This window comes from Lacrimispora indolis DSM 755, assembly GCF_000526995.1.
Lineage (GTDB): Bacteria > Bacillota > Clostridia > Lachnospirales > Lachnospiraceae > Lacrimispora > Lacrimispora indolis.
In genome coordinates this window covers 57,672-288,357 of sequence record NZ_AZUI01000001.1, presented here as the reverse complement: position 1 = coordinate 288,357, position 230,686 = coordinate 57,672, and the positions used below count along the sequence as shown (strand labels likewise).

The following is a 230,686-nucleotide window of genomic DNA, read 5'->3' as shown; positions in this document are numbered from 1 at the left end:
AGGGAAATCGGCGGACACGGCGTTGGGCTGGATTTCCATGAAGAGCCATGGGTCAGCCACATCGGTACAAGAGGGACCGATATGCTTTTAGTACCCGGGATGATATTTACCATTGAGCCGATGGTAAATGCCGGAAAGGCTGACGTGGTGCAGGATGACGAGGATGGGTGGACCATTTACACAAGGGATGGAAGTCTGTCTGCCCAGTGGGAGTATACAATTTTGATTACAGAAGAGGGTCCGGAGGTGCTGGCAAGATAAATGGAGAAAAAACGTTGTATTTGGGTGGATGAAACCTCCCCGGTCTATGTGAAATATCACGACGAGGAGTGGGGAGTGCCGGTTTATGATGATGAGAAGCTCTATGAAATGCTTCTTTTAGAAACCTTTCAGGCAGGACTTTCCTGGATTACCATACTGAGAAAAAGAGAGGCTTTCCGTCAGGCCTTTGATGGTTTTGATGCGGAAAAAGTGGCATGCTACGGAGAGGAAAAACTAAAGGCTTTAATGGAGAATGCGGACATCATCAGGAACCGGAAAAAGCTGGAGGCGGCCGTGAAAAATGCCCGTGTGTTTTTGGAGATCCAGCGGGAATTCGGCTCATTCTCCAGGTATTTATGGGGATTTACTAACAATGAGGTCATCGTCAGCCGGGATGACAGCTTTCCGGTGAAAACGGAGCTGTCCGACCGGGTTTCAAAGGATATGAAAAAGAGAGGAATGGCCTTTGTAGGTTCTGTTACCATATATTCCTATCTTCAGGCAGTGGGTGTGGTCAATGACCACGAACTTTCCTGCTTTTGCAGAAAGGCAACGGAGAAAAAACAGGAGGAGTGAAATAAGGAAAAGCGGGGTATTATTTGATAAGAGAGTACATAGCCTGTGAAATAAGAGGTTAATAAAAATAAGGCTGCATCCGGAAAATGTAATTTTTATTGGAAAATTTTACAAATTGTGGTAAAATGTTAAATATTTATTACGATAAACACCTGAAACCATAAAGAAAGTGAACGGGAGTATTATGAAAAGATGGCTTTTGGCAGTGATTGCATTTTCGTTGGTGACCTCCGGATGCAGCAGGTATAAGGGAATTCCTGAACTCTCAGAGACAGACAGCAAAACAGAAGAATCTCAGCAGAGTGCAGAGGAATCCGGGCAGAGCACAGGGGAAAACGGCGGCCAGCTTCCCCTGGAAGCTTCCGCCGTACCGGGAAAGAAGCCGGTAAAGGTAAAGGGAATCTATATTTCCGGCTACATGGCCGGCTCTGAGGGCCTCCAGGCGATTTTGGACAAGATCCAGGGCACGGAGATCAATACTGTGGTCATTGACGTAAAGAATGACGACGGAAGGATCACCTTTGCCATGGAGGATGCACCTACTGTAAATGAGATCGGTGCCACAGAAAAGTACATCAAAGACATAGACAGCCTGATGGCCCAGTTAAAGGCCAGGGGGCTTTATACCATTGCCCGGGTTGTGGCCTTCCGGGATCCTTATCTGGCCGAGAAAAAGCCGGAGTGGGGCCTTAAGAACAAGGATGGGAGTCTGCACAGGGATAATAAGGGACTGGCCTGGGTGAACCCTTACAGGACGGAAGTGTGGGACTACTTAGTAGAGGTGGGAACCCAGGCTTCCAAGGCCGGATTTGATGAGGTTCAGTTTGACTACATCCGGTTCTCCACCGACAGTTCCATGAAACAGGTAGTATTTGATGATGAGGATACCAGGGGCCGTTCTAAAACGGACATCATTACGGAATTCATCCAATACGCTTATGAAAAGCTTTCTTCTCAGAATATTTTTGTTTCTGCAGATGTGTTCGGGACCATCATCGGAAGCAAGGTGGACGCAGAGGCAGTGGGACAAATCTATCATGAAATGGCCGGCCATCTGGATTATATCTGCCCCATGATCTACCCTTCCCATTACGGAGACGGAAACTTTGGAATTGACCACCCGGATATGGAGCCTTACCGCACCATCCGGGCTGCTTTGAAGCTGTCAAAGCAGGATCTGGAATCCGCAAAAGAGGCTGGAAAGCATCAGGCCATTGTCCGCCCCTGGCTCCAGGATTTCACAGCTTCCTATCTGAAGAACTATATTCCTTACGGAGCGAAGGAGATCAGGGCCCAGATCCAGGCGGTTTATGATGCAGGCTATGATGAGTGGATCCTTTGGAGTGCTTCCAACCGGTATACATGGGATGGCTTTTTGACTGCTGAAGCAGCCAGGGAAGAGGCGGAGGAGCTTGCCAGGGTGAGAGCAGCGGAAGAGATGTCTGCTGCAGCTTCTGCTGAAGCAAAGGAACCGTCTACTGAAGCTGCCGGCGAGACAAAGGAGTCACAGCCTGAGACCCGGTCCGAGACTCAGACAGAAGGAAAAGAAGAGAAAGCAAAAAAGAGTCTTGAGGAAAGCACAGCAGGTGAAGAGACACAGCCAGAGACGAAAGCTGCAAATAAAAAGAAAGCCAAGCCTGATGTAGTCATTGTGACCACAGGCGGCCAGGGAAATTAGGAAGTGAGGGAAGCCATGGACAGAACGCCCAGACCAGGAGATTTCTACCGGCATTTTAAGGACAAGATGTATCAGGTGATAGCTGTTGCGGTTCATTCGGAAACAGGAGAAGAAATGGTAGTATATCAGGCGCTGTACGGATCCTTTGGGATTTACGTACGCCCTCTGCCCATGTTCATCAGCGAGGTGGACAAGGAGAAGTATCCCGATGCAAAGCAGAAATACAGATTTGAAAAGGTGGATATGGGTTCTGCGGAGCGAAAGGAAAAGGACTGTACCCAGGAATCGGAAATAGAGGACAAGGAGCCCTCTGTGGACTGTGTCCAAAGCCAGGAAGGCGGGTCCTCTGATCCTTGTCTTCACGAAAACAAAAATCTTCTTGCATTTCTTGACGCTGGGACGTATCATGAGAAGTTGGAGGTTCTTGAGGAGCGGAAGGACCGTTTTTCCGCGGAAGAGCTTCTGGCCATCTGCGAGATTATGGAAATCGGAAGGCCGGATTCTGAACCTGAAGAGAAATATTATGCAGTGAAAAGGTATTTAGAACTGCAGTATAAATACGAGGGAGCAAGATTGAGGTGATTTGTTTCAGTGGACCACAGGTCGTTTAATATAGAAGAAGAATTAAAAAAACTGCCGTCCCAGCCTGGCGTGTATCTCATGCACGATAAGCGGGACGAAATTATCTATGTTGGAAAAGCCATCAGCTTAAAAAACAGGGTCAGGCAGTATTTTCAAAGCAGCAGAAATAAAACGGCGAAAATCGAACAAATGGTGTCGAGGATCGCCCGGTTTGAATACATTATAACAGACTCTGAGCTGGAAGCCCTTGTGCTGGAATGCAATCTCATTAAGGAGCACCGTCCCCGTTACAATACCATGCTAAAGGATGATAAGACCTATCCCTATATCAAGGTAACCGTGTACGAGGACTATCCCAGGATTTTGTTTTCCAGGGATATGAAAAAGGATAAAAGCAAGTATTTTGGGCCGTATACCAGTGCAGGAGCGGTAAAGGATACCATAGAACTGATTCATAAGCTTTACCAGATCAGGACCTGCAACCGGAACTTACCAAGGGACATCGGGAAGGAACGCCCCTGCTTAAATTACCATATCAAGCAGTGTTCCGCTCCGTGCCAGGATTATATCAGCAAGGAAGGATACTGGCAGTCCATTAATAAGGCTCTGGACTTTTTAGGCGGAAAATACGGACCAGTCATAAAAATGCTGGAAGAAAAGATGCAGTCCGCATCAGAGGAAATGGATTATGAAAAGGCAATTGAGTACCGGGATCTGTTAAACAGTGTCAGGCAGATTGCCCAGAAGCAGAAGATCACTGACAGCGGCACGGAAGACCGGGATATCATTGCCATGGCAAAGGATGAAAAGGATGCGGTGGTTTCCGTATTCTTTGTCAGGGAAGGCAGGCTCATCGGCCGGGAGCATTTCCACGTAAGCATAGCAACGGCAGAGGATAACAGCCAGATCCTGACCAGCTTTGTGAAACAGTTTTATGCAGGGACTCCTTTTATTCCAAAGGAACTGTGGGTACAGTCAGGACTTGAGGATGAAGGTGTCATAGGAGAGTGGCTTTCTGCAAAACGCGGGCAGAAGGTGAAGATCGTGGTTCCGCGGAAGGGCCAGAAAGAACGTCTGGTGGAGCTGGCGGAAAAAAATGCCGCGCTTGTCCTGTCCCAGGATAAGGAAAAGATCAAGCGGGAAGAGCTCCGCACCATCGGAGCAATGAATGAGGTGGGCGGCTGGCTTGGGCTTTCCGGCATTAAGCGGATCGAGGCCTTTGATATTTCCAACATCAGCGGCTTTGAGTCTGTGGGCTCCATGATCGTCTATGAAGACGGGAAGCCCAAGAGAAATGATTACAGGAAATTTAAGATCAAATGGGTCAAGGGAGCCAATGATTATGCTTCCATGAACGAGGTGCTTACAAGACGGTTTTCCCATGGCCTTCAGGAAGCGGAGAGCCTGAAAGAAAAGGGCGTGGATGAGGAGTTTGGAAGCTTCACCCGTTTCCCGGACTTAATCATGATGGATGGCGGACGGGGCCAGGTAAACATTGCCCTGGAGGTACTAAGGGCGCTGGATATTTCCATCCCTGTCTGCGGCATGGTAAAGGATGATAACCACCGGACCAGAGGGCTATACTATAATAACGTGGAAATTCCCATTGACAAACATTCTGAAGGCTTTAAACTGATTACCAGGGTCCAGGATGAGGCCCACCGGTTTGCCATTGAGTATCACAGAAGCTTAAGAAGCAAAGGACAGGTGAAATCCATTCTGGACGACATTCCCGGCATCGGCCCCAACAGGAGAAAGGCGCTGATGCGCCGGTTTAAAGGGCTGGAGGCAATCAAGGAAGCCACCTTGGAGGAGCTTTCCCAGACCCCAGGCATGAATGCCCTGGCAGCGAAGAGCGTTTATGAGTTCTTCCACATATAGCTTTTCAAAATACGAAATCTGTGTTAGTATGAAAAAAACAGATGGAAAAAAGGAGCGTACGCCATGCATGGAGTAGCCATAACAGATTTGATTAAGAAGATGAATTTCCGGAATATGACTCCGGAGATTGATGCGGAAAAAATTGTGCTCAGCCATCCGGATGTAAACCGTCCGGCTTTGCAGCTGGCCGGCTTTTATGATCATTTTGACAACGAACGGGTGCAGGTCATCGGTTATGTGGAACAGGAATATATCAATCAGATGAATCATGACAGAAAGCTTGAGATGTACGACAGGCTTTTGTCCAGCCAGATCCCATGTCTGGTATACAGCCGCAGCCAGGCTCCTGATGAGGATATACTGGCATTCTGCAACCATTACGGCGTGCCGTGTCTTGTGTCTGATAAGACCACTTCTGATCTTATGGCGGAGATCATCCGCTGGCTTAAGGTGAAGCTGGCGCCCTGTATCAGCATTCACGGGGTTTTGGTCGACGTATTCGGTGAAGGCGTGCTGATCATGGGAGAGAGCGGCATCGGAAAAAGCGAGGCGGCTCTGGAGCTTATTAAAAGAGGTCACCGTCTTGTGACCGATGATGTAGTGGAAATCCGCAAGGTAAGTGATGAGACGCTCATTGGAAGCGCTCCGGAAATTACCAGGCATTTTATTGAATTAAGAGGCATCGGCATCATTGATGTCAAAACTCTGTTCGGTGTGGAGAGCGTAAAGGATACTCAGGCCATTGATATGGTGATCAAGCTGGAAGACTGGGATAGAGATAAGGAATATGACAGGATGGGAATCGAGGACCAGTATACGGAATTCCTGGGGAACCGGGTGGTATGTCATTCCATTCCGGTACGGCCGGGACGTAATCTGGCCATTATTGTTGAATCTGCTGCAGTCAATTACAGACAAAAGAAGATGGGGTACAACGCGGCTCAGGAATTATACAACCGCGTCCAGGCAAACCTTTCAAGAAAACAGGATGATTGAGGTGTCTGATGACTGGATTTTATGAAAAACTTCTTGGTGCAGCCGATAAGGACCATATAAAAGTTGGGGAAGAGATGCGAAAGCATACCTCGTTCCGGGTGGGCGGCCCTGCCGCCTGCTTTGTAACTCCGGCGGATGAGAATGAGCTTGCTGCTGTTATTGTTCTCTGCCGAAGGGAAGAGGTGCCTTTTTTCATACTTGGCAATGGAAGCAATCTTTTAGTTGGGGATGAAGGCTTTGAAGGCGTGGTCATTTCCATGGATAGCTTTTCCGGGTGTCAGGTGGATAAGGAGACAGGGATCGTGAAGGCAGGAGCCGGAGCATCCTTAAAACGGATTGCGCTGGAAGCATATAAGGCTTCATTGACCGGCTTTGAATTTGCAGCCGGGATACCCGGCACCCTTGGGGGAGCTGTGGTGATGAATGCCGGAGCCTATGGTTCGGAGATGAAGGAGGTTTTAAAGTCTGTCAAAGTTTTGACAACCAGGGGAGAAGTACGGGAACTGCCTGTTTCTGAGCTTTCTCTGGGGTACCGGACCAGTTGTATTATACCAAAGCAGTATATTGTGCTGGAGGCTAAGATCCGCTTAAGAGATGGAGATGAGATTTCCATTAAGAACCGGATGGATGAGCTGGCGCGGAGAAGAAAAGAAAAACAGCCTTTGGAATATCCAAGCGCTGGAAGCACCTTTAAGAGGCCGGAAGGGCATTTTGCCGGCAAGCTTATAGAGGAGGCCGGATTAAGAGGGTTTTCTCTGGGCGGAGCCCAGATTTCGGAGAAGCACTGCGGATTTGTCATTAACAAGGAAAACGCTACTGCGGCTGACATCAGGAACCTGTGTGAAGAAGTGAAAAAAAGGGTGCTTAAGAATTCCGGCGTGGCCCTTGAGATGGAGGTAAAGACACTGGGGAAGTTTTAACGGTGCAAAGGAGAACAATGTGAGGCTAGTCATTGTAACAGGCATGTCAGGCGCGGGAAAGACCCAGGCGCTTAAAATGCTGGAGGACATGGGGTTTTACTGTGTGGATAATCTTCCCATTCCCCTGATTGAAACATTTGCGGAGCTGACCCTGAGCAATCATGCAGGGATCAGGAACGCGGCTTTAGGGATTGATATCCGCAGTGGGGAGGATTTGTCGGTTTTAAACAGGATTTTTGATGAATGGTCAAGAAAACGAATGCATTTTGAAATCCTATTCCTTGACGCAGGGGATGAGACGCTGATCAAACGCTATAAGGAAACCAGGAGGGCCCATCCCCTGGCGGCAGGAGGCAGGATCGACAGCGGGATCGAAAAGGAACGGGTAAAACTGGCGTTTTTAAAGGAAGAAGCGGATTATATCATAGATACCAGCCGTCTTCTTACAAAGGAGCTGAGGCAGGAACTGGAAAAAATATTTGTAAACCGGGAATCCTACCGGAACCTGTACATCACCATCCTTTCGTTTGGATTCAAATATGGAATTCCGTCGGATGCGGATCTGGTATTTGATGTAAGGTTTCTCCCAAATCCCTACTATTCAGAGGAACTGCGGCCTAAAACCGGAGAAGAAAAAGAAGTGCGGGACTATGTGATGCAGCATGGGACCGCTGCCCTGTTTTTAGACAAGCTTTATGATATGCTGGAATTTTTAATTCCCAACTATGTGCTGGAGGGAAAAAACCAGCTGGTGGTTGCCATCGGCTGTACAGGAGGCAAGCACCGGTCAGTTACCATTGCCAGGTCGGTTTATGACCGGTTTAAGTCCAGAGAAGCATTTGGGATAAAGATGGAACACCGGGACATCGACAAGGACAATACACGGAAAAGGATGGTCTAGATATGTCATTTTCTTCCAAATTAAAAGAAGAGCTTTCCAGACAAATCAGTCCGGCAAGGCATTGCCAGATCGCGGAGATGGCTGCGATCATCAGTCTTTGCGGAAAAATAATCATATCCGAAGACGACTGTTATACAATTAAAATAAATACGGAAAATGTGGCAGTTGCAAGAAAGTACTTTACATTATTGAAAAAAACATTTAATATAAGTACTGATGTGTCCATTAGAAGAAATGCCTATTTAAATAAAAACCGTACTTACACGGTGACCATCAGGGAGCATGAGGAGGCCATCCGGGTTTTGCACGCCACAAAGCTTCTTGATGAAAACGGAGAAATTGGGGAAAACTTAAATCCTGTAAGGAATGTGGTCATCCAGCAGTCCTGCTGCAGGAGAGCGTTCATCCGCGGCGCGTTTCTCTCTTCCGGGTCCTTAAGCGACCCTGAAAAATTTTACCATTTTGAAATCGTATGTGCCACAGAAGAAAAGGCAGAGCAGCTAAAATCTATTATCGGGACCTTTGACCTTGAAGCAAAAATTGTGAAGAGGAAGCGCTATTTTGTGGTTTATATAAAAGAAGGAAGCCAGATTGTGGATATCCTGAATGTGATGGAGGCGCCCGTGTCTTTGATGGAGCTTGAAAACATCAGGATTTTAAAGGATATGCGAAACAGTGTGAACCGGCAGGTCAACTGTGAAACTGCCAATATTAATAAAACGGTATCAGCTGCGGTAAAGCAGATAGAAGATATAAAATATATCAGAGATACAATCGGACTTGATAATCTTCCGGACAATCTAAGTGAAATTGCCAGGGAACGATTGGAAAGGCCGGAAGCAACATTAAAAGAGCTTGGAGAAGCTCTGGACCCTCCTGTAGGCAAATCAGGAGTGAACCACCGACTTAGAAAGCTTTGCGACCTGGCAGGGCGACTGCGCGGGACAGGCGTGAGCAGCGGAATGGAATAGATCTGTTCATAGGAATGAGGAGGATAATTATGGTAAGAAAAACAGTCACCGTTGAACTTGCATCAGGTTTAGAGGCAAGACCAGTTGCTATGCTGGTTCAGGTTGCCAGCCAGTATGAAAGCAACATTTATGTTGAGATCGAATCCAAGAGAGTAAATGCCAAGAGTATCATGGGTATGATGACTCTGGGACTTGCAGCGGGAGAGCAGATTACGATCACTGCGGATGGTACGGATGAAGAGCAGGCGATTGCCGAGATCGAAAAATACTTAAGCAATCATGAATGATATGTGAAAATACTGTGTTTTCGAGGCGGAGACTACCATTGGCGACAATGGAGGCTCCGCCTCTTGTACGTGGGTTACGGTTCTGCCATGCAGGAACAATACCATAACGTACGAGACAAAGAAATTTGGGACAAAAGGTTTTCCAGCATGTTCCTTTATGATATACTATATACTGCGGACTAAGGTACACACAGGTAAAAAAGAAGGGAAAATCAAATGGCATTTACACATTTACACGTCCATACGGAATACAGCCTGTTGGACGGCTCCTGTAAGATAAAAGAACTTGTGTCCAGGGCAAAGGAGCTTGGAATGGACAGCATGGCCATCACGGATCATGGCGTGATGTACGGCGTCATTGATTTTTACAGGGCGGCCAGAGAGGCGGGAATAAAACCCATCATCGGGTGTGAGGTATATGTGACTTCCGGATCCAGGTTTGACAGGGAAACCGTGGGCGGCGAGGACCGGTACTATCATCTGGTCTTATTGGCTGAGAATAACCAGGGATACCAGAACCTGATGAAGATCGTCTCAAAGGGCTTTGTGGATGGATTTTATTATAAACCAAGAGTTGATTATGAAGTTTTAAAAGAATACAGTGAAGGGATCATTGCATTAAGTGCCTGTCTGGCAGGAGAGGTACAGAGGCTGGTCAGCCGCGGCCAGTATGAAAAGGGCGTGGAAACCGCTCTCCGCTATCAGGAGATATTCGGGAAGGGGAATTTCTTCTTAGAGCTTCAGGATCATGGGATACCGGCGCAGAATACGGTGAATCAGGGCCTTCTGCGGATGAGCCATGAAACAGGGATCGATCTGGTGGCGACCAATGATATTCACTATACCTATGCAGAGGATGCCACTCCCCACGACATCCTGCTGTGCATCCAGACCGGAAAAAAGGTGGCTGATGAAAACCGCATGCGCTATGAAGGCGGCCAGTATTACTGCAAATCCGAAGAGGAGATGCGGAAGCTTTTCTCCTACGCAGGAGAAGCCATTGACAACACCTACAAGATCGCAGAGCGGTGCAATGTGGAAATCGAGTTCGGCGTGACCAAGCTGCCCAAATACGATGTGCCGGAAGGATATGATTCCTGGTCGTATTTGAATAAGCTTTGCCTGGATGGCTTTGAGCGCCATTATCCCCAGGCTGAGGTCACATTAAAAGAAAGGCTTGACTATGAGCTGGATGTCATTCACACCATGGGATATGTGGACTATTTCCTGATCGTATGGGATTTCATCCACTATGCCAGATCCAGGGACATCATCGTGGGGCCGGGACGAGGTTCTGCGGCAGGAAGTATTGTATCCTACTGCCTGGGGATCACCAACATCGATCCCATCCGCTACAACCTGCTGTTTGAGCGGTTCTTAAATCCGGAACGTATTTCCATGCCTGATATTGATGTGGATTTCTGCTTTGAACGACGGCAGGAGGTCATTGACTATGTGGTCGAAAAATACGGGAAGGACCAGGTGGTTCAGATCGTGACCTTTGGTACTCTGGCCGCCAAGGGTGTGGTCAGGGATGTGGGAAGGGTGCTTGACATGCCCTATGCCCGGTGCGACGCCATAGCAAAGATGATACCCGGAGATCTTGGCATGACCCTTGAAAAGGCTTTAAGGCAAAGCCCTGACTTAAGAAATGCATACGAAGGGGATCCGGAGGTCAAATACCTCATTGATATGTCCATGCGTCTGGAAGGACTGCCGAGACATACCTCCATGCATGCCGCCGGAGTTGTTATCAGCCAGACCTCAGTAGATGAATATGTTCCCCTTTCCAAAGCAGCTGACGGAACCATTACCACACAGTTTACCATGACGACCCTGGAAGAACTGGGGCTTTTAAAAATGGATTTCCTGGGACTGCGCACCCTGACGGTCATCCAGAATGCGGTGAAAGCCATTGAGAAAAACAGGAACTTGATCCTGGATATAGACCGGATCGATTATAATGATAAGGCGGTTTTAAATTCCATAGGAACCGGAAGGGATGATGGGGTGTTCCAGCTGGAAAGTTCCGGCATGAAGAGCTTTATGAAGGAGCTGAAGCCGGAAAGCCTGGAAGATATTATCGCCGGGATTTCCCTTTACCGCCCAGGCCCCATGGACTTTATCCCCAAATATTTAAAAGGGAAGAATGACCGGAATTCCATTACCTATGAATGCACCCAGCTGGAACCTATCCTGGATCCGACCTATGGCTGTATCGTGTACCAGGAGCAGGTAATGCAGATCGTAAGGGACCTGGCCGGATATACCATGGGCCGCAGCGACCTGGTGCGCAGAGCCATGTCAAAAAAGAAAACCTCTGTCATGGAAAAGGAGAGGCAGAACTTTGTTTATGGAAATCCGGAGGAGGAAGTGACAGGGTGCATCCCCAATGGAATCGATGAAAAAACGGCAAACCACATCTATGATGAGATGATTGATTTTGCTAAATACGCCTTTAACAAGTCCCATGCAGCAGCCTATGCGGTGGTGTCTTATCAGACCGCTTTTTTGAAATATTATTATCCCCAGGAATTCATGGCGGCCCTCCTCACCTCTGTTATGGACAATGTATCCAAGGTATCGGAATACATTCTAAGCTGCAGGCAGATGGGGATATCCATCCTTCCGCCGGATATCAATGAAGGAGAAAGCGGATTTTCCGTTTCCGGAAGATCAATACGCTATGGTCTGTCTGCCATTAAGAGCGTGGGAAAATCCGTGGTTGAGCTTATTGTGGCGGAGCGGGAGCAAAACGGTCTGTATCACGATATGGAAGATTTTATAGACCGGATGAGCAATAAGGAGGTCAACAAAAGAACTCTGGAAAATTTCATAAAATCAGGAGCATTGGATACCCTTCCTGGTACAAGAAAGCAGAAACTTCTGACCGCGCCGGATCTTTTGGAACAGAGAAGCAAGGAACGGAAGAATACCATGGAAGGCCAGATGACCTTGTTTGATATTGCAGGGGAAGAAGAAAAGACTCATTTTCAGGTGACCTTTCCCGATGTAGGGGAATTTTTAAAGGAAGACCTTCTTGCATTTGAAAAGGAGACCCTTGGCATCTATTTAAGCGGCCATCCCATGGAAGCCTTCGAATCCACCTGGAGAAATAATATCACCGCAACCACAATAGATTTTGTTGTGGATGAGGAAACGGGAAAAGCCGGTGTGGCTGACGGTGCTTATGTGACCATTGGAGGCATGATTACCGGAAAAACTGTAAAAACTACCAGAAATAATAAGATGATGGCATTTATCACCTTGGAAGACCTGGCAGGGGCAGTGGAAGTGATCGTGTTCCCAAAGGATTATGAGAGCAAGAGAGACCTTTTTGTGGAGGACTCCAAGGTATTCATACAGGGAAGAGTATCGGTAGGAGAAGACCCGGTGGGAAAGCTGATCTGTGAGCGGGTGACCCCATTCTCAGCCCTGCCAAAGGAGCTGTGGCTGAAATTTTCTGATAAGGAAACCTATATGGCCGTGGAAAGAGAAATTTTAGATGATTTAAAAGAATCGGAAGGTGATGATTCCGTCATCATTTATCTGGAAAAAGAGCGGGCCAGAAAGGTCTTGCCGGCTAACCGGAATGTAAATGCGGCGGGAAGACTCATCGATGCACTGGTAAAAAAACTTGGTGAAAAAAATGTCAGGCTCGTAGAAAAAAAACTTGAAAAGATTGGTAAAATGAATTAGAATACAACGTGTATGCAATGAGAAACTTACAAAAACAGATATCCGTGAATCAGGAGGAAGCTACTATGGCAAAACAAGTGAAAACCATCGGCGTATTAACCAGCGGCGGCGATGCACCAGGTATGAATGCTGCGATCCGTGCTATTGTCAGGACTGCAATCCATAAGGGATTGGAAGTAAAGGGGATCATGAGGGGATACGCAGGCCTTCTGCAGGAAGAAATCGTTGATATGACCAGCACCAGTGTATCCGATATCATCCACCGGGGCGGAACCGTTTTATATACAGCCAGATGCCAGGAGTTCACCACTGCCGAGGGGCAGAAAAAGGGCGCTGAGATCTGCAGAAAGCATAATATTGACGGCATAGTGGTCATTGGAGGAGACGGATCATTCAGGGGAGCAGGAAAGCTTTCTGCCCTTGGAATCAATACCATCGGACTTCCCGGAACCATTGATTTGGATATTGCCTGTACCGATTATACCATTGGCTTTGACACGGCTGTCAACACGGCTATGGAGGCCATTGATAAGGTACGTGATACATCTACCTCCCATGAACGCTGCAGCATCATTGAGGTAATGGGACGTAATGCAGGCTATATTGCCCTTTGGTGCGGTTTTGCCAACGGCGCAGAAGATATTCTTTTACCGGAGCGCTATGACGGGGATGAGCAGGCTCTCATCAACCGTATCATTGAGAACAGAAAACGGGGCAAAAAGCACCACATCATCATCAATGCAGAGGGGATCGGCCATTCTTCTTCCATGGCAAAGAGGATTGAGGCGGCAACAGGCATTGAGACCAGAGCCACCATACTGGGTCATATGCAGAGGGGCGGCGCTCCTACCTGTAAGGACCGTGTCTATGCTTCCATCATGGGCGCAAGGGCAGTGGAACTTCTCTGTGAGGGAAAGAGTAACCGTGTAATAGGATATAAGCATGGAGAATTCGTGGATCTGGATATTCAGGAAGCCCTTAGCATGACAAAGGACATCCCTGAGGATCAGTACCGGATCTGCAAAATGCTTGTGAGATAAGGAAACAGCGGAAGGTTTGACGGCCGGAAGAATACAGGCCTGTAGATATGGAAGGGGACGGAAGAGATGGAATATGGGGGAATCAGGCAAAACTTTGAAAAACACGGGTTTTCCACCCAGCTTTTCTCCACTAAGGAAGCAGCACGGGATTATCTAGTGTCTGCCCTGAAAAATCAGACCATTGGATTTGGAGGAAGTGTGACCCTTCAGGAGATGGGCTTATTTGAAGCGCTGCAGCAAACCAATGCCGTGGTATGGCACAACAAGGTACCTTCCAGGGATGTGCGGTACATGGCCAGTTGTGCGAACATCTATATAACCAGCGCCAATGCCGTAACAGAAGGCGGGCAGATCGTAAACATTGACGGGACAGGAAACCGGGTCGCTATGACCGCTTTTGGTCCCCAGACATGCTATTATGTTGTGGGCAAAAATAAAATCACCCCAAACCTAGAAAAGGCCATTTACCGGTGCAGGAATGTGGCTGCTCCGCAAAATGCCCGGAGAATCAATGCAAAGACTCCATGCGCCAGGAATGCAGACAAGTGCTATGACTGCAGCAGCCCAGCCCGCATCTGCCGAATAACGGCAGTCATTGACCGGGCGCCTATGGGCATGAAGTGTGAAGTCATCTTTGTGGATGAGGTATTGGGATATTAATAAAAGAATTCGGCGAGAGCAAACGGGACTTTTCAGTGAAATCCCGGCTGTTTCCCGCCTTTTTTTGTATGGGAACAATAAGAATTTTTCTTTAAGGGGATTTGACAACCGGAATCTTTCCGGTTATGCTGATATAAGGATGACCGCAAATGGATGGGAAAGCCTCGCGAATATCCGATTAACAAGGGACAGGAAGCAAGGAGAGAAAGAACATGGATGTAATTGAAAAGTATATCAATGAACTGATGGAAAAGAGTACGCCGGACCGTCCGGTATGGAACATCGAGAAACTGCTCCAGGGAGAGAAGGCCGGCTGGAATTACATAGACGGCTGTATGATCAAATCCATTTTAGAAATGTACGCCATCACCGGAGATTTAAAATATCTGGATTTTGCCGACACATTTATTGATTACCGGGTGAGAGAGGATGGAACCATAGATGGCTATGATGTGGAGGAACGGAATATCGATAATGTCAATGCAGGAAAAACCCTGTTTGAGCTTTACGATCTGACGGGAAAAGAAAAATACAGAAAGGCCATTGATCTGGTTTACAGCCAGATCGGGAAGATGCCCCGGACAAAAGAGGGAAACTTCTGGCACAAGAACATTTATCCAAACCAGGTATGGCTGGACGGCCTGTACATGTGCCAGCCATTTTATATGGAATATGAGACCCGGTTTCATAATAAGAAGAACTGCGGAGATATTTACAGCCAGTTTGCCAATGTGGTAAAGCTCATGAGGGATACGGAGACCGGGCTTTATTACCATGCATATGATTCCTCCAGGGAAATGTTCTGGTGCGATAAGATGACAGGACTGTCCCAGAATTTCTGGCTGAGAGCCTTAGGCTGGTACGCCATGGCTCTTCTGGATACCATGGACAAATCAGACAAGTCAGACGGAGAAAGCTTAAAGCACATGGAAGAAGCGTTCCGGGACCTGATTGACTCCATGCTGAAATACCAGGATGAAGGCGGTATGTGGTATCAGGTGGTAAACTTAGGGGGCATGGACCGGAATTACCTGGAGACCAGCGGAAGCGCCATTTTTTCCTATGCTATTTTAAAGGGAGTCCGTCTAGGCTATCTTCCGGAATCTTACGCTGTATATGGGAAAAAGGCTTTCCAGGGAATCTGCCGGACCTATCTTCATCTGGAGGAAGGGAATATGAGCCTGGGAGGGATCTGCCTGGTGGCAGGACTTGGCGGCAAAGATAAGAGAAACGGAACTTATGACTATTACATGTCCGAGCCTGTTGTAAAAGATGATGCCAAGGGAGTAGGCCCCTTCCTTCTTGCCTATACGGAAATGAGAAGAACCGGATGGGTATATAATAAATAAGAAAACAGGAAAATAAATGGGGATTGCGGCGCCGGCTGACCGGGCTGCAATCCCCATTTATTTTAACTTAAGCTGTTCTGCGCATATTTCTTTGGTGAAATCCCCACTTTTTTCGTAAATGCTTTAAAAAAGTTGCTGTAATCATTAAAACCGCACATGCTGTAAGCCTCATTGACGCTGTAACCGCCTGACAATAGTCTCTGAGCCAGCTCGATGCGGCAGGAAATGATATAGGAATTGATGGTGGTGCCGGTGCTTTTTTTAAAAAGCCTGCAAAGGTAAGAGGTGCTTAAATAAAAATGAGCTGCAATTTCTCCTATGCTTAATTGAGAATCAATGTTGTGATGAATATAGGTGATGATATCGGTCACCTTACTGCTGTAATACTGCCTATGCAATTTCGATTCTACTCCAGGAAAAGTCTCTGTGGCCAGTTTTGTCAGGAAAACCATGAACTCGGCAAATGCAGCCCGCTCTTCCACATCTTGTCCGAATCCGCCTTCTACGGCCAATTTGTTAAAATAATACTTAAAACGCCGCTGCTGTCCCTGGTTTAAGGGGAGGTGATGGGAAAACCTCTTCGGCCTGTGGGTAAAACAGTAGGTCAGATCCGTCTGCGGCGTAGAGATGCTTTCCAAATAAGAAGGATCGATGTATATGACAAATTTTTCGTGGGGAATGGAAGAATCGATCTGCAGAACCTGGTGTTTTTCATATTGATTGATCATGAACAGGCTCCCCGGTTCCATCCGGTAATTTTTATCATCTATAAAAAACGTGCACCCTCCGCTGGCGGAAAAGTAAAGTTCATGGCAGCGGTGGCTGTGCATGCTTAAAACTCCTGGATCCTTATGGAGATGTACAATGGAGAAGGATCGGGAGGCCATGCAGTGGTCGATTCCGTCGGAAAAAGAAGTAAGTACTTTCATAAGCTGTAATTCCCTTAACTAAATTTACTAAAACTATACCATAGGATGTCAACATTTGCAATGTTTTGTGCTGAATTTGAAATGAATTATCAAGGAATGGATGTTATAATAAGAAAAAAGCACAGTGTAAGCGCTTACGCAAAGAAGCGAAAAAAATGTCGAAAAAGTGAAAATGCTTACACATTGCTTTTAAGAACTCATTTATGAGGGAGAAGAAAAAGGAGAGAGAATCATGAAAAAAATCAAACAGTGGGCGGCAATGGGGTTAGCAACTGTTATGGCAGTGTCATTAAGCGCCTGCGGTGGAAGCAAGAGCACCAGTGAAACAACTTCAGCATCAGCTGAAACAACTTCAGCAGCGGCAGGTGAGACCACAACAGCAGCCGCAACTACAACAGGAGAGCCGGTAGAGCTTAAGTTTTCCTGGTGGGGCGGTGACAGCAGACATGCTGCTACAGAAGAGGCGATTAAGGCATTTGAAGCAAAATATCCGAACATCAAGGTAACTCCTGAGTATGGCGCATGGACCGGCTGGGAAGAGAAGCAGTCCTTAAATATTTTAGGCGGTAATGCCGCAGACGTTATGCAGATCAACTGGAACTGGATCGAATCCTACAGCCAGGGCGGAAAAGCCTTTGCAAACCTGGAAGATTATTCAGATGTTCTTGATTTAAAGCAGTTTACACCGGAAAGCCTTGACCTTTGCAAGGTTGACGATAAGTTAATGGCAGTGCCCATTTCCTTAACAGGACGTGTGTTCTACTGGAATAAGACAGCCTTTGAAGAAGTAGGCTGTGACATTCCTACTGACTTAGATTCCCTGTATGCTGCAGGTGAAGCCTTCAAAGCTAAGGATCCTGATATGTATCCCTTAGCCCTTGGCGAATATGACCGTATGATTTTAATGGTTTATTATCTGGAATCCAAGTACGGCAAAAACTGGGTTGAAGGCGGCGAGGTCAACTATACGGAAGAAGAAGTGAAAGACGGAATGGATTTCATGACTGAGCTGGAAACAAAGCATGTCATTCCTAACATGGCAACTCTCCGGGGCGATATGGCCGATTCTCTTGACAAAAACGCAAAATGGATCGACGGCAAGTATGCAGGCATCTTTGAGTGGGATTCCTCTGCTTCCAAATTCCAGAGTGCGCTGGAAGGCAGCGTAAATAAACCTGGCCAGGAATTCGTGGTTGGAGATTTCGTTAAGATGGGCGATTATAACGGAGGCTTCACAAAGATTTCCATGGCATTTGCAGTTGCCGGAAATTCCGAGCATCCAAAGGAAGCAGCTATGCTGATCGATTTCCTGTTAAATGATGAGGAAGGCGTTAAGATCTGCTCCACTGAGAGAGGAATTCCCTGTTCTACTGAGGGCTTAAAGATTCTGGAAGCCAACAAGCTTGGCGATCCTCTGACTATTGAAGCTAACACAAAGGTTATGGGTTACAGCAAATTCAGTCTGGACAGCAAATTTGAGCACAATGACTTAAAGGCAAATCCGGACGGTGTTTACTATAAGGTATTTGGTAAGTTAAGTACAGGAGAAATCGATTCCACTCAGGCAGCAAGTGAGCTGATCAAGGGAATTACCGAGACTCTTGAAGGTTAATAAGAAATTCAGACAGTTTGAATAAATGTTACATATTCCTATGAGCCGCCATAGATTTATGGCGGCTCCCATAAAGAAAAGGGCGGGCAGAGTCATGGAATGCAGAGATGAGATATGGAAGCCGTATCAGCTGACGGGAGCCATACAGATGTATGAGGCTACTGGAGAAGAGGTCTATAAGGATTTAACGATGGCTGGTCTGAACAGGCTGGAAGAGATATCAGAAGGTCTGCCGGTACAGGATGGCCTGGCCTATTTTTTTGCTTTGGATCAGACGGGTAATGAGAAATACAGACAAAAGATAGAAACACTGGTCAGCCAGTATGATTGGACGCCGGAATTTATGCCCTTTGTGACGGCATATGAGACCAGGTATAAAAGAAAAGAACATTATAATGAGATTGCAGCGTTGTTTCGTAAGAAAAAAGGATTTACAGGATGTGATCTGGTGGCTCTTATAGAAACAGTCTGTCAGATGTCAGAAGAAATCTATGAATATTACAGGGAATTAAGGGATTTATTTAAGACTGTGATCAAGGGGAAGATAAAAGAACTCCCGGATTCTTCTGAATCCCTGGAAATCGGTTATTCCATCTTAAGGGCATGTAATACAGGCGTGCTTCAAAGGGAGAAATACAGCGGTTTCGGGGAACTTATATGGAAAATGATTGAGAGTAACAATAAAAATACATGCGCGGGCTTACAGGAAATGCTCAAAGCGCAACATACCATATTAAAAAAACAGGGGGTATAAGCATGAAGTCAAAGGGTATCCGCCAGGTCCTGGCAGATAATGCAGGATTCTTTTTCGTCTTACCATGGCTGATCGGATTTATACTGTTCAAGGTTTATCCGTTCGCCTCTTCACTGTACTATAGCTTTACGAACTATGACCTGTTTAACGGAATTACAAAAACAGGCATGATGAATTACAATAAGATATTCACCGATTCCGATATTAAAAAGGCGTTTTTTGTTACGTTCAAATATGCGATTTTTGATGTGCCGTTAAAGCTTATGTTCGCATTATTCGTTGCATACATACTGAACTTTAAACTGAAAGGAGTCAATTTCTTCCGTACCGCATATTATATTCCTTCGATTCTGGGCGGATCCATTGCCATCGCTATCCTGTGGAGAGCCGTATTCAACACAGACGGTCTGATCAATGCAGCCCTTGGCGTATTTGGTTTTGAAAAGATCAACTGGATGGCAAGCGGGGGAGGCGCAATGGCTGTTATCGTACTCTTAAGAGTCTGGCAGTTTGGCTCTGCCATGGTTATTTTCCTTGCGGCCTTAAAGGGCGTTTCCGAGGATCTGTATGAGGCAGCTTCCATTGACGGGGCAGGAAAATGGACACAGTTCTTTAAAATCACCGTGCCCTTAATCACACCGGTTATTTTCTATAACCTGATCACCCAGCTGTGCCAGGCGTTCCAGGAATTCAACGGACCATTCCTTGTAACAAAGGGCGGACCGGACGGAGCAACCACTTTAATCTCCATTTTGATTTACAACAATGCATTCCTGCGTCACAAGATGGGTATGGCAAGTGCACAGGCATGGATGCTGTTCCTCATTGTCATGACCTTTACAGCGGTAGCATTTATAAGCCAGAAGAAATGGGTTTACTATTCAGATGAGGACGGGAGGTAGATAATATGACGAGAGAGACAAAGAGAAAGATCAGTGCAGTCATCCGTTATACATTGCTGATTGCAGTTGGCCTTGTTATGGTATATCCTTTAGTCTGGATGGTGGGTGCTACCTTTAAGACAAATTCGGAAATTTTCACCAGTGCCTGGTTCTGGCCTAAAAAGCCTGTATCCGACGGTTATACCAACGCATTTGTAGATTACGGCGGAAAGATCAATCTGATCAAATCCATGCTCAATACTTATAAAATAATTGCACCAAAGGTTCTTTTTACAGTGGTTTCCGCTACGATTACGGCTTATGGTTTCGGAAGGTTTGAATTCAAGGGAAAAGGAATCCTGTTTTCTCTTATGATTTCCACCCTGTTCCTGCCCCAGGTAGTCTTAAATGCCCCCCAGTATATCATGTTTAATAAATGGGGCTGGACCAATTCCTACTTACCGCTGGTGATTCCATCCCTGTTTGCAGGCGATACGTACTTTTTGTTCATGCTGATTCAGTTTTTAAGAGGCGTGCCAAAGGAATTGGAAGAAGCCGCCAAGATCGATGGCTGCAGTTCCATTAAAACCTTGTGGTATGTGATTGTCCCTATGTTAAAGCCATCTCTGGTCTCTGTTGCACTGTTCCAGTTCATGTGGACTTCCAATGACTTTATGGGACCGCTTATTTATATTTCCGATATGCCCAAATATACAAACTCCATTTATTTGCGCATGTCCATGGATGGTGATGTGGGATTCCAGTGGAACCGGATTTTGGCAATGTCCTTGATCTCCATCATTCCTTCCCTGATCGTATTCTTCTGCGCCCAGGAAGCCTTTATTGACGGCATCGCGGCCGGAGGAGTTAAGGGATAATTAAAAAACGGGCGTAGTATATCATTGCTGTGCCCTCTGCGTTAAGGAAGTATGGCTGCTTTGGCAGCCGTGCTCCGGCGCGAGAGTCTGCATTGCAGGCTCTTTATTTATATCATGGGAAAATGCAGAACAGACTCTTGATTCTATAGGAGATAAGGTTTTTGAGAAGAAAATTAACAGGGGAGGTCAGAACCAGTATGGAATTAAAAATTGTCTTTAAAACGGCACGGTCTGTGACCGTGGAAACGGTGACCCGGCAGCTCTATGAATTTGAAACGCCGGGAAAGATCCTGGTAAACGGAAAAGAATTTGGAGAAACAAAGCGGGTCATATTTACCCTGTTTGACTTAAAGCCGGATATGGATTATAATATTTCTCTGGAAAGAAATGGAGAAAGAGCGGAAGTAAGCTTCCGTACTGATTATGAATTTGTGACGTTAAATGTAAAAGATGTTGGGGCGAAAGGAGATGGGATCCAGAATGACACCTCCTTTATCCAGGCTGCTATCATGGCCTGCCCAAAGGATAGCCGGGTATTGATACCAAAAGGAAGGTACCGGATAACCAGCTTATTCTTAAAGAGCCATTTAAGGCTTGAGCTGGCAGAAGGAGCAGAGCTTTTGGCGGATACGGACCGGTACAAATATCCCAGATTTCCCGGAATGATTGAAAGCTATGACGAAAAAGAGGATTATAATCTGGGAACATGGGAAGGAAATCCACTCCCCATGTTTGCAGGGATCATAACTGGAATCGATGCAGAGGATGTGGTGATTTATGGCCCTGGCCTGATCAATGGACAGGCTTCCTTTGACAACTGGTGGGACAATGTCCGCCAGATGAAGGTGGCATTCCGCCCCCGCACCGTATTTTTGGAGAGGTGTAAAAACGTGGTCCTTCAGGGCTTTTCCTTAAAAAACAGCCCTGCCTGGGTGCTTCATCCATATTTCAGCCAGGATTTAAAATTCTTAAATCTGGATATTGAAAATCCGGCGGATTCTCCCAACACCGATGGCCTGGACCCGGAATCCTGCAAGGATGTGGAAATACTGGGCCTGCATTTTTCTTTAGGAGACGACTGCATTGCGGTCAAGTCCGGAAAAATATACATGGGCCGTAAATATCAGACACCGTCTGAAAACATCCTGATCCGCCAGTGCCTTATGGAAAACGGTCACGGGGCCGTTACCGTGGGAAGCGAAGTGGGCGCAGGCGTTAAAAATATCCGGGTGGAGTGCTGTCTGTTCCGTAATACGGACAGAGGCCTCCGGATCAAGACAAGAAGAGGCAGAGGAAAGGATTCTGTGCTTTCTGATATTTATTTTGACCATATCCACATGGATCACGTTATGACGCCTTTTGTTGTAAACAGCTTTTATTTCTGTGATCCCGACGGAAAGTCCGATTATGTACAGTGCCGTGAGGCCCTGACCGTGGATGAGAGGACCCCTGAGATCAAGAGGCTTTCCTTTACCAACATTAAGGCGGAAAACTGCCATGTGGCGGCTTCCTTCCTCTATGGGCTTCCGGAAAGGAAAATTGAACGAATTGAATTTAAAAACGTTGATATTTCCTTTGCTGACAATGCAAAGGCAGGAGCGCCCGCCATGCTGTCGGGAGTGGAAGATTGCAGGAAAAAAGGCTTTCTCATCAGCAATGTGGATACCCTGATCTGTGATCATGTGAAGATTTCCGGACAGGAAGGGGAAGCCTTTGAGCTGAGTGACATCAATCATTATGAAGTGAGATAAAGGAGGAGTTATTATGCAGATTGGAATCCGGTTACACGATGTGGCACCAGGGACCCTGGAGGAACGGGTGAAGACCGCCCATGAGCAGGGGTTTACCTGTGTCCATTTGGCCCTGGCAAAGACAGTAAAAGAGCATTCCGTGGAGAATTCCGCCCTGACACCGGGATATGCCACTTATTTGCGTAAGAAGTTTGCGGAGCATGATGTGGATATTGCAGTCCTGGGCTGCTATTTGAATCTGGCCCATCCGGACCCAGAAGAAATCAAAAAGATCCAGGAGCGTTATTTCGCCCATCTGCGTTTTGCTTCTATGTTGGGCTGCAGCGTTGTTGGAACCGAAACAGGTGCGCCTAATGAGGAGTATCGTTATGAGCCGGCCTGTCACTCGGAGGAAGCGCTTCAGACTTTTATCACAAATCTGCGGCCGGTTGTGGAATGTGCGGAAAAGTTCGGGGTGATCATTGCTATTGAGCCGGTGTGGAGTCACATTGTATATAACTCCAAGCAGGCACTGAAGGTGCTTAAGGCTATTGGCTCGCCTAATTTAAGAATTATCCTGGATCCGGTAAATCTTTTGTCAGCGGAAAACAGTGAACAGTATGAGCAGGTGATTGCAGAGGCCATTGAGGATTTAGGCCGGTATACGGATGTCCTACATATGAAAGATTTTGTGGTGGAAAACGGCCGGATCGTTTCCGGCGCTCCGGGAACCGGAGTCATGAAATATGATGTGATCATGGATTTTGTGAAAAAAGAAAAGCCGTATATTCAGATGACCATTGAGGACAGCAAGCCGGATAATGCGGAGTGGTCCAGGGAATTTCTTGAAAATTATGGCGGTTAAGAAGGTAAACTGAAAAAGAAAACAGATAATTTTTTTCATGAAAAATCAAAAACACCGATATCTCCAATCCTGGTGATACCGGTGTTTGTTTTCTCAGGTCACTGTGCTATATGAATTACTTATATTGATCAGTTTAAGCAATCCTTCATAACTTCATAAGCGCCTTTTTCTTTTAAGTCTTTTAAATACCCTGTCACGGCATCTTCAAATCCTGTAATTTCACTTAAATCCTCATCCCAGAAATCAGCATTGGTGCAAACTGCATGAACAAGGGAAGCTGCATCGTCATCTTTGTGATCATAGAAGAACTGAAGGATCGGCTTATCATCCTTGACGGTGTATTCGTCACCGGCAGGACGTGCTGCAACAAGGCCGTCATCCGTGAGATTCATTCCGTTGTAGAATGCGATGTAAAAAGCAAAGGAGGCTGTTATGCATTTGGGAAGCGTGCCTGTGTTTTCCACATAACTCTTAAGAGAAGGCATAACCCGGGCTTTCCATTTGGAAGTGGAATTTAAAGAAATGGATAACAGGGCATGATCAATAAACGGGTTTTTAAAGCGCTCTGTAACAGAGGCTGCAAAACTCATTAATTCTTCTTTTGGGAGAGTCAGGGTAGGGATGATCTCATCGTAAATGGTCTTATTCATGAAGCCGCAGATCACTTCGTCCTCCATACAGTTGCGGACAATATCCTGTCCCGCAAGGTAAGCGCCTAATACAAAGGAGGTGTGGGCACCGTTTAATATGCGGACTTTTCTCTGCTTATATGGCTTATGGTCGTTACAGATGATAACAGGAAGGCCTGCTTCTTCAAAGGGCAGTTCTTTCTTTAAGCTGTCCGGTCCCTCGATGACCCAGAATCCAAAGACTTCGCCTGTATCAATGATGTTATCCTCATAGCCTAATTCCTCGCAAATGGCAGCAGCTTCATTTCTCGGATACCCGGTAACGATGCGGTCTACCAGAGTGGAGCAGAAGATGTTCTCTGCTTTGATCCAGTCAATGAATTCCCCCCCAAGGTTCCATTGCTCAGCGTATTTTAAAACACATTTTTCCAGTTCTTTTCCGTTATTATCTATCAGCTCGCAGGAGAGGATGACAAAACCCTTTCCAGTTTCCTTTCCCAACTTTTCAAATCTTCTGTAAAGGAACTGAGTCAGTTTTCCAGGGTAGCTGTCAGCCGGGACATCTGTAAACTGGCAGGAAGGATCATAGGTAATACCTGCTTCGGTGGTATTGCAGGCAATAAAACGCAGATCAGGATTATCCGCACAGGCAAGTACGGTCTCATAATCCGTATAAGGATTTAAGCATCTGCTTACACAGGAGATCACACGCTTGTCATTTACCTTCTGCCCGTTTTCAAAACCACGGAGGAAAAGAGTATAAAGTCCTTCCTGTTGGTTGATCATATCTGCGAGACCTGGTGCAATGGGCTGGCATAAGACAACCTTGGAGTTGAATCCGGTCTTTTCATTCAAAACGTCGATAAAGTAGTCCACAAACGCCCTTAAGAAGTTACCCTCGCCGAACTGCAGCACACGCTCAGGAGCCTCCTTTAAAAGGTATCCGTCAAACCCAAGCTTTTCCAGTGTTTCATAACATAACTTTTCCATTGAATTTATCTCCTTTTTTCTTCATTGCATAGTTCAATTCCCATTCTGGATTCATAAATGAACACAGAATGACATAGTAGTTGAATTATAAGGTCACACCCTGTTTAAAGATAGCCATGTCGTGGAAGCCTGCCTCTTCGGATTTCACCTTTTTGCCGGAAGCCACTTCAATGACAAAATCAAAGAATTGGTTTTTAAGGGTATCCATATCCGTATCCTCCACCAGTACTCCGCAGTTAAAATCAATCCAGTTATTCTTCTTTGTGCTTAAGGCGGTGTTGGTGGAAATCTTCATGGTAGGCACCGGACAGGCAAATGGGGTTCCGCGGCCTGTAGTAAACAGGACAATGTGGGCGCCGGAAGCGGCCAGAGCCGTAGAGGCCACTAAGTCATTGCCTGGAGCGCTTAAGAGATTTAACCCCTTGGTACGTACCGGTTCTCCGTATTTTAAGACATCCATGACCGGAGCGCTGCCGGATTTCTGGACGCAGCCTAAGGATTTGTCTTCCAGTGTGGAGATGCCGCCCTTTTTGTTGCCTGGGGAGGGATTTTCGTATATGGTCTGGTTATGGCTGGTAAAATAGTTTTTAAAATCATTGATTAAGTCCACGGTCTTTTCAAAGACTTCTTCATTCTGGCTGCGGTTCATGAGAAGGGTTTCCGCACCGAACATTTCGGGAACCTCTGTCAGAATGGTGGTTCCGCCCTTGGAAACCAGCATATCGGAAAATGCCCCTACCGTGGGATTGGCTGTAATTCCGGATAAACCGTCGGAACCGCCGCATTTCATACCGATGACGAGTTCGCTGCAGCTTATGGGCTCCCTGCGGAACGTGGCTGCATATTCAGCCAGCTGCCCAATGAGCTCCATGGCATCAGCCATTTCATCCTCGGACTCCTGAGCTGCCAGGAACTTTACCCTGCGTTCATCGTAATCTCCGATATAGGGTTTCAGCTCGGCAATGTTGCTGTTTTCACAGCCAAGGCCCAGGACCAGAACACCGCCTGCATTTGGATGGTTGATCAAATCAGCCAGAATGGTCCGGGTATATTCCTGGTCATCGCCCATCTGGGAACAGCCATAGGGATGTGGAAATGCCGCAACCTCGTCAATGGTGCCGCCAACGTACTTCTTTGCCATGCGTTCCAGTGCAGTGGCTATGTTATTGACACAGCCAACCGTAGGAATGATCCAGATTTCATTGCGCACGCCCACTTTTCCCTCCGGTCTGCGGTAACCCTGAAAGAATCGTTCGGCAGTAGGAGCAACGGCTGTTTCCTGTCTGTCGTAAGTATAAGTCAGTAAATCCCCCAAACCTGTTTTTAAATTGTGTGTGTGAATCCAGGCCCCTGTCTTAATATCTTCCTTTGCCATGCCAATGGCACAGCCGTATTTGATGACGGATGAGCCGGCAGGTATATCGGCGAGGGCAAACTTGTGGCCCTGTGGAATATCTTCCAGAAGCGTAACAGTGTTTCCGTCAATCTCCGCGGCAGTGCCGGAAGAAAGCGGTTTTAATGCGACTGCAACATTGTCTCCGGAATGAATTTTGATAAAATCCTGCATAAGCTTCCTTTCCTTTCTTCGTATCATTTTCCATTGATACACGTAATGTAAGTACTTACATAAAACATACACTATTTTAGTGTATACGTCAATAGGGAAAGAAAAAAAGAGATTTTTCTTTTTATTTAAAGGAATAGATTAAGAAAAATAAAAGATTTTTCTTAGATTAAATCAGCAATAACAGTTGCTTTACTAAAAATTATCTTGTATAATGGATCAGGAAAAGTGTAAGCGCTTACGCTCACTTGACCCGTGGAAATTTTATAATGCTAAAGGGACAACCAGGATGAACATTTATGATATTGCAGAGCTTGCAGGAGTTTCCATCGCTACCGTGTCTCGGGTGGTGAACGACAGCCCCCGTGTGAGTGAGAGAACAAAGCAGAAGGTCAGAGCGATTATGGAGGAGAACGGCTACACTCCCAATGTATTTGCCAGGGGATTGGGGCTTGATTCAATGAAAACCATCGGGATTTTATGTCCTGATGTGTCAGATGCCTATATGGCTACAGCGGTAGCACATTTAGAGAGCCGCATGCATGAGCATGGTTATGATTGTATTTTGTGCTGCAGCGGATTTGAACAGTCAGTTAAGGAAAAATATGTCAGCCTTCTTCTTGCCAAGCGGATCGATGCGCTCATTATGGTTGGTTCCACTTATGCAGGGACAGGGGAAGCGGATAAAAAAACACAGTATGTCCGGGATGCGGCAAAGCAGGTTCCTGTGTTCCTGATCAATGGTTATCTGGACAGTGAAAATGTATACTGCGCTTATGGGGATGATTATCAGGCAACCTACAGCGTAACCAGCCAGATGATTGAGACAGGGCGGCAGCGGATCTTGTTTCTCTGCGATTCCCGCTCTTACAGCGCAACTCAGAAACTGGCAGGCTATGAAGCCGCTTTAAAAGCTCACGGACTTCCGGTGCTTGGAGATTTAAAGCTTTATGTAAAGAACCGGATCCATACGGTAAGAGATATTCTTCTGGAGCGCCGTGATTTAAAATTTGACAGCGTGGTTGCCTCTGATGACGGCCTTGCTGTGGGAGCGATTAAATATGCCAATTCAAAACTTTTAAAGATTCCGGAAGATCTGTGCATTACCGGATTTAATAATTCTGCCCTGTCCATATGCAGCGATCCTGAGCTTTCTTCCATTGATAACAGGGTGGAGGAACTATGCAACATCACCGTTGATAATATGATGAAGATCCTTTTGGGAGAAAAGACAGAAGTCAGCAGGAACAGCCGGGTGACATGCCGGCTGATTAAGCGGTGTACCACGGATTTTTAACCTATTGCCATTTCTTTTCTTGTATGCTACAATATAAAATCAGTAAATGATGGAAATACTTAAGGGCATACCTTTATGAGCAGGGCAGGCTCCACCCGGTAAGACCGGTTGGACTCTGCCCAAAAAGTATGGGCGGCAGTAAGGAAACACCCTGCAGGTATCCCTTTACACCCGGTACACCCGATAATGCGGGGTGCGCTGAAGCGAGGCGAGTCATGTTCAAAGAGCTTGGGTGAAAATAAGGAAAGAGCGGTGGCAGGAACGATGGAGCAGGATGGAGACAATGTGGTGCTTTGCGGTGCCAATTCCTATGAGCAGAAATATTATTTTAACCAGCAGTTTTCAAGCCTCCCGGAAAGCATTAAGCAGGAGCTTCAGATCATGTGTGTGCTTTATACCGAAGATGTGGGAGGAATCCTTGTTTTGGAATACGATGAGGAGGGCACTCTGGAATTTAAGGTGACGGCAGAAGAAGGAGATTACCTGTTTGATGAGATCGGAAGCGTGCTGAAGATCAAACAGTACCGGAAGGAGAAACGGGAACTTTTGGAAGCCCTGGAAATGTATTACCGGGTGTTTTATCTGGGAGAAGAATTGGAAGGCGGAGAATAAGATACGTGAAGCTTAGAATTGGAAATGTGACGTTGGACAACAACCTGATACTGGCACCGATGGCAGGGGTTACAGACCTGCCATTTCGTTTTCTCTGCAGGGAACAGGGCTGCGGCATGGCAGTGACGGAAATGGTCAGTGCCAAGGCGGTTTTATATAAAAACAGAAACACAAAAGAACTGCTGAAAGTAGCTGATGGAGAAGGCCCTGTAAGCCTCCAGCTATTTGGCTCTGACCCGGAGATCCTGGCAGATATTGCGGCCCAGGTGGAAGAGGGACCTTATGCGTTCATTGACGTAAACATGGGCTGTCCTATGCCCAAGATCGTAAATAACGGAGAAGGGTCAGCACTTATGAAGGATATCAGGCTTGCAGAGCGCATTTTGACAGCCATGGTAAAGGCTGTTAAAAAGCCTGTGACCGTAAAATTCAGAAAGGGTTTTACAGAAGAGGACTGCAATGCCGTGGAGTTCGCTAAAATGGCGGAAGGCTGCGGAGTGGCAGCAGTAGCTGTTCACGGAAGAACCAGGGAACAGTATTATTCAGGAACAGCGGACTGGAATATTATAAGGAAGGTAAAGGAAGCTGTGGAGATTCCGGTCATTGGAAACGGCGATGTATTTAAGCCGGAGGATGCCAGGGATCTTATGGATAAAACAGGCTGTGACGGGGTGATGATCGCCAGGGGAGCCAAGGGAAATCCCTGGATCTTTTCAAGGACCCTTCACTATCTGGAAACAGGAGAGCTGCTTCCTGGACCTACCAGAGAGGAGATATCTAAGATGATCATCCGCCACGGAACCCTTGAAATGGAGCACAAAGGAGAGTCTGTGGCCATGCGCGAGATGCGCGGGCACATGGCATGGTACACTGCCGGCCTGCCCCATTCCGCAAAGCTAAGAAACGATATCAACCAGGTGGGAACCATGGATGAATTGAGAAAATTTGCGGAAGAAAGGATCGGAAAAATCCGGTCAGATAAATGGAATCAGGAGTAGTTGTATTCTTGACATTTTCAGATGTTTACGCTATAATATTTGGAATGCGAATGAGCGAGTATGAAACCAGGAGGAATCAAAAACCATGGTAGACAAGAAAAATATTTTAACCTACGAAGGCCTTAAAAGATACGAGGATGAGCTTCAGAATTTAAAAGTAGTGAAACGAAAAGAGGTCGCCCAGAAGATCAAGGAAGCCAGAGAACAGGGCGATTTATCCGAGAACGCTGAATATGATGCTGCAAAGGATGAGCAGAGGGATATTGAGCTGCGTATCGAAGAGCTGGAGAAGCTCCTGAAGAATGCAGAGGTCGTGGTAGAGGATGAGATTGATTTAGATAAGATTAACATTGGCTGCAAGGTAAAAGTCTACGATGTTGACGAGGACGAAGAGATGGAATTCAAAATTGTGGGTTCCACGGAGGCAAACAGCCTTCAAAATAAAATTTCCAACGAATCCCCGGTAGGTCATGCCCTCATCGGCAAGAAAGTGGGAGATGTGGTAGACGTAGAGACACAGTCCGGAGTGATCCAGTATAAGGTATTGGAAATCCAGAGAGTGTCTTAGGTATTTTTTGGGCAAAGCTGAGTGCAGCAATGGCTGAACTTGGAAAATTAGCCGTTCGATGAGCCGACCGGCGAATCGGACTTCTTTAACATAGTTCACAAAGGAGTGAAAACAGGTGGCAGAACAGCAGAATCAAAACCAGAATCAGGTTATGGAAGAAGACATAAACCATTTGCTGAAGGTCCGCCGGGAAAAGCTGGCAGAGCTTCAGGAGACGGGAAAGGATCCGTTTAAAGTTACAAAGTACGATGTAACCGTACACAGCAGTGAAATCAAGGAACAATATGACGAATGGGAAGGAAAGGAAGTATCCATTGCAGGACGTCTTATGTCAAAGCGTGTGATGGGGAAAGCTTCCTTCTGTAATGTACAGGATTTAAAGGGCAATATTCAGTCCTACGTTGCCAGAGACAGTATCGGAGAAGAGGAATACAAGGAATTTAAGAAGCTGGATATCGGTGATATCGTAGGCATTAAGGGAATTGCGTTTACAACGAAGACTGGAGAAATTTCCATCCATGCTGAGAGTGTTCAACTGCTTACTAAGAGTCTTCAGATTCTGCCGGAGAAGTTCCACGGTCTGACCAATACGGATATTCGTTACAGGCAGAGATATGTAGATTTAATCATGAATCCCGAGGTAAGGGATACTTTTGTAAAGCGTTCCCAGATCATCAAGTCCATCCGTGACTATTTAGATGCCCAGGGCTTCATGGAGGTGGAGACGCCAATGCTGGTTGCCAATGCAGGCGGCGCTGCGGCAAGACCGTTTGAAACCCACTACAACGCCCTTGATGAGGATGTAAAGCTGCGCATTTCACTTGAGCTTTATTTAAAGAGACTGATCGTAGGCGGTTTGGAAAGGGTTTATGAAATCGGACGCGTTTTCCGCAACGAGGGTGTGGATACCCGCCATAATCCGGAGTTTACTTTGATGGAATTATATCAGGCTTATACCGATTACCATGGCATGATGGACCTTGTGGAGAATTTATTCCGTTCTGTGGCTCTTAAGGTTCTTGGAACAGCCGTGGTGACCTATGACGGCGTGGAAATTGACTTGTCAAAACCATTTGAGCGCATAACCATGGTAGACGCTTTGAAGAAATACAAGGGCATTGATTTTACTGCCGTTCATACGGATGAGGAAGCCAAAGCTCTGGCAGACCAGTACCATGTGGAATATGAGGCACACCATAAGAAGGGCGATATTTTAAGCCTGCTCTTTGAGGAATTTGTAGAAGAGCATTTGGTTCAGCCTACCTTTATCATTGACCACCCGGTGGAGATCTCCCCTCTTACCAAGAAAAAGCCCGATGACCCGGATTATACGGAGCGTTTTGAGCTGTTCATTACAAAGCGGGAGATGGCCAATGCTTACTCTGAGTTAAATGATCCATTGGATCAGATTGAACGCTTTAAGGCACAGGAAGCACTGCTTGCGGCAGGTAATGATGAAGCCAATACCATGGATGATGATTTTGTAAATGCACTCATGATCGGTATGCCTCCGACTGGCGGTATTGGAATCGGAATCGACAGGTTTGTTATGCTGCTTACGGATTCTTATGCGATAAGGGATGTGTTGTTGTTTCCGACGATGAAGAGCAAGGATGTTTAAAAAGTCTTAGAACCCTTGATTTTACGAGGTTCTATTAACATGAGAATTATTAAAATTAATGATTTGACACCAGTTTGACACCAAATTAATAAGATTTGACACCAATTATACAAGAGCCTTGGTATGATATAAAACATAAACTTAATATATTTTGGACATCTGAATAAGTCTATAAGCTTGTAGAAATATGAGTCTATAGGCTTATTTTAGTGCCTAAAAGTATCATGTGAGGAAAAATCTGTACCTGTGCCAGTAAACGTCAATATGAGTTTTCTGGTGCGTTACATGGGTACTATAGCTGCATCGCAATAGCCGGACTTGAAATAGTAGTTTTATAGCAGTCAATATGTGTAACTACCTGTAAACATTGTAGCGGTTTTCTAAAGAGTATTTATGATAGTAAATACGATATGTTCTTTCTTATTATATAGGTTATATATTATTTCAGTTCAGTAAGTGAGGAAAAAGTGCCGTCTTTGATGGGAGTTAAGTTTGGAAAGTGAGGAACCCCCTCCGTTGCCGAACTCTCGCAGAAAATATTAAGGAAACATAATAAGCGAAAGAGGTAAAGCAATGGTAAACTTTAGTAAACTGATGAATAAATTGGAAAAGAAAGGCATCACAACATATACGATTAGAAAAAAGTCTTTGATTTCCCAGAGTAGGGTAGATTGGGTCATTTAAGGTAAGGCTTTCTTTATCATATCCTTTAGATGATTGGGAATGTCATATGTTTTTATATGTACAAAGCTAATAAATGTTTTATTCCCAGATGAATCTATCTGAAATGATGCTTCGTCATAACCAACTGGATCATGCGCCCCTATCATTGGAGTAATACCAAAAGTAATATTTATATTTCCATGTTCCTTTAAGATCTTTTGAACTTTTATTTCATAATTAAAAATAGCTGGGGTCATTGTAAAATATTCGTCATAGAAGCCATTTGAGGCGGATGTAATATACTCAATAAATAATGCTATTATTAATTCATCCTTTAACTCAGTGGGGGAAGTGGCATTAATATTAAATGTGCTTTGAATTTTATAATTGTTGATAAAATTGGCAGATATCAATAATAATAAGAACCATAATAAAGCCAAGTATACAATTAAATTCTTCCGATTTTTCATAATTTCCCCCATTGAGAATTGCTTAATTAATAAAAGATATTATTTCTAAAAGAAACTTATTCCAAAGAGCTTGTTAATTAAATTGAGATTGGGAGGTCAAGATGGCAGAAATAAAAGTTGAAATAGGGCACGGTATTGATGGTTATGAGTGCCCTGAGTACGAAAACGATGAAACTGAGCTTGGTCAGAGCTTTTGCCAAGAATGCGGTGAACCGCTTGAATGGAAAGAGGAATATAATTAGGAAAAGGTATGGAATGAATATCAACAGACCCACATACCTTCTTTGGGCAGTTGTTTGGTCTTTTGATAAAGGGATATGATTTTATTAATCGTTATTAGGGCGAATATATCGAAATTCTCAAAGTTAAATTCGGCATAATAACAGGGCGTAACCTGAATTATTTGATTTTCAATTGCATCTGCAATCGTATTACGGTCATTGAAAAGATGCAAGGGAATTTGAATTCTTCCGTCAAGAGAGTTAAAGATATCCTCATCATATGAAAAGCTGAAGTTTGAACCACCATAGGCATAATATGCAATATCATTTTCTGTATTTAGTAACCTGTATTTGGCATGGATTCCTCTGCTCATATGGATACCTCCTCAAATGATGTTGAATAATTGTAATCATTACTATAATAATACAATTCATAAATGTTCTGCCGAGTTTTGCTGCATTTATTATAGCAAATTTATCTGGAATGGCAAGAAAAAGTATATGAGAGTGAGAATATTAGGATTTTACGAATCTCTGTACATTGAAAGCTTAATATTGATGGTCAGTAAGTTGGATAGTATACTATTCATAAAAATGAAATATCTATATGACGTGAGTTATGATTTTTTAGTTTGGACAGCATCAGGTAGATATTGATGTAGATAAAACGAGATCATTCTATGAAAATGCTCCTTTTATTAGTGAAGGTTGTTCTTGTAGTGGTTGCCGTAATTATGAAAAAGTTATTAAAGCGCTTCCACCAGAAGTGACAGTTTTTTTTGATCTGGGAGTTGATATGAGAAAAGTAAGTGAAGTTTATGTGAATTGCACCAATTCTAACGGGACATTGTTTTACGGTGGTTTTTATCATCTTTGTGGAACCTTGTTGGCGGGCAAAAGTGCATGGGTGCCTAAGAGTCCTTCAACTTCTCATTGAGAAGAAGAACAAGCGTTTCGAGTAACAGATGATTTTCATATTTCCTTTCAAAGAGAATGTGATTTGCTGGAGGATGTTTTCCTAGACCCGCTTTGCAGTTGGAAATATCTGCAAATGTCCCCTGGGTATTACTTGAAGATAATAAATATATGTAAGTCTATCGGTGTAATGCATATCCAATAATGTACTGAATATGAATAGAAAAACACTAACTATCAGTGTTGAGCTGGTAGTTTTTTATTGCGGTAAAAACTGAAATTTGACGGAACACAGATTGAAAGTGTCATTGCTTTTTACGTAGAATGCACTCCATAACTTTTGGAGTGCAAAATGAGATGAGTCAATGAGGTATTAATTAAACCCTGCCAACATTAAAATACCAATTAGGTATAACATCTTTTTTAGCAGGAATCGCTCTGTAACCTGCTTTAACCATGGCTTCCATAAAGCATTGTGAAGTAATTTGGTGCCCAATATTAACCCCAGTAAAGCGGTTGAAGCACGCCTTCAGACCATAAGCAGTCTGTTGATAGTTAATGCTTGGAATCATCTTATAGTTAAAAAAGATGTGATCGATCAAAATATACTGATCCTGAAGAGATAGATCAGAAAAATGATTAACTTTTATCATGGAACGTCTCCTTTGGTCTATTCTCGGTTCTGGCGTGAGCCTACAAATAAATTATATGAGAAATGTAAAAAGATATGTCAAATAATTGAAAAAGCTGTAATTATAAGAGTAAGATAGAGGTATATCATGGGAGCTATAGCATTATTAGGATTACTTGTAGGGATAATTTTATGGGCAAAAGAAAGCACGACACCAAACACACCGGCTGAGAACACAAGAGATTTAGATGGAATTATGAGAGATTCCAATAAATATTCATAAAAGGAAATGCAAAATAGAATACGAAACGGACACTACAAATAATATGAGCGTCATATATCGTTGAAGGCTACTAAATGCTAAAGATCTGGTGGCTTTTGTATTGCCAAAATAGTATAATGGAGGTGTTGATATGAATAAGATAAAAGTAGAAACTTTTACAGGTGGCAAGAATTTAGTACAATACACAAAAGGAGAATCTGAATATACCGTTTCTTGGGGAGAAACAAACTTTGAGGTTTCTTATGCAGCTTTTAATGATATTCTCAACAATTTACTTGTGAGATCAGATACATGGTATCCGCTTGGTGCGAGCATGACAAAACCTACGCATGGAGGACTGGGCGAATATACATCTAATAATATTAAGAATTTAACTCCTCGACATGCTTCAGCAATAGCACCCATCATGGAAAATGAAGGATTTCTTGAACATAGAATTAAAGGAAGTGCGATATTACTAAAGAAAATTACTGATAAAATTTGAGTTTGATGGGGTGGTAACATGAAAGTAAAAGTAAAGAATTTTTTAATCAGTGGAATTGTAATTTCAGAATTGAAGATAAAACGAATCAGTATATTGTGATTGCAGAGAGCTGCTAACAAATGAATTAAGTGAAAAGGATATTGTTGAAATTAAACTTGAAAGAAGTATGTGGATGGGTGAATAGAAAGAGGTCGTCATAACAATTTAATAAAATCTAAGATTCATGGAAAAAATAGTGGGATTAATGGATATATCAAAAAAACTGCTGGAACTTGTAAGTATTGATATAACTGCAACCGCCGGAGAAGATGAGGTTTAAATTGATTTTGGAGGAGATAATGAAGTTGAAAAATAAGGCGGGTGTGAATGAAAATAATTCTTAAAAGCTATATAGATAAAGTAGAAGAGTCGATTGCAGACTTTGATAATTGCGAAAAGCTTCGTAAAGAAGCAAAAAAATTTAATTCGTTATTTAGATAATTTGAAGCGGGAAGGCTGGATTGATGTCCCATGGAGGGTGACGTAATGTCTCCTGATTATTCCACATTATTCATTGCTTCCCGGACTCCATATGAGGGACAGTTTCTACAATTTAAAGAAAATAAAAGAGTATAATTTTATTATAAGAAAATTTGTTGATAAGGGAGATTTTATTGTGTGGAATTATTGCCGGTAAATGAAGATTATAAGCAAAATTTAGTTTAATAGAAATAGCTTATAAATTGTTCTAAATTATATAAATAAACATATAATTAGATTGTTAACAAATATAAAAAAGGGAGAGTTTATTTATGAGAAAAAGAAAAGTATTGTGTGGCGTTTTATTGTCAGTTACCATGGCGCTAGGAGGTGCGGTGACTTCTTTTGCAGCAGAAAGTTATAGCACATATGATAAGGTCGAAGTCGATGAAACAATTGTTGATACGGTAATTATAGATATTCCTCAAGACGTAATTAATAAGTCTGAGCAGGCTGCCAAAGATCAAATAATGTTGAACTTGAACAGATTGCGCTCGCCGTCATATGAATATAAATTAGAAAAAGTAGGAACTAATGTAGCTACAAAGACTAAAATAGGTTACGCCGCAAACCAGCCTGCTAATGGTACTGTTTTTGCATCGAAAGGCGGATTTTACTGGTCGGATGGCGGAAATGAGACTACAGTATCATTCAGTGTTGGTTATGGTGTTTTTAGTATGAGTGTTAGTCCGGGGAAAACGGGTACTTCAGGTACGTGGATTCAGTCGCCATATGTAAATACAGCCGTCAAATTATTGATTTATAAAGATATAACAGTTACTAAATATGATAAATATAGGAAACCTATTGCAGGGAATGGAAAATGGGAATATGTTGGAAATGAGTATGCAAAAGTGCCAACGAGAAACTATTTAGAAGTGGTAAAAGTAAAATAAAATGAAAACACATAAAAAAATATTGTTCGGACTTCTTGTTTTTTTGATTATATGTGCAGTTGGTATTTTTCTTAATTATAAGAAATCATTGAAGGGATTTTCAGTATTGCAGGGAACATACACATCTGATAAACTTCCATTCACATCAATGGTTTTTGATTTAGATAATAATTATACATTTTATTATTATAACTATGATGAAACAGATAAAGGCACTTATTCAAAAGGCTCGGATAATGAGCACTTTATCAATAGTTCCAAATTTAATAATACTAAAATACTGTATAATGGGGAAAATCAGACATTTACAATTGTGATAGATGGGGAAACTTACTTGTTCAAACAGATTAATCGGTTGCCAACTATAAAAATTGAACCAGAAAAGAATAAAGAGTAATAAAGAGAAGAATATTGTAATCAGTCAGAAGGCATTGGAGAATTATAATCCAGTGCCTTTTATAGTGCTTATAGTGTAAAAATATGGAGGTAGGAAATATGTCATTTTCACAGGAAAGATATAGTATAGGTAATAGACATGATATTAAAGAAGAAATATGTGCTGACGTAATCCAGTACCCACACTTGCCCGGTGAAGAGGTTTACGAATAGCCGATTACCTCTATACATTTTTCCTGCGGCGTTTCCTTCGTCTGACCATCTTGATGAAAAGGACAGAGGAGACGAAATTTAATGAATTACAAGTTGCGCTGAATGGAGCATAGGATACCTCAAATTTTTATAATCTTGCATATATTTACCTAATAAACATTGACTCGAAAGAACAGGGTATGTTTCAGAACATACCCTGTTCTTTTCGGCTGTCGATTCCTGTTAAGTTTCAGAGCTCCAGATTCTCTTTCATGCGATCTTTCATGTCGAAGATATGTACTAGATTATGAGGTGGGTTTATTCAGAACATTAAACCTATAATTCGTTACTTTTATCAACCATACGACTTATTTCTATATTATACCTTTCTTGTAAAGTTTTGCTTAAGTAAGGAGGTGAAAAGATAACTGACTATCCCATTCCTTTATGTTATGGTGGGAGGTCATGAAGTTTCAAATTATCACGGACTATGTTTTGAGAATCATTCTCTGCATGGCACAGCGGAAGGATAAGGTCTCACCCGTAAATAAGGCGGCGGATGCGATGGGTATCATCTGTCCAATGCAAAATTCTGCAGTCTTTTCAAGAAGAAAAAGCGGGTTGACTAAAAAACGACTTGATGAATTGGATGGGCTGATTGTCCATTCACAAAAAACATAAAGAAAAATGATCTCTTGATATGAGGAGCGGCAAATGAAGCGGAATGCGTATAAATGCAGCACAGCGTTTTTCCGAATTTAAAAAAAAGGAGCAGGCGTTAATGAAAATTTATGGAAGAACCCTTTTGAAAAAGATCTATATGCTGTTGGCCTTGGTAGTAGTAATGTCGGCTGTTCTGGGCAGTCAAATGATTGCCCGGGCGGAAGCTTCAGTTACCATGATCTACACAGCAGAGGATTTAGTTAATGTAAGCAATAATTTAAGCGGAAACTATCGGTTGGCAAATGACATCGATTTGACATCCTACCTGGCAGACAAAAGTAATGGCTGGGCAAGCATAGGCCCGTTCAGCGGAAAATTTGATGGAGACAGCCATAAAATCACTGGCTTGTGGCACAATAGCGGCGGCGCCTATAAAGGTTTGTTTTCCACGGCAAACAACGCCACAATTCAAAATCTTATTGTTGAGCTTGACGCCAAAGGCATTTCCGGTGCCTATGAAGTCGGTGGCATTGTTGGTAAGGCTACGGGCGCTACGGTCATAGAAAACTGCACTGTTTCCGGCGGGCCAATTAAGGTTACCGGAGGCGGATATGCAGGTGGAATCGTTGGAAAATCAGACGGGCCTGATGGAAAAGTGATTAACTGTACCGTGATGAACGTGACAACTTATACAAGCGGAAACTATTCCGGCGGAATTATTGGCGTGGCCTATAAGACAAAGATCACAGGCTGTAAAACTGTTGATGTACGTGCGGAGGGCAACTCCTACGTTGGCGGCTTGGCCGGTGCTATACATGGACAGTCTGTGATCACAGACAGCAGTGCAGCGGGAGGGAGCATTTATGCAAGGTCTTCTTATGCCGGCGGTTTTATCGGCGCTATGTATGAGCAATCCACAATTTCCCGGTGTAATGCGGAATTTGAAACTGTTAGAGCGGCTGCCTCTTATGCCGGAGGTTTTATCGGTACGGCCTATGAAAAAGCTGATATATCATATTGCTATGCAACGGCCGATGTTTTTGCAGACTATGGAAACTATGTCGGAGGCTTTGCTGGAGAACTGAACTCCGTGACAGTCACTAACGCTTGTTCTACGGGGAATGTGGCGGCAGTGAGAGGGCAAGTAGCCGGCGGTTTTGCCGGGATTGCCTATGCCCAGTCCTCACTAACCCGGTGCAATGCATTGGGAGATGTATCCAGCAACGGTAATTATGCCGGTGGTCTGTTAGGACAATTGCATGCAGGCTCCATCAATAATGCGTCAACGGTTGAACAGTGCAGCGCCTATGGCAACGTAACTGCAAAGGGAAATGTTGTCGGTGGTTTGATCGGTGAATCTCTTTATTCCAAGGTAAGCAACAGCTATGCCCGGGGTGACGTGTCGGGTAAGTTAAGCGTTGGAGGTCTGGTAGGCTATTTTTCCGGAACCGCTTCTTCTGGACAGACTGTCCTGAACTCTTATTCTACCGGAACAGTGTCAGGCATTTCAGGGAGTGAGTTGGGTGCCTTTACAGGACATTCTGGCGTTACATTTACAGGTACCAACTACTATGACAGCGACCGGGCCAATGTTTCTGCGAGCCATGGCTCTGCCGGAAGTCCGTCCGGGATACCGCCTCAAGGACGCGGAACGGAAGAGATGATGAAGCAGGAGACCTTCGTTGGATGGGACTTTGGAAATATTTGGAACATCGTTGAAGGTGAAACCTATCCGTACTTTGATTTTTGTGGTTTTACACCAGAGGTTCAGAATGTCTCTAGACGTCCTGTTATCAACATTGTATACACCACGGACAAACGGGTATCGGGTACAGGGATTCCCGGATCTGAGGTTACGGTGACGTTTCCCAGCGGCGCTATAAATGTGACTGAGGTCGATTCCCAGGGCAAATGGTATATTGCTGTACCCAGCGGCGAATCGCTTTATGTGGGAGATACCCTGACAGGGACACAAAAGGAAGCTGGAAAGTTGGTAAGCGGTCCGGCCAATACCGTTGTAGCAGTGCGGAATTTGCTGCCGTCGATTGAAAAAAATTGGGAAAACCTAAATGGCAAATCGACAGTGCGCCCCGGAGATACCCTGCTGTTTACCATTACAATAGAAAACACAGATGCGTCCACTCTTACCTGGAAAGATGTCGTCGCGATAGATGCGCTGCACCAATATGTATCCTTTACCGATGGGACACTTGAGATTGACGGCACGCCGGCTGATATCGGGCAGGGGGAAGAACAATATATGTATGATGAGGATAGCCATTCAGTGACGATATATCTGGGGCTGCTGGTTCCCGGACAGTCTAAAACCATTACTTTTCAGGTAGTGGTCAACGAAGAAGTGCCGGATCAAAGCGAAATTAACAGTGGCGTGCATGTAACCGGAAACTATTAAATAGGGTTACGGCTTGCAGGAGGAATAAAAGTGAGAAAAAGATCAAAAAGAAAGCCTTATGAGCGCATTTTAAATGAAAAACGGGCAAGAGCCAGACTGAAGCATATAGCTCGGGTCATATCTGCCTTTACCGTTTGTACGGTAGTAATCAGCAGGTCGCATCTGACAGTAACTGCGGCATATCTGGGAAGAGCCCCACATAAAAATGCACTCACCCAGATTGAAATGATACATAGTCAGGATTCTACATATCAGATCGAGGACCATAGCGAGATAACGCTGGAAATGGATGAAGAGGATTATGCAAACTCTGAAGCCTTTGACTTCGAAGCTGGCATTCTTTCGGAAAATGAAGAGATTGAGGCGGATACAGATGCAGTAGATATGGAAGTGCAACGTTCCGCTTCTCCAAAGCTTCTTTTCAGTGAGGATTATGAGGAAGCAGATAGTCTTTACCAATTCACCTTTGAACACGAAGGTGTTTCCATTGCTACAATCATCGTTAATGGGGAAGGTGAAATTGTAAGTGAAACATACAATGAAAATTACCTGATTGAACATTTTGATGGCTGGGAAACTACAAGTATAAAGAATGAAAACGGACGATTAAACGTTACCCTAGCCTTATACGATAACGAAAGCGGTTCCGCGATCATTTATTCGCAGAACGATCCTATTAAAATAGGTGAAGGGGATGCCGATGCTGATGCCGATGGTGATGCTGACTCAGATGCCGATGCGGATTCTGATGCGGATGCCGACGCTGATGCCGACGCTGATGCTGACGCGGATGCCGATGCTGACGCGGATGCCGACGCAGACTCAGATGCAGATGCTGACGCAGATGCGGACTCGGATGCTGACGCAGATTCAGATGCGGATTCAGATGCTGACGCTGACGCGGATGCAGATGCAGACGCCGATGCAGACGCGGATGCAGATGCCGATGCGGACTCAGACGCGGATGCAGATTCAGATGCCGACGCTGATGCCGACTCAGATGCTGACGCGGATGCCGATGCTGATGCTGATGCCGACGCGGATGCCGATGCGGACTCAGATGCGGACGCCGATGCGGATGCCGACTCAGATGCGGATGCTGACGCTGACTCAGATGCGGATTCTGATGCCGACGCAGACGCGGATGCAGATGCGGACGCCGATGCGGACGCCGATGCGGACGCCGATGCCGATGCCGATGCAGATGCGGACGCCGATGCCGATGCAGATGCGGACGCCGATGCAGATGCAGATGCAGATGCGGACGCCGACGCAGATGCAGATGCGGATGCGGATGCAGATGCCGACTCAGATGCTGACGCCGATGCTGACGCTGACTCAGATGCCGATGCAGATGCCGACGCAGATGCAGATGCAGATGCCGACGCAGATGCCGATGCCGATGCGGACTCAGACGCGGATGCAGATGCCGATGCAGATGCTGACGCGGATGCCGACGCAGACTCAGATGCCGATGCTGACGCGGATGCAGATGCTGACGCAGATGCGGACTCGGATGCAGACGCAGACGCAGATTCAGATGCGGATTCAGATGCTGACGCTGACGCCGATGCAGACGCGGATGCAGATGCAGACGCCGATGCAGACGCGGATGCAGATGCCGATGCGGATGCGGATGCAGATTCAGATGCCGACGCTGATGCCGACTCAGATGCTGACGCGGATGCCGATGCTGATGCTGATGCCGACGCGGATGCCGATGCGGACTCAGATGCGGACGCCGATGCGGATGCCGACTCAGATGCGGATGCTGACGCTGACTCAGATGCGGATTCTGATGCCGACGCAGACGCGGATGCCGATGCGGACGCCGATGCGGACGCCGATGCCGATGCCGATGCAGATGCGGACGCCGATGCAGATGCAGATGCGGACGCCGATGCAGATGCAGATGCGGATGCGGATGCAGATGCCGACTCAGATGCAGACGCCGATGCTGACGCTGATTCAGATGCCGATGCAGATGCCGACGCAGATGCAGATGCCGATGCGGACGCAGATGCCGATGCTGATGCAGATGCCGACTCAGACGCGGATGCCGATGCGGACGCAGATGCCGACGCTGATGCTGACTCAGATGCGGACGCCGATGCGGATGCTGACGCGGATGCAGACTCAGATGCCGACGCCGATGCCGATGCGGACGCCGATGCGGATGCCGATGCGGACGCCGATGCAGATGCCGATGCGGATGCCGATGCTGACGCGGACGCCGATGCGGATGCCGATGCCGACTCAGATGCTGATGCCGATGCAGATGCAGACTCCGATGCCGACGCTGATGCGGATGCGGATGCCGACGCCGATGCGGATGCCGACGCAGATGCAGATGCGGATGCGGACTCAGATGCCGACGCCGATGCAGATGCTGATGCCGATGGTGATGCTGACTCAGATGCCGATGCTGATGCTGATGCTGATTCAGATGCCGATGCAGACGCCGACGCTGATGCTGACGCGGATGCAGATGCTGACGCGGATGCCGACGCAGACGCAGATGCCGATGCTGACGCGGATTCAGATGCTGATGCAGATGCAGATGCAGATGCCGACGCCGACGCCGATGCAGATGCAGATGCAGATGCTGACGCGGATGCAGATAGTGATGCGGACGCAGATGCGGACTCGGATGCTGATGCAGACGCAGATTCAGATGCGGATTCAGATGCTGATGCGGATGCGGACGCCGATTCGGATGCAGATAGTGATGCCGACGCCGATGCGGATGCAGATTCAGATGCAGATGCTGATGCTGATGCTGACGCAGATGCAGATGCAGATGCAGACTCAGATGCAGATGCCGACTCAGATGCCGATGCAGATGCAGACGCAGACGCTGACGCCGATGCGGACTCAGATGCAGACGCCGATGCGGATGCAGATGCAGATGCAGACTCAGACGCGGACGCGGACTCAGATGCTGACGCCGATGCGGATTCTGATGCCGACGCCGATGCTGACGCAGATGCAGATGCTGATGCCGATGCAGATGCTGACGCGGATGCAGACTCAGATGCCGACGCCGATGCAGATGCTGACGCAGACTCCGATGCCGACGCAGATGCTGACGCGGATGCAGATGCGGATGCCGATGCAGATTCTGATGCGGACGCAGACTCAGATGCCGATGCGGACTCAGATGCGGATGCAGACGCCGATGCGGATTCAGATGCGGACTCAGATGCAGACGCCGATGCTGACGCCGATGCAGATGCGGACGCCGATGCAGATGCGGATGCAGATGCCGACTCAGATGCAGATGCTGATGCCGATGCAGATGCAGATGCAGACTCAGATGCGGATGCAGACTCAGACGCGGACGCCGATGCCGATGCGGACTCAGATGCAGACTCAGACTCAGACGCCGACGCCGATGCGGATTCTGATGCCGACGCAGATGCAGATGCCGACGCAGATTCAGATGCGGACTCGGATGCAGATGCCGATGCGGACTCAGACGCGGATGCTGATGCAGATGCGGATGCCGATGCGGACGCCGATGCGGATGCCGACGCGGATGCGGATGCCGACGCGGATGCGGATGCCGATGCGGATGCCGACGCCGATGCTGATGCCGACTCAGATGCAGACGCGGACTCAGATGCAGACGCCGATGCCGACTCAGATGCTGATGCGGATGCTGATGCCGACTCAGATGCTGATGCTGACGCCGATGCGGACGCCGACTCAGATGCGGATGCAGACGCCGATGCAGACGCCGATGCTGATGCAGACTCAGATGCAGACGCCGATGCGGATTCTGATGCAGACGCGGATGCGGATGCCGACTCAGATGCTGATGCGGACGCAGATGCAGACGCAGACTCAGATGCCGATGCGGACTCGGATGCGGACGCTGACTCAGATGCTGATGCTGATGCGGACGCCGATTCAGATGCTGACTCAGACGCTGATGCGGACGCAGACGCCGATGCTGATTCAGATGCGGATGCCGATGCAGACGCAGATGCAGATGCGGATTCAGATGCAGACGCCGATTCAGATGCGGATTCAGATGCGGACGCTGACTCAGACGCGGACGCCGATGCCGACTCAGATGCTGACGCGGATGCGGATGCCGACTCAGATGCTGATGCTGATGCGGATGCCGACTCAGATGCTGATGCTGATGCCGATGCAGACTCAGATGCTGATGCGGATTCAGATGCCGACGCCGATGCCGATGCGGACTCAGATGCTGACTCCGACTCAGACGGCGGTTCCAGCAACTCCGGCGGTTCCAGCAACTCCGGCGGTTCCAGCAGCTCCGGTGGTCCCGGCGGCTCCGGTAGTTCTGGAAGTTCCGGCGGTCCAGGTATAGAGGTTGTAGAAGTGCTGCCAGATGATAATGTACCAATGGGAGTTATCGATCCGGAATATACCACAGAGTCTGTTATAGGAGTTCCGGGAGAAAGAGTGCCGACAGCTTCAGGAGCGTGGGATTCTATGCCTAAGACCGGTTATAACAAAAGTGATTTGCCCAGAGATGGCTTTTTGGCTCTGCTTTCCTCTATAGGGCTTGGCCTGGGATTGGGAAAAAAGAAACGTAGAACGGATATAAAGTGATCTTCAAATAATGTCACTTGTTCCGGACCATCCATGTCGATAATATTATAAGTGTGCTGACTTGATAAAGGTTGACGAGATAAAGCTCATTGGCCTTTATCAAGCCTTTTATGAAAGCATGGAAAGTTGAGAAACAATGGGGAGATAAAATGAACGGTTCAAACGAAACTGCTGATATAAAAATGGTAAAAGAAAAAATGCTCATGTTTCAGAATAAGCTGGAGGAGCTTTCTGTAAGCGAACGGAACGGGAAAGTAAAATGCTTTATATCCGTCGGCTATCAGTCAGAAAGAGCTGTTGTCTTTACGGGAATTGGAAACAGCAAAAATACTGCGTTCAAGATGGCCCAGGATAGGGCAGTAAAACATATTAAATCAAAAAACCAGAATCCGCCTTGGCTAAAAGCGGATTTTGTGGTAATGGAAAAACGGCTGACCAGATTTGAATTTCTGGAACTTGCCTCAACCATAAAAAGATATTATTTTAAATACGGTATAGCCTTTGATGAACTGTATAATATTGCTTTTTTGCATCAGGAAGTGAACGGAGCATGTCTGCTGAAATATACAGAGCAGGAAAGAAATAAACCAAAGCCAAGTACGGATACGTTGGAGCTTGCCGGAATTTCTGTTGATACGGACTCGACAAAAGCAATAGCGGAAATTAATTGGGGAAATGTTAATCATTATTTAAAGTCAGTTCGTGGACAGTCCCTTGTGTTAGGAGACTCTGTCCTGAATGATGTGGTTATTTTTGAAACAAAGAGCTATTTTTATGATGAGGAAGAATTTTTTGAACTGGAGGAAGCCGAGCTGAGCACCGCCAGGAGAAAAATCTCCGTGTTGTCACCGGAAATCCTGAAAGACCTGCTGTTTAAAAGCTCCAGGTATTTGGCAAATACGGTACAGGACAACGGCCGGTTCATTTATGGCTATTTTAGCTGCTTTAATAAGAAGATCTCATCCTATAACGTGGTGCGGCACGCATTAAGCGTCTATTCTCTGGCGGAAACATACCTGGTAACAAAGGATGAGACACTGCTGGAGCCTATCAGGAAATCCTTTGCTTATCTCATGGGGAAGTATATTTACACGGTTAACGACTGCGCATTCGTCGTAGAATTTGATAACAACGATGAGATCAAGCTGGGTGGACTGGGTGTGACCGTGCTGGCCATTGTCAAATATCTTGAAATTTTCAATGAGAAAAATGAATATTTACAAATACTCAGACAAATTGGCAACGGCATACGCTATATGCAGGACGAAGAAACCGGACAGTTTACCCATGTGATCCGTTTTCCAGGTCTTGAAGTAGCCGACCGATTTCGAATCGTTTATTATTCCGGAGAAGCCGCCTTTGCCCTGATGCGGATATATTCGATAGACCGAAATGAATTATGGCTGAATTCGGTAAAAAAAGCATTCGAGTACTTCTTTGCCCATGACTATTGGCGCAATTATGACCACTGGCTTGCCTATTGCACCAATGAATTGACCGCCGTTCTGCCTGAAGACCGGTATTTTATATTTGGATTAAAAAATGCTTTCAACAATCTGGACTTTATGATGAACCGAATTACTACCTGGGCGACTTTTCTTGAACTGCTCTCCGCTGCGGATGCCATGGTCAGGAACATAAAAGCCTGCGGCAAAGACCATTTGCTGGAAGGCTATGATATCAGCAAGTTTAAAACGGTGCTGCAAATAAGGGCGAACCGGCAGTTGGATGGGATCTTCTTTCCGGAGCATGCCATGTATTTTAAATCACCTGAGACCATTTTGTACGGTGCTTTTATCAGGCATCATATATTCAGGGTAAGAAATGATGACGTGGCCCATCATTTATCTGGTTATTGTCACTATTTAACGGATATCGTATTGTCAGGTAACTGATAGAGGGGAGTAGAAAATGAGGGGAAGCGGCTCCTTCTCAATTCTCCGTTTCCGGCATAAAGACATAGCATGGGCCTAATACCATTTTAGTATAACTGCAAAACACGGTAAACCCAAAAAAGGGACATTTTCACTCAGATTGAAAATGTTCCTTTTTTAGTCCACATTCAGCAAGTGAAAAGCAGAAGGATGTAGGAAGGGGATAGAAAAGAAGTTGAAAGACCGGAGAGTATCAGACGAATATAAAACCCTGAAAGCATCAGGGAGTGAAAGGGACAAGCTTTCCTCGGATTCAATGGGTGAGAGAGCAGACAAAATAGAAAGAACCTTGCAGAAACATATCTGAATGGCCCGCTTAGCTTCTGAATGATAAAGCCGGTATCACGCCATTTTTTCAGCTGTGTTATGCGGCCTAAGGTTTTGGAAATTGTCAATGATGATACATCAATGAGTGGATATGAATTTCCAAAGGGAGATGTCATGTCAGTGAAAATACACCCTGATTGCTGCACGCACCATGAACATGCGGAAAATACCTGACAATTCCCATGCATTAATCCATATGACATCCAATCCATTGAAAGAGAAAAATCCATAAAATCCCCTTGGCTGTGTTTGAAAATCTTGACAATTCCAAAACCTGTTATTTCGTTTATTTATTTAGAAGGAAGTATATGAATTATTTAAATGTAATTATGACGACTTCCTTGATAGTCACTTAAAATCTATTCCTGGCAGGAGCACACTGTCTCATGCTCTTCCAGAGCGGTCTGGTAGAATTTGTTAATTGGGGTTGTGATGCTGCCTTGAAGGATGCCGTCTATGGACAGGATGCTGTCGTATCCGATCTGATACAATGGCTGCTGAATGCTGGTGATCCGCGGACCCCGGTAGGAAAAGCCGTATGTATTCAGATTGTCAAAGCCAACAACAGAAACATCTTCAGGCACTTTAAAACCAGACTGCTGCAATTCGTTAATTACCACCATGGCAATCTTGTCATTGCTGCAGAAGATGGCAGTAGGCCGCTCACCAGCCGGATGAGCCATCATCTCCCTGAAATTGGGAAGGGAGAGTGTGGAGTCATTGAGAGTATTCTGGATATAATGGTCCTGGATCAGCAGTCCGTTGTCCTGCATGGTCTCCATATAGCCGCTGAAACGCTCCAGAATGACTTTCTTGTTAGGATTGCCCATCACATGGGCAATGCGTCTGTGATTGTGGCGGATTAAATAGTTCACGGCATCCTTGGCGCCGGTCACGTTGTCAATAAGGAACTGGTTGACAGGCATCATCTGGAAGTTATTTTCAATTAACAGAAAAGGAAACCCAACTTCCTGCAGATGTTCAATCATTGCTTTATCGGAAAAAAGAGAGCCATACAGGATGATGGCATCGGAAATGCCATTTGTCAGATATTCGATGTAGCGATCCCTGACTTTTTCGTCTTTTCCCGGACTGCAAAATATGACATTACGTCCAAGGAGAGCGGAGGCATCCTCAATTCCACGAATCAGATCGGTGAAAAAGGGGTCATGTATATTACGCAGAAGAATGGCAATGGAATCTGTTTGTTTCTTTACCAGTGAACGGGCAGCGTTATTAGGAAAATATCCCAATTCTTTTATGGCTTGATTAACCTTGTCTTTGGTCTTGGGCGAGACTTTATCAGAGCCATTAACTACTCGGGATACAGTGGTTAAGGAAACTCCGGAGTAAGCTGCCACATCTTTTATTGTTTTCATTTTTAATCCCTTCTTATGAAAATATTTATGCTATTTTCATTATAGCATATCTAAAAATCACTTTCAAGGCAGTATAGTGGCTAAAAATGAAAACGTTTATAAAAATAAAATGGTAAATACTTATTAAAAAAACAATATATTATAAAAAAACACTTGCAAAATGCACAATTTTTTGCTAGTATGTAGTTGTATCAAGAATGAAAACGTTAACAAAATAGTAAGAGGGTTAAAAAAGAGCGAGGAGGAAAAACATGAAAAGGGTAGTTAAGAGAACATTAAGTATGACTATGGCAGCTGCTTGTGTCTTGGGGCTTATGGCCGGATGCTCTCCGGCCAAGGGAGAAAAGAAGGCGGAGAGTACGGCACCCCAGTCTGACCAGAAGAAAGAAGCTTCGGGGGAACCGGTTACCATTAAATTTTGGGATGGCAACTGGCAGGAAGCTGTTTGGCCGGAGGTAGAGGCTTTATGGAACAAGGAACACCCTGACATTAAGATCGAAGCAGAATTCCAGGCGGACCTGGCAAATGATAAATATATGCTGGCGCTGAAAAACGGCACTGCACCGGATGTCCTGTCTTGTGCACTGGACTGGGTTACTACATTCGGCAATGCAGGTTTGCTGGCACCATTGGATGAGTACGTGGCAAAGGATTCCCTGGATGTGAGTCAGTTTGTCAAAGGTGCAAACGATGCCTCCACTGTGGGCGGAAAGCTCTATGGCCTGCCATTCCGCAGTGAGACCTATGTCATGTTTTATAACAAGGACATTTTGGCGGCAGCAGGATATGACGCACCCCCTGCAACCTGGGATGAGGTCAAAGAGGTGGCAGCTGCATGTACCGGCAGCGACGTGTACGGATATGGTCTCTGCGGCACAAACTATTCGAATTTTTCATTCCAGTACATAACCATGCTCCGTTCTTCCGGCGGTGATATTTTAAATACTGACAACAGCGCATCTGCTTTTGGAAGTGATGTGGCAATTCAGACGGCACAGCTCTACAAGGATCTGGCAGCTTATGCACCTGCATCTTTGCTGGAGAATGACAACATTGCAAACCGCACCCTGTTTGCCAGCGGCAAGATTGCAATGTACTTAAGCGGCATTTATGATTTAGCGGAAATTGTTAAAGCAAATCCTGATCTGAATTTTGCCTGTGTCATGGTTCCCACTGCAAACGGTGCGGAGAGGAACACCATTTTAGGAGGCTGGTCCGTAGCGGTTGCAGAGAGCAGCAAGGAGAAAGAAGCTGCATGGGAATTTGTGAAATTCCTTAGCAGACCGGATATTGCAGCTATTTATACAAATACTTTTACAGGTACGGCAGAAGTAGCGGCCCGTTACACCGACTATCCGGAAGAAATCATCAAGCCAAATGCAGATGCCCTGCAGTATGCAAATGCACTTCCCTCCGTTGAAAACATTGTAGGCATCCGTCAGGCCATCATGGATAACCTTCAGCTGATGCTGTCTGAGGACATGTCCGCTGAAGAAGCATGCGGCCAGCTGGACCAGGCAGCAAATAAATTATTAGAGTAATCCGAAGAGGGGCAGACAGGCTCCGCTCACAGGCGGGGCCTTCTTTTAACCGAATCAAGTAAGCCCGGTGAAGCGGGGCAGAGCCTCCCCCGCACTATCGGGGACGCTATGAGCAAATAGGGTCGCGGAGTGCGAATATCCGCTTGATAAAGAGAAAGGTGAAAGTATGCTTAGAAAAATCAAACGTTCAGGGGCCGGCTATGTACTTCCCGCTGTGATCACCGTTGCAGTTGTCATGATATATCCGCTGCTTTATACGTTAGTCATGGGATTCTTTAACAATACCCTGTTCCTGGAAGCACCTGTTTTCAGCGGCATTTCCCAGTATAAAAAGTTGTTTGAGGATAAGGTGTTCCTGGGTTCTGTTAAAAATACATTAGTATGGACCTTTGGAAGTGTTTTCTTCCAATTTGGTCTGGGTTTTATCATGGCTTTGATACTTCACCAGCCATTTGTGAAAGGAAAGACATTTATTCGAATCCTGCTGATGATCCCATGGGTAACACCCAGCATCATCGGTTCCGCTGTATGGAAGTGGATGTACAATGCTGACTACGGTATTATTAATTTCATTTTCAGCACTCTGGGAATTATTGAAAAGAACCAGACATGGCTGTCCAATCCCAAGATCGCCATGTGGTCTGTCATTGCAGTCAACACATGGAAGATGTTTCCGTTTATCCTGCTGATGATTGAGGCATCCCTACAAAGTGTGTCCAAGGATTTAAAAGAAGCTGCAGTGATTGACGGAGCAAATGTATTTGGCATCTTTAAAAACGTGACATGGCCTTCCATTGCCGCGACCTGCTATTCTACGATCCTTTTAATGATCATCTGGACCCTGAATGCATTTACCTTTATTTATGCAATGACAGAGGGCGGACCAGCCCATAAGACGGAAGTAATGGCCATGTACATTTATAAACGGGCATTTATGGATTATGATTTCGGTATCGCCAGCGCTGCCAGTGCAGTCTTATTTGCGTTATCGATGTTCGTAAGTCTTGTATATCTCTATCTTACAAGAGAAAAGGAGGGGAAGTAACATGGTGAAAATGAAGAAATCTGTAACAAGGACTAATATTGTCTGGCAGATTTGTACCTATGGGATCTTACTTCTTGTAGTTATGGCAGCAGTGTTTCCGGCAATCTGGATGCTGTCTACATCCATCAAGCTTCCTACTGAACAGTTTGATATTCCTCCCCAGATCATCCCGGACACACCAACGTTCGGTAATTATGTTAATGTACTTACGAATTCCAAGATGTTTGATGCTTTTGTTAACAGTGTCATCATTACAGTCAGTGTGGTAGCTGTTACATTGCTCATTTCTATCCTGGCAGGCTACGGTTTAAGCAGGTATAAGTTCAGGGGACATGGGGTGCTGAAGATTGCACTTTTGTTCGGGCAGATGATTCCCAGTGTGGTAATCATTATCCCTTTGTATTTTCTGATTGCAAAAACAGGTCTTTTGGATACCCATTTTTCACTGATCATGGCAGATATGGCACTGACGATTCCCATGGGTGTTATCATGCTCAGTTCCTTTTTTGAGACTGTTCCAAAGGAATTGGAGGAAGCGGCCAAAATTGACGGCTGTACGGGAATCGGGGCACTGTTTAAGGTGGTTCTGCCCATTGCAAAGCCGGGACTGATTTCCGTGGCTATCTACACCTACATCCATGCATGGGAGGAATTCCTTTTTGCGCTGAATTTAAGTACATCGACTAAGACAAGAACACTTCCCATTGCTATTCACATGTTTGCAGGAGAGTTTGCAGTAGACTGGGGCTCCACCATGGCCGCATCGGCCGTTGTAGCTTTTCCGGTACTCCTTATTTTTCTTTCATGTAACAGGTATTTTGTCAAGGGTATGGCAGACGGTGCGGTAAAAGGTTAACAAAAGCCGGCAGGCAGCAGGTGAATCAGCAGGAAACAGTGAATAGGAGTCAGAATGGACAGGAGGCAGACAATGGATATTAAGAGCAGTCAGACGGAATTAAATTATGAGGAGTGTCTGAATTTTGTGAGGCAGAGCTCCAATCCGTCTAAACTATTGATCACGGATGTAAAATACACCAAGGTGGATCTTCCTCCATGGGGGTGTTATCTGGTGAGAATTGATACCAACCAGGGAATCAGCGGGTACGGGGAAATGCGTGACGGCGCCAGCGCCACCTATTTAAAATATTTAAAGAGCAGGATCATTGGTGAGAACCCCTGTGAGGTAGATCGTATTTTTCGAAAGATCAAGCAATTCGGCGGCCAGTCCAGGCAGTCTGCCGGGGTGTGTGCCATTGAACTGGCTCTTTGGGATCTGGTTGGAAAGGCCTACGGGGTTCCTGTGTACCAGCTTTTGGGAGGAAGATTCCGGGATAAGGTCAGGCTCTATGCAGATACCCATATTGAGGAAGGAAGGGCCACCGGCATTTTAATGGAACCGGAAAGAGTGGGGCAGATTCTGAAGGGATACATGGATCAGGGATTTACAGCAGTGAAAATTCTCAGTGTGGAGCTTCTCATGGCGCAGGAAGGGAATTACAGCGGTCCCTTAGACTGGGTCAATGAGCTGCGGGCCGTGGAAGAAGAAGTACGCAAGGTTTCAAGGTCCGGCACCAGGGCTGAAGTATCCGCGGCCAATGCGGCCCTGTATGATTTTAACCGGGTTTCCCATCCCTTTACCAATATGCATGTGACGGAACAGGGTCTGGCACATCTGGATGAATACATCGGAAGGGTGCGGGAGGTGATCGGTGCGAAAGTGCCGTTAGCCATTGACCATTTCGGGCATTTTCCTCTTCCGGATATGATTAAGATTGCAAGAAGGCTTGAAAAATATAACCTGGCATGGCTGGAGGATATGCTCCCCTGGTATCTGACGGAACAGTACAAGGAATTAAAGCACGCCACGACAGCTCCCCTTGCAACGGGAGAGGATATGTACTTAACGGAGACCTTTGAACCGCTTTTTGAGGCAGGCGCCCTGGATGTGGTGCATCCGGATCTCCTGACTTCCGGCGGAATCCTGGAGACTAAGAAGCTTGGTGACAGGGCAGCCAGATACGGGGTGTCTATGGCACTCCATATGTGCGAGAGCCCTATATCAGCCCTGGCCGGAGCTCATATGGCCACTGCCAGCGAGAATTTCTTTGTACAGGAACATGACGCCTTTGATTCTGAGTGGTGGCAGGATCTGATTATAGGGCCGGTGAAGCCTATTGTACAGAATGGCTTTACGTCAGTGACTGATGCACCTGGTCTTGGAATTGAGTCCCTTAACGAGGAGCTGATCCGGGAGCATGGTCCTATGAAGGGCAAAAATGTGTGGGTATCTACCGATGAATGGAACCAGGAGACTTCTCTGGACCGGATATGGAGCTGACAGGATATGATGAGATTAGCATATGGACAGATTCGGAGCGTGGATAAGGAGATCCTCACCAATGCCAGGCAGATGGGCATTGACAGGGTACAGTTTAACCTCCCGTATGATCTGCCTGCCAAAGAGTTTTGGAAATACGATGATCTGGCTCGTTTTAAAGAAGAATGCGACAGGTACGGCGTGATCGTGGAGGCGATGGAGAATATGCCCATTTCTTTTTATGACAAGGCCATGCTGGGTCTGGAAGGAAGAGATCAGCAGATTGAGAATGTCTGCGAATCCATCCGCAGTCTGGGCCGTGTGGGGATTCCTGTGCTGGGATACCATTTTTCACCTTCCTTTGTCTGGAGAACGGAAAATCACGCTCCAGCAGGAAGGTATGGCGCTGCTGTACAGGCTTTTGACTTAGATAAACAGAAACAGGGCATTGATGATATGGCGGATTTTGGTCAGAGAAGAGATGTTATGGTGCCTGATGTGGAATCGCTGTGGGAGAATTTTGAATATTTTATGAAACGCATCATACCTGTGGCTGAGGAATATCATGTGACCATGGCACTTCATCCGGATGACCCTCCCATAGAAAGCCTGTCGGGGATTGCTAGGATGTTTGTTGATGTGGACAGCTATAAACGGGCGGAAGCTATGATTAACAGCCCTAACTGGGGGCTTTTGTTCTGCATCGGAACCTTTTCACAGATGAAAGGCGGGGCTAAGAACATTTTTGATGCCATTGATTATTTTGGACCCAGGAAAAAACTTATTTATGCCCATATGAGGGATGTACAGGGTACGGTGCCTAAATTCCAGGAATGCTTTCTGGGGGAAGGGAATTTCGATCCCTTCCAGGTGATATATGCACTGATGCATTCAGGCTTTGATGGCTTTATGGTCAGCGACCATGTGCCTGGCATTGAGGGCGATCGGGATTGGGGCCACAAGGTACGCTATGCGGATACTGCTTACATAAAAGGACTGATGGAAGCTATAGAGAAAATGGGCACTATGGAAAAGTGCATCAATGGAAAGGAAGAGAAAGATTATGGAAAGACCGATTGAGGATATGAGACTGGCACAGATTGGATTTCTGGTAAATGATATTGAAAAGACAAAAAAGGAGTTTGCGCGTTTCTTTGGAGTTGAGGAGCCTGAAACCGTAAACAGCGGTGAATTCGAGATTACAAAGACAGAATACAGGGGAGAACCGGCGCCAAAGGCAAAGTGCTATATGACCTTTTTTTATTTCGGAGATTTACAGATGGAGCTGATCCAGCCAAATGAAGAGCCAAGCATCTGGAAGGAGCATTTAGAACAGTTCGGTGAGGGAATCCACCATATTTCTTTCAATATAAAAGGCATGCAAAAGACAATCAGCGCCTGTGAGGATTGGGGAATGAAACTGCTGCAAAAAGGTGAGTACAGGAGAGGAAATGGAAGATATGCATTTATGGATGCTCTGGACAGCCTGAAAGTAGTAATAGAACTGTTGGAGCGCGACGAATAAGAGGGAGGATGGAATCATGGAAAAGAGGCATTTCCCTGAAGGTTTTGCCTGGGGAGCAGCTACTGCATCATACCAGATCGAAGGCGCCTGGGACGAGGATGGAAGAGGAGAAACCATATGGGACAGGTATTGTTCGGTTCCCGGCAATGTTTTAAATGGAGATGATGGAAAAATTGCATGTGACCACTATCACAGGTACAAAGAGGATGTGGCTTTGATGAAGAAAATGGGGATCAAGGCTTACCGGTTTTCCATTGCATGGTCCAGGACCCTTCCAAAAGGATACGGGGAAGTCAATGAAAAGGGACTTGAATTCTACAGCCGCCTTATTGACGAGCTTCTTGATGCGGGAATTGAACCGTATATCACCTTATACCACTGGGACCTCCCCCAGGCTCTCCAGGACATAGGCGGCTGGGCCAATCCTCAGATGCCGGAATATTTCCTGGAATATGCAAAGATTATTATAGATGCATTTCATGGCAAGGTGAAGAAATGGATCACATTAAATGAACCTTACTGCGCTGCCTTTCTAGGCAATTCTGAGGGACGCCAGGCTCCCGGCATCCGGGATTTCTCAACTGCGGTGCGGGTGTCTTACTATCTTTATGTGGGTCATGGTCTGGCTGTGGATTATTTCCGTAAAAAGGGCTGTGACGGAGAAATCGGAATTACCTTAAACCTTATGGGAAGGCTTCCCCTTACGGATAAACCAGAGGATATTCAGGCAGCAGCCAGAGCAGATGGGTATTTAAACCGCTGGTTTGCAGAACCAATTGTGTACGGCAGATATCCTCAGGAAATGATCGGGTTTTACCGTTCCAAAGGGGTCCGTCTTCCGGAGTTTAGGGAGGAGCACATGAAGCTCATCGGACAGAAGCTGGATTTCATTGGTCTGAATTATTACAATGACTTTCATGTAAAGGCAGATGACAGCGTGTGGCCCCTTGGCTTTAGGATACAAAATCCAAAATACGTTCCCGTCAATGACAGGAACTGGCCGGTGACAGAGCAAGGTCTGGTGAATATGCTTTTGCGGATGAAGAATGAATACGGAATTGATAAGATTTACATTACGGAAAACGGCACTTCCTTTCCGGATGTGGTTTCCATGGAAGGAAAGGTGGAAGACGGCGGAAGGAAGGATTATCTTCACAGGCATTTAACAGCACTTTGGAAGGCCATTTCCCAGGGAGTTAATGTCCAGGGATATTTCCAGTGGTCTTTGTATGATAACTTTGAGTGGTCATTCGGATATGGCAGCCGTTTCGGAATCGTATTTGTGGACTTCAATACCCAGGAGAGAATTATCAAGGAAAGCGGACACTGGTATTCCAGGGTGATTGAACAGAATGGGGTATAAGGAGGCCTTCGCATGAAAGGAATAAAGAAAGTAAAGACAGCGGTAATCGGATGCGGAGCAATCAGCCGGATCTATATTGAAAATATGGCAAAGACCTTTGAAATTCTGGAATTGACAGGAGTCTGCGATTTAAATCGCCGGTTGGCGGAAGAAACAGCCGATGCTTACGGTATACGGGCCATGTCCATGGAAGAGATCCTGGAGGATGGTGAAATAGAAATCGTGGTGAACTTAACCAATCCTGCCGCTCATTATGAGGTCATAAAGAACCTTTTGGACCATGGGAAGCACGTGTATACGGAAAAGGTGCTGGCAGCTGATATTGACCAGGCAAGAGAGCTGACAGCCCTGGCTGCTGAGAAGGGAAAGCTGCTTTGCAGCGCACCGGACACATTTCTGGGGGCAGCTGTGCAGACTGCTAAGTATCTGGTAGAATCGGGTTTAATTGGGACCGTGACCTCCAGTGTGGCTGTTTTGCAGAGGGATGCCCGCCTTTTGGCTGAGAAATTTCCCTACACGGCCAAATCAGGAGGCGGAATTGGGATTGATGTGGGAATTTATTATACCACTGCCATGATTAATGTGCTGGGAGAGGTGAAAGAAGTGTGCGGGATGTCCGGAGTTTCCATGGCGGAGCAGAAGCACTACTTTGTGAAAAATGATAATTTCGGAGAAACCTATTTCCAGGAATCAGAGACATATCTTATGAGTACCATGCGCTTTAAAAGCGGCTGTATGGGAACTCTTCACTTTAATTCCAGAAGCATCCGCACAGAGAAACCTTATGTGGCGTTCTATGGCACGGAGGGCATCATTTTCCTGGAGGATCCCAACTTCTTCGGAGGTGAGGTGAGGGTGATATTAAAAGGCAGGACAGAGCCTGTCGTATTCCCGCATACTCATGGGTACGACGGCAACGACAGAGGTCTTGGAGTGGCAGAGATGGCCTGGGCCTTAAGGGAAGGACGTATACCCAGAACAAACGGTGATATGGCTCTTCATGCATTGGAGATCCTTACGGGAACCATTGAAAGCGGAGAAACAAAAACCTTTTATGAGATGAAATCCGGATTTGAGAGGCAGCCTATGCTGCCGAGGGGATATCTGGGCGGGAATTATGCACAGAATCAGCCTGAGGGTGGGCTGTGTTTTTAGATTGATGAATTGTTAAATGAACCAGGACAAGAAAGCTGCTGAATATGGAGGAAACTCTGTACTTCAGCAGCTTTTTAATGGATTATTTTGGCAGGAAATGACTTTGTAAGGGAGTGCAGCATATTTGCTGCGGTGTCGGAAATAAGATGATATATGTTGACATCGTGTGTAACTGGAATTAGTATATACTATATGTGGTATCAGAAAAAGAGGAAAATCTCATCGAGCCTGAAAAAAAGGCAAGCGGTATGAATAGAGAATTGAGCATCTGATGTCAGATTTAGATTGAGAAAGGAAAACGATGCAGAGATAAAATTCAGCAGATACTGGATCAATGGAAAGCGGACCAATGACAGATGATCAGGAGAGGTTATTCTCTGTTTTTGAAATCATAAGCTTTGTTCTTAAAAAGAAGAGTGATAAAATGCAAAGCCTGGCATGATCATGATGTGACATAAGCTGTCATAACCTGTAGGTGGGAAAGGCCGCCTGATCACATGGACTGGAATTTATTCCAATTAGTTTGATAGAACAGATTTCAGTGAGGAAAGGGGAAGAAAAAGTATGGATAAACCATAGGATTTGATCACTTCAGACGAGTGCATGGACTGTTTTTCCGGCAGGAGGGATCTATGTTATTGATCCGCTGTTGGAATAACAGGTAAGGCAATACATAAGTATCGCGTATATTAAAAGAATAAAAGGAGAAAGAGTATGTTAAAGCTGTTATTAAGCATTGCCCCAGTCATTATTTTTGCCATTATAATATTAGGAATCCTTGCTTCCGGTTATGTAAAGGCTCCGCCGGATACTGCATACATCATTTCCGGCTTAAAGAAGAAAACAAAAATATTAATTGGCCGGGCAGGAATTAAAATTCCTTTTTTAGAAAGACTTGATAAGCTGAATCTAAAATTGATACCTCTTGACATCAGAACAAAAGATCCGGTGCCAACACAGGATTGTATTAACATTTTTGTGGATGCAGCCGTAAACGTTAAGATCAAGGCAGAGGATGAATCAATCGATCTTGCCGCACAGAATTTCTTGAATAAGAGTTCAGAGGAAATCGGCGCAATCGTATCAGAAGTTCTGGAAGGTAATGTTCGTGAGATTATCTGTACCATGAAATTACGTGAGTTAATTGGTGACAGGAAAACTTTCGTAAGTAAGGTTTCTGAAAATGTAATCCCTGATCTGGAAAAGATGGGGATTGAGCTGGTAAGCTTTAATGTTCAGAATTTCCGTGATGAAAATGACGTTATCAATAACCTGGGTATTGATAATATTTCACAAATTAAAAAGGATGCGGCCATTGCAAAAGCAAATGCAAATAAAGAGGTTGCCATCGCACAGTCCTCGGCTGACAGAGAGGCAAACGATGCAAGAGTAAATGCTGAGTCGGAAATTGCAATAAGGAATAATGAACTTGAAATTAAAAAAGCTGAATTACAGCAGGTTTCGGATGCAAAGAGAGCACAGGCAGACGCTGCATATGAAATCCAGAAACAAGAGCAGCAAAAGACAATTCAGGCTGCTACCGTCAATGCTCAGATTGCCAAGGCAGAAAGAGAAGCCGAGCTGAAAAACAAGGAAGTTGCAGTTATGCAGCAGACTTTGGAAGCTGAGATCAATAAAAAAGCAGATGCAGAGCGCTATGCGATTGAACAAAAGGCTGCGGCTGATTTAGCAAGAAGACAGAGAGAAGCCGAAGCTAAGAAATATGAACAGGAAAAAGAAGCTGAAGCAAAAAAGGCTCAGGCAGAAGCACAAAAGTATTCCATGCTTCAGGAAGCAGAAGGTATCAAGGCAAAGGGGGAAGCAGAAGCGGCCGCAATTCAGGCAAAGGGTATAGCCGAAGCAGAAGCAATGGAAAAGAAAGCGGAAGCTTACCAAAAGTACAATAAGATTGCCATGGCGGAAATGATGATCAAGGTTCTCCCTGAAATTGCCGGGAAGATTGCAGAACCTTTGTCCCAGATTGACAAGATTACCATTATTGGCGGAGGAAATGGAGACGGGGGCAACGGTATCAGCTCTGTAGCGGGAAATGTGCCCGTTGTTATGGCTAAGTTATTTGAATCAATGAAAGAAGCGACAGGGGTTGACTTGTCGGAGATCATGAGAGCAGAAACTTATGATGCAAAAGTAACGAAGAACTTAAATATCACTGGAATTCCAGACAATGTGAAAACAACAGATGCAGCAAATGCAATATTGGCGACAGAAGTCGAGGCAGAGGTGAGAACAGAGAAAGAACAGACAGACGAGTCTATTTAATCGAAACAAGTTGCGAAGCGGATTGCGAATATCCGCTTGGCTTCAAGCCTGTTCACCGGATAAGGGGCAATGTTATAGAAACCGCACTTTCCAATGCTATACTTGCACTGCGTCTGACAGATCATATTGCAAATGTTATTGACATTTGATTCTTGTCTCTATGATATATTACAAACAGATGGAAGTTGTGAAGGGATTGAAAGGAGATATAATATGTCTGGATTATGCAATGAAAAGCTTATTTATGGAAATTTAGTCAATGGACAGTGGGTGGAATCAGCATCGGGCAATGTCATTACCGTGACCTCTCCTGTGGACGGCTCTTTTATCGGTGGGATACAGGCAATCAGCAAAGAAGAAGTCAGTGAGGTTATCCGCCATTCGAAGGAAGGCCTTCCTTTGTGGGCCAGTGTTCCCATATATGAAAAGGCACGGATACTGTACAAGGCGGCAGAGCTTTTGGAGGAAAGAGCAGAAGAGATATCAGATATTCTGATGATGGAGATTGCAAAGGATAAAAAATCTTCCTTATCAGAAGTAAAGAGAACTGCGGATTTTCTTCGGTTTACTGCTGATGCTGGAAAAAGCCTGGAAGGAACCGCAGTGAGCGGGGAAAATTTCCCAGGAGGCTCCCGCAATAAAATGTCCTATGTAAAAAGAATCCCTCTTGGTACCGTTTTAGCCATATCGCCCTTTAATTACCCCATCAATTTATCGGCTTCCAAGATAGCACCGGCTTTGATCGGGGGCAATACGGTCATATTAAAACCGGCGACACAGGGAGCCATCAGCGCTCTTCACCTTGTAAAGGCGTTACAGGATGCCGGGTTGCCGGATGGGGTACTGCAGAGCGTTACGGGTAAAGGCAGTGAGATCGGTGATTATATCGTAACACATGAAGGCATTGATTTTATTAATTTCACGGGCAGTACGGAAGTTGGCAGGCATTTATCCAAAATATCCTGTATGACCCCACTGTTACTGGAGCTTGGCGGCAAGGATGCGGCTCTTGTGCTGGAAGATGCTGATCTGGAATATGCGGCAAATAATATTATGGAAGGTGCATTTTCTTATTCCGGACAGCGTTGTACGGCAGTGAAGCGTATTATTACCACAGATAAAGTCGCGGACCGGTTAGTAGGTATGCTGAAAACAGGAATTGAAAAGTTATCAGTGGGAGATCCCAGAGACAGTGTGGTGGTCACCCCTTTGATCGATCAGAAAGCTGCTGATTTTGCCGAATTCCTAATTCAGGATGCCATTGCCAAAGGTGCAGAACTGATTGTTGGAAATAAGAGAGAGGGAAATTTAGTCTATCCTACTTTGCTGGATAAGGTAACCGTGGATATGGAGATTGCATGGAAAGAACCGTTTTCACCGATTCTTCCTATCATCCGGGTAAAGGATATGGAGGAAGGGGTAGAGATAGCCAACCGTTCTGAATATGGCTTACAGTCTTCCGTATTTACCAAAGATATCAACAAGGCCTTTCACATTGCTGAAAAATTAGAAGTAGGAACCGTGCAGATTAATAACAAGACAGAAAGAGGACCGGATCATTTTCCGTTTTTGGGAGTAAAAGCCTCCGGCATGGGAACCCAGGGGGTAAGGTATTCCATAGAGGCGATGACAAGACCAAAGGCAATCACCATTAATTTGACAGAATAAATGGAATCAGGACTGCCGTAATATGGCAGCTGAAAAAGGTGAATGTGGAGCAGAATTTATCTGCTCCGCATTTAATGTTGATGATATTTTTGATGATTATGCTCTCTTATCGTATAAGATCAATGCAATCATCTCAACTGGCTCATTGCCGATTGCTTCTATTCCGTGACCTTCATCGGTCCCTGTAAATGTGACATCTCCTGCAGTTACGGTTCTGATTGTTCCATTATCATTGTATTTTGCTGTACCACTTAAAATATAATAGGTTTCCGATTCATTTTCATGAACATGATAACCAATTGCTGAACCAGGATATACTGTAGTATGTCCAAATACTCTGCCTGCCTGATACATTTCTTCCGGTCCATTCAGAAGACTTCTGACTAATATTTCACCGTTTCCATTAAATGGGCTTGGTTTTTTATCATAAATCTTCTCATCTCTTTGTCGAATCATAAGTTTTCCTTCTTTATATATAGATATTTATATGACTATTACCAACTAAATGTATTACTTATTATACTTTTTTGCTGCTTCGTTAAATTCATCTTCTATTCCAATATAATAGTTAAGTCCCATATCAATCCAGTTTGACATTTCTTCTTTAGGAATCCCGCCCATATCATGCTCATCATGGAATACTGTATTACGGTCCTTAAGAGTTTCTTTACCATATACGTACATACCGAACATGGAAGCTTTTTCAAACACATGGCATGTAACAAAGTTAAAGCCATAAGGAATCACATCATCAAGATCAATATCAGCCTTGCCGTTCTTACTCATAACATCTGGCCACATCTTCCAGCCTGTTACTTCCCTGCTCACTTTTTCCGCTTCTTGGATTGTCTTAAGACCAATGATCAGAGTCATTATTTCAACGCCCATGTCCTTTGCCATGGCTTCAGCTGCTTTGCATCGGCTGATTGCCTCATGAATCCCGTATTCCAACTTGCACTCTGTACGTGCAATAACAAGAAAATCTGTTCCCTTTGCTGCTTCAAGACTGGCTGCAATCTTAGCTAACCATTTTTCTTTTGATACGACCTCATGCTTGATATCGCCGTCTTTGTAGCCATTCATCATGGCGAAGCCCCATCTGTTCCAACCTCTGATACCTGTTGTATCATCAATCGTACAGCCTTTAGCGCCGGCATTGATGAGTCTCTTGATCAGACGGTATGTTGTTAACGGTGTATCACCAAATCCGTCATCTGCGTCAACAATAAGAGGAAGTGAAGAGTAATTACAGATTCTTTCTGTAGACTGAACCAGATCATCCGCAGTAATAAGTCCAATATCCGGAAGTCCTGCAATGCTTTCAGCCAACTGTCCGCCGCTTAACATTAATGCCTTAAATCCAGATAATTCAGCGGCTCTTGCTGTACGGCAATCCCATACGCATGGAGCAAAAATCTGTTCATTTTTTACTAACTCCTTAAAGGAAGCTGTTTCTTTTTTTAAATATTCGTTTTTCATGTTGGTACATCCTTTCTAATAATGTTATTTTTATTCAACTTAAGCTGAAAGCGGATAAATGATATTTCCTAACACCAATGCTAATGCAAGAGCTAACAGTGTAATGACAACGGTTACCACGAATAAGTATTTGTACCCATCCTTATATGAAACATCTGAAATTGCAAGAACTGCAACAATGCCGCCGCTATGGGGCAAGCTGTCAAGGCCCACTGAGGCAATAACACCAATTCTGTGCATGATTGCTGGATTAACTCCCATTGCCATGAATGGCTCGGCTAATACGGATAGTGCTGTTGATAAGCCGCCCATACCAGAAGCATTTAATCCGCATAAAAGTGTAGTAGCAATACCAAAGATGATCAGCGGATTACCGCCTGACGTGCTGAAGCTGAGAATTCCGTCTACCATCTTGCTGAAGCCTGGTGAAATTTTAACTACAGAACCAATAGCAACAATTGCAGATGCATTGATCGTTGTTACAGCAGCGCTGTTCACTGAGTCTGTAAGGATCTGCTGAACTCCTGTAATATTCTTGAAGAAAAGGATTACACATAATGCAATACCTGATAATAATGCGACTGAAATGTCCTGTCTGAAAACATTAAGCACAACTGCGACACATACAATAGGGAGGATTGAAAGGATTACATTAGGTAATTTTCCTTTTGCTTCCATTTCATCTGTTTTCTCTAATATTTTTATCGTATTATCATCTACTTCAAAACCGATCTCTTTTTTCCTGGCTTTATTTGCTTCATATGTTAAGTAGATAAGAATTAAAACCAGTGTGAATACTCCGCAGACAATGCCTACCACAGGTGCTGCCATAGCATCTGTAGGTAAATAGGAGGACGGAATGATGTTCTGTACCTGGGGATTACCAGGTAACATGGTGACCCATGTAAATATTCCCGCACCAATTGTCGCTGGAATTAAGTATCTTGGTAAATTTGCCTTTCTAAACACAGCTAATGTAATTGGGTATAATGCAAAACAGGAAACCATTGCAGATACACCGCCATAAGTAAGAAGACCACCGGCAATAACAATTGCAGGGATTGCAAATTTGACCCCTAACTTACCAATAATAAATGAAGCTATTGATCTTGCTGCCCCTGTTACATCCATAACCTTTGAAAGGATGGCACCTAACAAAAGCATAAGCCATGATGATTTTACAAAATTTGAAAATCCTGTCATGTAATCGCTGGTCATTGTTGAAACAACCGGCAGCCGGCTGAATAATGCGATAAAGATAACACTGATCGCTGCGGCATACACAACCGGAACTTTCTTAAGTGTAAGGATAAGTAAAATCGCAAGACCCAACAGAATAACAACCATATCCATATGAAATTCCCTCCTATTAATTTAATCATGTTTTAAATTTTTCGTTAGAAGTTATGCAGCTTTGATCCTTACATAATGACATTTCACGCGTGATTAAAACGGCCTTCTGCTTTCAGTTAAATATCTTTTGCATACTTCTGGCACGTCTGTAGTATACAACAGTTATTTTAGATTGCGCAATAGTCAAAAACGGCAAAAAACTTTAATATTTTTATGCATATTAACTAAACAGCTCATCCATAGCAATAAAAAACATATATTCGTAATTGTTGCTGAGAAATTGACTTTTACCTGAATGAAAATTAAGATTTAAAAGTTATATATTTTGTTATTTGCAATTTTTCATATTTTAATGTAGTATATAATAAGTATACAACTATTTGATAAAATGTATTAATTACGGATTGCATTAGGAATGAAAAAAGCGTAAAAAATAAAGTGAATTTTGAGCGGGCTTTAACCAAGGGTTCATGCTTCATTACTTATTTGTGCCTAGAGCAAAGCGAAAGGAATGACAATATTTATGAAAGAAAAAGAAACACAAAACAGCAAAGGATTAAAAGAACATACCTATCAAATTCTAAAAGAACGAATGGTTGACTGCATTTATCCACCAGGAAGTCTGTTAAATGAAGCTCAATTAGCAACAGATTTAAAGTTGAGCCGTACACCCATCAGGGAAGCGATCAGTAAATTGGAAATGGAAGGATTTGTAAAGATTCTTCCCAAAAAAGGAATTTATGTAACAGATATCACCTTTAATGAAGTGATCCAGGTATTCCAGACACGTTTTGAAATCGAGCCGATCGCGCTGCGCCTTGCCGGTCCCCGGCTTCCTAAAGAAGAACTTGCGGCTCTTTGTCAGAAATTTCATGAACCAATTATGGATATCCATAACAGCTTTCGTTTGGATACAGCAATGCATCTTTTTATCATTGAACATTGCGGGAATCGTTATATCATCGACATGATGCGCAGAGTATTCGAAGAGAATACACGAATTATTATTTCCAGCAAGCAGAATCAGCTGCAGGTTCATGATGCAAAAAAAGAGCATATTGATATTCTTAATATGTTAATGAATGACAAATACCAGGAAGCGGAAGTTGCAATGCGGATTCACATTGAATCCTGCCGAAAGGCCGCCCTTGATTATTTTTATAACAGTCAGATCTATGTAGCGGCGCCATATAGTTCCTATAAGAAAGAGTTAAAAAAGCTGTAATCACCCATATATTTATAATTACATTTCTTCAATCATCTCCGTTGACTCTTATAAAATAATCCCCGCCAGCTATGATTCATTATCATTTCTGATGGGGATATATCTATTTTTGTAAGCATATTAATTTCCTCCTTTTTTACTTCTTCAAAGAAGTGAGAGAAGGGCATCTGGCTTTTGCACCACCTCTATCACTTCAAATTCAGCTTCAGAAATTCATGGCAAAGCTGTCATAATGAAGATGAAAAAGAAAAAGCGTATAGATAATATCTATTAATAACCATTTACTTATTGTTTTAATCAATTGGACTCAAAAGCAATACATCTTTATAATTAATAGATGTAGCAAAAAATATACATATTGGGAGATAAAGTCTTATGAAGAAAAGGGTACTGGGTACATTGCTGTGCTTTGCCATGGCAGCGTCCCTGACGGCAGGCTGTGGGGAAAAGCCTGACAGTAAACCGGCTGACAGCGGGATGACGACAGCAGAGGAAGAAAAATCTGATGTAAAAGCTGATCCGGTGGATAAAAAAAAGGTGTACGTATCAACGGACTGGGTGCAGAGTGTGATTGACGGAAATCAGGAAGAGTCTTCTGATTATGTGATTCTGGAATGTGCATGGGGAGAGGAAGCAGATGACCCGGCATACACGGAAGGTCATATTAAGGGTGCTTACCATATGAATACGGATTATATTGAGTCTGAAGAATATTGGAACATCCGCACACCGGAGGAAATAGAAAAGCTGATGGCTGATTACGGAATTACAAAGGATACCACCGTAATATGCTATGGAGCAGATGGAGTGAATTCCGCAGACGACAGAGTGGCATTTACGCTTCTCTGGGCTGGAGTGGAAAATGTAAAATGCTTAGATGGCGGTTTTGAGGCCTGGACAAAGGCCGGATACACCGCTGAAAAAGGCAGTAACAAGCCGGAGGCAACTGATAAGGGATTTGGAACAACGGTTCCCGCCCATCCGGAATATGTTATTTCCATTGCTGATGTAAAAGAAAAGCTTGAGAATGACAGCAACTTCAAATTAGTGAGCATCAGAAGCATAGCGGAGTTTTCAGGAGAAACCAGCGGATACGGCTATATTGACAAGGCGGGAGAACCAAAAGGCGCGATTTGGGGACATGATACAGACGACGGTTCCTACAATAAAGAAGACGGAACAACAGTGGGTATAGATGTGCTGGAAGGATATTTAAAAGAATCCGGAGCCTCCCTTGATAATGAACTGGCATTTTACTGCGGTACGGGCTGGAGAGCCACTGTCCCATTCCTGATCTGCTACGAAAACGGAAATACCAATGCAAAGCTTTATGATGGCGGCTGGTTCCAGTGGCAGATGGATGACAGTCTTCCAGTACAGGTAGGAGATCCTGAAAACGGTAAATGTGAATATACCACGGTAGGAAATCTTACCAAGGATAAAGCTAAAAAATAAAAATGAATATCATGAGCGCTGGACGCGGAAGCGGCAGCGCTTATTTTAGCATGGGAAGACAGAAAAATGAAAAGAGTCGGATATTTTATCGTGACATTTGCAGAAATTCTTTTTTTAGCCGGCGTTTATATCATCCAGTATTTTACCCGGCGAAAAATGGGAATGGCAAGATATGTGATTTATAAAAATCAAGGCTGGGAGCGGGCTTTCCCAATGGAAGCATTGAAATATACGGCAGCGGCAGTTTTGACGGCATTGACTCTTTTGCTTTTGGCAGCGCTGGTTAAAAGGCGGAAGCAGCTGGGGCGGCTGGTTGTTGCCATTCATTTTGTTATGCTGATACTGACAGCGGTGTATGGAGCTTATACCTGTATCAGCTCCACTGAGACAATGAGAGCGTATTATTTTATCAGCCTGATGCTTGGAGCGGCAGCACTGCTTCAGATCATAAAAGCGGGAGCGGCACTTTTCATGTGCAGGAAGAAAAGAGATGAAAAATAAAAAAATATGGATATTTGCAGGGATCATCCTGGTGATTCTTGGCCTGAATCATATATTTGGCTGGTCTTCCTATATCAGTAATATGAATAATCTGTTTTTTTTAAAGCGGGCGGTACGGGATAATCTTCCCTATGCTGTTGCAATCTACACAATTCTCACCATTGCGGGCTGTGCCTTTCTGGCGCTTCCTGGAGTAACATTTGCAATCCTTGCGGGCCTTTTGTTCGGACCAATACTTGGGACGATATGCTGTTCCGTGGCGACTACAATGGGAGCGGTCCTCGCTTTTGCGGCAGGAAGATTCTTTTTAAAAGACAGCATCAGGCCAATGGTAATAAAAAACAGGTATTTGAACAAATGGCTGTTTGACACCACAGGAAAAAACCAATTGTTTATTCTCATCATTACAAGGCTTGTCCCGGTATTCCCCTACAATCTTCAAAATTTTGCCTATGGAATTACGGATATTAAATTCAGCACCTACATGATCGGTTCTCTGGTTTTTATGCTGCCGGGGACTGCCATGTATACGGTTGGAACAGCCGGGCTTGCAGACAGAGAAAACCGTCTGCTGTATATGGGAATCGCTGCAGCGCTGGCCATAACAGTGATGGGAATGGGGGTATTCCTAAAGAAGAGATACATACTGGAGGGACAGGATGAACGATAAGCTGAGAATCATTGATCCGGAAGCCTGCATTCATTGCCATGCATGCCGGCAGCACTGTCTTTTTCTGGAAAAATATAATTTGGATATCGGTGATGAGGAAAAGTTAAAGGAGCTTTCCTACCATTGCTTTTTATGCGGCAAATGTTCCCAGGTCTGCCCAAAGGGAATCGACGGGAGAGAGATCATTTTAGGTATGCGAAAGGACCAGGTGCGGAGCAATCGTGGAAAGCTTCCTGAAAAAGGTTATGGGATGCTTGTGAGAGAAAAGCAAAACTATTTATTCCAGAATTACAGAAATGGGGCGAATAAGAGCGTGCTTTTTCCAGGCTGCAATTTTCCGGCCTTTTATCCGGAGACAACCAGGTACTTAATGGAGCTGTTCCGGGAAAAGACAGGCGCCGGAACAGTCTTTGACTGCTGCGGAAAACCCGTTGCAGAGCTGGGAATGGAACTGCAGGAGAAACAGATCATTAAAAGGATGGGGAGAAAGCTAAGGGAAAACGGTGTGGAGGAAGTGATCACCCTTTGTCCAAACTGCTACGTTTATTTAAAACCCCGTTTGAGCGTCAAAGTAGTGAGCATATATGAAAAACTACGGGAGCTTGGAATTGGGAAGAGGATTGAGGGAAGGCTTACCATTTTCCCGCCTTGCCCGGACAGGGAAGACAAGGAGCTGCTGGGTACCATAGGTGCATTTTTAACAGAGGAACCGGATATTATTTCTCATGTCCAGTGCTGCGGGCTTGGAGGCTGTGCCGGGAAAAGGGAAAAAGAGCTGGCAGAACAGATGGCAGGCAGCCTTGGACAGGAGAAAAAGAAGCCTATTTATACATACTGTGCTTCCTGTTCCGGGAATTTTGTAAGAAAAGGATATAAGAATACCAAACATATTCTTTTAGAAATATTAGAAAGAAACGAGCGGCCGGACACAGGCCGATCTGTGGTTAACCGCATAAAAACCAAGTACCGGAGAGAAAAATAATGGCTGAAAAAAATAAATGGATTAAAAAGTTAGTGACGATCTTAGTAATTGCGGCCGGGATCATGAGTTATTATGGGATTCCATCGGTAAGAGAAACCATGAACCAGGTATTTAAGATGCTTGCAAGCGGAGATTTTGGGGTGGTGAAGGATTTTATCGCATCCTGGGGGACGTATGCGGCCGTGATATCCTTTGGACTCATGATATTCCAGTCCGTTGCGGCGCCGCTGCCGGCCTTTCTCATTACCTTTGCCAATGCCAATCTGTTCGGGTGGTGGCAGGGGGCCATTCTCTCGTGGACAAGCGCCATGGCAGGAGCGGCGTTGTGCTTCTTTATTGCAAGAGTTCTGGGAAGGGATGCAGCAGAGAGGCTGGCAAGCAAAACCGGTTTAAGGCAGGTTGATGCGTTCTTTGAAAAATACGGAAAAAGTACGGTTTTGGTCTGCCGCCTTTTGCCCTTCGTATCCTTTGATCTTGTAAGCTATGGGGCAGGGCTTACCTCCATGTCCTTTGGTTCCTTCTTCCTTGCAACCGGAATCGGACAGCTCCCGGCTACCATTGTGTATTCCTATGTAGGAGGGATGCTGACAGGAGGAGCAAAGCTATTTGTGACTGGACTGATGATTTTGTTTGCATTGTCGGCGCTGATTGTTATGGCAAGAAAAATATACGTGGAAAGACAAATGAAAAAAGGAGAGGAGTAAGAATGGATGCTTGCGAAAGAAAAACGATCCGGTTTGAAGAAATCAAGGAGTTATTCATGCAGGGAATTGACTGCTCCCAGGTAGTTGCGGGAGAGTTTGCAGAAGAGTTAGGACTGGATAAGGGACTGCTGAGGAAAGCTTCCGCCTGCTTTGGCGGTGGGATGCAGTGCGGAGAAACCTGCGGTGCCGTCACTGGCGCTTTGATGGTTCTTGGAGTGAAGTATGGACACAGCCAGGAGGGGGATAAAGAGCAGAAGCAGGTTATGATGAAGAAAACCGGAGAATTTAAGAAGCTGTTTGGGGAGAAATATCCTTCCTGCATCTGCCGTGATCTCCTTGGACATGATATTTCCAGGAGAGAAGAACTGGAAAAGGTGATGGAGAAAGGGCTGCTTCTCCAGTTCTGTCCAAAGGTCGTGGAAGACACCATAGAAATTTTAGGAAAGATTATATAGATGAAACAAGCGATTATTATATTTACAAGAGTGCCGGTGCCGGGAAAGACAAAGACCAGGATGATGCCACGGCTTACTCCTCAGCAATGTGCAAAGCTTCATATCTGCTTTTTAAAAGACATTGGAAAGGAATGTGAGAAGTGCCCGGCGGATATCTTTGTCTGCCATACTCCGGATGGGGAAAAAGAAAAAAGACTGCTAAGGGCGGTCCTTGGGAAACAGAGGGGATATTTTCAGCAGCAGGGGGAGGATCTGGGGGAACGGATGTACCGGGCATTTGAAGAGGTATTTGCCAGGGGGTATGAGGAATGCGTTCTCATTGGAACCGACGTGCCGGAGCTGCGGTCCTTCCATTTAAGACAGGCATTTGAGGTGCTTAAAAAGCAGGATGTGGTGTTTGGGAAAACCTATGACGGAGGGTATTATCTCATAGGGATGAAGAAAGCCCGCCCGGAGGCTTTTGGTCTTGACCATTATGGGCATAAAGCCGTTCTGGATGAAACCATAAAGGAGCTTTCCCAGGCCGGAATTTCAGTTGGCTATACGAAACGGTTATGGGATTTGGACACCCCCATGGACTTAAAAGCGTATCGGAAACGGATGCGGTTCAGAAAAGAGCTGAAACAGACGGAAACCGGGCGGTATGCTGCAAGGATTACTTCGGTCTCAATCATTGTTCCGGTCTATAATGAAGAAAAAGGAATTGTAAAGCTGCAGGAGCAGCTAAAGGAACTGGGGGAGAAATGTGAACTATTGTTTGTGGATGGAGGAAGCACAGACCGCACACTGGAATTCATAGAGCCAGGATATACCGTGATCCACAGTGAAAAAGGAAGGGGAAGCCAGATGAATGCAGGGGCAAAGGCGAGCAGTGGTGATATTTTGTTCTTTCTCCACTGTGACAGTGAGCTTCCTCCAAAGCCTTTGGCAGAAATCAGGCGGGTGATGAAAGTTCATCAGGCAGGCTGTTTTGGAATAGCATTTCACTCCCATAATTTTTTCATGTTTACATGCAGGGTGATTTCCAACCACAGAATAAAGGACCGGAAGGTCATGTTCGGGGATCAGGGGATCTTTGTGGACCGGGAGCTGTTTTTTGAAGTTGGAATGTTTCCCGAGATTCCTATCATGGAAGACTACCAGTTTTCACTGGCCTTAAAAGAAAGAGGAGTGAAGCTGGGGATGGCAAGGAGGAGAATCCATACCTCGGACAGACGATTTCCCAAAGGTACAATACCAAAGCTGAAGCTCATGTGGAAAATGAACCGGCTTCGGAAGCTGTACCGGGAGGGGGTTCCAATAGAAAAGATTTCGGATATGTACCGGGATGTGAGATAAGAGGGGAAGGTTGAAGAAAAGTATTTCCCTTGATTTATTAGGAGGCAAAAATATGGATCAGGTACAGGGATTAGCGGACTATATTAAATGGATAGAATACCGGGAAAGGCTGGGACTTCCCAGGAAAGTGACAGAGGAATACCGGATGCTGGGGCAGGGAGAGTACAACAGAAACTATCTGTTTATTCATCCGGTCACTGGTAAGAAGCTTATTCTGCGGGTGAATTTCGGAAGCCAGATGCATCTGGAAAACCAGATTGAATACGAATTCCGTGCATTGGAGCTGTTAAAGGATTCGGGACGCACGCCAAGACCCTTGTATGTGGATGGAACAAAGGAGAAGATTCCTTATGGAGTCATGGTGATGGAGTATCTTCCGGGGCATGCACTGGATTATGAAAAAGAGCTGCTTTATGCGGCAGACTGTCTGGCAGATATACACAGCATCCCCGTTGGCAGAGAACCACCCCTCATAGCTCCGGATAATCCATTAAAAGCAATTCTGGAAGAGTGCGAGGAGATGTTCCGAAAGTATGAGGAATCCGGTCTTGGTGACGAAGAAAATAAGAGAAAAATACGCAGGCTGCTGGAAAGAGGCTGGAAAAAGGCAGATATTCTGCCAAAAGTAACCTACTGCTGCTGCATCAATACGGAGCTGAATTCTACGAATTTTCTCATCAACGGGGAAGGAAAGGGGAATTATCTCATTGACTGGGAGAAGCCGGTTTACGGTGATCCGGCACAGGACCTGGGACATTTTCTTGCGCCGACCACAACCTTCTGGAAGACAGATGTGATCCTGGAAAGGGAACAAATGGATCAGTTTATAAAAGCGTATATAAAAAAGGCGGCAGACAGATTCGATACACAGGGTCTGAAAGAGCGGATCAGTACGTATATTCCCATTACGTGCTTACGGGGAATTACCTGGTGCGCAATGGCCTGGGTGGAATATCAGCAGCCGGGCAAAGAAATATTTAATGAGTCCACGGCACACAAGCTGGAGGCGTATTTGAGTCATGGATTTTTGGATAAAATAGCAGAATATGTGGGTTAAAAAGATACCTGTAACAGGTGAAAAAACAAACACCAAGTGATGGCAGTTCCGCTTAAACAAAGCGGAAAGAACCATATATTATTATGACGCGCTAAAAAAGTATAGCGCCGGAAAACCAAGGAGGAATAAAATATGAAAAAGAAGTTTTTAGCAGTTGCCTTAGTGTCTGCAATAGCGGTGTCCATGATTGCAGGATGCAGCACAGAAAGTGCGGGAGAGAAGAAAGTAACAGCTGCAGTGGAAAGCACAGCAGCAGAAAGCACGTCAGCAGCAGATAGTTCAGCAGCGGAAAGTACATCAGTGGCGGAAAACACAGGGAAAGAAGAATACCAGTTTGTATCTGCCGAGGATGCGGTAAAAGCGGCTGCTGACGGAAAAACGCATGTTCTTGATGTAAGAGAGTGGGCAAACTACGGGGTAGGAAGAGTTGCTGATTCGGAATGGTGTCCCATTTTCCCCCTGGAGGATGAATCCCTGGCAGATCAGATGAAGACATATGCGGAAGAAAATTTAAAAGACGGACAGAACATCTACATCATCTGCAACAGCGGCCAGAGAGGCGCACAGAAGTCAACAAAGGTTCTGGAAGAAGCCGGAATCGACGCAGCCCTTATCTTTACGGTTGAGGGAGGCGCAAAAGCTCTGGCAAAAGTAAAAGGTGCGCTGACAACAAACCGTGCGGAAGAAGGAATAAACTGGCAGTATGTAAAAGCAGCAGACGTACTTGGGAAAAAGGATGCACAGATTGTGGATGTACGTGATAACGATACATATGCAGGAGGACATTTGGAAAATTCTCTTCAGGTTGATTTAAAAGAATTTGAAAGTGCTGATGCACAGGCAGCAATGTATGAACTGGCAGCAGAGAAGCTTAATAAAGACGAACCTGTATATTTCTTATGTTACAGCGGAAATAAATGCGCAAAGACAGCCATTTCTGTGTTAAAGGATGCAGGCTTTGATGAAAAGAATTTGTTCATCATTGAAAACGGGGCAAAAGACAGTGACATTCAGGCGGCATTTGTAAAATAACAAGCCTGCAGCCGGAAAACAGTAAGAGACGGAGAAAAGAGATGAAAAAGAGAATTTCGGCAGCGCTTCTGGCAGTTGTAATAGCTTGTTCCATGACAGCCTGCGGAAACAATGAAGGACCAAAAGAAGAGAAAAAACAGGTTTCAGAAACAGAAGAGATGTCCTTCGGCAGTATGAAGGAGGAAGCAAAGGGTACTGTTGTTACGTTTTATGGCTGGGGCGGAGATGAGAAGCTGAATAAATGGCTGGACAATACCTTTGCCCCCGTCATGAAGGAAAAGTATGATATTACCATGGAGCGTGTTCCCATGGACATTGACCAGGTACTAAGCCAGTTGTCTGGGGAAATTCAGGCGGGGGAAAAGGACGGAAGCATTGACATGATCTGGATCAATGGAGAAAACTTCCGGTCAGCCAAAGAAAACAGCATGCTCTACGGGCCATTCGCCGATAAACTGCCTAATTTTCAGGATTACGTGGACCCAAATTCCGAAGATGTAACACTTGATTTTGCATACCCCATTGAAGGATTTGAAGCTCCTTATGGTAAAGCGCAGATCGTGATGATCGGGGATACTGCGGTAACTCCGGACTTGCCTGAAAGTGCCGAAGGTTTAAAGGAGTTTGTCCGGAAATATCCTGGAAAGGTGACCTATCCGGCACTTCCGGATTTTACAGGAAGTGCGTTTGTCAGAAATATTATCTATGAACTATGCGGATACGAGCAGTTTCTGGATATGAAAGGGGATAAGGAAACAGTGAGAGCTGCCGTAGAACCTGCAATGACGTATCTAAGAGAGTTAAACCCGTATTTGTGGAATGAAGGAAAGACCTTCCCGGATTCCTCAACGACCCTTGACAATATGTTTGCAGACGGAGAGGTTGTGCTGAATATGACGTATGATGCCTACGGAACCGCTGTGAAGATTGCAGATGGGGCATATACGCAGACAACACAGTCCTTCCAGTTTGACAAAGGGACGATCGGAAATACCAACTTTATGGCCATTGCGGCCAATTCCGGAAATAAGGCAGGGGCAATGGTGGCAATCAATGAAATGCTGTCTCCGGAAATTCAGGCTGACCGCTATAACACCTTGAAAGTCATTCCGGTTCTTGACAATTCAAAGCTTTCAAAGGAACAGAAGGATGAATTTGATCAGGTGGAGCTTGGAAAGGGAACGATTCCCCAGGATGAGCTGCTGTTAAAACGTCTTCCGGAAATGCCCGCTGAGCTGGTTCCCATTATTGAGGAAATATGGACGGAAGAAGTGGCAGGAAAATAATGAAAAAAAAGCTGATGCCATATTTATTTCTGGCTCCCCAAATATTGCTGACTATTTTATTTATGGTCGGATTAATAACTGGAATTACCCAAAGCTTAGGGGTAATTCCAGCTTTTGGGTTAAAGAAGCCAACGCTTTTATACTATAAGGAAGTTCTGACACGGCCGGATATGCTTAAGTCCATGGGATACAGTCTTAAAATAGCCTTGTTTTCATCGGCTCTTGCAACGGCAGGGGGTGTGTTTTTTTGCGGCGTATGCGTGATGGGAAAGAAAACCCGGGGAGCGGTCATGCGCATCATCCAGGTTCCTATTATTGTTCCCCATGTGGTTGCGGCACTTTTTATCATCAATATTTTTTCCAGAAACGGGATCCTGGCCAGGGCCGCATATGCCCTGGGCTTGATTCAGGAGCAGCAGCAGTTTCCCATGCTCATCTATGATCCCCAGGGGATGGGAATCATTATGGCGTATTTATGGAAAGAAATTCCCTTTATCATTTATTTCGTCATTGCGCTGATGGCGAATATTAACGGAAGCCTGGGGGAAGCGGCCACAAACCTGGGGGCAAAAACCTGGACCGTATTCTGGAAGGTGACCCTGCCCTTATGCAGAAATACAATTATAAGCGGCTTTCTGATCATTTTTGTATTTGCCCTGGGAGCCTATGAGCTTCCCCTCCTTCTTGGAGCGACGGTTCCAAAGGCATTGCCGGTTCTTGCATATCAGGAGTATATCCATCCGGATCTGAGAAACCGTCCTTATGCCATGGCTTTAAATGGTATTATTATTGTGATCTCCCTTATCAGCGCGCTGATATATTTTTTAATGATGCGGAAAAATGTGAAATGTTTAACGGATGAAAACTAACCATGAAAAATAAAAGAAAGTCAATATTAACAAGCATCACACAGTTCCTTTTGATGGCTGCCATACTTATTCCGACGGTCACTCTGTTTATATGGATCTTTACGGAGCGGTGGACGTGGCCGGATCTGGTGCCTCAGGTGTTTTCAAAGAGAGCGCTTTTAGAAATAGCAGGAAGAAAAAAAGAGCTTTTGCAAATCTTCCGGTCAAGCATTTTGATTTCCACGGTTGTGGCGGCATTATCTGCGGTGATCGGCCTAATGACTGCGAGAGCCATGATATTATACCGTTTTCCCGGAAAGCAGCTGATGTATTTTTTTACCATCCTGCCCTTTATGGTTCCTGCAACCGTGTTTGCAATGGGGATACAGATTACGTTTATTAAAATGAGACTAAACAACAGGATTACAGGGGTCATCATTTCTCATTTGGTCTGTTCTCTTCCTTATGCTGTGCGACTCATCATGGATGGGACGATGGCTGTTGGCAACAGACTGGAGGAGCAGGCAAGAGTCCTGGGAGCATCTCCCTTTCAAGCCTTTTACAAAACGTCTCTCCCTTTGCTGGCGCCTGTGATCCTATCAGCTATGAGCATGTCATATATTGTGTCCTTCAGCCAGTATTTTCTCACGCTGATAATCGGAGGGGGAAACGTAAAGACCTTTACGATCCTTATGGTTCCCTATCTGCAAAGCGGGAATAGAAACATTGCATGTATTTACAGCGTTCTGTTTCTGGGCGTCACATTGCTGGTGTTTGGAGTGTTTGAGTGGGCGGCAGGCCATTGGATGAAACATGGGGGCGGAGAATTTTATACATGAACATGAGATGAATCAGGGAAAAGGATGAGAGAAGCCATGAGCCTTACGGTTGAAAATATAAAAGTTGTACTGCAGAAGAAAGAGATTCTTCATGGGATCAGCCTGGATATACGGGAAGGGGAATTTACCTCCCTTCTTGGTGTGTCCGGGTGCGGGAAGACAACGCTTTTGAAAAGCATAGCAGGACTTCTGGAAATCCAGCAGGGAGATGTGCGGATTAATCATGTATCTGTTACAGGGATTCCTCCCGAAAAAAGAGGAACAGTCATTGTCTTTCAGGATTTAAGGCTGTTCCCCCACATGACCGTGGAGCAGAATATCGCATTTCCCATGGAGCTTCAAAAGGTTTCTAAGAATGTCCGGAAGGAAACGGTGAAAAGATTGCTGGAAGAAGTTCAGCTTCCGGGCTTTGAGAACCGGAAAATAAAAGAAATGTCCGGAGGGCAGATGCAGAGAGTTGCACTGGCAAGAGCCCTTGCAGCAAATCCTAGAGTGCTGCTTCTGGATGAACCGTTTTCCGGGCTGGATGAGTGCTTAAGGCTGGAGATGGGGAATCTTGTGAAAAGGCTTCAACAGGAGCGGAAGATCACCACGGTTCTTGTTACCCATGAAAAAAAAGAAGCATTGCAGATGTCGGACAGGATTGCGCTGATGAGGGAGGGACAGATTTTACAGTACGATACACCGAAGAATATGTTCCGGCATCCCACTTCAAGGGCTGTGGCGGAATATTTCGGCAGGGTGAACTATGTGAAAGGAAGAATTGAGAACCGCAGGTTTTACAGCGGGCTGTTTGAAATGAGTGCAAAGCTGGATGACGGGGATTATGAGGCGATGATAAGGCCCTTCTCCGTGAAGCTTCAGAAAGAGGGGGCCTATGTGATTTCAGGAATTACATTTATGGGAGAGACGGCGGAAGTGAAGATAGAGATACCGGAGGGCACGATTTTAAGCCATGTCATGAGTCACGAGCTGGAAGGGCTTGGACTGGAAGAAGGGGACAGGGCGGGTGTTTTCATAGAGGAAAACGCAGTGACCTGGTTTCGGAGAGAAGGGTGAAATCAAATGAAGCATGTGGTATTTGACTGTGACAATACATTTGGAGTAAAGGACTGTGATGTGGATGACGGGCTTGCCCTGATGTACCTTCTTGGCTGCCCTGAGGCAAAGGTGCACGGAATTACGGCAACGTATGGGAACAACCGATTGGATATTGTATACAATACAAACCGGAAGATGCTAAAGGATCTGGGACGTGAGGATATTCCGGTGAAAAGGGGCGGGGCAAAATGCGGAGAATATGAAAGTGAGGCGGCGGATTATCTCGGGGAAATGGCGGATAAGTATAAGGGGACCTTATCAATTCTTGCAACCGGTTCCCTTACAAATCTTCGGGGAGCTTATGAAAAGGACAATCATTTTTTTGAGAAGGTAAAAGAAATTGTGGTAATGGGAGGGATTACAAGCCCTCTTGTGTTTGAGAAAAAGGTGATGGATGAGCTGAATTTCTCCTGTGATCCCTTTGCTTCACAAACAGTGCTTACAAAAGGAAAAAATGTTTCTGTGATCACAGGGAATCATTGCCTGAAGGTGCTGTTTACAAGGGAGGAATATAAGGAACGCTTATTTGGCACGGACAACAAGGCTGCCGCATACATCCGGGAGAAGACGGATTACTGGTTTGGGTATAATGAGGAAGACTATGGTATCGGGGGATTTTATAACTGGGATGTGACGGCAGCGGTGTATCTGATGCATCCGGAGCTGTTCGTGGATGAGAGAAGGACGCTGATGGTATCAATAGAGGATTTAAAACAAGGCTATCTGCGGGAAGCGGAGGTGGGAAACTGCGTGTGCAATCTTCCGGAGATTGGAGAGGAAAAGGTCTATAAAGATCATATTTATGATGCGTGGATGCGGGTTTCCATGGAGTAAGGCGGATGATCATAGATGATATTTTATAACATATGGAATGTTACCAGATGAAGATGATGACTGGCGCAGCGAAAAAGGGATGAAGAGACCTTTTCCGCTGCGCCATTTAATTTTTGTAAATTTAATGGTTAGGCTGTTGGCGGATGATAATCCACGGTTTGCGGCAGGAGAAACCGTATGTAATCAGATTGCCAGAACCTGCAATTGAAAAATCCTTTATTATTTTGATTTTTTAGTGCTAAGTATTTTACATGGTATCATTATTCGTGAATTTGTAAAAAAACAAACCATGTGATAACGATGTCTATTTTTTAAGATATTCATAAGTGTAATGATAAATCATTGCCTGATGAAACTTCTCATAATCGTGCTCATAGAGTGCCTTAATAATGCGCTCGTGCTTTTCAATCGTTATCTCAATGGATTTCGAGGAAAGCTTTGTGGTGTAATATTTGTCATACGCCCAGAAGAAATCAATGATAGAAGAGAGGAGTACATTGTCTACTTTCGAAAACATGGTTTTATGAAACATTGCATCTGCTTTTGCAAATTCAATGCCTAGGGGCTTTGTTCCGCCATGATCCACACCCAGGTGGCTTTGCATGATGGTCACCTGTTCGTTCATCCGGTCAATATCTGCCAGTCCCAGGCTGTAAAAGGCCTTCTGATCAAAACCCAGCTCCAGAACATGACGCAATTCCTCAATATAATCCTTGATCTTGCTGTCATTGGAAGCGTCAACATGTGAAATCAGCGAAGACATGAAAAAATCCGAGTTAAATTCTCTGATAATGATGCCGACACCTGGCTTGGAGGTCACGACGCCGGTGATCTCTAAGGATTTAAGTGCTTCCCTGAGTACATTCCGGCTCACACCCAGTGACTCGCAGATTTCCATTTCCGTGGGAAGTTTATCTCCTGGCTGAAGATTATGCTCCTTAATATATTGCTTGATTTCATCGTATACCTGTAAATACAATTTTCTGGTTTTTAAATTTTTCATAAGTCAACAATCCATTCTGAATTATATTTGTAGTACAAAGTAATAACTTTCTTAATATTATAATTTATATTTAAATGCGTGTCAATGTAAGAAACATAAAAACTAAAATAAAAACTTATAGAAATAAAAAATATGTGAATAATGCACAAATAATAATGTGATATTCGGTGAGGTTGTTAGTTGACATTTAAAAAAAAGTTAATTAAACTTAGGATATCAATTGCAAGTTTATACTTTATACTACAAAGTACAAATAGGAAAGGGAGGTTATTTATGAAACAAAGAAAACTTGTGAGTATTTTATGTGCCGTTTCCCTGGCCGCGTCACTTTTGATCGGCTGCAGCGGCAAACAGCAGCCGGCATCAGACACAGCAGGAACAGGGGCAAAGACAGAGAGTGCCAAATCCGGGGATCCAGGGACTGGGAATCCGGGTACTGAAAGCGGTGAAGCGCCTGGAACCCCGCTTGCAGATTTAAGAGTCAGACAGGCCCTGGCTTATGCGATTGACATGGATGCAATTGTTGAGACGCTGTTTAACGGCAAAGCGCAGGCAGCAAAAAGTTTTACCGCTCCAGGGGATTGGCTGAACGCAGAAATCCCTACATATAAGTATGATCCGGAAAAGGCAAAAGAGCTTTTAAAGGAAGCCGGCTGGCCATCGGATTATACTCTTGATGTGGTTTATTATTACGATGACCAGCAGACCGTTGACTTAATGACCATCATTGGGCAGTACTGGCAGGAGGCAGGGGTTAAGGCCCAGTTCAGAAAGCTGGAAGGTGATCTGGCTGCACAGCTTTGGGTCCCGCCGGTGGATCGGGTAAAGGGCCCTTCTGTAGTAAAATGGGATCTGGCTTATGCTGCGGTGGCTGCATTGGCAGAATCCGAATTCTATAACAGATTCAGTTCGACTGCCTCCAATAACTCCACCGTTCCAAAGCAGGAAGGGCTTGATGATTTAATTATTTCAGCCAACGGGACCATGGATACGGACGAGCAGAAAAAGGCGTTTGGTGAAATCCAGAATTTTGTGGCAGAGAATGTAATTGCACTGCCCCTTTACCATCAGGTCTGCTTTATTTATAACAGCAAAGATCTTGATATGGCAGGAGCGGGATTCGGGAACGACCAGTTCTCATATGAGAAGCACATCCTGGACTGGAAGATCAGCCGGGATGACCGTACGATGTATACAAATGGCGGGCCTCAGGAATTTTTCTGGTATCCTTTGGTGAATCCGGGACTCCTGATTAATACGGAGCTGATTTTTGATAAGCTTATAAACGCAGATGAAAATCTAAATCCGAAGGAAGGCATGCTGGCCCAGGACTATAAGGTCAGTGAGGATTCCAAATCCATTGAGTTCACGCTTCGCGACAATCTAAAATGGCACGATGACCAGCCTCTTACGGCTGAGGATGTTAAGTTTACCATTGAGCTGATGCTTAAGGCTCCCGGAACCAATGCGGTTGCCTCGGAGGTCATGAAGGCAATCCATGGTGCCCAGGACTTTATTGACGGAAAAACGGAACATTTAGAAGGCGTAGTGACTGATGGGAATAAGATCACGGTCAATTTTGATCAGGTTTCCGCCAATGCGCTGCAAGTATTTGCCCAGTGGCCCATTCTTCCCAAACACTGTCTTGAAAAGGCAGACCCGGCAGCACTCCAGCAGGATGGGTTCTGGCAGAAACCAATCGGGTCCGGGCCATTCAGGGTTGATGAGGTGGTGCTGAACAATTACGCGACCTTAAAGAGATGGGATGGATATTACAAGACCGGAAACGGGAATATCGAAACAATTTACATGTTTGCAAGCGGTGAAAATGATGCAAACCTTGTAAAGAATGCGGGAGCAGGCAAGATTGACTACGCATGGTCCAAGTCTACGGACGAAGCAAAGGCAATCGAGACCATGGATCATATGAAGGTCAATACGGCAAATATCAGATATACAAGATGCTTTTTTATCAATCAGTTTCCCCATGACGCAAATATTAAGTAAATTCCATTGATGAAGCATATAAACGGTGGATCTGAAGGTTCACCGTTTATAACAGGAGGAATTAAATGGCTACTTATACTATCAGAAAGATTTTATCGTTAATTCCAATGATGCTAGTCATCAGCTTTCTCATTTATCTGGGAATTGAACTGATGCCAGGTGATGCGGTTGATTTCCTTATTCCGCCGGATGCGCTTTCCACGATGTCGGCACAACAGCTTGAACAGATGAGAAACTCTCTTGGCTTAAATGATCCGTTTGTCATCCGGTACTTTAAATGGCTGTGGGGGATCCTGCACGGCGACTTTGGCTATTCCCTGCAGTCGGGAGTACCTGTTGCGGAAATTATGAGGAATCATATTTCGGCAACCATTGAATTATCTGTAGCATCTCTGATCATGTCTTCTGTATTCGGCATTTTTCTGGGCGTGATCAGTGCACTGAATAAGGGAAGTGTACTGGATCATATTCTGGACGTAGTGGGAATGGTCGGTGTGGCGATCCCCCAATTTTTATTCGGTCTCATCTGTATCAATGCCCTGGCTCTCCATCACAGCATTCTGCCGGTAGGAGGGCGGATGGCTTATGCCGGGCAGAGCTTTATTCAGAGATTGCCGTATTTAATCCTGCCTGCAGCGGTCCTGGGCTTTTCCATGACAGCCGGTGTTATGCGGTATGCCAGGGGCAGCATGCTGGAATCCATGGGCAGGGATTATATGAAGACCGCAAGATCGAAAGGAATCCCGGAGTGGAGGGTGAATCTCCTCCATGGTCTCAGGGCAGCGGTGACCCCTGTTGTGGTATTGATTGGATTCCGGCTGCCTATGCTGATCGGCGGAGCGGTTGTTGTGGAGGAGGTATTCCAGTGGCCTGGAATCGGCGGTCTGTTCATCAAGGCCGTGCGGGCGCAGAACACTCCCCTTGTTATGATGATTGGATTTTTTTCCGTGCTGATCGTTCTGGTGTCAAGCATTTTGGTTGATTTAGTTACCGCCATGCTGGATCCTCGCATAAAACTGAGTTAGGAGGTATGGGATCTATGAGTGCATTAAACAAAAAAATGGATCAGATCCTTGCTCAGGAGGAGTCCGGGAAAGCAAAGAAACGGTTGAAAAGCAGGGTGTTAAGGAAAATGCTTGCCAATAAGCTTTCTATTGCAGGTCTTATTATTTTTATTGTTATCTTTTTTATCTGCTTTGCAGCTCCCCTTATCACCTCCTATTCATCTACTAAGATCGATTTAAGGAGCATTCTGCAGGCGCCGTCAGCCAAGCACATTCTCGGTACGGATAAAATCGGACGTGATATCTTTGCAAGAATCCTGTATGGAGGCAGAATTTCCATTGCAGTAGGCTTAGGCTCCGCGTTGATTGCCACCCTGTTCGGTGTTTCTCTGGGTACGATTGCAGGCTATAAGGGAGGGCTGGCAGACGGGATTGTCATGAAGATTTCAGAGATTTTAATGGCGTTTCCCCAGATGATCATGGTCCTGATCCTTGTGACCATAACCGGGCAGAGCCTGTGGAATCTGATCTTCATATTTTCCATAACCGGCTGGCCTTCCATGTACCGAATGGCCAGATCCCAGATGCTTTCTCTGCGGGAGGAGGATTATGTCCAGGCCTTAAAGGCATTTGGCATAGGATCCATGAGGATCGCTTTTTTTCATATGCTTCCCAACGCAATTGGCCCTATTTTTGTTAACATAACATTGTCAACGGCGATGTTCATTCTTCAGGAGACATCACTTAGTTTCCTTGGGCTGGGTGTTCCCCTGGAGGTGGCCACCTGGGGAAATATATTGAATGCGGCACAGGATATTATGATACTAAGGGATGCATGGTGGGTCTGGGTACCTGCCGGTGTTGTGGTGACCCTGTTTGTTATCAGCATCAACTTTATTGGCGATGGCTTAAGAGATGCAGCAGATCCGTCTCAAATCGGTTAAGGAGGAAGGTCAGATGAGTCATGATACGGTAGTAAATGTTAAAAACCTCCATGTGAACTTTTACAACAATGATCGCTGCAATCAGGTAATCAGAGGAATCAACTTTGATTTAAAAAAGCGAAGGATTCTATGTATCGTGGGAGAGAGCGGCTGCGGGAAATCAGTCACTGCAAATTCCATCATGGGGCTGCTTCCTGATCTTTCCCGGATTGAAAAAGGGGAAATTCATTTTTTTAACGATGACAAGGATATCAGGATCGATCAGCTAAAGCGAAAAGGAAGTGAAATGCGTAAGATCCGGGGCAGCGGTATTTCCATGATATTCCAGGATCCAATGACGGCCCTGAATCCTGTGTTTACCGTAGGATATCAGATCAATGAAGCACTTCTTTCTCATGGAAGAGCCAAAAACAAAGCGGAAGCAACAAGGAAATCCATAGGGCTTTTAAAGGAAATGGGTATCCCGATGCCTGAAAAACGGTTTTATGAATACCCTCATCAGTTTTCCGGGGGGATGTGCCAGCGCGCCATGATTGCCATGGCAATGAGCTGCAGACCCAGAGTGCTGATCGCAGATGAACCGACTACAGCCCTGGATGTCACGATTCAGGCTCAGATATTTGAATTGATGCTGGATTTGAAGAATAACAATGATACCGCTATTCTGTTGATCACCCATGATATGGGTGTAGTGGCCGAACTGGCAGATGATGTTGCGGTGATGTATATGGGAAATATCGTAGAGAGCGGAGATGCCAGGTCGGTCCTGACGGAGCCTTCCCATCCTTATACAAAGGCACTGCTGAATTCCATTCCTGTTCTGGGACGGGGAAAAAAGCAGAAGCTTGAGCCGATCAAAGGTTCCACTCCGGATCCTTATAACCGTCCGCCGGGCTGCCAGTTTGCTCCAAGATGTCCATATGCGGCACCGGTATGTGAGGAAAAACTTCCGGATGAGCATCTGACAGCTCCAGGGCATATGTGCAGGTGTGTCTGTGACTGTTTAATAGAGGAGGGCCGGCATCATGAGTGAGAATAAGGAGAGAAAAGAAATACTGATCTCTGTGAAAGGATTAAGGACCTACTACCCGGTCAAAAAGGGAATATTTAAAAGGACTGCCGGCTATGTAAAGGCGGTGGACCATGTGGATCTGGATATTTTCACAGGGGAGATCCTTGGAGTTGTAGGGGAATCGGGCTGTGGAAAAACCACCCTTGGAAAAAGCATCCTGCAGCTGATCAGACCGTTTTCAGGAGAAGTGTTCTATCATTTCCCGGAAGGAGAGAAGGACATTACAAAGGTGCCTAAAAAGGAACTGGACGATGCCCGTAAAAAAATGCAGATCGTTTTCCAGAACCCCTATTCCTCTTTGAATCCCTCTTTCACCATATTCGGAACAATGCAGGAACCGTTGCTCCGGTTTGGGATGAAGAGCAAAAAGGAAAGACGGGAGAAGATCGCGAAACTTCTGGAGGAGGTAAATCTTCCTCAGGAGTATATGGAACGGTATCCCAATGAATTTTCAGGAGGACAAAGGCAGCGGATCGGTATTGCCAGGGCACTTTCCGTGGATCCTGAGTTTATTGTATGTGACGAAGCGGTTTCTGCACTGGATGTTTCCATTCAGGCCCAGGTATTGCAGCTGTTAAAGGAATTGAAGGAAAAGAAAAATCTGACCTATCTGTTCATAACTCATGATCTGTCTGTCGTGGAGTATATCAGTGACCGGATTGCAGTGATGTATCTGGGGCATATTGTGGAACTGGCGGAGACCCGGGAGATTTTTGAGAACACCTTGCATCCATATACGCAAGCCCTGCTGAGCGCCATTCCCATTGCGGATATTGACAGGCGCCGTAAGAGAATTCCCCTTCAGGGAGATGTCCCAAGTCCGGTGGATCCGCCCGGCGGATGTCCCTTTCATCCCCGATGTCCCAAATGCTTCCCGCGCTGCAGGACGGAAATACCCGGAGCACACAGGATCAATCATAACGGCCATGAGCATCTGGTATGCTGTCATCTGGCCGAAAACTTATAAACTGGAGGTTAACATGAGTAAATTTCAAATTACAGATATAAAAGGAGTAATTCCTGCAACAATGGCATTTTTTGATGAAAAAGAGAATATTGATGAAGCCTGTACAAGGAATATGACAGAATTTATGCTTGGAGCAGGAGTAAATGGGTTTTATTTAACCGGAAGTACAGGAGAATGTTTTACCATGACACCGGAAGAAAGAAACCGGGTGGTTGATATCGTTATTGACCAGGTAAAGGGAAGGGTGCCGGTGATCGTTCACGTTGGGGATATCGGAACCAGAAAAAGCATAGGTCTGGCAGAGCATGCGGAGGCAGCAGGGGCAGATGCCATTTCATCGGTTCCTCCTTTCTATTGGAAATTTTCAAAAGAAGATATTTATCATTATTATAAAGACATTGCAAAATCCACCAGTCTTCCGATGATTGTTTATAACATTCAACTGGCAGGAATCATGGACAAAGACTTAATCCTTAAAATAGCAGAGATCGATCATGTGAAAGGACTGAAATATACCGCCAGGAGCCATGATGAGATGGGGTCTTTAAAAGAGATACTGGGAAAGGATTTCATGATTTATTCGGGATGTGATGAGATGGCCTTTTCCGGATTATGTTTTGGAGCGGATGGGCTGATCGGTTCCTTCTATAATGTAATTCCGGAAATTTACGAAAAAATATACCGATGTGTTCAAAACAGCGATATACCGGGAGGCATCCGGCTTCAGCGGATTGCAGATGAATTTATCTTTGCATGCCTTCAATACGATTTTCCGTCCTGTGTACATAACCTAATGAGATGGAGAGGGCTTGAAGGCGGCTGTTCCAGGCGGCCATTCCATAATTATCAGGATGAGGAACTGGATGATTTAAAAATAAAATTAAGGCTGATCAAGGAAAAGTATCAGGCCGAGGATCTGGAAATGTTCTGTTTTTAAGAGCAAAGACCCCCCATTTTAAATGGCAAAAATGGGGGGCCTTTTGTCTGCCAGCCATATGTACTGACAAAAAAAGAGCACAGTGTATATAATTACCATACCATATGCAGCACAGTAAAGCGTTCCATACGCTTACCGCATCAAAAAGGTTCATGCAGTGATAATATTGGCAAAAAAAGCATGATATACAAAGCACATGGGAATAATACGTTCGTATGTGCCTAAGACCAGATCTGAACGATATTTTTAAGAAAATATTAATGATTTATCATGGAAAAAATAAAAATCAGCCCCATACATAATGGTAAAATCATACATAACTGACGTTCAGGGAAAGGAATTAAAATCTATGCAGGAAAAAATACTTGTCGTGGATGACGAGCACGAGATTTCAGATTTGGTAGAACTTTATTTACAAAATGAAAATTATTCGGTATTTAAGTTTTATAACGCAAAAGAAGCTCTTGCTTGCATTGAGACTACGGAGCTTGATCTTGCTATTTTAGACATCATGCTGCCGGATATGAGCGGTTTTGCACTCTGCCAGAAGATTAGGGAGAAGCATGCCTACCCGATCATCATGTTAACCGCAAAGGATCAGGAGATTGATAAAATTACCGGACTCACCCTGGGAGCCGATGATTATATTACAAAGCCGTTTCGTCCGTTGGAGCTGGTCGCGCGGGTAAAAGCACAGCTGCGGCGCTATAAAAAGTACAATTCGGTTCAAGCAAATACATCTGAAGAAAGTGTTATCGTGCATTCTGGTTTGGTGTTGAATAGCAGCACCCATGAATGTCTTTTGAATGAAAAAACACTGGATCTTACGCCTACCGAGTTTTACATTCTCCGTATTCTTCTGGAACGAAAAGGGAAAGTAGTCAGCGCGGAAGAGCTCTTTCGTGAAATCTGGAAAGACGAGTATTACACGAAGAGCAATAACACCATCACTGTCCATATCCGCCACCTGCGTGAAAAAATGGGGGATACTGTGGAGAATCCACAATATATCAAGACAATATGGGGAGTGGGGTACAAAATTGAAATATAATTTACAGGAAGCATCCGGATACAGAAAGTTCAGGCAAAAGATGCTTTGGCAGCTGATTCTTATGGCTGTTTTATCATTTTCCGTAATTGTGATAATCTATATGATGGTTTGGAAAGGCAAAGTAGGTGACCTGCTGGTAAAATTTTTTCAAAAAGTCTTGCACATGACGCAGGAAGAAGCATTTGCCGCCTATCACTATCTGTTCCGCTATAACTTTGGTCTTTTTTTCCTCGGTGCCGCGTTTATCGTGTTTTTTCTGTTGCTGTTCATTTTTCTCCAGCGGTTCACCCGATATTTTGATATAATCAATCGTGGAATTGATGCATTGGTGTCAGAACAGGATGACTTCATCCAACTTGTTCCTGAAATGGCCGCCATTGAGGAGAAGCTGAACACTGTCCGCAAGACTTTGTCTGACCGTGCTTACCGTGCCCAGGAAGCAGAGCAGAGGAAAAATGACCTTATCATGTATCTGGCTCACGATATACGGACGCCGCTCACATCTGTGATTGGTTATCTAAGCCTGTTAGATGAAGCCCCGGACATGCCGTTGGAGCAAAGGGCAAAATATGTCCATATTACATTGGAGAAAGCATACCGTCTGGAAAATCTGGTAAATGAGTTTTTTGAGATCACCCGCTATAATTCGCAACAGATTAAGCTTGAAAATCAAGTAGTTGATTTATATTATTTGCTGGTTCAAATGGCGGACGAATTTTATCCGGTACTTACCCCTAAAGGAAATACCATAGCGGTCCACGCGGATGAAAACCTGACCGCTTATGGAGATCCCACACAGTTGGCACGTGTGTTCAATAACATTCTAAAAAACGCGGTGGCGTACAGCAATCCCCATTCGGAAATCTCTATTTCCGCCGGGGAATGGAATCATCAGGTGGTGATTACGTTTCGAAATCAGGGAACGACGATCCCCGCTGAAGAGTTATCCTCTATTTTCGAGAAATTTTACCGGCTGGACAAAGCCCGTGCCTCGAATACAGGAGGAGCTGGTTTGGGGTTGGCCATTGCAAAGGAAATCATAACCATGCACGGAGGAACGATAATGGCGGATAGTAAAGACGGTATTACGGCCTTTACGGTATCTCTTCCGGTTATGGATTAGTAAGATATCAATCGGATATTAGGCTTTTCTTAGGAATTAAACAACTCCATATTAAAATGCAGGAAGCTCCTGTCTGGTAATATATTTACCAGCAGGAGCTTCCTGCATTCGAGTCATTTAAAGGAGAGAACTTAATTATGATGGTTAATTGCAATAATAATTTTAGCGGCTATGAAAGGAAAAGAAGATTGAAAGAACATTCACACATTAGAAAAATCCATATTATATTAAGGCTGATCTCAGTGGCAGCGGTCATGGGCCTGCTCTGGTACTGCATCAATGGTTTGAACTTAAAAGAAGTTTCGCCCGAACATATGATATCCGTTGGGACGGGCAGTTTCAACGTCAGTTCAGCCGATATGGAAAAAAGTGATACCGACGAGACCTCGTGGAGCCTGATTTTAGTCAACCGTTGGAATGCGATTCCAGAGGATTATAACGTAGATTTAACCGAATTATCAAATGGGCAAACTGTTGATACTCGGATATACCCAGCACTTCAGAAGATGTTTGATGCAGCAAGAGCTGACGGTGTTTATCCCGTGGTCGTTTCAGGATACCGAACGGCTGAAAAACAGCAGAGCTTAATGAATGAGAAAATTGCCGCATATAAAGCAGAAGGATATACCGCTTCCCAGGCAAAAACGGAGGCGGAAACATGGGTCGCCATTCCTGGCACAAGCGAGCATCAGTTAGGAATCGCAGTGGATATCAACGCGGATGGGGTTAAATCAAAGGGAAGTGAAGTTTATAAATGGCTGAAACAAAACGGTTACCGTTTTGGATTTATCCTCCGCTATCCGCCGGATAAAACAGAAATCACCGGTGTCAGCAATGAACCGTGGCATTATCGCTATGTAGGAATTAAGGCTGCCGCCACAATGCACGAACAAAACCTCTGCCTGGAGGAATATTTGAGAGAAAGAAATTGAAAAGAGGATTATCCGAGTACAGCGTTTCACTTCAAACTGCTCATGCGGTCATCAGTCATATGGACCGGTCAGAGAACACGCCAGTGCTAACCGGCATATTGCCCAGAGGTGATTATGGCAGTGACTCACTTGTGTGAGAAGGAGGGCAAGCTGCGACAGCAGCAACAGAGATCAGATTTTATGATACCGCTCCCATAAAATTAGTGAACAAGTGGAGCGAATTTTAAGGAGAATAATAGATTAAATAAAAAAATAACCAAAAAATATTGAAAATATGGTGTTGACACATAAAAAGTGCTGTGTTAATATGAATTTACAATATGAGGGACCGGTACCATAACCGAAATAGAAGCGCAAGGAGAAAGATATGCTGACAATTCATGAAGTGGCAGAGCTGGCAGGTGTTTCGAAATCAACTGTATCCAGAGTTTTAAATAATAATGGCTATGTAAATGAGGAGACCAGACGCAGGATTGAGAAAATTATACAGGAACACCAATATAAGCCGTCTGCGGCAGCAGTCAGTCTTTCCAAACAGATCGGGAGCACAATCGGTGTGGTTATCCCTGAGATAGACAATACCTTTTTTGGGGAAGTTCTAAAGGGAATTAATGAAGTGGCTGATCAGAATGGTTTTTCTATCATCTATTGTGACACACAAAATAATGGTGATAAAGAACTGAAGGCATTATCAGCCCTGGAACAGCAGCGGGTCCGGGGAGTGATTATTACACCTGCCATGGGGTATGGCGATAAAGAGTCTGTGGATAAGCTAAAGAATGCTTTGGCAAAACTGGATGTACCGGTGGTAGTGGTAGACAGGGATTTTGATTATTCCCAGTGGGATACGATTTATTTTCAAAACTATGAGAGCGGTTATATTGCAACGGAAAGCATGATCAAGGCCGGGAGCACAAAAATCGGAATTATTCAAGGTGATATGCAGCTTAAAATAGCCAGGGAGAGGTTTCGGGGATATCAGGATGCCATGGCGGCAAATGGACTGGAGATTCCGGAGCAGTTTGTGCTGAAAGGGGATTTTACCATAGAGACGGCCTATGCTCTGACCAAACGTATGATAGAAAGCAAAGAACTGCCTGATGGAATGGTTACCTGCAATAACCGTACCAGTATCGGGTTTATTAAAGCCATGATAGAGAGCGGTATTACCATTGGAAGTGATATTGCAGTTGTGGGAATTGACAATGTCCCCATGCTGGATGTGCTGGGGTTTCCATTCAGCTGTGTATCCAGGGATACCATTGAGATGGGGCGCATGAGCATGAAACTACTTATGGAACGGATGAATAAGCCGGATGTACAAAGAAGTATTTGGGTGGCCCCCTGCAAGTTAGAGCTGAATGGCTCGGAAAAAACAAACCGGTAAAGTTTGTTTTTTTTACCAGATGTGGGAGCGGTTCCACATTCAAAATACATCGTATATGCACGGGAGAGACGTCATCCCGGATATATAAATAAAACTATATTATGAATGAGAGGGATTTATTATGAAGAAACGAGTTTTAGCAATGATGATGGCAGTCACCATGGCAGGAACGCTGACTGCATGTAGCGGAAGTTCATCAACAAAGTCCACGGAAGCGGCCCAGGCCGCGACCACAACGGCAGCAACAACGGCAGCAGAAAGTGAAAAACCAGCAGAACCAGAGGCAAAATCAGGTCCTTATAAAGTAACGGTTATTATCAAAGCAACAGATTCTTCCTATTGGCAGACGGTATTGCTTGGAGCGCAGGCAGCAGCAGCTGAGAGCAATGGAGAGATTGAAGTGACCACTGCAGGTCCTGCATCTGAGACAGGAATTGATGAGCAGGTTACGATTCTGGAAAATGCCATATCTGCAAAACCGGATGGTATAGTCATTGCTTCCATCAGCTCCGAGGCAACGGTTCCGGCGGTGGAGGAAGCAGTAGCAGCAGGAATACCGGTTGTAACTGTTGACAATAAATTAGCAACAGATGTTTATACCCAGCATCTGGCAACTGACCATTATGCAGCGGCATCTACTGCTGCAGAGAAAATGGTGGAGCAGTGGAAAGAAGCAGGAGTAGATCCGTCTGGTAAAAAGGTTGCAGTGATCAGTGCGGACTCCGGTTCTGCCGTAAACCAGGCTCGTTGTGAGGGATTTGCAGATAAGGTGAAAGAACTGGTTCCAGACATTACAATGATCGAGACCCAGTATTGTGACAATGATATTGCAAAAGCACAGGATGCGGTAGACAATCTGATTCTCGCTAACCAGGACTTGATTGGAATTTTCGGAGATAATAACCACATGGGAGACGGCATTGCAAATTCCATTGCACAGAATGAAAAGTCCGGAAGTATCATTGCTTATGCATTTGATTCCGATGACACGGAAATCGAAGCAATTAAAAGCGGAGCATTGACCGGCATCGTTGTTCAGGATCCATACGGAATGGGATATGAAGGGGTACGTTCCGTCATTGTATCGTTAAAAGGCAAGAGCGTTGAGCATGATGTGGTAGCGGCTACGACTTTGGTAACCAAAGACAATTTGGACGTGCCGGAAGTGCAGAAGCTGCTGTACCCAGGTAAATAATAAATGTCAATTGGTCTGAAATTTATGGAGGTTGGTAAATGCAGGAACAAATAACACCCATTGTCTCCATGAAAGGAATTGTAAAGGAGTTTCCAGGTGTACGCGCTCTTTCCGGCGTGGACCTGGAGCTCCTTCCAGGAGAAGTACATGCACTGGTAGGCGAGAATGGCGCGGGCAAATCCACAATTATAAAAATACTCATGGGAGTCTATACCAAGACAGAGGGAGAAATCTATATAAACGGTGAGAAAAAAGATATCAAGTCCCCTTTTCATGCACAGTCATTGGGCTTGGGAGCGGTGTATCAGGATGTGAATCTGGCACAGCATCTTTCTGTAGCTGAGAACTTCTTTATGGGGCAGCTGCCCAGAACGAAATTCGGTACCGTAGATTATACCCGCATGTATAGAGAAACAAAAGAAACACTGGACTCTATTGAAGTGCATGCAGACCCAAAAGCAATTATCAGAACGCTGTCAGTGGCACAGCAGGAGATGGTTGCAATTGGAAAGACCATGCATCAGAAGGCAAAGGCGGTTATCTTTGATGAACCGACGGCATTGCTGACCGCGGATGAGACAAAACAGCTGTTCCGAATCATTGAGAAGCTGAAACAGGATGGCGTAGGGGTTTTGTATATCTCACACCGTATGGAAGAAATATTCAGTATCTGTGACAGGGCAACTGTTTTAAAGGATGGATGCTTTGTGGGAACCGTTGACATGGAAAATACGGATGAAGACCGCCTCATATCAATGATGGTGGGAAGAAACGTAAATGATATGTATCAGATTGAGCACGTACAACCGGGTGAAACCATCCTTAAGGTAGAAAATATTTCAAGGGGAACAGCCTTTCAAAATATCAGCTTTGAAGTGAAGCGCGGCGAGATCTTTGGCATGTTTGGATTGGTGGGTTCAGGGCGGACAGAAATTGTGAGAGCGATTTTTGGAGCCGATGCCAAAGATTCGGGAAAAGTGACCTTTATGGGAAAGCCGGCAGATTTTACCAGACCGGTTCAGGGGATTCGGGCCGGAATCGCACTGCTCCCGGAAGACAGGAGGGCTCAGGGCCTGGCGCTGGGCATGTCGGTGGCAGACAACACCAATATGGTCGCAGTGCATCAAATCACCCGTCTGGGAATCATGAATAAAGGCAAGGGCGAACGAATTGCCCAGCAGTATGCGGATAAACTCAGAACAAAGACACCTACGGTTTATCAGCGGGTTAAGAATCTGTCCGGGGGCAATCAGCAGAAGGTGGTTATATCGAAATGGCTGGCACAGGACAGTGAGTTATTTATCTTTGATGAGCCCACAGTGGGAGTTGATGTAGGGGCAAAGCTTGAAATCTATAAAGTATTCGAATCACTGATTAAGGAAGGCAAGACCATAATCATTATATCCTCCTATCTTCCGGAGGTAATGGGGCTTGCAAACAGGATGATGGTGATGTATGAAGGACGTCAGATGGGAATTATTTCCCGTGAAGAGTTTACCGATGAAAACATCATGCGGTATGCTTCTGGTATGAAAGGAAAGGAGTCATAAAGACTATGGCGGAAAAGAAAAAACAAAATCTGTTCCTGTCCCGTTTTCAGACGGAGCTGCTGTTGGTGGGAATTTTAGTTGCACTGTTTTTGTTCTTTGGTATGAAATCACCGGTATTTTTAAAAGTAGATACACTGATGAAGCTGTTAAAGCAGGCTTCCATCTATGGGATCATAGCAATCGGAATGACCTTTGTTATTACGTCCTCAGGTATTGACTTGTCTGTTGGCTCAGTCGTGGGTTTATCAGGAATTGTAGTTTCCATGTGCATGGTAAATGGAATCCCGGTCCTTGTCTCAATCCTGATAGCCATAGGAGCAAGTATATTAGTTGGATTGTTTAACGGAGTCCTGGTACATAATGCAAAAGTTCCGCCGTTTATTGCCACCATGGCATCCATGACGGTTGTCAGAAATGTGATCCTGTTGATGACAGGGGCCAAAACCATATCCAACCTTCCCCGGGGCTTTACGGCATTTGCATCAGGCTCTGTATTGGGAATTCCCAATATGTTTCTGACCTGGCTGGCAATTATTACCCTTGGTATATTCATCACAGGAAGAACTGTGTTTGGAAGAAATATCTATGCTTATGGAAGTAATAAAGAATCTGCAAGATTAAGCGGAATCAATATTTCCTCAACGGTATATGGAGTGTATATATTCTCTGCGATTGTATGCGGAATTGCAGGCATTCTGATGGCGGCCCGCCTTGGCAATGGGGTGCCGACTTCCGGTGTTGGATATGAGCTTGATGCAATCGCTGCTTCTGTTGTGGGCGGTGCGAGTTTGGATGGCGGAGAAGGTTCCGTAATTGGTACCGTGCTTGGCGCCATGATTATGGCGACGCTGCGTCAGGGCGGAACATTGCTTGGGATCAATTCGTTTATCATGGAAATTATAATAGGCTCGTTAATTGCAATTGCAGTGGTGATCGATAAAATGCGGAAAAGCTGATAGATGGAGGGAAAGGCTATGATATATAAGAAGGTTGGAAAAATTGCGGAAAAAATTTCAGTAATTGGAATTGGGTGCTGGAATTTTGGAGGCGATTGGGATTCCATGGATGACAGGAAATCATCACGGATTATTCATGCGGCAATTGAGATGGGTGTAAATTTCTTCGATGTGGCCCCGGTTTATGGCTGGGGGCATTCGGAAATGGTTCTGGGAGCAGCACTTAAGGAAGGCGGTTACAGAGATAAGGTGCTGATTGCTTCCAAAGGCGGCCTGCTATGGAATGAGAAGCATGAGACAACAAATAATCTCTCAAAAGCAAGCCTGCTGAAAGAGATTGATGAGACATTGACCAGGCTTCAGACTGACCATGTGGATATCTATCAGATGCATTGGCCTGATCCCAATGTGCCATTGGAGGAGACGGCGGAAGCCCTGGAAGAAATGAAAAGGGCCGGAAAAATCCGTTATGTAGGTTTGAGTAATTTTTCACAGGCAGATGTAGAGAAAATGATGGAATACACAGAGGTACATTGCCAGCAGAGCCTTTACAATATGCTGGAACGGAATACAGACAGTTATCACAGCATTCCTTTGGAATATAAGACGGAAAAAGAAGTACTGCCCAATGTAAGAAAGTATGGTCAGGCATTTTTGCCCTACAGCCCATTGTTCCAGGGTCTGCTGGCCGGGAAATTTCATTCAGGGTCAAATTTCTCTGAAAATGATATCAGAAATGCAAATCCCAAGCTGGCGGGGCCGGCGTTCCGGCAGTATTTTGATGGTGCAGAACAGATCAAGAAGATTGCAGAGGAATATGGAAGACCAATGAATGAGGTTGCACTGAACTGGCTGAGACAGAAAGAGGAGGTTACTTCCATTATTGGAGGAGCTTCTACGGTAGAGCAGCTGGAGCAGAATATTCAATGTACGGCCTGGGATATTGATGATGAAATGATGGCAAAGATTAATATAGTACTGGAACCATTTGAGAACTTGTAAGGAAATGCCATAAAACAGCAGAGTTATGTTTTTAGTAATATATATATAGAAGTGTCAACCTGGAGCGGTGGTCTTGAAAGAAATTTTCTAAAGACTGCTGCTTTTTTTATGGATTTGACGGACTCCTTTCTTCCGGCATGGAAGCCTGATTGAGCCTGAATGAGAGCTGGCTATAAAAAAGCAGAAAAGGTCAGTATTAAACTGAAACGTACATTGTAAAGTCACATTACTTTAGGGTATAAAGAGAACGGATTATACAATATTGGCACAAAAATATATCATATTCTGAAATGGGAAGGAAAGAAAGCTTATGCGTAAAGAACAGGAAAGTCCATGGATCGGCCAGGCTGTTTTACAGGTCATGGAAAAGATGGAGTGGGTCAGTGAAAAGTCAAAAAATAAAATCCCCTATACCACAGTAAACGGTGTTCATGACGATAGGAGTAAAGGCAGTGAATTCGCCGGTGATGATGGGATCAACTGGTGGTGCAATGGTTTTTGGGGCGGAATGATGTGGCAGATGTACCATAAGACAGGTGAGGAACGATATATGGAGATTGCCCGGATTTCAGAGGAAAAGCTGGATCAGTGTTTTGAGGATTATTACGGGCTTCATCATGATGTGGGCTTTATGTACCTTCCTACGGCTGTGGCAGATTACCGCCTCACCGGGAATCAGGAATCCAGAAAAAGAGGGCTTCATGCTGCAAATCTGCTGGCAGGGCGGTTTAATCCTGCCGGCCGTTTTATACGGGCCTGGAATGATATACCGGGAAGCAGTGATGATACAAGAGGCTGGGCGATTATTGACTGTCTTTTTAATATTCCCCTGCTTTACTGGGCAAGTGAAGAAACAAAAGATCCCAGGTTCAAACAGATTGCCATGCTCCATGCGGACACGGTTATGGAGCATTTTGTGAGGGGAGACGGCTCGGTATGCCATATTGTGGAGTTTGATCCTTTGACAGGAGAACGGGTAAGGGATTACGGAGGACAGGGCTATGAGACAGGATCTTCCTGGACAAGAGGCCAGGCATGGGGACTTTACGGATTTCTTATGAGCTTTTGTCATACAGGGAAACAGGAATACCTTGATACTGCAAAAAAGATTGCCCATTACTTTATGGCAGCCATCCCGGAAGACGGCATCATCCCGGTGGACTTTCGCCAGCCAAAGAAGCCTGCATGGTGTGACGACACAGCGGCGGCAATTGCAGCCTGCGGTCTGATCGAAATAGGCAGACAAGCCGGAGAGCTGGAACAGGAGATGTATCTTAAGGCGGCAGAAAGGCTGTTAAGGGCTTTGTATGAACATCACTGTGATTTCACCAAAGAAAATGATTCCATTCTCCAGAAAGGAACCGGTTCCTACCACAGCCAGGAACATGAATTTCCCATTATATACGGAGATTACTTTTTCATGGAAGGGTTGTTTAAGCTGAAAGGCCAGGATTTTTTCCTATGGTGATACGTTCCTGTAGTGGGAGCGGTACTGGCTGGGAGTCATGTTTTTATATTTCTTAAACTGCCGCATAAAGTGAAATTCACTTTCATATCCGCAAAAACCTGCCAGGGACTGAATGGACATTTCCGTGGTCCGCAGATAGAAACAGGCATTTTTTAAACGGGCAGATATTACATCCTGCATGCAGGAGGTCCCGAAAAGCTCCTTATAAAGATGCTGAAAGTAAGAGGGGCTCATATGAACTGACTGGGACATGGTTTCAATGGTCCATTTCCTGTGAGGGGCATTTAAAATGGATACCCGAAGGCTGTTCATGATCCCGTAGTATTTATGGGAAGCCGCTTTGTCCGGTTTTTCATGGATCTGGGAAGAAAGGGTGAAAAGGAGAGTCCTCATAAGGGAATCCAGGATCTGTGCCCGGTAAGGGTGAGAGGAATGCTTTTCCATTACAATCAGCCTGCTGTATTCGGAAAGCTGCCCTGCATCAGATAAGGTTACCGGGGTTTGAAAGGGGATTTTTAAATCCATAAGAAAGGGAAGATCCTCTTCAGCCAGATCAAAGTGGATCCAGTCATCATTATAATCCGGCGTGTGGCAGCCGTAATGAACATAAGCATATTTGTCATAAAGAATCACCGTATTGGCAGGGAGATTCCTGTAAATATGGCCGCATTCAAAAAAGGCTTCGGATTTGACCACAAGAAGGGTATAGTCGGGAGAGCCTTCCGGGCGAAGCATGTGAAAGGGTTTCTGATGTCTTGATTCATAACCGCAGTTCAGGATTGAAATCATCTGCTGGCTCCTTTTCATGAGATAGCCTTATTATACCGCCTTTTTACATAGGTGGGAAGCCGGAACTAAAATTTTAACTGAATCAGGCAGCAAAGCGGACTGGGAATGTCTGCCTGGAGAACAGAAAGGAGAATATGGCTGCAGCTGGTTTACACTCAGCCATAAAACAGATATGGAGCAGATTGTAAATGGAATCTGGAAATTGGTATTGGGAGAACCGGAAGAAAAGACACCGGTATCCTTTCAGATGGTACCTATGAAAACGGAGGCAATTCACAGCCTCCCTGTACGGAGAAAAGCACCGGATATCTGCAGGGAGATCCGGTTTGAAGTGACCGTCCGGGGAATCACGGTGACACTTCCCATGGAAACTGATGAGGATATTTATGGTTTTGGCCTGCAGTTAAAGAGCATGAACCATGGAGGAAGAAAAAGAAGGATCAGGGTGAATTCCGATCCGCCGGGAGATACGGGAGAAAGCCATGCACCGGCGCCTTTTTATGTTTCCACTGCCGGGTACGGCCTGTTTGCCGACACGTTCCGCTATGGGGATTTTTATATGGGGACCAATTCCCCAAAGGGAGCATCAGCCGGTAAAGCAGAGGTGAACGAAAAGCACGAGGAATTTTCGGAATCAGCCCTGTATGCATTGAAACGGGCAAAAGAGAAGCGTGCAATCATAATTGACATTCCCCATGTAAAAGGCATTACCCTGTACCTTTTTGCCGGAGAGCTGTTAGAAGTGGTACAGCGCTACAATTTATTTTCCGGAGGGGGATGCCTTCCGCCCATGTGGGGGCTTGGGGTGTGGTACCGGGCCTATGGGGGAAGCAACCAGGAAAAAATCCTTGACATAGCAGGCGGGCTGCGGAAAGACGGGATCCCTGTAGATGTGCTGGGACTTGAACCAGGCTGGCAGTCACACAGCTATTCCTGCACCTATGCATGGTCATCCCTGTTTCCTGAGCCTGACCGGATGATCAGTCAGCTGGCGGATCTGGGCTATAAGCCAAATTGCTGGGAACATGCTTTTGTATATCCGGCATCGGAAATTTATGAAAAGCTTCTGCCATTCAGCGGCGATTACGAGGTGTGGAATGGCCTTGTTCCGGACTTTGCCATGAAGGAGGCCCGTGAAATATTCGGCGGCTACCATGAGCGGGAGCTGGTGGATAAGGGGATCCTTGGTTTTAAGCTTGATGAATGCGATAATTCGGATTATAACCCGTCCAACTGGTCATTCCCGGATTCCTCCCGGTTTCCGTCAGGCATGGACGGAGAGCAGATGCACAATGGGATCGGTTTTCTCTATCAGACCATGATTCTTGAACTATTTCAAAAAAAGAATCTGCGGACCCTTTCCCAGACAAGATCCTCAGGAGCCTTAAGTGCCCCCCTTCCTTTTGTCCTGTACTCTGATCTTTACGATCACAGGGATTTTATCAGAGGAATGGTGACCTCTGGATTTTGCGGGATGCTCTGGTCCCCTGAGGTGCGAAGCTGTGAGAATCCGGAGGACCTTTTGCGAAGAGTGGAAACTGTAGTATTCTCAGCCCAGGCCCTTCTTAACTGCTGGAGGATTCCAAGCCCTCTCTGGAATCAGGTTGACGTGGAAAAGAATTTAAATGGGGAAAAAATGGACCGCTGGGAGTATTATACGGAGGTTTGCAGAGGCTATTTAAACCTGCGCATGAGCCTGCTCCCTTACCTTTACAGTGCATTTATGACCTATCACAGGGAAGGGATTCCTCCTGTCAGAGCGGTGGTTTTGGATTTTCCGGAAGATTCCCGGGCAGCAGTCCTTGACGACCAGTATCTGTTTGGAGAAAGTCTTATGATATGCCCTCTTACCATAAAAGACGGAACCATTCGGAAGGTCTGGCTTCCGGATGGAATATGGCATGATTTCTTTACCGGGGAAATGATAAAAGGCGGGCAGGAGTACCAGGTTCATGCTGATTATGACCAGATACCGGTTTACGTAAAGGACGGGGCTCTGATTCCTTATGCCCAGCCAGTGGAGTGCGTCAGAGAGGATACGGTATTTAAAATCCATGTCCGTTCTTATGGAAAGGGAAGATCATCATTTCCTTTGTATGAAGGAGATTTCCAGACCTTTTCAGATGAAAACAGTGATGATAAGATTGTAATAATAAGAGATGAGAACGGCAAGATCTCATGGGAACGGCATGGCGGCGGCAGCTCCCGGTATGAGTCCGCAGAAGGCATTCCCATCACAAGCAGCTGAGAAAGAAGGTTCCTATGAAAGTGAATAATCCCATACTTAGAGGTTTTCACCCGGATCCGTCGATGATCCGGGTGGAGGATGATTATTATATTGCCACTTCCACCTTTGAATGGTGGCCCGGAGTACGCCTCCATCATTCCAAGGATCTGATTCACTGGGAGCTGATGCCTTATCCCCTAAACGATCCTTCCAGGCTGGATTTAAGGGGAGTAGGGCCTTCCCAGGGAATCTGGGCGCCCTGCCTGACTTATGACAAAGGGACCTTTTATCTGGTTTATACCGTTGTCACGGCCTTTTACTGTAACATGTACGATACCGCCAATTATCTGGTGACTGCAGAGGATATTTCCGGGCCATGGTCCGATCCTGTACCTCTTAATAATTTCGGATTTGACCCATCCCTGTTTCATGACGATGACGGAAAAAAATATATCGTGAGTATGGTAACGGATCACCGGATTCCCCCTAAATATAAAGGCAGGCTGGTTTTGCAGGAATATGATCCGGCAGAAAAGAAGATAACAGGTGAGATAAGGGATATATATCAGGCGGAAAAAATATTTCTGGAAGGCCCCCACATATTGAAACGGGCCGGGTGGTATTATCTCTTTAGCGCAGATACCGGCACAGGCGAAGGACATGGCCAGACCATACAAAGGTCCCGGTCTGTTTGGGGGCCTTATGAGATGTACCAGCCTCCTTACGGCAGCCGTTCTTCTGAAGATGAGGCCTGTTCCATTCTCACTGCCCGCCATGATCCTGATTTCCTTCTTCAGAAATCCGGTCATTGTGATCTGGTAGAGACAGAGCAGGGGGAATGGTACGCGGTCCATTTATGCGGGCGGGCGCTGGAACGGAGGAATGCACCGGACGCGCCTAAGTTTCCCGGAAGCCGCAGATATCCTCTGGGCAGGGAGACTGCCATACAGAGGATGGAATGGACGGCTGACGGATGGCTTCGCCTGGCAAACAACACCACGCTGCCGGATATTGAATTTGATATCGGCGCCCCCCCTTCCTGGACCTGGATAAAACCTCTGGTACGGGATGAATTTGACAGCCCGGTCCTTAACCTGGAATATCAGTCTTTGAGAGTCCCCATGGATGAGACCCACATTTCCCTGACAGAGCGTCCCGGGTATCTGCGCATGTATGGCAGGGAGGGACTGGCTTCCCGTTATCACCAGACCTTGATAGCCAGACGATTTACAGAGTTTAATTTCCAGGTATCAGCATCAATGGAATTTGAACCCCAGGTATTTAAGCAGATGGCAGGGCTCATTCTTCTGTATGATGACCAGAATTATTTTTATCTCCATGTGACCTTTGATGAAGATCTGGGGAAATGCATCAGCATTCTGACGGCTGAGAATAAAAAATACCAATACCCGGTGGGATTCATGCCCATTGAAAAAGACAGGGAGATATTTTTAAAGGCAGAGGTCCACAAGGAAAGACTGCAGTTTTATTGGGGATATGGAGAGGAGCAGTGGACGGCCATTGGCCCTGTTTTAGATGTTTCCATTCTTTCTGATGAAGCATGCCGGGAAGGCTGGTTTACCGGCGCTATGGCAGGGATCTGCTGCCAGGACTTAACCGGATTCCGAAAATATGCTGATTTTGACTGGTTTGAATATAAAACCTGCAATCATCTATAAAAACCGTACTAACATCTTAAAAAATCATGTTTTCCATCCATTCCGTTCCTGATATAGTAAGGGAGTAAGAAACAGGAACGGAAAACAAGGAGGAGAAAGCTATGAGGAAACAAATAATTGCATCCATATTATGTGCCTGTATGGCGGGGACCATGCTGGCCGGGTGCAGCGGGAATTCTGCTTCCGGTACCGCTGGGGCAGATACTGCGGCACCCCAGGGCGAAGTAAAAACAGAGGCAGCATCTTCAGAGGCAGACCAGAAGGCTTCCATCGTTACGGCGCCGACAGAGCTGACGTTCATTTTCGCAGACGGAGACGAGGGAGCCAAGGCATCCATGAATGAAACGGTAAACCGGTTTAATAAAGCTTATCCGGATATTACCGTGAAAATTCAGCCAGGAAACGGCGGGGCTTACAGTGAGTTTTTAAAGACAAAGGAAAGTGTGGGAGAATTTCCGGATGTTATGGAAATGAGGGATACTCCGGTGTATGTGCGTGCAGGAATGCTGGAACCTCTCCCGGAGACGATTGTGTCTCTGTTTAAGAGTACGGTAACTTTTGACGGTAAAACCTATACGGCTCCCCTTGCAGGAGAAAATACTCAGGGAATTATTTATAACAAAAAGTATTTTGATGAAAACGGATTTGCGGAGCCGAAAACATATGATGAATTTCTGGAGCTTTGCCAGAGGATCAAAGACAAAGGGGATATGTCTCCCCTGGTGATCGGCGGCCAGGACATCTGGCACATAGGCTTCTGGTTCTATAAAGCGTATAATGATCAGGTATTAAGCCAGGATCAGGACTTCATCAAACACTGCTATGAAGGTACAAAGAATTTTTCAGATCCAGCCATTGGGGCAACCTTTGAAGAACTCCAGAAGATATTCCAGTACGCACAGGACGGATGGGTGTCAACTCCTGATGCGCAGATCACCACATTTCTGGTGAGCAATATGTCTGCCATGATGTATTCCGGCACCCATATGTTTTCCCAGATCACGGCTGCTGATCCTGATTTTGAAACCGGCTGGTTCCCGGTTCCCAGCCCCGACGGAAAAACCCGTCTGGTAGGCGGAGGCGGAGCAGGAGGACTTGCGATTTCTGCGGAATCGGCTAAGGATCCTAATAAAAAGGCTGCGGCAGAAGAATTTATCCGTTTCTTTTACCAGCCGGAAAATTACAAGGTTTACTGTGATAAGCTGAATGCCATTCCCTCCACAAAGGCAATCCCCGAGCTTGATGCGGCGCCTGTTATGATGGAAGTCATTGACGCGACCAATTCGGCAGATGATTTAAGCGTGATGTGGAACGGACGCATCGGAGATAACGAGCTTCCTCCTGATTTCAGAAACTTTATGTACAAAACAACCATTGAAGTGATTCAAGGACAGCGCGACATCCCTTCCGCATGTGAGGAATTGAATAAAACCTGGCAGGTGGCGATGCAGAGCTTTAATCCTGTGAAAGACGCCAAGTAATCAGTGAGAATGGGGCTGTTTCAAAAACGCAAAGTTTTTGGAACAGCCCTTTATAAAAGAAGTGACTACAGGAAAGGAGATGAAAAAGATGATAAGGAAGAAGAAATCCGGGATGGACTTTGTAACGGTGAGCTTTATTGCACCGGCGTTTTTGTTCTTTACCCTGTTTATCATTGCACCGACCATCGCAAGTGTCTATTACAGCTTTACTTCATGGGATGGCTTGAATCCGGTGGTTCATTTTGTGGGGCTGTCTAATTATAAGGAGATATTCACCAGTGCCCGTTTTGGAAATGCCCTGAAAAACACCATTTTGCTGACTGCTTTTATCTCGGTGCTTGAAAATGCCATGGCACTTATGCTGGCATTGATCGTGGATCATGTGAAATGGGGGAAAAACTTTTTCCGCAGCGCCTTTTATGTGCCGGTCCTGATCAGCGGCATCGTATCCGGTTTTATATGGAAGATCATGTACAATTATAATTTCGGCGCAGTCAACACCATATTAAAGGAGATGGGTATGGGGCAGTTTACCAGGGACTGGCTGGGAAATCCGGGTCTGGCACTGATCATGGTAGGTGTGGTACTGGTATGGAAGGGCGCCGGGTATTATATGATCATCTATCTTGCGTCCTTACAGAGCGTGCCGACAGACGTTGTGGAGGCCGCGGCCATTGACGGAGCCTCTCCCATGCAGCGGTTCCGGGCCATTACCCTTCCCCTTATTTCGGGAGCATTTACCATTAATTTTACCCTTTCCCTTATTAACGGCTTAAAGGTATTTGACCAGATTTCCGTGATGACAGACGGAGGTCCCGGCTTTACCACGGAAACTATCGTATACCTTCTCTATAAAGTAGGCTTTAACGAAGGACGGCAGGGCTTTGGAACCGCAGTAGGAATTGTTCTTTTATTCCTCATACTGATTTTAAATGCGATCCAGCAATCCATCCTGAAGAAAAGGGAGGTGCAGCTGTAGTGAGAGAAGCAAGTGTCTTATCTGGCAGAAAGAAGCAAAAACCGGCGCCTTATGTTTTACTGGCTGTTACCGTGATTTTGGCAGCGCTTTTTTTAGCACCTGTTTTCTTTGCCTTGATCTCTGCATTTAAAAGCAATGGCGAGATCTTAAAAAACCCCATGTCCCTTCCGGCCACCCTCTATTTGAAAAATTTTCAGGACTTATTTGCCCAGTCTGATTTTCTCACGGCTATTAAACACAGTGTGATCCTGACAGTGGTTTCGGAGGTATTGATTGTATGCATCGTCCCCATGGCGGCCTATGCCATGGAGCGGCGGCAGACCAGGGTGACAAAGCTGATTTACATGTATTTTCTGGCCGGAATGATGATCCCTTTTCATCTTTATATGTTCCCTCTCTTTAAGGAGATGAAAATGTTCGGTATATTTGGCACTCTGGCAGGCCCTGTTGTCTGCTACTTATCCGGTTCCGTGGCATTTGGAAGTCTTTTGTACTGCAGCTTTTTAAAAGGAGTACCTTTAGAGATCGAAGAAGCTGCCGAGATTGACGGCTGCAGTCCTTTTCAGACCTTCTGGCAGGTCACTTTTCCGCTCCTCGGGCCATGTACGGCTTCCATGGTGGTATTAAACGGGCTGGGGATCTGGAACGACTTTTTAATGCCTTATCTGGCACTTCCTTCTGACAAGGCGAAAACCATAACCGTTGAAGTGTATTCCTTTGTGGGGCAGTATACGGCAAGATGGGATATTGTTTTTGCAGGAACGGTTTGCTCCATCGTACCTGCGCTGATTATCTTTATCATGCTGCAGAAATATTTTGTAAAGGGGATCACCGCTGGGGCTGCAAAGGGCTGAGTTTCTGCAAGGCAAAAGTGTAATAAATTGTAAAACAAAATTTTCCGTGATAAACTGGTGGTATAAAATCCGGCGGATCGAAGGTGTGGAATTCCATGCCTTCGATTTTGGCGCATTGTAAGAATAAGAGGTGGAACATGAAGATATGGAATAAAAAGCTAAATTTATACCAGAAATTCAGCATGGTCATCCTTTTGCTTGGCCTGCTTCCCATGCTTATTTTATCCACCGTGATCATGAACCGGATGTTCCGGGAATACGGAGAATCCCTTCGGAACAACTATGAACAGGCGGCGGGCTATGTAAATGATTCCATTGGGGATATGTTTGAAACCTATAACGGAATCGCCAAAATGCCTTATTATTATAATTATTCCAGTGAAGGACAGTTTGAATTTAATTACATGTCCTTTGACAATCTGCGCCAGATCATTTATGGGATCGGAGTTGAGCCTGAAAAGGTGGAAGAGATCAGAAGGAATAATATGCGGATATTCTTAAGCAATGTCCAGGCAGTGGATAATTCTATTACAGGAACCCATTTCATTGCCAGGGATTTAGACGGTAATATTCTGCCCTTCCATAAATCCAGAACAGGCCTTCAAAATCCCAAAGATGAAACTGTTTTTAACGAGAGGATGGGATTTGGCAGCCTGGATAAAAACAGCAAGAAGTTCCTTCTGATTCCCTCTCATAAAAATGATTATTTCCCCATGCATGATGAACAGGTATTTACCGTTGCCAGAAACTACTTTGACTTAACAGGGGTGGTGGGAAATTACCATTATGTGGGAACCCTGTTCCTTGATGTGTCTGTGTCAAGGCTTGAGGAAGCGTTCCGGAACATCAATCTGAATCCGGAAGACAGTGTTTTTGTATGTGACCGGGATTTTAACTGCTATTACAGCAGCGATGCAGACTTAATCGGTACGGATCTTTCAAAGAAAAAGGGGATATTAAAAGAAACGGAAGAAAAGTTTGTCATTGAAACGGACTATAATTCCTACGGCTTACAGGTGATCATCACCATGAAAACAAGAACCGTATACCAGAAGCTGAGGCAGATGCAGCACATGATGTATCTTTTTCTTGGTATCTCTCTTGCTGCGCTGATGTGCGGCTCTCTCTGGTTTTCCAGACGCTTAACCAAGCCCATCTATCATATGATGGACCGGATGTCGGAGATTGAAACCGGTAACTTTAAAGTAGAGCTTCCCGTGACTTCGGGAGATGAAATCGGGATCTTATCCAAACGGTTCAACCAGATGTCAAAGGAACTGGAAAATTACATTAATCAGTCTTATGTTGCCCATATGAAACAGGCGGAAGCGGAGATGACAGCCTTAAAATCCCAGATATATCCTCACTTTTTATACAACACCCTGGAAGTGATCCGGATGACGGCTCTTGAACAGGAAGATTCTGTGGTTTCCGAAATGATCGAGGCTTTGTCCACCCAGATCCGCTACATGATCGGCCCCATGCAGGATATGGTGCCTTTGGAGCAGGAAGTGGATATCATCCGTAAATATGTTTATCTGCTGAACTGCCGGATCAAGGGAAAGGTGAAGCTGGTGGTGGAATTAAACGGACTCGGCGGGCAGGGAGTTCCCAAGCTGATTCTTCAGCCCATAGTGGAAAATGCCTTTGTCCATGGGATCAAACCAAAGGATGGAAGCGGAAACGTATTGATCAGCGCAGAGCTTTCGGAAGGCCTGCTGGAAATATCGGTCATGGACAATGGAGTGGGAATGGATGAAGACGCTCTTATGAGACTTCGGACTCTTCTTCTTGGAAATGAACCGGGAATCAAAAATGAGCACAACTGGCAGAGTATCGGATTAAAGAACGTTCATGACCGCATCCGGTATTTATTTGGGGAAGGATATGGGATTGAAGTGACGAGCACACCGTCGGTTGGTACCATGGTGAGAATCATTATGCCATGGAAGAAGGGGGAGGAAGAAGATGTTTCGAATGATTCTGGCAGATGATGAACCGGTGATCACAAAGGGGATTAAAAAACTGGTGGACTGGAAAGGGCTTGGAATAGAAATAACAGGGGAATACGAGGACGGAAAGGCAGCTCTTGACGGAATTATAAGAGAGCAGCCGGACATGGCTCTTCTGGATATCCATATGCCGAAAAAAAGCGGAATTGATATTTTAAAAGAGTTAAAACAGTTAGGAATCAGTACCAGGGTGATTTTTATCAGCGGTTTCCAGGATTTTCAGTATGCAAAGGATGCGCTTACCTATGGGGCGGTGGACTACCTTTTAAAGCCGATTATTAAAGATGAACTGGTAAACACCATTGAAAAATGCCTGATCAGCATGAAAAGGGATACCCTTTTGTTTAAGACAGAGGAAGGAAAAGGGGATGAGCAGATGGAATTTCCCTCTCCTTCCTACAACAAGCTGGTGGAAGTGGAGGAATGCAAATACCTTCCGGTGGTAGCGGAGGTGGTTTGTGATAGGTCCGTAAGCCTTCAGGAGCAGAAGCTGATCCGGTTTTCCGCAATCAGCTTTCTGGAGGATTTCCTTATGGAAAGAAACCAGGGAATTGTATTTGTCAAAAACCGGAATATGGTAATGGTCATAAAAAATCCGGATCAGTGCCAGATCGGAGATCTTCTTTGGGAGATCATGGAAGAGGCGGACCAGGCCATGAAATGCAGACTGGCTTTCATTGTGGGAGAACCGGTGGATTCCATGGGAGAAATTCCGGCGGCTTATGAAAAGTGCCTTTCCATGGAGGGCTATTTCTATTTTGCAGGCCAGTTTCACATCCCGGTTTTCCGGTGGGGAGGTCCTGTTTTTAAAAAGAAGGTGTCCTTAGAGGATATCCGGGAAGGCAGAGCGAAGCTGATGGATGCCATGGTTGCGCAGGATGAAAAAGGATTTACGATGGCCTGTGAACAGTTCAAACGGCTGGTCAGCATTGCGGCGGATGGGAGAAAGGAGGATGCCTGTTTTCACTATGCCAGCACCATCCGTATTCTGGAAGAACGGTTTGACACCCTTGGAATTAAGGGGCCTGAACTGGATTTTAAAGAAATCCTGGATTTGTCAAGAAAGACCGTTGGATACGGGGAACTGGCGGAACAGTTTTTGCAGTATTTCATCCAATACAAAGAGGAGATCAGGCAGGCCGTGGCAAGGGGAGATAAAAAGGATATCATTCATGCCAGGGAATATATCGAAAAGCATTACATGGAGAATTTGACACTGGAGGTGCTGGCGGGTGAGGTTCACATGAACCCCTATTATTTCAGCAGTTTCTTTAAAAAGAGTTCAGGGGAAAACTTTAAGGATTATTTAAATAAGGTTCGAATGAAACACGGAGTATCCCTGCTGGTTTCCACTGATAAAAAGACAGCGGAAATCGCCCGGGAAACAGGGTTTCGGGATCACCGTGCTTTTGCGGAGCTGTTCCATCGCTTTTATGGGGAAACGCCCACCTCTTACCGGAAAAGAATCCGGGAGAAGGGGGATTTTCGTGCTTGATTGAAAGAAAACGCACGTTGGAATATTATACAAATCATGTGCAGTGTATGGCTATGCTCAATTGTAAATCGAAATGCAACCCTTCCGATTCCAGATTGAGATAAAATTTATAAATTAGATATAGATACCAGAAGGTTGCATTCTGGCTTACAAAAATGATTGATGTTCTTTCATTGAATGTTGAGATTACCAGTCTTTTCCGTTTCCTTAGATTGCTTGATTCCTATATCCTAAAAGAGTTGGCGGCAGAACGGAGGATATTGGATGTCTAAATTTTTACTTACGAAGACAGGCTCAGCCTGCAAAAATATCTTAAAGATTCTTTGTCATTTATGGAGATCGCACGCCGCATGGATAAAAATCCAACTACCATCTCCAGAGAAGTGCGTAAATACAGCTCGCACATTGCCACTGGTTATCCCGGGTTTCCTTTCAATGCCTGTAAAAGCAGATTCAATTGCCGGAAGAAAAAAATCTGTGGAAAAGAATGTACTCGTAAATCAGATAGCTACTGTAAGCTGTGCCAGTCCTGTAATGCGAATTGCACAGACTTCCTTGAAGAAATCTGTATGGCAAGATTTCGGGCACCCTATGTCTGCAATGGTTGCCAAACCATTGGTAAGTGCACTCTTCTGAAAACTGTTTATGATGCAGAGCATGCTCACATCCACGCACATGAGAAGATTTCTGCCTCAAGGAGCGGTCTTTGTGTTTCAGAAGGGGAAATTAGCAGACTCAATCATATCATTACGCCTCTCGTGGAACAGGGACAATCGGTCAACCAGATCTATATCAATCATCAGGATGAACTGATGTGCAGTGAAAAGACAATCTATAACTACATTGATGCATGTTTGTTTGACATTAGAAACATTGATTTGCCAAGGAAAGTAAAGTTCCGAGAGCGATACAAAAAGCCGGAATTCAAAGTTGATAAAGGCTGCCGGATCAACCGCAATTATAAAAATTTCTGTGAGTTCCTTGAGAAATCTCCTGACGCGAACCTTGTACAAATGGACTCTGTCATCGGAGAAAAAGGAGGCAAATGCCTTCTTACCCTCCACTTTGTGGAGTGCAGCTTTATGCTTGCTTTTTTACGTGATGCGAATACTTCAAAATCAGTAACCGTTATTTTTGATAACCTGCATCAGACACTGGAGCATGAGCTGTTTAAAAAGCTGTTTCCAGTGATTCTGACCGACAATGGAAGTGAATTCTCAAATCCGAAAGCAATTGAGTATGGACCAGACCTTTTCTCCGGCTTAAGGACCAGAGTATTTTATTGTGATGCTGGAAGTCCATACCAAAAGGGTGCGATCGAAGTAAATCATGAACTGATACGCAGAGTCCTTCCCAAAGGAACAAGCTTTAACAATCTTACACAGGATGATATCAGCTTGATGATGAATCACATTAATTCTTATAAAAGAAAAAAGCTGAACAATCGTAGTCCCTACGAAACCTTCAGCTTTTATCATGGAGAAGAGGTTTTACTAAAACTTGGATGTAATCCGGTTGCCCCCGGAGACATCATGCTAAAACCTGTTCTACTCAAAAAATAATAAATTTGCATGCCGCCAACGTCTAATCTGTCTAAGGAATTAGGGGTGGATTCTCCGATTACAAAAAAATCGAGAGGGAATTGACCTCCCTTAGGCATACGCATTTTTATTATCATACAACAATAAAAGCAAAAAATCAAACTGCATTTCAGTCACAAAGGTGTCTTCTGGTTTACAAAGCATGCATTTCGAGTACAAAAGTGGCTTTTCGGTTACAAATATTCAATTGTCATTTACAAAGATGGCTTTTCGAATTACAAAGTGGCATCTCATCTTGCATTTGAGTGCTATATCTGCTTCCTGGATTGTTTTACAAAAAATAATTGTAAAATTTCGATATTTATTTATTGACAAACGATAAAATTGTGCTATAATCAAATTGTCAATAAATAGTAGAGGTGATTTTATGAAACAACGGATTCCAACAATTTTTCTAAAGATGGTGATAGGTTTTATCGGAATTGCTGCACTTGCTTTTTGCGTATTTCTGCTCCCTTTGTTTGCAAATGAAATGGCGGTAATAATGCCGGAATGGGCATTTCTCAAGTATCCATTCCTCATATGCATGTACGTAACAATGATAATTTTTCTCGTTGCATTATACCAGGCCATAAGGCTGATCGGCTATATTGACAAGGGAGAGGTTTTTTCTGAGTTATCTATAAAATCATTAAAAAACATGAAAATATCGGGAATAATGATGACTGTCCTTTTATACTTATCCGGTATGCCGGTCGTATATGCTGAGGCTCAAATCGAAGATGCCCCCGGCCTCGTAATTATCGGGTTTGCCATTGCTTCAATCCCCCTTGTAGTTGCAACCTTTGTGGCTGTTCTTCAAAGGCTCCTGCAAGAAGCTTTAGAGATAAAGTCAGAAAATGATTTTACGGTTTGAGGTGAGTACATGGCGATTATAATAAATATTGATGTGATGCTGGCAAAAAGAAAAATGAGTGTAACAGAACTATCTGAAAGAGTTGGGATAACATTGGCAAATCTTTCCCTGCTCAAAAATGGTAAAGTAAAAGCGATCCGATTATCAACCTTAGAAGGAATTTGCGAAGCTTTGGACTGTCAACCGGGAGATTTGTTAGAATATAAAAAGTCTGAGATATCGCAGGCTGAAATTGACTGAAAGCAGATATTTCCGCCTCCTGTTATAAAAGCTTTTTTCTGCCTGTCATGCATAAAAAAAGGCCGCTAGTTGGCATATGGTTTCTTGCGGGCCAATAATAGAAAATATAACAAACGACGGTTGTTGAAACCGTCGTTTTTGCCGTTTTCGCTGTACCGGAAGCAGCTACTGCGCAACAAAATCCACCAATTCCGAAATATGGCTGATAGAATGGGCACTTTGCTTAATATTGCCGTATCCATAGGAGGCAAAGATAAAAGGAATGCCTGCCATGGTTGCGGAATCGTAATCACCGGCTGTATCACCTACATAAACGGCTTTTTGTATTCCATTACGTTCCATGAGAAGGCTGATATTTTCCGCCTTGTTTTTCCCATTATTGCCAAAACACTCTATATCAGTGATATACGGTTCCAGGCCATACTTTTTTAAAAACATTTCAATATAGCCGGATTGACAGTTGCTGACAATGTAGAGACGGCAATATTGCGACAATTGTTCAAGGGCTTCTCTGACTCCGGGATACAGCATGTCACAGTCTGCCTCATCCAGACAGACAGTATTAAAGCAGTCGCATTGATCCATAAGCTCATTTCTGGTATCTTTATCAAACTCAGGAAACAGTTCATCAGCAATGGTACTGATGGTTTTGCCAAATTCCTGCTTAATCACATCCGGTGTGATGTGGAGAGCGCTTCTGCCGTCTTTCTGGAGCGCCCGGTTATAGGCCATGGCAGATAGTTCAGTGGTATTCCACAGCGTTCCATCCAAATCAAAAATTATATGTTTTATATCCATGATCACATTCCCCTTTCTTTTTTTCTTTGTTAAGATTATAATAATAAAAGATATGATTTTGGTCAATATATGGCGGTAAAATTGAAAAATGAGCACAAATGAGCAACCTTGGGAGAAAATGAGTAAAAGTCAGCGGGAAGAAGAGATATTGGAGATTCTAAAATTGAATAATTATGCCACTGTGGATTATTTGGCGGAGAAGCTTTTTATCAGCCCATCCAGCATACGGCGGGATCTGTCCAATTTAGAGAGCAAGGGATATGTGCGGCGTTCCTACGGAGGAGTAACCTTGATTTCCCAGCCGGCAACGATAGCGCCTTTCTCTTTCCGCAGGCAGGAAAACCGGAAAGAAAAGATGGCCATTGTCAAAAATGCCGTAAAACTTATTACTCCGGATTCTTCCATATTCATTGACAGTTCCACTACTGCTCTGAATTTTGCTTTTTTGTTGAATCCGTCTTTAAATACCACCGTTTATACCAACAATATGCAGCTGGCTCACCATCTGGCTTCCAAGCATATTAAGACCTATGCGGCCGGCGGGCTTGTATCAGATTTTGATAATGTGGTGACGACTGGATCCTACACTCTGGGGATGCTAGAGAATATTTATGTTGATCAGATGTTTTTTACCTGTACGGCACTTAGTCCGGGCGGACAGATTATGGATGTAAATGAGGAAGAAACGGTTGTCCGCAAGTTTATGCTGGCACGGGCTCAAAAACGGGTATTTCTTTGTATCAAAGAGCGGTTCGGGCAATTCTCACAGCATATGGCTGCCACGCTTGATGATGTGGAATACGTTGTGTCCGATGAAAAACTGCCTGATGAGTTTACGGAAAAATTTAAACATGTCCATTTTATCAGTTCAGATAACAATGGGAGTACGGAAAGGGGAGAAACCGTTGATTATCCAGCGACAGATTGAAATCTTATTGGAGTTATGCAAAGAATCGGACAGATTTCTGACAGCAGCTTATTTTTCAAAAAAGATGAATGTCAGCCTGCGGACAGTTCAGGGGGATTTAAAGGTGATAAAGGAAGTCCTGGCTAAGGAAGGTTCCGCCAGCATCATTTCTGCAGTTTCCAAGGGTACATGTTTACATATTGAAAACCATGAGGAATTTACCGCTTTTTTAAACAGCCTTTACCAGCAGCAGGCCCATGTTTCCCTGGCCTATCCTTCCAACCGGGTTTTGCAGATCAGCATATATTTATTAAACCAGCATCGTTCGGTTTCCATTAACACAGTAGCGGATGAATTTTTTATTTCTGCCTCCACCCTGCATAATGATATGAAAAAACTCCAGGAACTCCTGGAAGAGTTTGAGCTGGATCTTTTGAAAAATGATAACAGGATTCTCATTTTCGGATCAGAGATAAACAAACGCAGATATATTGTGGAGAAAAATGTGTTTCTCACTCATACGCCCGGCGGTTTTGGAATTGATTATGTAGATGAAAAGCAGATTCCCATCATCAAGAATCTGCTGACAGAGGTTTTGATTAAATACAAATACAGCGTGGCTGATGCGGAAATCCAGAATGCCATCCTGTTTCTGAACATTATGGTAAAACGGCTTCAAAAAGGATTCTATATCAGTCCCAGTGAGCTGAATATAACAGACAGCCTGGATGTGGAAGAAGAGATTGCCAGAGATATTTTTGAGCGTTTAAAGAAGCGCTATCTGATCAATGTCACGGATTATGAGACCAATTATTTTGCCCTGTATCTGAAAGGAAAATCCAATTGTCAGAGCACTTCAATGGTCACCCTGGAAATGGATGCATTTATACGGAAGGCATTTCTGGAAATAAAAAACCGCTTTGGTATTGATTTTACCGACAACATCAATCTCAGGATCGCCCTTGCACTCCACTGTGTGCCCTTAAGCATACGGCTTAAATATAATATGCAGCTGAAAAGCAATATGCTGGATTATATTAAGCAGACCTTTCCTTTGGGATATGACATCGGAATTTATTTTTCTCTTTTACTGGAGGAACGGTACGGCAGCAAAATGTCGGAAGCAGAAATTTCTTTAATCGCGGTGCACTTTTACAGCTGCCTTCTGGAGGAGAGCTATAAAACCGGGATCAAGCAGGTGCTGGTCATTTCTTCCCTGAAGAACAGCATGACCTTACTGCTGAGACAGACGCTTTTAAAATGGTTTTCCGGCAATATATCCAAGTTGGAATTTATGAACGAGGTTGAGGTGACTGATGATACGCTGGACCGTTTTGATGTGTTTCTCACCACTGAGAAAGGCAGGATGTATGAAAACGGCATGGCCATGTTCATTAACATCTTTCCGGACAACCACGATTATATGAATATCAAGCTGATCATGGATGGATTTAAAAATGTGGAAAGCATTTTGGAAATTTTCAGCAAGGACCTTTTCTTTGTCAATAATGGAAGGACGAAAGACGAAATTTTGAAAAATCTCTGTGAACAGGCAAATTCCAAGTTCGGATTGGAGGCCTTATATGAAGAGGTGATAAAACGGGAAGAGCGGGGAAGCACCTATTTTGCAGAAGGCATTGCAGTTCCTCATCCAATGTATGCGGTGTCCTCGGATACCTTTTCTGCCGTATCAGTTGTTACAGAGCCTTTGACATGGGATGGGGAGCAGAATCAGGTACATCTGGTTGTAATGGTATGTATCGGTAAGAACAATCCTCAGGCGTTCCAATTATGGGATTACATTGCCAGAATATTTGCAGATAAATCCTTTGCAAGCAGGCTTTTGGAGAAGCCGGACTATGAGACGTTTGTGGCCATTGTGAAAGAATCGTTAAAAGATAAAATTCAGTAATACTCCATAAAAAACACCTTCCGGCAAAGGGAACAGCCGGAAGGTGTTTTTTATGGAAAAAAGCAGCTTGTTACTGATTAATAACAGTGGTAATGCTTTCAACCGCCTTACTTACATGATCAACGGCTTCTAAACTGAGCTCGATCACACTGGCAATTTGGTGATCACTTTCGTAGGCCTTGCCAAAGGTCTGGACAAAAGCCCGCCTTAAATCAGAACCATAGTTGACTTTCAGCATCTTATAATTCTTCATTTGACGGATGACGGCAAAGTCTACGCCGGATCCTCCGTGCATAACCATGGGGACCGGGCATAAGGCAGATAATTCTTTTAACAGCGGAAGGTCGATGTTTGGCGTCATTTCCAGTCCATGGACATTTCCGATGGATACGGCAAGCAGATCACAGCCGGTCCGGGTGACAAAGTCTTCTACCAGAGCCGGATCGGTCTTGCAGTCGGATTCGTTGATAATGTCTTCTTCCTTCCCCTGTAAAGCGCCAAGCTCTGCCTCCACCGGGACTCCGTAAAAATGACAATATTCGACCGCGCGCCGGGTTTCCTTGATGTTATCTTCGTAAGGCATGTGGGAAGCATCGATCATAATAGAAGTGAAGCCGGCATTGACACAGCTCTTTACATCTTCATAAGTCTTGCCGTGATCCAAATGCAGTGCAACGGGCATATCCGAATCCTTTAAAGCATCCTTTGTCAGGGTCACAATCGCCTCAGGGCTGGAAAGCCGAAGGTTATTGGAAGAAATTTGTATGTATCCCGGAAACCCTGCACTGTTAAGTCCCTTAGCGATGGCATAAGTCATTTCCATATTTGTGGTGTTAAATGACGGAAGCAGGTATTTGTGCCGTACCGCGTAATCCATAAGATCATATCCGTTTGCAATTTTCATAAAAACTCCTCCTTTTTAATAATTTCTGTTTCTTTGAGTATAACAAGGGGGAGGCTTCTGTGAATGTATCCTATTGCCATATTCATTGCGCAATTTTGGCTTAAGACGAAATAACAAAAGTGCATGATCTTTACGAAAAACGTTGTGTGAGACCCTTCAACGATCATGCTATACTTTTTCTAAACTTGGAGTTGTACATAAAAACACAGGGAGGTTTGCGTATGAAGATAATTTTAGTATCTCATGGATACTTTTCAAAAGGGTTGTTGGAAAGCGTCCAGATGATTTTGGGTGAACAGGAAAACCTGACGGCTCATTGCCTGATGCCGGAGGAAACGCCGGCAGCTCTGTCGCAGCGGTTAGAGGCAGAGATACGAGAAACGGAAGGTGATGACATCCTGTTTTTAACGGACCTGTATCATGGAAGTCCATTTAATGTAGTGGTTTCCCTTATGAAAGATTATAAATTCCGCCATATCACAGGAATCAATATGCCGCTGTTGATCGATGCGATCATGAGCAGGAATGGGGGTCTTTCGATTCAGGAAATCTGCAGCCGCCTTGTGAAACAGGCGCCGGGAACCATCCTGGATGTAGATGATTTGCTAAAGAAGGAGGACATGGAAGAATGAGAAATGTTGTATTGGCAAGGGTCGATGACAGATTGATCCATGGAGAAGTGGTTTCTGTGTGGGCGCCCAGTTTAAGCGTAAACAGGATCGTGATCGCAGATGACGGAGTCGCAGCAGACAAATTTAACAGCAGAGTGTTAAAGGCGCTGGCCCCAGCAGGAGTAAAGGTAAATGTATACTCCGTTGACTCTGCCGGAGAAAAGCTGAAAGAGGATGAGATAAAAGGGGAACGCATCATGGTACTTGCCAAGTCACCCATTACCTTTCAGCGGCTGGTTGACAAGGGTGTTTTAATCAGGGAAGTGAACCTAGGCGGCATGGGATTGCGGGATGAGAGGATACCATTTATTAAAAATGTATCTGCCAGTCCGGCTGAAATGGAAGCCATGAAGGACATGCGGTCAAAAAACGTAAGGGTATATTATCAGCTTGTTCCTGAGCAGCAGATAATAGAAGCAGATGACTATCTAAAATAAAAGGGGGAATTTTTATGGCAATCACAATGTTTCAGGCAGTTTTATTGGGGATCGTTTACTGGCTGGCAATCGGAAACCTGCCGTTTGTAGGCCTTTGGTCATTGCAGAGACCGCTGGTCTGCGGTATGGTAACGGGATTTATTCTGGGAGATCCGGTTCAGGGCGCCGTGGTGGGAGGAACGATTAACCTGGTGTATTTAGGATTCATGTCAGCAGGAGGCAGCATGCCGGCGGATATGGGGCTTGCGGGAATCCTGGGGACTGCATATGCCATTGCCGGAGGCTTAGATGCGCAGACAGCTCTTGCTTTAGCAGTTCCTATCGGCATTCTTGGAACCATTGTCTGGTATCTTCGTATGACCTTTGACTCGGTCTTTGTTCATATGGTCGACAGGTTTATTGAGAAAGGGCAATACAATAAAATCTGGCTTGGAAATGTACTGTTTCCTCAGATTTTTGCATTCCTGATTTGCGTGATTCCGTGTACGCTGGCGGTTTATTTCGGGGCAAATTATATCCAGGGTATTTTGAATCTTTTAAGCGGCAGTATTTTGACGGTGTTCCAGATTATCGGCGGTTTAATGCCTGCTCTTGGTATTGGCATCACCTTATTGTACATTTTTAAGGGAGAGGCAAAAGTGTTCTTATTCATTGGGTTTATTCTGGCAGTGTATTCCGGATTAGGACTTTTGACCCTGGGCATCATTGCCTTGTTGACGGCAATTGTATATGTTCAGATAACTGATCGGAAAATGGCAGCAGCAACGGAGGAGGATGATTGATATGGCAGAGAAAAAGAGTTTAATTCCGCGTAAAGCGCTGATGCGCGCATGGCTGATCTGGGAAACATTCCCTCAGACCTGCTACAATTATGAACGAATGATGGGGCAGGTCGTGGCCCATATGTTTGCACCTATCATCAAATACTTCTATAAAGATAACCCGGAAAAGCAGAAGGAAGTAATGAAACGGGAAGCAGAATTTTTCAATGTACATATTGAGTTTGGCGCATGTATCCTGGGCATGGCTGTGGCCATGGAAGAACAGAAGGCAATGGGAGAGGACATTCCGGCAGAGTTTATCACCAACATCAAGACCTCTTTGATGGGACCGTTAGCAGGGGTAGGTGATACCATCTGGCAGGGAGTCGTCATACCTATTTTACTGGCAATCTGCATTGACATCACCCGTTCCGGTTCCGGAAACGTCTGGGGCTCCATTATTTATGCGGTTCTTATAGTTGGAGCGGCTTATGGACTCAGCTATGCGAACTTTATGTTCGGGTACCGGGCAGGCAGTGAGGCAATTATGGATTTCCTGGAAAAGGGAACCCTTAATAAGATTTTAAAGGGCGCGTCGGTCATGGGCTGTATGGTCATGGGCGGTCTGATTGTAAACTATGTTCACTGTGTCTGCGGAATTGAAATCGTAAGCTCCACCTCAACGTTTAATTTCCAGACTAACTTTTTCGATACGGTCATGCCCAATATTCTTCCTTTGGCAGCAACCATGGGAGTTTACGGACTGTTAAAGAAACGCTGGTCCTCTATTAAAATTATCCTTTTGATCATCGCAGTCGGTGTTGCCTGCGGATTTACAGGGATCTTAACATTTTAACCAAATCAAGTAAGTCCCCCACTTCAAATGCAAAAAGCATTAAGTGGTGGGTGGGACTTGCTTGTGTCAGGTGGAGTACAGGCTCCCCCTGACTGCCCGGCAACAATAAATTTTGGAAAACCAGAAGGTGGGATTATGAAAGCAATCGTATTGGAAGAACCAGGAAAATCGGCTATCAAAGAGGTAGAGCTTCCGCCTTTAAAAGAGGATGAAGTCCTGTTACGGATCGTGACTTCAGGAATCTGTACCAATGATGTCCGTGATTTTAATGGAGAGTGCAATTACAGCTATCCGCGCATCGGCGGGCATGAATACTGCGGCATAATAGAGGAAACCGGAAGCAATGTGAACAGCCGTTGTATAGTCAAGGGCCAGAAGGCAGTTACCTATATCATTGATGATTGTAAGATCTGCTATTACTGCAAACACGGGGAGGAGAATATCTGCGAGGGGCTTCCCCAGACAAAGACATTCCAGAATCCGGACGGTTTATCAGGATACGGTGGTTTTGCTGAATACGTGATCTGCAAGGCAAATGATGTATTTATCTATCCAAAGGATGTCTCCTTTGAAACCATGGCGTTCACTGAGCCCTTAGCCTGTGTGGTCAACAGCATTCACCGGACCGACATTCAGTTTGGAGATGATGTCCTTGTCATAGGAGGGGGCGCCATGGGGCTGCTTCACGTGATGGCGGCACGTTTAAAGGGTGCCCGGGTGATTTTAAGCGAACCATTGGAGCAGCGCCGCAATAAGGCTCTTGGCTTGGGCTGTCATGCAGTGATTGATCCAATAAATGCTGATGCAGTACAGGAAGTTAAAAAAATAACAGAGGGACGGGGGGCAAGGATCGTATTTAATACGACCGCATCTCCGGCAGTGGCAAAACAGGCAGTTGAAATGACGGCGCCTGGGGGAACCTGTGTGATGTTCAGTTCCCTTCACCCCAATGACCCGGTACAGGTAAATATGGGAGCTGTCCATTCTTATCAGATCACCGTCACCGGTGCAGTCAGTCCGACTATAAAAGCCTACCAGCAGTCCACCCTATTGCTTGGAAAAGGGTTATTGGATCCAACACCTCTGATCGAAGGAATTTACGATTACAGGGACTTTGATGCTGCAATGAAGGCTGCGGCAAAAACAGAAAGCTACAAAGTGCTTCTTAAATTCGGAGAATAATGATGGATTATTTTTTAGGAATTGATATAGGTACATCCTCGGCAAAATTAATTGCTGTGGATGAGGCCGGCAGGACAGTAAAGAGGTGTGAACGGAATTACCGGTATTCCCAGCCAAGTCCCGGCTGGAGGGAAATATGGCCCGGCGTATGGGTGGATGCTGTGGAGGATGGCCTGGAGGAATTGCTTGGGGCTTTGGACCGGCAGCAGGTAAAAGCCATTGGTTTTACAGGCCAGATGCATACTACGGTATTTCTGGATAAGAAAGGAAAATGTATCAGGCCGGCCATTATGTGGAATGATATGCGGACAAAAGACCGCATATCTTCCATGAAAGATTTCATTGCAGGAAAGGAAGACACCCGGTCCATTTTAAGAATCCTGTCAACCGGGAGCCCGGCAGCCAATCTGCTGTGGCTGAAGGAGCAGGAGGGGGAGAATTTCCAAAAGCTTGACAAATTCCTGATCGGTCCGGATTATCTGGTATATTATTTTTCCGGGGAATACAGCACGGATTATTGCGAAGCCTCCACATCTTCCCTGTACGATACGGAAGGAACATGCTGGTCTTTGACCATGAGCCGCCTGCTTTCTCTGCCTGAGACAGCCTATCCGCCTGTCAGGGGCAGCCAGGAGATTGTCGGGAATCTTACAAAAGAGCTGCAGAAAAAGTTCAGCCTTCCGGCCGGTGTCAGAATTATCGCCGGCACGGGAGATAATCCGGCAGTAGCAGTGGCAACAGGGGGGCTGCAGTACCGTTATCCGGTGCTGTCTATTGGAACCTCCGGTGTATTGGTTTTATCCCGGGATAAAGTAGATCGGGAGATGAAGGGAAAACAGATTTTATTTTCACTGGATGGAAAAGAAATCCATGTCCTGGTCCAGGGAGTTGTCCAGTCCGCAGGGGGGAGCTATAACTGGTATGTGAAAAATATTCTGGGAATGGATGACTTTGACCGTTTAACAAAAACAGTAATTCCGGATACACAGAGGGAAAGGGGCTTGTTGTTTTATCCTCATCTGACGGGGGATAAAACCATTTATGCTGATCCTGAGGTCCGGGGCGCCTTTGTAGGATTGGATACCAATCATACAAAAGAAGATCTGGCAATAGCGGTTATGGAGGGAATTTGTTTTGCCATAAAGCAGCTGGTACAGGAAATGCAGCTGACTTGCGGGGAGCTGGAGCATTTAAAGGTGACCGGCGGCGGATCTTACAGCAAAATATGGATGCAGATTCTGGCCGATGTATTAAATGTGAGCATCCAGCAGCTTGACGGAGGGGAGGGAGCCTCCTACGGCGTGGCAATTATGGCCAGAAATGCGGTTCTTCCAAAGGAAAAAGGGGCTGTGTGTGGACAGCCGGTGAAAATCCGTGCCTGTTTCATGCCCAGGGCTTATCAGGCGGGAGCATATGAAATAAAATACAAAAAATACTTGAAGATGTATGACGCACTGAAAATGATCAATGAGTAAAGATGGTGGTAAAAGTGAAAGCCTGCGGTGTGTGTAATCACAGCTTGGGAGTGGTGAGATTTAAATATAAAGATGGATTTGTTTGTCAAAACTGTTATAGAGCAGCCAGCAGAACCTATACCGAAACAATCCGGCACCTGGATTTAAATGAATTAAAAGCAAGGTGCAATAGAAACGGTGAACAATCGGATTTTGATGATTTTGAAATAACAGACAGAATTGGTAACTATATTCTGATTGACGGCAAACGGAAAAAAGTCTGTGTTGTGAATAACCGGCTGCAGGTAAAAGGATACAGAAAACCAGAAATCATATCATTGACTGATATCCGGTATTGCAGAATTTCCTGCGGTTCTTCTTTTACATGGGAAGAGCTGCAGAATGATGAAAAGCAGAAGGACGGTCATGTGACATCCTTGAGCTTAGAGTTCATTCTAAATTCTTCAACTGATTCACAGCATATCCAGATATTATCTTCTCCGATTAGAATCAAAAGCTTTGCATTTCGGAAATCATTGGATTTTATGAAGCTGATTGTAGACTATCTGCAATCCAATGGAGTGGAATGTGTATATGCCTGATTAAAATTGGTATTGGGAAGGGAAGGGGCAAAATGGAGGCTTTTAATTTTAAGGTTCGGGTTCCGGTTGGAATTCATGTCAGAAATGCGCTTCTGCTCAGCCAGAAAACAGTGCATTACCAGAGTAATATTGCGCTCCATAAAGGAAACCGGGTTGCAAATGCAAAGAAACTGATGGACATTATGATCCTGAGAGTCAGGTGCGGAGATGAGATCTTGTTTATTATGGAAGGGCCTGATGAGAAGGAAATGCTGAATGGAGTCCGGGAATTTTGTGAGAAGAATTTATGATTGGTTTATGATATTGGAATAAGGAAACTATTGTTCCAAAGATACATAAGCTGTGGGGAAGCTTATGAAAAAAACTTTGTCATGGGAAACATGGAAGCCGGGCTTGTTCCAGGAGAGGGGAAGCGGACGACAATTTATATTGGAGTACCCTGAGAAAAGGGGAGGCAGGGAGAGGAGCAGTCCCTGGATAACGGAATATAAAAACTATAAATATGAAACAGTCTGGCAGGTAGCAATCTGCCAGGCTGTTTTATATTTGCGGTTCAAGAAATAAATTTCCATACTTTCATGCAAATGTTTTATTAATTCTTATGGCATTGAAATCCTGTTCCATACAACAGAAAGATGTATTTCCTTCTTTGTCATAAGCACGAACCACATATGCCCTGACCTTCCTTTGTACATGCTTCGTAGTAAAGTGCATGGTCATCATTGGCAGAGAGATTGATTTAAAAAAAGTAAAAATATATAGTTTTACTAAAAAAAACTAACGAGATAAGAATGAAAGTTATTTAGATAATTTGAACATTATAATTGAAATATATATGAATTTGATGTATATATTTTCGAAATTATATAATTAAAAGCATAGATAAGGTGAAAATTACAAATAAAATCTATATATTTTACTTAGTAAAATAATTGACTTTTACTAAAGAGATGTATTATAATGCAAATATCAAAACATACAATTTGGAGGAGGTATTTTTATGAAAAAGAAGGTTTTAACAGCAGCAGCACTTGTAACCGCAATAGCAGCTTCCCTTATGGGCTGCAGTTCATCGGACAAGCAAAATACGGACGGGGTAAAAAGTATCCGTTTTGCTTCCTGGGATAACAGCAAGGACTTAGATGAACAGCAGAAGCTGGTGGACAAGTTTAATGAAGCTCACAAGGATATTAAGGTGACTCTGGAAGCCTATGGCAGTGACTTTGATACAAAGATCGCAGCAGGCATGGGCTCCAAGGATACGCCGGATGTGATGTACATGTGGAATTATCCTGCTTATTATGAAGGTCTGGAGCCTCTTGATTCCTATATTGAAAAAGAAGGACAGGCTTATAAGGATAATTTCTATGAAACCCTGTGGAGCTATAATGAGATGGGAGATACCGTTTATGGAATTCCCGTAGGCTTTACCACCCATGTTTTATACTACAACAAGGATATTTTTGATGCGGCAGGAGTGGATTATCCTACGGAATCCTGGACCTTTAAAGATCTAGAAGATGCAGCAGGAAAGCTTACTGATCCAGAAAAAAATATCACAGGCTTTGGCTTTAAGCGGGTTCCCGATCCCTATGATTTTGAAATGTTTCTCTGGAGTAACGGCACAGCGCTTTCCGATGACCAAGGCAATTTAAAAGATTATGTAAACAGTGATCCATCTGTTCAGGTATTCAGCACCTTCCAGAACATGGAGAAGGAAGGCGTTGCCGTGGCAACAGATAAGGACGGCACGGATGAAATGATGGCAGGCAAGATCGCAATGTACATTAACGGCTCCTGGCCTATTTCTTCCTTTAACGATGCAGGCTTGAATTACGGCGTTGTGGAAATCCCCATGTTTAAAGAAGGAAGCCCTTCCGTCAGCATCTTAAGCTCTTCCGGGCTTGCCATGGCAAAGGATTCCAAGAACAAGGAAGCTGCATGGGAATTCATCAAATACTGGACCAGCGAGGACTTGAACAGGGCACGTATTCAGTACGAACTGCCGGTTTTAAAATCCGTAGTACAGTCAGAAAGTCTTGAAAATGACGTTGTAAAGGGTGTTTTCTACTCCATGTTACAGCAAAGCGAAGGATACACGCCTACCTCTTTTAAGACTAAGAACTGGAGTGAGATATCGGATTCCTTGAGCACGGCATTTGAGAACATCTTCAATTCTACCGTATACGGTGACCCCAAAACAGTGCTGGATGAGGTGGCGGGACAGTAAGGACAAGGGCCCGTTGAATGGAAAAGGTGGAGAACACATGAAAAGTAAAGGAAGATTACGAAAAGCTACTCCCTATTTATTTATATCGCCCTGGATGGTGGGATTTCTGGTTTTCACACTGGGACCTCTTGTATTGTCATTAATCATGAGCTTTTTTAACTGGTCAATCGTTTCTACACCCAGCTTTACAGGCTTTGGAAATTACATTGAAATGTTTACAAAGGACCCTCAGTTTTATAAATCCCTGGCAATCACACTGAAATTTGCGGCGATCTTTGTACCTTTAAATCTCATAACTGCCCTGGTTCTTGCCATGCTTATTACCCAGCCGGTCAAAGGAGTTACGGTTTTCCGCACCATTTATTACATTCCGGCTGTGGTATCAGGAGTCGCTATCTCCATTATCTGGGGCTGGATATTAAACGGAGATTACGGTATTTTAAACTACTTTTTGTCCCTCATAGGAATCAAAGGACCGAAGTGGCTTGTAGACCCGGCATGGGCGCTTTTTGCAATCGTTATGGCAAGTGCCTGGGGCGTTGGTACCATGATGCTGATATTTTATACGGACATTAAGAACATATCCATGGATTTATATGAGGCGGCTTCCTTAGACGGAGCCAGCCATGTGGCCCAGTTCTTTCAGATCACCATACCCATCATAACGCCCACCATATTATTTAATGTGATAACCTCTTTAATATCCGCGTTGCAGCAGCTGACCCTGGTGCTGCTGCTCACAGGGGGAGGACCTTTAAAGTCCACCTACTTCTATGGCATGTTTGTATACAACAACGCTTTTAAGCATCATAAGCTGGGGTATGCCAGCGCCAATGCGTGGGTCATGTTTATTGTAATATTGATTTTAACATCAATTGTTTTTAAATCCTCTTCCGCATGGGTGTTCTATGAAACGGAAGTAAAGGAGGGGAAGAAGAAATGAAGACCTCAAAAAAATTCAAAGTGATCATGTATATCATTTTAGGCCTTGTTGCCCTGTACTTCTTGTTCCCTCTTTTATGGATGATCTTAACTGCCTTTAAGACGGAAGCAGAGGCCCAGGCCTATCCTCCCAAATTCCTGCCGGATCATTGGCTTATAGGAAATTTTGTCACAGCATGGAAGTCCCAGGAATTTACCCGCTATTTATTTAATTCCCTGGTGGTGACCGTTATGACGACCGTGGGGCAGATCATTTCCTGCTCTTTGGTGGCCTATGGCTTTGCCAGGTATGATTTCCGCTTTAAAAATCTGCTGTTTATGATCCTTCTGGCAACCATGATGATCCCCTGGGATGTGACCATGATCCCCATGTATATGGAGTTTAAGGTCTTTGGATGGATTAATTCCTTAAAAACCCTGATCGTCCCTTCCTTTTTTGGGTCAGCCTACTATATTTTTTTATTAAGGCAGTTTTTAATGGGAATACCAAAGGATTTTGAGGAGGCGGCCAGAATCGACGGCGCCAATGCCTTTGAAATTTATTCCAGAATTTTCATCCCAATGATGAAACCCCAGCTGATCTTAATCGGGATCTTAAATATCCTGACGGTTTGGAACGACTACCTTGGCCCGCTGATTTTCTTACAGGACAGGAGCAAATACACCCTGGCATTGGGACTGGCATCTTTTAAAGGGGTGCATGAAACGCAGATCATACCTTTGATGTGCATTACGATTATTATGATCATTCCACCCGTCTTAGTATTTATAGCCGCTCAGAAATACATTGTGGAAGGTAAGAGCGGAGCGATCAAATGACAGGAGAAACTACTATGGAGCGACAGAAAAAACGGTGGGAAGACCATACCGTTACACATATTAACAAGCTTCCGGGACATGCTGCCTTTGACAGGTATCTATCCCGTGAGGCTGCTTTAAAAAAGGACAAAGCAAAGCGGAACAACGTAAGCTTAAACGGCAGCTGGGACTTCTTATACTTGGAAGCTCCGGAATATTCCCCGGAGGATTTTTACATGCCAAAGGCTGATACAAGGGAATGGGGGGCTATAACGGTCCCCTCCTGCTGGCAGATGCAGGGATACGGGCAGATGCATTATACCGATGTTTTGTATTTATTTCCCATCAACCCTCCTTACGTGCCGTCCAAGAATCCCACAGGAATTTACAGAAGAAATTTTACATTGAAAAAGGAATGGCTTTCTAACCGCACCATTATTAAATTCCATGGCGTTGACAGCGCCTATGACCTGTGGGTAAACGGACGGTATGTGGGTTACGGTAAGGCCAGCAGAATGTCAGCGGAGTTTGATTTGACGGATGTGATTGTGGAAGGCGAAAACCAGATCACCGTAAGAGTGTACCAATGGAGCGACGGCACCTATTTAGAAGACCAGGATATGTGGTGGTTAAGCGGTATTTACAGGGATGTGGAACTGATCAATGTGGACCATACCTGTATATGGGACTGCCATATCCATACAGACTTGAATGAAACATATGAGGATGGTATTCTTAAAGCCAAGGTTTTTATGGAAAAGCCTGCAAGGGATACTTCCCTTCGATGGGCATTGCTTGACGAGGAAGAAAAGATGATTTCGGAAGGTTCCCTGTCCTCTGTGGGGGAAACAGAAGATATCCATATACCGGTGGAAAGGGTCAGACTATGGAACGCAGAAAAGCCCTGTGGATATACCTTTCTCCTCATGAGATATGAGAGAGAAGAATTAAAGGAGGCCATACCTTTTTACGTTGGCTTCCGTAAGATCGAAATCAAAGGAAATACCTTTACCGTAAATGGGAAGCCTGTGCTGCTGAACGGCGTAAACAGGCATGATTATGATCCGAAAAACGGCAGGACGGTCACAGAGGAAAATATGCTCTCTGATGTGTTGTTGATGAAACAGCACAATATCAACGGGATCCGCTGTTCCCATTATCCTGCCAATGAGTATCTTTATGAGCTTTGCGATCAATACGGACTTTATGTAATAGATGAGGCGGATTTAGAATGCCATGGCTTTGAACTCTCAGGGGAATACAACCGCATCAGCAATGACCCTTCCTGGGAAATGGCTTATGTGGACCGTGTGGTGCGGATGATCGAAAGAGACCGCAACCACCCCTGCATCATCATGTGGTCCCTTGGAAATGAATCCAGCTTTGGCTGTAATTTTGAGAAAATGGCATCTGTTGCAAAGGAAATGGACCCTTCAAGGCTGATCCATTATGAGGGGGATTCAGAAGCAAAGGTGACGGATGTGTATTCCACTATGTACACAAGGCTTAGTAAGCTGATTGAAATAGGTGAAGGAAATTTTGGGGGAAATAAGCCCCACGTCATGTGCGAGTACGGCCATTCCATGGGAAATGGGCCGGGAGGACTTTGGGAGTACCAGGAAGCATACCGGAAATATGAAAGGCTTCAGGGAGGCTTTATCTGGGAATGGTTTGACCATGGCATTGAGACCAGAAGAGGTAACGGGGAAATTTATTATAAGTACGGCGGAGATTATGGAGATACGCCGACTAACGGAAATTTCTGCATTGACGGCCTTTTATTCCCTGACCGTACCCCAAGCCCTGCATTAAAGGAATACAAGCAGGTGATCGCCCCGGTAAAGGCAGTGCTCATAAGCTGGGAAGAACAGCTGATCGAGGTGGAGAACTGTTATGATTTCCTTAGCCTTGATCATCTGGAACTGCAGTGGAATATAAGCTATGATGACAAAGTCCTTTTTCAGGGAGAGATTGGGGCTTTGAATGTTTTGCCGGGAACAAAGAAGGAAATAAAGCTTTCCTGCGGCAAAGTGGAAGCTTTGCCAAATACGGATTACTACTTAAATCTTTTCTTTGTACTAAAAGAGGAGGCTCCCTACGCAAAAGCCGGTCATTTGGTGGCAAGGGAACAGTTTCAGCTGCCGGTTTTCGCGGCGGAAAGCAGGAAGCATCCGGAGAAAGGCAGCCTTAACGTAGTTTTAAGCAAAACAGAGATTGTGATTCAGAATGATAATGTGCAGGTTGTGTTTAACAAGGTGTACGGAAATCTGGTTTCCTACAAGGCACATGGCAGGAAACTGATGAATCATGGACCGGAACTGACTGTTGACAGGGCTGTAATTGATAATGATATGTACAAAAAAGAGGACTGGAGAAATAAATATTTTCTTCACTTATCCAGTGAGCAGCTGGAATCTGTCCAGGTAGAAGAAAAAGAAGAATATGTTTCAGTGACCTTTTATAAATATTTTTCCTGTTTAAACCAGTCCTGGGGATACGGTTTAATATACCGTTACTGCCTCCACAGTGACGGAGCATTGGAGCTTGAACTGACGGGAAAGGTGAGAAAGGAAGGGGAAATATTCCCTGCCATGCTTCCCAGAATCGGGATACTTTTCCATACGCCGAAGCTTACGGAAGTTGTCTGGTATGGCAGAGGATATGGAGAAAATTACTGCGACAGCATAAAAGCGGCCTTTATGGGCGTTTACAGGGGAACTGTGGACAGTTTTCACACGGATTACGTTTATCCCCAGGAAAATGGGCACAGGGAACAGGTGAAGTGGTTCAGCCTGACAGACGGCAGGGAAGGCCTGTTAATAAAATCAGCTCTTCCTGTGGGAATTAACGTCCATGACTACACGAAGGAAGCCTTGGAAAAAGCGGCACATACGGGCTGCATTGAAAAGTGCGGGGATCTGGTTGTAAATGTGGATTACAGGCAATCAGGACTTGGCAGCAACAGCTGCGGGGAAGAGCAGCTGGAGCCTTACAGGGTAAGCCTGGAGGACTTTAAAATCTCTCTGGAATTTTCGCCGGTAAAGGCGTTTGGCGAGATCGAAGGGAGTAAGAATGTCTATTTTTAACGGGATATTCTTCTGGCACATCAGACCTGCCTCATGGGGGCGACTGGATAAGCATGCATATCCGCTTGATTCATTAGGAGATAAATTATGAGATTTGATATCAGCAAAATTCCTTTCAGCCGCTTTGGTTCCTACTTTGTTATTTCAGAAGAAGAAAGCAGCGGCCGGTGGTATCTAAGGGATCTTCACGGGGGAGATGAAGCCGTATCCAATATTTATGAAATTTCATTTCCGGGTACGGAAAGCTCTTCCATAGAGGTGGAAGCCACAGAAACCCTGCTTGTATTCAGGCAGAAGGAAGAGGAAAATAAAAGGGTTGACCTGGTATTTGGAGAAGAAAATACGGTGCACATGGAGTTTACGGGCATGCCCGTTTATTTAAAAGCCCTGGGAGGAAAATACGACAGCCTGGTTCCTTACGGCACAAACCAGTGGGAACATACCTTATATTCCAAGGAAAGAAGGATTCTCTTTACTGTGGTAAAGGGAAAGGGAGAAAGCCGGGGAACCTGGAAAATGACAGGTACAGAAGGGGCCGGTATGCTGTTTACACCAGAAGAGGAGGGCGGATATGCTGTCCTTGAAAATTACCGTACGGTCTGGAAGAAAAAGGAGTATCCATCCTTTGATAAGGTATGGAAGGGTCTGAAGGAAGAGTACGGAAGGTGGAAAACATCCATGCCCCATATTCCGGGAGTATATGAGGAAGAAACGGCTCTTGCCTCTTATCTTTCCTGGGCTAACTTTATTGGCATGGAAGGCGTTTTAAAAGAGCCCTCCATGTACAGTTCCAAGAACTGGATGTTCAATATCTGGAGCTGGGACAATTGCTTTTCCGCCCTGCCATTAAGTGATAAACAGCCGGAACTGGCTTACAGTCAGTTAAAAGTATTCTATGGGATACAGGATGCAAGCGGCTGCTATCCCGACTATGTCAATGATAAGTTCTATTCTTACAGCTGCTGTAAACCGCCAATCCACGCATGGACCTTTCAGAAAATGCGAAGGAATAACCCTTACTTTGAAGAAAAGGGCAGGCTTGCAGAATCCTATGAAAGCTTTAAACGGGTAGCTGAGTACTGGGTGAACTGGCGCATCAAGCGGGTAGGCGCCCTTCCGGAATACAATCACGGCAATGATTCCGGCTGGGATAATGCCTCGGTTTTTCATCAGGGAGTGCCGGTAGAATCCCCGGACCTTACGGCCTATTTGATCCGCCAGCTGGACATTTTAAGCGGTATGGCAGAAGAGCTTGGCAAAGAGGAAGATCAGAAATATTTAAAAGAAACTGCGGACAGTCTCTTTGACACTTTGATGAAGAGACTATATAATGGAAGAAAGTTCATTGCACGGCTGGTTGTTAATGGACAGCCGGTTACACAGGGGGACAGCCTTCTGTTATATTTGCCTGTGGTTATCGGATACCGTCTTCCAAAAGAAATACTTGACCGGATGGTCCTGGATTTGGAGGAACGGTTTGAGGCTGCTTATGGATTGTGTACGGAAAGCCTGACAAGCCCCTGTTATAAGGAAGGGGGATACTGGCTCGGACCTGTGTGGGCGCCGGTCACGTATATCATGCTGGATGCTTTGCGGGAAAATGGCTATGAAGGTTTTGCAAGGCGGCTTGCTGAAAAATTCGTAAGGCTTGCCCCCATTGGACTGATGGCGGAAAATTATGATCCGGTAAGCGGAAAAGGTTATGATGACCCTGCCTTTTCCTGGACTTCCTGTGTTTTTCTGCAGTTATTAAAAGAATATCCGGATATGGAGGAAAAGGAATGAAAAAGCACCTTGGCAGCCTGGGGCTGCTGCTCACGGCAATTATCTGGGGCAGCGGCTTCGTAGCCAATAACATAGCACTTGAGACCATGACACCTATGCAGATTTTGTGCCTCCGTTTTTTTATTGGCGCTGTCTTAATGGGAGGGATTGCCTGTAAAAGATTTAAAAATGTTGGAAAACAGGAAATCATTGCAGGGACAATTCTTGGTGTGATATTATTTGCGGCCTTTACGGCCCAGACCTTTGGGCTAAAATATACCACCCCATCCAAGAATGCCTTTTTAACGGCAACCAATGTGGTGATCGTACCGTTTATAGCCCTCCTGCTCAATAAAAAAAGGGTGGATGGCTACAGCTGCGCTGGTGCTGTCATGGCGATTACGGGAATTGGCATCCTTTCTTTAAGAGGGAATTTAAGCCTTTCCTTTGGGGATGCCCTGACTCTAATTTGCGCCTTTTGCTTTGCCTTTCATATATTTTATACCGGGGAATTTGCCCAGAAATATGATGTACTCATACTGACTGCCATACAAATGCTGGTTGCATTTTTACTTTCTTTTCTTGTAATGCTGCCTGCAGAGGGGATAAACCTTTCTGTAAGCGGCAACGGGCTTGTCAGCGTTATCTACCTGGGCGTTTTTTCAACCACAATAGCTTTTTTTCTCCAGACAGTGGCACAAAAATATACTACTGAAACAAAAGCAGCCGTTATTCTGTCCATGGAATCCGTATTTGGAACGCTGTTCTCCATTTTGATCGTACAGGAAGAGATAACGGCAAGAATGGTCGCTGGCTGCATTTTAATATTGGCGGCGGTTATCATTGCGGAAACAAAGCCGAAGTTAATAATGAAAAGATATATTGAAGAAATAAAGGAATTGTAAAAAAAGCAGTCAGGGGTGATATCAATGGCAACGATTAAGGACATTGCAGAAAAAGCGGGAGTATCCATTTCAACGGTTTCACGGGTATTAAATTATGATGAAACATTAAATGTTCCTGATGAAACAAAGCAGAAAGTTTTTGAAGCGGCAGAAGAGCTGGATTATATCGTAAAGGAAAAGAAAAAACGTAAGAAAAAGCTGAATATTGGCGTATACTACAGCTATTCCATCGAAGAGGAGCTGGTGGACACCTACTATCTGTATGTCCGGGTGGCTATTGAGAAAAAAATCGCTCTTGAGAACCAGAAGCGCCGGATCGTGACGGCAGAGGATACGGAGGAAAGCTTAAAGAATGTGGATGGCATCATTTGTCTAGGTACCTTTAACAGGCAGATGCTGAAAAAAATTGAAGGCTTTCACAAGCCTGTAGTATTTGTGGACAGCTCTCCCGACGAATCCAAGTTCGATTCCGTTGTCATAAATTTTGAGCGGGCAACGAAAAAAGTTTTGGATTATTTAAGCGGTATGGAGCATAAAAAAATTGCTTTTATCGGAGGCTTTGAGACCGATGCTTTAGGAAATGCCATTGATGACATGAGAAAAAGAGTCTATGAGCGCTATATGAAGGAGTTGGGGCTTTTCCGGGAAGAATACATTAAAATCGGAGAGTATAACCCGAAATACGGATATGTTTTGCTGAAAGAGCTTTTATCTCTTCAAGAGCCCCCAACGGCTGTCTTTGTTGCAAATGATTCCCTTGCTGTGGGCTGCTATAAGGCAGCCAATGAACTGGGGTTAAAGATCCCGGAGGACATCAGCATCGTAGGATTTAATGATCTGGCCACAACAAAATATATGGTTCCGCCTCTTACGACAGTGCGCTTATACATGGAATTCATGGGAGAGACCGCGGTTTCCCTGATGATGGAGAGAATTGAAACGGAACGGGAAATCTGCAAGATGGTTACTATACCCACGAAATTGATAGAAAGAGAAAGCTGTAAACCGCCTAAGGGAGTACAATATCATAGAATCACTGAAAATGTAAGTTTGATTGGTGAAAATGAAGATGAAGATAAAAGTTTTATTGGATAATAATACGTATATCGATCAATATTACTATGGTGAACCTGCCGTCAGTTATTATATTGAAGTCGATGACAGAAAGATATTATTTGACACCGGGTATTCTGATGTTCTGATTAAAAATGCGAAGGCCATGGGAATAGACTTAAATTCTGTCACAAACATTGTTTTATCCCATGGCCATAATGACCATAGCAATGGCCTGATGTATTTAAAAGAAGAAATCGATTTGTTAAAAGTCTCCTTAACTGCACACCCGCTATGCTTTCAGCCGAAATCAGAAGGAGCAGAACATATCGGTTCCCCTTATTCGGAAGAGGAAATATCAGCGATGTGCCGGTATGTTCCGGCAACCGGGCCATACAGAATATCGGATCACTGCTTATTCTTAGGTGAAATTCCGGCTTTTAATAGCTTTGAAAAACGTCATAAAATAGGAAAAACTGTTATAGACGGCAAGGTGGCGGATGATTATGTTATTGATGATTCCGCCCTGGTATGTGATACAAAAGAGGGGATTTTTATTATTACCGGCTGTTCGCACAGTGGGATCTGCAATATAGTGGAATATTCAAAACAACTATGTAAATGCAATAAGGTTGCAGGTGTGTTAGGCGGTTTCCATTTATTTGACAACGATCGCCGTTTAAGCAATACGGTCCAATATTTAAAACATACAATAGCAGGAACCTTATATCCCTGCCATTGCGTATCGCTCCAGGCAAAAGCTGAAATGATGAAGTATGTTGATGTGAAAGAAGTTGGTGTGGGACTGGGCATTGAGCTGTAATGATTTCTAATTGGCTGAATGTACATGATTTATCAGTGCGCAAGGAGGAAACGGATTGAACCGGATCGAAGGTTTGTAATTTTGGATTTTTCTATTCCCTTTGCAATAAGAGGTAAATAAGCCTGGAAAAGTTCAAACTCTATTTTTCCTGTTATTATTTGGACGAAAACCTTCATTGATAATCTGATGTGAAATTATAGGAGGAAGCGCTTTCTGGAACGCAGTTCTCTTTCTGAATATGGGGATAAACTTATCCTAAGGGTGGTATGCCGGTAGCTGCAATGGTGGGATTGGATCTCCGTTTTGCAATGGATTTAGATGCCACCTTCCACGCATAATTGATGCTTCTCCCGGTGATGCTATTACTCCGAGGAAACTTAAATATAGTTTTAAGCTCATGCTGGAAGCCTGCTGCTGTATGAGAGTGTGGGATACGAAAGAAGTACAGAATGCATGAACATGGATCAAACTTCTGCATTCGGAAAAGGAGAAAACGATGAACGAACATACACGCTTACACTGTGAACTTTTTATCGAAAACAAGGAACGCATCAAATCAGTATTTGGCTGGGACGGCGGGCTGATCCATCTGGCCTGCTCCTTAATCTACACTGCAAAGGATAAAAGAGCTGACGAAAGCACGCTGCAATTCTGCAAGGAACTTCTAAAGCAGAAGGTTGGCGTATTTTCCAACTTTCGCAGCACAGCAAGATCACCGATTGTTTCAATGCTGGCTGTCAGCGGCAGCCCGGAGCGCACACTGGACCAGGGTCTGGAGGTATATGGGTTACTCAAGAAAGATTTCTGGGGTTCGGTTTATCTTCCCATGGCAGCAATGATCATTGCTCAGATGGAAAATCAAAATGAGTATGAGCGCATTGCTGCCCGTACCAGAATTCTTTACGAAAGAATGAAATCCGAGCATCCTTTCCTGACATCAGGAGAAGACAGTGCGCTGTGTGCATTGATGGCATTATCGGATAAATCTGATGATAATCTGATTCATGATGCTGAAGCCTGCTATAGAATATTGAAACCAAATTTCTTTTCAGGCAATGCAGTTCAGTCCCTGAGTCATATACTTGCCCTGTGTGATGGGCAAGCTGAGGAAAAATGTGAACGAACGATTATTCTTTTTAATAAGCTGAAAGCTGCAGGTCATAAATATGGTACCGAATATGAACTTCCCACGTTGGGCGTTCTCGCTATGACAGATGGTGATGCCGATGAAATTATCCGTGAAATGATTGAGATCGACGCATGGCTGTCTGCCCAGAGTGGATTCGGATTTTTCAGCAGCATCAGCAAAAAACAACGTTTGATGTATGCGGGGATTCTTGCTCAAAAGGACTTTGCCCAAAATGGTGCCATGGAGACAGCGGCCATCAACAGCACGATATCATTGATATTGGCGCAAGAAGTCGCCATGTGTGCGGCTGTCGCCGCAAGCGCGACGGCGGCAAATAATGCGGCGAACAGCTAAAAGAAAAGACTAAGAACCTGAAGATTTGTAAATCTGGATGCTTTTCTATTCCTTATGCAATAAGAGGTAATTAAACCTGGAAAGGTTCAATCCCCTGTTTTTGATTATTTTTAAGTGCCGGTCAATCAGATCATCAGACGATCTGATTGGCCGGCACTTCTTTTGCATAATGATCCCGTGACTTTCCTGTTTTGTTTCTCCTCTGTCAGAATTTCAATAATGATCAGCAGTATAAAAATAAAAGAGATTATCTCTTGACATGTTACAAAAAACAAATTATAATGAGTGTATACTCATTGAGTTGGAGGTCATTAATTGAAATCAAAAAGACAGCTGCAAAAAGAAAATACCCGGAAAAAGATCATTGAAACGGCCTGTCAGGTTTATTCTGAGCAAGGGTTTTCAGCCACAACGGCTGTTATTGCAAAGGAAGCAGGTGTGTCCCACGGCACAATATTCGTCCATTTTGCGTCATTGGATGAATTGCTGTGCTGCCTCATACAGGATTTCGGTGATATTTTGGGAGCGGAAATACACCGGTTAGCAGAAACAAAAGATAATATTGAGGAGCTGTTAAAAGCTCATTTAGATGTTTTGGCCCGCCACGAAAGGTTTTATACCCGGCTTATTGCTGAAAGGAGTTTATTGCCTGAGGAGGCAAGATTAACATTTTCAAATATCCAGTCCATCCTTGCCTACCACTTTAACAAGGTATTTGAGCGGGAAAGCCATGGGATAAAAGCTCTTCCTGTACACCTGCTGTTTAATACGTGGATGGGATTGATTCATTATTACTTGTTAAACAAAGATTTGTTTTCGCCGGATACGCCGCTCTTAGAGCGGTATGGCTCAGAGCTTACGGAAACTTTTTTAGAACTGATTAAAAAATAAACAGGAGGAAATAAGATGAAGGTTTGTATTGCCTGCGGTATGCCAATGAATGAGGCTTCTGAATTTGCCTGTGGTGACACTACGAAGGATTATTGTGTGCACTGCGCCCGCCCTGACGGCTCCATGCAGTCGTTTGAAGAAAAGAAGGAAGGTACCATCAACTTTATTATCAAGACCCAGGGGGTAGATAAAAAGGCTGCGGTCCAAATGGCCGAAAGCAGTATGAAAAAGCTTCCGGCATGGAAGGAATATTTTAACCGAATCAAGTAAGTCAGGGCCTCCCCCGCACTATCGGGGACGCCGTGAGCAAGTAGCGAAGCGGATTGCGAATATCCGCTTGACTGGTTCATGAGGGGAGGTGATGAGATGCAGGTTAGCCCATCGTTTCAAGTCTTTGCAAAAGAGGCCCCTGAGGTACAAAAGGCATGGATGGAAATGGTACAAAAACTGGACGGCGCAAGCGCACTGGATAAAAAGACGAAAGAACTTGCCTATCTTGCAGTGATGGCTGCAGTAGGTCTTGAAAGCGGATTGCCGTTCCATGTTAAAATGGCAAAATCCAAAGGAGCAACAAGAGAAGAAATTATTAGCAGTATACTGGTAGGATTACCCGCTGTGGGGAATGGAATTGTTAAATCCTTGCCGATAGCTCTGGAGGCATTTGATGAGGAAGGGTGAAATACGGCAGAATTTGCCGTATTTCACAGAGATAAGTTAAAAATAGAACGTAGCTTCACTGACTGCTTCCCTTAGAAAAGGATGATAATATGAAAAACAATTTGACAGTAACCAGTCCGGCTTTTCAGAATGAAGCTGTAATACCGGTTCAATACACCGGGCGAGGAGAAGATATTTCGCCGGAGCTGCATCTGTCATCCATAGATGAAAATGCTAAGTCTCTGGCGGTCATAATGGATGATATGGGACACCCGATTCCTGCTTATAACCACTGGGTTATATGGAATATTCCCATCATGGAGATAATCCCCCAGAACATCCCCCACGGGGCCCATATTGCAGAACTGAACGGGGCAACGCAGGGACGCGGATACGGAAGAAACAAATATCGGGGTCCGAAACCGCCCTTCAATTGGTCCCACCGCTATCAATTTAATGTATATGTGCTTGATTGCCTGTTGGACCTGCCAGTCAGGTCCAGAAAGAGGGATGTACTGGCAGCTATGGAAGGGCATGTTTTACAGGAGGGCTGTTTGGTGGGAAGATTTCGTTAATCTGCAATAACGTTTGCATGTCTCATGATTTTCCGGATAACATTTTTGTCAGGTTCGTTGAAACTTAAAATCATTGTCTTGACAATATGACGAATAAATGTTATATTGAGAACAAGTTAATAGTGAGTGTTACTGATTCGATCAGGCATCATCAAATACAAATATCCGAATAATGGGGATATTAGTATTTGGTGATTTTTTTTACCGTATTTTTAGTGAATGTTACCTGAAACGGATTTGCAGGAAAAGATTTAACGAGAAGGGAGGTGTTCTATGTTCGAGTTTGTTAAATCACTGAATAATAACATCGTTCTTGCTTACGACGAGAATCATAACGAAGTAGTGCTATTTGGAACCGGGATCGGATTCAACCGGAAGAAAGGGGATATGGTTGAAGAATCTTCCGTCACTAAGCTTTTCATCAATGACAGCAATAAACGTCTGGCCCCTATGATTCAGAACCTGTCGGAGGATATTGTATCCGCCACGGAAGAAATCGTCCAATACGGCTCCAGAGTATTGGAGAAACAACTTCATGCTTCTATTTTGATTGTTCTGGCCGATCATTTGTATTTTGCAATGGAGCGGGCAAAGAAAAGTCAGAATGTGGATAATCCTCTGCAATGGGAGGTTCCCCATTTGTATCCAAAGGAATATGAAATCGGAGTAAAGGGGGTGAAATCCATTGAGGAACGGCTTCAGATAAAATTGCCGCCTCAGGAGGCATCCTTTATTGCCCTTCATTTTGTAAATGCGCAATTTGAGAGCCAGGATATGAGTGACACCCTGAAAATAACAGAGATAATCAGCAGGATCCTGGATATTGTCAACTATCATTTTCAACTGATATTAGACGAAAATTCCTTATATTACTCCAGGTTTATCGTGCATCTGCGGTACTTTATCATACGGCAGAAAACTCATATGAAGGATACCATTGGATTAAACGACGAAGATTTATTGGAAACGGTAAAGACGCGCTATAAAAAAAGCTATCAATGCGCCGTAAAGATTGCAAAATATCTGCACGATGCTTATTCGTGGGACGTTTCCAAGGATGAAATCATTTATTTACTGCTTCACATCGAAAGAATCACAAGTGTCACAAAGAAATAATAAAAACAAGTGGTCAAAACAAGAGTGTTACTATTCAATTAGGCATTGTCTGCGAACAAGGGTTTATTTTATTAAAAAAATAAAACGAAAAGGAGACTTTGTGTATGGAACATTTAAAATTAGCTCAGGAGATTATCCGGTATTGCGGCGGAAAGGATAATATTACCCAGGCATGGAACTGCATTACCAGGGTGCGTTTTCATTTAAAAACCAGAGAAAAGGCAGATGTAAAGGCTATACAGGCCTTAGACGGAGTTTTGGGAGCCCAGTTTCAGGGGGATCAGTTCCAGGTGATCATTGGAAACGAGGTATTAAAGGTATTTGAAGGGGTAAAGGAAGAGCTGGGTGACCTTGTGGCTTATACGGAAGAAGAAAAGCAGAAGGATAAAAAAAGGGAGAATCCGGTTAATGTGGTCTTCGGCGTGATATCGGGGATTTTCAATCCCATTTTGCCGGCCATTACAGGTTCCGGTATTATAAAAGGGATTCTGGCGCTTCTGGTTTTTCTTAAAATGCTGAATCCGGAGTCAAGCAATTATTTTGTTTTAGATATGATTTCCAATGCAACCTATTATTTCCTGCCGTTTCTCGTAGCTTTTTCAGCAGGGAAGAAATTCGGGGTAAATGAACATTTGTCTGCTACCCTTGCAGGGATCATCATGTATCCTGCATTTGTGAATTTAAGCGGCCAGGGGATCAGTACGGTGAAGTTTCTGTTTCTGAATATTCCTGTAATGGATTACAACTCCACGGTGATCCCTATTATTTTGGGTGTGCTGCTGCTGAGCATTGTATACAAATTTATAGACCGTTTTGTGCCGGGCTTTTTAAAACTGATCGTGACGCCCGTGGCTTCTCTTCTGATCACAGCCCCTGTGGTTCTTGTTTTCATCGCCCCTTTGGGAAGTTATGTGGGAAAATATGTGGCAGCCTTTTTCATTTCCCTCTTTGGAGTGGCAGGACCTGTGGCCGGTCTTCTCATGGGAGGTCTTATGTCGGTCATTGTTATAACCGGCATGCACTATGCATTTTTCCCGTCTACCTTTGATGGACTGGGGGGCGTTGGCTACGACATTTTACTGCTGCCTATGAGCATTGTGAGCAATATTGGCCAGTGCGGCGCCGTATTAGGGGCGGCCTTTAAAATAAAAGATAAGAAAATGAAATCCATTGCATTTTCCAGCGCGCTTTCCGCTTTGTTCGGCATTACGGAACCTGCCATCTACGGTGTGAACTTAAAATATAAAAAGCCCTTTTATGCCGCATTGGCAGGCGGAGCAGTGGGAGGAGCCATTTATGGTATCTTTCATGTTAAGGCTTTTGCTTTCAGCATTCCCGGAATTACAGCTTTGCCGACATATTTGAAAGAAGGGGAATTAAACAACTTTATCTGGGCCTGTGTGGGTGTGTTTGCCTCATTTTTTACAGCCTTTATCCTAACCATTGTACTTCCTCTGGAAGAAAAGGAAAAGACAAAGGAAAAGGAGAAAGAGAAAGAGCCTGAAGCGGTCAGCCAGGGTCAGGAAGGGCATATCGTAAAAATACCCGTTGCCGCGCCGATGACAGGGCAAGCAGTGGGACTTGCCCAGGTTCCTGATAAGATGTTTGCGGAGGGTATTCTTGGAAAAGGAATTGCGATCATACCCGAAGAGGGGACAGTGAAAGCACCTTTTCAGGGACAGGTTAAAATGATTGCACCTACAAAGCATGCCATCGGCCTGATATCCGACAGGGGAATCAATGTGGTGATCCATATCGGGATCGATACGGTGAATCTCCAGGGAAAAGGCTTTGAAATCCTGGTAAAAGAAGACCAGTGGGTGGAGCAGGGAGAACCTTTGATGAAGGTGGATTTGGATGTTATTAAGGAGAACCATTTAAATCCCATCACTCCGATCATTGTGACAAACTCTGATGAATATGTGAATGTGATGGACTTGCCCACGGACATGGCCCAGGCAGGAATCAGTGAGGTTTTGATGGTATTCCAGTAGGATTCCGGTAAATGTAAATAATTTCTATCAATAAAAACAGTAAGAAAAGGAGAATGATCATGAGACAGGAAGTAAGATACGGATTTCCGGAAGACTTTTTATGGGGAGGGGCAACTGCTGCCAACCAGATCGAGGGCGCTTATCAGGAAGACGGCAAAGGTATGTCCACATCAGATTATGCTGCTTATAAAGATCCCTATGCAACGGGAGAAGTGAATAACTTTACCTTTAATGTCACCTCAAAGGAACTGGAAGAGTACCGGGCCAATGAGGGAAAATATAAATTTCCCAAGCGCTGGGGAATTGATTTCTACCACCGTTATGCGGAGGATATCGCGCTGTTCGCGGAAATGGGATTTAAGGTGTTCCGGTTCTCCATTTCCTGGGTGAGAATTTTCCCAACAGGGCTGGAAACAGAGCCAAATGAAGCAGGATTTGCTTTTTATGATAAGGTGATCGCGGAGCTGAAAAAGTACAACATTGAGCCTCTCATTACATTGTCCCATTATGAACTGCCCATCGTTTTGTCAGAGAAATATAACGGCTGGCAGAGCCGGGAACTGATTGATTGTTTTGTCCGTTTTGCAGCCGCATGCTTTAAGCGCTATAAGGATGATGTAAAATACTGGATCACCTTCAATGAAATGAATATGAATTTAAACAGCCTGTACACCGGGGCAGGAAGCTTTCCTGACAAAGTGGACCATCTGGAGGAGGCAGCTTACCAGGCTTCTCACTATCAGTTTGTGGCCAGTTCCCTGGCAGTAAAAGTGGGAAAAGAAATCATGCCCAATGCAAAAATCGGCTGTATGATCAACCGGATCGAGTCCTATGCAAAGACCTGCAAGCCGGAGGACCAGTTACAGGCATTAAAAGCGGATCAGATCAACCTCTTTTATCCGGAGGTGCAGGCAAGAGGGGAATATCCGTCATATATGTGCCGGTATTTTAAAGAAAAGAACATCAACCTGAAAACGGAACCGGAAGATTTTCAGATCATTAAGGATTACACGGTGGATTTCATCGCATTCAGCTATTACATGACCCACGTTACGGAGGACAGGCCGGATGCAAACGAGCTGGCCGGAAAGCTGGACAGCCCTATCAAGAATCCTTATTTAAAATTAACGGAGTGGGGCTGGCCCATTGATCCCATCGGACTTCGAATCACCTTAAATAAAATGTATGACCGTTATAAAAAGCCTCTTTTCCTGGTGGAAAACGGATTGGGAGCCAGGGACAAGATGGAGGCGGATGGAAGCATTCATGATGATTACCGGATTGATTACATTCGTGAGCACATAAAGCAGATGAAGGAGGCAGTTACAGACGGCGTAGATATCATGGGTTATACCACATGGGGCTGCATCGATTTAATCAGCTGCGGTACATCGGAAATGACAAAACGATACGGTTTCATCTATGTAGATCAGGATGATGAAGGAAAAGGAAGCTTAAAAAGGTCTAAAAAGGATTCCTTCTACTGGTATAAAAAAGTCATTGAAAGCAATGGGGAAGAGCTGTAAGATTGGGAAAAAATCAGCTGTGGCATGAAAGAAAGTCCTGAGAAGAGTATGGAATAAGTTTTGAAAGAATGGCGCAGCGGAAAGGCTGCGCCATTTTCATAGGGTTGACAAGCTAAAAGATCTATATTGATGCCAAAACAGACACAGGTGCTGATATGCCTGCCTGCGTCTGTAATTAGGAATGGAACTATAAAATTTTATCACATTGGTTTTAAATTCTTTTCTAAACGATCCACCATCCATGCAAGGCGTTTGATGCGTCCGGCATCGGTTTTAGCATCAAAGTATGCTCTGGCATAAGTCTTCTGCACAGACGGAGGCATTCCCTGAAAGTTTGTATAAGCCTGCTCATATTCTTTCAGCAGACCGGCTACTGATTCAATTTGTTCACTTGTTACAGCAGAAGGTACGGCTGAATGATCCCATTGCCCATTACTTTTGGCTTCCTTAACTTTTTCTCTGCCAAAATCAGTCATCAGCCCACGTGTTTCCAGACTTTTTATTAATGACTTATTCTTTTCTGACCACTTGCTGCCTTTTCTTCGTGCAGAAAAATATTTCATATAGGAATGATCATCAACTCGTTTCATTAATCCGTCAATCCATCCAAAGCACAGAGCTTCTTCCAGGGCTTCCCCCGCTTTAAGCGTCTTTAATTCCTTGGTCTTTCCGAACAGCAGCCAGACTCCATCACCCGACATGCAATTATGGGTTAGCCAAATCCGGAACTCATCTCGTGTTTTAAAATGCAAAAGTTCGCTCATAACACATCCTCCTGTCTGTGTGAAAGGTCAAGCGGATATTCTCAATGACCAAGGGTCACGGCACACCCCGCACCATGAGGTGGACCCTCCGCTTCGCTGCTTGTCAGGAGGAACTTCTACGCAACCTGACTGGGAATTATTTGATTCAGTTAAATTTTATTTTATCAAATTATATCATGGATGCATGGAAAAGAACAGAGTTGAATATTAATATGCATATTTTCGACTCTGTTCTTTAAATTCTGCTTATCTGTGCCATACTTTCGTTTAATGGTGCGTTTCGTTCCGGCAGGCTGTCCGGTAAGTGATGATTGATGTGAGTATTCTGCCTGTAAAATCTGTTTGTGCTGGCCGGCGGTTTACTCACATTACCGATCTGCTGTTGAAATAGTGTTTAGCCTGTTGCTTCTATATTTATAGTCATGGTCACTCAGTTAACATGTATGTTTCTGTGTTTTCAAAATCTAAGGTGATAACAGCTGAATCAAAGGCAATTTCAAAGAGGACTAAGAAATCACCGGCCTGTTCTATAGTATCTTTGTAGCCTGGGATTTTCTTGATGAAATGTTCTGCTGCATCAAACACCGTGCGGCTGCTTTTTTTTACCGTGCCTTTCGCCCTGATATGCTCATTGCCCTCGTGAGGAATGGTTGTAAATGATACCTTGTTGCTGCTTTCAAACTCCCTGACCTTCTCATTATCCCTAAAAGAGGAAAAGCATATCACTTTGGCCGTTTCGTCAAAGTAGAAATTTACAATCCTCACATTTGGCTGGCCGTCAACACAAGTGGCCAATGCAATTTCAGTTTGTGTGTTCATCAATCGGGTGAATTCTTGTTTTGTATTCATGATTAAAACTCTCCTTGTATTATATAGTCATAGCTTTTCTTTACCTTTTCTTAGGTATGAGCTATGCTGTTTTAGATACTGTGGATTAGTTCATTTCTCCTACCACTTGATGGTTTAGTAAAGGCTCTAACCACAGTCTCTTTGTTCACTTGTTAATCAGTTAGATACCGCATGACGGTTTATTTAGAACAAGGTTACAATCGCAGAGAGCCACCGTGGTCTAAAACAGTATCAAATTCATTTAATAGGAGTTTCGCTATGATATACGCAGGGATTGATGTTTCCAAGGATAAGCATGATTGTTTTATCATCAACTCAGATGGGAAGATTCTCTTTAAATCCTTTACCATTCCCAACAACCGGGAAGGTTTTGAGGTCCTCTATCAGAAGATCACTTCCACTACAGATGATTTAACCAATGTAAAAGTAGGCCTTGAAGCCACTGGACACTACAGTTATAACATCTTGGGCTTTCTTCTTGATAAAGGTCTGACCACCTTTGTTATCAATCCGTTACATACCAGTCTTTTCAGAAAAAGTCTAAGCCTTAGAAAGACGAAAACGGATAAAGTTGATTCCCATACGATTGCTACAATGCTTATGTCTGATGTGAACTTAAAGTCCTACTCAGACATATCTTACCACAACGAGGAATTAAAGTCACTAACCCGTTACCGTTTTGATAAAGTCAGGGAGCGCGCCAAGCTTAAAACTTCTGTTTCCCGTCTGGTTACGATTCTTTTTCCTGAACTGGAAAAGCTGGTTCCCACTCTTCATATGCCTTCCATTTCCGCTTTACTAAGCGAATTCCCCGGTGCTTTTCAGATTGCTTCTGCTCATCTTACCAGACTGACCAATCTGCTTTACGAAACCTCTAAGGGTCGTTACGGCAGAGACAACGCCATCCTGTTCAGGGAAACAGCCAGAGCCTCTATCGGTTCGAATATGCCTGTAAAATCTCTGGAACTGAAACACACCCTAAAGCTGATAGGTGAATTAGATGCCGAAATTGATGAAATCGAACAGGAAATAAAACGTATCATGGATGAACTCCATTCCCCTATTCTTACGATTCCTGGAATCAGTTACCGGATGGGCGCCATGATTCTAGCTGAAATCGGTGATTTTTCCCGTTTTGACTCTCCTGATAAGATTCTTGCCTATGCTGGATTATCTCCCTCTACCTACCAATCCGGACAGTTGGAATCTTCTCATTCACATATGGAAAAGCGTGGTTCCAGGTATCTGCGCTACGCACTTTTTAATGCTGCTAAATTTGTCTGTAAGTGGGATCCGGTATTTGCCGCCTATCTTGCAAAAAAGAGGGCGGAGGGTAAGCATTATAACGTTGCTGTTTCTCATGCTGCGAAGAAGCTGGTCAGAGTCATTTATCGGTTAGAAAAATCGGGACAGGCATACAACAAAGTCTCTTAACTTTTCTGTTTAATAATTTTCTTTTTGAGCACCTGTAAAGATGCTCTGTTTGTCATGCGGTTTTCAAGGTACTGATTTACTTGAAATGCATTTCTGCAATTCATTCATAAACTTTCTTTTTTAGACTTGACTTTTAATAGTTAGTCTTTACTTTATTTGTTGTTATGATTGGAGTATAATGTATAATGGTGTCAATTAGTGAAACCATTTAACTGAATTAAGTAAATCCCCCACTTCAAATGCAAAAAGCATTAAGTGGTGGGTGGGGGCGCTGTGACTCTTGGTCATTGGATGCATCCGCCTGACTCAGAAAGAGGAAAAATTCATGAAAAAATCAGAACGGTTAAATGATATGATGATATATTTAAATGATAAAAAATCTTTTAATCTTAAAAGCATCATGGACAGATATTCCATTTCCAAAAGTACGGCACTTCGGGATATACAGTCCTTGGAAGAAATCGGCATGCCCATTTACTCCAAGTCCGGGCGAAACGGATATTATGGGATTCTTCCCAATCGTTTATTATCCCCCATTGTCTTTACAATTGATGAAGTTCACGCATTGTATTTTTCTATGGAAACGCTTAATGCCTACCAATCCACACCGTTTCATTTGAATGTAAAAAAACTTAAGCAAAAATTCGAAGGGTGCATATCAGAGGAGCGGATAAAAAAGCTGCGGAAAATGGAATTGATTTTTAGCTTGGGAAGTTACCAGAACAGGAATGAATGTAACTGCCTGAAAGATATTCTGCAAATGGCAGTTAATGAAAGTGTGTGTGAAGTCCTCTATACAAAGGGAGAGGTTGAAAAGCAGTATGATGTCCAATTCTTTGATATTACCTCAGCCTACGGGCAGTGGTATGCAACGGCGTTCAATTTCCAGACGGAAAAGCCTCAAGTGTTTCGCTGTGATAAAATTCATTTTGTGAAACCCTGCGATAAATATATGGCAAAGCCTCTTTCTGAATTTCTAATTTCATCTAAAAAAATGTTTCGGGATAAAGAGGCAACCGACTTTGAGGTCGGTGTTTCTGATAAAGGAGTGGATCTATTTTATAAAGAGCATTATCCGTCAATGGAGCTGCATCATGAAAATGGGAAATATTATATAAGAGGATTTTATAACAAAGGGGAAGAAGCGTTTATTGCGGATTATTTCACTATCTATGGTGAAAGAGTTTTTTCTATTAGACCGGCCGGCTTGAAAAACTTAATTCTTGAGCGGTTATATACGATAAAAAATCATTTTATTTCAATATGATGGTTAACAAAGTAAAATAAGGGATCAGTCGGTCAGGCTGATCTTTTGTTTTTTTAGACATCTTATCAGGCCGACCCATAAACAGTTTATTTTATTCGCCTTATATGGGGTGACTGAATAAGCCTTTTATTTTCTCATGCAGCATAATACTTTATGAAATAATGTAATATAATTACATTTATAACTTATTATTTTAATATATTGTAAAAATGTTACATGCATGCTATAATAACAAACATAAGCGCTTATATCATAAAAAACCATACATATTGCCTATGAAGTGAAAAGGCATGAGGCAGGAAAAGGAGGTAAACCATGCAGGGAGTTTCTATGCTGGTCGTCATTGGATTGATTCTGTATACGGTGATTGCTGTAGTGGATCAGATTTCCATTCAATGCGGATTGTATACCCCGTTGTTCGCGGCAGTGATTACCGGGGGATTATTGGGAGATTTACAGACAGGTCTGGTGGTTGGTGCGACTTTGCAGCTGATGACATTGGGAGTTGCTACTTATGGGGGTGCCACGGTTCCGGACTATTTATCAGGAGCGATCATGGGGACCGCTTATGCAATTATTTCGGGACAGGGAGCTGAATATGGCATCGGTCTTGCGATTCCCATCGGACTATTGCTGACCCAGATGGATATTTTGGGAAGGATGACAAACTCTTTCTTTCAGCATTACGCAGACCGCTGTGCGGAAAAGGGGGATTACAAAGGAGTGGAACGGGCAAATCTCCTGGGACTGCTTCCCTGGGTCCTGTCAAGGGTAATACCCGTTGCGTTGGGGCTGTGCTTTGGCGAGGCTGTGGTTAATGGAGTAAACGCTGTAATTCCGGCCTGGTTCATGACTGGCCTTAAAACCGCAGGCGCCATTCTTCCTGCAATGGGTATGGCTATCCTGATGCGCTATCTTCCTATTAAAAAATATTATCCCTATTTTATTTTCGGCTTTGTGCTGATTGCCTTTGGAGGCGGTACCTTTACCGTTATGGCGGCCGCATTGGTCGGCCTGGCTTTGGCAGCACTTCATCTTACAGGAGCAAGGGACCGGGCGGCAGTGCAGACATTGGATGATGAGGAGGTAGAAATCGATGGCTGATAAAAACCAGACAGGAAACGGGAAGTTGGAAAAAGGCGATATCAGAAAAGTATATCTGCGCAATCTGTTCACTTTACAATTTGGCTGGAATTATGAAAAAATGCAGGGCCTTGGCTATGCCTATGTCATCATGCCGGTTTTAAAACGGCTGTACTCCGGGGAGCCGGAGAAGATGAAACGGGCATTAAAGATGCACCTGGGTTACTTTAACACAACACCGGCAATGTCTCATCTGATCATCGGTGCGGATATGGCTTTGGAGGAAGAACTGGGAATTGAGGCGGAAGAGGCTATTACCGGTTTAAAAACCGGACTTATGGGCCCGTTTGCGGGAGTTGGCGATACTCTGTTTATTGCCATCTACCGGGCCATCGTGTTCTCCATTGCATCTTATATTGCCATGCAGGGGAATCCCGTTGGACTTATTATCCCTCTCATTGCCTGCGGGGGAATTTTATGGATACGGTATCAATTCACCAGCATTGGCTATCAGTCCGGGCGAAAGCTTGCGACCGGATTTGCGGATAAGATTTCTCCTGTAACAGAGGCTGCCAGCATCCTGGGCTTGACCGTGGTAGGGGCGCTGATCCCTTCCGTAATCAAATACAATACGGATCTACAGTTTACCATGGGAGAAGTGACCTTTGCCTTACAGGATATGCTGGATAAAATCATGCCCTCCCTGCTTCCTTTAGGAATCGTTGCATTTTCATACTGGCTTCTGGGAAAGAAGAAGGTGGATTCCACAAAATTGATTTTCATTCTGATTGTTTTAGGCATGTTACTTGGCAACCTGCAGTCCATGCTGACCTTTGCAGCCGGTTTGTTTTAGAAAAATGGAAGTTGAAACAGGAAAGGAAATAGTGGTATGATTGGAATCATAGTAACCGGTCATGGAGAATATGCCTCCGGTTTGACCAGCGGTTTAAAACTGCTGGCTGGAGAGACAGAATATTATGAAGCAGTTGATTTTAAGCCAGAGGATTCCATGGAAGTTCTGGCAGAAAAGCTGAGGTCAGCGATCAGGCGGCTGAAGGACTGTGAATCAATGGCAGTGCTTGCGGATCTGACGGGAGGCTCCCCCTTTAATGTGGCCTCCAGACTGAAAATGTCCGGTGTCCATGAAAATATGGAGGTGGTGGGAGGTATCAGCCTTCCTATGGTACTCCATGCCTATATGTCCAGAGCAATGATTTCAGATATCAAAGAGCTTCTGGATGCCTCCCTTGAGATGGGAAAACAGCATATGATGTATTTTCAACCATCAGATGAAGCATGTGAACTGGAAGAATAGGGACAAGAAAAGGAGGAAAATCCATGGCAATAGTGCATGCAAGAGTAGATGAAAGGCTGATCCATGGTCAGGTGGCTATGGTTTGGACCAATACCGTAGGAGCCAGCCGGATCATAGTGGTCAACGATGAGGCGGTTAAGGATGAGATGATCATTGCAGGCCTTAAGATGGCAAAACCGGCAGGCGTAAAGCTCTCCATCCTGTCTTTAAAACGGGCGGCTGAAAAATTTGCGGAAAAGGCTTATGAAGGGGAGAGGGTATTTCTGATCACCAAAAACGTGACGGATATGGCGGAACTGATCCGCTTTGAAGTTCCCATCAAGGCCTTTAACGTGGGAAATGTGGCAAAAAGAGAAGGAAGCAGACCCATTAAAAAGTCAGTGAATCTGACGGAAGAAGATGAAAAGGATATCCGGGAAATGATAGGTTTGGGAGTGAGCGTGACGGCTCAGATGCTGCCCAATGAGTCGGACCAGTCCATTTTAAATATGCTGTAATATAAGCGGATACAGAAGGAGGCGGAATGGAATCAGTCAGGTTAAAAATAAGAGAACAATACAATGAAATGAGCAAAGCAGAGAAGAAGATCTCGGATTTTGTATTGTCAGATACCAAAAACTGCCTTGGAATGACGGCAGTGGATATTGCAGGAAAAAGCGGGGTATCCTCCGCCTCTGTGATCCGTTATGTTCAGAAGCTTGGCTTTGACGGGCTGGAAGGCTTTAAGCTGGCACTTGCTGCGACCGATGCCCAAAATGATAAGGAAGATATGGTGGATCCCATTATCTCCAGAGAAGATGATTTAGATACCCTGTGCCGAAAAATGGATGCCCTGGTGGATGCGGCATTTCAGGATTTTTTCTATCAGCTGGATAAAGATGCATTAAAAAAAGCAATCAGCAAAGTAAAGAAAGCCCGGCGAATTTATTTGGTTGGAATCGGAAGTTCTTCGCTGCCGGCTTATGATCTGTTCCATAAACTGAAACGGGCTGACATCAATGCGAATTTTTACCAGGATATCAATATGATGGTGGAGTTTTTTAATTACATTGACAAACGGGATGTGGTGATCGCATTTTCCTACAGCGGACAGTCCCAGGAAGTTCTGTATGCCTGCAGGGCAGCAGGAAAACAGGGGGCATCGGTCATAGCGATCACCCGCAGGGGAGATTCTCCCCTTCAGGAAATTGCAGATATATGCCTCCATGTGCCGGACAATGAAAAAGTCATGCGGATCGGTGCGTTTACCTCTCTTCATACCTCCATCATGATGGCGGATCTTTTGTACATGGGAGTGATCCAGGAGAATTTAGAGCATTATGAGGTGGAGCTGATCAAAACCAGAAAAATGGTAGAGGGGCTGAAAATAAAAAAATAGAGGAGTTTTATGTGCAATATAGAAAAGCTTACAACGGAATCCACCAATGAATCCACCCGGAACATTGACAGGCTGGAATCATTGGAAATCGTTACATTAATAAATAATGAAGACAAAAAAGTGGCGGAAGCCATAGAAAAGGTGCTTCCCCAGATCGCAGAAGCAGTGGAGGCAATTGTGGATCGTTTTAAAAAAGGCGGGCGGATCATTTACTGCGGTGCAGGATCATCCGGTCGGATGGGCACACTGGATGCGGTGGAACTGACTCCTACTTACAGTGTACCGCCGACCCGGGCCTTTGGTCTTCTTGCAGGCGGAGATGAAGCCATGTATACAGCGGTGGAGGGCGCAGAAGATTCAGAAGAACTGGCATTGGAGGATTTAAAACGGGTAAAACTTACCTCCGATGATTGTGTGATCGGCATTGCTGCCAGCGGAAGAACTCCCTATACAATGGCTGCTTTGGAATTCGGCAAACAAACAGGTGCCTTTACCATTTCCGTCACCTGCAATCAGGCCAGCGCCATGGCAAAGATCGCGGATATATCCATTGCCCCGGTAGTGGGACCGGAGGTGATCAACGGATCCACCAGAATGAAGGCAGGGACTGCCCAGAAAATGGTGGTCAATATGCTATCCACCGCAGCCATGGTAAGGCTTGGGAAAGTATATCGGAACTACATGGTCCATGTGCAGCCCACCAATGAAAAACTTGTGAAACGGGCTGTTAAGATGATCGGGGAAATAACAGGTGCTGAAGAGGAGCTGGCTCTCAAGGTGCTATATGAGGCAGACAAGGAGGTGGCCGCTGCCATTGTGATGATCGAATGCGGCTGCCAAAAAGACCAGGCTCAGAAGGCTCTTTCAGAGTCCGGCGGTCAGGTGAGGAAGGCCATTGGGGCTGTGAAAAACGGAGTTTATACAGATGGAAAGAGCCTGGAATGATGAGAATGAAAAAATATTGAAAGAAATGGCGGAACAGCTGGTTGGAGAACAGGTGATACGGGGAGCCAGCCTGGGCTTTGTCAGTGACCGGGGAAACCGCCTGATGTACATCGGAAATCAGGGGGCATTGGCGCCCTATTGTGACCGGAATGTGGAAGCAGGAATGTATTACGATCTCGCTTCGCTGACAAAGGTCATTGGGACTGCCACCCGGATTCTCCAGCTGGCGGAAAACGGAGCCATAAGTCTTTCTGCTCCTGTGAAAGAGATCCTGGACCGGTTTTCCTATGGGGATATAACGGTGGAGCACTTGCTGCTTCATACAAGCGGGCTTCCTGCGGAGATACGGAACAAGGAAAGCTGGAGCCGGGAAAATCTACTGGAATACCTCTACACAACGCCCAGGGAAAGGGTAGCGGGAGAAGGGTTCCTGTATTCAGATGTGGGGTATATCCTGTTAGGAAAGATCATTGAGCGTGTGGATCATACAACCCTTGAGGAGACCTTTCAGGAGCATATCTTCCGTCCTCTTTGTATGACGGATACCTCTTATTTCGTTCATGGCGGCAGGGATCGCTGCATTCCAACGGAATGTACAGAGCAAAGAGGCTGCATCTGCGGGGAGGTCCACGATACCAAGGCTTACTTGCTGGGACAATGCGGCAGCGCCGGTTTGTTCTCCACATTGGAGGATGCGGCGAAGTTTGTTAAGGCGTATCTGGAACATTCCCAGCTATTGTTTGGAGAGGAGATGTTTGAAAAACTTTGCAGCATGATAAAGTTTGAACGCACTCTGGGCTGGAGCAAGGAGTATGGAAGGGATACCCTTTATCATACCGGATTTACGGGAACTTCTGTATTGATGGATTTGAGGAGCAGAAAAGGGTTCATTCTGCTGACAAACAGGATTCATCCCAGCAGGAATAATGAGGAGTTCTTAAGGGTGAGAAAGAAGATGAATGAAATTTATCTTAATATGGCTGTAAGGAACCTTTAAAAATAAGGGGCGGCTCTTTTGCATAGAGCTGCCTCTTATTTTTAAATGGGAAATCATAAGCAATCAGAGAATACCATAATCGAAATCCTGATTGTTAAAAATTTATAGTAAATATGAAAATAGTTTAGTTGAGAGCGAATTTTCTCCCTGTTATAATGAAGCAAGTAAAAGAAGTTAATAAAAATTGGAGGTATTTATTATGAAAAAGAGATGGTTGGCACTAGGAGGGCTGCTCCTTATGCTGTCACTGACGGCCTGCGGCAAAGCGGAAACAAAGACAGAGACAAATGAAGAAACCAAAGCGGAGACTTCCCAGGGGCAGACAGGGGCAGCGGCTGCAGAGGGTGAGAAACAGAAGGTGGTATTCTGGTCCTGGCAGCCGACGGATAAGCAGATTGCAGAGCTGGAACCGGCGTTTGAAGCCGCTTATCCTAATATTGATCTGGAGTATTGGAGAGGAGAGCTGCCCGATTATCAGAAAAAGCTGCAGGTGGCCATTGCATCAGGAGAAGGTCCTGACCTGATGGGGATGCAGACAGGTGCGATGCTGAATCAATATTCAAAGTTTTTAGAACCCCTGGGACCGATTGCGGAAAACAGCTTCGGGGCCGGCTGGGAATCAAAATTTTTAACTGATGCTATCAATGAATGTAAAGATGTAAACGGAAATTACGTGGCACTTCCCGTCAACGTAAGCGGGCAGCAGTTTGTGATGTATAATAAAACTCTTCTTGATGAAGCCGGAATTACAAAAACTCCGGCCACCTATGAAGAGTGGAAGGAAATTGTTGAAACCTTAAGGGAAAAGTACCCGGATATCGTTCCGGTGGTGTACGGTGCAAAAGAGGCTGATAAATGTGTGGATATGTTCAATGCCTTAAGCCAGCAGTTCGGACCGGGAAAATTCTATGAGGCGGAAGAGGGAAAAATTCCATGGACCGATCAGGTATTTGTGGATACCATGACGGCATGGAAACAGATGTTTGAAGATAAAATGTTCCAGGATGGTGCCATTGGTCTTCAGATGTATCCTGATGCATCTATTAAATATTTTTTTGACAGAAAAGCTGTGATGTTTATGACCGGGTCCTGGCAGCCGGGAGCACTTCAGCAGGGCGGACCAAAATATAACGGTGCCACCAATGATGATGAATTCGGAATGTTTATTCTTCCCCAGATCGGACCTTACGAGTCAAAAGCAGTAGTTAGCACCGATATTGCGGTTGCTGTCAATAAAGATGCAAAAAACAAGGAAGCGGCCATTCTTTTGATGGAATTTATGACACAGGGAGAGGGCAGCCAGATCATGGCCAACCAGTTAAATGGTACCCCGGCTAATGTCAACGTTACTCCTGAAAACATTGATTCACTGGCAGCAGAATCAGAGCGTGAAATCATTCCTTATACTACGGAACTGATAAAAAACAGTGCAGGGAAGCGATTCCTTAATGATAAGGAGCTGGTATCGGCACTGGGTGTGGCAATGCAGGATGTTGTAACAGGAAAAGATATTGAAAAAGCGCTGCAGGAAGTGCAGAGTGCTTATGAGAAACTCAAATAAATGAATGGCAGCAGGGGATGAAGAAATTGAAATTCGGAAAAAAAGCAACACCATACTTGCTATTAATACCCATATTTTTAATCAGCGGAGTATTGCTCTATTATTGTATCGGCTACACCTTTTTTACCAGTTTCCACGAGTGGGATGGCATCAGTAAAGACATGACGTTCATCGGACTGGAAAATTACATCAATACCCTGACCAATCCCACTTTTTTTATCGCCCTGAAAAATAATCTGATCTTTTTTGCGGCCACGGTATTTGTACAGGCAGTTATCGGGTTGCTGCTGGCAGTTGTGCTGAAAGAAAGATTTCGCGGAAACACAGCTTTTAAGGGGTTGTTTTTTCTGCCGGTTATTATGGCTCCAGTGGTACTGGCTACCATTTTCAGGATGATACTGGACACAAACATTGGAGCCTTGAACATTATGCTGACAAATATCGGCCTTAAGTCCCTGGCCGTATCCTGGCTGGGAGATCCGAAATATGCTCTGTTTTCCATCATCTGTGTAAATATCTTTAACTGGATGGGATTCAGCATGATGACCTATTATGCAGGGCTTATGGCCATTGATGAACAGATTTATGAATCAGCGAAGCTGGATGGGGCCGGATTTTTCAGAACCTTGTTTTCCATTACCCTTCCAATGCTGAAAGGGACAACGGCCAGTCTGATCATGCTTGGCATTGTAGGATCGCTGAAAACCTTTGATATTGTCTTTTTGATGACCGGCGGAGGTCCGGGAAGGTCGACGGAGTTTTTAACTACGTTTCTATTTCGGAAATCCCTGGATGAATACAACGGAGGCCAGGCATCAGCCATAGGAATCATCATTCTGGTCATTGCCCTTACCATGGCGATGGTCCAGAACAGAGGCTATGAAAAATCAGAAGAAGAATAGGAGGATACCGTGAAAAGAAAATATCTATGGAAATGGCTGATTTTACTGCCTATGGCCGCGATCTGGTGTTATCCTCTGTTCGTAGCCTTTAAAGAGTCCCTGGCAATTAACGGCTTGGGAAATTATGAAGCGGTGCTCAACCATCCCAGAATCAGTTACCCCAGAGTGCTGTTTAACAGTGTATTCATATCAATTGTATCAACTGCAATCGTGGTAGTGATTTCTTCGCTGGCGGCCTATGGGTTTTCGAAGTTTCAGTTTAAAGGGAAAAAGCTGCTTTATTATCTGCTGGTGGCTTGTCTTACCCTGCCGCCGGCAGCCATCATGGTACCTCTTGTATTTTTCGGCAAAACCTTTAAGCTGAATAATACCTATACTTCCATGATCCTTATCATGGCATCCTTTCATGCTCCTTATATGATGGTTACAATGAGAAATTACTTTTCTACCATTCCGGATGCATTGCTGGAAGCGGCTGTCATTGACGGCGCTTCGCCAATGCAGATTTACAGGAGGGTGATGCTTCCATTGGGGCTTCCTGCCATTTTAAATGTATGTCTGTTAAGCTTTATCTACTGCTGGAATAACTATTTGATTCCGCTTATTTTTGTAACAAAAGAACCCATGTATACCATCACCCTGGCAACTACCTACCTGACAGATTCCGGGAACATGACCATGGAGATGCAGGCTCAGCTCTATGCATATCTGATTCTGGCGATTCTTCCGTCGGTACTGTTATACATGTTCTTAAACCGGTATTTCCGTTCCGATATGACATCTGGTGCGGTGAAATAAGAAAATTAGGGATTTGCTGACAGGCAAGGAGACGAGGGATATCCGCTTGATTCATTAGGAGACAAAATATGAAAAAACCAAACATTTTATTCCTGGTGGGGGACCATCAGGCTTACTACGGACATGAACAGTATTATTCCATCAGGCGTCCGGCATATCAAAGATTGGTTGCAAAAGGGGTGGACTTTAAGCGGGCGTATTGTTCTACGCCCCTTTGCTGTCCATCCAGGCGGACGATGGCAACCGGGCTTTACGCCTTCCATCACGGCCAGATCAATAATCAGGCATCTGCGGATTACAGTTATGAAACCTATATGGACTGTCTGAAAAAAGAAGGGTACCAGCTTTATTATTATGGAAAGTGGCACGCCGGAAAGGGAACCCCCGGTGACTTTGGTGCGGAAGGAGTATTCTGTGAGGATTATGGAAATCCCTACCTGCTTCCAACCTACCAAAAATATCTGGAGGAGTTTAATCTTCCGTTCCCGGTGGCATATATAGAACAAAACTGGTGCACTCCCGGCTGGATTGATGATATAATGGAGGGCAGCGAATACCGGCTTGACAGAAAGACTATGAATGAATGTATCTCAGGCATTCTAAAGACTCCGAAAGAAACTCATGAGGCTTTTTATCTGGCTTATGAAGCCTGCAAAAAACTGGAAGAGCTAAAGGATAACAGTCAGCCGTTCTGCCTGCGTGTTGATTTCTGGGGGCCTCACCAGCCCTACTTGCCCACAAGGGAGTATTCGGATCTTTATGATCCTGCATCCATACCGGTTTATCCCAGCTTTGAGGATGATTTAAGTACAAAACCGGATGTCTATCATTTTGAAGGAGGAAAGGGAATCAGTGAAGGTTACCGGATTCTTCAGCCAAACCCTGTTCCCTGGGACCAATGGGCGAAAACGTTATCACGGTGCTACGGGCAGATAACATTAACGGATGAAGCCGGCGGTCTGATTCTTGATAAGCTGGAGGAGCTGGGGCTGGCAGAAAATACATTGATTATCTGGACTGCGGACCATGGAGACGGCCTGGCCTGTCATGGCGGTCATTTTGACAAGGATGCTTATCTTGCCGAAGAAGTCATGCGTATCCCGGCAGGAGTCCGGTTTGACGGTCAGCTTCCTGCCGGTGTGATCAGCCATGCGCTGGTGAGCAATGTGGATTTTGCTCCCACCATTCTGGATGCGGCAGGAACCAGGTTTGGCGGGCAGGTGGACGGCAGGAGCCTCCTGTCCATCTTCAGAACAGGAGAGAGGCCCTGGAGAGAGGTGTTGTATGGGGAGACCTTTGGGCATCATTTTAAGCACAGAGGACAGATGATGGTGGATAGAAGGCATAAATATGTGAAAAATAAAGAGCAGATGGAAGAGCTTTATGATCTTTATCAGGATCCTTATGAAATGGATAATCTGGCGCTGAAGCCGGACCGGCAGCAGCTTCTTTCCGACATGAGGGAAAGGCTGGAGTCCTGGATCAGAGAGGAAGGAATAGATGAAGCCTAATATATTGTGGATTTGCACCGATCAGCAGAGGTTTGACAGCCTGGGCTGTTACGGAAATCAAAAGATTGATACTCCCAACATTGACCGGCTGGCAGAAGAAGGGGTGCTGTTTCAGAATGTTTACTGCCAGAGTCCGGTCTGCTCACCCTCCAGGGCTTCTTTTCTGACAGGTCGTTATCCTCGAACCTGCAGGGTCCGGCAGAATGGACAGAAAATACCGGAAACCGAACGGCTGGTCAGCAAATTGTTCGCTGACAGCGGTTATACCTGCGGTTTGTCCGGAAAGCTTCATATTGCTCCCTGCCACCCCAGCGTCAGTCCGTCCTCTGAACCAAGAATTGATGACGGATACCATGTTTTTCACTGGTCCCATCATCCTGATTTTTACGGAAAAAAAGAAAGCAACTGGCCGCTGAATGAATATAATATCTGGCTTTCGGAACAAGGGGAGGCTTATAAGAGGATTCCATATGAGAACTCAAAGTATGTATTTGTGGGTATGGACCGGCACTTAAGCCAGAGCAGATGGTGTGCCCATAACGCCATCAGCTTTATAAATGCTCACAGTGCGTATGCTCGTCCATGGTTTTTCTCTTTGAATTTTTATGACCCTCACCATGATTTTGACCCGCCCAGGGACTTGCTTGAAAAATATTTACAACGGGTGGACGAATCAGATCTGCCTGATTATGAGGCAGAAGAATGGAGGCAAAAGCCCTATGTTCAGCAAAGAGACCATAAAGGGGCTTACGATACTCCGGGATTTTTCGACTTTGATCAGATGACTGATCAGGATCATCTGCAGGTCAAAGCGGCTTATTATGCCATGGTAGAATTAATAGACCAGGAAGTGGGGCGTGTAATCCATGCGCTCCGTGCAAGCGGTCAGTATGAAAATACCATTGTAATCTTTACCTCTGATCATGGTGAAATGCTGGGAGATCATGGGATCTATTTAAAGGGACCTTATTTTTATGATCCCCTTGTAAAGGTTCCCCTGATCATTACCTGGCCGGGAAGGATCTTGGAGGGAAAAGAGAGAGAAGCCCTGACTGAGCTTTTAGACCTGGCCCCTACGCTTTTAGACTTGGCAAATCTTGACCCGTATCCGGGAATGCAGGGGAAAAGCTTAAAGAAACTGCTCACGGAAAAAGATGCGCCGGATCATCATCGGGATGCGGTCTACTCAGAATATTATAATTCCATGGGAAATCACCAGGATTTAAAAGCATACCTGACTATGGTTGCAGACCGTCGCTATAAAATGGTGTACTGTCACAGCAGCAGCCAGGGAGAACTGTATGACAGGGAAACTGATCCGGGAGAACACACCAATCTTTATTACCGCTCGGAAATGACAAAGGTCCGGCTTTCCATGCTGGAAACAATGACAAACAAAATGGCTTTTACCATTGACCCGCTTCCGGACAGAGAGGCGATTTATTAGATCCAGGGAGTAACGAATGAGACGTAGTATTAAAAGAAAATTGCAGTTAAGCTTCACAGGGATTTTTCTTGTATTAACAGTGTTGGTTTGTCTGGCATGGTACAAGATGATGGGAGATATGGCAAAGGACCAGGCGGTTCGGTATTTTAACAGGACAGTGGATTCTCTCAATGAGGAATTTGACAGTCTGATGAAGGATGCGAACTATATCTCCCTGATCCTATCTTTTAATGCTGCCGATCAAAGTCAGATTTTAACGGGAAGGAATGCCATTGAAACCTATCGGGAGCTGGAAAGCGACCGGATTCTGACACGCAGTGTCAACGATTTTTACTCCTACAGAAGCTACATCTCAAGTATTATGCTTTGTGGCGTCAATGGCAGGGTGTTTTCAAACGGCGTGGTTTTATCGCCGGGAGAAATTTCCGGAATGCCGTGGTTTACTGATCTGGAGCAGTCTGGTCAGAATGGAATATTTATTAAAACCCACTCCAACGACACCACGGAAAACCGCCAGAAAAGTTATGTCATTTCGGCGGGCCGGAAATTGTTAAACGGTGATAAACATATCGGTTATCTTCTGGTGGATATTTCCTATGAATATATCAATAACCGGTTCAGCAAATCAGTCATGGATGGCAGCACGCTCCTGATCATAGATGATCAGGGCGGGGTGATTTATGACAGCAATTCCCCTAAAGTGCCCGTGGATACTATTTATGATACCAGATTCAAAGACATCATAGGAAATTTAAACGGTCAGCAGGACCAGATCAGTATTAAAATCGGCTCAAAAGAGTACCTTGCCATCTATAAGCGGTCAGATTTTACTAATTGGACTACCATATCATTGATGCCGACAGAAATTATTTTAAGGGATGTCAACAAAACCTTAAATATGGTTGTGCTGTTAAGCATTGTCTGCCTTGCTGCCGGAATCTTGCTGATCGGTAAATTCAGCACCCTGCTGACGAGAAATGTGCTGAAACTAAAAGAATATGTAGACCATGTGGATGCCAGTAATTTAAAGGCACTGCCCCAGCTTAATTCCGGGGATGAAATTGGCGCTTTGGGCACAAGTTTTAATCAGATGATTGAGCGGGTGAATCAATTGATGAGTGATCTGGAAGACAGAAAACAGCGGGAGCGGCAGGCCGAGTTTCAGGCGCTTTACGCACAGATTTCACCACATTTTCTTTCCAACACGTTAAACACCATCAGTTGGATGGCGGGCCGGCAGAACGCTGCCAATATCAGTGAAATCACCACCTCTCTGATAACTCTTCTTCATTACAGCATGAAAAATAAAAATGAAGTAGTGACTCTGAAGGAAGAATTGGAATATGTGAAAAATTATCTGACCATACAGGAATATCGGTATTATGGGCTGTTCGATGTAAAGTATTCACTGGATAAGGAGACAGGGGGCTGCCGGATTTTAAAATTTATCATACAGCCGCTGGTAGAAAATTCAATTATGCATGGTATTGCCAAATTGCAGAAACAGGGTAAAATTTTAATCATGGCAAAGCGGAGAGAAGACCGGCTTGTTATAGTTGTAGCGGACAACGGTGTGGGTTTTTCTGAAGAGACTTTTAAACAGCATAAGACACATCATATCGGACTTGATAATGTGAGGGAAAGAATCAGCCTGTTTTACGGAGACGAATATTTTCTTCAGATTGAGAGCAGAGAAAACTATTATACCAAGGTGACCATGGAACTGCCTTATATCAGAGAAGAATCGTAAAGGCGGGAAGGTGTTTTTGATGGGGGAATAACTGGATGCTGCATTTGATGATTGTGGATGATGACGCGCTGATGGGAAATCAACTGGCAGCAATGCTGGACTGGAAAGAATTCGGCGTGGAAATAGTTTATTTTGCTTCCGATGGCCAGGAGGCTATTGATGCCCTGAAAAGCCATGGAGTTGATTTTGTCATGACGGATATGGAGATGCCTGGGGTTGATGGGGTTGCGCTGATCGAATATATCAGCGTTCATTATCCGGAAATTTATGTGGTGGCATTAAGTGCTTATGATGATTTTCACTATGTCAGAGGAAGCATGAAATATGGAGCTCATGATTATCTGCTGAAAAACAAGCTGTCAAAGGAGGTTCTTATTGGGATGCTCACGGAGCTAAAGGATAAGGAGCAGATCGCAGATGAGCTGAAAGCACATCAGGAACTGACTAAAGAACAGCTTCAGGACTCTTTTTTCCGGAGAGTGCTGTTTCGCAGTGACTATGATAAAGTACAGATCGGACATATCATAAAGAATCTTAACATTCCTTTTAATAAAGACTGTCTGTCAGTATTGCTTGTGGATGGTGATTTTTTTAATGATCAGGTATTAAGCCGGTCCGTATTTCATATGTGTCAACAGATTTTAAAAGATGCAGATTTTGTGAAATTGCTGGAACTGGATCAGGGCAGCTTTTGTTTTATCATTTCTTTTAGGACCGAAGTCAGCCAGGCGGCGGTTTTAAAGAAACTGGAGCAGTGGGGCAATACGATTATTAGTAATGGAAGGAAGTTTTTTAATGTTTCTGTCAATATAAGCATTTCGGAGGTTTGCAGCGATATTTCAAAGCTGAATCAGTTTTATCGTCAGGCGGTGAAAAACGGAGAGTATTTTTTCTACGATGACAGCCTGTCGATGATCTGTAGCTGGGCATTTACTAATAAAGCTAGGGAAAAAAGTCAGAAACTCCAGTTTCCGGATATCAGGGAATTGAAAAAATGGATTATGGATGGTAAGCAAAAAGAAATGACAGATCATTGGGAACAATTTTTTGAACATGCCAGACAGATGAGACTGCCGGCAGGAGAATTTTCCTCAGAGGCTGCACTTCAGCTCAATCAGATTTTACTTTTTGGTGAAGAACTGGGGGCAAGCAGGTATTATCTGTTAGGTGAAAAAGAATATTCCTTCAATGATTTGAAAAATATCCGCACTTTAAGCCGCTTTAAAGAATTGTATATGTCTGTGATTAAACGGCTCTGTGAAGCGGTAACGCCGGAATACGAAAATAATTTTTATCATAAATATACGAAATATGCTTTAAAAAAGGTTCATACCAGTTACTCACAGCCGCTGACCTTAAACGATATTGCATCAGAGCTTTCAGTTACTCCTGCCTATATCAGCAGCGTGTTTAAGCAGGATATAGGGATCGGATTCAATGAATACTTAAATAAGCTTCGAATTGAAAGGGTGATCGAACATATCAGAAAAGGTGACGGAAAATTAAAAGACATTGTTAACAGTGTGGGCTTTCAGAATTACAATTACTTTTTTAAAGTGTTTAAGGAACATACGGGATTGACGCCTGCGCAGTATTTCAGGTGATCATTTAGGAGGACATCAGGAAATGAAAATAAAAAATCCGGTACCGATCAGCAATATCGGCGATCCATATATTCTCAAAGTGAAAGATATCTATTATTTATATGCCACCAGCCATTTTAACGGATTTTACTGCTGGAAATCAGCCGATCTGTCAACTTGGGGCGAGCCGGTGATCTGTTATGAGGCAACAGATAAAAGCTTTGGGAACAGCTGTTTCTGGGCTCCGGAAGTGTATGAATTTAACGGACGGTTTTATATCTATTACACGGCACAGTGGAAGATTTTTAAAGAAGAAAGCTTAAGGATCGGAGTTGCTGTTTCAGATCATCCCGAAGGCCCGTTTATGGACGTTCATGAGGAAGCTCCCATGTTTGATTTTGGCTACGGGGTGCTGGATGCTCATATTTTAAAAGATGGAGAAAAAAACTATCTTTATTATTCCAGGGCCGGAGAGGGGCACATGGTTGACGGAGCCAAAGAATCCGACCTCTATGTGGCGGAGCTGGCTCATGATCTTATTTCTGTGAAAGGTGAAGGAGTGCTGATTGCCAGACCGGAACAGGAATGGGAGAGGAAAGAACGAGAAGTGCCCCAGTACTGGAATGAAGGGGCGTTTGTTATTAAGCATCAGGGTAGATATCATATGATGTATTCTGCAAATTTTTATGCATCGGCAGATTATGGGATTGGCGGAGCGGTTGCAGATCATCCTATGGGTCCGTTTGTGAAGTATGAAGATAATCCAATTCTTTCCACCAGCAGCACCATTTCCGGACCGGGGCACAACAGTGTAGTTAAGGTTTCTGATGGAACATATTTTTGTGTCTACCATGCTCATACCGACTATCAGAACCCAAGTGGAGACAGACAGGTGTATATAGCGCCCATGTGGTTTGAGAATGGAAAAATCAAGGTGGAGTCTCCGTTAATCGAGAAATAATGTGACATCTGTACATGTGTGTGATCACTCTATGTATGGTAGTTATTAACAAGAACGTTTTGTTCCAAACCGATATCAGACAAAAGTTTCAAGTATACATCAATCTTGCCATGCTCGTCCACCACGATTTTGTCAATGACACGTTTGAGCTGGGCATTGGTCATGTGCTCCATAGAAAGAATACTTTCTAAGTCCTTAAATGTGTTATGAAGCACCTGCTCCGGCTGATTGCCCTTGCTTAGATTGTATTTAACCAGTTTTAATTCATTCTCGCACTTCTCAATCTCTATATTAAGAGATGATACCTTTCCTCTTAATTCTTCTCTGGTTATCAGCTCGTTTTGCCCTCTTGCTTTTAGTGGGCAATTCTGAGTACCAGCAGTTCCCTACCTTCTGCGACTGAACACCCAGCTCCTTTTTGGTGGTTTTCAAGGTGCGCTCGGAAATATTCTGCTTCCGGGTCTCCTCCAATAGTACCGAACTTTCCTGCCTGCCCTGGCTCAGCATCATGAGTAAAAGTACCTTTGCCTCCTTCAACACATTCCGCTTGATTTCCGTAAAGCCCAGGAGCGCGTCCACGGTGATGCAGCTCGTCCCTAAAAAGCGGAAGATGTCCCCCAACTCAAAGGCAATGGAGTCACCAGTGGGAGCAAGGTTGCTTTTACTGTGCGCCATAATGCGGATTTGCGGGTCTTTCGGGGATCTTTCAACCACCAGCACACTGCGAGCGGCAGCGGTGATGTCGATGGAGCCCAGTCCACGGTATCCACTTTTTGCTCCACACTTGTTCATATGGCCGATGATGACCACGGCACACCCGGTTTCCTCCGCAATCTGCCCCAGCTTGTGGAAAACAGGGCGAATCTCATTGGTACGATGCATACCACGTTTGCCCCAAGGTAAGCCTGTAAGGGGTCAAGGATCAGCAGCTTTGCGCCTGTCTGCCGGATCGCCTCACTGAGAGAAAGCATGGTCTTGCTCTCGTCAATCACAGAAACCCGGTCACAGTCAGCGGCTATCGCCAGCAGTCGAGGTTTGATGGTATCGGACAGACCGTCCTCTGCAGTTTGGTAAATAACGTTCATAGGCGGCTGTGGCTGGCATTCCGGCAATGGCTCTCCCTTGGTGAGCAGTGCTGTAATAGCGAGAATTAGGTGTGTCTTTCCCTCGCCGGGATCGCCCTGCAATATGGTGATTTTCCCAAGGGGGATATAGGGATACCACAGCCATGCAACCGGTGTTACATCTAGTGCATAAAACCCGCCATTTCACCGAGTATTGTGACCGAAAAATAGAAAACGGCCGCACCTGCAAGCAAGTTGGACCGAAAGCGGTATTAAATGCACAGTTGGAAAAACAGGAGAATGCAGCACTCAAGGAGTATGACCGCGTTCGCAAGGCGAAGCAGCAGAAACGGGAGCGGGACAGGAATAAGGAAACAGCGGAGAATGCCGGGAAAGCACAGGCGGCGTATGATCTGTGGTCGGAGCCTGCGATAGCGGCGAGGGAGAGGTTTGTTGCTGGGGAGATGTCGGAGGGGGAGTTTTTGAGGGAAATTAAAAAGAGTCAGGTTGATGCTGATATTGATGAGGTGAAATGATGATATTTGTGACAAGTGATACCCACGGAGAGTACACTCGCTTCAAGACGGTGCTGCGTAAAAATACAGTTGGGAATCTTGCACTTACATGCCAAACCGTCACCCGGGCGGGATGCCTTTTTCACTGCCCTCAAGAAATCGAGACAATAACCGCATATTCACCTATTCATATTTTCTTAACTTAATGTATTATCGTCTGAACTGTTACCCTTGGTAATGAAATAAAAATACAGAATAAAATATTTATATTGTAATTTAATTACGCATGGTGTATAATACTATTAAAGATACATAGCTATAAGAAGTGAGGGATACACTATGGATTTTCCAAATACAGGTTATCAGTTACGGGTACAATCAATACTGGCTGAAATTACGAAGAATGAAAAGAAAATTTATGAATTTATTGAAAACAACCGGAGAGACATAATTCATATGTCTGTTGCAGATGCAGCGGAAGCTTGTGAGGTCAGCGAGCCGACAATCGTAAGATATGCTCAAAAACTTGGTTATAAAGGATATCAGGCGATGAAAATCAGTATTGCGCAGGAGAGCATTGAACCGGAACAACAAATCTATGGTCATCTTGCAAAGGATGATACGATTTCGACAATTGTCAATAAGATTATTGACTCCAATATCCAGTCACTAAAAGACACCAGCGATGTACTTAACCGGGAAAGTATCGATGATGCAGTTAATCTGATCCTGGGATGCCGGCGGCTTTTATTCTTTGGTGTTGGCGGCTCTGGCTGCATAGCACTGGATGGACAACATAAATTTATAAAAATCGGCTATTTGGCAATGGCTTTTTCTGACAGTAATCTGCAGGCAATGGCAGCGTCAGTCTTAACTCCTAAGGACGTTGTGGTGGCCATCTCTCATTCAGGGGCGTCAAAGGATATTTTGATGGCATTGGAAATCGCCAGGAACTCAGGGGCGAGAACTATTGCAATTACCAACTATGGTCGGTCGCCGATTGTCGACAGTGCTGAAGTTGTACTTTTTACGTCTTCGAATGAAACTGCATTTAACAGTGATGCACTATCTTCAAGAATTGCGGAACTGTCTATTATCGATATGTTGTATATTGGTGTTTCTTACAAACGATATGATGAATCCTATGCTGAGATATTAAAAACAAGGAAGGCTTTGGATGCTACGAAAATTTAAGGGGGTGATAAAGGCAGGAGATGAGGGATTACTTTAGAGGAGGTGATGGAAGCCGGTCAACATTTATGGAAATCAGGAAAGGAGGGGAAAACATGTTTTGTGGTATTGATTTGGGTACTTCCGGAGTAAAGGCAGCAGTTTTTGACACCCATGGAAAACAGCTGGCATTTGCCAGAAGGGAGGTGGATTTAGTCCATCCCCGGACCGGATGGTCTGAACTGGAACCGGAAAATTATCTGAATAAGGTTTATGAGGTTATACAAGAGGTATCAGAACAATGCAGCGGTGCAATAAGGTCAGTCGCAGTATCCTCTCAGGCTCAGGCGGTTGTTCCGATCGATAAGGATGGAAAAGCATTATATAACATCATTGTCACCATGGACAACAGGACTTTGAGGCAATATCAGTTCTGGCAGGAAAATTATGATGAATGGGAACTGTATCAGCGCACTGGCAATAGTTTTGCTTCAATTTACACAGTAAATAAGATTATGTGGCACAAGGAATATATGCCAGAGGTCTATGAAAATACCTGGAAGTTCTGCTGCGTACAGGACTATGTGGTTTTTATGCTGACAGGAAGGGGACCATTTATTGATTATTCCATGGCTGGACGTACGATGATGCTGTCTTTAGAAAAACCTGAGTGGGATGAACGGATATTAAAAATCGCCGAAATACCAAACGAAAAGCTGTCTCAACCAGTCAGAGCGTCAACGATTGTGGGAACTGTAAAACAAAATATCAGAGCTTTGACAGGACTAAGAAATGATTGTCAGGTGGTTCTGGGAGGTCATGATCAGGCTTGCGGAGCAATTGGCAGCGGTGTGCTCAGACAAGGCCAGTTGATGGATGCCTGCGGGACTGTAGATGCTATGGTTTCTGTACTGCCGGGTGTGACCATTGATCAGGCGATGCTTAAGAATAAACTGCCATGTTACAGACATGTGGATGGCAGCAGTTATATTACAATGGCAATTAATACAAATGGTGGTTTGTTTTTGAAATGGTATAAAAATACCTTCTTCAATGAGGAATCACAGTTGTGCAGCAAACAGAACTGTGATATTTATACACATATGATTGAGGGGTGCGCGAACACTCCTGCTGATATCTATGTATTACCTCATCTGGAAGGTGTAGGTACACCAGTAAATGACCCGCTATCTCTTGGAGCCATAATTGGCTTAAGAGTCAGTCATACCAAAAAAGACATTACCCGTGCTGTACTTGATTCGCTGGGGTATGAGATGAAACTGAATCTCATTGCAATCGAACAGAGCACAGGTCAGAAAATCGAAGAAATCCGCATGATAGGCGGTGGCGTCAAAACTCCCAAATGGTTACAGATAAAAGCCGATATATTTAACAGGACCATTACTACATTGCAGACACAGGAAGCGGCAGCACTGGGAGCAGCTATCATCGGAGCTGTTGGAACCGGATATTTTAGAGGGTTTGAGCACGCAGTCAGTGACATGGTTCAAACCGCAGGAACATATATTCCGGATCCGAACATGGCCCAAAAATATGAAGTCAGATTTTCCGAGTATAAAACAATCTATCCGGAATTGACGAATATCAATCATGCCATTTCCGATCGTACATCTTTATTATAATTCTATTTTAAATGTTTGTCAAATAATTATTGGTATCCCAGTGATACTTTTATTAAAGTATGCTAAAAATGGAGGATTTCGAATGAGTGGGTTTACATTATCAATCAATTTAGCAATCTCGATTGCAATTATATTATTATTAGTTCTCAAATTAAAAATCAACCCGATTATTTCTATGGTTCTGGCCAGTTTATATATGGGGTTATCATGTAAACTGGGAATTATTGATACGATTACAACAATTAACAGCGGCTTTGGTACCTTAATGACAGGAATTGGTTTTCCTATTGGTTTTGGAATTATGATGGGTCAGATTCTGGAGGATTCTGGTGCGGCGGAATCATTGGCAAAATCTATCTTAAAGGCATTTCCCGGTAAAAAAGCACCCTGGGCTTTGGGTCTGACTGCTTTCTTATTATCAATTCCAGTTTTCTTTGACGTTACTTTTGTGATTCTGATTCCGTTGGGAATTGCGGTTGCCAAAGAGACAAAAAGACCTCTGGCATATTTTGCAGGAGCAATTGCAATTGGTGGTGTCAGTTCACAGACATTTGTACCACCCACACCTAATCCGCTGGCAGCAGCCACAATTCTGAACTTTGATTTGTCCTATATCATTGTTGCCGGAACTGTCATCGGTCTGGCTGCGGCAGTATTTTCCATGTTTGTCTGGTTTCGGATGCTGGACCGTCCGGGCTTCTGGAACCCAGAAAAGGATGAAACCGGTATGCTGGATATGGATGCGGAAGTGGTCATAAGAAAGGATCTGCCATCGCCGATAGCAGCAGTTATCCCGATCTGCCTGCCAGTACTGGCAATCTTAATTGGTTCCTTCTGGCCGGTTGTGACCGGAAATGAAGCTCCTGTGATCATTCAGTTTCTTTCACAGAAAACCATTGCGATTTTATTGGGATTGCTGGCGGCTTATGTCATACTTTTAAAGCGGATGAGCTGGTCAGGGATCAGTGCCTCCGCCAGTAAATCTTTGCAGCAGGCAGGAGTGGTATTGTTGATTACTGGTGCAGGCGGTGCATTTGGTGCAGTCATCCAGGCGACAAATATTGGTCAGGTTCTGGTTGCAGGCTTGTCTGAAGGGCAGTCCTCCACAGTGCTGATTCTGACACTTACATTTGGCATCGGTGTACTGTTCCGTGTCGCTCAGGGTTCAGGAACTGTAGCTTCTATCACAGCGATGACCATTATGGCCTCAGTGGCTCCATCAGCGGGCTGTCACCCGGTCTATATCGCTTTGGCAGCTCTGGCAGGCGGTAATTTTATCGGTCATGTCAATGACTCGGGGTTCTGGGTGGTGACAAATCTTTCCGGAGCCAGTGTTACCGGCGGTTTAAAAACATATACCTGGAATACCATAACCCTGGCAGGTATGGCATTTATCCTGTCATTAGTTGGTGCCATGGTGATGCCAATGGTATAAACTTTAATAAAACAATGAAAAATAAGGAGTATGAATAATGGCAATGTTAGGAAAAGAAGTAAGAATGAGCCGACTGGTGAATCCGGAGAGTAATAAAATGATGGCAATCACAGTGGATCATGCAATTTCAAGGGGAATTGCTCTGCTAAAAGGACTTCATCAGATTCAGGAAACTGTGGATAAGGTTGTGAAGGGGCGTCCTGATGCAATCACCGTGACAAAAGGAATTGCTGAGCATTGTATGTGGCCTTATGCCGGTAAGGTTGCGATGCTGATGAAGATATCAAATTATTCGCCGGCAGAACCGACGAAAGACACGATTTTCGGATCGGTGGATGAGGCCGTTCGGATGGGTGCTGACGCTGTTTCTATGGGAGCGATGACATTTGGTAACTTTCAGAGTGAGCAGTTTGAGTCTATTGGCAGGATTTCTGAGGAGTGTATGGCAAAGGGAATGCCGCTGATCGGTCATGTTTACCCCAAGGGCGAGATGGTTCCTGCAGATCAGCAGACTGCATGGGAGAATATTGCCTATTGTGTACGAAGCGCCTGTGAATTGGGCATGGACATTGTAAAAACTACATATACCGGCGACCCAGATTCCATGGCTAAAGTAGTTGCCTGTGTACCATCCACATTTCGGATTGTGATTCAGGGCGGTGACAAGTGCAAGACATTGGAAGATTATCTGGTGATGACCAGAGAGGCAATGGATTGCGGTGTTGGCGGTGTTACAATGGGCCGTTTTGTATGGGAGTATCAGGATGTTACAGCATTGATAATCACATTGCGATATATGATTCATAAAGGGTATACCGTAAAAGAAGCGAAAGAGCTTCTGGCCCAGCTGGAGCATGACCGGAACTATGACAGTTTTTAACCGATGAGGAGATTGATTATGAAGATTGTAGTTTTAGATGGTTATACCGAAAATCCGGGAGATTTGAGCTGGGGAGCGTTGGAAGCTCTGGGTGAATTAACCGTGTATGACCGGACACCTGCGGATAAAGTTGTGGAGCGAATTGGCGATGCGGAGGTGGTGTATACAAATAAGACACCTTTAAATGCCCATATTATCAAAAACTGTCCGACTATAAAATTTATTGGTGTATTGGCAACCGGTTATAATATTATTGATATGGCTGCTACCAAAGCTGCCGGGATCGTGGTTTCCAATATTCCTTCCTATGGCACAGATGCAGTGGCTCAATATGCCATCGCTTTGCTATTGGAGCTTTGTCATCATGTGGGAGCACATTCTGACAGTGTTTTGGCAGGGGAATGGGCAAAGCATGAAGACTGGTGCTACTGGAAATATCCGCTGGTGGAACTGGCAGGGAAGACATTCGGTGTTATTGGCTTTGGCAGGATCGGCAGAAGAACAGCACAGATTGCATCGGCTTTTGGAATGGAAGTGCTGGCATATGACGAGTATTCCGATCAGATGGAGAAGACAGATTTTTGCCGGTATGTATCGATGAATGAACTTTTAGGACAGGCGGATGTTATCAGTCTTCATTGTCCCCTGACACCGTCTACAGAAAAATTGGTCAATCAAAGTACGATTTCCAAAATGAAGGCTGGAGTGAAGATTATTAATACTTCCAGAGGTGCATTGATTGATGAACAGGATTTATGTAATGCATTGGATAGCGGCAAGATAAGTGGTGCAGCGGTGGATGTGATATCCGAGGAACCAATCCGGGCAGATAATCCGCTGTTGCATACAAAAAATATAATTATTACCCCACATATTGCCTGGGCGCCGAAGGAATCACGGCAGAGGCTGATGGGTATTGCAGTTGACAATTTAAAGGCATTTGTCGATGAGAAACCGATTAATGTTGTAAACCAATAATACTGGGCAGGCAGGACGGCTTGATAGCCGAGTTCGATGAGCGGCTCTGGCACACCCTCGTGGAATTCGCCACGGTCTACAGCGAAAACAATGTGCGGTTCACATTCAAGGACGGGACGGAGATAAAGGCGTAAGCGCCACTGGAACAACAAACGGATGCTGTAAATTGCGGGTATCCGTTTGTTGGTATTTGTGAAAAATCTTTCTCATTGATTATGCTAAAGTCAAACGAATTAGGATTTAATAATACTTAAGCTCACTTTCATTAACAACGCCGCTATAAATGACTGTATAAAACGTATTGCCGTCGTATTCATATGCTGTGTAAGGCACCATTCTATTGTTTCTTTCAGTAAATTTTTCTACGGGTACAAATTGAGCAATCGCATCTTCTTTACTGTAAGAACTCACAGGAAAGTAAAAATCCTCGCCCTCGTTTGCCCAACCTTGATACTTTGCACTTATTACATGATACCTCTCCTCACCGGCCATAATTCATCCCTACACATAAATGTAATTTGTTTTCACAACTATTGATAAACATATTCATGCAGCCTGAACACCAAATTCTTGTTCTTAATCGCTATTGAGTTTTAGGCTGGACACATACGATTCAAAGGAGTTCACATCTGATTCCAAAGAACTGACCCTATCCTCTAAATCATCTTGGCTTGCCTCAATAATAGTCAACCGCGTGTTATAGCCCCGCAGAGTCATAATCACTTCAACCATTAACTCCTTTTCACTCAAAGCCATAAGAGCATCTTTTTCAGCCTGAATTCTCTCGGACTCAATTCGGGCTTCTTCTTCAGCCCGCTCTCTGGCGATGCGCTCACGCTCTTCCCATTTGAGCCGACTCTCTCCTCACAAATTGAAGGCACACAGGCCACCCTTGATGATATCTTAGACCCACATATTGAACAGAATACTAATCATAATGTTTCTGAGGTCATTAACTACATTAAAGCAACAGACTTTGCAACCGAGCGCCTGAAAACGCTGCCCCTGTGCTGCCGTCTCCTGCTGGAAACCCATGAGGTGCTGCTAAGTGATGTGCGTGACAGTGAAAGGAACCCCGGTGAGTTTCGCCGCAGTCAAAATTGGATTGGAGTTCAAGGAAGTACGCTGAAGACGGCAAGGTATATACCACCATCTCCGGATGATATGCAAAACGCAATGTCTGATTTAGAGAAGTACATGAACGAAACAGACCAAACCGACCCACTGATTAAAATTGCGTTGATTCACTATCAATTTGAAACCATCCATCCGTTTTTAGATGGCAACGGACGTATTGGACGGCTGATGGTTAACCTGTTTCTCAAAGAAAACAGACTGCTTACTTACCCGACACTTTATATTTCTTATTTCTTAAAACGGAACCGTATTAAATATTACGATCGGCTGACCGAGGTGCGGGAAAAAGGGACCTTTGAACAATGGGTCAAGTTTTTTCTTCAAGGTATTTATGAGTCTGCCGAGGATTCCATCGAAACCATAGATGCATTGGCTGCACTCCACGACAAAAATATTTCTATTGTAACGGCTACGGATACCCGGACAGGTATTCTGAAAAAGCTGTTTGCCCACTTAGAGCAAACGCCGATTATCGACATTAAGAAAACTGCCGCTGCGCTGGGGAATTCTTATAATACCACCTCCACCGCTGTAAAAAAGCTCATGAAACTTGGCGTCCTTGTTCAGGTAGATAATAGCAAGCGCGAACGCAGTTTCTCCTATGAGGAATACCTGGCGATACTTCGTAAAGATACGTAACCACAAACAGATATGCGTTCTGCCGATTCAAATCCCCTGCAAATCGCCGCCAGCACTGTGTTTTCGCAAAGCTGACGGCGATTGTTATTTTACTATTTTACTTCTATCCATAACCATTCTATATTGTTACTTCTGCATGTACAGATGTTTTTTAATAATAATATTATCTGCGGGTATTGAAAATAAGAATTTTGTTTATTTCAATAAATATTTGAAATAATAGATATTGGTGTGAATTGGACAATACATTGATAATTATTAAACAGAAAGGAAGCTGTTATGGCAGATAAAAATAATATGGAAGAGCTGTTCCGGCAAATAGACCATCACTTGCTTCATGACGAACGTCCATCGGAATATCTGGAAGAAATCAGCAGGGAACCGTGGTTTTTGGATTACCCGTTTTCCATGCTTTTAAAGATGAAGGAAACTCCTCAGTCAAAGCGGTACCATCCGGAAGGAAGTGTATGGAACCATACCATGATGGTAGTGGATGAGGCAGCAAAACGGAAAATGGAGAGTAAGGATGCCAAAACTCTGATGTGGGCTGCTTTGCTTCATGATATCGGCAAGCCGGGCGTGACGAAAAACCGGAAAGGAAAGATAACCTCATATGATCATGATTCGGAGGGAGAGCAGCTGGCAGTTGATTTTTTATCCTGTTTTTCCGGTGATGAATCATGGATCAGAGCGGTTGCAAAACTGGTCCGGTATCATATGCACATCCTGTATGTGACAGGAGGACTTCCTTTTGGCGATATTGCCGGTATGAAACGGGAAACAGATATCAGTGAAGTTGCACTTTTGGGACTTTGCGACCGGATCGGAAGGGGCGGAAGCATTCTGGAAGATGAAACAAAGGCGGTCAGGGAATTTCAGAAGAAAATGCGGAATATGTAGATTAAATTACCTCCATTGAGTCTCCTATGATAAAATGAATCATTTATTTCGGCTAAAAAGAAACATAGCCGGTTGAATTGTTATGCCGCTGTAGTTAAATATCTTCTTAGCATATAACATTGGGAAATAGCCAAACGGTCATTGTTGTATTATAATAAAAGGAAAGCTGCAAAAATCAATAAAATTACAGAGGTTTACAATGAAAATAAATTATGGAATTATATCAACAGCTGCCATCGGAAAACGCTTTATCGGTGCGGTGAGGGCCAACGGAGGGTCGGTGACCGCAGCTGCGTCAAGATCACTGGATACTGCAAGGGCATTCTGCGAGGAAAACAATATTGAAAAGGCCTATGGCTCTTATGAGGAACTTTATCAGGACCCGCAGATCACAGCTGTGTATATTGCCACCATAAACCGGGAGCATTTTCATGAGATGAAGCAGGCTTTGAATCATGGCAAGCACGTGCTCTGCGAGAAACCGTTTACGCTGTCAAAGCATCAGTCGGAAGAAATCTTTCAGCTGGCAAAGAAAAAGGGGCTGTTTGTTATGGAAATGCAGAAGAGCCTTTTTCTTCCGGTCACCGGTCTGATTAAATCATATATTGATTCAGGTTTGCTGGGAAAACTCCATCAGGTGGATATGAGTGCATCCTTTCAAAGCCCTAAGGCTACATGGATGCATGAAAAGGATCAGGGGGGAGTTGTTTACGGAAGCGCTTCCTATACCTTTGAATATCTGGATTTTTTACTGGAGCCTGCCGATGTAATCGTGCAGGCCCTGGGAACCAGAGGTAAAACCGGAGTACAGGATTCTGTCAGTCTTAATATAAAAATGGATGATGTGCTGATCAGCAGCCGCATTTCCATGCGTGGATCAGCGGAAAGCTTTGCAGTATTTTATTTTGAAAAAGGGTTTATAAAAACCAATGAATACTGGAAGGCAGACCGCTGTGAAATACATACCGGCCAGGGGATTGAGCAGATTGAAAAACCGGTGGATTTTGAGATGATATATGAGGTTGCACATGGGGATGAGTGCATCAGACAGGGGCTGACGGAGAGCCCGGTTATGACTGGTGAAAGAACTCTGCGCTGCTGTGAGATTGTGGATCAGGTGGCAGCAGCCTTAGAACGGCAGCAGGGGAGAGGAGAATGGTGAAAGTGGGATAATGGGGAACGAATGAGGACCGGAATTTATTGTAGCTGATTCCATAAGTAAAGTATGCAAACTTTCCTGCAAATCATTGGTTGTGTTCAAAAATTCCTGATGCACATCAATAAAAAATATGATACAATAGGAAAAAGTAATAATTGGAGGCGGTTATATGTTTGCAGAAGAAAGGCAGAATCAAATTGTAGCCCTTGTCAATAAAAATGGTTCTGTGCGTGTAAAAGAGCTCAGTGAAAAGTACCAGGTGACAGAGGACAGTATACGGAAAGATCTGACGTTTCTTGAAAAAAAGGGACTTTTGAAAAAGACATATGGCGGAGCCATGAAAAAAAGGGTGAATGTTCATGACTTGAATGTATCCCAGAGAAAGGACAAGAATATTGAGATTAAGCAAAAGATTGCCTCAAAAGCCATAGAACTGATCAAGGACGGGGATATGGTATTTCTGGATATTTCCACTGCGAATCTGGAACTGGCAAAGCTCATTATAAAATCCCCTTTAAATATCACCGTTGTCACGAATATGGTGGATATTATGCTGGAGTTTATGGTTCCCACCACAGCCAGGCTGATTTTTATTGGAGGGTCGTTCAGCAGTGGAAAGGATGGGTTTGTGGGAAGCTTCACCAATGAACAGATTTCAGATTTCCGGTTTGACATTGCTTTCATGGGAGCGGTTGGAGTCGATGTGTTTGAAAATAACGTTTCGACCTATATGGTGGAAGATGGGCTTACAAAAAGTGCGGTGCTGGAAGTGAGTAAAAGCGCCTTTATAATGCTGGAGACCAGGAAGTTTAATACCGACGGCACCTATAAATATGCAAGAATTGATAGTTTTACCGGTGCGGTAATGGAAAATATGCCACCGTCCGAAATAGAAGAAAAATTGAAGGAATTTAATATTGAGTGTTTATAAATATGAAAGTTCAGGTCAAAAACATGCTTTTCCGTTCCGGCGGGGGAAGAGCATGTTTTTTTTATCCAGAGCCAGCAGGACTCTCTCATTATATTTCATAAGGACTAAAATACTGCTCAGGGGTAAATATCTTTTATAAATAAAAAGTAATAAATAACAATAATAACTACGTTGACAAAAATAAAAAGAAAGAATATACTGAAATTAGAAAAAATAATAAAAAACGATAAAAAATAATAAATAGGAGGAAAAAATATGGAGAATCTGATAATGACAGACCGCATCACCATCCTGAAGAAAAAGATGCTGTCAGAGCCGAGATATGCTTCTATTGAACAGGCAAAAATCATCACGAATACCTACAGGATGAATGAAGAGAAACCAAGAATAATCCAGCGGGCATTGTCTTTAAAGGCGGCATTAAAACAGATGGAAATCCACGCTGAACCGGAAGAACTGATTGTAGGCAACCGGACAGCCGGGGTACGGTATGGAGTTGTCTTTCCGGAAAGCGGAAGTACCTGGGTAGACCGGGAGTTTGAAACACTTCCTACAAGGTCACAGGATCAATTTGAGGTCAGACAGGAAGATATTACATATTTCCGCGAGGTGATCAAGCCCTACTGGAAGGGAAAATCTCTGGAGGATGTGCTGCGGGAACGCTACGGGAAAGAAATCGACCACATTGCAAAGGTGGTGAAAATCAACCAGAAAGACCATGCCCAGGGACATATATGCCCAAACTGCAGGGAATGGCTTCACAAAGGTCCGGCAGGAATTAAGAGGGAGGCAGATGACCGCTTAAGGATCGCAGGCGGGCGGCAGAGAGAATTTTTTGAAAGTGTGTCCATTGTGATGGGCGGAGCCCTCCATTTCATGGAGCGCTATCATAAGCTTCTGCTGGATATGGCACAGCAGGAAGAGGAGGCAGACAGGCGCAGTAATATGGAGGAAGTTGCCCGCATCTGCAAAAAGCTGTCTGAACAGCCGGCGGAAACCTTCCATGAGGCGGTACAGTCTTTGTGGTTCCTTTTTGTGATTCTCCACATGGAATCCAATGCTTCCTCTTTTTCGCCGGGAAGGATGGATGAATTCCTTTGGGAATATTTTGACCGGGACAGAAAGGAAGGGCGCTTAAATGAGCAGAAAGCATTGGAGATTATTGAGTGCCTGTGGCTGAAATTCAATGAGATCGTATATATGCGCAACGCCAATAGTGCCAAGTTCTTCGCAGGCTTTCCCATTGGATTTAATATTGCCATAGGAGGACAGGACGCAGAAGGAAATGATTTTGTCAATGATCTCTCATTTCTTCTGTTAAAAGCCCAGGAGCACTTGGGGCTTCCTCAACCCAATCTATCCGTAAGGCTTCATGAGCATACGGGGGATGACCTTTTAAAGCAGGCAGTGAAGGTGGTTTCCATGGGAAGCGGTATGCCTCAGTTTTTCAATGATAAGGCGGTGATTCCCTCTCTGGAAGATCTGGGAGTCGATAAAAAGGATGCCAGGGATTATGCCATCGTAGGCTGTGTGGAACTTACCACTCAGGGAAACAGCTTAGGCTGGAGCGATGCCGCCATGTTTAACTTAAATAAGGTCCTGGAGCTGACGATGACAGGAGGAAAATGCCTTTTAACAGGGGAACAGCTGGCGCCCGACTACGGAGACTTAACCACCTATGGAACCTTTGAAGAGCTGGAAGCTGTATTTCAAAGATACTTGGATGAATACATGGATTTGATGGTAAAGGCCTGTGAGGAGGTGGAAAAAGCTCACATAGACTTACTTCCCTCCCCATTTTTGTCCTCCGTTATTGATGAATGCATGAAAAAGGGAATGGATGTGACCGCAGGAGGAGCCCGCTATAATTTTTCCGGGATTCAGATGATCCAGGTGGCTAATTTAGCAGATAGTCTGGCAGCTCTAAAACTCCTTTTATTTGATAAACATAAGGTGGAGGCCGGTGAACTTCTGGAAGCTCTTAAAAATGATTTTAAAGGAAAAGAAGTGCTGCGCACCATGCTTTTAAACAAGGTTCCCAAGTATGGCAATGATGTGGACTGGGTAGACCGGCTGGGGGTCAAATGGGCGGAATATTTCAAAAAGCGTTTATCTGGGTATACCAATTACAGAGGCGGTAAGTATCACACCGGCATGTATACAGTCTCTGCCCATGTCCCTATGGGAGAGAATGTAGGGGCTTCCCCTGATGGAAGGCATGCAGGGCAGCCTCTGGCAGACGGTGGAATGTCCCCTGTATATGGACGTGATATTGCAGGGCCTACGGCAGTTTTGAAATCCGTATCAAAGCTGGATAAAAACTTGACTACAAACGGTGGTTTGCTTAACATGAAGTTTTTGCCGGAATTTTTCCGCACACAGAAAGGGATCGATAAGTTTACCTTGTTTTTGAGGACCTTTGTGGATCTGGAGATTCCCCACATTCAGTTCAATGTGGTCAGGAAGGAAGAGTTGATTGCAGCCAAGGAAAAACCGGAACAATATCGCAGCCTTACGGTCCGGGTAGCCGGCTATACCGCTTATTTTACAGAGCTTGCCGATGAACTCCAGAATGAGATCATTGCAAGAACCACCTATGGGGATATCTGATGGGAAATACAAAAAATATGGAGGCAATCAATATGGAAGAGAGGGCGGTAAAAGGTACTGTTTTTGATATCCGCCGCTTCTCCACCCATGACGGTGGTGGAATCAGGACGACCGTGTTCTTAAAAGGCTGTCCCTTATCCTGCGTATGGTGTCATAATCCCGAGGGGATCAGCACCAGGGTAAGACCCCTGCATTTCCCCAATAAATGCATTGGCTGCCGGATCTGCTGCAGCCTTTCGGAAAATGGCGGTGTTGTGATGACAGAAAAGGGAATCAGGCTGGATATATCAAAACAGGAGAACTGGGATCAGATTATTGAGGAATGCCCCTCCGGAGCGATCTTGTGGGACAGCAAACGCATGACCGTTGATGAAGTGGCGGAAGAGGTGCTTAAGGATGCTTCTTTTTATAAATACGGCGGCGGCGTTACCCTTTCAGGAGGTGAACCTCTGCTTCAGCCGGAATTTGTTCTCTCTTTTTTAAAAGCGATGAAGAAAAGGAACATCCATACGGCGGTGGAGACGGCTCTCCATGTGCCAGAGGAAACTCTGGAATCTGTACTTCCCTGGCTGGATTTGATTTATGGGGATTTTAAGATTTTTGCTCCGGAAGTGCATAAAAAATATATCGGCCAAGGGAATGCACGGATTAAAAAGCACATAGGCCTTTTGCTGGATTCGGAGAAAAGGGATCAGGTCATAATCCGTACTCCCATGATTCCAGGTGTAACCACAGGGGAAGACAATATTGCAGAAATCAGCCGGTTTATTTCCGAGGCTTACAGTGAGGTATCTTATGAAATATTAAATTATAATCCTCTGGCAGAAGCCAAGTACCGTCTTATAGATAAGACATATTGTTTTAAAGAGAATCCAAAGCGTTATTCCCGGCAGGACATGGAGCGTTTTGCAGAGATCGCCAGATCAAACGGGGTAAAAAACATAATCATAGAATCATAAGAAGGAGAGGTTGCAAAGGTATGAAATTTATTATTGACGATGCAGATATTGAGAAAATCAGGGAGTTGTACGCCACATTTGCAGTAGACGGCGTTACTACTAACCCTACGATCCTGGCAAAAAGCGGAAAGCAGCCATTTGAAGTCCTGAAGGAGATTCGTGATTTCATCGGGCCGGAAGCAGAGCTTCACGTACAGGTGGTTGCGGCAGATGCGGAGGGAATGTTGGAAGAGGCCCACAGGATACGGAAGGAACTTGGAATAAACACTTATGTAAAGGTCCCCACCACGAAAGAGGGGCTGAAAGCCATGAAAGCCTTGAAAAAAGATGGGACTAATGTGACGGCCACCGCGATCTATACCCAGATGCAGGCATATTTAGCAGGAAAAGCAGGAGCCGACTATGCGGCACCTTATGTAAACCGGATCGATAACCTGGGAGCAAACGGCGTTAAGACTGCAAAGGATATCCATGATATTTTCAAGAAAAATGGATTAAAAACAGAAGTATTGGCGGCTAGCTTTAAAAATTCCCAGCAGGTGCTGGAACTTTGCCAGTATGGGATCGGCGCGTCCACGATTTCCCCTGATGTCATTGAGGGACTGATCAAAAATGATTCTGTGACCATGGCGGTAAGCGCTTTTGTTAAAGATTTTGAAGAACTGTGCGGCACAGGCAGGACCATGAAGGACTGCCGGTAATTAAAAAACTCTTAAAGCACGTTTTTTCCGGTTGGAAAGGAGAGGGAATTCCCATGCTGACTGATAAAGCTCTGCGGATTATAAAAGTACTTGTACTTAATAAAGATACTCCTATAACTGTGAAGATGCTGTCCGTAATGCTGGATATGTCTGAACGCACGGTGAACACCTATTTAAAAGAGGTGGGAAGCTTTTGCGAAAATCATGGGATCACCTATGTTGGAAAGCGGGGAGTAGGCGTTTATCTGGAGCAGAGCGGTGGTTTAAAAAATATGAAATCACCCTTTTTAGAAAATCCCGCACAGGAGTGAAGGCTGAAGGTACGGAGATGGGGTTTCGCTCTGCCTTGGCGGCACTGTGCAGAGAACAGGAGAAAGAACTTGAGGAGAATGGTCCTTCCTATGATTACAGGATTGGAAGCCATAAGGCAGGGCACTTAAACCAGGTTTATGAAAAAAGTCTTGTGCAGGGAGTTTGCCAGGCACTCCAGCTGTTTGAAACAAAGTCGCATATGGTTTTTGTGGATCATAGCTTTATCATGATGGCGGAATATCTTTGCGTTCAGATAAAACGCATGGGAAGCGGCCATGTGATCAGGGAGGAAGAACTGGCCTTTCTTTCCCCTGAGGGAAAAGGGGATGCTCTCTCGGAAAGCCTGGCAGACACCCTGGAGTTTGTCTGCAGGGTACAATATCCTGCAGAGGAACGAAACTATGTTTATCTGCTGCTTTCCGGAGCGTAATTCCAGAGTCACAGATTTTGGCCGTTTTATCAACACTTATATTTGGTTTTTAGCATAAAACTGTGGTTAGCCCCCCATTATGGGAAAACTAACCACATAGTATTACAAGTTAACTAAATGACATTGGCTCCTGAGCAGTAACCTTCCGCTATTTTCCGGCAGGACAGAGGCAGCATTCACTTCCCAATAGAAAGTGTTCAGCGGTTATAGAATTCCCAGGAACGCTCCCAGGAAAGCTTTTTGCCGGGCAAAAGGCAGATGGGGTAAAAGACTTCCACCGATATTAAGTGATCCACCGCCCAGATGTCCACCTGACAGGGGCGAAAGCCTTCTGTGACCTTGATACCGGCTTTTGATGAGGAATGAATCATTTCCCAGGAAAAGGTATCACAGGGCATGATATCCTGTTCCGGTATGGAGTATAAGGCGGAGCTGGGATTATACCCGGTAAAGGTAAATCCCTGCTCCTGGTATTTGAGGGTTCCGGGGAGGATTCCGGCTTGAGGCCGGATTCCGGGAAGGCTGATGTGATAGCCGTCCCCCAGAGGCAGATGCTCGATCGTTAAAAAGTTGTGGCAATATTCCTTTGCCTGGATTTCCCGGCTTCCTGTGTTGCGTAATACGGTGCGGCAGATCAGACGGTTTCCTTCTACGGCAATCTGCCGTTTCTGGAACCAGCCATACCCCGGGCCCATAGAAGCCTCCATGCTGAATACGGCGGAATTGCCGGTTAAATTCCAGGTCAGGGGAAAGGGCTGCACCTCATACGTCTCATAGAAGCAATAGGGTGCCTGGCCTTTCTTTTTCATAAGGCCGATACCGGGCTTCGGAAAAAATGTATCAGGAGCTGCTTCTGAGCACATCAGAGGCGCAATGAATTCACTGCACAGCCCCAGCCCGCCGGAGCTGGGATGAGACAGGTTCTCTGGTTCAGAAGTGCAGAATTCCAGTTCCCCATCCAGAAGTACAGAGGTTATGAAGCCTGATCGGTCAAAGCGGCAGGTGGTGTTGGGAAAGGTTCCCGGTTCTGCCAGAGTGACTTTCAGTCTGTCGGTGGAAAGTGTCATATGAGCCCCCTTTATAATTCCAGATAGTCAAAGCCAAGTAACCCGGCTGTCATGCCCAGCTCCGTCAGCCAGTTTCCGTCAGCCAGGGCGTAATGCTGGGTGACGCCGAATTGCAGAAGCTTTTGAAACAGTTCTTCTGCAGGCAGTCTGGGCTTTAGAAGGCCGTGGGAGTAGCCGGCCAGGAAGTAATCGCATTCCACTGCATCTAAAACTGTGGCGGCCATTTTAAAGGAACCGTCTTTCTGGGAAATGTGGACCATGGTTTTTTCGCCGGGGCCGATCAGATGCCAGGCAAATGGGGCTCCGGCGTGTTTATAGCCGGATTTTGCAAAGCGGGTGTCCAGGGATATCTTCGTCCTGCCTGTGGGACAGGTATAGTCCTGTGGGCCTGCGTGTCCTGCGGCAAAGGTCCCGTCCTGAGAATTGATATAAAACGGTTCAATAAAATTTACATGGCAGCCGGACAGCTTTTCTAAGATGTAACATCCTAAGCCGCCTCCTAAGTCCCCTTCCGGCACGACCATGAGATCGTCGGTGCCGGGACAGGGAGAGAAGCCGGGACGGAGGCCGATCCGTTTTAACAGCATGGTATCCACATCATTTAAAACCAGCAATTCCACGCCTGCGTTTCTGGCTAAGGATTCCATGGCAAGAGAGGCCTCCACAGAAGCGAACATCTGATCCATCTGAAGCTCTCCTTCATGAGGGTACGCCGCCAGTATATCATTGACGGCCGCCCAGGTTTTTTCCGGGGGCGTATTTGCAATTTCTTCTTCCAGGCCGGAAACGGACAGAAAGCGAAGCTCAGGACCGGCATTCATAAAAAAGCTGTAAGGGTCAACGTATGTGGACCACATGACCTCGTTAAAGGATGGCAGCAGTCCAAAGGCAGTATTCTTTAGTTCATTTCTTAAGGCTGCACAACGGGAAAAGGCTTCCGTTTCTCTCATCACACGGTCTAAAGAGCCTGTGACCGTATGAAACATAGGCCGGTGAAAACGGGCAATTGAGCCGGAAGCCTCAAGGCTTCCCACAAGACCGCCTGCGGCCAGGAAATCCACAAAGGTATCCTCTGTAAAAGAATCGGAGAAACCGGGCCGTTCCTCTGTAATTGCAGCAAAAAGGATGGGGACAGGAGGCATGTCACGCAGAAAACGAATCCAGGCGTAATCATCGGACCAAGACAGGAACATGGCAAAAATCAGGTCCGGTTTTTGGGAAGAAAAGGCCTTCATGGCATGGTCCAAATCGCCTCTGGTATAGACGATTCCCGGAAATACCGTATCGGCAAAGATAAAATGTGACAGCAGGCTGGAGGCAGCTTCTTCCTTTCTTTCATAGAAAAAACCGTGCTCCGTCCCCTCGCCCAGGCGGTAGAACCTGGGCGTTGAAATAAGCAAAATGCCAATGCTTGGCTTCTTTAATGTTTTCATAAACAGTCCTTTCTGTTTATATACACCATTATTCGGGATTGAATTGAATATGCTTCTTGGCGGCAGCAAGCCGTGTCTTGTCCAAGGAGGCCTTTACATGGTTGTATTCCCGGCTGGCAACGGCCGTATAAAGGACGTCAATGACCGTAAGCTGGCCGATTCGGGAGCCCGTGGGGCCGCTGCGGATCAGTGCTTCCGCCGATGAGGAATAGAGACAGATATCCGCCATTTTGGCCAGAGGATTCTTGGAATACTTCGTAAGGCTTATCAGGACTGCACCGGACTGTTTTACGGCCTCCGCGGTCTCTAAAATGTCTTTCGTGTTGCCGGAATAGGAAATCAGGACGGCCACATCGGAAGGGCTTAAAAGGGAGGCGTTTAAGATCTGCTGGTGTGGGTCGGCGGTCGACATGGACAGCTTGTTGATCCGGACGAATTTATTGCAGGCATCCATAGCCACGTAACCGGATACAGCCACTCCGTAAAAATCCACTCGCTTTGCACCGGCTATGGCTGCAACGGCTTTTTCCAGTTCATCTGATTTTAAAACCGAGAGGGTATTCTCAATCGCCCTGATATCATTTGCGCAGACCGTATTTTTAATTGAATCTACAGAATCACCGGGCTGCACATCCCCATAATCATCAGAGGACAGAGACTGGGATTGAACCAAGTCCACCGAAAGCTCCCGGCAGAGCGTTTTGTAGCCGTCATATCCGGCGGATTTGCATAAGCGGACCACGGTTGAAATACTGGTTCCGCAGGACTGAGCCAGTTCGTTGATGGACATTTGTATGACATCGGAAGGAAAATCGATGATGAATTGTGCTAGGATCTGTTCCTTTGATGTCAGGGAATTCATTAATTCTTTCAGCTTGAAACGACAGTCTGCCATATGGCTCTGCCTCCTCTCCCGGTTCGTATTTTAGGTTTATTATATCAAATAATGGTATCAATAGTAACTAGAAAATAAATATTGTGCGGCTCCCCGCAGAGGGACGTAATCAGAATCAGAATCGGAAATGGTGCGGATTTCCATGGGAGCAGCAAAAAGCCCTTCTTTTAAAGCCGGAAGAAATAAATCGGCGGACTTTGATATGGCGCCTCCCAGAAACAGCAGCTGAAATCCATTTTCCATTACGATGGGCAGCAGGATGGCGGAAAGATGGGTCCCCATTTCCATAAACACCTGCTGTGCTTCTTTTTCTCCGCCGCGGGCAAGGTCTGCAATGGTCTTTACTTCTGTATCCTCCCGTAAGAAGGGGGAGAGCTCCCTGTAGCGGCGGAGGATCCCTCGCTTTGAAACGTAATCTTCGGCAGTTTTTCCCAGATAGGGACGGCCGAAAATACTGATGCCGGGCCCGCCGGAGGGATTTTCTAAAATATGTCCCTCAACCATGGAGGCAAATCCCAGACCGGTTCCGATGATGACGCCGCAGAGCCTCTCCGGAAGGGGAGAAAGTCCGGCGCATGCTCCAAGAAGGAACGCAGTGGAATCATGGAGAAAGCATATGGATAATTCTCTGCCAATGCCCTTAAACAGCCAGGGCTTTAAAGAACTGCCGAAAACTGCTTCATATTTGTGGTGCATGAAGAACCGCCCGTTTTCATAGTCAAAAGGACCGGGAATGCAGAATGCACATCCGGATGCTTTCACCTGCAGTTTTTCTTCCATAAGCCTTGCGCTGTGCCCCAGCTCCCAAAAGGCTTCCTGAATTTCTTCTTCCGTTCCGTCGGAATGGACCGGAATGGAGAAAAAAGAATCCTTTATTACATTATTTTTATATACAAAAGCGGCTTTTAAGGAGGTTCCGCCCCCATCCACGGAAAGAATGCAGGAATCAGAGCTCTTCATTTTCAAATCCGTCCTTTAACAGGGTCTTGTGCATGGTTACAACCCCATCCCCTCTGTTGATCACCTCATAGGGACCGAAGCCTGCAGGCACGATGACCATATCCAGATAATCCTGAATAAAGTAACGGTCCGGCCTTGAAAGGGAACGTATCATGCATTGTTCTCCTTCCACCAGAACCAGAACGTGGAAGCGGTCTGCTGCTTCATCTTCATACCCCTTTGTAAAGCGTACGTTTCTCAGGCTGAAATAAAGAAGCGGATGTTCCCCTACGATAGATTCTAAAAAGTCGGTGCCTTCCCGCAGGAGCCTGGGCTTCTGAACCAGGTTTTCTTCCACCCAGGAAGCTTTGCGGGTTCTGTCTAAGACCTTTTCTCCGTGGAAGGTGTGGATCGGGCGGAGATTGCCATCCAAGTCCTGCCGGAGGTAATCGTACATCTTATAGGTATAGGAGCCAATGGTAAGGCTGCCGATTTCCAGGATGACCTGGTTTCGCCCGGAAGCGTGGATGGTTCCGGCGGGAATCATGAACTGCATGCCCGGCTTTGACGGAAGGGAATGGACGTATTCATCGTGGTCAAAGCCTATCTTTTCTCTTTCCGCCCGCTTCGTCTTTTCAATAAAATCTTCCACGTCCGCCTGTTCGGTAAAGCCGCAGTAGGTCTTGGCCTCCTGTCCGGCAGTGACTATGTAATAGCTTTCATCCTGGCGTCCCAGTTCGTCATTATGCTCCCTGATATAGCTGCTGCCCGGATGGACCTGGATGGACATATTGCCGCTGGAATGAAACGTGTCGTCATAATTAAAGCGGATGGGGAAATAGCCGTGAAATTTTTCGGCGGCAGCTTCCCCCATGAGCTTCGGTCCAATAATTTGAACGAAGCAGTAAAAGGGGAATTCCATCATAAGCTCCTTCATGTCGGCCACAATGGAAACCTCCATGGGGATCAGATCAAAGACCCAGGCACAGTTCTTCATTTCCTTTGGCAGACTGCGTAAGTGCTGGACATAATACCCGCCCCATACGCCTTCAATATAGACCGGACGGCAGCGCAGCGGATAGGTCGTCATGGTGGAAAACAGGGCTTTTAAATGCTCCGTGGAAATCATCTGTATACCATCCGGATTGTCTCCTGCCAAATAATAGCTGATGATGCCGTCCCGTATGACCTCCTGCCGGATGGGAAAGCTGGCCTCAAAGTCGATGTAATAGCTGTGCCGTATCATTTCATTATAGGTTCCCTGCTCTTTGATTCCCAGGTTGCCGCATTTCCCGGCCCTGATGTTGAGTATGGTCCGCTTCTGAGTCATATCCATATAAATTTTCAAATCATAGAAAGGGCGGAGGGCAGGGATGAGCGCTCCGTTTCCATACACGATTAAGAGCCCGTCTCCGTGGCTCCTAAAGTCCTCTGCCATTTGTATCATATGGCTGATCTGATCCGGTTCCATCAGGCCTTCCATACCGTCCTGATACAGTCGGCCGTAAAGAAGAACCGGATCCGTTTCCCTGTTTTCCGGCAGATAAGGAAGGAGCTTGTCGTGAAGCTTTTGGCTTTCTATCCACAGCATGTCCGTGGAAAGGGTGGTGACCTTTATCCCTTTTAAGGCTGCCTGAATGGATATCTGACCGGCCAGCTGTTCAAATGGGGCGCTGATAAAGCCGTCTATTGCCAGGACGCAGAATTTCTGCTCCTGAAGGAGGAGCTGCGTCTCAGATACCAGCTTCTTTGCCGTGTCAACTGTTGTTTTTGTAATGGAAGAACAAAATTCTGCTCCCATGGGGATGTGATTGACCGCTTTGGGGTCATCATAGGGGTGGGGATTAAACATAAAGCTCATAATCATACCTCTTTTCCTAAAAATTACAGTACTTTTTGTTAACTTCATTTTACATGATTATTTTCATAAATGCAATATTATTTTCAAAAATAAATACTATTTATGATAAAAATTTTTATAATGGCATAAAAAGAAAAAAATAGAAAAAAGCCTTTTATATAGAAAAAATAAATAAATAAATAAAAAAAACAGAAATATTATTGGATAAAATTTTAACAATAAATAGAAAAATAAAGATTACGGTGAAAATATATGTCAAAAAATATTTCGAAAAATGATAAAAACTATTGACTTTTAAAAACTCAGTTACTATAATGAGATTATCAAAAACGTGAGAATTTTATAAGAAAAGGAAGTGGGAGCATGACATGGTTAAAAAAGGCCCGGGGCGGAAAAGGATTGAGGTACTTAAGACGGAACTGGATGTTGTATGCAATGATTTTGCCGGGAATCTTGTACATCATCATCTTTAAATATTTTCCCATGTACGGAATTACTATTGCGTTTAAGGATTATAACGGAATTTCTGATATTTCCAGAGCCCCATGGGTGGGAATGGAGAATTTCACCAAACTGTTTTCCACAAGGGCCTTTCAGCGGGCGCTGGAAAATAATATCGTCATCAGCCTTGCCAAGCTCCTGTTCGGATTTCCGGTTCCGATTATCATGGCTCTTATGATAGACAGTGTCCGGAAAAGCGGAATGAAACGGCTGGTGCAGACCTCTGTCATACTTCCTAATTTTATTTCCTGGGTAGTGGTCTACGGTCTGATGTATGCGATTTTTTCTCCCAGTACAGGGGCGGTGAGCCAGCTTCTTCAATTTCTGGGGTATGACGGGAAGCTGCCTGACATTCTTTCCTCTAAGGAAACTTTCCGCAGCGTCATTGTCGGCTCCCATATCTGGAAAGGTGCAGGAATCGGCACCATTGTCTATCTGGCAGCCATTACGGGAATTGACCAGCAGCTTTATGAGGCGGCGGCCATTGACGGGGCGGGACGTTTCCGCCAGATGTGGCACATCACCCTTACGGGAATCCGCGCCACAATCATCACCCTTCTCATCTTCCGTGTGGGAGAGGTCATGTACGCAGGCTTTGACCAGATTTACGCCATTTCCAATGATGCCGTTATTTCGGTGGCGGATATAATTGATACATATGTGTTCCGGATCGGACTGGAGCAGAGAAAGTTTTCACTGGCCACTGCGGCAGGCCTTTTCCAGTCCCTGGTGGGTCTGGTGCTGGTGCTGATTACGAATAAGATCGCTGTTAAGATGGATCCGGACAGCGGAATCATGTAGGAGGAGAGAGTATGGCACAGGTAAAATCAAAAAAGAGAGTATCAGGCGAACGGGCCGGTAACCTATTGATCGAAGTGATTCTTTTGTTGATGGTAGTAACCACCCTATATCCGTTCTGGCATGTATTCATGTATTCTATTTCCGATTCCAGGGCGGCCATGAGCGGAGGACTTTTCTTTCTTCCGAGAAAGCCCACATTCCTGACGTATCAGCTGATATTTAAGACTTCCCAGATTTTTGTGGCCTTTGGAAACACGGTTGCAAAGACGGTCGTGGGCACGTTTATCAGCCTTGTTCTTACTGTATTGACCGCTTATCCCCTGTCCCTGCCGTACTTTCGGGGAAGAAGATTCTTTCAGATCGTTATATTTTTTACAATGCTGTTTTCAGGCGGAATCATTCCCACGTACCTGCTTTTAAAGGACCTCCATATGCTGGATACGTTCTGGGTCTATGTACTTCCGTCCGCCATGAGCCCTTATAATATGTTTATCATGAGAAATTTTTTTCTGACAATTCCAGACTCTCTTCAGGAATCAGCCATGCTTGACGGAGCCAATCATATGCAGGTTCTTAGCAGGATCGTGCTTCCTCTTTCCAAGGCTTCCCTGGCTACCATGACCATGTTTTATGGGGTAACGAACTGGAACTCCTATATGGATGGCATACTGTATGTCAATAACCAGAAGCTTCAGCTGCTTCAGGTGTATTTAAGACAGCTGATTTCCTCCACGGGAGCGAAAGGGGCATTGAGTGCGGCCGGGGATTTAAGCGCCGCGGCGGCGGTGACAGAGGAAAGCATGAAGATGACCGTGATTTCGCTTTCCATTATTCCTATTTTGCTTGTGTACTTATTCCTGCAGAAATATTTCACGAAGGGCGTGATGGTCGGTTCCGTCAAAGGATAGGTGCGGCCATAAAAATAAAAGAACAATGAAAGGAAGGAAAGTATGATTATGACTGGGAGAAAAGGAAAAAGAATTGCTTGTTCCGTACTGGCGGCAATGATGGCATTGTCCCTTGCAGCCTGCAAGGGAAGCGGAGGGCAGCCGGATACGGCAAAAGGTACGTCAGACAGCGCTGCAGAAGTATCAGATGCAGCATCCGGGTGGACCTCTGACAATGGCGCAGAGATCACGATCATGCTTTTCGGAGATAACACTCCGGATGCAGATAATATTGTAATACAGGAGCTGGAAAAAAAGACGGATACAAAAATAAGCATCATCTACCTGCCTGAAAGCGATTACAATACGAAATTGAGCACCATGATCGCCGCCGGCACGGTGCCGGATATTTTCTGGTGCGGTAATCTTGCGGATGCGGCCGACTATAAGAAAAATGGGATTTTGGCGAATGTGGAGGAGCTGCTGTCCCAGAAGGCACCCAATGTCATGGAAGATACAAAGGATATGATCCGTAAGGTCTCTGTAAATGAGGATGGAATCTATCTGGTGCCTTCTCCTGCAAAGAACTGGGCCAATAATGTGAATATCCGCACAGACTGGCTGAAGAATTTAGGGCTTGAGATGCCGGATGACCTGGAAAGCTTTCGTGAGGTCATGCGTGCATTTACCTATGATGATCCGGATGGAAACGGGCAGAAAGATACGTATGGATATGCATTTAATTTAAATAATCTGACAAACGAGGACGGCAGAGCTTTTCAAAGCATTTTCGGAGCCTATGGAATCCCAAAGGGAAAGACCATTGAACTGGAGGATGGCACAGTCACCACATGGGTAAAGCATCCCAGATTTTTAGAAGCAATTGCCTACATCAAAACTCTGATTGATGACGGCCTTACAGAACCGGATTATGTGACCATTCCCCAAATGGATATGTTCGGAAAGCTGTGGACCGGAGTGGCAGGCTGCATGGAGTGGGAATGCGTGGGTCCCACCAATAACTGGATGCCGGTCCGCTATACGGAGGACCCCGTACCTGTTTTTGGATTCCCCGTTTTAAAGGGGCCGGATGGAAAATCCGGAGTGCCGGCAGTCTATCCGGAATTGACCTCAGGCTGGGTGTTTTCCGCCTCCAGCAAGAACCTGGAAGGAGCGGCCAGGATTGCAGACTACTGCATGAGCCCGGAAGGAAGCGATCTCCTGTTCCTCGGGGTAGAAGACACCATGTACCGGTGGACCGATCAGGAAAAGGGCCAGTTTGAATATCTGGACCAGTATAAGGACAATGCGACCCACAGGGCGGCAGGCGGCTTCTGCTACTGGCTGCTGTTTAAACCATCAGACAACGCCCAGTACCGCACATTAAACGAGCAGACGAGAGAGGGAGTGAACCAGGCCTGGGACCAGGGGATCGACTGGGCCTATGTCACCGCCACGTCAGAAGTGAGAGTGGAAAACGGAGCGGATATGGACCAGGTCATAAACGAAATGCTTGCGGACTTGCTGACGACAAAGGATGACATCAAGACCGTATTTGATAATTATATGGAAGAATGGGAAAATGTAGGCGGAAGCGACTGGGAGAAAGAAGTGACAGAGCTCTGGAAAGAGCAGAACCGGTAAAGGAGCTATTGGGAATGGAAGAATTATATTTAGACCTTGGGGCCCTTCCCGTCAGACGTGGAGCGGGGAGGATGGAGCCGGAATTGAACCCGGGAGAGCTGGTGGTATCCCCGGATCAATGCGGGTTCGTGGAGATGGACTTAATGAGTGAAGACGACGTCCGCATATGGAGCCGGTATTCTTATCTGGTTTTGGAACTGAAGGCCGGGATGGATGCCATGGCCTGTGTGGATCTATGTTTTTTCAAAGGAGAGGGAGAGAAGCCGGACAATGTTTTAAGCTACCAGATGATTCCCACACAGGATGTGACCTTACTGGTGGACTTTTCTGAATTGAAATCCGTCAGGTACTTTTTAAAAACAATGCCCGGAATGTTAAAAGGGCACTGCACAGGGCTTCCGGCAGAACTTTCAGAGATGAAACGGGTCACGGTTCTGGTTCATCCGGGCTATAGCAGAGAATTTTCCGGCATCAGGCTGAAAGCAGCATACTTAACAGATACCGTGCCGGATATCCGGGTGGAAGGGCCTTTCATGGTGGATGAGTTTGGCCAGTGGATTCAAAAGGATTGGGATACAAAGACTCACTCGGAAGAGGAGCTGATTTCTTACTTAAAGTATTCCTATGAAAGAGCAAAGGCAGAATCTGATTATCCGGAAGGCTTCAGCCGGTATGGGGGCTGCAAGGCCGTAGTTTTTGAGAAGACAGGGTACTTCCGCCTGACACATGCCCATGACCGGTGGTGGCTGGTGGATCCCGACGGATACGGTTTTTTTTCCAATGGAGTATGCTATGGTTCCAGAATGGGCGTATTCGGCTTTGTGGACGGTATGGAGCAGATGTATTCCTGGCTGCCAAAGGAGGATGATCCGGTATATCGGGAGGCATGGACCAATGCCGGTGAGATAGCGGAGTATGTAAAACGCAACGGAAAGGAGTCCGGCAAAAACAGAAAGATGTTTAATTTTGCCAGGGCCAATATGATACGGGCCTTTGGACCTGACAAATGGTGGGAGGCCTGGCATACCATAAATACCGCCAGGCTGAAGCGGTGGGGGTTTAATACCATAGGAGTGGGTGTGAATAACTATTTTGATGAGCGGGTCATGGAATATCTGGAAAAAGCCAACATTCCCTTTGTATGGACATTGAAGGAATTTCCTCAGACAAAAGAAAAGATCTTCCGTGATTTCCCCGATGTTTACTCAGAAGAGTACCGGTCGGAGGCGGAGGCCTTTGCCAGAAGGCAAATGGCACCGTTTGCAGATAATCCCTATATGATAGGCTATTTCATCAACAATGAACCCGAATGGAGGTTTCAGGAGGTGAATCTGGCTGAACGGACTTTTTCCCATCCCCAATGCCTGGAGAGCAAAAAGAAGCTGGTTGAGCTGCTAAAGGAGAAGTATGGGACAATAGAGGCCCTGAATGCTTCCTGGGATGTAAAAATGTCGGCCTTTGAAGATTTATATGTCCCCAGAGAAGCTCTTGATCAGTGGTCAGACGGTGCCGGGGAGGACTTCCGTTTTCTTCACGATACGCTGGTGGAAATGTATGAAAGTGTGGTTGCAGAGGAACTGAAAAAGAGAGATTCCAACCACCTGGACTTAGGAATGCGATATTCGAAAGCAGATATCAGAATTATGGGAGGCTGCCGGCAACACGATGTATTTTCCTTTAACTGTTATGAAGAGGAACCGGAGTCCAGACTTAAACTGTGCAGCCAAAAGGAAGATGTGCCCATGCTTATCGGAGAGTGGCATATTGGAGGAGGGGATAAAGGCAATTTATCTCATGGACTTTTGGCTTCCCCCAATCAGGAGGAGAGAGGAAAGGCCCTGGAATACTATTTGCAGAGAGCCATGAGCCATAAGAACTGTGTGGGAGCCCATTACTTTGAGATGAACGATCAGCCTCTTTTGGGGAGGTTTGACGGGGAGTGCATGGAGCACGGCCTGATCGATATCTGCAACCGCCAGTTTGAGCCGCTGGTATCCCATTTGGAACACACAGGCCATCACATGTATGAATATGTGAGAGGCATAAAAACGCCCACGAAAGTCAGGGGAATCATGGAGCGCAATGAGTGAATCAGAAGCAGACGGAGGAAGTAGAATTATGATAAAAATAAGCAACCGGTACATGGCAATCGGGATTGATGAAAAAGGCAGGCTTGCATTTCTGGAAAACTGCAGCAGGGGCAATGTGATCGACAGACCGGCAGAGGATCTTTTCATGATGAATCTAAAGCAGGGAGAGTGCTGGGAAAATCCTGTTTGGGGCCATGACCAAAGCCCTGCCGTGACAGAGTGTGAAGGCGCCATAGAAATTACCTATTCCAGCCTGTTTGTGAATCATACAAAGGAATATGCCGATATCGGGCTGAAGCTCATCATTTCCCTGAAGGAGGAGCTGATAAGGTTTGATGCGGTCATTGAAAACAGAACCGGGGATTGTGAAGTGATCGACTTCGAATATCCAAGGATCGGGGTCATAAAATCCATTGGCAATCAGCCACCATCCCTTTTATGGCCGGTACAGTCAGGAATGTGTTATCCCAACATCGGGGAGTATTTAAGTGACCTGCCCTTAACCAGGGAAATATATCCCAACAGCATTTATACCAGATTCCCGGGCAGCGACGGAAGCATGCAGTGGATGGCGCTGACAGGAGGAGAGGAGACCCTTTATTTTTCCGGTCATGATGAAGAATACTATTCCTCTGTGATGCGGGCACAGGGAAGCGGTACAGACAGGGGAGCCATAACCTTGATATATGACAAATTGGCATTTGTCAAACCGGGGGAGACCTGGGCATGTCCGCCTTACGTTTTAAGCCTGTACACCGGAAGCTGGCGGCAAGGTGCAAAGGAGTATAACAGTTGGGCTTCCTCCTTTAGAGTGCCCCGGGAAAAATCGAAATGGGTGCAGGATATGCAGGGATACTTCCTGGTGATCAACAAACAGCAGTTCGGATATGAGATGTGGGATTACGGGCAGCTGCCCAGGCTGTATGAGCTGGCCCAGGCCCATGGCTGCGATACGCTGGGACTTTTCGGATGGTATGAAAGCGGCCATGATAATCAGTATCCCGATTTAGAGGTTGGAGTGTCTATGGGAGGCCGGGAAAAGCTGATGGAAAACATCGGAAAGGTCAAAGAGGCAGGGGGACATGTAACCTTGTATCAGCAAGGTCACTTATTGGATCCTACGGCGAAATTCTATAAAATTAAGGGGCATAAGCTGGAATCGAAGAGCCGCACAGGAATGCCTTATTACGAATACTACTGTAAATCTCACAAAAGCTCCTTTTTAGGCTGTTACACCAACAAGCTGTTTACCATCTCCTGTCCTTCCTGTCCTGAATGGCAGGAACTGATGGAGGAAAAGACAGATTTTGCCGCTTCCTTTGGCCCTGACGGTGTCTTATTTGACCAGATAGGCGGAATGCATCCTTACCCCTGCTTTGATGAAAGCCATCCTCATGAAAAAGGAAAGCCATCCCTGTCCTTAAGCGGAGGCAGAAGACAGCTTCTGCCCAGAATCCGCAGCCGGGTGAAATCATACGGGCAGGAATTTGCCTTTTTCAGCGAACACATTACGGATATCTATTCCGTTTATCTTGACTGCGTACACGGTATAAACTCGCTTCCCTCCGAAGAAGGAGACAGAAAAGCCGCCGCAGAAGGAGAGCGCTTAAGAGATGGAATCAATTATCCGGAGCTGTTCCGCTATACCTTTCCGGAGACCATCATAACCATACGGAACAGTGCGCCTTTCATATCCGTAAGAAAAGCAAACTATGCATGTACCTTTGGCTTCCGGTTCGAAATGGAAATCCGGTATCAGGATGACTGTGACGATATCCTGACAGACCGCTGGCCCATAGAACGGGAGTATGCGAAACAGGTTACGGATCTGCGGAAAAAGTATTGGGATATTTTAGGCCACGGAATTTTTACAGATGAAGAACATTTAACAAACCGCAATCCTGCGATCATTGCAAAGGGCTTTCAAAAGGACCGTGCGCTGGCAGTTGTTCTGTGGAATGATACAAAAGGCAGCGAAGCAGTCTGCATGGAAGCGGCAGGTTTCCGGTTAAAGGAGGTATCCGGCATTCACGGAACGGGAGACGGGCTTCCCGATCGGATGGAAAGCCAGGAACTGCTCATAGCTATATATGAGAGGATATAAGATATATGTAATTTGGAGGACGGTGATATCGCCGTCCTCAAGCCATATCTCCATAAGCTTAAGGAAACCCAATCCTATCATATTATACTCACTGCTAAAAACTCCCCGATAATTACTCCGCCAGGCACAGAATGGGTGTAAAGTTTGACATGTTACAGGTTCCAAAGGCTGGTTTGGCATTTTCCAGTGTTGTGGCCTCTTAGAATTTTAGATATATACGATGCACCGCACGCTTTGCGAATAGTCTGTCATAATCATGGCAGTCGAAGTTGTGGTGGGGGATGTGAAACATTAGGCCCAATGGAATAACATCACAACAATATCGCCAAAGTTTACAGAAATGGCCTGTATAGTTAAGAAAATTAAGTCATGACCGTCAAAAACACAAAGCTGGCAAAATCACTTGAATTTTAATAAAGTAAATGTTATAATCCTACCAACATATCAGACGAGAGAACAATGGAGTCTCAAGCGTACACAGTACGGTTGCGGCTCTTTTTGCTTATGGGCCGGCTATTTTCCATGCATAGGATCCAGGTCCATAAAGCAAATAAAGCTCTTAAGGAGAACAAGGAGGTTTTCCCTGCATTTTCAGGGAAGCCTCCTTGTTTTGGTTTTCTATTTGTTTCTGTTCGTTTGAATGATAACAGATTGAGGAGGAAGCGATTATGAAAAAAAGATTTTTAGCCGTAACTCTTACGGCAGCAATGGCGGCAGCACTTCTTGCCGGCTGCGGCTCTTCTGCTCAGCAGAGCGCTGCAGGTGGAAGTACAACCGCAGCCGGTTCGGAATCTTCCCAGGGCGCAGCGCCTTCTGCGGAAGCAGGGGACGGGAAAACCATTAAGATCGGCGTGTTTGGTCCTGTCACAGGAGGTTCTGCTGTTTATGGAGAAGGCGCACAGAATGCCATTACCATGGCGGTTGAAGAAGTCAACTCAGGTGATTCCGGCTACAAGGTTGAAATAGTAAACGGCGGAAAAATCGTAGATGACGGCGGGGATGCCAAGCAGGCAATTAATGCTTACAACAGTCTGATGAAGGAAGGGCCCAGTGCCATAGTGGGAAGCTTTTTTTCCTCCGTCACCCTTCCGGTTGCCGAGCAGGCTTCCAAAGACAATATGCTCCTTCTGGCAACAGGAGCTACTAATAAAGATGTAACCTTAAAAGGCTCCACTATTTTCAGGAATTGTTTCATTGATCCGTATCAGGGCAAAATGGCCGCACAGTTTGCAAAGGAAAAGGGCTGGACAAAAGCTGCCATTATTTATGCCAAGGATGATGATTATTCCAACGGCTTAAAGGACGCATTTATTGAGAATGCGGAGGCAAACGGAATTGAAGTGGTTTATGTGGGAGAATGTACCACAAAGGATACGGACTTTTCTTCCCAGACTTCCCAGGCGGTGGCAAAAGGAGCAGATTTCCTGTTTTATCCCGCATTCCTTGATACGGTTCCCCTTTTGGTAGGCGCGGCAAGGGATGCAGGCTTTGACGGAGCCATTATGGGCGGCGACGGCTGGGATGGTACGGATACGGCAGGCTTTGAAGATAAATTTGAGAACTGCTATTTTACCAACCACTATTCTTCAGAAGATACCGCTCCGGCTGTAGTTAATTTCGTATCAAAATATACGGAAAAATACGGTACGGAAAGCTTGAATGCCTGTGCGGCTCTTTACTATGATGCCATTTACATGCTTGTGGAAGCAGCCAAAAACGGCGGAGCATCTGATACGGCTTCCCTGGTAAAGGGAATGACGGGAATGACTTTCACAGGTGTGGGAGGAACCTTTACTATGGATGAAAATGGTGATCCGGAGAAATCCGTAGCGATCAATACCTTTGAAGCCGGAAAGGTGAAATGGCTTATGACCCTTTCACCGGAAGGAACAAAGGAATAAATCAGCATAAATCTTACAGGAAGGTCTGAAAAAAAGATAAGGAGATGTGCATAAAGGCTTGAATGGTCTTTAGTGCACATTTTCCTTTTGAGAAAGGAAGATCCTATGACATTTTCATTATTCTTTCAAAGCCTGATAAACGGACTGAACCAGGGCGCTATTTATGCCTTGATTGCTCTTGGCTACACCATGGTGTACGGAATCATCCGCATGATTAATTTTGCTCATGGCGATTTTATCATGATTGGAGCCTATACTTTATTTTATACCATTCCTTTGATGATCCATGCAGGAATGCCTGCATGGATTTCCGTTTTCTTAGCAGTGGTCATATGCGGGCTGGTGGGGGTTCTGGTTGAGGTGATCGCCTATAAGCCGGTCCGCAAGGCAGGCTCCATGTCGGCCCTTATTACAGCGCTTGCCATGAGTCTGTTTCTTGAAAATCTGGCCATGGTCCTCTTTGGCGCCAAGCCCCATAATGTCCAGAAGATATTTGATTTGCCCTCTGTAAACGTGTTGGGAGTGGCCCTTCCCTTAAATGTTATTTTAACTATCGGTATCGGAGTGGTTATGATGGCAGGTCTTCAGATATTCATAAAGAGTACCAAGATGGGGAAAGCCATGCGGGCAGTGCCCCAGGACCGGGATGCTTCCATTCTTGCTGGAATCAATGTTAATAAGGTGATTACCATGACCTTTGCCATCGGTTCCGCACTGGCGGCAGTTGCAGCCCTTATGTACTGTGCCAAATATCCCCGCGTCACCAATGACATGGGCTCCATGATGGGCCTTAAGGCCTTTATTGCCGCTGTCCTTGGAGGAATCGGAATCATTCCGGGAGCAATGCTTGGAGGGATTCTGGTCGGTCTGATTGAGATATTTGTAAAGCTTTTTGCACCAGGCTGGTATGAGGCGATTACCTATGCCATTCTCATTGTGATTCTTTTGGTGAAACCGTCCGGCATTCTTGGCAAGAATGTGGGCGAGAAAGTGTAAGGGGGTGAATTATGGAAAAACGGTTTAAAGTTTCTTATTTCCTTAATTTCCTTGGAGTTGTGGCAGTTTTTCTCCTGTTTGTCCTGCTTTTTGAAAACAAAGTTTTTGGTATGTCCACCCAGTATATCAAGGGAATCAGCACAACAGCCTGCTATACGATCATTATGGTGGCTTCCTTAAATCTGGTGGTGGGCTGTATGGGTGAATTTTCCCTAGGCCATGCAGGGTTTGTATCCGTTGGGGCATATGCCTCAGCCATAGTGTCCAATGGACTTGCCGGAAAAGGATTGCCGGATATTGCCTTATTCCTGATCGCTCTTCTGGCGGGAGGAATTGCAGCCGGCATGACAGGAGTTCTGGTCGGAATTCCGGCCCTCCGTTTGAGAGGGGATTATCTTGCAATTGTGACCATTGCCTTTGCTGAGATCATCCGTGTTCTTTTCTGCAATCTTTCTATTACCGGCGGCGGAAAGACCATGAGCGGCATTTTGAAGCTTTCCAACTTCTACTGGAGCTTCTGGATTATGGTGATCTGCATCACTGTCATGTATATGTACGTACGCAGCCGCTTTGGCAGAACGGTGAAAGCCATTCGGGAAGATTACATAGCGGCGTCTGCATCGGGAATCAATGTGACTTATTATAAAGTACTTACTTTTACCGTAGCCGCATTCTTTGCAGGAATCGGCGGAGGAGTTTATGCCCATTACATGACAGCCATGATTCCCACGAATTTTAACTTCATGTACTCCGCAGAGCTTCTCTCAGAGGTGATCATCGGAGGAATCGGTTCCATTACCGGCTCCATTATCGGAGCGGCTTTTCTTTCTTCCCTGCCGGAAATGATGCGCCAGTTCTCCCAGTACCGCATGCTGGCATACTCTGTAGTATTGGTACTGGTTATGATCTTTAAGCCGGGCGGTATTTTTGGGGCATGGGAGTTTTCCCTCATTCGTGTATATGAACGGCTGACAGGAAAAAAGGATGAATGGAAAAAGAGTCGGAAAAAAACGGAAGGAGGTGTATAATTATGACAGGGGTAGAAAAAACCATGCCGGTATTAAAGGCGCAGAACCTAGGAATCCAGTTCGGCGGTTTAAAAGCGGTGGACAGCTTTAATATGGAAATCGGAGAATCAGAGCTGGTAGGGCTGATCGGGCCAAACGGTGCGGGAAAAACCACTGTGTTCAATCTGATCACCGGCGTTTATAAACCTACGGAAGGATCTTTTTATTTAAATGGTCAGTGTATGAATGGAAAAAAGACCTATCAGATCGTTGAAGCAGGGATTGCAAGAACATTTCAGAATATCCGGTTATTCAAGAAAATGACCGTAATTGATAATGTAAAAGCAGCCATGAGCGCCAAGCTTTCCTATAACTTATTTCATGCTGTTTTTCGTACGCCGTCTTACTGGAAGCAGGAAGAAGCGCTGACAAAAAAGGCCAGGGAACTTCTTGAGATCGTGCATCTAAGGGGAAAAGAGGATTATGAAGCAGGAAATCTTCCCTATGGAGAACAGAGACGTCTGGAAATAGCAAGGGCCTTGGCTACGGATATGAAGCTCCTTCTTCTTGATGAACCTGCGGCAGGGATGAACCCTACGGAAACGGAAGAGCTTTTGGAAATTATCAACTATATCCGGGATGAATTTAAGATTTCCGTGCTTCTCATTGAACATGATATGAGCCTGGTCATGAAAATCTGTGAACGGATTTCAGTCCTTGATTTCGGCACCACCATTGCTGCCGGAACTCCGGAGGAGATTGCCAATCATCCAAAGGTCATTGAAGCCTATTTGGGAAAAGACGATGAGGAGGTAGAGGAAGATGCTTAAGGTAAAGGATCTGGCAGTATCTTACGGAGCCATTGAAGCCATTCACGGCGTATCCTTAGAAGTTCATGACGGAGAAATCGTTTCTCTCATCGGTGCCAACGGAGCAGGAAAGACCACCATCTTAAGAACCATTTCAGGTCTAAAAAAGGCTGACAAGGGAGAAATCAACTTTGACGGAGCCGATTTGATTAAAACAGAACCAAGTAAGATCATCAATTTAAAGCTGGCACATGTGCCGGAAGGGCGTCATATTTTTCCCCAGATGACAGTAGAAGAGAATCTGGAAATGGGAGCTTTTACCGATGGAAAAGACATGGCGGCCAATATGGCAGATGTATTTGAACGCTTTTCCCGTTTGAAAGAGCGGAAAAAACAGCTGGCAGGAACCTTGTCCGGCGGAGAACAGCAGATGCTTGCCGTAGGCCGGGCTCTTATGGCAAAACCCAAAATGATCCTGATGGATGAACCGTCTATGGGACTTTCGCCATTGCTGGTAAAGGAAATATTTTCTATTATCAGAGAAGTGAATAAAAAGGGAATTACCATTCTACTGGTGGAACAAAATGCAAAAATGGCCTTATCCGTATCAAACAGAGCATATGTCATGGAAACTGGAAAAATCACCATTGAAGGCAGTGCAGGAGATTTACTAAAGGATGACAGGGTGAAGAAAGCATATCTTGGACAATAGGAGGGTACGACTATGGATGAGAATAAAAAGTATTTTGCCATTGCCATTACCCGTACCTGCGGGAGCGGAGGCGGAAGCTATATAGGGAAAAAACTGGCGGCTGATTACGGGATCGATGTCTATGACAGAAAACTGCTGCGTCTGGCATCGGAAGACAGCGGGATCAATGAGGCGATATTTGCAAATGCAGATGAAAACACGAAAAAGACCTTTTTATACCGTGCCTCAAAAAGAGTCTATAACGGTGAAGTCATTCCAAAGGAAAGCGGTAATTTTTTATCAGATCAGAACCTTTTTAATTACCAGGCAAAGGTTTTGCAGGAGCTTCTTCATCACGAATCCTATGTATGCATTGGCCGGGCGGCGGATTTTGTCTTAAAGGATGAACCCAATGTAGTGTCCGTGTACTTAGATGCCCCCTATGAATTCCGCTTAAAAAGAGAAATGGAGCGGCAGGGAATATCCCAGCCGGAGGCTGCAAAGTATATAGACAGACTGGATAAATACAGGAATTCCTATTACGTGTACCATACCGGAAGGCTGTGGAAGAATCCTGAAAATTATGATCTTTGCCTGGATACGGAAAGTCTGGGGCTGGATCATTGCGTGGAATTAATAAAGAAATACGTGGAGCTGAAATTTGGGATCAGAGCCAAGGAAAAGGAGATATTATGAAAGAGCTTGCTTATTATGATGGAAGGATCGGAACCCCTGAAGAATTGATGGTTCCCTTTCAGGACCGGGTTCATTTTTTTGGAGATGGAGTTTATGATGCCACCGTTGGGGGGAATCACAAAGTATATCTTTTAAAGGATCATCTGGACCGTTTTTATTCCAGTGCCAAAGCCCTGGATATTAAGATTCCCATGGAAAAAGAGGAGCTTGGAAATCTTCTCACCGAGCTTCTTTCCATGGTGGAAGGGGATACTCATTTTGTGTACTGGCAGGTGACAAGAGGGACTGCTCCCAGGGATCATATCTACGATGAGGCAATGCTTGGAAAGCTATGGGTCATGATAAGACCTAATAAGCTGAAGGATCCAAACGTGGCCATCCGCCTGATAACAAAGGAAGATACCAGGTTTTTCCACTGCAATATCAAGACATTAAATCTTCTCCCGTCTGTGATTGCTTCTCAGGAAGCTTTAAAAGCGGGAGCAGCGGAAACTGTTTTACACAGAGGGGATGTGGTTACAGAATGCGCCCACAGCAATGTTTCCATTTTAAAGAACGGAACTTTTCTTTCCCATCCCAACGATAATCTGATCCTTCGGGGGATTGCAAAGACTCATATGATTCAGGCCTGCTACAGGCTTGGGATCCAGGTGCTGGAGCGGGCTTTTACCCTGGAAGAACTGATGGCTGCCGATGAGGTCATCGTGACCTCTTCATCCAATTTCTGCCTTCATGCTGGCTTCATTGACGGAAAGCCTGTGGGAGGAAAAGATCCGGAAACCTTAAAGAAGATTCAGGATGCTGTTTTGGAAGAATATTTAGAGTATACAGGCAGAAAGAGCATATTTGATTAGGAGTGAATGATGGACAGAGGCGGACTGGAAAAGAGAAATGTGGGAGAAAACCTGGATGCTCTTATGAATTTAGATCCAAGAGGTTATGGGGTGTGCCGGATTCTTTATGCAGGGAGCCGGGAGCAGATGGGGGAGCCTCTCACCATGAGAGCGGCGGAAAAACTGTGTGAAACGGTAAAGGAAAATGATCTGGTTTATATTCTGACAGGATTTGTACTGCTGCCTCATAAGAAGCCGGAAATGGATGGAATGGTCAGTTCTATGCTTCTGGCACGGGCTCTGGTTATGGCTTTTGGGGCAAAGCCTGTCATCATCTGCCCGGAGGACTGTGTGAAATCCGTAAAAAAGTGTGCCGGCGTGGTAGGCCTTCATATTTACCAGGATATAGGGACTGTAAGAGAGCTTCCTCTCAGCATGGGAGTGATGGCCTTTACAAAAAATCCGGACAGGGCGGAAATTGAAGCAGAATGGCTGATAAAGGAAGGACTTCCCGGAGCAGTAATTTCTGTGGAGGCCCCAGGTTCCAATGAAAACGGTGTGTATCACAATGCAGCCGGAAACAATGTAACGGAACTGGAAGCGAAAACAGATGTGCTATGGGAAATACTCCGGAAAAAGGGAGTCTTAAATATTGCCATCGGTGATCTGGGCAATGAAATCGGTATGGGGGCAATTGCAGACCATATTAAAAAATACATACCCTTTGCTGCTTCCGGAGAATGCGTGTGCGGCTGCGGAGGCGGAATTCTGGCAGCCAGCAGAGCGGACCATGTGATTACGGCAACCTGTTCTGACTGGGGCTGCTACGGTTTGATCGCGGCTCTGGCATATTTAAAGCGGGACATGGAAATTCTCCACAGGGAAGAAATGGAAGCAGAGCTGATGAGAGTGGCGTCAAGAACCGGATTGATTGATATGACCGGATCTCTGATTCCTGGAATTGATGGGTTCAACATCCGGCTGAATACGGGAATTGTCAGCCTGATGCGCCAGTGTACGGCTTATGCGGTGCGGTATTCCCATAATTCCGATCACTGGTTTGGCTCTGTACTGAAAAAGGGGTTTTTTGAAGAAGGAGATGGACCATGGTTCAAATAAAGGCTGTTGGTGACTGCGGTGTTCTGGCGGAGCTGGGTGATTCCATCAATGAGTCAGTAAATTCAAAGGTAATGGAATTAAACCGGAAAATCAGTGAGCTTTCGCCCCAAGGGATTCTTGAGACAGTACCTGCTTTTTGTTCTGTACTTGTTTTCTATGATCCTCTGAAAACGGATTTTGACGCTGTATCAAAGGTTCTTTTAAAACTGTCAGAATCTCTGGAAGGCAAAACAGGGACAGGCGGAAAGCTGGTGGAAATTCCGGTTTGTTACGGAGGCAGCTTTGGACCGGATCTTCCTTTTGTTGCAGCCCATGGAAACTTGACAGAGGACGAGGTGATCCGGGTTCACTCGGGCAGGGATTACCGTATTTATATGCTGGGCTTTTTACCTGGATTCCCCTATCTTGGCGGAATGGATGAAAGCATTGTCACTCCCCGGTTAAAGACACCCAGAACCAGGATTCCGGCGGGAAGCGTTGGAATCGGAGGAGAGCAGACGGGAATCTATCCCATGGATTCTCCGGGAGGCTGGCAATTGATCGGACGTACGCCTTACCGCCTTTTTAAGCCGGAGCAGGCGGGAAGACCTCTTTATGAAGCGGGGGATTCCATTCGCTTTGTGCCCATCAGTCAGGAAGAATTTGAAGAAATAAGCAGAAAACAGGAAAAGGGGTGACGCAGTGGGATTAGAAATCTTGCGTCCGGGAGCCTTATCTACGGTTCAGGATAAAGGGAGAAGAGGCTTTTTAAGCCAGGGGTTCCAGGAAAGCGGAGCCTGTGATAAGTATTCCATGAAGCTTGCCAATCTCCTGGCCGGAAACTTTGAAGAACCGGAAACATCAGCAGTTCTGGAATTCACATTAAAGGGCGGAGAGATCCGCTTCACCTCTGATGAGATCATTGCTCTTGCCGGAGGGGATATGAAACCCTGTGTAAACGGAAACCCGGTTCCCATGTTCTCCCCGGTTCTGGTTCGGACAGGAGATATTCTGACTATGGACTTTGCGGTCTCCGGCCTTCGGACCTACCTGGCGGTTTATGGAGGAATCCAGGTTCCTGTTGTCATGGGAAGCCGTTCCACCAATTTAAAATGCCGAATGGGAGGCTTAGAGGGAAGGGCGCTCCTTGAAGGGGACCGCCTGGAGTCAGAAAAAAGCCGCGGGAAGTTTAAGAAAATAAGAAAGAAATTAAAAAGAAATGAGAAGCTGGCAGCCCTGGGAGAAGAGGAACCATGGCTGCGCCGTTCATCAACGCCTTACCGCTTTTACGGAAATGACCGTATGGTTCTTTTGCGTGCAGTAGCAGGCCCTCAGGAGGACGCCTTTACAAAGCTGGGACTTAGCACCCTGGTCAGGAGCTCTTTCCGCTTAAGCCGGGACTGCGACCGCATGGCCTGCAGGCTGGAGGGAGAAGCCATAGAAATGAAGAAGGGGGCTGATATCATATCCGATGGGATTGCAGAAGGCTCGGTTCAGATCTCATCTTCTGGACTTCCCATGGTTATGATGGCAGACCATCAGACCACCGGAGGATATGCAAAAATTGCCACAGTGATCAGCACGGATATCCCTGCACTGGCACAGCTAAAGCCAGGAGAATCGGTGGCATTCCAATATGTGACCCCAGGTGAGGCTGTGGCAATCTGCCGGAGGGAAAATGAAAAGCTGAATCAATTAAAGGAACGGCTTATGAACGCTGTTTACCGGTAAGCTGCCATAAGACAGGAAAGAAGGAAATAACATGGGACTTGAATACAAAGACAGGGAACCAAAAGAAGTCCGCCGTCTGATCAGGCAGGGCGTGATCCAGGAGCCAACCACCGGAATGTGCGGCGGTTATGCCCAGGGAAATCTGGTGATTCTTCCTGAAGAACTGGCCTGGGATTTTCTTTTGTTCTGCCAGAGGAATCCCAAAGCCTGCCCCCTTCTGGAAGTATCAGATGCAGGAAGCAGGAGTTTTCCCCTGACAGCAGAAGAGAGCGATATCACAAGGGACATTCCCAGATACCGGCTGTATGAATACGGCGTGTGCACCGGTGAATACACCGATGTATCAGAATTGTTTGAGGAGTATCAAAGAACCAGGGGAAAGCTGGTAAGCTTTCTCATTGGCTGCAGTTTTTCTTTTGAAACAGCACTTTTAGAGGCAGGAATACCGGTGAGACAGATTGATGAGGGAGTGAATGTTCCCATGTTCCATACCAACATTCCCTGCACACCGGCAGGCGTGTTTTCCGGCACCATGGTAGTAAGCATGAGGCCAATTCCCCACCGTAAAGTTTCCGGAGCTGTTGCCATTACCGCCTCCATGCCAAGAGTCCATGGGGCGCCTGTTCACATCGGTTATCCCGAAGTCCTTGGCATAAAAGATATTAACAAACCGGATTTTGGCGACCCGGTGACCATATATGATGGAGAGGTGCCTGTTTTCTGGCCCTGTGGGGTAACACCACAGGCAGTGGTCATGAACAGCAGACCCCCGTTTGTGATCACCCACGCCCCGGGGCACATGTTTATTACGGATCTGAAAAATGCGGAATTAAAAAATTAGAGGTGAGAATATGCCGGTCATTGATTTGAATTGTGATTTGGGAGAAAGTTTTGGTGCGTATAAAATGGGGCTGGATGAAGAGGTGCTGCCCTATGTGACATCAGCCAACATTGCCTGCGGTTTCCATGGAGGAGATCCTCTGGTAATGGAAAAGACGGTGGCTTTATGTAAAAAGTACGGAGTGAGGGCAGGAGCCCATCCTGGATTCCCTGATCTGGTGGGGTTCGGAAGAAGAAACATGAGCCTTTCCCCAAAGGAAGTAAAAGCCAGTGTCATGTATCAGATCGGCGCCTTAAAGGCTTTTTGCAACGGGGCCGGGATCAGGCTCTGTCATTTAAAGCCTCACGGAGCATTGTACAATATGGCTGCAAAAGATTATGAGCTGGCAAAAGCCATTTGCCAGGCAGTAAAAGAAGTGGATAACAGCCTGATCCTTCTGGCTCTCAGCGGCAGTGAAATGCTCCGGGCTGCAAAAGATACAGGACTGTTAGCTGCCAGTGAGGTATTTGCGGACCGTGCCTATCAAAGTGACGGAAGCCTGGTTCCACGGAGCAGGGAAGGTGCGTTAATCGAAGATGAGGATCTGGCGGTGAGACGGGTGATCCGAATGGCAAAGGAAGGTGTCGTGGAGTCCATTGACGGAAGTACCATTTCCATTGAGGCGGATTCTGTCTGCGTTCACGGAGATGGAGTAAAGGCTTTGGAATTTGTGAAAAAGATAAGGGAAGGCCTTTTGCAAGCGGGAATTGAGGTGAAAGGTTTTTAGTGGTCAATAAAAAGGCGTGGCACGGAACTGTCATGCCTTTTGTTAGTCTACTGGTGCAGTACTTCAGGTGCTGCAGTAGTTGGAAAAAGTTACCGGATACTCTATGATTACTTTTTATCAGGGAAAATTAAATTGCATCAGTCTGAAAATCATGGTATTCTGTAAAGAGTGTCAGGTATTTCATCAAACTAAGGCCACCGGTGAACGTTGTGCTATAGATACTCAGTTGATTTAAGAGGGGGTAAACTATGCAGTCAGATGCACTTTATTTACATGTGTACCAAAAGATCCTGGATGGGATTCGATCTTTTGAGTATGATGAAAATTCACCATTGCCTGCCGAGCGGGTGATATGTGAAAAGTATCATGTCAGCCGGGCTACAGTCCGTCGGGCCCTGGAAAAATTAAAGGCAGATGGATATGTCTACACGCTTCCCAATAATGGTTCATTTGTCAGGCCGCAAGTGTTTGAGCAGCCGTTGACAAAATTTTATTCTTTTACAAATGAACTTAAAAATTCCAATATTGTTATCTATAACCACATTGTCGAATATGAATTGATCCGGATTGACCATGCCCTGGCGAAAAAATTAGCATACCCCCAGGGGACGATGTTCCACAAACTTGTGCGCCTGCGTTCAGCGAAAGAATATCCGCTGATGTTGGAGACAACATATCTGCCCCTGGAAAGATTTCACACTATCGATATCTCATTTTTGGAGAACCGTGGTTCTCTCTATGAGTATTTAAGAAATACCTATGGATTTCACATGGACAGAGCCGTTGAATCTTTTCGTCCGGTCAATCCCAATGCCAGGGAACGGGATTTGCTTAATATTCCTACGACAACACCCTGTATGTTCCTTGAGCGTTTCAGCTATGAAAATCACTCCATTATCGAATATACTCTTTCCATTGTACGGGGAGATAAATACTCATTTACGGTAAATTTAACACTATAGATCCAGGGGTTTAAGGAAAAAAATATATGAGCCTTAGCAGGCGGCTTGCATAATCAAATGTTGATTGTGCAAGTTGCCTGTTTTTAGTTAGTACCAATCTATATATTGGGCTTTATTTAGATTATTTGTTGAAAAATAAATTAAAATAGGATAATATGACGGTACAAACAAATTATTTAAGCCGGCATTTGTTTGAAGTGTTTAAAAGAGTTAATGTGTGCACTAAAACGCATGGATGGGAGTGAAGATATGGGAGAACCGAACATTTTGTTAACAAGAATTGATAACAGATTGGTACATGGGCAGGTAGGTGTTACATGGACGATGTCTCTGGGGGCAAATCTGATCCTCGTTGCGGATGATGAATCATCAGAAAATGAGCTGTCCCAACAGCTGATGACCGCGACGGCAGATTCATCAGGTGCTGGTATCCGCTTTTTCACAGTCGCAAAAACAATTGCGATCATTGGCAAAGCATCAGCAAAGCAGAAGATCTTCATTGTCTGCAAGACACCGCAGGTGGTGCAGCAGCTCATTGAAGGTGGGGTTCCGATTAAAGAAGTGAATGTTGGAAATATGCACTTTGAAAAAGGAAAACGTCAGATCAGTAAAAAAGTCTATGTAAATGATGATGATATAGCAAGTTTCGCTGCGATCAAAAATGCCGGTGTTAACCTCTATATCCAGGATGTACCCGGTGATCCAAAGCAAACCATCAATCTGTAGAAGGAGAGGAAATAATTATGGTGATTACATTTGGCCAGGGGATTGGCCTTGCGCTAATGACAGCAATTGTAGGAATTGATTTTTGGCTGGAGAGCTTTTTCATCTTCAGGCCGATTATTGTATGTACGCTTGCCGGTTTTATTTTAGGTGATCTGCAGCTGGGGTTAATGGCTGGCGGTATCACGGAACTGGCATTTGCAGGCTTGACGCCGGCCGGAGGTACACAGCCTCCGAACCCAATCTTAGCAGGAGTTATGACCGTAGTCCTGGCTTATACGACAAAGGTTGAGGCAACAGCTGCGATGGCGCTGTCATTGCCCTTCAGCTTTTTAATGCAGTATGTGATCCTGTTTTGTTATTCCAGTTTTTCATTGTTTATGAAAGGTGCAGATCGTGCAGCGGAAGAAGCGGACACGGATAAAATTGTCAGGATTAATATTATCTGTACCTGTATCATTACATTTTTATATGCATTGGTTGTATTCCTCAGTGCTTATATCGCCCAGGATGCGATGAAAGCATTGGTCACAGCAATGCCGGAATGGCTGACACATGCATTTGAAGTGGCAGGAGGCATCTTACCGGCCGTTGGTTTTGCTATGCTGTTAAAGGTAATGCTGAAAAGAGAATTTATGCCTTATCTGTTAATTGGATTTGTGATTTCCTGTTTCCTTACATACTCCAATTTATTGCCTGTTGCGATTGTCGGTGTGGCATTTGCACTCATGACTTATAACACTGAAAAAGGTAAAGCCGTGATGAAAACTGTAAGTGTAGTAGAGGAGGACGATGAAGATGGCATCTGATAACAATTCCAGCAAAGTTATAACAAAACAAGATATCACAAAGCTAGGCCTTCTCTCAACATTTTTGCAGGCCAGTTTTAACTACGAAAGAATGCAGGCCGGCGGCTTTTTAGTATCCCAGCTGCCGCTTTTAAAGAAGATCTATAAAGATGACAAAGAGGGCCTTTCAGCAGCGATGCAGGATAATTTGGAGTTTATTAACACCCATCCGAACTTAGTTGGATTTTTAATGGGACTACTCATCTCTCTGGAAGAGGCTAAAGAGGACAGAGCCACCATCAAAGGTTTGAAAGTTGCTTTGTTTGCGCCTCTTGCCGGGATCGGTGATGCGATCTTCTGGTTTACCATACTGCCGATTATGGCCGGAATCTGTTCCTCTATGGCACTGAACAACAGTATCCTTGGTCCGGTTTTGTTTTTTGCTTTTTATTTGATGGTATTCCTGCTGCGGATCGTCTGGACCCATCTAGGATATAATCTTGGAACAAAAGCAATCATAACGATCAAAGAAACGTCCACGCTGATCGGTAAAGCGGCTACTGTTCTGGGCTGTACCGTGATCGGCGGATTGATCGCATCCTATGTAAATATTACGCTATTACCGGAAATTGTTGTAAATGAATTTACAACAGTCTCACTACAGGCGGACTTTTTAGATAAGATATTCCCCAATATTCTGCCATTTGGCTATGTCTTCTTTTTATACTATTTGCTGGTGAAAAAGAAAACCAGTCCCGTTATCCTGATCATCAGTACATTTGTTTTATCGATTATTTTATCATTCCTGGGGATTCTGTAAAAACATGGGTAATAAGATAAAAATGTTTGTCAGCGATATGGATGGCACGTTGCTGGGACTTGATTTCCGAATCAGTGAGAAGAATGCCGCCGCGATACGGAGTCTGGAACATGCCGGCATCGAGTTCGTGATTGCAACAGGGCGGATCTATTGTGATGCTTATGAAATCTGCCGTCAAAGCCAGATCTATCCGGCTATTATTTCCAACAACGGTGCATGTATATTTAATAGCTGCAAGGAGCAGATTTATGGCCGCTGGTTTCCCACAGAAGGCCTGAATGGAATAATCAATTTCATGGAAGAACATCGTATCTGCTATGGGATCAGTACGAGCAGGAGCTATCTGATACCCGAAAACTGGGAAGATCTGCTGGATAAAGAATCGGAAAGCCTCAAGCAAAGAGGTTCTCTGGTCTCACCGGCCCAAATTACCTATATGAGGGAAGAAATGCTGACCCAGGTGGGAGTTGAAATCGTGCCTGACCTCCGCAGTTATTTCGCAGATGGAAATTCTTGTTATATGATTTCAGTTCATACCTTTGATCCTGAGGTGATTATAAAAGTCAGGGAGTTTATCAGTGGATTTGATAATGTAACCGCCCTGTTATCTACTGATCATACGGTGGATATTATCGGGCGTAATTGTTCAAAAGCTGCGGCACTTAAGTATCTCACACAATTGCGGCATTTGAGTAGGGAAAATGTGGCATCAATCGGCGATGGAATGAATGATATTTCTATGCTTCGGGAATCAGCTGTTGCCATGTCTCCGGCCAATGCAGCGAATGAAGTGAGGGCAATCAGTGAATTTATTACCGGAAGCAATGCCGATGATGCTGTGGCAGATGCGATACGGTATATTACCGCCAACTATTAAGCGGATTATTAATTGGAAAAGAGGCGTTTTATGACAGGCTTTTTGATCACAGGACATGGGAATTTTGCATCAGGAATCATTTCAGCGGTCGAGTTGGTGGCAGGGAGGACCAACCGGCTGGTTGGTGTGGATTTCCTTGAGTCCTACAGCACAGATGATTTAGAGGGAAAATTACTTAATGCCTTGGAGGAACTTCAGAAGGATTATGAAGAAATCCTGATTTTATCTGACCTGACAGGTGGTTCGCCTTATAACCAGTCGGTCATGATAAAAATGAAAAATCCCCAATTAAATATAGAGGTAATATCTGGGAGCAACTTCCCTATGGTGATTGCCGGTATTTTTGAGGGAGAGGGTATGACATTAAAAGAACTTACACACAGCATGATTGTCAAGGGAAGAGAAAGCATTAACTGCTTTGTGCCCGCACCGTCTGTGAAAACAACAAATAATGAAAGGGAAGATGGAATTTAATTCCAATCAAGGTGATTCAAATGCTCACGCTGCAGGAAATCAGAGAACAATATACATCCATGGGACAGACAAAAGAGTATCTGTCTGGATACATAGATACAATCAAGAAGATTTTGGATGACAATTCAGATAGCAATATTATCTTTTTGGGCTGCGGATCCAGCTATTCCGTAGCAAAATCCTATGCCCAGAATACTATGACAGGCTTAAAGCGGGTCGGTCTGGCGATGGCTGCCGGTGACGTGCTCATTCATGGAGACCGCTATCAGGCGATTTTTGAAAACGCCATCGTTGTGGCCATATCCCGTTCCGGTGAAACAACGGAAATCATTCAAGCAGTGACCAAAATACGGGAAATCTGCAAGATACAGGTGATTTCGATTGTGTGCAAAGAAAATTCAACAGCCGGCAAGATCAGTGATCTCACATTGACAATGCCCTGGGCTTTTGATAACAGTGTCTGCCAGACAAGGACGGTCTCCTGCCTGTATTTTGCATGGCTCTACATAGTCGGAATGTTATCAGAAAATCAGGCTCAGTTGGCAGAACTGCAACTGGTGGTCAGCCATGGTGATGAATATATAAAACAGTGGGAAGCAGAGCTGAAAAAAATGGCGGCGCTTCCATGGAACCATGCCGTCGTATTGGGAGATGCCGAACTCAGTGGTATTTGTGAAGAGGGTTCTTTAACATTTAAAGAGATCTGCCAGCTGCCCAGTAACTATTATCATATGCTGGATTCGCGCCATGGCCCGATGGTGATGATCGGTAAAGAAACACTGGTCATCATGCCCATGTCCGGTCATTCTCCTGAGCTGCAGAAAGCATTGCTGGAGGATTTAAAGAAAAAAGGTGCTGCTATTATCGTATATACAAATGAAGCGATGGAGCTGGATGGTATTTGTAATATTTATTTTGGCAGAAACTTGAGCTATCCGGTAATGGGCCTGCCATTTCTCGCCATTAACCAGCTGGTGTCTTACTTCAAATCTGGAGAGACCGGGGCGAATCCTGATCAGCCGGACGGGCTGTCACCATGGATTCAGCTTTAACAGGGGTGCGTGAGGGATTCTATGATAATAACAGTAACATTGAATGCATCCGTTGACAAGGCGTATACCATCAGCGGCAGTGTAGAGCCAGGGTCAGTCATGAGAGTGATTGGGTGCCGAAACAGTGCCGGCGGCAAGGGTCTGAATGTGGCACGTGTGGCAAGTTTGTGCAAGGTTCCGGTTAAGGCGACTGGAATTGTCGGCGGATATAATGGTGACTATCTTCTGGAACTTTTGGAACATGATGGCGTTGCCCATGATTTCTTCCATGTCGATGGTGAAACCAGAAGCTGCATCAACATTCTGACGGAAGATAATACTTCCACAGAGTTTTTGGAGCCAGGTTTTGAGGTGACAGAAGCAGAACAGAGGGAGTTTCTGAACTTTTTCCGTAATGTTATACAAGAGGGAAGTATTGTTACCATATCCGGCAGTGTACCCGTAGGCTTTGGCAAAGGAATATATGCCGATTTAATAAAAATTGCCAAGAAAGCCAATAAGCTGGTATTGCTTGACACCAGTGGAGAATACTTAAAAGCTGCGCTGGCAGCAAAACCTGATCTTGTAAAACCCAACCGCGAGGAACTGGAGGATTTATTCGGCTGTAAGATTGATTCCATTGAGGATGTCAAGATCTGGGCACAGAAGCTTCATGATATGGGGATAAAATATGTGCTCATATCTTTGGGTTCTGACGGCGCAGTGTTGGTCTGTGATGAGGGAGTCTATCATGGAAAACCGGGAAAAATTAAAGCTGTCAATACAGTTGGCTGCGGAGATTCCATGGTGGCTTCATTTGCAGCGGCATTGGAGATGAATAAAGCTTCTAAGGATTGTCTGTCATATGCTGTGGCAGTCTCTGCTGCAAACGCATTATCAATAAGAACAGGATATTTTGAACAAGAGAACCTGGAAACAATCCTGGACGGTGTAACCGTGAGCAGGATATAAGGAAAGAGGGAATATATGCCTTTAGTAACAACTAGTCAAATATTGTCAGATGCCAGGAACGGTCGTTATGCAGTAGGGGCATTTAATGTTGAAAATATGGAGATGGTCATGGCGGTGATCCAGGCTGCCGAGGAGTTGAATGCCCCAGTGATTTTGCAGACAACGCCTTCTACTGTTAAATATGCGGGACTGGACTTGTATCTGGCAAATGTAAAAACCGCGGCGGAGCGGGCAAAAGTCCCCGTGGTTCTGCATCTGGACCATGGATCTGATTTTAGACTGGCAATGCAGGCACTGCGGACCGGTTACACTTCGATCATGATCGACGGTTCCCATGAAGCTTTTGAAGCAAACATTGAACTATCCAGACGCGTTGTCGAAGCCTGTATGCCTTCCAATATACCGGTTGAAGCGGAGCTTGGGAAGGTTGGCGGCAAGGAGGATGATTTAGATGGAGGCGAAGGCAGTGCCTACACAGATCCGGAAGAAGCGAAAACGTTTGTCGAGAAGACTGGCGTGAACTCCCTTGCGGTGGCGATTGGTACAGCACACGGTATCTACAAGGGCGAACCAAAACTGGATTTGGAGCGGTTATCCGAAATTGCCAGGGCAGTTGCTATACCGCTGGTGCTCCACGGTGCCTCAGGTGTGCCGGATGAAACCGTGAAGATGGCAATCGAACGCGGCATATGTAAAGTGAATTATGCGACTGAACTGAGAATTGCTTACAGTGAAGGTGTAAAAGAAGTGCTGAAGGAGAACCCGGATACTATTGATCCTAAAAAATACGGTTCAGCCGGTATCAGTAAAGTAAAACGATTTGTGAAAGAAAAGATGACAACCTGTGGCTGCGCAGGAAAAGGCTGATGATTTGAAAAAGATGGTATATGTGTTAGAATAGATTCTACGTCAGTGTGTGCAATAAAAGGGGGATGCCGGAAAATAAGGTAGTCTGAGAACAGGGACCGTATTACTCACATTAGTTATACGGTCCCTGTAAATTTGTGCGCTCGGCTGGACATCACGGATTTGCGGAGTGGGCCGGACGTCTTTTTTATTGAAGCACGCAAATGGTATTGATTCATTTTCAAATGAATCCGCATAATAATTCAAAGAACCAATGGAATGGTATTGACACAGAGAGAACTCATGACTATAATTTGACCAATACAAAGGCGTGGCAAGAAACTGTCGCGTCTTTTTCTGTATATATCAAAAAAGCAGAAAGCCATCATGCAAAAAAGATATATTGGATGATATTTGTACATTATGCACATGAAAATGAGGAGAAAAAATAAAAATTAATTAATATTGACATATAACCCATCGTGTGGTAAGTTAAACGTAAATAAAGAGATGCGAGAGATAACAGATGGCTAATAAGATACAACGGACATCCCTTCAGTTAGAGATTATTCGTTATATACAGAATTATATTGAAGAAAATGATTTAAAAGCAGGAGACAGGCTTCCTTCCCAGGAACAGCTGCTGGAAATGATGGGGGTAAGCAGAACTTCCTTAAGAGAAGCCATGAAGACCCTGGAGGCGCGTAATGTTCTGGAAGTGAGGAATGGAAAGGGTGTGTACGTAGGCAGTCAGAAGGACAGTGCATTTTTATCACTGATTGATTTTACCAAGGAAAAAGGAAAGCTTTTAGAAGCTCTGGAAGTGCGTAAGATTCTGGAACGTGAAATCCTCCGAATGGTGATACATACGGTTACCGAAGAAGAACTGAAAGAACTGGGTGATATTACCAAGGTATTAATGGAAAAATATCATCAGGGGGTAAGGCAGACAGAAGAGGACAAACTGTTCCATTATACCATATACCGTTTGTCCCATAATGATATTATGTATCAGTTGATTTTGTCCATCAGCCATGTAATGGATCAGTTCTGGGAATTTCCCCTCAATATGGAAGATCCTTTTTTAGAAAGCCTGCCATTGCATGAAAAACTGTATGAAGCGATCCGGGGAAAAAATGTGAAGAAAGCACAGATCATCAATGAACAATTGTTAGATGCAGTGTACCGGGATATTAAAAAGCAGATATAATGATTTATAATACATCAAATATGTTTTATAACAAATTAACCTATATTATAGCATATAGCATATAGGACAAAGAATCAAATGAGAAAAGAGGTAGAAATATGTCAGATCAGAGCCGTTACTTAAAAAGTGATAAATTAATTACAGCCCATTACGGAGAGGAATATGAGCATTACTATAATGCGGTTGTTCCGCCGATTTTCATGAATTCCCTTAATGTATTTGAAACCATAGATGAATACTATGATTTTGACCGGACGGATAAACACAAATATTGTTACGGCAGAGTACAGAATCCCACAGTCAGGATTCTGGAAGATAAAATTGCGGCTTTGGAGCATGGAGCAGGAGCCCTGGCATTTGCGTCGGGCATGGCGGCTGCAACAACAGCAGTACTGACCGTATGCAAAACAGGCAGTCATGTAATATGCATCCATAATTCCTATGGTCCGTTAAGAGATTTTCTGACCGGATACTGCAAAGAACACATGGACATTTCCACCACCTTTGTAAAGGGAGACTGTTTGGAGGAATTTGAAGAAAACATAACGGACAAAACAGACTTAATTGTTCTGGAAAGCCCTTCTTCTCTTGTATTTTCCCTCCAGGACATTGAAGCGGTCTCCAATATCGCAAAAAAACATCAGGCCCTTGTCTATATTGACAATACGTTCTGCACTCCCATTTACCAGCAGCCCCTTACTCTTGGCGCAGATATTGTAATGCACACCACTTCAAAGTATATTGGAGGCCACAGTGATATCATCGGAGGCATGCTGGCAGTGAAGGATCCTGGTTTGATGAAGAAACTGACAGCAAACAGGGAACTGTTAGGCGGTATTGCAGGACCCATGGAGGCCTGGCTGATGATCCGCGGACTTCGCACAATGGCTGTCCGCATTGCACAGCATCAGGAAACAGCGATGGCGGTCGCCAGGTTCCTGGAAACCCATCCCAAAGTAAAGAACGTGTATTATCCCGGTCTGGAATCTCATCCCCAATACCTGCTGATGAAGAAACAACAGTCAGGAAATACGGGACTTTTAAGCTTTGAGATTCATGGAACCTTAAAGGACGCTGAAAAACTAGCGGAAAGCCTTCGGATATTTAAGATCGGTGTATCATGGGGAGGGTTTGAAAGTCTGGCATTTTTACCCCATGCAAGGATGGAAGAGGATCGATGCAAGGTTTTGGGCGGCTCCCAGAAGATTATCCGAATTCATTGCGGATTGGAAGGTACAGAGGCCCTGATTTCAGATTTGGAATCGGCTCTTGCTCAAATATAAGCAAAACAAATAAAAGGAGGAGAAAAGATGAGAAAAAAGAGAGCAGCAGCATTGGCGCTGGCAGTGGCGGCGGTTCTGTCAGGATGCAGCGGAAACACAGCCACAGAAGCGACAACATCAGCAAGCGGGGAAACTGCAAAGACAGAAAGCACCAAGGAAGACAGCGGAAAGACGGGGGAAACGGTCACCATCAGCCTGGTAGAGTCCCTGACAAGTCCGGAACGAACGGTTATTTTACGGGAAATTGCAGATAAGTATGAAACAGAGCATCCCAATGTCAAGATTGATATTGTGTCCCCGCCGTTGGAGAATGCCGATGCCAAAATCACCCAGATGCTGATGAATGGAAGCGGTGTGGATATTGTAGAAGTGAGAGATTCCACAATCACCCAGTTTGTCACCAATGAATGGATTGCAGATCTTCAGAAATATTTGGATAGCTGGTCAGAAAAAGACACTTTGACAGATTCGGCCAAGGAAGTGATCCATTATATGAAAGACGGAGCTTACATGGTCCCTTATGGATTCTATCAGAGAGGTCTTTACTACAGGGCCGACTGGTTTAAGGAAAAAGGCTTGAAGCAGCCTGAAACCTGGCAGGACATTTATGATTCAGGGGTTGCCATTACGGATCCGGCAAGCAGCCGCTTTGGTTATTCGTTCCGCGGCGGCACAAGCGGTTACCAGTATGCGGATACAATCTACTGGAGCTGGATCGGTACCGATAAGCTTGCAGATTCCAATGCCGGTTATTTTTTAAAGGATGGCAATGGGGCAACCATTTTTACATTGCCGGAGGTAAAGGAAGCACTTCATTTCTATAAGGATCTATTTAAAAATGCATCTCCTACGGATTCCATAGCATGGGGCTTTTCCGAAATGGTACAAGGCTTTGTTGGAGGAACCACCTCTATGCTGATTCAGGATCCGGAAGTGATTGCGACCTGCTCCGCTGATTTACAGGATGACCAGTGGGATCTGGTTCCCTTCCCCAAGGGACCATCCGGGCAGGCAGTTTTTCCAAACGGATTTGCCGGCTGGGGTATGACATCCTTTACGGAGCATCCCGATGAGGCAGCAGATTTCCTTTTGTACTTGTCCAATTCCGAGAATAATACATATTTTGCCAAGAATTATTCCACCATTCCGATTCACAGCAACGCGGCAGAAAAAGACAGTTATTTTTCAGAGGCACGGTTTGCCATGTATATGGATATGGCAAAAGAACCGGAAGTTTACCGTCATGCGGCATATCCTCAGATGTACGAAGCATTTGCTACCTATAAAACAGAAGTGGATACCATGTATCAGAAGTATTTGACCGACGAGATCACAGATGATGATCTGTTAAAATGGCTGGATGAATTCTGGACAAAAGCATATCAGGATGAAGGTCAGAAGTGGTAAGCATTAAGAAATAAAGCGCTAGACAGGAATTAAATTTTCATAAGAAGTTTCTGGAAGGAGAAAGGTCTCCTTCCAGACTTCTTATGGAAGAAAGGCAGTAAAGAGGAGGAAGCGGTATGAAACAAAAATCGAGACTGCAATTAAAAAGAGCCTGTTTTATCTTTCTTATGGTTCTTCCCGCCGTCATCATTCCTATTATATTTACTTACTATCCTATGATCAGGGGTTCCATGATGGCCTTCCAAAGCTATAACCTGATGAATATTAAAAACATCAAATGGGTGGGATTTGATAATTTTAAAAAGCTATTTGAACACAGTGCCAGCAACACCTTCTATTCCACCATGTGGAATACCGTCAAGTGGGTGGGGATTTCCCTGTTTTTCCAGTTTGTAACAGGGTTTGCCATGGCACTGCTCTTAAAAAAGAAGTTTAAGGGAAGCGGTGTGTACCAGGGCCTGATTTTTTTCCCCTGGGCAGTCTCCGGATTTATTATCGGAATCATGTGGCGCTGGATGTTTAACGGTACCTCCGGCGTAATTAATGACCTGCTGATGAAATTGCACTTGATCCGCCTTCCTGTAGGCTGGCTGGCAAGTAAGAATACGGCGCTGTATTCCTGTATTATAGCAAATATATGGTATGGGATCCCATTTTTTACAATCATGATCACGGCTGCCTTAAGAGGGGTTCCGGAAGAACTATATGAAGCTGCTGATGTGGATGGGGCAAACCCGTTTCAGAAGTTTTCCGCAATCACAGTGCCTTGTATCCGTTCCGTGTTATTGCTGACGGTTTTACTCAGAGTGATCTGGATCTTTAATTTTCCGGATCTGATTTATTCCATGACACAGGGAGGACCGGCGGGTTCTTCCAATATCATCACTTCCTACATGATGCAGCTGGTCCAGAGTCTGGACTATGGCATGGCTTCCGCCGTGGGTGTGCTGTGCATCCTGTTTCTTATGATATTTGCTTCGTTTTACTTAACACTTACCAAATATACGGATAAGGAGGCATGACGTATGACTGCAGCGAGTAAAAAACAGATGTGGAGATTATTTAAGTTTGTCGTACTAACTGCCTTTCTTGTGCTGACCATGTTCCCTTTCCTATGGATGCTGCTGACTTCCTTAAAGGGATCTCAGGGCGAGATTTACGCATTCCCGGTGAAATATTTACCGGATCCGGTCTCTTTGGTCAATTACGCGGCAATGCTCTGGAAAGGTAATTTTGCAAGATATTTATGCAATTCATTTTTTACATCTTCTGTTGCAGCAGCCTGCTCGGTTTTCATATCCATTCTGGCCAGTTACGTCATCAGCAGATTCCGTTTCCGCTTTAAAAATGTGCTGCTGCTGTTTTTTCTGGTGACCCAGATGATACCCATGTTCATCATGCTGGCGCCGTTGTATCAGATGTTAGGCAAGATGCGGATGCTGAATAATCTGTATGGCCTGGCAATGCTGTATACCAATATGATGATACCATTTTCCGTTGTGACGTTATGCGGCTTTTTTGACGGAGTGCCCAAATCTCTGGAAGAAGCGGCATGGATTGATGGCTGCGGCTATTTGCAGGCATTGTTTCAGGTGATTGTGCCGGTCATTATGCCAGGCATTGCCGCCACATTCATCTTTGCGTTCATCAATTCCTGGAATGAACTTTTTATGTCGGTTATGTTTATTGATGTGGACAAATTTAAGACAATACCGGTAGGGCTTAATGCCCTGATCTTAAAATATGATATTAAATGGGGGGAAATGGCAGCAGGAACCATTATGTCATTGATCCCTACCATGTGTTTGTTTACTTTTGCTCAGAAATATATGATAGAAGGGCTTACAGCTGGGTCGGTGAAAGGCTGATAACGGAAAGAATAGAATAATGAAAGAAGATCAAAAGGAACGGTATCATACAGTTCCTTTTTGGTTTTTTATGAATACTGTATAGGGGATAATAACAGCCTTATTTTCGCACGATCGATCGATTGTTATAGAAAAAAACTAATTCAGCTAAACCGGAATACGTATTGACATAGAATTTTGTTAAATCTATAATGGTATCATCGGTTTAATGTATAAAAATTTATGGAAAACAGCTGTTGTGACGATAATTAAAATAGGGAGAAATGCTGAATTAATTTTAGGAAAAAACGTCTTGTACTGGACTGTAATATGTTAAGAAGGATATTGGCCATAAAATTGTTCATAGTTTGATAGACACAATGTCCGGCATACGCGCCGGGCCGCAAAGTTTTATTTACAGGGGAAAAAGATTGTGATTGAGATTGCTGTTTGTGATGATGAGTTTTACTTGTTGAAAAGGCTGGAGGAATACTTGCTGGAACTTGGGAAGAATGCCGGAATTCAAGTAGAAGTGGAGTGTTATGAAGATGGGAGCGATCTGGTTCAGGCGGTAATCGAAGGAAGGCGGTTTGATATAATCTATTTGGATGTACGGATGAAATATATGAATGGCCTGGAAGCGGCATATAAAATACGTGAAATAGACCGTACAGTACAGATGGTGTATGTAACATCTCATGATGGCTACATGAAAGACGCCTTCCGGGTAGCTCCAATTGGTTTTCTTACAAAGCCTATAAAAAAGAATGAATTTGAAGAAACCTTTTATTATGTTTTAAGGATTGTGGAAGAGCAGGATTCGTATTACCGTTTCCAATATAAGAAATCGGATTATAAAGTGTTAATCCGTGATATTCTGTATTTTGAAAGCAAGCTTCGAGTGGCGGAAATTGCTTTGCAAGATGGTCTTTTAAAAGAATATAAAGCATTGAATAAGATAGAAAAAAATCTGGAAAACAGCAAAGGGAAATTTTTAAGGATACATAAATCATATCTGGTAAATTACCAGCATGTTATCCGTATGGGGTATGAAGAGGTGGAAATGCCGAAAGGAATCATCTTACCATTAAGCAGGGCGTATAAAAAGGCGGTGGATGATAAATTGAGGCAGTATAAAAAGAGGTAAAAAATGAATGCAGTCAAGATGATTTTCACAAGCATTAGCATGTCATTGTATTCTACGCTTTTACTGAAAGTGTATCTGGATATTTTTCTTGCAAAGAAAAGCCGATATGCGGGAGTGGCCGGCTGGGCTCTTTTTTTTCTATGGCAGTTTTGCATAAATATGGAATTGATATATTTCCATCCCGTAATAAACCTGATATTGACATTAACGACAGTTTTGTCAGTTGGCATTATTTCTTATGAAGGAATCTTGTGGAAGCGGTTTACATTTCCTATAACTTTTGTAATGATGTGGATGCTTTTGGAGGGAATTGGGGATGCAGGCTATTTATTTTTGAATAATGGGCAAAATCCATCATTTATGATTAACTCTATTTTTGCAAAATTTTTACTGTTCTTAATAGTGATGGGAATCCGTTGGTTCATGAACCGCCATGGAGGCGGAATGGTTCCCTATGGCGGAGGCGCCTATTTAACCATTTTTTTGTTATCAGGACTGATCCTGTATCCCGTATTTTATATGCTGGTAGAAACGTCGGATAGAAAAGTAACGGATTCCTTTGGCTGGCTGCTGATGGCTGCATTGATATTAACAATTATGAATCTATCCATTTATCCCATTTATTTAAGATTAGTGGAAACGATTCAGGTGAAGAGAAATGCCCATATGTATGTAAAGCAACTGGAATACTATGGAAGACAGCATGATTTGGAGGAAGCAGCGTCGGCAGAAATACAGGAAATGAAGCACGATATGAAACAGCGCTTAATCTATTTGCAAGAGCTTGTGAAATCTGACCAAAAAGAAAAATTATTAACAACTTTGGAGAATTTGATAGGTCAGTCAGTGAGCATTGGTCGATTGGAGTCAAAAACAGGGAATTTAATAATAGACGCTATGGTAAACCATATATGGGAAAAAACCAGTAAAAAAGAGATACGTTTACATACAAAGCTGGAAGTACCTGGGGTTATGAAAATTAAAGATGAAGATCTTGGGGTACTGCTGGGAAATGCCTTCGATAATGCGGTAGAGGCCTCTGAGTATGTAGAAAAAGATAAGCGAGAGATCTGGATAGAGATAACCCATGAAAAAGGATATTTGTATATTTTTGTTAGAAACCGCTATCAGGGAAAAATAGAGCATGATAAGGAACACAGGCTGGTAAGCCGGAAGGAAGAGTCTTTTCATGGCTGGGGGATTTATTCGATGAAGAAGATTGCAAAAAGATACCATGGGCAAGTGAAGCTGGATTGGGAAGGAGATATATTTTCACTGGAGACTATATTATATGACGATATATAGCTTTATTTAATAACAAGAACGATTGTATGAAAGACGAAATGATATTGGTGCATAAGCCGGATGTCATTTCGTTTTTTTATTGGGCGCAAGGATACTGCAAAGGCTTTACTTAAATTTTTATTCAAAAATAAAACCTAAAATGACATATAAACCGTTAATAATTACATGATAGGAAAAAATCTCGAAAAATGTAGTATATTGTAAAAAAAGCATAGAGGAGGCTATATTATGGGATTTATGAAAAAGCTTAAAAGGAATCATTCAGTGTTTAATTTTTTAATTTTATCGGTAATTCTTTATAGCGCAAATGCTCGTTGTTGCTGGATATCTCATCAGCCAAAAATGACAGAAGATGTTAGAAAGTTTAAGAGGTTTTAATCGGTGAAAAGGTTTGAACTCATGTTGGCAAGGTATGCATATAAAAGAGATAGCTTATCATCAGTATCATTTGAAACCTACGAATACGCAGCACAGGTGACATTAGAAATGCTGATGGGGGTATTGGCAAATATAGCGATCGCACTTTGTCTTAATATGAAGCTGGAAGCAGTTGTGTTTTTTTTGGTATTCTGTGTGTTGCGTTCCTATGCCGGAGGGTTGCATTTGGACAAATTCAGTCATTGCTTTTTGTTTTCCTTTGCTGTTACGACAGGATCCATGTTGCTTGTAAAGTACATGAATGTATCACTTGCGGTATCGGGAATCATGATGGGGGGAGGATTGATAGCCTTTTGGCTTACAAAACCTGTGAACGATAAAAACAGAGATGTTAATGAAGAAGAAGATGCTTATTTCAAAAGTAAGTTAAGGCAGTCTCTTAGTATCATTACGATAGCTTATTTTACAACAGCGCTTTTATCATTCTTAAGGTATTCCTTTTTAATCGCCTTGACGGTGGATGTTGTGTACATACTTATGATTTTAGGAAAGTGGAAAAATAAAAGCACGGTATGAATGCTGCCTTATGAGCAGATTGATGGTATTAACTGCATTACACGGAACAAAATTCTGAGAATAAGACAAACAAGAAAAGACCATAGGATAAAGGTGTGTAAGAATTTATGAAAAGGTTCAAGACAGTTTCATTTTTATTAAGTTGTCTCTTTTTTATTTCTATCTCGTTTTGTTCGTCTGGAGAGGAAATAGCAAGTGGGAAAAACGGTCTGGATGTCATGTTTGTCATGGACTATAGCGGCTCTATGTCTGCCAATGATCCGGATCACACTGCCATCGGTATGGTAAAAGCGTTTATTGATACAGTCCACAGTGCTGATATCCGAATTGGGTTTGTAGCATATAATGACCATATTGTGTCATCTGCGGCTCCTGTTTCTGTGAGGACTCAGGAAGAGAGGGATGCATTAAAAGCTCTGATGGATTCCGCCGGATATTCGGGAAATACGGACATTGGTTTAGGATTGAACTATGCATATGGTCTGACCGGACAGGAAAACGGACGAAAGTGCATGATTGTTCTAATCTCGGATGGAGAAACGGATTTAAAAGGTTCCCGGGCCGGAAGGACCAGAGAAATCTCTGATCAGGACTTAAGAAATACGGTAGAGGCCTGCCGATCCCGGAATATACCGCTTTATACGGTGGCTTTCGGCAAATATGACGGCAGCAAAGAGATTCTGAAGGAAATTTCCAGCCAGACAGGAGGACAAAATTATACGGTTGAAAAGCCGGAAACCTTGATTGAAGTACTGTATGGGATTTTTCATGACAACATGGCTTACCGTATTCAGGAAATTGCGGGCGGCATTTATGGAGAAGGCAGCCAGAGCCTTCGCATTAAGCTTGATGATTCTCATTTAGATGAGATGGACGTCCTGATGATATCGCCTCAGCAAATTGGAGATACTACGGTTGTTTACGGAGAGCAGCAGATAAAACCGGTTAATCTGGTTCACTATTCTGTGGCAAAAGTATCAGACATAAAAAAAGATATCAGTGAAATGAACATACAGACCAATACAAGAAAGAATCAGGAGCTAAAGATTTATCTGATCAGCTACCGGGACCTGACTCCTGTTATGGAAATAGAAACAGCAATTGCAAGAAACAAGCCATTGTCTTATAAGATCTATTTTAAGGATAAAAGCGGGTCTGTGATCAAGGACGAGGCCTTTTATGCGAACTTCACTCCAAAGGTGGTGATTTATCCGGACGGGCAGTCGGACAGTGACAGAAGGGATGTTGAAACCACCGTCAAGGAAGGGATTCTTGCAGGAGAAATGGTATTAACCCAGTCAGGGACTTATTACATAGAAGCCCGTTTGGATGACAGGATGGAGTCTTGCATCTTTAATACAGTAAGAATTCAGGTGATTAACACACCTCCTACGGGAGAACTTCCAAAGAACATTCATTATAATCCTTTATCCAGGGAAAAACAGTTGGTACTTAACAATTATTTTATTGATTCTGATGGAGACGGTATTTTTTATACTTTGGAACAGGATGCCGGTGATCTGGCAGAGGTCGGTCTGAATAATGGAATCCTTACTATTAAACCGGTAAAAGCAGGAAGCCGAAATCTGATACTGAAGATATCTGATGGAGAGGCAGCAATATCCTATACCTATTCCTTGGAGATAATCCCATTGTGGAAAGCATACTGGTGGGTTATTGTTCTCGTTCTGGCAGCCGCAGGTGCTGTCATTTGGAGACTGTTTCATAAACCAAAGCCTGAACTGGAAGTGATTACGGAAAAGAAAGCTCAGAACCGATTCCAGGGAAAAATGGATGCCTATTTTATGGAGCAGCCGGAGGAAGAAGAGGAGATACCTCCTCTTACATTTCCCATGTATAAGATCAAGGATAACCGGGTAAGCCTTGGAGACTTAATGAAAGAATATCCAGGCGCTTCTGAATCCCTGGGACTGGATCACATATTCCTCATAGCGGATGAAGACAGGAGGATGATTTTGTATCATTCTTCAGAGTCTTCGCTTATGATCGGAAGTTCCATTATGTGCAAAAAGATACAGTACAGCGTAAGCTTTGGTGATATCATATCCATTACATCTCCGGATGGAGCTTATGATCTGGAGATTCACTATATTTCCATGATTCAATAGATGAGGCTGTAACAGCCTGAGATAAGAACTGTGATGTTCACGTTTCCCGCCAGTAACAGCTGATGGAAGCGATTGAATAAAAGTGAGAAAGAGGGAGCAAAAGCGTATGGAAACTATTACACAAACTAACCGGACCATTCTGTTTTCTGAAATGAATCCTGAAAAGCTGAATCTTCTGACCCTGATTGGGGATGTAAGAGGGAAGACAAGCCTTGATGATGACAAAATTAAGGAAATCAATGAAACGCTTCTGGTAGAAAGTTTTGAGGATTTTTTGGAGAAGTTTGCTCCGGTTGTTTATTCCTGGTGTGATGCAAATACCGGCAGTATTCAGTACAGTCTGATCAAACCGGAGAATATACCGGATAACTGCATTACAGAAATACCGCTTAATGAGATGAATGATTTACTCAACATGCTCATTACATTACAGGATGCAAGAGGTTCGTTGGGAGTAGCAAATGTGGATTTTAAATTCAGCAATGTTTTAGAGATGATCTCCCCTAAAAAGATTATGGAAGATATCCGTCAGGTGCGGAGAGAGATCCAATATACTTATGGGAATTACATGGGGCTGGAGGAGGAAGATCCCAAGCGCCTTGATTTAGGGGACAAGCTGAATTACCAGTTTGAACAGGCAAGTCACAATTACAATAATGTTTTGGCTATGCTCCCTCTTGCGATTGAAGATATCAAGACCCGCCTGCTTCTGGGAAATGGGGAGACTGCCCAAAGAGGCCAGGAATTTAAAGCTGGGCTTTTAAGTATGGGAGACGACGGAGAACTGAAAATCCTGGAAATGAAACAGGAAGAAGGAACTCAGCTTGCGATTGTAGATGACCACATCAATACCAGTTTAATTCAGACATTCCGGGATGATTACGATGCCCTTAATGAGAACAAGTCCGACTATGTCAGAGAGCTGGTGGTCAGGACCTTCTGCCCCCTTTCTTCCACAATGGAAAGCTCCGTAGACCGGGAGGTAGAAGTACAAAATTACAATACCTATCTTGAATTTTATAAAAAGAGCAAGGATGATTTTATAAGAGCGGTAAAGCCATTGATTGAAAAAATCCTGGGTGTAAAGGCGTACTTTGACCAGTACAAGGTAAAAGAGAAGGGAATGCAGCCAAGGCTCCTGATTACGAACACTCCTTTGGAAATGATGATAAAATCCAGCAATTTGCCAAGGCTTTTAACCTATTTAAATACGACAAATGATAAAAATGAATTTGAAAATACTCTTTGGTTTGGAATTGTTCCGGATGTAGAACTAAATCAGACAGGAGATGGTAAGCTTCAGAGAATGCGGTTTGCAGGAAATCAGAAAGTAAAAAAACCGGGAACCAATACCATGGAAAACCTTGCAATTTTGATGAATGCCATTAACCCCTATAAGATTACAACATTTTTCAGCTTCGCTACCGGAGAAGAGAGTACGTTTAATTATGTGGCTACTGAGGGAATTGGTATTTTTAAGGATAAATGCGCTCCTCTTATGAAGAGAGATTACAGTGAATTTGTAGTTCCCTGCATTCCCAATGTTACCATCATACCAAAGGATAAGTCAGGACTTATCCTGGATAAACGGATGGTCATTGATGACAATGGAAATGTGACTCTTTCCCAGGAAAAAGAGGACATTATGAAGATGTGGATCGAGGGAGTATATGTGGGAGCTGCCTACGGGGCTGCCGGTATCGCTGCAGCATGGCAGTGTCCGGAATACCTAAAGCAGAGGTTTCCTAATACCACCATGGAATACCCGGGAGTGCGTTATGACATAGAAGCAGGAGACAATGCACTTTTAGTCACGACCAGCATGACAAAGGAGATATCCGGATTTACCAATGCCATTAAAAATTCCATTAACAATACAGGTTTTGGATTTGTATTCACCTCTGATAATGCTCAGCATAAAGGCAGGGAGATTAAGAATGTCATGGTCTACAAAGCCAGAAATTTATTAAGCAATGGGACGGAATTTGAACCCATTTATAAAACCCTTCTGGTTACATATATTGAGAGAATGCTCAGATTTTACAGCGGAGACTTCAAACAGGATAAGATTTTACAGTTTTTCAGCAATAACCCCAGCAGCCAGAAGAGTAAATGGGATGCAAACCGTCAGTATGTCAATTCCCTGCTCCAGGATGGAGATGAGCTGGATTTCAGCATTGATGAGAAAAACGGCATCTGCAACATACAGCTGACGTTCAGCAACACAACCAGAAATCTTAAGGTGGAGCTGACAAGAAAGGGACAGACTGCGTAAATAATACCAGGTATTGTCCACTCACAATCATATGGAAGGTGGGAACAATCATGTATGGAAACGTCAGCACAATTGTGACAATTATATTTTTTGTAATTGCAGGGTATACAATTTATAAAGGAATCAGAAAGAAATACAAATAAAAGCTTTATTTCAAACATCAGATATCCGAAGGCCAGTATTAGAAAGGCTTTATGGATTATAAAAATCATTTATTAAGAATGGAGGACGTAATATGGGACTTAGAATGAAAATCACAGGCAGTGAAACCGTACAACTGCGCGAAACGAGCATTACCAATGTAGTATTTGGAGCAGACATTCCCCATGATTCCAACGCCAGATCAACAGATCTTGGTTCAACGGTGTTGATTGAAGGGAAGATACTGGCAGCAGTAGGCGGTGAGGCCGCCGATGATACCAGCAAGCTGGCCAGATGGTCTTTAGTTCCCGCAGAAAATTCAGACTGCTACCGGAATGTTCAGATCGACGTGGTAAATGCATCCCAGGTGGTTCGTCAGATAACGGTACCCAATGCATTTGTGGTTGATTACAGGGAAGATTTTACCGATGAAACGGGAACCGGAGTATTTAAGCTTCTTATTAAGCAGAAGAAGGATAAAATGGCTTCTCTTAAATTTGAAGGCGGATTCAGCGGAGAATAATCAGGAAGAATAAAAGAAAGGAAGGAACAGATTATGGGATTTACATTAAAAGTAGAAGGCCCGTCTACCATTGACTTAGGGACCATCAGTATTACAGGAGTAAAGTTTAAGACAGATATTCCCCTTGATTCCAACGCGCGTTCCACCGATCTGGGGAGCACTGTGGAAATTTCAGGAAAGATATTAACTGCAGTAGATGGAGATCCTTTTGATTCTACAAGACAGTTGGGACTCTGGTCCTTAGTACCAGCAGAAAAGTCTGACTGTTACCGGAAGGTGACCGTTGAGGTGATTGCAGCTTCTCAGGTAGTGAGAAAATATACATATCCCAATGCGTTTGTAGTGGATTATAAAGAAAACTACGGAGATACGGAAGGTGTAGGAACATTCCGGCTCATCATCAAACAGAAAAAGGACAAGATGGCGCAGATCGCTGTGGAAGGCGGATACAGCGTGTAAACATGCAGGGGCTGCCGAAAAGGCAGCCCCTTTTTGATAAGGAAAGAAAAAATGCTTGATTACTATAAAATCCTTGGGGTCCTTCCTCAGGCAACAGAAAAAGATATTAAGGCCGCTTACCGAAAGCTGGCTAAGGAATATCATCCGGATGTGGTACAGGATGACCCGGATGGAAATAAAAAGATGTATGAGATCCAGGAAGCCTATGGGATTCTGGGTGATGCAGAGAAAAGGAAACAGTATGATTCTTTCCGAAAAGAAAAAAAGGAAAGAGGAACGGCTAAAAGGGAAGACTCCCGGGAACAAAGAGAGAGACCGGGAAATGCAGCTCCGGATATGAGCCAGTTTGAACGCTTCTTTGGATTTCAGCCGGGAAAAGGGATGGAGACATATCGCGGAACCGGGGATGGGGCGAAAAAACATGACGGACCAGTCAATACCAATGAGCTGTTTTCTGCATTTTTTGGCGTGAAAAAATAAGGAAAAAGCCAACGGTTTTTGACGGAAGAAAATAGGGGGAACAGGATAGTCAGGATCTTCAAAGGAGGGAAAAGCAGATGGAACGGCTGGACATTGATTTATATTTAGCCTGTATGGAGAAAGAAGATAAAACAGAAAGCAGTGAAGAAAAACTGAAACAAAAAGCAATGGAAAAAATAGAAAAGCTCCATCAGGAACTCCAGAAGATAAAAGAACTGAACATGGAGCGGACAGTATTCTTTGGAAATTTATTTTCTATCTGCCTTCCCAAGAATCTTCTCCTAAATGAAATTACGGAAGAAGATGTTATATTATTGCGTTCTCAGTCTGAACATATGGCATTGGTGATTAAGGCTGTGGACTGTAAGAAGCCGATTGATTTAGAACATGTGAAAAAGAATTATCAGGAACAGATGACTATGTCAAAACAGCAAACATGGTTTGATATAGATGGAAGTAAAGTGGTGGATGGAGTGAAAATTTTTTATTTTACTGCAATTCATTCTATGCCGGAACAAAATCAGATAAACTATATCCTTTTATTCTGCCTGGATAATAAAACCGTTATCCTTGATTTTAATATGAGGGAAGAAAGTTACTCATTTTGGAAAAACAGCATTGCTGTGATGATGAAAACGATACAAAAGGCAGGAGGGGATTTTGATGAGAAATAAGTGGAAAAAAGGGCTGTGTCTGAATTTTGCTGTGATGATGATTTTTGTATTTACAACAGTTTTTTTATGTTCCTGTAAGAATTTGTATAGAGAAACCAATAAGGGTGTGAACTCAGAAGCGCAAAAAGTCCTGGAATCGGTTATTGAAGAAAATGGCGGTGTTGAGCCGGATATGAGATATTCGACAGGAGAAGTGTCTTTTAATATTCACCTTGGTTGGAAGAAAGTTCGGGATTCTGAATGCTTTTGGGATAGAGAACGTACCAATGTTTATGGCTTGAATGCCAGTTCTCCGCTTGGTTCTTTTACACCAGAGGAGTGTTTTTCCTTTTTGGTCGAATATTATCAGGAGGAAGATTATTTTAAATTGTTGGATCAAAGTGAATCTCTGACACAATGGTATTCCGAAGAAAAAGTACTCTGCTACTTAGGAACGATTACTGGGGAGATGGAAGGTGGATATACTTATACGGAGGTTGTTATTGCGCCGCAAAAAAATCTTGTTCTTACTTTTGTGGGGCAGACTTCTTATATTGATATAGATAAGGATACGGAATCGACTATTAAAATGAATGTAACAGAATTAAGGGAAAGCCTTATGTTTGAAACGGGAAATGCTGATTATGTAAGCGGTAATACATATTTATATGACGACGGTTCTGAGCTATGCCTGCATGACGACGGGACATTTGCCTATTACGAAAAGGAAGAAGAACATGAAAAGCAATATCTGGCAGGAACATATGAAACTTTTTACGGTCAGCCGGCATTTGATCAAGTGACATCCATGGAAGAATATGGTCTTGAGAAAGAGGAACTGGAGCAAATGCTGTCTGCAAATATGAACGGATATATACCTGGGGGAAGCAGGCCCATAGATTATATGTATGCGACAAACCCGGATATGACCGATACACGGCCTCGGTACCAGATATGCAGGGATACATTTTATGCGGTTGTTTTTCATAATATGATATATGTCAATACAGAAGGAGAGCAAGAGGAAATTGAGAAGGATTCTCTTTATATAGGATTTTACATTCCTGAATTGAATATTATGGATATGACAAACTGCAATGCGGCTGCTCATGCAACGTGGGCTTATAAAGGGAAAACGGAATGATGGTAGGGAACGCTTAGGCAGATAATAATGGGAGGGGAAGAAGGTGTGGGATGGATAAGGATTCCATCAAAAGCAGAGTGAGACGTGAAATAATGATGATGTTGATTTTGGGAATTGGTGCATGGATTGTTCTTTTGATCTTTTTAAGCTGTAAATCATTAACTGGCGGAGAGAAAGACACTTATGAATTTTTGTCAGATTCTGAGGTCTTATCTCTTCTTTCCGATAAATATGATCAAGAATTTCAGATTATTAATACTTTTAATTTAGATGAATTATTAAAAGATAGTGAAATAAAACTGAAAGTACATGGAAACGCTTTGCTGCATGGTTATATATGGCAGCTCGCACCAATTAATGATCGTGAATACACTTTTTTTGTGATGGATTACGAAGCAGCTGGACCTCCATCACCGATTCCTTTTTCTTCTGGTTCAAAATATTCTAAAGCCATTGATGATTTTCTTGTAGAAAAGGTAAAAGATGATTTTCAAACTGTTGCCTTAGAAAATGGATTGCTCTTTGATGAAGTTAAGAATTATATGATTGATGAAGAAAGATGGGAAGAAAATTATCAGTTAGGAATCCTGCCATTTGCTAATCCGCCTATAGAAAATATTAAGTTTGATATTCATGTGACGGATGAAAATAAGCAGGAAATTGCCGATAGCTTTTTTCCGTGTTTAAATGGTTTGGCAGAGCAACGATATACTTATAGCGATAAAGTCGAAAGAGTAAATTATA

At 44.6% G+C, this 230,686-nt stretch carries 210 protein-coding genes and 2 pseudogenes (2 of these 212 only partly in view); 187 read left to right on the top strand and 25 right to left on the bottom strand.

Translation table 11 applies throughout. The features are described from left to right. The 14 genes from K401_RS0101410 to K401_RS0101340 all read left to right on the top strand — a co-directional run. Positions 1-261, top strand: the 3' portion of a protein-coding gene (locus K401_RS0101410; protein WP_024291291.1) for a methionyl aminopeptidase. Its footprint begins 612 nt before the window's first position; the window shows 261 of its 873 coding nt (coding positions 613-873); the start codon falls outside the window, past its left edge; its stop codon occupies positions 259-261. Further along, positions 262-837 (top strand): DNA-3-methyladenine glycosylase I, encoded by a 576-nt coding sequence (locus K401_RS0101405; protein WP_024291290.1) that lies wholly within the window; start codon positions 262-264, stop codon positions 835-837. 184 nt (positions 838-1,021) lie between these two features. Next, positions 1,022-2,515: a putative glycoside hydrolase gene (locus tag K401_RS0101400; RefSeq protein ID WP_024291289.1), complete on the top strand. Its 1,494-nt coding sequence runs from the start codon at positions 1,022-1,024 to the stop codon at positions 2,513-2,515. A gap of 15 nt (positions 2,516-2,530) precedes the next feature. Then, on the top strand, positions 2,531-3,097 hold the full coding sequence (locus tag K401_RS0101395) for a DUF1653 domain-containing protein (RefSeq protein ID WP_024291288.1): 567 nt from the start codon (positions 2,531-2,533) through the stop codon (positions 3,095-3,097). 9 nt (positions 3,098-3,106) lie between these two features. Next, positions 3,107-4,978 carry an excinuclease ABC subunit UvrC gene (gene uvrC / locus K401_RS0101390; protein ID WP_024291287.1) on the top strand — a complete coding sequence of 624 codons (1,872 nt, stop codon included), beginning with the start codon at positions 3,107-3,109 and terminating at the stop codon, positions 4,976-4,978. Between the two features lie 63 nt (positions 4,979-5,041). Beyond that, positions 5,042-5,974: an HPr(Ser) kinase/phosphatase gene (gene hprK, locus K401_RS0101385; protein WP_024291286.1), complete on the top strand. Its 933-nt coding sequence runs from the start codon at positions 5,042-5,044 to the stop codon at positions 5,972-5,974. An 8-nt stretch (positions 5,975-5,982) separates the two neighbouring features. Then, entirely contained in the window at positions 5,983-6,894 is a 912-nt protein-coding gene (gene murB, locus K401_RS0101380) for a UDP-N-acetylmuramate dehydrogenase (RefSeq protein ID WP_024291285.1), read from the top strand. Between the two features lie 19 nt (positions 6,895-6,913). Next, positions 6,914-7,795 carry an RNase adapter RapZ gene (rapZ, locus tag K401_RS0101375; protein WP_024291284.1) on the top strand — a complete coding sequence of 294 codons (882 nt, stop codon included), beginning with the start codon at positions 6,914-6,916 and terminating at the stop codon, positions 7,793-7,795. Positions 7,796-7,797: 2 nt separating this feature from the next. Next, positions 7,798-8,766 (top strand): DNA-binding protein WhiA, encoded by a 969-nt coding sequence (whiA, locus tag K401_RS0101370; RefSeq protein ID WP_024291283.1) that lies wholly within the window; start codon positions 7,798-7,800, stop codon positions 8,764-8,766. 29 nt (positions 8,767-8,795) lie between these two features. Then, on the top strand, positions 8,796-9,053 hold the full coding sequence (locus K401_RS0101365; protein ID WP_024291282.1) for an HPr family phosphocarrier protein: 258 nt from the start codon (positions 8,796-8,798) through the stop codon (positions 9,051-9,053). A gap of 216 nt (positions 9,054-9,269) precedes the next feature. Then, a complete protein-coding gene (locus K401_RS0101360; protein ID WP_024291281.1) occupies positions 9,270-12,752 on the top strand; it encodes a DNA polymerase III subunit alpha in 3,483 nt (1,160 codons plus the stop codon). A gap of 65 nt (positions 12,753-12,817) precedes the next feature. Next, positions 12,818-13,792: a 6-phosphofructokinase gene (gene pfkA / locus K401_RS0101355; protein ID WP_024291280.1), complete on the top strand. Its 975-nt coding sequence runs from the start codon at positions 12,818-12,820 to the stop codon at positions 13,790-13,792. A gap of 66 nt (positions 13,793-13,858) precedes the next feature. Then, on the top strand, positions 13,859-14,452 hold the full coding sequence (locus K401_RS0101350; RefSeq protein ID WP_024291279.1) for a lactate utilization protein: 594 nt from the start codon (positions 13,859-13,861) through the stop codon (positions 14,450-14,452). Between the two features lie 212 nt (positions 14,453-14,664). Then, positions 14,665-15,801 carry a glycoside hydrolase family 88/105 protein gene (locus tag K401_RS0101340; protein ID WP_024291277.1) on the top strand — a complete coding sequence of 379 codons (1,137 nt, stop codon included), beginning with the start codon at positions 14,665-14,667 and terminating at the stop codon, positions 15,799-15,801. Between the two features lie 62 nt (positions 15,802-15,863). Here the strand turns inward: K401_RS0101340 and K401_RS0101335 are convergent, their stop codons facing one another. Next, positions 15,864-16,730 (bottom strand): AraC family transcriptional regulator, encoded by an 867-nt coding sequence (locus tag K401_RS0101335; protein ID WP_024291276.1) that lies wholly within the window; start codon positions 16,728-16,730, stop codon positions 15,864-15,866. A 229-nt stretch (positions 16,731-16,959) separates the two neighbouring features. Between K401_RS0101335 and K401_RS0101330 the strand changes: the two genes are divergently transcribed. From K401_RS0101330 to K401_RS0101305, 6 genes are all read left to right on the top strand, one after another. Then, positions 16,960-18,342: an ABC transporter substrate-binding protein gene (locus K401_RS0101330; protein ID WP_024291275.1), complete on the top strand. Its 1,383-nt coding sequence runs from the start codon at positions 16,960-16,962 to the stop codon at positions 18,340-18,342. A gap of 94 nt (positions 18,343-18,436) precedes the next feature. Then, positions 18,437-19,096 carry a glycoside hydrolase family 88 protein gene (locus tag K401_RS0101325; RefSeq protein ID WP_156945239.1) on the top strand — a complete coding sequence of 220 codons (660 nt, stop codon included), beginning with the start codon at positions 18,437-18,439 and terminating at the stop codon, positions 19,094-19,096. 2 nt (positions 19,097-19,098) lie between these two features. Beyond that, on the top strand, positions 19,099-19,998 hold the full coding sequence (locus tag K401_RS0101320) for a carbohydrate ABC transporter permease (protein WP_024291273.1): 900 nt from the start codon (positions 19,099-19,101) through the stop codon (positions 19,996-19,998). Between the two features lie 5 nt (positions 19,999-20,003). Continuing rightward, the gene (locus tag K401_RS0101315; RefSeq protein WP_024291272.1) at positions 20,004-20,855 is read left to right on the top strand and encodes a carbohydrate ABC transporter permease; all 852 of its coding nucleotides are present in this window, start codon (positions 20,004-20,006) and stop codon (positions 20,853-20,855) included. 197 nt (positions 20,856-21,052) lie between these two features. After that, positions 21,053-22,606, top strand: a complete 1,554-nt coding sequence (locus K401_RS0101310; protein WP_024291271.1) for a glycoside hydrolase family 28 protein — start codon at positions 21,053-21,055, stop codon at positions 22,604-22,606. 13 nt (positions 22,607-22,619) lie between these two features. Continuing rightward, positions 22,620-23,450: a sugar phosphate isomerase/epimerase family protein gene (locus K401_RS0101305; RefSeq protein ID WP_024291270.1), complete on the top strand. Its 831-nt coding sequence runs from the start codon at positions 22,620-22,622 to the stop codon at positions 23,448-23,450. 128 nt (positions 23,451-23,578) lie between these two features. Here the strand turns inward: K401_RS0101305 and K401_RS0101300 are convergent, their stop codons facing one another. After that, positions 23,579-25,069 (bottom strand): tagaturonate reductase, encoded by a 1,491-nt coding sequence (locus tag K401_RS0101300; RefSeq protein ID WP_024291269.1) that lies wholly within the window; start codon positions 25,067-25,069, stop codon positions 23,579-23,581. An 85-nt stretch (positions 25,070-25,154) separates the two neighbouring features. Next, positions 25,155-26,636, bottom strand: a complete 1,482-nt coding sequence (locus K401_RS0101295; RefSeq protein WP_024291268.1) for a UxaA family hydrolase — start codon at positions 26,634-26,636, stop codon at positions 25,155-25,157. Positions 26,637-26,922: 286 nt separating this feature from the next. Between K401_RS0101295 and K401_RS0101290 the strand changes: the two genes are divergently transcribed. From K401_RS0101290 to lysS, 5 genes and pseudogenes are all read left to right on the top strand, one after another. Beyond that, positions 26,923-27,930 (top strand): LacI family DNA-binding transcriptional regulator, encoded by a 1,008-nt coding sequence (locus K401_RS0101290; RefSeq protein ID WP_024291267.1) that lies wholly within the window; start codon positions 26,923-26,925, stop codon positions 27,928-27,930. Between the two features lie 264 nt (positions 27,931-28,194). Further along, complete coding sequence (locus K401_RS0101285; RefSeq protein WP_024291266.1) at positions 28,195-28,542, top strand: DUF6145 family protein; 348 nt, start codon at positions 28,195-28,197, stop codon at positions 28,540-28,542. A 5-nt stretch (positions 28,543-28,547) separates the two neighbouring features. Then, positions 28,548-29,540, top strand: coding sequence for a tRNA dihydrouridine synthase DusB (gene dusB, locus K401_RS0101280; protein WP_024291265.1), 993 nt, complete (start codon positions 28,548-28,550; stop codon positions 29,538-29,540). Between the two features lie 85 nt (positions 29,541-29,625). Next, positions 29,626-30,108: a transcription elongation factor GreA gene (gene greA, locus K401_RS0101275; RefSeq protein WP_024291264.1), complete on the top strand. Its 483-nt coding sequence runs from the start codon at positions 29,626-29,628 to the stop codon at positions 30,106-30,108. A 151-nt stretch (positions 30,109-30,259) separates the two neighbouring features. Continuing rightward, a pseudogene (gene lysS, locus K401_RS0101270) lies at positions 30,260-31,717 on the top strand (lysine--tRNA ligase); the annotation flags it as partial. Between the two features lie 692 nt (positions 31,718-32,409). Here the strand turns inward: lysS and K401_RS0101260 are convergent. Continuing rightward, positions 32,410-32,862 (bottom strand): DUF3888 domain-containing protein, encoded by a 453-nt coding sequence (locus K401_RS0101260; RefSeq protein ID WP_024291262.1) that lies wholly within the window; start codon positions 32,860-32,862, stop codon positions 32,410-32,412. Between the two features lie 101 nt (positions 32,863-32,963). Here K401_RS0101260 and K401_RS32690 point away from each other — a divergent pair, with 101 nt between their 5' ends. Beyond that, positions 32,964-33,104, top strand: coding sequence for a hypothetical protein (locus tag K401_RS32690; protein ID WP_156882327.1), 141 nt, complete (start codon positions 32,964-32,966; stop codon positions 33,102-33,104). A 20-nt stretch (positions 33,105-33,124) separates the two neighbouring features. On the opposite strand, the gene K401_RS0101250 is transcribed toward K401_RS32690, so the two are convergent. Together K401_RS0101250 and K401_RS0101245 are read right to left on the bottom strand one after the other, a co-directional pair. Then, complete coding sequence (locus K401_RS0101250; RefSeq protein ID WP_024291261.1) at positions 33,125-33,457, bottom strand: hypothetical protein; 333 nt, start codon at positions 33,455-33,457, stop codon at positions 33,125-33,127. A 918-nt stretch (positions 33,458-34,375) separates the two neighbouring features. After that, a complete protein-coding gene (locus K401_RS0101245; protein ID WP_024291260.1) occupies positions 34,376-34,651 on the bottom strand; it encodes a hypothetical protein in 276 nt (91 codons plus the stop codon). 126 nt (positions 34,652-34,777) lie between these two features. On the opposite strand from K401_RS0101245, the gene K401_RS33815 reads away from it, so the two are divergent. The 9 genes from K401_RS33815 (at position 34,778) to K401_RS0101190 (ending at position 46,957) form a co-directional block, all read left to right on the top strand. Then, positions 34,778-34,912, top strand: coding sequence for a hypothetical protein (locus K401_RS33815; RefSeq protein WP_278245760.1), 135 nt, complete (start codon positions 34,778-34,780; stop codon positions 34,910-34,912). A gap of 130 nt (positions 34,913-35,042) precedes the next feature. Beyond that, positions 35,043-35,396, top strand: coding sequence for a hypothetical protein (locus K401_RS0101240; protein WP_024291259.1), 354 nt, complete (start codon positions 35,043-35,045; stop codon positions 35,394-35,396). Positions 35,397-36,187: 791 nt separating this feature from the next. Then, positions 36,188-36,811 carry a hypothetical protein gene (locus K401_RS0101220; protein WP_024291258.1) on the top strand — a complete coding sequence of 208 codons (624 nt, stop codon included), beginning with the start codon at positions 36,188-36,190 and terminating at the stop codon, positions 36,809-36,811. Position 36,812: 1 nt separating this feature from the next. Then, positions 36,813-37,208: a hypothetical protein gene (locus tag K401_RS0101215; RefSeq protein ID WP_024291257.1), complete on the top strand. Its 396-nt coding sequence runs from the start codon at positions 36,813-36,815 to the stop codon at positions 37,206-37,208. A 656-nt stretch (positions 37,209-37,864) separates the two neighbouring features. Further along, a complete protein-coding gene (locus K401_RS0101205) occupies positions 37,865-38,080 on the top strand; it encodes a hypothetical protein (protein ID WP_156945238.1) in 216 nt (71 codons plus the stop codon). Positions 38,081-38,180: 100 nt separating this feature from the next. After that, complete coding sequence (locus tag K401_RS0101200) at positions 38,181-40,475, top strand: GLUG motif-containing protein (RefSeq protein ID WP_166435251.1); 2,295 nt, start codon at positions 38,181-38,183, stop codon at positions 40,473-40,475. Between the two features lie 1,516 nt (positions 40,476-41,991). Continuing rightward, positions 41,992-44,817, top strand: a complete 2,826-nt coding sequence (locus K401_RS33355; RefSeq protein ID WP_207641452.1) for a polyadenylate binding domain-containing protein — start codon at positions 41,992-41,994, stop codon at positions 44,815-44,817. Positions 44,818-44,828: 11 nt separating this feature from the next. Continuing rightward, positions 44,829-45,062 (top strand): hypothetical protein, encoded by a 234-nt coding sequence (locus K401_RS33120; RefSeq protein ID WP_166435245.1) that lies wholly within the window; start codon positions 44,829-44,831, stop codon positions 45,060-45,062. Positions 45,063-45,211: 149 nt separating this feature from the next. Beyond that, complete coding sequence (locus K401_RS0101190) at positions 45,212-46,957, top strand: glycoside hydrolase family protein (protein ID WP_024291253.1); 1,746 nt, start codon at positions 45,212-45,214, stop codon at positions 46,955-46,957. A 725-nt stretch (positions 46,958-47,682) separates the two neighbouring features. Here K401_RS0101190 and K401_RS0101185 read toward each other — a convergent pair. Next, complete coding sequence (locus K401_RS0101185; RefSeq protein ID WP_024291252.1) at positions 47,683-48,702, bottom strand: LacI family DNA-binding transcriptional regulator; 1,020 nt, start codon at positions 48,700-48,702, stop codon at positions 47,683-47,685. A gap of 251 nt (positions 48,703-48,953) precedes the next feature. Between K401_RS0101185 and K401_RS0101180 the strand changes: the two genes are divergently transcribed. The 10 genes from K401_RS0101180 to K401_RS0101125 all read left to right on the top strand — a co-directional run bounded on the left by K401_RS0101180 (position 48,954) and on the right by K401_RS0101125 (position 61,596). After that, complete coding sequence (locus K401_RS0101180) at positions 48,954-50,243, top strand: ABC transporter substrate-binding protein (protein WP_024291251.1); 1,290 nt, start codon at positions 48,954-48,956, stop codon at positions 50,241-50,243. Between the two features lie 166 nt (positions 50,244-50,409). Next, a complete protein-coding gene (locus K401_RS0101175) occupies positions 50,410-51,288 on the top strand; it encodes a carbohydrate ABC transporter permease (RefSeq protein ID WP_024291250.1) in 879 nt (292 codons plus the stop codon). Position 51,289: 1 nt separating this feature from the next. After that, positions 51,290-52,144, top strand: coding sequence for a carbohydrate ABC transporter permease (locus K401_RS0101170; protein ID WP_024291249.1), 855 nt, complete (start codon positions 51,290-51,292; stop codon positions 52,142-52,144). A 72-nt stretch (positions 52,145-52,216) separates the two neighbouring features. Further along, a complete protein-coding gene (locus K401_RS0101165; RefSeq protein ID WP_024291248.1) occupies positions 52,217-53,626 on the top strand; it encodes a mandelate racemase/muconate lactonizing enzyme family protein in 1,410 nt (469 codons plus the stop codon). 6 nt (positions 53,627-53,632) lie between these two features. Next, complete coding sequence (locus tag K401_RS0101160) at positions 53,633-54,685, top strand: mannonate dehydratase (RefSeq protein ID WP_242837898.1); 1,053 nt, start codon at positions 53,633-53,635, stop codon at positions 54,683-54,685. Beyond that, positions 54,669-55,130 carry a VOC family protein gene (locus K401_RS0101155; protein WP_024291246.1) on the top strand — a complete coding sequence of 154 codons (462 nt, stop codon included), beginning with the start codon at positions 54,669-54,671 and terminating at the stop codon, positions 55,128-55,130. The genes K401_RS0101160 and K401_RS0101155 overlap by 17 nt, the downstream gene beginning before the upstream one ends. A gap of 16 nt (positions 55,131-55,146) precedes the next feature. Further along, the gene (locus K401_RS0101150; protein WP_024291245.1) at positions 55,147-56,493 is read left to right on the top strand and encodes a GH1 family beta-glucosidase; all 1,347 of its coding nucleotides are present in this window, start codon (positions 55,147-55,149) and stop codon (positions 56,491-56,493) included. Between the two features lie 12 nt (positions 56,494-56,505). Continuing rightward, positions 56,506-57,648: a Gfo/Idh/MocA family protein gene (locus tag K401_RS0101145; RefSeq protein WP_024291244.1), complete on the top strand. Its 1,143-nt coding sequence runs from the start codon at positions 56,506-56,508 to the stop codon at positions 57,646-57,648. Positions 57,649-58,362: 714 nt separating this feature from the next. Beyond that, the gene (locus K401_RS0101130; RefSeq protein WP_024291243.1) at positions 58,363-59,928 is read left to right on the top strand and encodes a flotillin family protein; all 1,566 of its coding nucleotides are present in this window, start codon (positions 58,363-58,365) and stop codon (positions 59,926-59,928) included. Between the two features lie 213 nt (positions 59,929-60,141). Next, complete coding sequence (locus K401_RS0101125; protein ID WP_024291242.1) at positions 60,142-61,596, top strand: NADP-dependent glyceraldehyde-3-phosphate dehydrogenase; 1,455 nt, start codon at positions 60,142-60,144, stop codon at positions 61,594-61,596. A 96-nt stretch (positions 61,597-61,692) separates the two neighbouring features. Here K401_RS0101125 and K401_RS0101120 read toward each other — a convergent pair whose 3' ends face one another. From K401_RS0101120 to K401_RS0101110, 3 genes are read right to left on the bottom strand one after another with little or no spacing between them, the layout of a single operon-like run. Beyond that, complete coding sequence (locus K401_RS0101120) at positions 61,693-62,052, bottom strand: cupin domain-containing protein (RefSeq protein ID WP_024291241.1); 360 nt, start codon at positions 62,050-62,052, stop codon at positions 61,693-61,695. A gap of 54 nt (positions 62,053-62,106) precedes the next feature. Then, complete coding sequence (locus K401_RS0101115; RefSeq protein ID WP_024291240.1) at positions 62,107-63,075, bottom strand: isocitrate lyase/PEP mutase family protein; 969 nt, start codon at positions 63,073-63,075, stop codon at positions 62,107-62,109. 39 nt (positions 63,076-63,114) lie between these two features. Beyond that, positions 63,115-64,428, bottom strand: a complete 1,314-nt coding sequence (locus K401_RS0101110) for a GntP family permease (protein ID WP_027352228.1) — start codon at positions 64,426-64,428, stop codon at positions 63,115-63,117. A 523-nt stretch (positions 64,429-64,951) separates the two neighbouring features. Here K401_RS0101110 and K401_RS0101105 point away from each other — a divergent pair. The 15 genes from K401_RS0101105 to K401_RS0101035 all read left to right on the top strand — a co-directional run bounded on the left by K401_RS0101105 (position 64,952) and on the right by K401_RS0101035 (position 78,755). Next, a complete protein-coding gene (locus K401_RS0101105; protein ID WP_024291238.1) occupies positions 64,952-65,653 on the top strand; it encodes a GntR family transcriptional regulator in 702 nt (233 codons plus the stop codon). Between the two features lie 375 nt (positions 65,654-66,028). Continuing rightward, positions 66,029-67,108 carry a sulfurtransferase gene (locus tag K401_RS0101100; RefSeq protein ID WP_024291237.1) on the top strand — a complete coding sequence of 360 codons (1,080 nt, stop codon included), beginning with the start codon at positions 66,029-66,031 and terminating at the stop codon, positions 67,106-67,108. A gap of 66 nt (positions 67,109-67,174) precedes the next feature. Then, positions 67,175-67,609 carry a hypothetical protein gene (locus tag K401_RS0101095; protein ID WP_024291236.1) on the top strand — a complete coding sequence of 145 codons (435 nt, stop codon included), beginning with the start codon at positions 67,175-67,177 and terminating at the stop codon, positions 67,607-67,609. Beyond that, positions 67,599-68,279: a TVP38/TMEM64 family protein gene (locus tag K401_RS0101090; protein WP_024291235.1), complete on the top strand. Its 681-nt coding sequence runs from the start codon at positions 67,599-67,601 to the stop codon at positions 68,277-68,279. Before K401_RS0101095 ends, K401_RS0101090 begins: the two co-directional genes overlap by 11 nt. Beyond that, positions 68,269-69,261 (top strand): heterodisulfide reductase-related iron-sulfur binding cluster, encoded by a 993-nt coding sequence (locus tag K401_RS0101085; RefSeq protein WP_024291234.1) that lies wholly within the window; start codon positions 68,269-68,271, stop codon positions 69,259-69,261. Before K401_RS0101090 ends, K401_RS0101085 begins: the two co-directional genes overlap by 11 nt. Continuing rightward, positions 69,261-69,965: a TVP38/TMEM64 family protein gene (locus tag K401_RS0101080; protein WP_024291233.1), complete on the top strand. Its 705-nt coding sequence runs from the start codon at positions 69,261-69,263 to the stop codon at positions 69,963-69,965. Before K401_RS0101085 ends, K401_RS0101080 begins: the two co-directional genes overlap by 1 nt. A gap of 26 nt (positions 69,966-69,991) precedes the next feature. Further along, entirely contained in the window at positions 69,992-70,420 is a 429-nt protein-coding gene (locus K401_RS0101075) for a C-GCAxxG-C-C family protein (protein WP_156945334.1), read from the top strand. Continuing rightward, a complete protein-coding gene (locus K401_RS0101070) occupies positions 70,421-71,758 on the top strand; it encodes a TIGR04283 family arsenosugar biosynthesis glycosyltransferase (protein ID WP_024291231.1) in 1,338 nt (445 codons plus the stop codon). It begins immediately after the preceding gene. 52 nt (positions 71,759-71,810) lie between these two features. Further along, a complete protein-coding gene (locus K401_RS0101065) occupies positions 71,811-72,815 on the top strand; it encodes an aminoglycoside phosphotransferase family protein (RefSeq protein WP_024291230.1) in 1,005 nt (334 codons plus the stop codon). Between the two features lie 132 nt (positions 72,816-72,947). Then, positions 72,948-73,847 carry a rhodanese-like domain-containing protein gene (locus K401_RS0101060; protein ID WP_024291229.1) on the top strand — a complete coding sequence of 300 codons (900 nt, stop codon included), beginning with the start codon at positions 72,948-72,950 and terminating at the stop codon, positions 73,845-73,847. A 41-nt stretch (positions 73,848-73,888) separates the two neighbouring features. Beyond that, on the top strand, positions 73,889-75,133 hold the full coding sequence (locus K401_RS0101055; protein WP_024291228.1) for an ABC transporter substrate-binding protein: 1,245 nt from the start codon (positions 73,889-73,891) through the stop codon (positions 75,131-75,133). Next, positions 75,133-76,002 carry an ABC transporter permease gene (locus K401_RS0101050; RefSeq protein ID WP_024291227.1) on the top strand — a complete coding sequence of 290 codons (870 nt, stop codon included), beginning with the start codon at positions 75,133-75,135 and terminating at the stop codon, positions 76,000-76,002. The genes K401_RS0101055 and K401_RS0101050 overlap by 1 nt, the downstream gene beginning before the upstream one ends. 2 nt (positions 76,003-76,004) lie before the next feature. Continuing rightward, positions 76,005-76,820, top strand: coding sequence for an ABC transporter permease (locus K401_RS0101045; protein ID WP_024291226.1), 816 nt, complete (start codon positions 76,005-76,007; stop codon positions 76,818-76,820). A gap of 36 nt (positions 76,821-76,856) precedes the next feature. After that, a complete protein-coding gene (locus K401_RS0101040) occupies positions 76,857-77,879 on the top strand; it encodes an ABC transporter ATP-binding protein (RefSeq protein WP_024291225.1) in 1,023 nt (340 codons plus the stop codon). A gap of 6 nt (positions 77,880-77,885) precedes the next feature. Beyond that, positions 77,886-78,755, top strand: a complete 870-nt coding sequence (locus tag K401_RS0101035; protein WP_024291224.1) for a nucleoside hydrolase — start codon at positions 77,886-77,888, stop codon at positions 78,753-78,755. A 304-nt stretch (positions 78,756-79,059) separates the two neighbouring features. On the opposite strand, the gene K401_RS0101025 is transcribed toward K401_RS0101035, so the two are convergent. Further along, entirely contained in the window at positions 79,060-79,758 is a 699-nt protein-coding gene (locus K401_RS0101025; RefSeq protein WP_024291223.1) for a FadR/GntR family transcriptional regulator, read from the bottom strand. A gap of 273 nt (positions 79,759-80,031) precedes the next feature. Between K401_RS0101025 and K401_RS0101020 the strand changes: the two genes are divergently transcribed. The 15 genes from K401_RS0101020 to K401_RS0100950 all read left to right on the top strand — a co-directional run bounded on the left by K401_RS0101020 (position 80,032) and on the right by K401_RS0100950 (position 97,353). After that, complete coding sequence (locus K401_RS0101020; RefSeq protein WP_024291222.1) at positions 80,032-81,765, top strand: ABC transporter substrate-binding protein; 1,734 nt, start codon at positions 80,032-80,034, stop codon at positions 81,763-81,765. A gap of 65 nt (positions 81,766-81,830) precedes the next feature. Beyond that, entirely contained in the window at positions 81,831-82,790 is a 960-nt protein-coding gene (locus K401_RS0101015; RefSeq protein ID WP_024291221.1) for an ABC transporter permease, read from the top strand. Between the two features lie 5 nt (positions 82,791-82,795). Then, on the top strand, positions 82,796-83,713 hold the full coding sequence (locus K401_RS0101010) for an ABC transporter permease (protein WP_024291220.1): 918 nt from the start codon (positions 82,796-82,798) through the stop codon (positions 83,711-83,713). A 13-nt stretch (positions 83,714-83,726) separates the two neighbouring features. Then, positions 83,727-84,746, top strand: a complete 1,020-nt coding sequence (locus K401_RS0101005) for an ABC transporter ATP-binding protein (protein WP_024291219.1) — start codon at positions 83,727-83,729, stop codon at positions 84,744-84,746. Continuing rightward, the gene (locus tag K401_RS0101000) at positions 84,739-85,752 is read left to right on the top strand and encodes an ABC transporter ATP-binding protein (protein ID WP_029700606.1); all 1,014 of its coding nucleotides are present in this window, start codon (positions 84,739-84,741) and stop codon (positions 85,750-85,752) included. The genes K401_RS0101005 and K401_RS0101000 overlap by 8 nt, the downstream gene beginning before the upstream one ends. 13 nt (positions 85,753-85,765) lie before the next feature. Next, the gene (locus K401_RS0100995) at positions 85,766-86,689 is read left to right on the top strand and encodes a dihydrodipicolinate synthase family protein (RefSeq protein WP_024291218.1); all 924 of its coding nucleotides are present in this window, start codon (positions 85,766-85,768) and stop codon (positions 86,687-86,689) included. Positions 86,690-87,038: 349 nt separating this feature from the next. Next, positions 87,039-87,740 carry a VanR-ABDEGLN family response regulator transcription factor gene (gene vanR / locus K401_RS0100990; protein WP_024291217.1) on the top strand — a complete coding sequence of 234 codons (702 nt, stop codon included), beginning with the start codon at positions 87,039-87,041 and terminating at the stop codon, positions 87,738-87,740. A 40-nt stretch (positions 87,741-87,780) separates the two neighbouring features. Continuing rightward, complete coding sequence (locus K401_RS0100985) at positions 87,781-88,863, top strand: sensor histidine kinase (protein ID WP_166435306.1); 1,083 nt, start codon at positions 87,781-87,783, stop codon at positions 88,861-88,863. A gap of 140 nt (positions 88,864-89,003) precedes the next feature. Further along, positions 89,004-89,795: a M15 family metallopeptidase gene (locus tag K401_RS0100980; protein WP_027352230.1), complete on the top strand. Its 792-nt coding sequence runs from the start codon at positions 89,004-89,006 to the stop codon at positions 89,793-89,795. Between the two features lie 367 nt (positions 89,796-90,162). Then, on the top strand, positions 90,163-91,182 hold the full coding sequence (locus K401_RS0100975; protein ID WP_024291214.1) for a LacI family DNA-binding transcriptional regulator: 1,020 nt from the start codon (positions 90,163-90,165) through the stop codon (positions 91,180-91,182). A gap of 121 nt (positions 91,183-91,303) precedes the next feature. Next, positions 91,304-92,377, top strand: a complete 1,074-nt coding sequence (locus tag K401_RS0100970) for an ABC transporter substrate-binding protein (RefSeq protein WP_024291213.1) — start codon at positions 91,304-91,306, stop codon at positions 92,375-92,377. A 38-nt stretch (positions 92,378-92,415) separates the two neighbouring features. Then, positions 92,416-93,927 carry a sugar ABC transporter ATP-binding protein gene (locus K401_RS0100965; RefSeq protein ID WP_024291212.1) on the top strand — a complete coding sequence of 504 codons (1,512 nt, stop codon included), beginning with the start codon at positions 92,416-92,418 and terminating at the stop codon, positions 93,925-93,927. Between the two features lie 5 nt (positions 93,928-93,932). Continuing rightward, positions 93,933-94,883 (top strand): ABC transporter permease, encoded by a 951-nt coding sequence (locus K401_RS0100960; RefSeq protein ID WP_024291211.1) that lies wholly within the window; start codon positions 93,933-93,935, stop codon positions 94,881-94,883. An 18-nt stretch (positions 94,884-94,901) separates the two neighbouring features. Next, positions 94,902-95,885, top strand: coding sequence for an aldo/keto reductase (locus K401_RS0100955; RefSeq protein WP_024291210.1), 984 nt, complete (start codon positions 94,902-94,904; stop codon positions 95,883-95,885). A gap of 310 nt (positions 95,886-96,195) precedes the next feature. After that, a complete protein-coding gene (locus tag K401_RS0100950) occupies positions 96,196-97,353 on the top strand; it encodes a glycoside hydrolase family 88 protein (RefSeq protein WP_024291209.1) in 1,158 nt (385 codons plus the stop codon). On the opposite strand, the gene K401_RS0100945 is transcribed toward K401_RS0100950, so the two are convergent. Beyond that, on the bottom strand, positions 97,345-98,142 hold the full coding sequence (locus K401_RS0100945; protein ID WP_024291208.1) for a helix-turn-helix transcriptional regulator: 798 nt from the start codon (positions 98,140-98,142) through the stop codon (positions 97,345-97,347). The two genes, K401_RS0100950 and K401_RS0100945, sit on opposite strands and share 9 nt — an antisense overlap. 172 nt (positions 98,143-98,314) lie before the next feature. On the opposite strand from K401_RS0100945, the gene K401_RS0100940 reads away from it, so the two are divergent. From K401_RS0100940 to K401_RS0100895, 10 genes are all read left to right on the top strand, one after another. Beyond that, positions 98,315-100,390: a TIM-barrel domain-containing protein gene (locus tag K401_RS0100940; RefSeq protein WP_024291207.1), complete on the top strand. Its 2,076-nt coding sequence runs from the start codon at positions 98,315-98,317 to the stop codon at positions 100,388-100,390. 14 nt (positions 100,391-100,404) lie between these two features. Beyond that, positions 100,405-102,048, top strand: a complete 1,644-nt coding sequence (locus tag K401_RS0100935; protein WP_024291206.1) for a glycoside hydrolase family 43 protein — start codon at positions 100,405-100,407, stop codon at positions 102,046-102,048. A 101-nt stretch (positions 102,049-102,149) separates the two neighbouring features. Then, positions 102,150-103,529, top strand: a complete 1,380-nt coding sequence (locus K401_RS0100930) for an ABC transporter substrate-binding protein (RefSeq protein WP_024291205.1) — start codon at positions 102,150-102,152, stop codon at positions 103,527-103,529. Between the two features lie 88 nt (positions 103,530-103,617). After that, complete coding sequence (locus K401_RS0100925) at positions 103,618-104,508, top strand: carbohydrate ABC transporter permease (RefSeq protein WP_051153102.1); 891 nt, start codon at positions 103,618-103,620, stop codon at positions 104,506-104,508. Further along, positions 104,508-105,362, top strand: a complete 855-nt coding sequence (locus K401_RS0100920) for a carbohydrate ABC transporter permease (RefSeq protein WP_024291203.1) — start codon at positions 104,508-104,510, stop codon at positions 105,360-105,362. Before K401_RS0100925 ends, K401_RS0100920 begins: the two co-directional genes overlap by 1 nt. A gap of 137 nt (positions 105,363-105,499) precedes the next feature. After that, the gene (locus K401_RS0100915; protein WP_024291202.1) at positions 105,500-107,356 is read left to right on the top strand and encodes a sensor histidine kinase; all 1,857 of its coding nucleotides are present in this window, start codon (positions 105,500-105,502) and stop codon (positions 107,354-107,356) included. Continuing rightward, on the top strand, positions 107,331-108,869 hold the full coding sequence (locus tag K401_RS0100910; protein WP_024291201.1) for a response regulator transcription factor: 1,539 nt from the start codon (positions 107,331-107,333) through the stop codon (positions 108,867-108,869). Before K401_RS0100915 ends, K401_RS0100910 begins: the two co-directional genes overlap by 26 nt. Positions 108,870-109,141: 272 nt before the next feature. After that, positions 109,142-110,431, top strand: a complete 1,290-nt coding sequence (locus tag K401_RS0100905; protein ID WP_027352231.1) for an IS30 family transposase — start codon at positions 109,142-109,144, stop codon at positions 110,429-110,431. A 406-nt stretch (positions 110,432-110,837) separates the two neighbouring features. Continuing rightward, positions 110,838-111,326: a DUF2975 domain-containing protein gene (locus K401_RS0100900; protein ID WP_024291199.1), complete on the top strand. Its 489-nt coding sequence runs from the start codon at positions 110,838-110,840 to the stop codon at positions 111,324-111,326. A 9-nt stretch (positions 111,327-111,335) separates the two neighbouring features. Continuing rightward, positions 111,336-111,566 carry a helix-turn-helix domain-containing protein gene (locus K401_RS0100895; protein WP_024291198.1) on the top strand — a complete coding sequence of 77 codons (231 nt, stop codon included), beginning with the start codon at positions 111,336-111,338 and terminating at the stop codon, positions 111,564-111,566. Positions 111,567-111,731: 165 nt separating this feature from the next. Here K401_RS0100895 and K401_RS0100890 read toward each other — a convergent pair whose 3' ends face one another. Next, entirely contained in the window at positions 111,732-112,364 is a 633-nt protein-coding gene (locus tag K401_RS0100890; RefSeq protein WP_024291197.1) for an HAD family hydrolase, read from the bottom strand. A gap of 118 nt (positions 112,365-112,482) precedes the next feature. Here K401_RS0100890 and K401_RS0100885 point away from each other — a divergent pair, with 118 nt between their 5' ends. After that, complete coding sequence (locus K401_RS0100885; protein WP_024291196.1) at positions 112,483-113,292, top strand: DeoR/GlpR family DNA-binding transcription regulator; 810 nt, start codon at positions 112,483-112,485, stop codon at positions 113,290-113,292. Continuing rightward, entirely contained in the window at positions 113,270-115,183 is a 1,914-nt protein-coding gene (locus K401_RS0100880) for a BglG family transcription antiterminator (protein WP_024291195.1), read from the top strand. The genes K401_RS0100885 and K401_RS0100880 overlap by 23 nt, the downstream gene beginning before the upstream one ends. Before the next feature lie 70 nt (positions 115,184-115,253). On the opposite strand, the gene K401_RS0100875 is transcribed toward K401_RS0100880, so the two are convergent. Then, the gene (locus tag K401_RS0100875) at positions 115,254-116,087 is read right to left on the bottom strand and encodes a class II aldolase (protein ID WP_024291194.1); all 834 of its coding nucleotides are present in this window, start codon (positions 116,085-116,087) and stop codon (positions 115,254-115,256) included. A gap of 221 nt (positions 116,088-116,308) precedes the next feature. Between K401_RS0100875 and K401_RS0100865 the strand changes: the two genes are divergently transcribed. From K401_RS0100865 to K401_RS0100745, 25 genes and pseudogenes are all read left to right on the top strand, one after another. Further along, on the top strand, positions 116,309-116,719 hold the full coding sequence (locus K401_RS0100865; protein WP_024291193.1) for a PTS sugar transporter subunit IIA: 411 nt from the start codon (positions 116,309-116,311) through the stop codon (positions 116,717-116,719). Beyond that, positions 116,716-117,195, top strand: a complete 480-nt coding sequence (locus K401_RS0100860; RefSeq protein WP_024291192.1) for a PTS sugar transporter subunit IIB — start codon at positions 116,716-116,718, stop codon at positions 117,193-117,195. Before K401_RS0100865 ends, K401_RS0100860 begins: the two co-directional genes overlap by 4 nt. A gap of 14 nt (positions 117,196-117,209) precedes the next feature. Further along, positions 117,210-117,977, top strand: coding sequence for a PTS mannose/fructose/sorbose/N-acetylgalactosamine transporter subunit IIC (locus K401_RS0100855; RefSeq protein WP_084492757.1), 768 nt, complete (start codon positions 117,210-117,212; stop codon positions 117,975-117,977). A gap of 1 nt (position 117,978) precedes the next feature. After that, on the top strand, positions 117,979-118,812 hold the full coding sequence (locus tag K401_RS0100850; protein WP_024291190.1) for a PTS system mannose/fructose/sorbose family transporter subunit IID: 834 nt from the start codon (positions 117,979-117,981) through the stop codon (positions 118,810-118,812). 135 nt (positions 118,813-118,947) lie between these two features. After that, the gene (locus tag K401_RS0100845) at positions 118,948-119,994 is read left to right on the top strand and encodes a zinc-dependent alcohol dehydrogenase (protein WP_024291189.1); all 1,047 of its coding nucleotides are present in this window, start codon (positions 118,948-118,950) and stop codon (positions 119,992-119,994) included. Continuing rightward, the gene (locus tag K401_RS0100840; RefSeq protein WP_242842289.1) at positions 119,994-121,469 is read left to right on the top strand and encodes a xylulokinase; all 1,476 of its coding nucleotides are present in this window, start codon (positions 119,994-119,996) and stop codon (positions 121,467-121,469) included. Before K401_RS0100845 ends, K401_RS0100840 begins: the two co-directional genes overlap by 1 nt. Before the next feature lie 2 nt (positions 121,470-121,471). Then, positions 121,472-122,050, top strand: coding sequence for a DUF4428 domain-containing protein (locus K401_RS0100835; RefSeq protein WP_024291187.1), 579 nt, complete (start codon positions 121,472-121,474; stop codon positions 122,048-122,050). 32 nt (positions 122,051-122,082) lie between these two features. Then, positions 122,083-122,340 carry an HPr family phosphocarrier protein gene (locus K401_RS0100830; RefSeq protein WP_024291186.1) on the top strand — a complete coding sequence of 86 codons (258 nt, stop codon included), beginning with the start codon at positions 122,083-122,085 and terminating at the stop codon, positions 122,338-122,340. 710 nt (positions 122,341-123,050) lie between these two features. Then, positions 123,051-124,280 carry an ABC transporter substrate-binding protein gene (locus tag K401_RS0100820; protein WP_024291184.1) on the top strand — a complete coding sequence of 410 codons (1,230 nt, stop codon included), beginning with the start codon at positions 123,051-123,053 and terminating at the stop codon, positions 124,278-124,280. A gap of 37 nt (positions 124,281-124,317) precedes the next feature. Next, positions 124,318-125,223, top strand: coding sequence for a carbohydrate ABC transporter permease (locus K401_RS0100815; protein ID WP_024291183.1), 906 nt, complete (start codon positions 124,318-124,320; stop codon positions 125,221-125,223). Further along, positions 125,220-126,041, top strand: coding sequence for a carbohydrate ABC transporter permease (locus K401_RS0100810; protein WP_024291182.1), 822 nt, complete (start codon positions 125,220-125,222; stop codon positions 126,039-126,041). Before K401_RS0100815 ends, K401_RS0100810 begins: the two co-directional genes overlap by 4 nt. A 14-nt stretch (positions 126,042-126,055) precedes the next feature. After that, positions 126,056-129,106: a glycoside hydrolase family 2 TIM barrel-domain containing protein gene (locus K401_RS0100805; RefSeq protein ID WP_024291181.1), complete on the top strand. Its 3,051-nt coding sequence runs from the start codon at positions 126,056-126,058 to the stop codon at positions 129,104-129,106. Positions 129,107-129,193: 87 nt separating this feature from the next. Then, complete coding sequence (locus K401_RS0100800; RefSeq protein WP_024291180.1) at positions 129,194-130,891, top strand: amylo-alpha-1,6-glucosidase; 1,698 nt, start codon at positions 129,194-129,196, stop codon at positions 130,889-130,891. Further along, a complete protein-coding gene (locus K401_RS0100795; protein WP_024291179.1) occupies positions 130,888-131,775 on the top strand; it encodes a DMT family transporter in 888 nt (295 codons plus the stop codon). The genes K401_RS0100800 and K401_RS0100795 overlap by 4 nt, the downstream gene beginning before the upstream one ends. Positions 131,776-131,799: 24 nt before the next feature. Beyond that, positions 131,800-132,870, top strand: a complete 1,071-nt coding sequence (locus K401_RS0100790) for a LacI family DNA-binding transcriptional regulator (protein ID WP_024291178.1) — start codon at positions 131,800-131,802, stop codon at positions 132,868-132,870. After that, positions 132,845-133,651 carry an MBL fold metallo-hydrolase gene (locus tag K401_RS0100785; protein WP_027352232.1) on the top strand — a complete coding sequence of 269 codons (807 nt, stop codon included), beginning with the start codon at positions 132,845-132,847 and terminating at the stop codon, positions 133,649-133,651. Before K401_RS0100790 ends, K401_RS0100785 begins: the two co-directional genes overlap by 26 nt. A gap of 192 nt (positions 133,652-133,843) precedes the next feature. Continuing rightward, positions 133,844-133,977 (top strand): annotated as a pseudogene (locus tag K401_RS34315) (nucleotidyl transferase AbiEii/AbiGii toxin family protein); the annotation flags it as partial. Between the two features lie 170 nt (positions 133,978-134,147). After that, positions 134,148-135,134: a DUF4003 family protein gene (locus K401_RS0100780; RefSeq protein ID WP_024291176.1), complete on the top strand. Its 987-nt coding sequence runs from the start codon at positions 134,148-134,150 to the stop codon at positions 135,132-135,134. 315 nt (positions 135,135-135,449) lie between these two features. Then, positions 135,450-136,025, top strand: a complete 576-nt coding sequence (locus K401_RS0100775) for a TetR/AcrR family transcriptional regulator (RefSeq protein WP_024291175.1) — start codon at positions 135,450-135,452, stop codon at positions 136,023-136,025. A 15-nt stretch (positions 136,026-136,040) separates the two neighbouring features. Then, positions 136,041-136,295, top strand: coding sequence for a zinc ribbon domain-containing protein (locus K401_RS0100770; protein WP_024291174.1), 255 nt, complete (start codon positions 136,041-136,043; stop codon positions 136,293-136,295). Between the two features lie 96 nt (positions 136,296-136,391). Continuing rightward, the gene (locus K401_RS0100765; RefSeq protein WP_024291173.1) at positions 136,392-136,703 is read left to right on the top strand and encodes a carboxymuconolactone decarboxylase family protein; all 312 of its coding nucleotides are present in this window, start codon (positions 136,392-136,394) and stop codon (positions 136,701-136,703) included. A gap of 89 nt (positions 136,704-136,792) precedes the next feature. Beyond that, positions 136,793-137,257: a YbhB/YbcL family Raf kinase inhibitor-like protein gene (locus K401_RS0100760; RefSeq protein ID WP_024291172.1), complete on the top strand. Its 465-nt coding sequence runs from the start codon at positions 136,793-136,795 to the stop codon at positions 137,255-137,257. 273 nt (positions 137,258-137,530) lie between these two features. After that, a complete protein-coding gene (gene licT / locus K401_RS0100755) occupies positions 137,531-138,373 on the top strand; it encodes a BglG family transcription antiterminator LicT (protein WP_024291171.1) in 843 nt (280 codons plus the stop codon). 104 nt (positions 138,374-138,477) lie between these two features. After that, the gene (locus K401_RS0100750; protein ID WP_024291170.1) at positions 138,478-140,367 is read left to right on the top strand and encodes a beta-glucoside-specific PTS transporter subunit IIABC; all 1,890 of its coding nucleotides are present in this window, start codon (positions 138,478-138,480) and stop codon (positions 140,365-140,367) included. 59 nt (positions 140,368-140,426) lie between these two features. Beyond that, on the top strand, positions 140,427-141,893 hold the full coding sequence (locus tag K401_RS0100745; RefSeq protein WP_024291169.1) for a glycoside hydrolase family 1 protein: 1,467 nt from the start codon (positions 140,427-140,429) through the stop codon (positions 141,891-141,893). Between the two features lie 200 nt (positions 141,894-142,093). Here K401_RS0100745 and K401_RS0100740 read toward each other — a convergent pair whose 3' ends face one another. Both K401_RS0100740 and K401_RS0100730 read right to left on the bottom strand, forming a co-directional pair. Continuing rightward, positions 142,094-142,657 (bottom strand): YdeI/OmpD-associated family protein, encoded by a 564-nt coding sequence (locus K401_RS0100740; RefSeq protein ID WP_024291168.1) that lies wholly within the window; start codon positions 142,655-142,657, stop codon positions 142,094-142,096. A 426-nt stretch (positions 142,658-143,083) separates the two neighbouring features. Next, entirely contained in the window at positions 143,084-143,506 is a 423-nt protein-coding gene (locus K401_RS0100730; protein WP_024291166.1) for a pyridoxamine 5'-phosphate oxidase family protein, read from the bottom strand. A gap of 258 nt (positions 143,507-143,764) precedes the next feature. Between K401_RS0100730 and K401_RS0100725 the strand changes: the two genes are divergently transcribed. From K401_RS0100725 to K401_RS0100640, 17 genes are all read left to right on the top strand, one after another. Beyond that, positions 143,765-144,940, top strand: a complete 1,176-nt coding sequence (locus K401_RS0100725; RefSeq protein WP_024291165.1) for an IS110 family RNA-guided transposase — start codon at positions 143,765-143,767, stop codon at positions 144,938-144,940. A gap of 325 nt (positions 144,941-145,265) precedes the next feature. Further along, positions 145,266-146,207: a helix-turn-helix transcriptional regulator gene (locus tag K401_RS0100715; RefSeq protein ID WP_024291164.1), complete on the top strand. Its 942-nt coding sequence runs from the start codon at positions 145,266-145,268 to the stop codon at positions 146,205-146,207. 315 nt (positions 146,208-146,522) lie between these two features. Beyond that, a complete protein-coding gene (locus tag K401_RS0100710) occupies positions 146,523-147,311 on the top strand; it encodes a PTS mannose/fructose/sorbose/N-acetylgalactosamine transporter subunit IIC (RefSeq protein ID WP_024291163.1) in 789 nt (262 codons plus the stop codon). Then, a complete protein-coding gene (locus K401_RS0100705; protein WP_024291162.1) occupies positions 147,304-148,143 on the top strand; it encodes a PTS system mannose/fructose/sorbose family transporter subunit IID in 840 nt (279 codons plus the stop codon). The genes K401_RS0100710 and K401_RS0100705 overlap by 8 nt, the downstream gene beginning before the upstream one ends. Positions 148,144-148,179: 36 nt before the next feature. Continuing rightward, positions 148,180-148,605 (top strand): PTS sugar transporter subunit IIA, encoded by a 426-nt coding sequence (locus tag K401_RS0100700; RefSeq protein WP_024291161.1) that lies wholly within the window; start codon positions 148,180-148,182, stop codon positions 148,603-148,605. Between the two features lie 23 nt (positions 148,606-148,628). Further along, the gene (locus K401_RS0100695; RefSeq protein ID WP_024291160.1) at positions 148,629-149,102 is read left to right on the top strand and encodes a PTS sugar transporter subunit IIB; all 474 of its coding nucleotides are present in this window, start codon (positions 148,629-148,631) and stop codon (positions 149,100-149,102) included. Positions 149,103-149,128: 26 nt separating this feature from the next. Next, complete coding sequence (locus K401_RS0100690; RefSeq protein WP_024291159.1) at positions 149,129-149,983, top strand: MurR/RpiR family transcriptional regulator; 855 nt, start codon at positions 149,129-149,131, stop codon at positions 149,981-149,983. A 9-nt stretch (positions 149,984-149,992) separates the two neighbouring features. After that, the gene (murQ, locus tag K401_RS0100685; RefSeq protein WP_024291158.1) at positions 149,993-150,928 is read left to right on the top strand and encodes an N-acetylmuramic acid 6-phosphate etherase; all 936 of its coding nucleotides are present in this window, start codon (positions 149,993-149,995) and stop codon (positions 150,926-150,928) included. Further along, entirely contained in the window at positions 150,909-151,925 is a 1,017-nt protein-coding gene (locus K401_RS0100680; RefSeq protein WP_024291157.1) for a serine hydrolase domain-containing protein, read from the top strand. The genes murQ and K401_RS0100680 overlap by 20 nt, the downstream gene beginning before the upstream one ends. A 199-nt stretch (positions 151,926-152,124) precedes the next feature. Beyond that, positions 152,125-153,486 carry an ABC transporter substrate-binding protein gene (locus tag K401_RS0100675; RefSeq protein WP_084492755.1) on the top strand — a complete coding sequence of 454 codons (1,362 nt, stop codon included), beginning with the start codon at positions 152,125-152,127 and terminating at the stop codon, positions 153,484-153,486. Between the two features lie 17 nt (positions 153,487-153,503). Continuing rightward, positions 153,504-154,388, top strand: a complete 885-nt coding sequence (locus tag K401_RS0100670) for a carbohydrate ABC transporter permease (RefSeq protein ID WP_024291155.1) — start codon at positions 153,504-153,506, stop codon at positions 154,386-154,388. 9 nt (positions 154,389-154,397) lie between these two features. Continuing rightward, positions 154,398-155,186 (top strand): carbohydrate ABC transporter permease, encoded by a 789-nt coding sequence (locus K401_RS0100665; protein ID WP_024291154.1) that lies wholly within the window; start codon positions 154,398-154,400, stop codon positions 155,184-155,186. Positions 155,187-155,254: 68 nt separating this feature from the next. Then, positions 155,255-156,697: a sulfatase-like hydrolase/transferase gene (locus tag K401_RS0100660; protein ID WP_024291153.1), complete on the top strand. Its 1,443-nt coding sequence runs from the start codon at positions 155,255-155,257 to the stop codon at positions 156,695-156,697. Then, positions 156,687-158,144 carry a sulfatase family protein gene (locus tag K401_RS0100655; RefSeq protein WP_024291152.1) on the top strand — a complete coding sequence of 486 codons (1,458 nt, stop codon included), beginning with the start codon at positions 156,687-156,689 and terminating at the stop codon, positions 158,142-158,144. Before K401_RS0100660 ends, K401_RS0100655 begins: the two co-directional genes overlap by 11 nt. Before the next feature lie 16 nt (positions 158,145-158,160). Continuing rightward, a complete protein-coding gene (locus K401_RS0100650; RefSeq protein ID WP_024291151.1) occupies positions 158,161-159,894 on the top strand; it encodes a cache domain-containing sensor histidine kinase in 1,734 nt (577 codons plus the stop codon). Positions 159,895-159,929: 35 nt separating this feature from the next. After that, a complete protein-coding gene (locus tag K401_RS0100645; protein ID WP_024291150.1) occupies positions 159,930-161,498 on the top strand; it encodes a response regulator transcription factor in 1,569 nt (522 codons plus the stop codon). A gap of 22 nt (positions 161,499-161,520) precedes the next feature. Further along, the gene (locus tag K401_RS0100640; RefSeq protein ID WP_024291149.1) at positions 161,521-162,438 is read left to right on the top strand and encodes a glycoside hydrolase family 43 protein; all 918 of its coding nucleotides are present in this window, start codon (positions 161,521-161,523) and stop codon (positions 162,436-162,438) included. Positions 162,439-162,467: 29 nt separating this feature from the next. Here K401_RS0100640 and K401_RS32680 read toward each other — a convergent pair whose 3' ends face one another. From K401_RS32680 to K401_RS33450, 3 genes are all read right to left on the bottom strand, one after another. After that, the gene (locus tag K401_RS32680; RefSeq protein WP_156945236.1) at positions 162,468-162,653 is read right to left on the bottom strand and encodes a hypothetical protein; all 186 of its coding nucleotides are present in this window, start codon (positions 162,651-162,653) and stop codon (positions 162,468-162,470) included. Positions 162,654-162,729: 76 nt separating this feature from the next. Then, complete coding sequence (locus K401_RS33455) at positions 162,730-163,248, bottom strand: AAA family ATPase (RefSeq protein ID WP_242842288.1); 519 nt, start codon at positions 163,246-163,248, stop codon at positions 162,730-162,732. Beyond that, positions 163,227-163,625, bottom strand: a complete 399-nt coding sequence (locus tag K401_RS33450; protein WP_242842287.1) for an AAA family ATPase — start codon at positions 163,623-163,625, stop codon at positions 163,227-163,229. Before K401_RS33450 ends, K401_RS33455 begins: the two co-directional genes overlap by 22 nt. Before the next feature lie 41 nt (positions 163,626-163,666). On the opposite strand from K401_RS33450, the gene K401_RS0100625 reads away from it, so the two are divergent. The 6 genes from K401_RS0100625 (at position 163,667) to K401_RS0100600 (ending at position 170,123) form a co-directional block, all read left to right on the top strand. Further along, on the top strand, positions 163,667-164,038 hold the full coding sequence (locus tag K401_RS0100625) for a hypothetical protein (RefSeq protein ID WP_024291148.1): 372 nt from the start codon (positions 163,667-163,669) through the stop codon (positions 164,036-164,038). A 318-nt stretch (positions 164,039-164,356) separates the two neighbouring features. Beyond that, positions 164,357-165,211: a MurR/RpiR family transcriptional regulator gene (locus K401_RS0100620; protein ID WP_024291147.1), complete on the top strand. Its 855-nt coding sequence runs from the start codon at positions 164,357-164,359 to the stop codon at positions 165,209-165,211. 92 nt (positions 165,212-165,303) lie between these two features. Beyond that, on the top strand, positions 165,304-166,830 hold the full coding sequence (locus K401_RS0100615) for an FGGY-family carbohydrate kinase (protein ID WP_024291146.1): 1,527 nt from the start codon (positions 165,304-165,306) through the stop codon (positions 166,828-166,830). Positions 166,831-166,912: 82 nt separating this feature from the next. Then, on the top strand, positions 166,913-168,265 hold the full coding sequence (locus K401_RS0100610; RefSeq protein WP_024291145.1) for a GntP family permease: 1,353 nt from the start codon (positions 166,913-166,915) through the stop codon (positions 168,263-168,265). 37 nt (positions 168,266-168,302) lie between these two features. Then, positions 168,303-169,145: a class I fructose-bisphosphate aldolase gene (locus K401_RS0100605; RefSeq protein WP_024291144.1), complete on the top strand. Its 843-nt coding sequence runs from the start codon at positions 168,303-168,305 to the stop codon at positions 169,143-169,145. 18 nt (positions 169,146-169,163) lie between these two features. Beyond that, a complete protein-coding gene (locus K401_RS0100600) occupies positions 169,164-170,123 on the top strand; it encodes a D-2-hydroxyacid dehydrogenase (RefSeq protein WP_024291143.1) in 960 nt (319 codons plus the stop codon). Between the two features lie 240 nt (positions 170,124-170,363). Here K401_RS0100600 and K401_RS0100595 read toward each other — a convergent pair whose 3' ends face one another. Beyond that, the gene (locus tag K401_RS0100595; RefSeq protein WP_024291142.1) at positions 170,364-170,615 is read right to left on the bottom strand and encodes a hypothetical protein; all 252 of its coding nucleotides are present in this window, start codon (positions 170,613-170,615) and stop codon (positions 170,364-170,366) included. 270 nt (positions 170,616-170,885) lie between these two features. On the opposite strand from K401_RS0100595, the gene K401_RS0100585 reads away from it, so the two are divergent. The 9 genes from K401_RS0100585 to K401_RS0100545 all read left to right on the top strand — a co-directional run bounded on the left by K401_RS0100585 (position 170,886) and on the right by K401_RS0100545 (position 179,901). Continuing rightward, the gene (locus K401_RS0100585; RefSeq protein WP_027352235.1) at positions 170,886-171,899 is read left to right on the top strand and encodes a Fic family protein; all 1,014 of its coding nucleotides are present in this window, start codon (positions 170,886-170,888) and stop codon (positions 171,897-171,899) included. A 279-nt stretch (positions 171,900-172,178) separates the two neighbouring features. Continuing rightward, positions 172,179-172,799, top strand: a complete 621-nt coding sequence (locus K401_RS0100580) for an HD domain-containing protein (RefSeq protein ID WP_024291139.1) — start codon at positions 172,179-172,181, stop codon at positions 172,797-172,799. 199 nt (positions 172,800-172,998) lie between these two features. Next, the gene (locus K401_RS0100575; protein WP_024291138.1) at positions 172,999-173,961 is read left to right on the top strand and encodes a Gfo/Idh/MocA family protein; all 963 of its coding nucleotides are present in this window, start codon (positions 172,999-173,001) and stop codon (positions 173,959-173,961) included. Between the two features lie 166 nt (positions 173,962-174,127). Beyond that, the gene (locus tag K401_RS0100570; protein WP_024291137.1) at positions 174,128-174,889 is read left to right on the top strand and encodes a DeoR/GlpR family DNA-binding transcription regulator; all 762 of its coding nucleotides are present in this window, start codon (positions 174,128-174,130) and stop codon (positions 174,887-174,889) included. 255 nt (positions 174,890-175,144) lie between these two features. After that, positions 175,145-177,499 (top strand): glycyl radical protein, encoded by a 2,355-nt coding sequence (locus K401_RS0100565; protein ID WP_024291136.1) that lies wholly within the window; start codon positions 175,145-175,147, stop codon positions 177,497-177,499. Further along, positions 177,499-178,458 (top strand): glycyl-radical enzyme activating protein, encoded by a 960-nt coding sequence (locus tag K401_RS0100560; protein ID WP_242842286.1) that lies wholly within the window; start codon positions 177,499-177,501, stop codon positions 178,456-178,458. The genes K401_RS0100565 and K401_RS0100560 overlap by 1 nt, the downstream gene beginning before the upstream one ends. Before the next feature lie 20 nt (positions 178,459-178,478). Continuing rightward, positions 178,479-179,159, top strand: coding sequence for a fructose-6-phosphate aldolase (locus K401_RS0100555; RefSeq protein WP_024291134.1), 681 nt, complete (start codon positions 178,479-178,481; stop codon positions 179,157-179,159). 53 nt (positions 179,160-179,212) lie between these two features. Next, a complete protein-coding gene (locus K401_RS0100550) occupies positions 179,213-179,470 on the top strand; it encodes an HTH domain-containing protein (protein ID WP_024291133.1) in 258 nt (85 codons plus the stop codon). 17 nt (positions 179,471-179,487) lie between these two features. Next, positions 179,488-179,901: a hypothetical protein gene (locus tag K401_RS0100545; protein WP_024291132.1), complete on the top strand. Its 414-nt coding sequence runs from the start codon at positions 179,488-179,490 to the stop codon at positions 179,899-179,901. A 197-nt stretch (positions 179,902-180,098) separates the two neighbouring features. On the opposite strand, the gene K401_RS0100540 is transcribed toward K401_RS0100545, so the two are convergent. Genes K401_RS0100540 through K401_RS0100520 form a run of 5 tightly spaced genes read right to left on the bottom strand, consistent with a single transcriptional unit; the run spans position 180,099 to position 186,096 of the window. After that, positions 180,099-180,968: a hypothetical protein gene (locus K401_RS0100540; protein ID WP_024291131.1), complete on the bottom strand. Its 870-nt coding sequence runs from the start codon at positions 180,966-180,968 to the stop codon at positions 180,099-180,101. A gap of 11 nt (positions 180,969-180,979) precedes the next feature. Continuing rightward, positions 180,980-182,401, bottom strand: coding sequence for a hypothetical protein (locus K401_RS0100535; protein ID WP_024291130.1), 1,422 nt, complete (start codon positions 182,399-182,401; stop codon positions 180,980-180,982). Between the two features lie 28 nt (positions 182,402-182,429). Then, the gene (locus K401_RS0100530; protein ID WP_024291129.1) at positions 182,430-183,296 is read right to left on the bottom strand and encodes a MurR/RpiR family transcriptional regulator; all 867 of its coding nucleotides are present in this window, start codon (positions 183,294-183,296) and stop codon (positions 182,430-182,432) included. Between the two features lie 57 nt (positions 183,297-183,353). Beyond that, complete coding sequence (locus K401_RS0100525; protein ID WP_024291128.1) at positions 183,354-184,256, bottom strand: ROK family protein; 903 nt, start codon at positions 184,254-184,256, stop codon at positions 183,354-183,356. Continuing rightward, positions 184,243-186,096, bottom strand: a complete 1,854-nt coding sequence (locus K401_RS0100520) for a class I mannose-6-phosphate isomerase (RefSeq protein WP_024291127.1) — start codon at positions 186,094-186,096, stop codon at positions 184,243-184,245. The genes K401_RS0100525 and K401_RS0100520 overlap by 14 nt, the downstream gene beginning before the upstream one ends. Positions 186,097-186,459: 363 nt before the next feature. Here K401_RS0100520 and K401_RS0100515 point away from each other — a divergent pair, with 363 nt between their 5' ends. From K401_RS0100515 to K401_RS0100295, 43 genes are all read left to right on the top strand, one after another. After that, the gene (locus K401_RS0100515) at positions 186,460-187,398 is read left to right on the top strand and encodes an ABC transporter permease (RefSeq protein ID WP_024291126.1); all 939 of its coding nucleotides are present in this window, start codon (positions 186,460-186,462) and stop codon (positions 187,396-187,398) included. A gap of 11 nt (positions 187,399-187,409) precedes the next feature. Beyond that, positions 187,410-188,306: a carbohydrate ABC transporter permease gene (locus tag K401_RS0100510; RefSeq protein ID WP_024291125.1), complete on the top strand. Its 897-nt coding sequence runs from the start codon at positions 187,410-187,412 to the stop codon at positions 188,304-188,306. A gap of 48 nt (positions 188,307-188,354) precedes the next feature. Beyond that, entirely contained in the window at positions 188,355-189,929 is a 1,575-nt protein-coding gene (locus K401_RS0100505; RefSeq protein ID WP_166435250.1) for an extracellular solute-binding protein, read from the top strand. Positions 189,930-189,943: 14 nt separating this feature from the next. Next, a complete protein-coding gene (locus K401_RS0100500; protein WP_024291123.1) occupies positions 189,944-192,019 on the top strand; it encodes a beta-galactosidase in 2,076 nt (691 codons plus the stop codon). A 28-nt stretch (positions 192,020-192,047) separates the two neighbouring features. Continuing rightward, positions 192,048-194,123, top strand: coding sequence for a DUF6259 domain-containing protein (locus K401_RS0100495; RefSeq protein WP_024291122.1), 2,076 nt, complete (start codon positions 192,048-192,050; stop codon positions 194,121-194,123). A gap of 668 nt (positions 194,124-194,791) precedes the next feature. After that, a complete protein-coding gene (locus K401_RS0100490) occupies positions 194,792-196,024 on the top strand; it encodes an ABC transporter substrate-binding protein (RefSeq protein ID WP_024291121.1) in 1,233 nt (410 codons plus the stop codon). Positions 196,025-196,129: 105 nt separating this feature from the next. Next, positions 196,130-197,020, top strand: a complete 891-nt coding sequence (locus K401_RS0100485) for a branched-chain amino acid ABC transporter permease (RefSeq protein WP_024291120.1) — start codon at positions 196,130-196,132, stop codon at positions 197,018-197,020. Positions 197,021-197,031: 11 nt separating this feature from the next. After that, on the top strand, positions 197,032-198,048 hold the full coding sequence (locus tag K401_RS0100480; RefSeq protein WP_024291119.1) for a branched-chain amino acid ABC transporter permease: 1,017 nt from the start codon (positions 197,032-197,034) through the stop codon (positions 198,046-198,048). Positions 198,049-198,071: 23 nt separating this feature from the next. After that, positions 198,072-198,857, top strand: coding sequence for an ABC transporter ATP-binding protein (locus K401_RS0100475; protein WP_198018289.1), 786 nt, complete (start codon positions 198,072-198,074; stop codon positions 198,855-198,857). Continuing rightward, a complete protein-coding gene (locus K401_RS0100470) occupies positions 198,850-199,548 on the top strand; it encodes an ABC transporter ATP-binding protein (protein WP_024291117.1) in 699 nt (232 codons plus the stop codon). The genes K401_RS0100475 and K401_RS0100470 overlap by 8 nt, the downstream gene beginning before the upstream one ends. 12 nt (positions 199,549-199,560) lie before the next feature. Next, entirely contained in the window at positions 199,561-200,223 is a 663-nt protein-coding gene (locus tag K401_RS0100465) for a cytidylate kinase-like family protein (protein ID WP_024291116.1), read from the top strand. Continuing rightward, positions 200,220-201,077, top strand: coding sequence for an aminotransferase class IV (locus K401_RS0100460; protein WP_024291115.1), 858 nt, complete (start codon positions 200,220-200,222; stop codon positions 201,075-201,077). The genes K401_RS0100465 and K401_RS0100460 overlap by 4 nt, the downstream gene beginning before the upstream one ends. 6 nt (positions 201,078-201,083) lie before the next feature. After that, complete coding sequence (locus K401_RS0100455) at positions 201,084-202,175, top strand: DUF4392 domain-containing protein (protein WP_330362343.1); 1,092 nt, start codon at positions 201,084-201,086, stop codon at positions 202,173-202,175. Next, on the top strand, positions 202,163-202,852 hold the full coding sequence (gene pxpB, locus K401_RS0100450) for a 5-oxoprolinase subunit PxpB (RefSeq protein WP_024291113.1): 690 nt from the start codon (positions 202,163-202,165) through the stop codon (positions 202,850-202,852). Before K401_RS0100455 ends, pxpB begins: the two co-directional genes overlap by 13 nt. Before the next feature lie 4 nt (positions 202,853-202,856). After that, positions 202,857-203,885: a 5-oxoprolinase subunit C family protein gene (locus K401_RS0100445; RefSeq protein ID WP_024291112.1), complete on the top strand. Its 1,029-nt coding sequence runs from the start codon at positions 202,857-202,859 to the stop codon at positions 203,883-203,885. A gap of 31 nt (positions 203,886-203,916) precedes the next feature. Next, a complete protein-coding gene (locus tag K401_RS0100440) occupies positions 203,917-204,726 on the top strand; it encodes a putative hydro-lyase (protein WP_024291111.1) in 810 nt (269 codons plus the stop codon). A 10-nt stretch (positions 204,727-204,736) separates the two neighbouring features. Further along, positions 204,737-205,492: a LamB/YcsF family protein gene (locus K401_RS0100435; RefSeq protein ID WP_024291110.1), complete on the top strand. Its 756-nt coding sequence runs from the start codon at positions 204,737-204,739 to the stop codon at positions 205,490-205,492. A gap of 248 nt (positions 205,493-205,740) precedes the next feature. Then, positions 205,741-206,454, top strand: a complete 714-nt coding sequence (locus tag K401_RS0100430; RefSeq protein WP_024291109.1) for a GntR family transcriptional regulator — start codon at positions 205,741-205,743, stop codon at positions 206,452-206,454. A 249-nt stretch (positions 206,455-206,703) separates the two neighbouring features. After that, entirely contained in the window at positions 206,704-207,180 is a 477-nt protein-coding gene (gene agaB / locus K401_RS0100425; protein ID WP_024291108.1) for a PTS galactosamine transporter subunit IIB, read from the top strand. 17 nt (positions 207,181-207,197) lie between these two features. Further along, the gene (agaC, locus tag K401_RS0100420) at positions 207,198-207,986 is read left to right on the top strand and encodes a PTS galactosamine transporter subunit IIC (RefSeq protein ID WP_027352239.1); all 789 of its coding nucleotides are present in this window, start codon (positions 207,198-207,200) and stop codon (positions 207,984-207,986) included. Continuing rightward, positions 207,976-208,785, top strand: a complete 810-nt coding sequence (agaD, locus tag K401_RS0100415) for a PTS galactosamine transporter subunit IID (RefSeq protein ID WP_024291106.1) — start codon at positions 207,976-207,978, stop codon at positions 208,783-208,785. Before agaC ends, agaD begins: the two co-directional genes overlap by 11 nt. A gap of 4 nt (positions 208,786-208,789) precedes the next feature. Continuing rightward, positions 208,790-209,662: a Cof-type HAD-IIB family hydrolase gene (locus tag K401_RS0100410; RefSeq protein WP_024291105.1), complete on the top strand. Its 873-nt coding sequence runs from the start codon at positions 208,790-208,792 to the stop codon at positions 209,660-209,662. A gap of 30 nt (positions 209,663-209,692) precedes the next feature. Then, positions 209,693-210,136, top strand: a complete 444-nt coding sequence (locus K401_RS30900; RefSeq protein WP_024291104.1) for a PTS sugar transporter subunit IIA domain-containing protein — start codon at positions 209,693-209,695, stop codon at positions 210,134-210,136. A 20-nt stretch (positions 210,137-210,156) separates the two neighbouring features. Further along, positions 210,157-211,188, top strand: a complete 1,032-nt coding sequence (locus K401_RS0100400; protein ID WP_024291103.1) for an SIS domain-containing protein — start codon at positions 210,157-210,159, stop codon at positions 211,186-211,188. A 21-nt stretch (positions 211,189-211,209) separates the two neighbouring features. Further along, a complete protein-coding gene (gene pfkB, locus K401_RS0100395; RefSeq protein ID WP_024291102.1) occupies positions 211,210-212,139 on the top strand; it encodes a 1-phosphofructokinase in 930 nt (309 codons plus the stop codon). A 15-nt stretch (positions 212,140-212,154) separates the two neighbouring features. Continuing rightward, the gene (gene fba / locus K401_RS0100390; protein ID WP_024291101.1) at positions 212,155-213,006 is read left to right on the top strand and encodes a class II fructose-1,6-bisphosphate aldolase; all 852 of its coding nucleotides are present in this window, start codon (positions 212,155-212,157) and stop codon (positions 213,004-213,006) included. Positions 213,007-213,511: 505 nt separating this feature from the next. After that, on the top strand, positions 213,512-214,195 hold the full coding sequence (locus K401_RS0100380; protein WP_024291099.1) for a FadR/GntR family transcriptional regulator: 684 nt from the start codon (positions 213,512-213,514) through the stop codon (positions 214,193-214,195). Positions 214,196-214,293: 98 nt separating this feature from the next. Next, on the top strand, positions 214,294-215,478 hold the full coding sequence (locus tag K401_RS0100375) for a trans-sulfuration enzyme family protein (RefSeq protein ID WP_024291098.1): 1,185 nt from the start codon (positions 214,294-214,296) through the stop codon (positions 215,476-215,478). Positions 215,479-215,505: 27 nt separating this feature from the next. Further along, positions 215,506-216,885, top strand: coding sequence for an ABC transporter substrate-binding protein (locus tag K401_RS0100370; protein ID WP_024291097.1), 1,380 nt, complete (start codon positions 215,506-215,508; stop codon positions 216,883-216,885). Between the two features lie 116 nt (positions 216,886-217,001). Further along, positions 217,002-217,907 (top strand): carbohydrate ABC transporter permease, encoded by a 906-nt coding sequence (locus tag K401_RS0100365; protein WP_024291096.1) that lies wholly within the window; start codon positions 217,002-217,004, stop codon positions 217,905-217,907. Between the two features lie 3 nt (positions 217,908-217,910). Beyond that, positions 217,911-218,753 (top strand): carbohydrate ABC transporter permease, encoded by an 843-nt coding sequence (locus K401_RS0100360; protein ID WP_024291095.1) that lies wholly within the window; start codon positions 217,911-217,913, stop codon positions 218,751-218,753. A gap of 412 nt (positions 218,754-219,165) precedes the next feature. After that, complete coding sequence (locus K401_RS0100355) at positions 219,166-219,879, top strand: LytR/AlgR family response regulator transcription factor (RefSeq protein ID WP_024291094.1); 714 nt, start codon at positions 219,166-219,168, stop codon at positions 219,877-219,879. A 3-nt stretch (positions 219,880-219,882) separates the two neighbouring features. After that, positions 219,883-221,184 carry an ATP-binding protein gene (locus K401_RS0100350; RefSeq protein WP_024291093.1) on the top strand — a complete coding sequence of 434 codons (1,302 nt, stop codon included), beginning with the start codon at positions 219,883-219,885 and terminating at the stop codon, positions 221,182-221,184. Positions 221,185-221,412: 228 nt separating this feature from the next. Continuing rightward, the gene (locus K401_RS32215; protein ID WP_084492754.1) at positions 221,413-221,562 is read left to right on the top strand and encodes a cyclic lactone autoinducer peptide; all 150 of its coding nucleotides are present in this window, start codon (positions 221,413-221,415) and stop codon (positions 221,560-221,562) included. A 3-nt stretch (positions 221,563-221,565) separates the two neighbouring features. Further along, entirely contained in the window at positions 221,566-222,138 is a 573-nt protein-coding gene (locus K401_RS0100340) for an accessory gene regulator ArgB-like protein (protein ID WP_024291092.1), read from the top strand. Positions 222,139-222,245: 107 nt separating this feature from the next. Continuing rightward, on the top strand, positions 222,246-224,267 hold the full coding sequence (locus K401_RS0100335; RefSeq protein WP_084492752.1) for a vWA domain-containing protein: 2,022 nt from the start codon (positions 222,246-222,248) through the stop codon (positions 224,265-224,267). A gap of 106 nt (positions 224,268-224,373) precedes the next feature. After that, a complete protein-coding gene (locus K401_RS0100330) occupies positions 224,374-226,542 on the top strand; it encodes a hypothetical protein (RefSeq protein ID WP_024291090.1) in 2,169 nt (722 codons plus the stop codon). Positions 226,543-226,777: 235 nt separating this feature from the next. Next, positions 226,778-227,206, top strand: a complete 429-nt coding sequence (locus tag K401_RS0100320) for a hypothetical protein (RefSeq protein ID WP_024291089.1) — start codon at positions 226,778-226,780, stop codon at positions 227,204-227,206. 33 nt (positions 227,207-227,239) lie between these two features. Next, entirely contained in the window at positions 227,240-227,665 is a 426-nt protein-coding gene (locus tag K401_RS0100315; RefSeq protein ID WP_024291088.1) for a hypothetical protein, read from the top strand. A 51-nt stretch (positions 227,666-227,716) separates the two neighbouring features. Further along, complete coding sequence (locus K401_RS0100310) at positions 227,717-228,145, top strand: J domain-containing protein (RefSeq protein WP_024347232.1); 429 nt, start codon at positions 227,717-227,719, stop codon at positions 228,143-228,145. 77 nt (positions 228,146-228,222) lie between these two features. Next, positions 228,223-228,819: a hypothetical protein gene (locus K401_RS0100305; RefSeq protein WP_024291087.1), complete on the top strand. Its 597-nt coding sequence runs from the start codon at positions 228,223-228,225 to the stop codon at positions 228,817-228,819. Further along, positions 228,809-229,942, top strand: coding sequence for a hypothetical protein (locus tag K401_RS0100300; protein ID WP_024291086.1), 1,134 nt, complete (start codon positions 228,809-228,811; stop codon positions 229,940-229,942). The genes K401_RS0100305 and K401_RS0100300 overlap by 11 nt, the downstream gene beginning before the upstream one ends. 50 nt (positions 229,943-229,992) lie before the next feature. Next, positions 229,993-230,686, top strand: partial view of a hypothetical protein gene (locus K401_RS0100295; RefSeq protein WP_024291085.1) — the 5' portion only. The gene runs 680 nt beyond the window's last position; the window shows 694 of its 1,374 coding nt (coding positions 1-694); its start codon is at positions 229,993-229,995; its stop codon lies off the right edge, out of view.

Coding starts and splice junctions, on each gene's coding strand:
- K401_RS0101405 (WP_024291290.1), top strand. CDS start 262: ATGGAGAAAAAACGTTGTATTTGGGTGGATGAAACCTCCCCGGTCTAT.
- K401_RS0101400 (WP_024291289.1), top strand. CDS start 1,022: ATGAAAAGATGGCTTTTGGCAGTGATTGCATTTTCGTTGGTGACCTCC.
- K401_RS0101395 (WP_024291288.1), top strand. CDS start 2,531: ATGGACAGAACGCCCAGACCAGGAGATTTCTACCGGCATTTTAAGGAC.
- hprK (WP_024291286.1), top strand. CDS start 5,042: ATGCATGGAGTAGCCATAACAGATTTGATTAAGAAGATGAATTTCCGG.
- murB (WP_024291285.1), top strand. CDS start 5,983: ATGACTGGATTTTATGAAAAACTTCTTGGTGCAGCCGATAAGGACCAT.
- whiA (WP_024291283.1), top strand. CDS start 7,798: ATGTCATTTTCTTCCAAATTAAAAGAAGAGCTTTCCAGACAAATCAGT.
- K401_RS0101365 (WP_024291282.1), top strand. CDS start 8,796: ATGGTAAGAAAAACAGTCACCGTTGAACTTGCATCAGGTTTAGAGGCA.
- K401_RS0101360 (WP_024291281.1), top strand. CDS start 9,270: ATGGCATTTACACATTTACACGTCCATACGGAATACAGCCTGTTGGAC.
- pfkA (WP_024291280.1), top strand. CDS start 12,818: ATGGCAAAACAAGTGAAAACCATCGGCGTATTAACCAGCGGCGGCGAT.
- K401_RS0101350 (WP_024291279.1), top strand. CDS start 13,859: ATGGAATATGGGGGAATCAGGCAAAACTTTGAAAAACACGGGTTTTCC.
- K401_RS0101340 (WP_024291277.1), top strand. CDS start 14,665: ATGGATGTAATTGAAAAGTATATCAATGAACTGATGGAAAAGAGTACG.
- K401_RS0101335 (WP_024291276.1), bottom strand. CDS start 16,730: ATGAAAGTACTTACTTCTTTTTCCGACGGAATCGACCACTGCATGGCC.
- K401_RS0101325 (WP_156945239.1), top strand. CDS start 18,437: ATGGAATGCAGAGATGAGATATGGAAGCCGTATCAGCTGACGGGAGCC.
- K401_RS0101320 (WP_024291273.1), top strand. CDS start 19,099: ATGAAGTCAAAGGGTATCCGCCAGGTCCTGGCAGATAATGCAGGATTC.
- K401_RS0101315 (WP_024291272.1), top strand. CDS start 20,004: ATGACGAGAGAGACAAAGAGAAAGATCAGTGCAGTCATCCGTTATACA.
- K401_RS0101310 (WP_024291271.1), top strand. CDS start 21,053: ATGGAATTAAAAATTGTCTTTAAAACGGCACGGTCTGTGACCGTGGAA.
- K401_RS0101305 (WP_024291270.1), top strand. CDS start 22,620: ATGCAGATTGGAATCCGGTTACACGATGTGGCACCAGGGACCCTGGAG.
- K401_RS0101300 (WP_024291269.1), bottom strand. CDS start 25,069: ATGGAAAAGTTATGTTATGAAACACTGGAAAAGCTTGGGTTTGACGGA.
- K401_RS0101295 (WP_024291268.1), bottom strand. CDS start 26,636: ATGCAGGATTTTATCAAAATTCATTCCGGAGACAATGTTGCAGTCGCA.
- K401_RS0101290 (WP_024291267.1), top strand. CDS start 26,923: ATGAACATTTATGATATTGCAGAGCTTGCAGGAGTTTCCATCGCTACC.
- K401_RS0101285 (WP_024291266.1), top strand. CDS start 28,195: ATGGAGCAGGATGGAGACAATGTGGTGCTTTGCGGTGCCAATTCCTAT.
- greA (WP_024291264.1), top strand. CDS start 29,626: ATGGTAGACAAGAAAAATATTTTAACCTACGAAGGCCTTAAAAGATAC.
- K401_RS0101260 (WP_024291262.1), bottom strand. CDS start 32,862: ATGAAAAATCGGAAGAATTTAATTGTATACTTGGCTTTATTATGGTTC.
- K401_RS32690 (WP_156882327.1), top strand. CDS start 32,964: ATGGCAGAAATAAAAGTTGAAATAGGGCACGGTATTGATGGTTATGAG.
- K401_RS0101250 (WP_024291261.1), bottom strand. CDS start 33,457: ATGAGCAGAGGAATCCATGCCAAATACAGGTTACTAAATACAGAAAAT.
- K401_RS0101245 (WP_024291260.1), bottom strand. CDS start 34,651: ATGATAAAAGTTAATCATTTTTCTGATCTATCTCTTCAGGATCAGTAT.
- K401_RS33815 (WP_278245760.1), top strand. CDS start 34,778: ATGGGAGCTATAGCATTATTAGGATTACTTGTAGGGATAATTTTATGG.
- K401_RS0101240 (WP_024291259.1), top strand. CDS start 35,043: ATGAATAAGATAAAAGTAGAAACTTTTACAGGTGGCAAGAATTTAGTA.
- K401_RS0101220 (WP_024291258.1), top strand. CDS start 36,188: ATGAGAAAAAGAAAAGTATTGTGTGGCGTTTTATTGTCAGTTACCATG.
- K401_RS0101215 (WP_024291257.1), top strand. CDS start 36,813: ATGAAAACACATAAAAAAATATTGTTCGGACTTCTTGTTTTTTTGATT.
- K401_RS0101205 (WP_156945238.1), top strand. CDS start 37,865: ATGAAGTTTCAAATTATCACGGACTATGTTTTGAGAATCATTCTCTGC.
- K401_RS0101200 (WP_166435251.1), top strand. CDS start 38,181: ATGAAAATTTATGGAAGAACCCTTTTGAAAAAGATCTATATGCTGTTG.
- K401_RS33355 (WP_207641452.1), top strand. CDS start 41,992: ATGCAGACGCAGACGCAGATTCAGATGCGGATTCAGATGCTGACGCTG.
- K401_RS0101190 (WP_024291253.1), top strand. CDS start 45,212: ATGAACGGTTCAAACGAAACTGCTGATATAAAAATGGTAAAAGAAAAA.
- K401_RS0101185 (WP_024291252.1), bottom strand. CDS start 48,702: ATGAAAACAATAAAAGATGTGGCAGCTTACTCCGGAGTTTCCTTAACC.
- K401_RS0101180 (WP_024291251.1), top strand. CDS start 48,954: ATGAAAAGGGTAGTTAAGAGAACATTAAGTATGACTATGGCAGCTGCT.
- K401_RS0101175 (WP_024291250.1), top strand. CDS start 50,410: ATGCTTAGAAAAATCAAACGTTCAGGGGCCGGCTATGTACTTCCCGCT.
- K401_RS0101170 (WP_024291249.1), top strand. CDS start 51,290: ATGGTGAAAATGAAGAAATCTGTAACAAGGACTAATATTGTCTGGCAG.
- K401_RS0101165 (WP_024291248.1), top strand. CDS start 52,217: ATGGATATTAAGAGCAGTCAGACGGAATTAAATTATGAGGAGTGTCTG.
- K401_RS0101160 (WP_242837898.1), top strand. CDS start 53,633: ATGATGAGATTAGCATATGGACAGATTCGGAGCGTGGATAAGGAGATC.
- K401_RS0101155 (WP_024291246.1), top strand. CDS start 54,669: ATGGAAAGACCGATTGAGGATATGAGACTGGCACAGATTGGATTTCTG.
- K401_RS0101150 (WP_024291245.1), top strand. CDS start 55,147: ATGGAAAAGAGGCATTTCCCTGAAGGTTTTGCCTGGGGAGCAGCTACT.
- K401_RS0101145 (WP_024291244.1), top strand. CDS start 56,506: ATGAAAGGAATAAAGAAAGTAAAGACAGCGGTAATCGGATGCGGAGCA.
- K401_RS0101130 (WP_024291243.1), top strand. CDS start 58,363: ATGTTAAAGCTGTTATTAAGCATTGCCCCAGTCATTATTTTTGCCATT.
- K401_RS0101125 (WP_024291242.1), top strand. CDS start 60,142: ATGTCTGGATTATGCAATGAAAAGCTTATTTATGGAAATTTAGTCAAT.
- K401_RS0101120 (WP_024291241.1), bottom strand. CDS start 62,052: ATGATTCGACAAAGAGATGAGAAGATTTATGATAAAAAACCAAGCCCA.
- K401_RS0101115 (WP_024291240.1), bottom strand. CDS start 63,075: ATGAAAAACGAATATTTAAAAAAAGAAACAGCTTCCTTTAAGGAGTTA.
- K401_RS0101110 (WP_027352228.1), bottom strand. CDS start 64,428: ATGGATATGGTTGTTATTCTGTTGGGTCTTGCGATTTTACTTATCCTT.
- K401_RS0101105 (WP_024291238.1), top strand. CDS start 64,952: ATGAAAGAAAAAGAAACACAAAACAGCAAAGGATTAAAAGAACATACC.
- K401_RS0101100 (WP_024291237.1), top strand. CDS start 66,029: ATGAAGAAAAGGGTACTGGGTACATTGCTGTGCTTTGCCATGGCAGCG.
- K401_RS0101095 (WP_024291236.1), top strand. CDS start 67,175: ATGAAAAGAGTCGGATATTTTATCGTGACATTTGCAGAAATTCTTTTT.
- K401_RS0101090 (WP_024291235.1), top strand. CDS start 67,599: ATGAAAAATAAAAAAATATGGATATTTGCAGGGATCATCCTGGTGATT.
- K401_RS0101085 (WP_024291234.1), top strand. CDS start 68,269: ATGAACGATAAGCTGAGAATCATTGATCCGGAAGCCTGCATTCATTGC.
- K401_RS0101080 (WP_024291233.1), top strand. CDS start 69,261: ATGGCTGAAAAAAATAAATGGATTAAAAAGTTAGTGACGATCTTAGTA.
- K401_RS0101070 (WP_024291231.1), top strand. CDS start 70,421: ATGAAACAAGCGATTATTATATTTACAAGAGTGCCGGTGCCGGGAAAG.
- K401_RS0101065 (WP_024291230.1), top strand. CDS start 71,811: ATGGATCAGGTACAGGGATTAGCGGACTATATTAAATGGATAGAATAC.
- K401_RS0101060 (WP_024291229.1), top strand. CDS start 72,948: ATGAAAAAGAAGTTTTTAGCAGTTGCCTTAGTGTCTGCAATAGCGGTG.
- K401_RS0101055 (WP_024291228.1), top strand. CDS start 73,889: ATGAAAAAGAGAATTTCGGCAGCGCTTCTGGCAGTTGTAATAGCTTGT.
- K401_RS0101050 (WP_024291227.1), top strand. CDS start 75,133: ATGAAAAAAAAGCTGATGCCATATTTATTTCTGGCTCCCCAAATATTG.
- K401_RS0101045 (WP_024291226.1), top strand. CDS start 76,005: ATGAAAAATAAAAGAAAGTCAATATTAACAAGCATCACACAGTTCCTT.
- K401_RS0101040 (WP_024291225.1), top strand. CDS start 76,857: ATGAGCCTTACGGTTGAAAATATAAAAGTTGTACTGCAGAAGAAAGAG.
- K401_RS0101035 (WP_024291224.1), top strand. CDS start 77,886: ATGAAGCATGTGGTATTTGACTGTGACAATACATTTGGAGTAAAGGAC.
- K401_RS0101025 (WP_024291223.1), bottom strand. CDS start 79,758: ATGAAAAATTTAAAAACCAGAAAATTGTATTTACAGGTATACGATGAA.
- K401_RS0101020 (WP_024291222.1), top strand. CDS start 80,032: ATGAAACAAAGAAAACTTGTGAGTATTTTATGTGCCGTTTCCCTGGCC.
- K401_RS0101015 (WP_024291221.1), top strand. CDS start 81,831: ATGGCTACTTATACTATCAGAAAGATTTTATCGTTAATTCCAATGATG.
- K401_RS0101010 (WP_024291220.1), top strand. CDS start 82,796: ATGGGATCTATGAGTGCATTAAACAAAAAAATGGATCAGATCCTTGCT.
- K401_RS0101005 (WP_024291219.1), top strand. CDS start 83,727: ATGAGTCATGATACGGTAGTAAATGTTAAAAACCTCCATGTGAACTTT.
- K401_RS0101000 (WP_029700606.1), top strand. CDS start 84,739: ATGAGTGAGAATAAGGAGAGAAAAGAAATACTGATCTCTGTGAAAGGA.
- K401_RS0100995 (WP_024291218.1), top strand. CDS start 85,766: ATGAGTAAATTTCAAATTACAGATATAAAAGGAGTAATTCCTGCAACA.
- vanR (WP_024291217.1), top strand. CDS start 87,039: ATGCAGGAAAAAATACTTGTCGTGGATGACGAGCACGAGATTTCAGAT.
- K401_RS0100985 (WP_166435306.1), top strand. CDS start 87,781: ATGCTTTGGCAGCTGATTCTTATGGCTGTTTTATCATTTTCCGTAATT.
- K401_RS0100980 (WP_027352230.1), top strand. CDS start 89,004: ATGGTTAATTGCAATAATAATTTTAGCGGCTATGAAAGGAAAAGAAGA.
- K401_RS0100975 (WP_024291214.1), top strand. CDS start 90,163: ATGCTGACAATTCATGAAGTGGCAGAGCTGGCAGGTGTTTCGAAATCA.
- K401_RS0100970 (WP_024291213.1), top strand. CDS start 91,304: ATGAAGAAACGAGTTTTAGCAATGATGATGGCAGTCACCATGGCAGGA.
- K401_RS0100965 (WP_024291212.1), top strand. CDS start 92,416: ATGCAGGAACAAATAACACCCATTGTCTCCATGAAAGGAATTGTAAAG.
- K401_RS0100960 (WP_024291211.1), top strand. CDS start 93,933: ATGGCGGAAAAGAAAAAACAAAATCTGTTCCTGTCCCGTTTTCAGACG.
- K401_RS0100955 (WP_024291210.1), top strand. CDS start 94,902: ATGATATATAAGAAGGTTGGAAAAATTGCGGAAAAAATTTCAGTAATT.
- K401_RS0100950 (WP_024291209.1), top strand. CDS start 96,196: ATGCGTAAAGAACAGGAAAGTCCATGGATCGGCCAGGCTGTTTTACAG.
- K401_RS0100945 (WP_024291208.1), bottom strand. CDS start 98,142: ATGATTTCAATCCTGAACTGCGGTTATGAATCAAGACATCAGAAACCC.
- K401_RS0100940 (WP_024291207.1), top strand. CDS start 98,315: ATGGAGCAGATTGTAAATGGAATCTGGAAATTGGTATTGGGAGAACCG.
- K401_RS0100935 (WP_024291206.1), top strand. CDS start 100,405: ATGAAAGTGAATAATCCCATACTTAGAGGTTTTCACCCGGATCCGTCG.
- K401_RS0100930 (WP_024291205.1), top strand. CDS start 102,150: ATGAGGAAACAAATAATTGCATCCATATTATGTGCCTGTATGGCGGGG.
- K401_RS0100925 (WP_051153102.1), top strand. CDS start 103,618: ATGATAAGGAAGAAGAAATCCGGGATGGACTTTGTAACGGTGAGCTTT.
- K401_RS0100915 (WP_024291202.1), top strand. CDS start 105,500: ATGAAGATATGGAATAAAAAGCTAAATTTATACCAGAAATTCAGCATG.
- K401_RS0100910 (WP_024291201.1), top strand. CDS start 107,331: ATGTTTCGAATGATTCTGGCAGATGATGAACCGGTGATCACAAAGGGG.
- K401_RS0100900 (WP_024291199.1), top strand. CDS start 110,838: ATGAAACAACGGATTCCAACAATTTTTCTAAAGATGGTGATAGGTTTT.
- K401_RS0100895 (WP_024291198.1), top strand. CDS start 111,336: ATGGCGATTATAATAAATATTGATGTGATGCTGGCAAAAAGAAAAATG.
- K401_RS0100890 (WP_024291197.1), bottom strand. CDS start 112,364: ATGGATATAAAACATATAATTTTTGATTTGGATGGAACGCTGTGGAAT.
- K401_RS0100885 (WP_024291196.1), top strand. CDS start 112,483: ATGAGTAAAAGTCAGCGGGAAGAAGAGATATTGGAGATTCTAAAATTG.
- K401_RS0100875 (WP_024291194.1), bottom strand. CDS start 116,087: ATGAAAATTGCAAACGGATATGATCTTATGGATTACGCGGTACGGCAC.
- K401_RS0100865 (WP_024291193.1), top strand. CDS start 116,309: ATGAAGATAATTTTAGTATCTCATGGATACTTTTCAAAAGGGTTGTTG.
- K401_RS0100860 (WP_024291192.1), top strand. CDS start 116,716: ATGAGAAATGTTGTATTGGCAAGGGTCGATGACAGATTGATCCATGGA.
- K401_RS0100855 (WP_084492757.1), top strand. CDS start 117,210: ATGGCAATCACAATGTTTCAGGCAGTTTTATTGGGGATCGTTTACTGG.
- K401_RS0100850 (WP_024291190.1), top strand. CDS start 117,979: ATGGCAGAGAAAAAGAGTTTAATTCCGCGTAAAGCGCTGATGCGCGCA.
- K401_RS0100845 (WP_024291189.1), top strand. CDS start 118,948: ATGAAAGCAATCGTATTGGAAGAACCAGGAAAATCGGCTATCAAAGAG.
- K401_RS0100840 (WP_242842289.1), top strand. CDS start 119,994: ATGATGGATTATTTTTTAGGAATTGATATAGGTACATCCTCGGCAAAA.
- K401_RS0100835 (WP_024291187.1), top strand. CDS start 121,472: ATGGTGGTAAAAGTGAAAGCCTGCGGTGTGTGTAATCACAGCTTGGGA.
- K401_RS0100830 (WP_024291186.1), top strand. CDS start 122,083: ATGGAGGCTTTTAATTTTAAGGTTCGGGTTCCGGTTGGAATTCATGTC.
- K401_RS0100820 (WP_024291184.1), top strand. CDS start 123,051: ATGAAAAAGAAGGTTTTAACAGCAGCAGCACTTGTAACCGCAATAGCA.
- K401_RS0100815 (WP_024291183.1), top strand. CDS start 124,318: ATGAAAAGTAAAGGAAGATTACGAAAAGCTACTCCCTATTTATTTATA.
- K401_RS0100810 (WP_024291182.1), top strand. CDS start 125,220: ATGAAGACCTCAAAAAAATTCAAAGTGATCATGTATATCATTTTAGGC.
- K401_RS0100805 (WP_024291181.1), top strand. CDS start 126,056: ATGGAGCGACAGAAAAAACGGTGGGAAGACCATACCGTTACACATATT.
- K401_RS0100800 (WP_024291180.1), top strand. CDS start 129,194: ATGAGATTTGATATCAGCAAAATTCCTTTCAGCCGCTTTGGTTCCTAC.
- K401_RS0100795 (WP_024291179.1), top strand. CDS start 130,888: ATGAAAAAGCACCTTGGCAGCCTGGGGCTGCTGCTCACGGCAATTATC.
- K401_RS0100790 (WP_024291178.1), top strand. CDS start 131,800: ATGGCAACGATTAAGGACATTGCAGAAAAAGCGGGAGTATCCATTTCA.
- K401_RS0100785 (WP_027352232.1), top strand. CDS start 132,845: ATGAAGATAAAAGTTTTATTGGATAATAATACGTATATCGATCAATAT.
- K401_RS0100780 (WP_024291176.1), top strand. CDS start 134,148: ATGAACGAACATACACGCTTACACTGTGAACTTTTTATCGAAAACAAG.
- K401_RS0100770 (WP_024291174.1), top strand. CDS start 136,041: ATGAAGGTTTGTATTGCCTGCGGTATGCCAATGAATGAGGCTTCTGAA.
- K401_RS0100765 (WP_024291173.1), top strand. CDS start 136,392: ATGCAGGTTAGCCCATCGTTTCAAGTCTTTGCAAAAGAGGCCCCTGAG.
- K401_RS0100760 (WP_024291172.1), top strand. CDS start 136,793: ATGAAAAACAATTTGACAGTAACCAGTCCGGCTTTTCAGAATGAAGCT.
- licT (WP_024291171.1), top strand. CDS start 137,531: ATGTTCGAGTTTGTTAAATCACTGAATAATAACATCGTTCTTGCTTAC.
- K401_RS0100750 (WP_024291170.1), top strand. CDS start 138,478: ATGGAACATTTAAAATTAGCTCAGGAGATTATCCGGTATTGCGGCGGA.
- K401_RS0100745 (WP_024291169.1), top strand. CDS start 140,427: ATGAGACAGGAAGTAAGATACGGATTTCCGGAAGACTTTTTATGGGGA.
- K401_RS0100740 (WP_024291168.1), bottom strand. CDS start 142,657: ATGAGCGAACTTTTGCATTTTAAAACACGAGATGAGTTCCGGATTTGG.
- K401_RS0100730 (WP_024291166.1), bottom strand. CDS start 143,506: ATGAATACAAAACAAGAATTCACCCGATTGATGAACACACAAACTGAA.
- K401_RS0100725 (WP_024291165.1), top strand. CDS start 143,765: ATGATATACGCAGGGATTGATGTTTCCAAGGATAAGCATGATTGTTTT.
- K401_RS0100715 (WP_024291164.1), top strand. CDS start 145,266: ATGAAAAAATCAGAACGGTTAAATGATATGATGATATATTTAAATGAT.
- K401_RS0100710 (WP_024291163.1), top strand. CDS start 146,523: ATGCAGGGAGTTTCTATGCTGGTCGTCATTGGATTGATTCTGTATACG.
- K401_RS0100705 (WP_024291162.1), top strand. CDS start 147,304: ATGGCTGATAAAAACCAGACAGGAAACGGGAAGTTGGAAAAAGGCGAT.
- K401_RS0100700 (WP_024291161.1), top strand. CDS start 148,180: ATGATTGGAATCATAGTAACCGGTCATGGAGAATATGCCTCCGGTTTG.
- K401_RS0100695 (WP_024291160.1), top strand. CDS start 148,629: ATGGCAATAGTGCATGCAAGAGTAGATGAAAGGCTGATCCATGGTCAG.
- K401_RS0100690 (WP_024291159.1), top strand. CDS start 149,129: ATGGAATCAGTCAGGTTAAAAATAAGAGAACAATACAATGAAATGAGC.
- murQ (WP_024291158.1), top strand. CDS start 149,993: ATGTGCAATATAGAAAAGCTTACAACGGAATCCACCAATGAATCCACC.
- K401_RS0100680 (WP_024291157.1), top strand. CDS start 150,909: ATGGAAAGAGCCTGGAATGATGAGAATGAAAAAATATTGAAAGAAATG.
- K401_RS0100675 (WP_084492755.1), top strand. CDS start 152,125: ATGAAAAAGAGATGGTTGGCACTAGGAGGGCTGCTCCTTATGCTGTCA.
- K401_RS0100670 (WP_024291155.1), top strand. CDS start 153,504: ATGAAGAAATTGAAATTCGGAAAAAAAGCAACACCATACTTGCTATTA.
- K401_RS0100660 (WP_024291153.1), top strand. CDS start 155,255: ATGAAAAAACCAAACATTTTATTCCTGGTGGGGGACCATCAGGCTTAC.
- K401_RS0100655 (WP_024291152.1), top strand. CDS start 156,687: ATGAAGCCTAATATATTGTGGATTTGCACCGATCAGCAGAGGTTTGAC.
- K401_RS0100650 (WP_024291151.1), top strand. CDS start 158,161: ATGAGACGTAGTATTAAAAGAAAATTGCAGTTAAGCTTCACAGGGATT.
- K401_RS0100645 (WP_024291150.1), top strand. CDS start 159,930: ATGCTGCATTTGATGATTGTGGATGATGACGCGCTGATGGGAAATCAA.
- K401_RS0100640 (WP_024291149.1), top strand. CDS start 161,521: ATGAAAATAAAAAATCCGGTACCGATCAGCAATATCGGCGATCCATAT.
- K401_RS0100625 (WP_024291148.1), top strand. CDS start 163,667: ATGCAACCGGTGTTACATCTAGTGCATAAAACCCGCCATTTCACCGAG.
- K401_RS0100620 (WP_024291147.1), top strand. CDS start 164,357: ATGGATTTTCCAAATACAGGTTATCAGTTACGGGTACAATCAATACTG.
- K401_RS0100615 (WP_024291146.1), top strand. CDS start 165,304: ATGTTTTGTGGTATTGATTTGGGTACTTCCGGAGTAAAGGCAGCAGTT.
- K401_RS0100610 (WP_024291145.1), top strand. CDS start 166,913: ATGAGTGGGTTTACATTATCAATCAATTTAGCAATCTCGATTGCAATT.
- K401_RS0100605 (WP_024291144.1), top strand. CDS start 168,303: ATGGCAATGTTAGGAAAAGAAGTAAGAATGAGCCGACTGGTGAATCCG.
- K401_RS0100600 (WP_024291143.1), top strand. CDS start 169,164: ATGAAGATTGTAGTTTTAGATGGTTATACCGAAAATCCGGGAGATTTG.
- K401_RS0100595 (WP_024291142.1), bottom strand. CDS start 170,615: ATGGCCGGTGAGGAGAGGTATCATGTAATAAGTGCAAAGTATCAAGGT.
- K401_RS0100580 (WP_024291139.1), top strand. CDS start 172,179: ATGGCAGATAAAAATAATATGGAAGAGCTGTTCCGGCAAATAGACCAT.
- K401_RS0100575 (WP_024291138.1), top strand. CDS start 172,999: ATGAAAATAAATTATGGAATTATATCAACAGCTGCCATCGGAAAACGC.
- K401_RS0100570 (WP_024291137.1), top strand. CDS start 174,128: ATGTTTGCAGAAGAAAGGCAGAATCAAATTGTAGCCCTTGTCAATAAA.
- K401_RS0100565 (WP_024291136.1), top strand. CDS start 175,145: ATGGAGAATCTGATAATGACAGACCGCATCACCATCCTGAAGAAAAAG.
- K401_RS0100560 (WP_242842286.1), top strand. CDS start 177,499: ATGGGAAATACAAAAAATATGGAGGCAATCAATATGGAAGAGAGGGCG.
- K401_RS0100555 (WP_024291134.1), top strand. CDS start 178,479: ATGAAATTTATTATTGACGATGCAGATATTGAGAAAATCAGGGAGTTG.
- K401_RS0100550 (WP_024291133.1), top strand. CDS start 179,213: ATGCTGACTGATAAAGCTCTGCGGATTATAAAAGTACTTGTACTTAAT.
- K401_RS0100545 (WP_024291132.1), top strand. CDS start 179,488: ATGGGGTTTCGCTCTGCCTTGGCGGCACTGTGCAGAGAACAGGAGAAA.
- K401_RS0100540 (WP_024291131.1), bottom strand. CDS start 180,968: ATGACACTTTCCACCGACAGACTGAAAGTCACTCTGGCAGAACCGGGA.
- K401_RS0100535 (WP_024291130.1), bottom strand. CDS start 182,401: ATGAAAACATTAAAGAAGCCAAGCATTGGCATTTTGCTTATTTCAACG.
- K401_RS0100530 (WP_024291129.1), bottom strand. CDS start 183,296: ATGGCAGACTGTCGTTTCAAGCTGAAAGAATTAATGAATTCCCTGACA.
- K401_RS0100525 (WP_024291128.1), bottom strand. CDS start 184,256: ATGAAGAGCTCTGATTCCTGCATTCTTTCCGTGGATGGGGGCGGAACC.
- K401_RS0100520 (WP_024291127.1), bottom strand. CDS start 186,096: ATGAGCTTTATGTTTAATCCCCACCCCTATGATGACCCCAAAGCGGTC.
- K401_RS0100515 (WP_024291126.1), top strand. CDS start 186,460: ATGACATGGTTAAAAAAGGCCCGGGGCGGAAAAGGATTGAGGTACTTA.
- K401_RS0100510 (WP_024291125.1), top strand. CDS start 187,410: ATGGCACAGGTAAAATCAAAAAAGAGAGTATCAGGCGAACGGGCCGGT.
- K401_RS0100505 (WP_166435250.1), top strand. CDS start 188,355: ATGACTGGGAGAAAAGGAAAAAGAATTGCTTGTTCCGTACTGGCGGCA.
- K401_RS0100500 (WP_024291123.1), top strand. CDS start 189,944: ATGGAAGAATTATATTTAGACCTTGGGGCCCTTCCCGTCAGACGTGGA.
- K401_RS0100495 (WP_024291122.1), top strand. CDS start 192,048: ATGATAAAAATAAGCAACCGGTACATGGCAATCGGGATTGATGAAAAA.
- K401_RS0100490 (WP_024291121.1), top strand. CDS start 194,792: ATGAAAAAAAGATTTTTAGCCGTAACTCTTACGGCAGCAATGGCGGCA.
- K401_RS0100485 (WP_024291120.1), top strand. CDS start 196,130: ATGACATTTTCATTATTCTTTCAAAGCCTGATAAACGGACTGAACCAG.
- K401_RS0100480 (WP_024291119.1), top strand. CDS start 197,032: ATGGAAAAACGGTTTAAAGTTTCTTATTTCCTTAATTTCCTTGGAGTT.
- K401_RS0100475 (WP_198018289.1), top strand. CDS start 198,072: ATGCCGGTATTAAAGGCGCAGAACCTAGGAATCCAGTTCGGCGGTTTA.
- K401_RS0100470 (WP_024291117.1), top strand. CDS start 198,850: ATGCTTAAGGTAAAGGATCTGGCAGTATCTTACGGAGCCATTGAAGCC.
- K401_RS0100465 (WP_024291116.1), top strand. CDS start 199,561: ATGGATGAGAATAAAAAGTATTTTGCCATTGCCATTACCCGTACCTGC.
- K401_RS0100460 (WP_024291115.1), top strand. CDS start 200,220: ATGAAAGAGCTTGCTTATTATGATGGAAGGATCGGAACCCCTGAAGAA.
- K401_RS0100455 (WP_330362343.1), top strand. CDS start 201,084: ATGATGGACAGAGGCGGACTGGAAAAGAGAAATGTGGGAGAAAACCTG.
- pxpB (WP_024291113.1), top strand. CDS start 202,163: ATGGTTCAAATAAAGGCTGTTGGTGACTGCGGTGTTCTGGCGGAGCTG.
- K401_RS0100440 (WP_024291111.1), top strand. CDS start 203,917: ATGGGACTTGAATACAAAGACAGGGAACCAAAAGAAGTCCGCCGTCTG.
- K401_RS0100435 (WP_024291110.1), top strand. CDS start 204,737: ATGCCGGTCATTGATTTGAATTGTGATTTGGGAGAAAGTTTTGGTGCG.
- K401_RS0100430 (WP_024291109.1), top strand. CDS start 205,741: ATGCAGTCAGATGCACTTTATTTACATGTGTACCAAAAGATCCTGGAT.
- agaB (WP_024291108.1), top strand. CDS start 206,704: ATGGGAGAACCGAACATTTTGTTAACAAGAATTGATAACAGATTGGTA.
- agaC (WP_027352239.1), top strand. CDS start 207,198: ATGGTGATTACATTTGGCCAGGGGATTGGCCTTGCGCTAATGACAGCA.
- agaD (WP_024291106.1), top strand. CDS start 207,976: ATGGCATCTGATAACAATTCCAGCAAAGTTATAACAAAACAAGATATC.
- K401_RS0100410 (WP_024291105.1), top strand. CDS start 208,790: ATGGGTAATAAGATAAAAATGTTTGTCAGCGATATGGATGGCACGTTG.
- K401_RS30900 (WP_024291104.1), top strand. CDS start 209,693: ATGACAGGCTTTTTGATCACAGGACATGGGAATTTTGCATCAGGAATC.
- K401_RS0100400 (WP_024291103.1), top strand. CDS start 210,157: ATGCTCACGCTGCAGGAAATCAGAGAACAATATACATCCATGGGACAG.
- pfkB (WP_024291102.1), top strand. CDS start 211,210: ATGATAATAACAGTAACATTGAATGCATCCGTTGACAAGGCGTATACC.
- fba (WP_024291101.1), top strand. CDS start 212,155: ATGCCTTTAGTAACAACTAGTCAAATATTGTCAGATGCCAGGAACGGT.
- K401_RS0100380 (WP_024291099.1), top strand. CDS start 213,512: ATGGCTAATAAGATACAACGGACATCCCTTCAGTTAGAGATTATTCGT.
- K401_RS0100375 (WP_024291098.1), top strand. CDS start 214,294: ATGTCAGATCAGAGCCGTTACTTAAAAAGTGATAAATTAATTACAGCC.
- K401_RS0100370 (WP_024291097.1), top strand. CDS start 215,506: ATGAGAAAAAAGAGAGCAGCAGCATTGGCGCTGGCAGTGGCGGCGGTT.
- K401_RS0100365 (WP_024291096.1), top strand. CDS start 217,002: ATGAAACAAAAATCGAGACTGCAATTAAAAAGAGCCTGTTTTATCTTT.
- K401_RS0100360 (WP_024291095.1), top strand. CDS start 217,911: ATGACTGCAGCGAGTAAAAAACAGATGTGGAGATTATTTAAGTTTGTC.
- K401_RS0100350 (WP_024291093.1), top strand. CDS start 219,883: ATGAATGCAGTCAAGATGATTTTCACAAGCATTAGCATGTCATTGTAT.
- K401_RS32215 (WP_084492754.1), top strand. CDS start 221,413: ATGGGATTTATGAAAAAGCTTAAAAGGAATCATTCAGTGTTTAATTTT.
- K401_RS0100335 (WP_084492752.1), top strand. CDS start 222,246: ATGAAAAGGTTCAAGACAGTTTCATTTTTATTAAGTTGTCTCTTTTTT.
- K401_RS0100330 (WP_024291090.1), top strand. CDS start 224,374: ATGGAAACTATTACACAAACTAACCGGACCATTCTGTTTTCTGAAATG.
- K401_RS0100320 (WP_024291089.1), top strand. CDS start 226,778: ATGGGACTTAGAATGAAAATCACAGGCAGTGAAACCGTACAACTGCGC.
- K401_RS0100315 (WP_024291088.1), top strand. CDS start 227,240: ATGGGATTTACATTAAAAGTAGAAGGCCCGTCTACCATTGACTTAGGG.
- K401_RS0100310 (WP_024347232.1), top strand. CDS start 227,717: ATGCTTGATTACTATAAAATCCTTGGGGTCCTTCCTCAGGCAACAGAA.
- K401_RS0100305 (WP_024291087.1), top strand. CDS start 228,223: ATGGAACGGCTGGACATTGATTTATATTTAGCCTGTATGGAGAAAGAA.
- K401_RS0100300 (WP_024291086.1), top strand. CDS start 228,809: ATGAGAAATAAGTGGAAAAAAGGGCTGTGTCTGAATTTTGCTGTGATG.